The sequence below is a fragment of the Cupriavidus cauae genome, from assembly GCF_026210475.1.
Lineage (GTDB): Bacteria > Pseudomonadota > Gammaproteobacteria > Burkholderiales > Burkholderiaceae > Cupriavidus > Cupriavidus cauae.
In genome coordinates this window covers 2,497,878-2,660,000 of the sequence record NZ_CP080293.1, presented here as the reverse complement: position 1 = coordinate 2,660,000, position 162,123 = coordinate 2,497,878, and the positions used below count along the sequence as shown (strand labels likewise).

At 66.2% G+C, this 162,123-nt stretch carries 141 protein-coding genes, 2 rRNA genes, 7 pseudogenes and 1 other annotated feature (2 of these 151 running past the window's edge); of the genes and pseudogenes, 84 read left to right on the top strand and 66 right to left on the bottom strand.

The window, feature by feature from the left end:
- A 23S ribosomal RNA gene (locus KZ686_RS11925) occupies window positions 1-1,186 on the top strand (it extends 1,687 nt beyond the left edge of the window).
- Between the two features lie 114 nt (window positions 1,187-1,300).
- Window positions 1,301-1,414, top strand: a 5S ribosomal RNA gene (gene rrf, locus KZ686_RS11920).
- A 152-nt stretch (window positions 1,415-1,566) separates the two neighbouring features.
- Here rrf and KZ686_RS11915 read toward each other — a convergent pair.
- From KZ686_RS11915 to KZ686_RS11890, 6 genes are all read right to left on the bottom strand, one after another.
- On the bottom strand, window positions 1,567-2,037 hold the full coding sequence (locus tag KZ686_RS11915; protein ID WP_149320214.1) for a VOC family protein: 471 nt from the start codon (window positions 2,035-2,037) through the stop codon (window positions 1,567-1,569).
- A gap of 106 nt (window positions 2,038-2,143) precedes the next feature.
- Window positions 2,144-2,578, bottom strand: coding sequence for a YciI family protein (locus tag KZ686_RS11910; RefSeq protein ID WP_149320215.1), 435 nt, complete (start codon window positions 2,576-2,578; stop codon window positions 2,144-2,146).
- Between the two features lie 46 nt (window positions 2,579-2,624).
- The gene (locus KZ686_RS11905; protein WP_265632476.1) at window positions 2,625-3,071 is read right to left on the bottom strand and encodes a YybH family protein; all 447 of its coding nucleotides are present in this window, start codon (window positions 3,069-3,071) and stop codon (window positions 2,625-2,627) included.
- 67 nt (window positions 3,072-3,138) lie between these two features.
- A complete protein-coding gene (locus tag KZ686_RS11900) occupies window positions 3,139-3,513 on the bottom strand; it encodes a YciI family protein (RefSeq protein ID WP_150084083.1) in 375 nt (124 codons plus the stop codon).
- Window positions 3,514-3,605: 92 nt separating this feature from the next.
- Window positions 3,606-3,971 carry a YciI family protein gene (locus tag KZ686_RS11895; RefSeq protein ID WP_226109574.1) on the bottom strand — a complete coding sequence of 122 codons (366 nt, stop codon included), beginning with the start codon at window positions 3,969-3,971 and terminating at the stop codon, window positions 3,606-3,608.
- Between the two features lie 269 nt (window positions 3,972-4,240).
- Entirely contained in the window at window positions 4,241-5,554 is a 1,314-nt protein-coding gene (locus KZ686_RS11890; RefSeq protein WP_265632475.1) for an RNA polymerase sigma factor, read from the bottom strand.
- 457 nt (window positions 5,555-6,011) lie between these two features.
- Here KZ686_RS11890 and KZ686_RS11885 point away from each other — a divergent pair, with 457 nt between their 5' ends.
- A complete protein-coding gene (locus KZ686_RS11885; protein ID WP_265632474.1) occupies window positions 6,012-7,337 on the top strand; it encodes an Nramp family divalent metal transporter in 1,326 nt (441 codons plus the stop codon).
- 108 nt (window positions 7,338-7,445) lie between these two features.
- On the opposite strand, the gene KZ686_RS11880 is transcribed toward KZ686_RS11885, so the two are convergent.
- Together KZ686_RS11880 and KZ686_RS11875 are read right to left on the bottom strand one after the other, a co-directional pair.
- Window positions 7,446-8,396, bottom strand: a complete 951-nt coding sequence (locus KZ686_RS11880; RefSeq protein ID WP_149320221.1) for a manganese catalase family protein — start codon at window positions 8,394-8,396, stop codon at window positions 7,446-7,448.
- 338 nt (window positions 8,397-8,734) lie between these two features.
- Entirely contained in the window at window positions 8,735-9,628 is an 894-nt protein-coding gene (locus tag KZ686_RS11875; protein ID WP_265632473.1) for a c-type cytochrome, read from the bottom strand.
- A 259-nt stretch (window positions 9,629-9,887) separates the two neighbouring features.
- Here KZ686_RS11875 and KZ686_RS11870 point away from each other — a divergent pair, with 259 nt between their 5' ends.
- Complete coding sequence (locus tag KZ686_RS11870; RefSeq protein WP_265632472.1) at window positions 9,888-10,622, top strand: hypothetical protein; 735 nt, start codon at window positions 9,888-9,890, stop codon at window positions 10,620-10,622.
- Between the two features lie 219 nt (window positions 10,623-10,841).
- Here the strand turns inward: KZ686_RS11870 and KZ686_RS11865 are convergent, their stop codons facing one another.
- The 4 genes from KZ686_RS11865 to pdxR (KZ686_RS11850) form a co-directional block, all read right to left on the bottom strand.
- The gene (locus KZ686_RS11865; RefSeq protein ID WP_150084076.1) at window positions 10,842-11,816 is read right to left on the bottom strand and encodes a Bug family tripartite tricarboxylate transporter substrate binding protein; all 975 of its coding nucleotides are present in this window, start codon (window positions 11,814-11,816) and stop codon (window positions 10,842-10,844) included.
- 179 nt (window positions 11,817-11,995) lie between these two features.
- Window positions 11,996-12,919 (bottom strand): alpha/beta fold hydrolase, encoded by a 924-nt coding sequence (locus KZ686_RS11860; RefSeq protein WP_223819750.1) that lies wholly within the window; start codon window positions 12,917-12,919, stop codon window positions 11,996-11,998.
- A 231-nt stretch (window positions 12,920-13,150) separates the two neighbouring features.
- Window positions 13,151-15,580 (bottom strand): DUF3772 domain-containing protein, encoded by a 2,430-nt coding sequence (locus tag KZ686_RS11855; RefSeq protein WP_265632471.1) that lies wholly within the window; start codon window positions 15,578-15,580, stop codon window positions 13,151-13,153.
- Between the two features lie 317 nt (window positions 15,581-15,897).
- Window positions 15,898-17,313, bottom strand: a complete 1,416-nt coding sequence (gene pdxR, locus KZ686_RS11850) for a MocR-like pyridoxine biosynthesis transcription factor PdxR (RefSeq protein WP_265632470.1) — start codon at window positions 17,311-17,313, stop codon at window positions 15,898-15,900.
- Window positions 17,314-17,454: 141 nt separating this feature from the next.
- Here pdxR (KZ686_RS11850) and KZ686_RS11845 point away from each other — a divergent pair, with 141 nt between their 5' ends.
- Genes KZ686_RS11845 through KZ686_RS11835 form a run of 3 tightly spaced genes read left to right on the top strand, consistent with a single transcriptional unit; the run spans window position 17,455 to window position 19,052 of the window.
- Window positions 17,455-17,910 carry a cupin domain-containing protein gene (locus KZ686_RS11845; RefSeq protein WP_265632469.1) on the top strand — a complete coding sequence of 152 codons (456 nt, stop codon included), beginning with the start codon at window positions 17,455-17,457 and terminating at the stop codon, window positions 17,908-17,910.
- Window positions 17,907-18,362, top strand: a complete 456-nt coding sequence (locus tag KZ686_RS11840; protein WP_149320229.1) for a carboxymuconolactone decarboxylase family protein — start codon at window positions 17,907-17,909, stop codon at window positions 18,360-18,362. The genes KZ686_RS11845 and KZ686_RS11840 overlap by 4 nt, the downstream gene beginning before the upstream one ends.
- Before the next feature lie 45 nt (window positions 18,363-18,407).
- Window positions 18,408-19,052: an HD domain-containing protein gene (locus KZ686_RS11835; RefSeq protein ID WP_265632468.1), complete on the top strand. Its 645-nt coding sequence runs from the start codon at window positions 18,408-18,410 to the stop codon at window positions 19,050-19,052.
- 74 nt (window positions 19,053-19,126) lie between these two features.
- Here KZ686_RS11835 and arsH read toward each other — a convergent pair whose 3' ends face one another.
- The 5 genes and pseudogenes from arsH to KZ686_RS11810 form a co-directional block, all read right to left on the bottom strand.
- On the bottom strand, window positions 19,127-19,891 hold the full coding sequence (arsH, locus tag KZ686_RS11830; RefSeq protein ID WP_265632467.1) for an arsenical resistance protein ArsH: 765 nt from the start codon (window positions 19,889-19,891) through the stop codon (window positions 19,127-19,129).
- The gene (gene arsC, locus KZ686_RS11825) at window positions 19,888-20,316 is read right to left on the bottom strand and encodes an arsenate reductase (glutaredoxin) (RefSeq protein WP_265632466.1); all 429 of its coding nucleotides are present in this window, start codon (window positions 20,314-20,316) and stop codon (window positions 19,888-19,890) included. Before arsC ends, arsH begins: the two co-directional genes overlap by 4 nt.
- Before the next feature lie 20 nt (window positions 20,317-20,336).
- A complete protein-coding gene (gene arsB / locus KZ686_RS11820) occupies window positions 20,337-21,437 on the bottom strand; it encodes an ACR3 family arsenite efflux transporter (RefSeq protein ID WP_265632465.1) in 1,101 nt (366 codons plus the stop codon).
- Between the two features lie 65 nt (window positions 21,438-21,502).
- Window positions 21,503-21,829: pseudogene (locus KZ686_RS11815) on the bottom strand (ArsR/SmtB family transcription factor); the annotation flags it as partial.
- A 70-nt stretch (window positions 21,830-21,899) separates the two neighbouring features.
- Window positions 21,900-22,409 carry a hemerythrin domain-containing protein gene (locus tag KZ686_RS11810; RefSeq protein ID WP_265632464.1) on the bottom strand — a complete coding sequence of 170 codons (510 nt, stop codon included), beginning with the start codon at window positions 22,407-22,409 and terminating at the stop codon, window positions 21,900-21,902.
- On the opposite strand from KZ686_RS11810, the gene KZ686_RS11805 reads away from it, so the two are divergent.
- Window positions 22,396-22,794, top strand: coding sequence for a hypothetical protein (locus KZ686_RS11805; protein ID WP_149320234.1), 399 nt, complete (start codon window positions 22,396-22,398; stop codon window positions 22,792-22,794). The two genes, KZ686_RS11810 and KZ686_RS11805, sit on opposite strands and share 14 nt — an antisense overlap.
- A gap of 168 nt (window positions 22,795-22,962) precedes the next feature.
- The gene (locus tag KZ686_RS11800) at window positions 22,963-23,343 is read left to right on the top strand and encodes a hypothetical protein (RefSeq protein WP_265632463.1); all 381 of its coding nucleotides are present in this window, start codon (window positions 22,963-22,965) and stop codon (window positions 23,341-23,343) included.
- A 184-nt stretch (window positions 23,344-23,527) separates the two neighbouring features.
- On the opposite strand, the gene trpS is transcribed toward KZ686_RS11800, so the two are convergent.
- On the bottom strand, window positions 23,528-24,544 hold the full coding sequence (gene trpS / locus KZ686_RS11795; protein ID WP_265632462.1) for a tryptophan--tRNA ligase: 1,017 nt from the start codon (window positions 24,542-24,544) through the stop codon (window positions 23,528-23,530).
- Window positions 24,545-24,915: 371 nt separating this feature from the next.
- Here trpS and KZ686_RS11790 point away from each other — a divergent pair, with 371 nt between their 5' ends.
- Complete coding sequence (locus KZ686_RS11790) at window positions 24,916-25,881, top strand: Bug family tripartite tricarboxylate transporter substrate binding protein (protein WP_265632461.1); 966 nt, start codon at window positions 24,916-24,918, stop codon at window positions 25,879-25,881.
- A gap of 11 nt (window positions 25,882-25,892) precedes the next feature.
- Window positions 25,893-27,350 carry an N-acyl-D-amino-acid deacylase family protein gene (locus KZ686_RS11785; protein WP_226109614.1) on the top strand — a complete coding sequence of 486 codons (1,458 nt, stop codon included), beginning with the start codon at window positions 25,893-25,895 and terminating at the stop codon, window positions 27,348-27,350.
- Window positions 27,351-27,361: 11 nt separating this feature from the next.
- On the opposite strand, the gene KZ686_RS11780 is transcribed toward KZ686_RS11785, so the two are convergent.
- The gene (locus KZ686_RS11780; RefSeq protein ID WP_265632460.1) at window positions 27,362-28,555 is read right to left on the bottom strand and encodes a LysR substrate-binding domain-containing protein; all 1,194 of its coding nucleotides are present in this window, start codon (window positions 28,553-28,555) and stop codon (window positions 27,362-27,364) included.
- Window positions 28,556-28,654: 99 nt separating this feature from the next.
- Between KZ686_RS11780 and KZ686_RS11775 the strand changes: the two genes are divergently transcribed.
- The gene (locus tag KZ686_RS11775) at window positions 28,655-29,890 is read left to right on the top strand and encodes an amidase (RefSeq protein WP_265632459.1); all 1,236 of its coding nucleotides are present in this window, start codon (window positions 28,655-28,657) and stop codon (window positions 29,888-29,890) included.
- Between the two features lie 191 nt (window positions 29,891-30,081).
- On the opposite strand, the gene KZ686_RS11770 is transcribed toward KZ686_RS11775, so the two are convergent.
- Window positions 30,082-30,855 carry an IclR family transcriptional regulator gene (locus tag KZ686_RS11770; protein ID WP_226109617.1) on the bottom strand — a complete coding sequence of 258 codons (774 nt, stop codon included), beginning with the start codon at window positions 30,853-30,855 and terminating at the stop codon, window positions 30,082-30,084.
- Between the two features lie 92 nt (window positions 30,856-30,947).
- Between KZ686_RS11770 and KZ686_RS11765 the strand changes: the two genes are divergently transcribed.
- From KZ686_RS11765 to KZ686_RS11735, 7 genes are all read left to right on the top strand, one after another.
- Complete coding sequence (locus tag KZ686_RS11765; protein ID WP_226109619.1) at window positions 30,948-31,916, top strand: Bug family tripartite tricarboxylate transporter substrate binding protein; 969 nt, start codon at window positions 30,948-30,950, stop codon at window positions 31,914-31,916.
- Between the two features lie 37 nt (window positions 31,917-31,953).
- Window positions 31,954-32,637, top strand: coding sequence for an RraA family protein (locus KZ686_RS11760; RefSeq protein ID WP_226109621.1), 684 nt, complete (start codon window positions 31,954-31,956; stop codon window positions 32,635-32,637).
- Window positions 32,637-33,566: a hydroxyacid dehydrogenase gene (locus tag KZ686_RS11755; protein ID WP_226109622.1), complete on the top strand. Its 930-nt coding sequence runs from the start codon at window positions 32,637-32,639 to the stop codon at window positions 33,564-33,566. The genes KZ686_RS11760 and KZ686_RS11755 overlap by 1 nt, the downstream gene beginning before the upstream one ends.
- 176 nt (window positions 33,567-33,742) lie before the next feature.
- Window positions 33,743-34,687, top strand: coding sequence for a Bug family tripartite tricarboxylate transporter substrate binding protein (locus KZ686_RS11750; RefSeq protein WP_226109634.1), 945 nt, complete (start codon window positions 33,743-33,745; stop codon window positions 34,685-34,687).
- Between the two features lie 42 nt (window positions 34,688-34,729).
- Entirely contained in the window at window positions 34,730-35,665 is a 936-nt protein-coding gene (locus KZ686_RS11745; protein ID WP_226109624.1) for an SMP-30/gluconolactonase/LRE family protein, read from the top strand.
- The gene (locus KZ686_RS11740) at window positions 35,658-36,497 is read left to right on the top strand and encodes an amidohydrolase family protein (RefSeq protein ID WP_226109627.1); all 840 of its coding nucleotides are present in this window, start codon (window positions 35,658-35,660) and stop codon (window positions 36,495-36,497) included. The genes KZ686_RS11745 and KZ686_RS11740 overlap by 8 nt, the downstream gene beginning before the upstream one ends.
- 78 nt (window positions 36,498-36,575) lie before the next feature.
- Entirely contained in the window at window positions 36,576-37,580 is a 1,005-nt protein-coding gene (locus KZ686_RS11735; protein ID WP_226109629.1) for a Bug family tripartite tricarboxylate transporter substrate binding protein, read from the top strand.
- A 94-nt stretch (window positions 37,581-37,674) separates the two neighbouring features.
- On the opposite strand, the gene KZ686_RS11730 is transcribed toward KZ686_RS11735, so the two are convergent.
- A complete protein-coding gene (locus KZ686_RS11730) occupies window positions 37,675-38,322 on the bottom strand; it encodes a glutathione S-transferase (protein ID WP_226109635.1) in 648 nt (215 codons plus the stop codon).
- Between the two features lie 197 nt (window positions 38,323-38,519).
- On the opposite strand from KZ686_RS11730, the gene KZ686_RS11725 reads away from it, so the two are divergent.
- Window positions 38,520-39,095, top strand: coding sequence for a TetR/AcrR family transcriptional regulator (locus KZ686_RS11725; protein WP_265633474.1), 576 nt, complete (start codon window positions 38,520-38,522; stop codon window positions 39,093-39,095).
- 313 nt (window positions 39,096-39,408) lie between these two features.
- On the opposite strand, the gene KZ686_RS11720 is transcribed toward KZ686_RS11725, so the two are convergent.
- Both KZ686_RS11720 and KZ686_RS11715 read right to left on the bottom strand, forming a co-directional pair.
- Entirely contained in the window at window positions 39,409-39,771 is a 363-nt protein-coding gene (locus tag KZ686_RS11720; protein WP_265632458.1) for a hypothetical protein, read from the bottom strand.
- Window positions 39,772-39,921: 150 nt separating this feature from the next.
- Entirely contained in the window at window positions 39,922-40,287 is a 366-nt protein-coding gene (locus KZ686_RS11715) for an alpha/beta fold hydrolase (RefSeq protein ID WP_407648487.1), read from the bottom strand.
- 749 nt (window positions 40,288-41,036) lie between these two features.
- Between KZ686_RS11715 and KZ686_RS11710 the strand changes: the two genes are divergently transcribed.
- The 4 genes from KZ686_RS11710 to KZ686_RS11695 all read left to right on the top strand — a co-directional run bounded on the left by KZ686_RS11710 (window position 41,037) and on the right by KZ686_RS11695 (window position 46,409).
- Complete coding sequence (locus KZ686_RS11710; protein WP_265632457.1) at window positions 41,037-41,705, top strand: hypothetical protein; 669 nt, start codon at window positions 41,037-41,039, stop codon at window positions 41,703-41,705.
- 125 nt (window positions 41,706-41,830) lie between these two features.
- Window positions 41,831-43,699, top strand: a complete 1,869-nt coding sequence (locus tag KZ686_RS11705; RefSeq protein WP_265632456.1) for a hypothetical protein — start codon at window positions 41,831-41,833, stop codon at window positions 43,697-43,699.
- 10 nt (window positions 43,700-43,709) lie between these two features.
- On the top strand, window positions 43,710-44,750 hold the full coding sequence (locus tag KZ686_RS11700) for a hypothetical protein (RefSeq protein WP_265632455.1): 1,041 nt from the start codon (window positions 43,710-43,712) through the stop codon (window positions 44,748-44,750).
- A 409-nt stretch (window positions 44,751-45,159) separates the two neighbouring features.
- A protein-coding gene (locus KZ686_RS11695; RefSeq protein WP_085960508.1) for an IS3-like element ISRme15 family transposase occupies window positions 45,160-46,409 on the top strand; the annotation gives its coding sequence in 2 pieces (ribosomal slippage) (window positions 45,160-45,454 and window positions 45,454-46,409; 1,251 coding nt in all).
- Window positions 45,453-45,569, top strand: a sequence feature (AL1L pseudoknot). It overlaps the preceding gene by 117 nt.
- Before the next feature lie 862 nt (window positions 46,410-47,271).
- Here the strand turns inward: KZ686_RS11695 and KZ686_RS11685 are convergent.
- Complete coding sequence (locus KZ686_RS11685) at window positions 47,272-47,838, bottom strand: hypothetical protein (protein WP_265632453.1); 567 nt, start codon at window positions 47,836-47,838, stop codon at window positions 47,272-47,274.
- A 501-nt stretch (window positions 47,839-48,339) separates the two neighbouring features.
- On the opposite strand from KZ686_RS11685, the gene KZ686_RS11680 reads away from it, so the two are divergent.
- Window positions 48,340-48,885 carry a hypothetical protein gene (locus KZ686_RS11680; protein WP_265632452.1) on the top strand — a complete coding sequence of 182 codons (546 nt, stop codon included), beginning with the start codon at window positions 48,340-48,342 and terminating at the stop codon, window positions 48,883-48,885.
- A 139-nt stretch (window positions 48,886-49,024) separates the two neighbouring features.
- On the opposite strand, the gene KZ686_RS25555 is transcribed toward KZ686_RS11680, so the two are convergent.
- Window positions 49,025-49,540 (bottom strand): hypothetical protein, encoded by a 516-nt coding sequence (locus KZ686_RS25555; protein ID WP_456064379.1) that lies wholly within the window; start codon window positions 49,538-49,540, stop codon window positions 49,025-49,027.
- A gap of 126 nt (window positions 49,541-49,666) precedes the next feature.
- Between KZ686_RS25555 and KZ686_RS11670 the strand changes: the two genes are divergently transcribed.
- From KZ686_RS11670 to KZ686_RS11645, 6 genes and pseudogenes are all read left to right on the top strand, one after another.
- Window positions 49,667-50,191, top strand: coding sequence for a carboxypeptidase regulatory-like domain-containing protein (locus tag KZ686_RS11670; protein WP_265632450.1), 525 nt, complete (start codon window positions 49,667-49,669; stop codon window positions 50,189-50,191).
- A gap of 113 nt (window positions 50,192-50,304) precedes the next feature.
- Window positions 50,305-50,756: pseudogene (locus KZ686_RS11665) on the top strand (universal stress protein).
- Between the two features lie 160 nt (window positions 50,757-50,916).
- Window positions 50,917-51,954, top strand: a complete 1,038-nt coding sequence (locus tag KZ686_RS11660; protein WP_265632449.1) for a zinc-dependent alcohol dehydrogenase family protein — start codon at window positions 50,917-50,919, stop codon at window positions 51,952-51,954.
- A 22-nt stretch (window positions 51,955-51,976) separates the two neighbouring features.
- A complete protein-coding gene (locus tag KZ686_RS11655) occupies window positions 51,977-54,703 on the top strand; it encodes a cation-translocating P-type ATPase (RefSeq protein ID WP_265632448.1) in 2,727 nt (908 codons plus the stop codon).
- A complete protein-coding gene (locus KZ686_RS11650) occupies window positions 54,700-55,545 on the top strand; it encodes a universal stress protein (protein ID WP_265632447.1) in 846 nt (281 codons plus the stop codon). The genes KZ686_RS11655 and KZ686_RS11650 overlap by 4 nt, the downstream gene beginning before the upstream one ends.
- Before the next feature lie 19 nt (window positions 55,546-55,564).
- Window positions 55,565-56,395: a universal stress protein gene (locus KZ686_RS11645; RefSeq protein ID WP_265632446.1), complete on the top strand. Its 831-nt coding sequence runs from the start codon at window positions 55,565-55,567 to the stop codon at window positions 56,393-56,395.
- 52 nt (window positions 56,396-56,447) lie between these two features.
- Here the strand turns inward: KZ686_RS11645 and KZ686_RS11640 are convergent, their stop codons facing one another.
- The 4 genes and pseudogenes from KZ686_RS11640 to KZ686_RS11625 form a co-directional block, all read right to left on the bottom strand.
- Window positions 56,448-59,171 carry a bifunctional acetate--CoA ligase family protein/GNAT family N-acetyltransferase gene (locus KZ686_RS11640; protein WP_265632445.1) on the bottom strand — a complete coding sequence of 908 codons (2,724 nt, stop codon included), beginning with the start codon at window positions 59,169-59,171 and terminating at the stop codon, window positions 56,448-56,450.
- A gap of 45 nt (window positions 59,172-59,216) precedes the next feature.
- Entirely contained in the window at window positions 59,217-59,672 is a 456-nt protein-coding gene (locus tag KZ686_RS11635) for a universal stress protein (protein WP_265632444.1), read from the bottom strand.
- A gap of 101 nt (window positions 59,673-59,773) precedes the next feature.
- Complete coding sequence (locus tag KZ686_RS11630; protein ID WP_407648486.1) at window positions 59,774-60,763, bottom strand: zinc-dependent alcohol dehydrogenase family protein; 990 nt, start codon at window positions 60,761-60,763, stop codon at window positions 59,774-59,776.
- 20 nt (window positions 60,764-60,783) lie between these two features.
- Window positions 60,784-61,857, bottom strand: a pseudogene (locus tag KZ686_RS11625) (PHA/PHB synthase family protein); the annotation flags it as partial.
- A 206-nt stretch (window positions 61,858-62,063) separates the two neighbouring features.
- Between KZ686_RS11625 and KZ686_RS11620 the strand changes: the two are divergent.
- From KZ686_RS11620 to KZ686_RS11610, 3 genes are all read left to right on the top strand, one after another.
- The gene (locus KZ686_RS11620) at window positions 62,064-62,903 is read left to right on the top strand and encodes a universal stress protein (RefSeq protein ID WP_265632443.1); all 840 of its coding nucleotides are present in this window, start codon (window positions 62,064-62,066) and stop codon (window positions 62,901-62,903) included.
- Between the two features lie 73 nt (window positions 62,904-62,976).
- A complete protein-coding gene (locus KZ686_RS11615; RefSeq protein WP_265632442.1) occupies window positions 62,977-64,335 on the top strand; it encodes an MBL fold metallo-hydrolase RNA specificity domain-containing protein in 1,359 nt (452 codons plus the stop codon).
- Between the two features lie 46 nt (window positions 64,336-64,381).
- Entirely contained in the window at window positions 64,382-64,912 is a 531-nt protein-coding gene (locus KZ686_RS11610) for a flavodoxin family protein (RefSeq protein ID WP_265632441.1), read from the top strand.
- A 54-nt stretch (window positions 64,913-64,966) separates the two neighbouring features.
- On the opposite strand, the gene KZ686_RS11605 is transcribed toward KZ686_RS11610, so the two are convergent.
- Together KZ686_RS11605 and KZ686_RS11600 are read right to left on the bottom strand one after the other, a co-directional pair.
- Window positions 64,967-65,752 carry a helix-turn-helix domain-containing protein gene (locus KZ686_RS11605; protein WP_407648546.1) on the bottom strand — a complete coding sequence of 262 codons (786 nt, stop codon included), beginning with the start codon at window positions 65,750-65,752 and terminating at the stop codon, window positions 64,967-64,969.
- Window positions 65,753-65,833: 81 nt separating this feature from the next.
- Window positions 65,834-66,280: a hypothetical protein gene (locus tag KZ686_RS11600; RefSeq protein WP_265632439.1), complete on the bottom strand. Its 447-nt coding sequence runs from the start codon at window positions 66,278-66,280 to the stop codon at window positions 65,834-65,836.
- Between the two features lie 279 nt (window positions 66,281-66,559).
- Between KZ686_RS11600 and KZ686_RS11595 the strand changes: the two genes are divergently transcribed.
- From KZ686_RS11595 to KZ686_RS11575, 5 genes are all read left to right on the top strand, one after another.
- A complete protein-coding gene (locus KZ686_RS11595) occupies window positions 66,560-67,909 on the top strand; it encodes a PAS domain-containing sensor histidine kinase (protein ID WP_265632438.1) in 1,350 nt (449 codons plus the stop codon).
- The gene (locus KZ686_RS11590) at window positions 67,906-68,553 is read left to right on the top strand and encodes a response regulator (protein WP_265632437.1); all 648 of its coding nucleotides are present in this window, start codon (window positions 67,906-67,908) and stop codon (window positions 68,551-68,553) included. The genes KZ686_RS11595 and KZ686_RS11590 overlap by 4 nt, the downstream gene beginning before the upstream one ends.
- Before the next feature lie 959 nt (window positions 68,554-69,512).
- The gene (locus tag KZ686_RS11585) at window positions 69,513-70,016 is read left to right on the top strand and encodes a universal stress protein (protein ID WP_265633472.1); all 504 of its coding nucleotides are present in this window, start codon (window positions 69,513-69,515) and stop codon (window positions 70,014-70,016) included.
- A 23-nt stretch (window positions 70,017-70,039) separates the two neighbouring features.
- Window positions 70,040-70,351, top strand: a complete 312-nt coding sequence (locus tag KZ686_RS11580) for a YeeE/YedE family protein (protein ID WP_265632436.1) — start codon at window positions 70,040-70,042, stop codon at window positions 70,349-70,351.
- 9 nt (window positions 70,352-70,360) lie between these two features.
- A complete protein-coding gene (locus tag KZ686_RS11575; RefSeq protein WP_265632435.1) occupies window positions 70,361-70,783 on the top strand; it encodes a DUF6691 family protein in 423 nt (140 codons plus the stop codon).
- Between the two features lie 149 nt (window positions 70,784-70,932).
- On the opposite strand, the gene fdhF is transcribed toward KZ686_RS11575, so the two are convergent.
- Window positions 70,933-73,725: a formate dehydrogenase subunit alpha gene (gene fdhF, locus KZ686_RS11570; RefSeq protein WP_265632434.1), complete on the bottom strand. Its 2,793-nt coding sequence runs from the start codon at window positions 73,723-73,725 to the stop codon at window positions 70,933-70,935.
- Entirely contained in the window at window positions 73,719-74,564 is an 846-nt protein-coding gene (locus tag KZ686_RS11565) for a formate/nitrite transporter family protein (RefSeq protein WP_265632433.1), read from the bottom strand. Before KZ686_RS11565 ends, fdhF begins: the two co-directional genes overlap by 7 nt.
- A gap of 695 nt (window positions 74,565-75,259) precedes the next feature.
- On the opposite strand from KZ686_RS11565, the gene KZ686_RS11560 reads away from it, so the two are divergent.
- Window positions 75,260-75,418, top strand: a complete 159-nt coding sequence (locus tag KZ686_RS11560; protein ID WP_265632432.1) for a hypothetical protein — start codon at window positions 75,260-75,262, stop codon at window positions 75,416-75,418.
- A gap of 533 nt (window positions 75,419-75,951) precedes the next feature.
- Here KZ686_RS11560 and KZ686_RS11555 read toward each other — a convergent pair.
- Window positions 75,952-76,144: pseudogene (locus KZ686_RS11555) on the bottom strand (HAD hydrolase family protein); the annotation flags it as partial.
- Window positions 76,145-76,171: 27 nt separating this feature from the next.
- On the opposite strand from KZ686_RS11555, the pseudogene KZ686_RS11550 reads away from it, so the two are divergent.
- Window positions 76,172-77,197, top strand: a pseudogene (locus KZ686_RS11550) (HAD-IC family P-type ATPase); the annotation flags it as partial.
- Window positions 77,198-77,272: 75 nt separating this feature from the next.
- A pseudogene (locus tag KZ686_RS11545) lies at window positions 77,273-79,002 on the top strand (phage integrase family protein).
- 84 nt (window positions 79,003-79,086) lie between these two features.
- Here the strand turns inward: KZ686_RS11545 and KZ686_RS11540 are convergent.
- The 4 genes from KZ686_RS11540 to KZ686_RS11525 form a co-directional block, all read right to left on the bottom strand.
- Entirely contained in the window at window positions 79,087-79,683 is a 597-nt protein-coding gene (locus KZ686_RS11540) for a hypothetical protein (protein WP_174781663.1), read from the bottom strand.
- Between the two features lie 483 nt (window positions 79,684-80,166).
- On the bottom strand, window positions 80,167-80,721 hold the full coding sequence (locus KZ686_RS11535) for a hypothetical protein (protein WP_147309056.1): 555 nt from the start codon (window positions 80,719-80,721) through the stop codon (window positions 80,167-80,169).
- Window positions 80,722-81,210: 489 nt separating this feature from the next.
- Entirely contained in the window at window positions 81,211-81,693 is a 483-nt protein-coding gene (locus KZ686_RS11530) for a hypothetical protein (protein ID WP_053821809.1), read from the bottom strand.
- Window positions 81,694-81,939: 246 nt separating this feature from the next.
- Window positions 81,940-82,998: a DMT family transporter gene (locus tag KZ686_RS11525; RefSeq protein WP_053821810.1), complete on the bottom strand. Its 1,059-nt coding sequence runs from the start codon at window positions 82,996-82,998 to the stop codon at window positions 81,940-81,942.
- Window positions 82,999-83,132: 134 nt separating this feature from the next.
- Here KZ686_RS11525 and KZ686_RS11520 point away from each other — a divergent pair, with 134 nt between their 5' ends.
- The 7 genes from KZ686_RS11520 to KZ686_RS25505 all read left to right on the top strand — a co-directional run bounded on the left by KZ686_RS11520 (window position 83,133) and on the right by KZ686_RS25505 (window position 90,283).
- On the top strand, window positions 83,133-83,486 hold the full coding sequence (locus KZ686_RS11520; protein ID WP_053821811.1) for a hypothetical protein: 354 nt from the start codon (window positions 83,133-83,135) through the stop codon (window positions 83,484-83,486).
- Between the two features lie 98 nt (window positions 83,487-83,584).
- Entirely contained in the window at window positions 83,585-84,805 is a 1,221-nt protein-coding gene (locus tag KZ686_RS11515; RefSeq protein ID WP_061959896.1) for a TolC family protein, read from the top strand.
- A complete protein-coding gene (locus KZ686_RS11510) occupies window positions 84,802-85,356 on the top strand; it encodes a hypothetical protein (RefSeq protein ID WP_053821813.1) in 555 nt (184 codons plus the stop codon). The genes KZ686_RS11515 and KZ686_RS11510 overlap by 4 nt, the downstream gene beginning before the upstream one ends.
- A gap of 11 nt (window positions 85,357-85,367) precedes the next feature.
- Window positions 85,368-86,501, top strand: a complete 1,134-nt coding sequence (locus KZ686_RS11505) for an efflux RND transporter periplasmic adaptor subunit (protein WP_053821814.1) — start codon at window positions 85,368-85,370, stop codon at window positions 86,499-86,501.
- A gap of 8 nt (window positions 86,502-86,509) precedes the next feature.
- Window positions 86,510-89,614 (top strand): efflux RND transporter permease subunit, encoded by a 3,105-nt coding sequence (locus tag KZ686_RS11500; RefSeq protein WP_053821815.1) that lies wholly within the window; start codon window positions 86,510-86,512, stop codon window positions 89,612-89,614.
- Between the two features lie 51 nt (window positions 89,615-89,665).
- On the top strand, window positions 89,666-90,043 hold the full coding sequence (locus KZ686_RS11495) for a hypothetical protein (protein ID WP_053821816.1): 378 nt from the start codon (window positions 89,666-89,668) through the stop codon (window positions 90,041-90,043).
- A 105-nt stretch (window positions 90,044-90,148) separates the two neighbouring features.
- Window positions 90,149-90,283 carry a YHYH domain-containing protein gene (locus KZ686_RS25505; protein WP_099047658.1) on the top strand — a complete coding sequence of 45 codons (135 nt, stop codon included), beginning with the start codon at window positions 90,149-90,151 and terminating at the stop codon, window positions 90,281-90,283.
- 28 nt (window positions 90,284-90,311) lie between these two features.
- Here KZ686_RS25505 and KZ686_RS11490 read toward each other — a convergent pair whose 3' ends face one another.
- The 3 genes from KZ686_RS11490 to KZ686_RS11480 are packed head-to-tail and all read right to left on the bottom strand — an operon-like array spanning window position 90,312 to window position 92,990.
- Window positions 90,312-90,770, bottom strand: coding sequence for a chromate resistance protein ChrB domain-containing protein (locus KZ686_RS11490; protein ID WP_115737187.1), 459 nt, complete (start codon window positions 90,768-90,770; stop codon window positions 90,312-90,314).
- Window positions 90,771-90,817: 47 nt separating this feature from the next.
- Window positions 90,818-92,008: a chromate transporter gene (locus KZ686_RS11485; protein ID WP_053821818.1), complete on the bottom strand. Its 1,191-nt coding sequence runs from the start codon at window positions 92,006-92,008 to the stop codon at window positions 90,818-90,820.
- A 22-nt stretch (window positions 92,009-92,030) separates the two neighbouring features.
- Window positions 92,031-92,990: a chromate resistance protein ChrB domain-containing protein gene (locus KZ686_RS11480; RefSeq protein WP_053821819.1), complete on the bottom strand. Its 960-nt coding sequence runs from the start codon at window positions 92,988-92,990 to the stop codon at window positions 92,031-92,033.
- A gap of 239 nt (window positions 92,991-93,229) precedes the next feature.
- Here KZ686_RS11480 and KZ686_RS11475 point away from each other — a divergent pair, with 239 nt between their 5' ends.
- The 7 genes from KZ686_RS11475 to KZ686_RS11445 all read left to right on the top strand — a co-directional run bounded on the left by KZ686_RS11475 (window position 93,230) and on the right by KZ686_RS11445 (window position 105,125).
- Window positions 93,230-94,963, top strand: coding sequence for a phage integrase family protein (locus KZ686_RS11475; RefSeq protein WP_081311600.1), 1,734 nt, complete (start codon window positions 93,230-93,232; stop codon window positions 94,961-94,963).
- A gap of 381 nt (window positions 94,964-95,344) precedes the next feature.
- Entirely contained in the window at window positions 95,345-95,530 is a 186-nt protein-coding gene (locus tag KZ686_RS11470; protein WP_265632429.1) for a hypothetical protein, read from the top strand.
- Between the two features lie 369 nt (window positions 95,531-95,899).
- Window positions 95,900-98,617, top strand: a complete 2,718-nt coding sequence (locus KZ686_RS11465) for a DUF6351 family protein (protein ID WP_265632428.1) — start codon at window positions 95,900-95,902, stop codon at window positions 98,615-98,617.
- Window positions 98,618-98,879: 262 nt separating this feature from the next.
- Entirely contained in the window at window positions 98,880-99,662 is a 783-nt protein-coding gene (locus KZ686_RS11460; protein WP_265633471.1) for a transporter substrate-binding domain-containing protein, read from the top strand.
- 280 nt (window positions 99,663-99,942) lie between these two features.
- Window positions 99,943-100,956, top strand: a complete 1,014-nt coding sequence (locus KZ686_RS11455) for an AraC family transcriptional regulator (protein WP_265632427.1) — start codon at window positions 99,943-99,945, stop codon at window positions 100,954-100,956.
- A gap of 97 nt (window positions 100,957-101,053) precedes the next feature.
- The gene (locus tag KZ686_RS11450) at window positions 101,054-102,430 is read left to right on the top strand and encodes a hypothetical protein (RefSeq protein WP_265632425.1); all 1,377 of its coding nucleotides are present in this window, start codon (window positions 101,054-101,056) and stop codon (window positions 102,428-102,430) included.
- A gap of 112 nt (window positions 102,431-102,542) precedes the next feature.
- Window positions 102,543-105,125, top strand: a complete 2,583-nt coding sequence (locus KZ686_RS11445) for a hypothetical protein (RefSeq protein WP_265632423.1) — start codon at window positions 102,543-102,545, stop codon at window positions 105,123-105,125.
- 77 nt (window positions 105,126-105,202) lie between these two features.
- Here the strand turns inward: KZ686_RS11445 and KZ686_RS11440 are convergent, their stop codons facing one another.
- Window positions 105,203-105,607 (bottom strand): DUF1801 domain-containing protein, encoded by a 405-nt coding sequence (locus tag KZ686_RS11440; RefSeq protein WP_149318718.1) that lies wholly within the window; start codon window positions 105,605-105,607, stop codon window positions 105,203-105,205.
- A gap of 81 nt (window positions 105,608-105,688) precedes the next feature.
- On the opposite strand from KZ686_RS11440, the gene KZ686_RS11435 reads away from it, so the two are divergent.
- The gene (locus KZ686_RS11435) at window positions 105,689-106,066 is read left to right on the top strand and encodes a YnfA family protein (protein WP_265632421.1); all 378 of its coding nucleotides are present in this window, start codon (window positions 105,689-105,691) and stop codon (window positions 106,064-106,066) included.
- A gap of 58 nt (window positions 106,067-106,124) precedes the next feature.
- Here KZ686_RS11435 and KZ686_RS11430 read toward each other — a convergent pair whose 3' ends face one another.
- On the bottom strand, window positions 106,125-107,561 hold the full coding sequence (locus KZ686_RS11430) for a PepSY-associated TM helix domain-containing protein (RefSeq protein WP_265632420.1): 1,437 nt from the start codon (window positions 107,559-107,561) through the stop codon (window positions 106,125-106,127).
- Window positions 107,562-107,842: 281 nt separating this feature from the next.
- Between KZ686_RS11430 and KZ686_RS11425 the strand changes: the two genes are divergently transcribed.
- Together KZ686_RS11425 and KZ686_RS11420 are read left to right on the top strand one after the other, a co-directional pair.
- The gene (locus KZ686_RS11425) at window positions 107,843-109,960 is read left to right on the top strand and encodes a TonB-dependent receptor (RefSeq protein WP_265632419.1); all 2,118 of its coding nucleotides are present in this window, start codon (window positions 107,843-107,845) and stop codon (window positions 109,958-109,960) included.
- A 139-nt stretch (window positions 109,961-110,099) separates the two neighbouring features.
- On the top strand, window positions 110,100-111,698 hold the full coding sequence (locus KZ686_RS11420) for a phospholipase D family protein (RefSeq protein ID WP_407648485.1): 1,599 nt from the start codon (window positions 110,100-110,102) through the stop codon (window positions 111,696-111,698).
- Between the two features lie 101 nt (window positions 111,699-111,799).
- Here KZ686_RS11420 and KZ686_RS11415 read toward each other — a convergent pair whose 3' ends face one another.
- From KZ686_RS11415 to KZ686_RS11405, 3 genes are all read right to left on the bottom strand, one after another.
- On the bottom strand, window positions 111,800-112,222 hold the full coding sequence (locus tag KZ686_RS11415; RefSeq protein ID WP_150084118.1) for a VOC family protein: 423 nt from the start codon (window positions 112,220-112,222) through the stop codon (window positions 111,800-111,802).
- A 20-nt stretch (window positions 112,223-112,242) separates the two neighbouring features.
- Entirely contained in the window at window positions 112,243-113,436 is a 1,194-nt protein-coding gene (locus KZ686_RS11410) for a DJ-1/PfpI family protein (protein WP_265632417.1), read from the bottom strand.
- Between the two features lie 176 nt (window positions 113,437-113,612).
- Window positions 113,613-114,521: a MurR/RpiR family transcriptional regulator gene (locus KZ686_RS11405; RefSeq protein WP_265632416.1), complete on the bottom strand. Its 909-nt coding sequence runs from the start codon at window positions 114,519-114,521 to the stop codon at window positions 113,613-113,615.
- A 149-nt stretch (window positions 114,522-114,670) separates the two neighbouring features.
- Here KZ686_RS11405 and KZ686_RS11400 point away from each other — a divergent pair, with 149 nt between their 5' ends.
- Window positions 114,671-115,831 carry a M20 family metallopeptidase gene (locus tag KZ686_RS11400; RefSeq protein ID WP_149318725.1) on the top strand — a complete coding sequence of 387 codons (1,161 nt, stop codon included), beginning with the start codon at window positions 114,671-114,673 and terminating at the stop codon, window positions 115,829-115,831.
- Between the two features lie 52 nt (window positions 115,832-115,883).
- Window positions 115,884-116,885, top strand: coding sequence for a Bug family tripartite tricarboxylate transporter substrate binding protein (locus KZ686_RS11395; protein ID WP_006578080.1), 1,002 nt, complete (start codon window positions 115,884-115,886; stop codon window positions 116,883-116,885).
- Window positions 116,886-116,989: 104 nt separating this feature from the next.
- Here KZ686_RS11395 and KZ686_RS11390 read toward each other — a convergent pair whose 3' ends face one another.
- Together KZ686_RS11390 and KZ686_RS11385 are read right to left on the bottom strand one after the other, a co-directional pair.
- Complete coding sequence (locus KZ686_RS11390) at window positions 116,990-117,451, bottom strand: RES family NAD+ phosphorylase (RefSeq protein WP_265633469.1); 462 nt, start codon at window positions 117,449-117,451, stop codon at window positions 116,990-116,992.
- Window positions 117,451-117,879 carry an antitoxin Xre/MbcA/ParS toxin-binding domain-containing protein gene (locus KZ686_RS11385; RefSeq protein WP_149318727.1) on the bottom strand — a complete coding sequence of 143 codons (429 nt, stop codon included), beginning with the start codon at window positions 117,877-117,879 and terminating at the stop codon, window positions 117,451-117,453. Before KZ686_RS11385 ends, KZ686_RS11390 begins: the two co-directional genes overlap by 1 nt.
- A gap of 212 nt (window positions 117,880-118,091) precedes the next feature.
- Between KZ686_RS11385 and KZ686_RS11380 the strand changes: the two genes are divergently transcribed.
- Complete coding sequence (locus KZ686_RS11380; protein ID WP_265632415.1) at window positions 118,092-120,455, top strand: glycosyl hydrolase family 28-related protein; 2,364 nt, start codon at window positions 118,092-118,094, stop codon at window positions 120,453-120,455.
- Window positions 120,456-120,493: 38 nt separating this feature from the next.
- Here the strand turns inward: KZ686_RS11380 and KZ686_RS11375 are convergent, their stop codons facing one another.
- Window positions 120,494-121,255: a hypothetical protein gene (locus KZ686_RS11375; RefSeq protein ID WP_226106382.1), complete on the bottom strand. Its 762-nt coding sequence runs from the start codon at window positions 121,253-121,255 to the stop codon at window positions 120,494-120,496.
- A gap of 90 nt (window positions 121,256-121,345) precedes the next feature.
- Window positions 121,346-123,784: a TonB-dependent receptor gene (locus KZ686_RS11370; RefSeq protein WP_265632414.1), complete on the bottom strand. Its 2,439-nt coding sequence runs from the start codon at window positions 123,782-123,784 to the stop codon at window positions 121,346-121,348.
- Between the two features lie 194 nt (window positions 123,785-123,978).
- On the opposite strand from KZ686_RS11370, the gene KZ686_RS11365 reads away from it, so the two are divergent.
- The 13 genes and pseudogenes from KZ686_RS11365 to KZ686_RS11305 all read left to right on the top strand — a co-directional run bounded on the left by KZ686_RS11365 (window position 123,979) and on the right by KZ686_RS11305 (window position 137,616).
- Window positions 123,979-125,424 carry a sensor histidine kinase gene (locus tag KZ686_RS11365; protein WP_265632413.1) on the top strand — a complete coding sequence of 482 codons (1,446 nt, stop codon included), beginning with the start codon at window positions 123,979-123,981 and terminating at the stop codon, window positions 125,422-125,424.
- Window positions 125,424-126,050 carry a response regulator transcription factor gene (locus KZ686_RS11360; protein WP_226106388.1) on the top strand — a complete coding sequence of 209 codons (627 nt, stop codon included), beginning with the start codon at window positions 125,424-125,426 and terminating at the stop codon, window positions 126,048-126,050. The genes KZ686_RS11365 and KZ686_RS11360 overlap by 1 nt, the downstream gene beginning before the upstream one ends.
- A gap of 288 nt (window positions 126,051-126,338) precedes the next feature.
- Window positions 126,339-127,859: an aldehyde dehydrogenase gene (gene adh / locus KZ686_RS11355; protein ID WP_265632412.1), complete on the top strand. Its 1,521-nt coding sequence runs from the start codon at window positions 126,339-126,341 to the stop codon at window positions 127,857-127,859.
- Window positions 127,860-127,986: 127 nt separating this feature from the next.
- Window positions 127,987-128,400, top strand: a complete 414-nt coding sequence (locus KZ686_RS11350) for a DUF779 domain-containing protein (protein ID WP_226106392.1) — start codon at window positions 127,987-127,989, stop codon at window positions 128,398-128,400.
- Between the two features lie 89 nt (window positions 128,401-128,489).
- Window positions 128,490-129,440: a tripartite tricarboxylate transporter substrate binding protein gene (locus KZ686_RS11345; protein ID WP_265633468.1), complete on the top strand. Its 951-nt coding sequence runs from the start codon at window positions 128,490-128,492 to the stop codon at window positions 129,438-129,440.
- A 23-nt stretch (window positions 129,441-129,463) separates the two neighbouring features.
- Complete coding sequence (locus KZ686_RS11340; RefSeq protein WP_265633467.1) at window positions 129,464-130,240, top strand: ABC transporter ATP-binding protein; 777 nt, start codon at window positions 129,464-129,466, stop codon at window positions 130,238-130,240.
- The gene (locus KZ686_RS11335) at window positions 130,237-131,253 is read left to right on the top strand and encodes a PQQ-dependent catabolism-associated beta-propeller protein (RefSeq protein ID WP_149318734.1); all 1,017 of its coding nucleotides are present in this window, start codon (window positions 130,237-130,239) and stop codon (window positions 131,251-131,253) included. Before KZ686_RS11340 ends, KZ686_RS11335 begins: the two co-directional genes overlap by 4 nt.
- The gene (locus KZ686_RS11330) at window positions 131,246-132,460 is read left to right on the top strand and encodes an ABC transporter substrate-binding protein (protein WP_265632411.1); all 1,215 of its coding nucleotides are present in this window, start codon (window positions 131,246-131,248) and stop codon (window positions 132,458-132,460) included. Before KZ686_RS11335 ends, KZ686_RS11330 begins: the two co-directional genes overlap by 8 nt.
- Window positions 132,461-132,472: 12 nt before the next feature.
- Window positions 132,473-133,297, top strand: coding sequence for an ABC transporter permease (locus tag KZ686_RS11325; RefSeq protein ID WP_395896335.1), 825 nt, complete (start codon window positions 132,473-132,475; stop codon window positions 133,295-133,297).
- 11 nt (window positions 133,298-133,308) lie between these two features.
- Complete coding sequence (locus KZ686_RS11320) at window positions 133,309-134,091, top strand: quinoprotein dehydrogenase-associated SoxYZ-like carrier (RefSeq protein ID WP_407648545.1); 783 nt, start codon at window positions 133,309-133,311, stop codon at window positions 134,089-134,091.
- 101 nt (window positions 134,092-134,192) lie between these two features.
- Entirely contained in the window at window positions 134,193-135,128 is a 936-nt protein-coding gene (locus KZ686_RS11315) for a quinoprotein relay system zinc metallohydrolase 1 (protein ID WP_265633465.1), read from the top strand.
- Window positions 135,129-135,423: 295 nt separating this feature from the next.
- Window positions 135,424-137,157 (top strand): PQQ-dependent methanol/ethanol family dehydrogenase, encoded by a 1,734-nt coding sequence (locus KZ686_RS11310; RefSeq protein ID WP_150084019.1) that lies wholly within the window; start codon window positions 135,424-135,426, stop codon window positions 137,155-137,157.
- 118 nt (window positions 137,158-137,275) lie between these two features.
- Window positions 137,276-137,616: pseudogene (locus tag KZ686_RS11305) on the top strand (c-type cytochrome).
- A gap of 98 nt (window positions 137,617-137,714) precedes the next feature.
- Here KZ686_RS11305 and pqqE read toward each other — a convergent pair.
- From pqqE to pqqA, 5 genes are all read right to left on the bottom strand, one after another.
- Complete coding sequence (pqqE, locus tag KZ686_RS11300; RefSeq protein ID WP_265632410.1) at window positions 137,715-138,887, bottom strand: pyrroloquinoline quinone biosynthesis protein PqqE; 1,173 nt, start codon at window positions 138,885-138,887, stop codon at window positions 137,715-137,717.
- Window positions 138,859-139,104: a pyrroloquinoline quinone biosynthesis peptide chaperone PqqD gene (gene pqqD / locus KZ686_RS11295; protein WP_190286398.1), complete on the bottom strand. Its 246-nt coding sequence runs from the start codon at window positions 139,102-139,104 to the stop codon at window positions 138,859-138,861. Before pqqD ends, pqqE begins: the two co-directional genes overlap by 29 nt.
- A 23-nt stretch (window positions 139,105-139,127) precedes the next feature.
- The gene (gene pqqC, locus KZ686_RS11290) at window positions 139,128-139,820 is read right to left on the bottom strand and encodes a pyrroloquinoline-quinone synthase PqqC (RefSeq protein ID WP_265632409.1); all 693 of its coding nucleotides are present in this window, start codon (window positions 139,818-139,820) and stop codon (window positions 139,128-139,130) included.
- Window positions 139,817-140,734, bottom strand: a complete 918-nt coding sequence (pqqB, locus tag KZ686_RS11285) for a pyrroloquinoline quinone biosynthesis protein PqqB (RefSeq protein ID WP_226106402.1) — start codon at window positions 140,732-140,734, stop codon at window positions 139,817-139,819. Before pqqB ends, pqqC begins: the two co-directional genes overlap by 4 nt.
- A gap of 87 nt (window positions 140,735-140,821) precedes the next feature.
- Window positions 140,822-140,896 (bottom strand): pyrroloquinoline quinone precursor peptide PqqA, encoded by a 75-nt coding sequence (gene pqqA / locus KZ686_RS11280; protein WP_006578070.1) that lies wholly within the window; start codon window positions 140,894-140,896, stop codon window positions 140,822-140,824.
- 105 nt (window positions 140,897-141,001) lie between these two features.
- Here pqqA and KZ686_RS11275 point away from each other — a divergent pair, with 105 nt between their 5' ends.
- Together KZ686_RS11275 and KZ686_RS11270 are read left to right on the top strand one after the other, a co-directional pair.
- Complete coding sequence (locus KZ686_RS11275) at window positions 141,002-141,976, top strand: alpha/beta fold hydrolase (protein WP_265632408.1); 975 nt, start codon at window positions 141,002-141,004, stop codon at window positions 141,974-141,976.
- Entirely contained in the window at window positions 141,973-143,004 is a 1,032-nt protein-coding gene (locus KZ686_RS11270) for an MBL fold metallo-hydrolase (protein WP_265632407.1), read from the top strand. Before KZ686_RS11275 ends, KZ686_RS11270 begins: the two co-directional genes overlap by 4 nt.
- A gap of 40 nt (window positions 143,005-143,044) precedes the next feature.
- Here KZ686_RS11270 and KZ686_RS11265 read toward each other — a convergent pair whose 3' ends face one another.
- Window positions 143,045-145,066 carry a sigma-54-dependent Fis family transcriptional regulator gene (locus KZ686_RS11265; protein WP_150084013.1) on the bottom strand — a complete coding sequence of 674 codons (2,022 nt, stop codon included), beginning with the start codon at window positions 145,064-145,066 and terminating at the stop codon, window positions 143,045-143,047.
- A 289-nt stretch (window positions 145,067-145,355) separates the two neighbouring features.
- On the opposite strand from KZ686_RS11265, the gene pedF reads away from it, so the two are divergent.
- Together pedF and KZ686_RS11255 are read left to right on the top strand one after the other, a co-directional pair.
- On the top strand, window positions 145,356-145,841 hold the full coding sequence (gene pedF / locus KZ686_RS11260) for a cytochrome c-550 PedF (protein WP_149318743.1): 486 nt from the start codon (window positions 145,356-145,358) through the stop codon (window positions 145,839-145,841).
- A 77-nt stretch (window positions 145,842-145,918) separates the two neighbouring features.
- Entirely contained in the window at window positions 145,919-146,836 is a 918-nt protein-coding gene (locus tag KZ686_RS11255; protein WP_265632406.1) for a substrate-binding periplasmic protein, read from the top strand.
- Between the two features lie 12 nt (window positions 146,837-146,848).
- Here the strand turns inward: KZ686_RS11255 and KZ686_RS11250 are convergent, their stop codons facing one another.
- The 5 genes from KZ686_RS11250 to KZ686_RS11230 form a co-directional block, all read right to left on the bottom strand.
- Window positions 146,849-147,583 carry a DUF2894 domain-containing protein gene (locus KZ686_RS11250; protein ID WP_265632405.1) on the bottom strand — a complete coding sequence of 245 codons (735 nt, stop codon included), beginning with the start codon at window positions 147,581-147,583 and terminating at the stop codon, window positions 146,849-146,851.
- Entirely contained in the window at window positions 147,576-148,223 is a 648-nt protein-coding gene (locus KZ686_RS11245) for an OmpA family protein (RefSeq protein ID WP_265632404.1), read from the bottom strand. The genes KZ686_RS11250 and KZ686_RS11245 overlap by 8 nt, the downstream gene beginning before the upstream one ends.
- Window positions 148,220-150,685 (bottom strand): DUF802 domain-containing protein, encoded by a 2,466-nt coding sequence (locus KZ686_RS11240; RefSeq protein ID WP_265632403.1) that lies wholly within the window; start codon window positions 150,683-150,685, stop codon window positions 148,220-148,222. Before KZ686_RS11240 ends, KZ686_RS11245 begins: the two co-directional genes overlap by 4 nt.
- A 10-nt stretch (window positions 150,686-150,695) precedes the next feature.
- Window positions 150,696-151,535 carry a DUF3348 domain-containing protein gene (locus KZ686_RS11235; RefSeq protein ID WP_265632402.1) on the bottom strand — a complete coding sequence of 280 codons (840 nt, stop codon included), beginning with the start codon at window positions 151,533-151,535 and terminating at the stop codon, window positions 150,696-150,698.
- A 77-nt stretch (window positions 151,536-151,612) separates the two neighbouring features.
- Window positions 151,613-151,867, bottom strand: a complete 255-nt coding sequence (locus KZ686_RS11230; protein WP_149318751.1) for a hypothetical protein — start codon at window positions 151,865-151,867, stop codon at window positions 151,613-151,615.
- A 108-nt stretch (window positions 151,868-151,975) separates the two neighbouring features.
- Between KZ686_RS11230 and KZ686_RS11225 the strand changes: the two genes are divergently transcribed.
- Complete coding sequence (locus KZ686_RS11225; RefSeq protein ID WP_265632401.1) at window positions 151,976-152,806, top strand: hypothetical protein; 831 nt, start codon at window positions 151,976-151,978, stop codon at window positions 152,804-152,806.
- Between the two features lie 10 nt (window positions 152,807-152,816).
- Here the strand turns inward: KZ686_RS11225 and KZ686_RS11220 are convergent, their stop codons facing one another.
- A complete protein-coding gene (locus KZ686_RS11220) occupies window positions 152,817-153,575 on the bottom strand; it encodes an NADPH-dependent F420 reductase (protein ID WP_407648544.1) in 759 nt (252 codons plus the stop codon).
- Window positions 153,576-153,952: 377 nt separating this feature from the next.
- On the opposite strand from KZ686_RS11220, the gene pdxR (KZ686_RS11215) reads away from it, so the two are divergent.
- A complete protein-coding gene (pdxR, locus tag KZ686_RS11215) occupies window positions 153,953-155,395 on the top strand; it encodes a MocR-like pyridoxine biosynthesis transcription factor PdxR (RefSeq protein ID WP_226106417.1) in 1,443 nt (480 codons plus the stop codon).
- 226 nt (window positions 155,396-155,621) lie between these two features.
- Window positions 155,622-156,836 (top strand): NAD(P)/FAD-dependent oxidoreductase, encoded by a 1,215-nt coding sequence (locus tag KZ686_RS11210; RefSeq protein ID WP_265633463.1) that lies wholly within the window; start codon window positions 155,622-155,624, stop codon window positions 156,834-156,836.
- Window positions 156,837-156,870: 34 nt separating this feature from the next.
- On the opposite strand, the gene KZ686_RS11205 is transcribed toward KZ686_RS11210, so the two are convergent.
- The gene (locus tag KZ686_RS11205; protein WP_149318755.1) at window positions 156,871-157,224 is read right to left on the bottom strand and encodes a hypothetical protein; all 354 of its coding nucleotides are present in this window, start codon (window positions 157,222-157,224) and stop codon (window positions 156,871-156,873) included.
- A 343-nt stretch (window positions 157,225-157,567) separates the two neighbouring features.
- Here KZ686_RS11205 and KZ686_RS11200 point away from each other — a divergent pair, with 343 nt between their 5' ends.
- Together KZ686_RS11200 and KZ686_RS11195 are read left to right on the top strand one after the other, a co-directional pair.
- Complete coding sequence (locus KZ686_RS11200; RefSeq protein ID WP_265632399.1) at window positions 157,568-158,389, top strand: class I SAM-dependent methyltransferase; 822 nt, start codon at window positions 157,568-157,570, stop codon at window positions 158,387-158,389.
- A gap of 202 nt (window positions 158,390-158,591) precedes the next feature.
- Window positions 158,592-159,716 carry a LacI family DNA-binding transcriptional regulator gene (locus KZ686_RS11195; RefSeq protein ID WP_265632398.1) on the top strand — a complete coding sequence of 375 codons (1,125 nt, stop codon included), beginning with the start codon at window positions 158,592-158,594 and terminating at the stop codon, window positions 159,714-159,716.
- Here the strand turns inward: KZ686_RS11195 and KZ686_RS11190 are convergent.
- The 3 genes from KZ686_RS11190 to KZ686_RS11180 form a co-directional block, all read right to left on the bottom strand.
- Entirely contained in the window at window positions 159,702-160,412 is a 711-nt protein-coding gene (locus tag KZ686_RS11190; protein WP_370639517.1) for a sulfite exporter TauE/SafE family protein, read from the bottom strand. The genes KZ686_RS11195 and KZ686_RS11190 overlap by 15 nt on opposite strands.
- Window positions 160,412-161,911, bottom strand: coding sequence for an amidohydrolase family protein (locus KZ686_RS11185; RefSeq protein ID WP_265632397.1), 1,500 nt, complete (start codon window positions 161,909-161,911; stop codon window positions 160,412-160,414). The genes KZ686_RS11190 and KZ686_RS11185 overlap by 1 nt, the downstream gene beginning before the upstream one ends.
- 126 nt (window positions 161,912-162,037) lie before the next feature.
- Window positions 162,038-162,123 carry the end of a uracil-xanthine permease family protein gene (locus KZ686_RS11180; protein ID WP_150084002.1) on the bottom strand. Its footprint extends 1,246 nt past the window's final position, so only the last 86 of its 1,332 coding nucleotides appear in the window; its start codon lies beyond the right edge, outside the window — the gene reads right to left on this strand; the stop codon is at window positions 162,038-162,040.

The following is a 162,123-nucleotide window of genomic DNA, read 5'->3' as shown; positions in this document are numbered from 1 at the left end:
ACGCCCTGGTAGCTTGACTGGCCTGCGCCAGAAGGGTGACGGGGTTGCAATAAAATGGTGGCTGCGACTGTTTAATAAAAACACAGCACTCTGCAAACACGAAAGTGGACGTATAGGGTGTGACGCCTGCCCGGTGCCGGAAGATTAAATGATGGGGTGCAAGCTCTTGATTGAAGTCCCGGTAAACGGCGGCCGTAACTATAACGGTCCTAAGGTAGCGAAATTCCTTGTCGGGTAAGTTCCGACCTGCACGAATGGCGTAACGATGGCCACACTGTCTCCTCCCGAGACTCAGCGAAGTTGAAGTGTTTGTGATGATGCAATCTCCCGCGGCTAGACGGAAAGACCCCATGAACCTTTACTGCAGCTTTGCATTGGACTTTGAACCGATCTGTGTAGGATAGGTGGGAGGCTTTGAAGCGAGGACGCCAGTTCTCGTGGAGCCGTCCTTGAAATACCACCCTGGTTTGTTTGAGGTTCTAACCTAGGCCCGTGAATCCGGGTCGGGGACAGTGCATGGTAGGCAGTTTGACTGGGCGGTCTCCTCCCAAAGTGTAACGGAGGAGTTCGAAGGTACGCTTGGTACGGTCGGACATCGTACCTAAAGTGCAATGGCAAAAGCGTGCTTAACTGCGAGACCGACAAGTCGAGCAGGTGCGAAAGCAGGACATAGTGATCCGGTGGTTCTGAATGGAAGGGCCATCGCTCAACGGATAAAAGGTACTCTGGGATAACAGGCTGATACCGCCCAAGAGTTCATATCGACGGCGGTGTTTGGCACCTCGATGTCGGCTCATCTCATCCTGGGGCTGTAGCCGGTCCCAAGGGTATGGCTGTTCGCCATTTAAAGAGGTACGTGAGCTGGGTTTAAAACGTCGTGAGACAGTTTGGTCCCTATCTGCCGTGGGCGTTGGAATCTTGACGGGGCTGCTCCTAGTACGAGAGGACCGGAGTGGACGTACCGCTGGTGTACCTGTTGTCTCGCCAGAGGCATCGCAGGGTAGCTATGTACGGAAGAGATAACCGCTGAAAGCATCTAAGCGGGAAACTCGCCTGAAGATGAGGATTCCCTGGAGCCTCGAGCTCCTTGAAGGGTCGTTCAAGACCAGGACGTTGATAGGCTGGGTGTGGAAGCGCAGTAATGCGTTAAGCTAACCAGTACTAATTGCCCGTAAGGCTTGATCCTATAACCAGTGCGTTTCAATCCGCTGGTGTTGCCGCATACGTGCCATACAGCACAACCCGACGCTACATCCCAATACGCCAGATTGGCCTCAAGCCAGTCCGGCAACCCTTTATGCCTGGTGACCATAGCAAGTCGGAACCACCCCTTCCCATCCCGAACAGGACCGTGAAACGACTTCGCGCCGATGATAGTGCGGACTACCCGTGTGAAAGTAGGTCATCGCCAGGCTCTCCATTCCCAAGACACCCCAGATCTCACAAGGTCTGGGGTGTTTTGCTTTGCGGCGGCGGCGACGGCTCCAACGAAATTCACTCCGGGCCGACTTAAAAAGCCATAAAAAAGCGGCCACACGGGCCGCTTTCATGCCATCTACCGCCTGATCAGGCGCCGCAGCCGTGCTCAGCTGCCTTGGCCAGCTCTTCGGGCGGTACGTCGCGCACATGCGTGGCCACCGACCAGCGATGCCCGTACGGATCTTCGAGCTGGCCGTAGCGGTCGCCCCAGAACATGTCCTGCACCGGCATCGTGACCTTGGCGCCGGCGTCGACGGCCCGGGCCACCGCCGCGTCAACATCCTCGACGTACAGGTGCAGCACCACCGGCGTTCCCTTCAATGCCTTCGGTCCCAGGCTCTGCCATTCGGGCATTTCCTCGGCCATCATCACCGGCGAATTGCCGATGCGCAGCATCGCGTGCATCAGTTGGCCCTGCGGCGTGGTGAGCCGGAATTCCTCGACCGCGCCGAACGCGCGCTTGTAGAACTCGATCGCTTCCAGCGCGTTGGCGCAGACGATATGCGGCGTCAGCGTGGGCATCCCATCGGGAATCGGCTTGACTTGCGTTTGTGCCATCTTGGTTCTCCTGTCTAATCGTATTGCTCGTACTGTTTGAACTCTTCGAACTGTTCCAACTGTCTTCGACCGTCTTTTTGCGCGTGATCGCGTCGTTATTGCATCGTTATTGCGATTGGGACTGCTGTCGCTGCTGGATGGGTTCCAATTCGCGGAAGCGCTCGATGCCCTCGCTCGGCGGAAAGTCCTCGAGGTCGTACAGCTGCCGCACCTCGATCTCGCAGTGGTTATCGTCGGTTTGCGGATTCGGAAAGCGCCGGGTCCATTCGAGCGCTTCCTCGCGCGACTTGACCTGGATGATCGTGTAACCGGCGATCAGCTCCTTGGTCTCCGCGAACGGCCCGTCGGTGACGGTCCGTTGCTGGCCCTGATAGCGAATTCGCCAGCCCTTGGCGCTGGGTTGCAGCCCGGACGCATCGACCAGCACGCCGGCCTTGGCCAGCTCCTCGTGATAGGCGGCCATCTCGCTGATGAGGGCCTCCTCCGGCATCACGCCGCTCTCGGTCTTTTGCGTGGCTCGGACCAGAATCATGAAGCGCATTGCGGTATCTCCTGTCGGTAGATCAGTCTAGGCGTTGCGACGCCGCTCAGGGCTGCAGTTCGAACAGCGCCTTGCCGCTCTCCACGTCGAAGGGCGCCGAGAAATGTTCGTGAGCGATCTTCCAGCCGTCGCCGGTATTGCGCAGCCCGACGGTGACTCGCATCCACGAGCTCTTTTCGGTGCCGTTTTCTTCATGCCCGCAGCGCAGCAGATAGTGGCCGTAGCCAAACTGCTGATCGACGAACAATTGCAGCTGGTTCATCTCGAACACCATCGGCCCGGGGCACATCTCCATGCATGCGGCCCAGTGCTTGCCGTAGGCGTCGACGCCCTTGAACTGCAGCTGCATCACGGCATCGAAGGCGACGATGTCCGGCGTGTAGTGCGACACGATGCGCGGCACGTCGCGGGCAACCGCGGCGTCTCGCCAGGCTGACAGCATGGCGCGGATCTGGTTCTCGGCGGCGGTCTGGGATTGCGGGGCGTTGCTCATCTTGAGTCTCCTGAAAGGAAAGGGCGATAGCGGGTTGGAGATGCGAGGTCGTGGTCGGGTCCGGCCGTCACTGCGCGGGCGGCGTACTGCCGACCGCCAGCGACATCACCGGCCGCACTTCGATGCTGCCCAGCCGTGCGGCGGGAATCCCCGCCGCCGCGTGCAGCGCCTCGTGCAGGCCTTCGGCCTCGATCAGATAGAAGCCCGCCAGCTGTTCCTTGGTTTCCGCGAACGGCCCGTCGGTGAACGATACCTTGCCGGCGCGGACCCGCAGCGTGGTGGCCGTCGTCGCGCTTTCCAGCGCTTCGCCGGCCAGGTACATGCCGTCGCGCTCGAGCGTGGCGCGCAAGCGCAGGCACTGTTCCACCAGGCTGCGCCATTCCGGCTCGGGCATCGCTTGCAGGACACGCTCGTCGGTATAGATCAGGCACAGGTATTTCATCGTCGCCGCTCCTCGGATTCGGTGGCTGTTCGGACTTCCTGTTACCTAGTCGTACGGCGAACGCGCCGATCGACAATGCCCCGCAAAAAAATTTACGTCCCGCTTGCTCCGGGCAATTCGCGGATCGGCCGGATCTCGACGCTGCCATGCCGCGCCGGCGGGATCTTCGAGGCGACCTGGATCGCCTCGTTCAGGTCGGCGGCCTCCATCAGATAGAAGCCGGCCAGCTGCTCCTTGGTTTCGGCGAACGGCCCGTCGGTGACGGTCACCTTGCCGTCGCGCACGCGCAGCGTCTTGGCGGTCTCGACCGGCTGCAGCGCCTCGCCGCCGATGTAGTGGCCGCTGCTGCGCACCTTGTCGCCGAAGCGCAGGCATTCGCCGACCAGCGAATCCCATTCTTCGGGCGGCATGCTGTAGACCTGCTTCTCCTGGTAATAGATCAGGCAGAGATATTTCATCTGGGGCTCCTCGGTAGGGTGGTGTTGGCGGGCCAGCAAGCGGCGCGGCAACGAAACAGCAACGAAACAGCAACGAAACGGCACGGAAAATCAGCATAGACGGCGCCGGCGACGACGCCATGACGCCGGCAGGGCCATGGCCCTGTCAGTGGATAGTCGTTCGGCATCGGGCGAAATCGACAGAGGCGTCCGACAGAGGGAATCGAAAGAAACCATCGGCAGAGGCCATCGACGGCAGAACGAGCCTGCCGCAGTCGCGCTCGCACCCTCTATTGCGGCAGTGCAGCAAGCCGGCGCTCGATGAAGCGCCGTTCCGGGCCCTGGCGGACCAGTTGGAGCACGGTCCGATACGCGTCCCGGGCATCGGCGTAGCGGCCCAGGCGCCGGCACAGATCCGCCCGGGCGGCATGGGCCAGGTGGTAATCGCCCAGATCGCCACGGGCCAGGATCGCGTCGACCAGCTGCAGTCCCGCCTCGGGACCGTCCCGCATCGCCACGGCGACCGCACGGTTCAGTTCGACCACGGGCGAGGGTTGCAGCGCCAGCAACACGTCATAGAGCGCGACGATCTGCGGCCAGTCGGTCGACGCAGCGCTGTCCGCTTCGGCGTGGACCGCCGAAATCGCGGCCTGCAGCGAATACGGCCCGAAGCGGCGCGATGACAGCGCCCGCTCGACCAGCGCGGTGCCCTCGGCGATCAGCGCGCGATCCCAGCGGCTGCGGTCCTGCTCGTCGAGCAGCACCAGTTCGCCGTCGGGCGAGGTGCGCGCGGCCCGGCGCGACTCGTGCAGCAGCATCAGCGCCAGCAGTCCCATGACCTCGGGCTCGGGCAGCAGCTTGAGCAGCAGCCGCGCCAGCCGGATCGCCTCGCCGGACAGGTCGTGGCGGGTCAGCTGATCGCCGGAGCTGGCCGAATAGCCCTCGTTGAAGACCAGGTAGACCACGCGCAGCACGCTGTCGAGCCGCTCCGGCAGGTCCTGGCGGTCGGGCACCTGATAGGGAATGCGCGCGTCGCGGATCTTGGCCTTGGCGCGCACGATGCGCTGGGCCAGCGTCGACGGCGCGGTCAGGAAGGCGTGGGCGATATCCTCGGTGGTCAGGCCGCAGACCTCGCGCAGCGTCAGCGCGACCTGGGCGTCGGGCGCCAGCGCGGGGTGGCAGCAGGTAAAGATCAGGCGCAGCCGGTCGTCTTCCAGACAGGTGTCGTCGAAGAGCTCGTCGAAGGCGCGCGTCGCGCTCTCGTCGACGATCGCTTCGACCTGTTCGGTGACGTCGTCGAGCGAGCGAAAGCGCGCATGGCGGCGGATGCCGTCGATGGCCTTGAAGCGGCCCGCCGAAATCAGCCATGCGCAGGGATTGGCTGGCACGCCGTCGCGCGGCCATTGTTCGAGGGCTGCCTTGAAGGCGTCGTGCAGGGCTTCCTCGGCCAGATCGAAGTCGCCCAGCAGGCGGATCAGCGTGGCCAGCACGCGGCGCGATTCGGCGCGATAGATCTCGCCGACGGTGGCCTCCGACGCCGCAGGGGCGTGTTTTTCCGACGGTGTGGCGGGAGTTTCGGACGGTGCGGCGATGGGATCTGGCATCGGTCGTTGTCGGCGAAGCCGCCGCGGACCGCGGCCGGCAGGCGTGCGCTGGCGCACGGGCATGCCGATTCTGCGGCGGATGAGTGCCGATGGCAAGGCGAGCCGGGCCGTTGTAACAAAGTGCCAGAGGGCAGGGCGGCGCGCCGGAGAAGCGCCAGTCGAACAAGGCGTGCCGGTGACCCGAATGGAACCGCAATCGGGCTCCATTCGGACGCCTGTCGTGTTCAAACCGCGCGGGCATGGCTCGTGCTTGATATGGCGGCCGCGCGCCGAGCCGAGCGCGCGCGAAAACGAGGAGACGCGAAGCCATGGAACGAATCCGGCGCGACTGGCGTGACCATCCTGTCCGGCTGCTGCTCGGCCTGACCATCAACGGCGGCGGCCTGGCGGTGCTGCTGACCCGGCTGCTCGCCGATGTCTGAACGGCGGCTCCGGCGCGGCCGGCATGGGAGGCGCCATGCCGCCTGACACGACCCCGCCGCCGGACGCCGGCGCGCAGGCCGCGGGGCCGCTCGGCACCTGGCGCCGCCCGCCGGGCGGCAAGCTGCATTGGCGCCGTCTGCTGGCCTTCCTGGGGCCCGGCTACCTCGTCGCGGTCGGCTATATGGACCCCGGCAACTGGGCCACCGATCTCGCCGCCGGTTCGGGCTACGGCTACGCGCTGCTGTGGATCGTGCTGATGTCCAGCCTGATCGCGATGCTGCTGCAGACGCTGGCGGCGCGGCTCGGCGTGGTGTCCGGCATGGACCTGGCGCAGGCCTGCCGGCAGCATTCGAGCAAGCGCTCGGCGCTGGCGCAATGGCTGCTGTGCGAGCTGGCGATCTGCGCCACCGACCTGGCCGAGGTCATCGGCACTGCGATCGCGCTGAACCTGCTGTTCGGCATTCCGCTGACCTGGGGCGTGGCCGCAACGGTGCTCGACGTGCTGCTGATCCTCGCGCTGCAGCAGCGCGGCTACCGGCAACTGGAAGCGGTGGTCATCGCGCTGCTCGCGGTGGTGTTCCTCTGCTTTGCGATCAACCTGGTACTGGTGCAGCCGCAATGGGGCGACGTCGCGCGCGGCTTCGTGCCGAGCACGCGGGTGCTGACCGACACCAACATGCTGTACATCGCGATCGGCATCGTCGGCGCGACAGTGATGCCGCACAACCTGTATCTGCATTCGTCGATGGTCGGACCGCAGCGGATCCGGCGCGGACACGAGAGTATCGCCACCACGCTCGCCTATTACACGGTCGACATCATGCTGGCGCTGGTGATCGCCTTCTTCATCAACGCCGCCATCCTGGTGACCGCCGGCGCCGTGTTCCATACCGGCGGCATGCACGAGGTCAACGACCTGCGCGCCGCCTACCAGCTGCTCGGGCCGCTGACTGGCACCGCGATCGCCAGCGTGCTGTTCGGGGTCGCGCTGCTCGCGTCGGGACAAAGCTCCGCGGTGACGGCGACGCTGGCCGGGCAGATCGTGATGGAGGGCTTCGTCAAGCTGCGGCTGCCGGCGTGGGCGCGGCGGCTGCTGACGCGCGGCATCGCGGTGGTGCCGGCGATGTTCGTTGCGCTGGCCTATGGCGAAGCGGGCATCGGCCAGCTGCTGGTGCTCAGCCAGGTCATCCTGAGCCTCCAATTGCCGTTCGCGGTGGTGCCGCTGATCTGGCTGACCAGCCGCCGCTCCGTGATGGGCGCCTACGTCAACAAGCCCTGGGTCACGGTATTGGCGGTGATTGCGGTGACGCTGATCATCGGCATGAACGTGACGCTGCTGGCGACGACCGTGTTGCCATAGCCGGCGAGACCAGAGCCGCGCGGTAGCGCCCGCCGCAGCGTCCATAAAAAGAGGCGGCCATTGCGGCCGCCTCGTCCTTCATCGTTAAGCCGTCCGGCGAACCGGCGCTCAAGCCTTGCCCGGCGGCACCTTGGGGGACCCCGGTGCCGCGCCGCCGCTCGCGCCGGGCGCGCCGGGGTCGGTCGGCAGCTCGGCCTCATCGACGCTGCCCAGGTCCGCGCCCGTCACCGGATCGCTGTTGACGTCCGATTCGGTGCGCATCGCCGCCGCTTCCACCGCGCTGGCCTGGTTGGGCTCGAGCTGGACTTCGGGCATGCCGCTGCCGCCATCGACCGCCGGCGTCGGACTCTCGACGAACTCGAAGGTCGAATCCGAATTCCACGGACCGCGCAGCGCGTCGCCCTGCGACATCTTGTAGTAGACGCTGGCGAACTCGGGCATCGGCGGCGCCTTGCCCGGGGGGAAGCTGGGCTGGATCGAATACAGCGCCTTCTCGAACGACTTCTGGTGCGACACCTCGCGCGTCATCAGAAAGCCCAGGGCTTCCTGCACGCCGGGGTCATCGGTAACGTTGATCAGCCGCTCGTAGATGATCTTGGCGCGCGCCTCGGCGGCGATATTGGAGCGCAGGTCCGCGGTGGGCTCGCCGATCGTGTCGATATAGGCCGCGGTCCAGGGCACGCCGCCCGAATTGGTCAGCGGCGGGCCGCCGCCATACAGCAGCTGGGTCACGTGGCTGTCGTTGCCGGGGCCGGATAGCGAGCGATACAGCTCGGCTTCCTGTTCGATGCCCTCGGCAAGCTGGCCCTTGGCCCCCTTGTTGAGCATCGCGACGATCGAGCCGATCACCTCCAGATGGCTCAGTTCCTCGGTTGCGATATCCAGCAGCATGTCCTTGCGGCCCGGATCGTCCTCGGCCAGCGCCTGCGTGAAATAGCGCAGTGCGGCCGCCAATTCGCCCTGCGGACCGCCGAACTGCTCCAGCAACAGATTGGCCAGACCGGGATCGGGCCGTGATACGCGTACGGTGTACTGCAATCGTTTGTTGTGCATGAACATGGGGATCCTCCGATCTCGGTCAACGGAACTCAAGCAGGGACTCAAGCGGTACTTCACTCCGCATGGGCGTGGGTTGCGCTGCAATGCCCATGCCCGGAGCAAGGATCGGTGGGACGAAACGCGGTCGTGAGTGCCTGCCGCCGGAAGAGGCGGCGCGAGAGCCGGGAAGGAGACGGGGTCCTATCGTAGTCGGCGTGCGGTGAAATTAGGCAAACGTGTAAAACTTTCGCTTATGGCGCCGGACCGGTCGGAGGGATGTCGCAGGCGTGCAACGCGCATCGGGAACCGCGCCGCGCATCGGGCATCGGGCAGTGCCGACCACCGCAACGCCAACCCGCTCACCGCGCGGCCTGCGTCACCGGCAACGCCTTCAGATGGAGATAGAGCGCGGTCAGGTCGGTGTCGCTCATCTTGCGCAGGCTTTCGAACGGCATCACCTTGCTGACCTCGGTGCCGTCCGGCCGCACGCCGTTGCGCATCATCTCGATAAAGCGCTCCGGCGTGCGGTAGCGCAGCATCACGGCGCCCGGGCGCAGGTCGGCGGCCGGGGGCCAGTCCGGCGGCGCGCCGGGAATCTTGCCGCCGGCCAGATCGGCGCCGTGGCAGCCGATGCAGGCATTGGCGACATAGGCGCCATAGGCGGCGGTCGGCGCCGGCTGCAGCGGCGGCGACGGCGGGCGGGCGTGGTCGATCTTGGCCGCCGCGTCCTGGATGATGCCGAAGCCGTAGAGCACGCGCGCCATCAGCGGCAGGCGGATCTCGGTCATCCCGCTGAGCAGCGGCGGCAGGCTGCGCATATAGGCGACCAGCGCGGACAGGTCTTCGTCGCTGAGCTGGTTGTAGTCCTCGCTCGGCATGATCATCAGCGGCCGGCCCGATGGCGCGACGCCGTGACGGATCGCCAGGACCCAGTCCCGTTCGCGGTAGCGCGCGATATCGGGATTGCCGGCCGTCACGTTCGGCGTGCGCACGAACATGCCGGACGGGTCGTTGATCAACACGCGGCCGCGGCCGTCGGCGCCGTGGCATTCCATGCAGCCGCGCGACTCGTAGAGATACTTGCCGCGCGCGAGGGCTTGCGCGTCATCGCGATAGGCGACGGGAACCGCGGGCACGTGCACCTGCCGTTGGGCCTTGCGTTCGGCGAGCAGGATGCCGGTCGCCAGGACCAGGCCGGCGGCGACGATCAGCCCGGCGATCGTCCAACCCGCAATACGGATCACGCGCTTCATCGTCGCCCCTGTCGATGCGGAAAAGGCGATTTTGCGGCGATGCCGATGGTGGCGGTATGTGCGTGAGCGCACCGAGAGCGATGCGGGCACGATAGGCCGTGCGGCGCGTGACGTGATGCAAAAGCGAAAACCAGTTGGTTTCAGCGGTAGCGGCTTTGCGGTCAGCGGGCAAAGATGGCAGCCCCCATGACCTCAAGGAGTTGCCATGCCGTTCGTTTCTTTCGTCCCCGCCCAGCGGCCCATCGACATCCCGCCGCCAATGCCGCAGGCGAAGTCCCCGGACCAGCGGTTGTCGATGTCGCCGGAGGATGCCGCCAATGCGCTGCTGATGAACCTGCTGCTCGCCAACCTGAACGCCAACGCCTTCGCGCCGCGGAGATCGGCGCCGCTCCAGATCAATGCGATCGTGCTGGTCGACCGGGCCGGCAGGCTGTCGGCGGCAATCGTGGTGCTGTGGCCGGCGCGCAATCCCGAGCCCGAACCGACGCATCGCGATGATCGGCAAAGCGAGCGCGCCAAACAGCAGCATCATCGGCCCGAGCCGGCGCACAGCGCGCCACCCCGGCACCGGCCCGAACCCACGCACAGCGCGCCGCCGCGGCACAGGCCCGAACCTGCGTACAGCGCGCCGCCGCAGGGGCCCGAACCCACGTACGGCGCGCCCCCGCCGCCGCGGCCCGAACCCACCTATAGCGCGCCCCCGCCGCATGGCCCCGAATCCACGCACAGCGCGCCGCCGCCGCAGGAACCCGCCGCTTCAGCGAACCCTTACGCGCCCGACGGATGGAGCTATGACCGTCTGCCGCACGAAATCCTGGGGCTGAATGCCGGCGAGACGGATCTGGCGAAGATCGGCAAGGCGTTCCGGGCGGCATCGCTGAAGGCCCATCCCGACAAGGGCGGCAGTCAGGAGGCGATGCAGGCCGTCGGCGCTGCCAGGGAGTTCATGCAGGCTCAGGCCGAACAGGCCACCGCCGGGTCGGCTGCCCACTGAGCTGCCCAGAATGCTGCCCAATAAGTTGCCCAATAAGTTGCCCAATAAGCAGCCCAATAAGCAGCCCACCAGGCGGTAGAGACCGCAGGCGCCCAGAGGCGCCACCAACTGGCCCATCCAGCGCGATATGCGAGGCGGGCCAGTTCCCTTTCAGTCCACCTGCGTTTAATGCCCCCGTTTAATCCACCCGTCTAATCCACCCGCTTTAACGTACCCGCTTTAATCCACCTGCGCGCCGGACGACTTCACGATGCGCGCCCACTTGTCGATATCGCCCTTGAGCTGCGTGGCGAACTGCTGCGGCGTGGCCGACAGCGCTTCGGCACCTTGCGCACCGAGCTTCTCGCGCAGCGCAGGGTCGGCCAGCGCGGCCTGCATGGTCTGGGCAAGCTTCTGCGTGATCTCCTTCGGCGTGCCCTTGACCGCGAACAGGCCGACCCACAGATCGCCGCTATAACCCGGCACCGTCTCGCCGATGGCCGGAATGTCCGGCGCGAACGGCGAGCGCCTGGCCGAGCTGACGCCCAGCGCGCGGACCTTGCCCGCCTTGATGTGCGGCAGCACCGAGGGCAGGCTGGCGAACGCCATCGGCACCTGGTTGCCGAGCACGTCATTGAGGGCCGGCGCCACGCCCTTGTACGGGACATGCTCCAGCTGGATGCCGGCCATGCTGTTCAGCATTTCGCCCAGCAGATGGTTCAGCGTGCCGTTGCCGGCCGAGGCAAAGCGATACTGGCCGGGCTTGGCCTTCGCCATTGCGATCAGTTCGGGCAGCGTCTTCGCCGGGAAGGCGGGATTGACCACCAGCACGTTCGGCACGGTCGCGACCAGCGCGATCGGCTCGAAGTCCTTGATCGGATCGAACGGAACCTGGCGGTACAGCGACGGGTTGATCGCCTGCGTGCTGCTGATGGTCATCAGCAGCGTGTAGCCGTTCGGCGTCGCGCGCGCCGCGAACTGCGTGCCGATATTGCCGCCGGCGCCGGGCCGGTTCTCGACCACGACCTGCTGGCCGAGCCGTTGCGACAGGTCGGCCGCCACCAGCCGGGCCACGATGTCGTTGGTACCGCCCGGTGCCTGCGGCACGATCATCTGAATCGGCTTGCTGGGCCAGTTGTCGGCCTTGGCCGGCGTGGCGCCGAGCAATGCCACCGCGGATACGGCGCAGGCCAGGGCCTGGCGAATGCCTTGCATGAGATCTCCTCCTTGTTGTCGCGTTGTTGTCACGCAGGCGGGGCGCGGCGGCAAACGCCATCGGCCCCGTCCAATGCGCGAGCGACTTTACCGAAGGAGAACCCCGGCGGGAAATTCAATCTGCGACTACGGCCATAAGCGCCGCTTATCGCAGCATGGCGCAGCATTGGCCGCCGACCTTATTGCTCCAGGAACGGCAGCGCCCGCGCCAACAGAGCGTCAGGCGCTTCCTCGGCAATGTAGTGCCCGCACGGCAACGGCCCGCCATCGACATCCTCGGCCACCCGCTGCCATTCCTGCAGCGGCTGGAAGCAGCGATGGACCACGCCCTGTTCGCCCCACAGCACCAGCAGCGGCATCGTCAGCTGCTTGCCGGCCTCGCGGTCGGCGCGGTCGTGTTCGAGATCGATGCCGGCCGCGGCGCGATAGTCCTCGCAGACGCCATGCGCGGCGCCGGGCAGGGCGGCGCAGCGTTCGTACTCGCGCAGCGCGCGCGGATCGAAGGGGCTCAGACCCGCGCTGCGGCCGCCCATCAGGTCACGGATATAGCGCGACGGATCGGCCTCGATCAGCCGCTCGGGCAGCGGCGCCGGCTGGATCAGGAAGAACCAGTGCCAGTACGCGCGGGCGAAGGCCTCGGTGGTCTGCTCGTACATGGCCAGCGTCGGCGCGATATCGAGCAGCACCATCCGCTCGACCGCGGCGGGATGGTCCATGCCGAGCCGATGGGCCACGCGCGCGCCACGGTCGTGCGCCAGCACGCGAAAGCGCTCGAAGCCCAGCGACTGCATCACGCGCAGCGCGTCGCGCGCCATCGTCCGCTTGCTGTAGTTGCCGTGGTCGCCGGTGCCGGCCGGCTTGGACGAATCGCCATAGCCGCGCAGGTCGCAGGCCACCACGGTGAACCGCTGCGCCAGTGCCGGCGCGACCTTGTGCCAGATCGCATGGGTCTGCGGATGGCCATGCAGCAGCAACAGCGGCGGCCCGTCGCCGCCGACGACGGCATGGATCGTGACCTCGCTGTCGGTCTCGACGTCGATGCTGCGGAATTGCGGAAAGAGGGAAAGGTCCACGGCGCGATCTCCGAACGGGAATCGCGCCATTCTAGTGCGTCGGCACCGGGGCATTGGGCGCCTGCCAGGCAACACAAGGCTAACTGGCAGGAAATAACGGCCGACCCCCGCCGGCATAACGGCGCCGCCGCCCCGCGCCCGGCCGCAGCCGAGCCAAAGGCTCAGCCTCAGCGTCAGTCGCAGCTACTGCCGAGCCGCAGCTGGAGCCCTGGCCGCAGGAGCAGCCGCCGCTGCCGCGTGCCAGCCGCCGCAGCCGCACCATCAGGCCGCCAGCACCTCCGAATTGACCAGCCGCAGTGTCTGCGGATGCGTCAGCGGAATCTCCGCCGCGCGCAGCCGCTTCAGGATGTCGAACAGCAGATCGCTCTTGGTGCCGCCGGCAATGCGCGGGCTGGAGACGAAGCCGGTCACCGTCAGCGTGATGCCGTTCGGCGCCAGCTGGCTGAAGGTCACCGACGGCGCGGGATGGTCGAGGATGGCCTGGTTGTCCGCGTAGGCGGCCAGCAGCATGTCGCGCACTTCCTCCGGGTCGATGTTCAGCGGGAAGGTCAGCGTCAGCGAGGCCACGCCGAGCGTGCTGTTGTTCATCGTGACATTGCGCACGCTCTGCGAGATCAGCTGCGAGTTCGGCACGATCATCGTCGAGCGGTCGCCCAGCTGGATCTCGGTGGCGCGCACGCTGATGCGGCGGATATCGCCCTCGACGCCGCCGATATTGACCATGTCGCCGACCTTGACCGGCCGCTCGGTCAGCAGGATCAGCCCCGAGATGAAATTCTTGACGATCTCCTGCAGGCCGAAGCCGATGCCGACCGACAGCGCGCTGACGATCCAGGCCAGGTTGTCCCAGCGCACGCCGAGCAGCGACAGCGTCATCAGCACCAGCAGCACATAGCCGATATTGCTGAACAGCGTCACCAGCGAGGCGCGCATGCCCGGCTCCATGCCGGTCTTGGGCAGCAGGTCCGCATCGAGCCAGCGGCGCACCGAGCGCAGGATATAGACCCCGACGCCGGTGGCGATCACCGCGTTCAGGATGCGCTCCGGCATGATGTTCATCGCTCGCAGTCGCTCGCCGCCCAGCACCATCAGCAGGCTGTCGAGCAGGTCCTTGGGCGTGGTGCCGAAGCCGCCGGTCAGCAGCGCGATCACCGCCAGCAGCAACAGCAGGCTCGAGCCCAGCCCCGACAGCACGGTCGACACCTGATCGAGATGGCTGTCGCCGAGCCCGAACAGCTGCTTGATGATGCGGCCGCTCGAATAGTGCACCGAGAACAGGCTCTCGCAGGCATCGCGCGTCAGCTTGGTCAGCAGATACAGGCTGCACAGCACGATGTCGAACCAGACGATCTCGTAGGTCAGGAAGCGCGCGAAGGTGATATAGCCGGTCACCAGGGCCACCAGCGTCACCACGATGGTGGCGGTCAGGCCGGCCAGCACGATGCCGGTCAGCGTCGAGCCGCTGCCCGGCCGCTCGCCGGCGGCGACCAGCGCGGCGCGCACGCGGTTGGCCCGCAGCAGCCCGGCGCCGATCGTCAGCGTGACCACCAGCGACACCAGGCCGCGCCCGAACAGCGTGACCTGGACGCTGGTATCGATGGTCCGGTTCAGCTGCTCGACGGTGCCGGCCAGCAACAGCAGGCCAGCCAGCACGATGGGGAAGGGCCGCAGCGCGCGGGCGATGTCGTCGTGCAGCGACGGCAGGCGCCAGGTCGGATGGCGCGTGCAGAGCAGCGCCCGGCCCAGGCCCGCGATCAGCGCGCTGGTCATCGTCAGCTTGATCAGCTCGTCCGCCAGATCGCGCATCGGCTCGGACAGCTCGTAGTCGCGCGTGAAGGCGAACAGCACGATGCGCACGGCCAGCGCGGTGGTCAGCACCGTGGCCAGCGCGGTCGACAACGCCAGCGCGCTGCGCCGCAGCCGGTGCTCCGGCAGCCGGTGCAGGCAAACCCAGGCCATGCCGCGCTCGATCAGCCGGCGGCCCAGCGACCAGATGGCAAAGGCCAGCGCCAGCAGCATCACCGTGCCGGTCCGGTGCTCGGCGTCCCAGGCCTGTTTCGCCATCGGCGTGACCAGCGAGCGCAGCGATTCGAAGCGCTGGCGGTCCTGCGGGCTCGGGTCGAATGCCGGCATCCAGAAGTCGCCGCTGAGGATGCTGTTGGAGCGCAGGGCGACCTGGTCCTTCAGATGGCCGCGCTGCAGCTTGCCGATCTGATCGGCCAGATTGCCGAGGCTTTCCTTGTCTTCTTCGGCCTTCTTCAACTGCTCGTCGAGCGCCTTGGCGCGTCCGTTCAAGTCTGCGCGCTGGCGGGCGACGGCGGGCGCCTCCGACGCGCTGCCGTCGGCCGGCGGCGGGCCCAGCAGATCGATCTGTGCCTGCACCTTGGCGCGCTCGGCCACCAGCGTGCCGGTCAGCGTGTCGACGTCCGCCAGCAGCCGGTGCACGGCATCGTCGAGCTCGGTCAGCTGGTTGCCGGTGGTGTCCTTGGAGGCCTGCTGCTTGATGCGGTCCTGCTCGGTCTGCAGCCGTTTCAACTCCGCGCTGGCCGCGGCGGCGGAGAACGGGGCGGCGGGCTTGTCCGCGGTCTGGGACGGTTCGTCCGCGCCAAAGGCCGCGGGTGCCGCGGCGGGTAACAGATGCAAAAAGACGATCAGCAGCAGGCTGAACGCCATTCCGGGAAATCGACGCATGAGGGGAGCACCTTTCGAGCCGGCGCCTGCGGGCGCCGGACGTTGCCGTGGAGTCATCCGATGCGTGCCGGGCGTCGCGCCATGCCGCGGGGAAGTGGGCAGGGCCATGACGGGGCGTCGCAGCCAACGCGAGTGGACGCCGCCGGCACCGGAAAGCCCGGAATTATACATACGTCGGCGAACGCGATTTCAAAAGTGGCTAATTAGCCGCTATCGTGTCGCGACATCGGGCTTGGCGGCCGTCGCCAAATCGCCGTCGCCAATTCGCCGTCGCCGGGTCGCCGTCGCCGGGTCGCCGTCACCGGGTCGCCGTCGCACTATCTCGGCCGGAAGCGCTCCACGACCTCGAGCAGGCGATCGCAGGACGCCGCCACCTGCATCGGCGGCGCGGTCGCAATGCCGAGCAACAATCCGGACTTCGCGCCCGCGGCGGACGCATACCAGACCGACAGCGGCGAGGGCGCGATGCCGAAGCTCGCCGTTTCCTTCACGATCGACACGTCGTCGGTGCCGTCCGGCAGCCGCAGCAGCACCGCCAGCCCGGTCGGATCCGCCGCCGCGCCGACGCGCGGACGCAGGCAGGCCAGCAGCCCATCGCGCTGCGACGCATAGAGCCGCTTGGTGCGCCGCAGGTGCCGCAGGTAATGGCCATCGTGCATGAACTCGGCGGTGGCGACCTGGATCGACGGGGCCGGGGCGGGCGCGAGGCACGCCGCCATCTCGGCAAACCGGGACACCAGCGATGGGGGCACGACCACGAAGCCCAGGCGCAGCGCCGGGCTGATGGTCTTGCTGAAGGAGCCGATATGGATCACGCGTCCGGCGCGGTCCAGCGAGGCGAGGGCGGGCGCCGCCCGGCCCTCGAGCCGCAGCTCGCTGAGGTAGTCGTCTTCGATGACCCAGGCGCCTTGCGCCGCGGCCCAATCGAGCAGCTGCAGGCGCCGCGGCAGCGACAGCGTGCCGCCGAGCGGAGCCTGTTGCCCGGGCGTCAGCACGACCAGTGCCGCATCGGGGGCGTGCCTCAGGCCGTAGTCGACATCGAGACCGTCGGCGTCCACCGGCACCGGCACCGGCGCCAACCCCGCCAGTTCCAGCCCGCGCCGCGTGTACGGAAAGCCGGGGTCCTCGGTCCATACCTTGCGCCCGTCCGGGCCGAGCGCCCGCAAGGCCAGCCCAAGCCCGCCGGCGAATCCGCCGGTGATCAGGATCTGCGACGGCGAACACTGGATGCCACGCGCGATGGCGAGGTAGGCAGCGATTTCGCGCCGCAGCGCCGGCTCGCCGCGCGGGTCGGGATAGAGCGAGGCGGCGCCGAGTTCCGCGCGGGCCGCGTGGGCGCGCACCCGCGAGAACAGCCTGGCGGGCAGGCTCTCCTGCGCGGGCACGCCCATCTGGAAGATGGCCGGCCCGGCCATGAATTCGAGATACCGGTCCATGAACGAGCCGGGATCGGGCCGCTCGTCGGCGCCGGCGCGCAGCGCGGGACGTTCGGCGACCCGGGTGCCGTTGGCGCGCGATGCCACGACCAGCTGCGCATCGGCCAGCTTTTCATAGGCTGTCTTGACGGTGCCGCGCGCGACGCCGAGCTGGGTGGCAAGGTCCTGCCAGGACGGCAGCCGCGCGCCGGGTGCCAGCACGCCGTTTTCGATGGCGGTGGTGATGCCGCAGCGGATCTGTTCGGCCAGCGGCGTCCGGGCGGTCCGGTCCAGGGAGAGTTGCAGGCGCTGCGTCATGGCTGGGTCATGGTGTGGTCATCGGGCACGGGCACCGGCACGTTAACGCTGGCCGGCCTGGTACATAAAAATCGATGATTCTTGGTTCTTTTATTTGTACCAGCGCAAGACCAGAATGGGAACACCCATCTGGAGAGCCTCATGAACATTCGATCCGGGATTGGCGTCGCCTGCGCCGCCACTTATGCCGCCGCCGCCATCGCCTGGGCCATGCCGGCCTTCGGCCACGCAGCCGGGGAGAAGGTCACCCCCAATTTCAATCAACCGATCCCCAACATTCCGGGCAAGTCGCTGGTTGCCGTCGTGGTCGACTACGCGCCCGGCGCCGCCTCGCCCTCGCATGTGCATGCGAAATCCGCCTTCATCTACGGCTACGTCGTCTCGGGCGCCATCGAGTCGCAAGTCAACGACGGGCCGAAACGCGTCTACCGTGCCGGCGAGAGCTTCAGCGAGTCGCCGGGCTCGCGCCATCCGGTCAGCCGCAATGCCAGCGCCACCAAGCCGGCCAAGCTGCTGGCCGTGTTCGTCGTCGACACCGACGACAAGGAACTGACCACCCCTGTCCATTCCTCCGCGAAGAAGGAGTCCATGCAATGAGCAAACGTCTCGACTACAACCAGATTGCGCCCGCCGGCATGAAGGCCCTGGGCGGCGCCTACGGCTACGTGATGCAGTCCAACCTGTCGCCGGTGCTGGTCGACCTGGTCTACCTGCGCGTGTCGCAGATCAACAATTGCGCCTACTGCCTCGACATGCATACCCGCGACCTGCTGAAGAAGGGCGTGAAGGTCGAAAAGCTCGCGCTGGTCCAGGCCTGGGCCGAGGCCGGCGATCTGTTCGACGAGCGCGAGCGCGCCGCGCTGGCGTGGGCCGAATCCGTGACGCGCGTGGCGCAGACCGGCGTGCCGGACGCCGACTACCAGGCGGCGAGGGCGGTGTTCGACGAACGGGAGCTGGTCGACCTGACCATCGCGATCGGCGTGATGAACCTGTACAACCGCATGGCGATCAGCTTCCGCAATACGCCGCAGGCCGCGCTGGCGCAGTAGTTGTTTTATCGAGCCATTTCTGGCCTATCCCCGAGGAGTACCGCCATGGCCACCGACGTCATTGCAGGCATCACGATTCCCGACAGCAAGCTGGCCCGCGAGGCCACCGAGCTGATCCGCGATACCGAGAGCGACCTGCTGTATCACCACTCCGTTTGCGTCTATTTCTGGGGCAGTCTGCTCGGACGCCGGCGGCAGCTGCGTTTCGATCCGGAGCTGCTGTACATCGCGTCGATGTTCCACGATCTGGGGCTGACCTCTCGCTATCAGCAGAGTCAGCTGCGCTTCGAGGTCGACGGCGCCAATGCCGCGCGCGACTTCCTGCGCAGCCGCGGCGTGGCCGAGAGCGATATCGCGACGGTGTGGGCCGCCATTGCCTTGCATACGACGCCGGGCATTCCGGAACACATGCATCCGGAGATCGCGCTGATCCAGGCCGGGGCGGGAATGGACGTGGCCGGGCGCGGCTATCAGGACCTCGGCGACGACGAGCGCCAAGCCGTGATCGCCGCCCATCCGCGCGGCCACGACTTCAAGCACGGCATCATCGATGCCTTCTACGAGGGCATGAAGCACCGGCCCGACACCACCTTCGGCACCTTCAACGACGATGTGCTCGCGTTCAAGGATCCGAACTTCAAGCGCGCCGACCTCTGCAGCATCATCCTCGCCTCGCGCTGGCCGGACTGAAACAGGTGCCGACGCCGCGCATGGCGCGCGGCGTGGCCCCAAGGCGCGGCGGCCCGGCCGGGACCGCGCCGCCTCTATTCGACCTCGCCGTCGTCGGTGTCGCCGACCTTGGCGTCCTGCTCGTGGCGCATTGCCGCGGCGGTCAGCGTCGTCGCTACCGGCGGCGCGGACTCCTTGCGCTCGCTGTAGCGGTCGGTCAGGTAGTCCGAGCGGTCGCGCGTCAGCAGCGTGAACTTGACCAGTTCCTCCATCACGTCGACCACGCGGTCGTAATACGACGACGGCTTCATGCGGCCATTCGCGTCGAATTCCTGATACGCCTTCGGTACCGACGACTGGTTCGGGATCGTGATCATCCGCATCCAGCGGCCCAGCACGCGCAGCGCATTGACCGCGTTGAACGACTGCGAGCCGCCGCAGACCTGCATCACCGCCAGCGTGCGGCCTTGGGTCGGCCGAATGCCGCCGCTCTCCAGCGGCAGCCAGTCGATCTGGTTCTTGAAGACGGCAGTGAGCGTGCCGTGCCGCTCCGGGCTGCACCAGACCTGTCCCTCGGACCATTCCGACAATTTGCGCAGCTCGGCCACCTTGGGGTGGTCCGCCGGCACGCTGTCGGCGATCGGCAGTTCGTGCGGATCGAACACGCGCGTTTCCGCGCCGAGGCGTTTGAGGATGCGTTCGGCCTCCAGCGTCAGCAGCCGGCTGTACGAGGTCGGGCGCAGCGAGCCGTAGAGCAGCAGGATGCGGGGCGGGTGGGTGCTGGTCTTCGCCGGCTCCAGCTTGTGCGGATCGGGGACGTCGAGCAGCGACGGAATCAGGTTGGGCAGGTCGTCGCTCATCGCGAGACCCTCCGGCCGTCGGCGTCGATGACGAGCTCGCCATCCTCCTTGGCAAACGGGCCTTGCTGCGGCGCGGGCAGGATGTCCAGAACCACCTCCGACGGCCGGCACAGCCGCACGCCGAGCGCGGTGACGACGAACGGGCGGTTGATCAGGATCGGATGCGCCATCATCGCGTCGAGCAGCTGGTCATCGGTCAGCGACGGGTCGTCGAGGCCCAGCTCGGCATAGGGCGTGCCTTTCTCGCGAATCGCTTCGCGCACGCGCAAGCCGGCCTGCCGGATCATGCCTTCGAGCTCGCCGCGAGTCGGCGGCGTCTTCAGGTACTCGATGACCGTCGGTTCGATGCCGGCGTTGCGAATCATCGCCAGCGTGTTGCGGGACGTGCCGCAGGCGGGGTTGTGGTAGATCGTGACAGTGGACATGACGGCGGGTATGACGGGTTTCAGGAGGCTTCGTACCAACGTTGCGAGCGATTGACCACGCCGACCACCAGCAGCATGATCGGCACCTCGATCAGCACGCCCACCACGGTGGCCAGCGCCGCGCCGGATTCGAAGCCGAACAGGCTGATCGCCGTGGCGACGGCCAGCTCGAAGAAGTTGCTGGCGCCGATCAGCGCGGACGGGCCGGCGACGCAATGCGCCACGCCCAGCTTGCGGTTCAGGAAATAGGCCAGGCCCGAGTTCAGCACGACCTGGATCAGGATCGGCACCGCCAGCAGCAGGATGATCAGCGGCTGCTCGACGATCGCATTGCCCTGGAAGCCGAACAGCAGCACCAGCGTCGCCAGCAGCGCGGCGATCGAATACGGGCCCAGCGCGCCGGTTACGCGCCGATACGTCGCTTCGCCGCGCGCCAGCAACAACTTGCGGATGGCCTGGGCGATCACAACCGGGATGACGATGTACAGCACCACCGAGACGATCAGCGTGTCCCATGGCACCGTGATCGACGACAGCCCGAGCAGCAGCCCGACCACCGGCGCGAACGCTACCACCATGATGGCGTCGTTGACAGCGACCTGGGACAGCGTGAAATACGGATCGCCCTTGCACAGCTGCGACCAGACGAAAACCATCGCGGTGCAGGGCGCCGCCGCCAGCAGGATCAGGCCCGCCACATAGCTGTCCAGCTGTTCGGCCGGCAACCAGGGCGCAAAGACATGCCGAACGAAGATCCACGCCAGCAGCGCCATCGAGAACGGCTTGACCAGCCAGTTGACGAACAGCGTCACGCCGATGCCGCGCCAGTGGCCCGCGACCTGGCCCATCGCGCCAAAGTCGATCTTGATCAGCATCGGGATGATCATCACCCAGATCAGCAGCCCGACCGGCAGATTGACCTGCGCGACTTCCATCGCGCCGATTGCCTGGAAGACGCCAGGAAACCACTGGCCGAGCAGGATCCCGGCCACGATGCACAACGCGACCCAGATGGTCAGATAGCGCTCGAAGAAACCGATGCCGCCGGCCGGCGAAATCGGTGTTGCTTGTTTGGCCGCTTGTTTCGCCGCTTGTTTCGCGGTCTGTTCCGCCGCCGTCATGCCTTGGGCTCCACCGCCTGCTCGCCGATCGCGCGTGTTTCCTTCCGGTTCGCATTGCGTCGGGACGACTCGGATCCGGTGGTACAACCGGACACAGGGGAGCACGGATTGCCGCCGCAGCAGTTCTCCGTCAGATAGCCGAGCAATGCGTTCATGGTCTCGAAGCGGGCCATATAGATAATCGAGCGGCCGTCCTGGCGGCTGCGGAGCAGGCCGGCGCGATGCAGCTCCTTCAGGTGGAAGGACAGCGACGAGGCCGGCATTTCCATCAGTTCGGCAATCCGCCCCGCCGGCAGGCCCTCCGGGCCGGCCTGGACGAGCATGCGGAAGACGGCCAGCCGAACGGAATGGGCGAGGGCGGACAGGGCTTCGAGGGCGGTATCGGTTTCCATGTTTCGAATATATTAGAAACATGGAATTGTGGCAAGCGGTGTGATATGCGGCTCGAAGGAACGAGGTGCTTCAGGCCCCGCGGCGCTGCGCCATCCGTTGGCCGATGGCCCGCAAGGTCGGCTCGGGCAGGCGGGTCGCGAAGGGAAAGACCTCGCGCTCCTCGCGCTCGACATGTCGCAGGTAGTGCGCGGCGAACTGCGCGAGGGCTTCCGGCGGGGCGTCGGCGGAGCCCTGCTGCACCGCCTCCAGCCATGGCCGGGCCTGCTCCCACAGCGCATCGAGCGTGTCGTGGTCGTCCTCCAGACCCTGCATCGCGGCCGTCAGCGTCTCGTCGCCGAGCGCGCGCAGGGCGGGGAACAGGTCCGCTTCTTCATCCTCGTGATGCAAGGGCGCGGCAATCGTGAAGTACCGCACGATGCCGGCCGCCGCGGTGCGCGCCTGGTCGTCGGCGCCATGCCGGGCGGTGTGTTCGGCGAGGCGGCCGCACAGCGAGGCAAAACGGCGGACCTTGTCGTGGCAGGCGGTCAGCAGTTCGATCGGGGATTCAAAGGAAGGAATGGTGGGCGTGTTGGGCAACATGGCGTGCCCATTATCGCGCGGTCCGCTGGCCCTCGTGATCGAGCGCCATTTTTTGGGGCGGCCGGCAATCTTTACCGCCCTTTATCGCGGTCTGGCGCCAGATCCGGCTCGTGGAGCCGATGTCACCGCATTTCCCGCGATGGCGCAAGGCTTGCTTGGCGTGATTGGATTCCGGTCCATTCCATTGCCTTTGACACCTTCACGGGAGACCAATATGTCCGACGGAAAACTCGGTATTGCCGGTACGACGTTTATCGCCTTTGCCGTGGCAGGAGTGGCCCTGGCCGCCTCGCTCTATCTGGCCTATCTGGCCGCGCCGCCGAAGGGGCGTGCCTTGATCCGGGACGTGCTGGATCACGATTCGGGGTCGGGTCCGCAAGGCTGATCGAGCCGGCGCGGGGGCCGGGCCTCGAACTTTGGCGGCAGCTGCAATGTCTATCTGCGACATTGTGGGGCGCTCGCGCCGCCGTCGTTGCGACCACAGCGAATCGGCACATCAGCGCAAGGCTCCATTCTCCAAGGCTGGCCGTATTACCGTACTTTCCCGATCCCGATGAAGGCGTTGCGCAACCCCCGGTGCCTGCTGCTGGAAAGCCGCTGGTTTGTCCCGCGGCATTTCGACGGCATCAGCCTTGGCCCGATCGTGCTGCTTCGACCCGGCGTATCGGCCGGGCTGATCGCGCATGAACTGGTTCACGTGCGCCAGTTCTGGCGCCGGCCGCTCACGCACGGGCCGCGCTATCTGCTGTCGAAGGCGTACCGGCAGGCCTGCGAGGTGGAGGCCTACCGGGCGCAACTGCAAGCCGGGCAAAGCACGCCGGCGCGCATTGCCCATCTGGCGCACTACCTGGCCACGAAGTATCGCCTCGACATCGACGAGGAGACGGCCGTGCGGCTGCTTTCCGCCGTTTCCGCCGACGATTCCCCACGCTGATCGGGTGTGGTCGCCGCAGTCTCTCAATGCGAGGACGTGGGCTGCGCAGGCGGCCAAGTGCACGGTCTTTGGATCGACGCTCGCGCCATGCGCGCCGCCGGCGATCCCCAGGATACGCGCCAGCGGGCCGGCGCATCCGATCCGCGACGGCGCTGTCGGCATGACGGTCCGGCTGGCGCCGCGGTCAGCTGCCGAAGTAGTTCAGCCCCAGCGCGCCCTTGACCTCGCTCAGCGTCGCGCCCGCGGCTTCCCGCGCGCGCATCGTTCCTTGCCGCAGGATCTCGAGCACGCCGGCGCGGTCGCGCTCGAACTGCAGGCGCCGCTCGCGAATCGGCGCGATCAGCGCCTGCAAGCGCTCGTTGAGCCGGCGCTTGACGACGCTGTCGCCGAGGCCGCCACGGCGATAGTGGGCCTTGAGCTCGTCCACGGCCGCCGTGTCCGGTTCGAAGGCATCGAGGAACATGAACACGACATTACCCTCCACCTGGCCCGGGTCGCTGACGCGCAGATGGTTCGGGTCGGTGTACATCTCGTGGACCGCCTTCGAGATCTCGTCCGGCGTGGCGCCGAGCGAGATCGCGTTGCCGAGCGACTTGCTCATCTTCGCCTTGCCGTCGATGCCAGGCAGGCGCGGCACGTGTGACAGCACCGCTTCGCATTCGACCAGCACCTCGCGCCCGACCGTCAGGTTGAAGCGGCGCACCAGCTCGTTGGTCTGCTCGATCATCGGCTGCTGGTCGTCCCCGACCGGCACCAGCGTCGCCTTGAACGCCGTGATATCGGCGGCCTGGCTCACCGGATAGGTCAGAAAGCCAGCCGGGATGTCGCGCTCGAATCCGCGCAGCCGGATTTCTTCCTTGATGGTCGGATTGCGCTCCAGGCGCGAGACCGTCACCAGGTTCAGCAGGTATTGCGTCAGTTCCGCCAGCTCGGGCACCTGCGACTGGATGAAGATCGTCGACTTGTCCGGGTCGATACCGACGGCGAGATAGTCGAGCGCGACCTCGAGGACGTTCTCGGTGACCTTCTGATGGCGGCCGACGTTGTCGGTCATGGCCTGCGTATCGGCCAGCAGCAGGAATTGCTTCGCTTCGTGTTGCAGCTGCACGCGCGAGCGCAGCGAGCCGATGTAGTGGCCGAGGTGAAGGGGACCGGTGGTGCGGTCGCCGGTCAGGATGATGGGTTGGGTGGCGTGCGTCATGGGATGGTGTTCCGGTGATCTGTTCCGGTTATCGACACCACCAGCCACTGTGCGCAGAAACGAAAATGCCGCCAGGAGGCTGGCGGCATCGCGTTTTCGAGGTGCGTGTGGAAACGGGCCGCCTGGGTCAGGCGCGCCACCAATATTGCCGGGTCGGCGAGTTGGGCTTCGTATCCATGGGGGCGAGTATAGCGCATGGGCTCGGGGTGCATTGCGCCTGAACATGCCGCAGAGCGGACGCGCCGGACCGGGGCGATCCGCCGGCGATACATTCCACGCTGGAATACATCGCCGAAAAATCTTCACGCCGCGCGCGGCGCGGTCCTCCATACTGGCTTCATCATTGAACCGCAGCGATGGGGAGGAGCACCGTGAAACAGGCATTGGCATGGATATTGGTGGCGGGCGCGATCGGCATGGCCATGCCGTCGGCACAGGCGGCGTGGCCGGAAAAGCCGATCAAGCTGATCGTGCCCACGGCGGCCGGAGGCGCGCCCGACATCGTGGCGCGGCTGTTCGGCGATGCGTTGTCCAAACGGCTGGGCCAGGCCATCGTGGTGGAGAACCGGCCCGGCGCCGGCGGCAACATCGGCATGCAGGCATTGCTGCAGGCACCCGCCGATGGCTACACGATCGCCTATGGCAACAACGCGACGCTGGCGACCAACCGGTTCCTCTATAGCCGGCTGCCGTACGACCCGGACAAGCTGGTACCCATCGTGGGGCTGGCGACCACCTTCAACATCCTGGCGGTCAACAACGCGCTGCCGGTCAAGTCGGTGCGCGAACTGATCGCGTACGCGCAGGCCAATCCCGGCAAGCTGTCGATGGGCTCCGCCGGCAACGGCACGACCAGCCATCTAGGCGGCGAGCTGTTCAAGACGCTGGCCCATCTCAATATCGAGCACGTGCCGTACAAGGGAAGCACCCCTGCGCTGCAGGATCTGGTCGGCAACAACGTGCAGCTGATGTTCGACAACGTGCCGTCGATCGGGCCCTACGTCAGCAGCAACAAAGTCCGCGCGCTGGCCGTGACATCGACCCGGCGCTCGCCGCATTTCCCGCAGGTGCCAACCATGGATGAAGCCGGGATCAAGGGCTACGAATTGACCGCGTGGGCCGGGCTGGTCGGCGCACCCGGCATGCCGGCGGAGGTGGTGGACCGGCTCAATCGCGAGGTCAACGCGGTGATCCGCGACCCCGGCTTCCGTGCGCAGCTGGACCGGCTTTCCTTTGAGCCGCTGGGCGGATCGCCGCGCGATTTCCAGGCGCTGGTGACGTCCGAAACCGTGAAGTTCGGCGAGCTGGTGCGCAAGAGCGGCGCCAAGGTCGATTGAGGGCGAAGCGCATGCCATCTCATTTCGATCTGATCATCCGCCACGGCGACCTGATCGACGGCAGCGGCGCGCCGCGGCGCGCTGCCGACGTGGCGGTGCGCGACGGCGTGATCGCCGCCATCGGCATCGGTCCGGATGCCACGGCCGATGAGGTCGTCGATGCCACCGGCATGGTTGTCACGCCAGGATTCATCGACACCCATACGCACGACGACTGGATGGTGTTCCAGTCCCCGCAGATGCTGCCCAAGGTGACGCAGGGGGTCACCACCATCATCGCGGGCAACTGCGGCATCAGCCTGTTCCCGCTCGTGACCGATACCATCCCGCCCGCGCCGCTCGACATCATGCGCGGCGGCTTCGTGTTCGAGTCCGTGCGGGCCTACCGCGACGCATTCGCCGCCAGGCCCGCCACCGTGAACGTATCGGTGCTCGTCGGGCAATCGACGCTGCGCGCGCGCCGCGTCGCGCAGCTCGGACGCCCGGCCAGCGACGGCGAGATCGACAGCATGCGGCGCGACGTGGAGCAGGCCCTGCTGGAAGGCGCCATCGGCGTCTCCACCGGTACCTTCTATCCTCCCTCGGCAGCAGCACCGGAGGAGGAAATCCTGCGCATGTGCGAGCCGATGCAGCGGCTGGGGGGCGTGCTGGTCTCGCATATGCGCGATGAAAGCGACAAGGTCGCCGAGGCGATCGACGAGACTGCGCGCCTGGGCAAGGCGCTCAATGTGCCGACTGTGATTTCGCACCACAAGCTGGTCGGCAAGCGCAACCACGGCCGCAGCCGGGAGACGCTGGCGCAGGTGCGGGAGCTCTCGCGCACCATGCCGCTTTGCATGGACTGCTATCCGTATGCGGCGTCGTCCACCATGCTGCGTCCGGAACGGGTGGACCAGTGCGACCGGATCCTGATCACGTGGTCGGCCTCGCATCCGGAAGCGGCCGGCCGCTATCTGGAAGATCTGGCGCAGGAATGGCAGCGCTCGCGGCGCGAGGTGGCGCAGGCCTTGCTGCCGGGCGGCGCGGTGTACTTCATCATGGACGAGGACGATGTGCGGGACATCCTCGGCTACCCGGACACGATGATCGGCTCCGACGGCATTCCGTCGGACGAAACGCCGCATCCTCGCCTGTGGGGCACTTTTCCGCGCGTGCTGGGCCTGTACTCGCGCGAGCTGGGCCTGTTCCCGCTCGAGCGGGCTGTCCACAAGATGACGGGCCTGCCGGCGCAGCGCTTCGGGCTCGAGGGAAGAGGGCATCTGGCCGTGGGCAAGGTCGCCGACATCACGGTGTTCGACCCGGCGACCATCCGCGATTGCGCCACCTTCGATGCGCCAACACAGCCCTCGGTCGGCGTGCGCGACGTGTTCGTTGCCGGACAGGCTACGCTGCGCGGCGGCACGCCGACGGGCAACCGGCCCGGACGCTTCGTGACGTCGACCCTCGTCAGGTCACGCACGCCGGCATGAGCCCATGCCAGTCAGCCTGCGTCGGCATTGGCGGTTTGCAGCAGCCAGTCGACGAAGGTCACCAGCGTCGGGTTGGCGCGCTTCTCTTCGAGGCAGACGAAGTAATACGACTTCGGCGACAGATAGCTCGTGTCGGACAGCCGCACCAGCCGGCCGGCCCGAAGATCGTCGCCGGCGACATAGTCGGGCAGCAGCGCCACGCCCATGCCGCTGATGGCGGCCTGCAGGCCCATGGTCAGCAGGCCGTAGCGTGGCCCGTCGCCGGGCCTTGCCACCTTGGCGCCAATCTGTGCGAGATAGGCCGGCCACGCGTCCAGCGCCGTCTGTTGATGGAGCAGGGGCAGGTGCCGCAGCGCCTGGGACAGCGTACCGCGGCGCGGCAGCCTGTCCGGGGCGCATACGGGGAACAGCTCGAGCGGCATGACTTCGACGCCGAAGTGTCCCGGCGGCGGCCCGCCGCAGTACATGATGGCGGCGTCCAGGCCGCTGTGGAGCAGGTCGACCGGACCGACTTTGGTCGTGATGTTGAGCTGGATCTGCGGATGCTGCTTGGCAAATTGCAGCATGCGTGGCAGCAGCCAGATATTCCCCAGCGAGACCGGCACCGACACATCGAGGCGGCCGCCGGATGCGCGGCCGGTGAGGACTTCCAGCGTGGCTTCCTCGAGGAGATTCAGTGCCTGCCTGACGCGCTTCAGGTATTCCACGCCGGTCGCCGTCGCGACGACGCCCCCCTTGCGCCGATCCAGCAGCCGCACGCCGAGAAAGGTCTCCAGTTCCGTCAATTGCTTGCTGACGGCGCTCTGCGTCAGGCACAGTTCCTCGGCCGCCTCGGTCAGGCTTCCCTTGCGCACGGTGGCTTCGAGCGCCACCAGGTTGGCAAGGGCGGGCAGGTTCCGGCTGGTGGTGCTTTTCATCGGGACATCCTCGGGCGGTCGGCGGGACTCGGTGCGGTGGCCGCGGGCACTGCGTGCGCCATTGTCGTTCATGTATTCCGTGAGCGAAAGTAACACGATGACTGACGACACGAACCCGCTGGCTGCGCCGGCGTCCCCTGGCAAGCTCGCGCCGGCATGCGATGTGTTCGAACTGCCGATCGCCGAACTGGCGCGCCGCATGGATGCCGGCACGTTGACGGCTGAAGCGCTGGTGGCGGGGCATCTGGCGCGCATCGAGGCGTTCGACCGTTCCGGGCCGTCGATCAACGCGGTCAGCCAGTTGCATCCCGATGCGCTGCATGACGCGGTGCGGCTCGACCGCGAACGCCGGCTGCGGGGGGCGAGGGCCCGCTGCACGGCATCCCGATGGTGGTCAAGGACAATATCGACACGGTCGGATTGCCGACCACGGCCGGTTGCGCCGCGCTGCGCGACGCGATGCCCGCCGCCGACGCGCCGGTCGTGACGCGGTTGCGCGCCGCGGGTGCGATCGTGCTGGCCAAGGCCAATATGTCGGAGCTCGCCGCGTCCAATGGGCGCTTCGGCTACAGCTCGGCCAGCGGCCTGACCTTGAATCCTTACCGGCTCTCCCGCAATGCCAGCGGGTCCAGCAGCGGCACGGGGGCGGCGGTGGCGGCCGGTTTCGCGGTGTTCGGACTCGGCACCGATTCATTCGGCTCGGTGCGCGGCCCCGCCTGTGTGCATGCCCTGGTCGGGCTCAGGCCGACCCACGGCTTGCTCGAGGCGGACGGCGTGCTGCCCCTGGCGCAGTCCTTCGATACCGTCGGGCCGCTGGCGCGCACGGTGGACGACGCGGCGCTGGTGCTCGCGGCGCTGGCGCCGGGGGCGGGCATCGATAGCCCGATGGAAGGTGTTGCCGGTCGCCGCCTTGGCATCGTGATGGACTTCAACGGTGGCAATGACGAGATCGATGCGCTGTTTTCGCGAGCGTGCATGGATCTGGCCGACGCCGGTGCGCAGACCGTGCCGGTCGCGCTGCCCGCCGATGCGCGGCATCTGTACGAGCGGGTGCTGGGCGATATCGCGCGCAGCGAATGGGCGGTGCAGCTCGACCGCTATCTGGCGGCGATGCCGTCGTCTTGCCCGAGGGATGCCGCAGCGCTATTGGCGCGCATCGATGCGCAAATTGGCGATGGATTGGGCGATGGATTGGGCGATGGAGCAGGGCGCTCGCCGAACCCGCTGACGATCGCCGCGCTGCGCCATGCGGTGGAAACTCGCGACGAGCCCGCACGCCCGGGCCTGTCCGCGGCCCGCGCGTTCGGCGCCGCGCTTGCCGGCCTGATGCAGGCCAACGGCTGCGCCGCGCTGATTTTTCCCACGCTGGCGTGCCCGGCGTCGCCGCGCTTCGATCTGGACGACCCCAGCTACCGCTGCCGGGTTTCCAATCCTCTGGCGCCGATGCACATGGCGAGCGCCGCCGGTTTTCCGGAGATCAGTGTGCCGATGGGCTGGACCGAGTCCGGCGTGCCTGCGGGACTGTCCTTGCTGGGCCGCCCTGGCGACGAACGCCTATTGCTCGGCATCGCGCGCGACTACGAGGCGGCGACGGGGCATCGTCGTGCGCCGGGGTTGGGGTAGCGGCCGACTGGTCAGGGCTCCTGCGAACAACAACGGCTGGAGGAACGCGTTTGCGCCTCGCCGCGCGGCGCCAACCCGCGCATCCTGTTTGAAGCGCCGTTCCTGAAGGCGGGAATCCAGGATCTCACTGGTTGTATCGGCGCGGACCGCTACCTGGGCGGTCCTTCACGCGGCCGCTTGGTCGTCAATCGTCACGGATGCCAGGTCGAAGGCCGCTCCATGCGTGCCTCCGGCCACTGACTTCCTGCCATGGCATAGGACAGCCGGTTCGCTGCTTCCACAACCGTCTGCGCCAACTCGAGAAGGCGGGCTTCTCCAAGGCGAGCGGTTGGACCCGATATGCACATCGAGCCCAGCAAGCGCCAATGCAGCCCAAAAACGGGCGCTGCCACACTCGAGACTTCCGGCTCGCGCTCGCCCATGGACAGATGAAAGCCGCGTTGGCGGATCAGTTCGTACGGCTCTCCCGATGCGCCGGAAAAAGCCAGGATGACGCGACCCGGCGCGCCACTGTCCAGCGGCAGCGTCGCACCTATCCGCACATGATGACGGATGGCTTGCGGACCTTCGACGCGCAGCAGACACGTTCTCTCCTGACCCTCGCGCACATAGAAGGACGCGCTTTCGCCAGTCTTGATGGAAAGCTCGCGCAACGTGGGTTCCACGACTTCCTGCACGTTGAAGGTGGCCTGATAGCAGGCGCCCAGCCAACCCGCGGCCCGTCCGAGCCGCCAGTTTCCGTCTTCCTTCTGCACCAGGTAGTTGAACGTGGCGAGCGTCCTCGCAAGACGCAGCACGGTGGTCTTGTGGATGCCTGTGCGCCGGCTGATGTCCGCGAGCGAGAGTTCGGGGTCGGTCACATCGAATGCGCCCAACACCTGGAGTGCCCGTTTGACGGCGATGACGCCCCCACTGCCTTCGTCGCCGCGCGAGCGGGCGGATGTTGGGCCGTTTTCCTGGTTCATGCTTTGAAACGAGTTGCGTGGTGTGAAACGGCATTGTACGGCTTGAAACGATGCACAACAATCCGCTCCACAACAACACTGTGGAGACACCCATGCATCCCCTACGCCGTTTGTCAGCCGTCATCTGCATGGCGGCTGCACCCCTCGCCTTTGCCGCTTCCCCATACCCGGCCAAGCCCATCCGCGTCCTGGTTCCGTTCCCCGCCGGCGGCGGTACCGACATCATTGCGCGGGAAGTCACCAATCGGGTGGCACTGTCGACGGGATGGACCTTCGTCATCGAGAACAAGCCGGGCTCCGGCGGCAATCTCGGTATCGACGCGGTCGCAAAGGCCACCCCTGACGGCTACACGATCGGCATGGGCCAGACGAGCAATCTGGCCATCAATCCCACGCTGTACCCACGTCTGCCGTACGACCCGCTCAAGCATCTGGTCCCCGTCGGCATGGTGGCGAGCGCGCCGCTCGTTCTCGCGACGTCAGTGTCGTCGCCCTACAAATCGCTCGCGGACGTCATCACAGCCGGCCGTGCCAAGCCCGGGACCATCAACTTCGCCTCGCCGGGGAACGGCACCGTCGCGCATTTGGCTGGCGAGCAATTTCAGCGCACGGCTGCGCTCCAGCTGACCCACATTCCTTACAAGGGCGCCGCGCAGGCGGTCAATGACCTTATCGGGGGACAGGTCGACCTCTATATGGCGTCCGTCCCCAGCCTGCTCGGCCATATCCGCAGCGGCAAGTTGCGGGCTCTGGCGGTGTCCTCTGCTGCCCGGGTGTCGGACCTGCCTCAGGTGCCCACCTTCGCCGAATCCGGCGTCAAGGGCTTTGACGCCGCGACATGGTTCGGCTTTGTCGCGCCCGCCGGCACGCCCACGGACATCGTGATGCGCTTGAACGCCGAGTTCAACAAGGCCCTGAAGGTGCCGGAACTGGCCAAAAAACTGAACGACCAGGGCGCCACCGTACTGGCGGGTACGCCCGATCAATTCGGCGCGTTGATCAGACAGGACATCACGCGCTGGTCGGCGGTCATCAAGGCGTCCGGCACCAAGCTGGACTGACTCCACTCCATTCCTTCCCGTCTTTCTGAGCCACATCATGAGCTTGCCCAATATCGTCAAATCGTTCGAACGTGTGCCCGCTGACCTCGTCGCCCGCGCCGCCAAATTCCAGCCTGCCATCCTGGCCGACGTTGCCGGCCGTCGTGGTGCCTTGCATGGCCGTATCAAGGCCCTGCGGCCAAACATGAAGGTGGCTGGACCGGCCTTCACCGTGGAAGTCCGCCCGGGCGACAACCTGATGATCCATGCCGCGCTGGCACTGGCGCAGCCGGGCGATGTGCTGGTCATCGACGGGAAGGGCGATCAAACGTCGGCCCTGATGGGGGCCATCATGATGAATGCGGCGCGACAGCGTGGCCTGGCGGGCGTGGTGATGGACGGGGCCGTGCGCGACAGCCTCGAGATTGAAGAACTCGGCTTTCCCGTGTTCTCCGTCGGTACCAACCCGAACGGTCCCACCAAGGAAGCGGGCGGCCGCCTCGGCCACCCGGTTTCGGTAGGGGGCGTGACGATCAAGCCAGGCGACTATATCTGCGGCGACGCCGATGGCGTGGTCGCGGTCGAGCGCGAGAAGATCGAAGCGTTGTTGCCGCTGGCTGCCCACAAGGAGGAGGCCGAGGCGCGCCGCATCGCCCAGATTCGCGAGGGCAATACCAACGCGCCGTGGCTGCTTGCCTCGCTTGTCACCGCCGGCGTGATCAAAGACGGTGAGGTGCTCTGATGTCCCGGCCCAGCATTCTGGTTACGGCTGCCGACCTCGCACCCCAGGCCGTGGCGCTGCTGCGCGACTATGAAGTGATCTTTGCCGGCAAGACGCCGCAGCCCGATGACCTCATTGCCCTGGCAAAGCAGCACAATCCCGTGGCGATCATTGTTCGATACGGCAAGGTCGGCCCGGAGATCATGGATGCTGCCCCGGCGTTGAAGGTCATCTCCAAGCACGGCAGCGGTATCGACGTCATTGACCAGAAGGCCGCCGCAGCGCGCGGTATCGCCGTCAAGGCGGCAGTGGGCGCAAATGCGGCGGCTGTGGCGGAACACGCGTGGGCCCTGATTCTGGCCTGCGCCAAATCGGTCCCGCAACTGGACGACCGCATGCGGGCCGGCCACTGGGACAAGGCCACTCACAAGGCCATCGAACTGTCAGGCCGCACGCTGGGCGTCGTTGGCCTGGGCGAGATCGGCCGGCGCGTTGCCGTCATCGGCCGGGCAATGGGCATGCGCGTCCTGGGCTTCGATCCGTTTGCCAGCGCCGTCCCCGAGGGAGTTCAGCTGGTGGAGCTGACGCAACTGTTCCGCGACGCGGACGTGGTGTCCCTGCATTGCCCGCTGACCGACGAGAACCGGCGCCTGCTGAACCGCGAAACGATTGCATCCTTCAAGGACGGCGCCATCCTGGTGAACACGGCCCGGGGCGGCCTCATCGACGAAGCTGCTCTCGTCGACGCCATGCGCAGCGGAAAGCTGTATGCCGCTGGCCTGGACAGCTTCGAGAACGAACCGCTCCCTTCGCCTCATCCGTTCCGCGACGTGCCGAACCTGATCCTGTCGCCGCACATTGGCGGTGTCAGTGACGCAGCCTACGTGAACATGGGCTTGGGCGCCGCGAGGAACGTACTGGCCGTGCTGGAGAGCGCGAGCGTCGCCTGAGCCGCCGCCCTCCGATATGCGCGCTGTGCTCTGCATAGACGCGCTTCCGAATTGCCTTCGAATCAATTGCCGCGGCGCGCATGCTGCCCCGCATGCAGCCCCGTTTACGAGGGGCAGTGAGCCGACCGCTGCCATAGGAGACCGCAGTGAACACCGTTCAATCCCTTGTTGCGACGATGGTCGGCGCACTGGCGTTTGCGATGACGAGCCAGTCGGCCGTTGCAGCCTATCCTGACAAGCCTGTCCGCATCGTCGTGCCGAACCCGCCGGGCGGTGCGGTAGACGTGGTGACGCGCAAGGTCGCGCAACAGCTGTCTATCCAGTTGGGCCAGAGCTTCGTCGTCGAAAACAAGCCCGGTGCGTCGGGAACCATTGGCACGAGTGTGGTCGTCAATGCGCCAGCCGACGGCTATACCTTGCTTGCGAACGATAATTCCTACACGACGCTGCCCTATGTCTTCAAGAAGCTCAACTGGGACCATGCGTCGGCGCTGATTCCCATCGCTCCCTTCGCCTTTTCACCGGTCGTTCTGGGCGTCAAGGCCGACTCGCGTTTCAAGGACCTGGCTTCGCTGGTTGCCTATGCCAAGTCCAATCCCGGCAAGGTCACGTTCGGGACCGGTGGACCCGGCAGCGCGCCTCACTTCGCCACGGAGGCGTTCCAGCAAGCAGCGGGCATCGAGTTGATGCATGTTCCTTACAAGGGGGCAGGCGATGCCGTTGTGGGCTTGCTGTCGGGCAGCGTCGACCTGCTGGTGCTGTCGACGCCCAGTGTGCTGTCACAGGTCAAGGGCAAGCAAATGCGTTTGCTTGGCATCAGCGGCAAGGAGCGGGTTGCGGCGCTGCCGGACGCACCGACATTCGCGGAAGGCGGCGTTCCCAACTTCTCTCTCTTCAACTGGTCCGGACTCGCGGCGCCGAAGGGAACGCCACCGGACGTGGTCCAGAAGCTCCAGCAAGCCGTCAAGAAGGCGTTGGAGTCGCCCGATGTGAAAGCCTTCCTCGAGAACATGGGATCGCAGCCAGGGAAGCTGGACAGCCATGGCTTTGCGCAACTGATCCAGCGTGAAACGGCACAGTGGGCATCGGTGGCACAGAAGGCCAACATCGAAAAGCAATAGTCCAAGCAAGATCCAGGCGCATCCAAACCAGGAGTCGAACCCATGTATCTGTTGCAACCGCCCGCGCTGCGGGACGCCGAAGTCTTCACGATGATGCCGGATGCCTTGCGCCGTCGTCATGTGGATACGGACTGGGCGCGCGCCAATCGCGGTGGCGCGCGTATCGATGCGTTCCTTGAGGGGCCGGTATGGGCAGATGGCCACCTATGGGTGTCCGACATTCCTTTCGGACGGATATTCCGCATCTCTGCTACAGGAGAATGGGAGCTGGTTGCCGAGTATGACGGAGAACCCAACGGCATGAAGCGGCTGTCCGGCGACCAATTCCTGATCACCGACTACCGCAACGGGTTGATGGTGCTGGACGCGCGGACCGGTACGGTGCGGCCTTGGCTGGAGCGCCGGAACAGCGAGCGGTTTCGCGGACTGAACGACCTGACCTTCGACGCCCGCGGCAACCTTTACTTCACCGACCAGGGGCAGACCGGCATGCACGATCCCACCGGGCGGGTTTACCGGCTGACACCGGATGGCCGCCTCGATGTGCTGATCGCAAACGCTCCGAGCCCGAACGGCTTGGTACTGTCGCCGGACGAGAAGGTGCTCTTCGTGGCCATGACCCGGGGCAATTGCGTCTGGCGGGTGCCGCTGCAGGACGATGGCTCCGTCAGCAAGGTAGGGCAGTTCTTTACGAGCTACGGGCCGAGCGGGCCCGACGGCCTGGCCATGCGCGCCGATGGTCATCTCCTTGTCGCCAACCCGGGCCTCGGCTATGTCTGGGTGTTGAACGCGCGCGCCGAACCGATCGAGATCATCCGCGGCCCTGCTGGAGCCTCGGTGACCAACCTCTGTTTCGGTGGGGAGGATGGGAAGACGCTGTTCATCACGGAATCCACCGGCAGCAGCATATTGCGTATCGACATGCCGGAATCGGGCGCTCCGGTTCATGGCGGCAGGGCAGGGGAATACCGTGCGTGAGCCGGACGCGGTGTTCGCCAACGCGTGTGACTGCCATATGCATGTCTATGACAGCCGCTATCCGGCAGCGCCGGGCGCGACGCTGCTGCCGCCCGATGCCACCGTATCGGCGTACCGTGCCGTGCAGCGGCGCCAGGGAACCACGCGCACCGTGGTGGTAACGCCGTCCACCTACGGGCTCGACAATGCCTGCACGCTCGATGCAATCGCGCAATTGGGCGGTGAGGCGCGTGGCGTTGCAGTCGTTGGTCCAGATGTTGGCGAGACGGAGCTCGACACACTTCATCGTGCCGGCATTCGCGGCATCCGCTTCAACCTCACCATGCCGGGCCCGCTCGACCTTTCTGCGCTGCCCGGACTTGCCGCCCGCATCGCTCCGCTGGGCTGGCACGTTCAACTCAATATCCCCGCCGGCTGGCTTACCGACATCGCGGCGACCCTCCGCGCCCTCCCTGTCGCCGTGGTTTTCGACCACTACGGACATCTTCCATTCGGCAGGCCCGAAGGAGAGAAGGGGTATGCCGTGATCGCGGACCTAGTTCAGTGCGGCAAGGCATGGGTCAAGCTGTCCGCACCCTACATCGAAACCCTCGACGGGCCGCCGGCATACCGGGACGCGGCGCGACTGGCATCGCGATACACGCGCCTGGCGCCCGATCGCATGGTGTGGGGCTCCGACTGGCCGCATCCCACCGTGCAGGCTGCGGGTGGCGATCCCATCGATGATCGCAGCATGCTCGCGCTTTTTCGCGAATGGTGCGCCAGCGATGCGGTGGCCCGGCAGGTGCTGGTCCACAACCCCAAGGCGCTTTACGGCTTCGACGACGGATAGTCCTCGGGCGCTCGCACCGCGGCGCGACGAGCCAAGGCCAGTCTGCAAATCGACAACATAAACATATGGAGATACCTGATGCCCCAACTGTTTTCCCACTTCCGTGGTAACCCCTTGTGCGCCCTCATCGTGGCGCTGACCGCCGTCGCCGCCGGGGCGCCTGTCGCAGCGACGGCGCAGTCGGACTGGCCGAACAGGCCCATCACCTACGTCGTCCCGTATCCCCCCGGTGGCACTACCGATATCGTGGCCCGGCTGATCGCCCAGAAGCTGGGACAAGCCCTGCATACAACAGTGGTGGTCGAAAACAAGCCAGGCGCTACCGGCGCCATCGGTTCCGCATTCGTCGCCCGGGCTGCGCCCGATGGATACACGCTGCTCGGCGCGTCCACGGCATCCCACGCCATCAACCCTGCATTGAATCCCAAGCCGACCTACGACGCGGTCAAATCGTTTGCGCCGGTGGTTCTGGTTGGAACCATTCCGAGTGTTCTGGTCGTCGGGGCAAATAGTCCCTATCGCGACGTCCGTGGTCTGCTGGCGGCGGCAAAGCGCGAGCCGGGCAAACTGAGCTACGGCTCCGGTGGTACCGGCACCATCCTTCAGATGTCTGCGGAATTGCTGCAGCAGCAGCAAGGCATACGCATGACCCACGTACCTTACAAAGGGGACGTTCCCGCGATTCAGGACGTCATGGCGGGCCATGTCGACTTCATGTTTGCGCCCACCGCGCCGATCCTGCCGCTCGTAAAAGCCGGCAAGCTGCGGGCGCTTGCCGTCGCCACGAAGGCACGGGTTCCGGGCTTTCCGAACGTTCCAACGATGGCAGAGGCCGGTGTGCCTGGCTTCGAGGCCGAACAGTGGCAGGGCATTTTTGCCCCCGCGGGTACCCCGACAGCGGTGATCCAGAAACTCAATGCCGAGATCAACCGCGCGTTGAACGACCCGGAGGTACGGGCTCAGTTCGACGGCTTGGGGATCAAACCGGCGGGTGGTGCGGCCCAGGCGCTTGCCGATTTACAGAAAGAAGACATTGCGAAGTGGACGCGCGTCGGTAAAGCAGGGGGCATCGTGCTGGAGTAGGGCGAAAAGAGGCCCCCGGCTTCATCGTTACGCCCCGAGCGTTTGGCCTGGCAAGGCGCTTCATGCATCGTTTCGACGAGATGTGCCTGTCGATCTAAGCCCTCGCTCGAAACACCGGTTGGTGCCTTACGCTGTCGCGCTCGAGCATTCGCCGGTACCAGGCTGCAAGGGCCGCGCATTCCGCGGGCACCGGCAGCTTCACCAGCGACGCAAAGATCAATCCCCCGATGACTGTGATATCGGCCATCGAAAACGATTCGCCGGCGACATGCGGTTGTTGACGCAGAACGGCATCGAAGTACCGCATGCCTCGCAGTGCCTTGTCGCGTTGCCGCGCTCCCCACTCCGGGTTCTGATAGATCTCAACCTTGGGACCCAATCCCGGCGTGCCGTGGTGGAAATAGACACTGATGGGATCGAGCAGCTCCAGTTCGGCGCGCTTGCTCATCATGTGGATCACGCCTTTTTCCCGCGCGGTGCGACCGGTGAGTATCGGCGCGCCGTCCAGCGCGTCGAGATACTCGGTAATGGCCGTGCATTCCGCAATGCAGGTTCCATCCTCCAATTCGAGCACCGGCAGCGTGCCGGAATAGTTCTTGTTGGCGAGAAATTCGGGGTCCTTGTGCTCGCCCTTGTAGAGATCGACCGTGACGAATCGCACGCGCGATTGCAGGTTCTTTTCCGCCAGCGCGATGCGGACGCGGGTTGGATAGGGCCCGGTCGGAAAGTCATGGATCGTCATGGTGGGCGGCTGGATTGTCTGGACACTGCCATTGGCGTTCATTCGTGTAGTTCCTCGGTCGGTGGAAGTGGAACGGAACCAGGGCGATCGTCATGTACGTTTATTTGATTCGTTAGCCTACCTAACGTTCGTTAGGGTAAACGTACAAGGTACAATACGGGGTGTCAACATCCATTCCGGTCCCAGAGGTGGAAGCCATGACCAGTGACGCGAGACAGAACTCCAGAGAGAAAATCCTTGCGGCAGCCACCTCCATTGCGCAGGCCCATGGCTACGGCGGACTGAATTTTCGCGATCTGGCCGAGGCGGTCGGCATCCGGGCTGCCAGCATCTACCACCATTTCGACAGCAAGGCCGATCTCGGCGCGGCGGTAGCCCGGCGCTATTGGGAAACCGCGGCGGCGCACCTGGACGCCTCGCTGGCCAAATCGAAGAGCCCGCTGGACAGCCTGCATCGTTATCCCGACATGTTCCGCAAGGCGCTACAGAGCAGCAATCGCATCTGCCTGTGCAGCTTCATGGCCGCGGAAACCGACGATCTGCCCGAGGTGGTCAGGAAGGAGGTCCGGACCTTTGTCGACGTCAATATTGCCTGGCTGACCAAGGTGCTGGCCGCGGCAGGCGTGGCCTCGGGCAAGGAAGGGCGAGCGCGGGCTCGCGCGATCTTTGCCGCGATCGCCGGCGCCCAGCTCATTGCCAGGAGCCAGTCCGACATCTCGGTCTACGACTCGCTGATCGAAAGCTATCGGAAGGCCGGCCTTTTGCCGGCCTAGCAAGCCGCCAAGCCGGACGAACTCCGATCGGCTGCAGACACTGGCCAGGCTGCATTACGTGGAAGGCGGAACGGAGGCAAAGGGCGATCCGATCCTTCTCATTCCGGGATGGCCACAGAGTTGGTACGCCTGACAATTTCCGGCGCTGGTCACTTCGTGCTCGAGAGAGTCTGTCGGAGGTAGCGCAGGCCGTACTGAAATTCGTGCGAGCGGAGCCACCGGCCGGCCGATAGCGCGTCGGCCACGTCGCGGACCTCCTGTCGTTGGCGTTGAGGCGCCGCGACAGGCGCGCCAGGCGCCGACCGCCGGGCGGTCACTGCCGGACCCGCTGGTACCTTGCCATCAGCGGTGTAGCGGTCGAACCATGCAGCACGATGGACACCACGACCGTGCACAGGGTGATCTGAAGCAGCAGGTCGGCATGGGCCATATCGGGTGCATGTGCCAGCGAATAGGCCAGGTAGTACAGGGAGCCGATGCCGCGAATGCCGAACCATGCGGTGAGCCGGCGTTGCGCCGGCCGCAAGCGCATGCCGATCGTGGACAAATAGAGGGAGAGCGGGCGGATCAGCAGGATGAGCAGCAGGGCGGTACCCAGGGCCGGAACGCTGAACGTTGCCCGCGTCAGCATGGTGCCGATCAGCAGGGTGACGCACAGTTCGGCCAGCCGCTCCACATCGAAGGAGAACTCGGAAACGGTCTGCGTCAGATACGCGGCAGCCTTGTTCTCGTGCGTGGCGATCTGTTCGAGTCCCTTTGCCGGAAGGGCGCCGAGGACTTCTTCCGGCGACCTGTTCGGGTTCTCCTCGCGTTCGACCTGGCCCGGCTAGCGATTTGCCGCGGAGACAAAGCCCGCCAGATCGCGGGTGAATCGCTGCGGCTCTTCGAGAAAGGGCGCATGGCCTGAATTATCGTACAGGCTCACTCGAACGCGCGGGTTGAGCGCCCGGGCACGTGCAATGGCCGGTTGGGGCATGACCAAGGCGTCCCTGGCCCCATACAACAGCAGGATCGGCACCTGCGCCTTGGGCAGTCCTTCCGCGACGGCCACCGTCATCGACGGCGTCGCGCGTGTCATCGTCCACGAAGCCATTGCCGCATTGGCCAGCAATCGCTCCATCGTTGGCGCATCCTGCTGCGTGGGAAAGCACAGCCGCAGGCCGGCGCGATGATCACGAAAGGCGGGCAGCATGACAGTGCTCAAACAGGAAGGCATGCACATGCTCAAGGGAAAATATCGCCATATAACCGCAGACTTACGTAGAGACCTATTTGTGCGTGCTGCCTTTTCTGTTTAGTCGCAGCCCGGTGGTCGAGTTGATATTGCGTTGTGCGGGCGTAATCGCATGCATTTTGTGCGGCAGCACATAACAATGCGTAATGCCATGCACAATGGGGAAGTCCGTGCGGACGTTTCCAAAAAAAACATAACGACGCCAATCTAATGACCTTGGCCGGGGACGATAATGAAGCCCAGCCCGCGTGTGTGATTTCGTAACGCTATGTGGCGTGCTGCAGGCACAGTGGATGGGCGGCGTGCTTGGCGTCCTGTCACGAACTTGGCGGGCGACGCCGAGTAGGGCTGATGTCAGCATTGGCGAAACATATATAAATATATTAGTCCGCCATATTGTCACCCAGCCTGATCCAGTTATAGATCAAGTGACAAGCCAATAAAAGTCGCTTGAAAAATATTCGGGTTGGATTAATTTCCAATTGCGGTCGCTATGTGCCGACCACAAAAAAGGGGGCGACCATCGTTGGTCACCCCACGGTTTTTTTGGAGAACAGTGAACTCGTTATCTGAAACTGACTGAAGCACTCTGTTAGCGCAGAGCCGCTTCGTATCCTCGCTGCACGGTTTGATTTTGGTGGTTATTTTGCCAAAGTCAAGGACCGTTTGCGCAGCGAAAACCGGATGAACATTTATGGGGGCAAGCCATGGGGAGCCGCCATCACGCGCAACGTTCCGAAGAGAAGGCAAACAGGTTTCGGCGCCACTTTGCTGCCAACCTTTGGGTCTTCCATTCCAACAAGAACCGGCGCTATCTCTACATCGAAGGTGACGTCGCCTTCATGCATTGCGTGTTGCTGGAGGGAATGCCTGAATTCGTGTCCTATCGGCCGCCGCTCAACCCAGGACTGGACGCCGACCACAGTGCTCTGGAGCTACTTCCGCATTCTGTTGCCCGGGATCAGCGAGGCCATCAAACATGGTTTGGCTACCTTAGAACGGGGTCGCGGCGCGAGGATGAGGTCAAGGCGCGTAGTGAAGCCCTCGTTGCGACGGCTGCGAAGCAGCAGGCGCGGTGCGAATTTGTCTCCGAGCGATACCTGGAACGACATCGGTATCTCTTCGACAACTGGCTAGTGCTGAGTCGGGCGATGACTGCAGCGGCCAGCTATCCGCGGGAGGCGGAAGCCGATGCACTAGTCGCAATCCTCGCGAGCGAGGGCATTTTCCAGCTTGGCGAAGCGTTGCGATGGCCACAGTGTGATCCGGCGATGATGCTCGCAGTCATTGCCCAGGAACTTCAATTGGGTCGATTGGGGGCCGACCTGACGAGCGCGTTGATTGGTCCGGCAACGATGATCCGTCGGGTGCCATGATGGCGGTCAGCGGCGCACGGAAGCGGGTCGTTCCTGCGTTTGGCGATCCCGCCAATTGGCCACAGCCGTCTATCGAGTCATTCTCGGAGTCGGCGCGGGCTACATACCGGCGCCGCGAGAGGGCTGTGCGGCTGTACGTTGCCCATGTGCCCTTTGACGTCATTACGCGAGAGACAGGCCTCTCGCGTCGAGAAGTCTACCGTCTGCTGGATCGCTTTACCGCCCCCCATCCCGTTCATGGCATCTTCGGATTGTTGGCGCTGGTACCTGGTCAGAGGATTCGCGGCTACCGACGTCAGAAGCCGGTACGCGAGAACGCGGGGAACTCCAGTGGTTACGCCGGTGCGCTTGGTGCGCTCATAGACCGAGTTCCGCAGGCATTGGAGTTGATCTACGAGGAGCTACTTGGGACACGCGCGTCGACGGAGCCAATGTGCGACCGCGCTCCAACGTTTCGAGTTCTGCATCGTCACTGGTTGGCGGCCCTGCGCGATGTCGGCCTTTCGGATGTGGACTGGCCATTCTGTACAGGCGATCGCGGCTACACGACGTTGGTTCGGTTCTGTAAGACGCTGATGCAACGTTACCCCGATCGGGCGGTCCGCCGTCGATTCGGGAAGGCGGCTGCCCAGCGCATGGCGTCGGTCGGACACGGTGTTCCTGCGCTGATCCACCCGCAGAGGCCGGGATCTTTTGCCATTCTCGACTTCAGTCGCGTGGATGCGGCGTCCTGTCTTAGCCTCGAAACGCCGGAAGGAAGGGTCTTGCACCAAGTATTGCCGCGTTGGTACATCGCCATGCTGGTCGATGAACTAACGACGGCCACGTGGAGCGCCTTTGCCACGCTCGAAATTGAACCCAGCGCTGACAGCGTCCTGGAAACACTCGATCGCGCCATTCGTCCGCACGCCTACGCGGACGCCTCTCGAACCGAACAAGGCCAGGCGTTGGCCATTCATATACAGGAGCTGGTTCCGGAACTGGGCTTCTCAGGCGTTACGGTGCTCAAACTGGACAACGCCAAATGCAACCGCGCCCATGAAGTGGTGAGCAACATCATCGATACGCTCGGGTGCGCCATCAATTTTGGTCCGCCTTACCAGTGGCAGAGGCGCTCGGCCGTTGAAAAGACCATTGGGCAAGTGTCTGCAGACGGTATCAAGCGCCTGGCGTCGAGCTATGGTACCGGGCCAGGGGATCCTCGGCGGCCCGATGCGGCCCGGGAAGCAATTCGGCACAAGATCGACTACCGCGATGTCGAGCGGCTACTTTTTGAAAGTTGCAGGACCCACAATCAGAACCCTACCGAGCGCCTGAACTTCTGTTCGCCCGTGCAGCGCTTCAAACTCGCCCTAGCGCACCCCGCATCCGGCGTCTTCTTCAACCCGCTGCCGGCCGCAACACTGCGCGATCCCGTTCTATTGGATCATGTTGAAGATTGCGTCGTACGCGGCAGCCTGGAAAAGGGCGTGCGGCCGCACGTTCGACCGATGCGCTGCCGCTATACGAGTCCAACTCTGGCGCAGAGCTGGGAGCTCATCGGGAAGGTGCTCCGGCTTCGGATCAAACGCTACGATGCCAGGCAGGTTACTGCGATTCGCCCGGATACGGGCGAAGTCCTTGGCCCACTACGCCCGGAGCCGCGCTGGTGCGAGCGCCCGTTGTCCTGGCGGATGCGCAAGCTGATTCTTCGGGCTGGCCTGCAGGCCAGTGCACAGGAGCGCCTCGACCCCATGCCGGCCTGGAATGCCGCTGTGCAATCGCGCGTCCTCGGTGCCAGAAGAAGCCGCGCCAAGCAACGGAAGGCCTCGAAAGACGCGCTATTGCTGGCGCAGCACGCGCGGCTTGAGCTGACCGCACATGGCGGCCAGCCCAGGCCGCAGGCCAGCGCCCATGGCGTGCAGCCAACAAACGAAGTCGTTGATGAGGCGAGTTCCCCGCACCCAGCTGACCCGTTCGGGCTGGATGTTGTTCCTCATTGCCGCTTGAAATGAAGGAAGCGCCATGAACCACGATCCGGTGGTTATCGAACAAGCGGAGATTACGGGCTGGCAGACCATTTCGAAGGGCTGCCTCATCGGAGATACGCCGCTGCGCAAGGAGCTATTGCTTGGCCATCCGGCGCTCAGTGGTGCGCAGCCGATCCGCACGCCGATGGCCGAGAAAATGTACAAAGAGCTCAGAGATTCCATCCTAGTAGGCGAGCCGGGGACCTATTTCGTTGGCGAACGGGGAGATGGCCGATCGGCCGCATTGCGGATCTGCGCCCAGGTGCTCGAACACGAGTATCCCCAGATCGCGTCATATCACCATGCCTCGACCGCAATGAGCAATTCCAATGAAAAAGTGGCGATGCAGGCCATGTTGGCGAGCGTCGGGCATGGGGTGTTGTCTGGTGGTCCGGTCGTACTGCGGGAGCGCTTGATTGCCAAAGTCGTCGATGACTTGCGGCGTCGAGGGACTGGCCACATCGCGCTCTGGCTGGTTGACAACGCGCATAACATGCAGCAGGCCGAGCTGCAGATGCTGGCAGACGTGCAGGAGCGGCTTTGGGATAGCGGCGTGCAGCTTGTGACTGCAATGATGACCAATGACGACGAAGGCTGGCAGAGGAGCGCCCATGGCGCGGCACGTTCGACTTTTCTATCCAGACGGTTCTTCGCCCACGCGCACAAATTGCGAGGTGTGGTCAAGCCAGACGATGTCAGCGAGATCCTCGATCAGTTTGACACACGAGATTTTCCACGAGGCACCGATGTGCGGTGGACCGAATTCTTCCTGCCGCGCGCCTATCAAAACGGCTTGCGCCTGGCGGGCGAGGGGCCAGCGCTGTACGGTGCATTGACACAGTGCTCCGCGCACCCCGACAAGCGCCCCGCAACGTTGGACGTCTTGTTTGGCGCTGTCCGAGGGGCGCTGCTAAACGGTACGCACTATGACCGTCCCGAATTCCGCTTTACGCCGGGGAGCTGGAAGCAGGCAGTTTCGATTGTGCAGATGCAGAACTTCTACGTCCCACCGCGACTACCGGGGTGCGGGCCATGAGCACTGTCGCCGGAGTGGATCTGATACCGCTTCCGTACGAATCCTCGGTGTCATTGCTGCTGCGTCTCGCGTACTGGAACCGGTTGCGACCATCGGATTTCGCCTGCCTAGGCATCACGGCAAAGCGATCGCATCAGACCCCATTGCATCTCGATGCGCAGGGAGGGCGGCGCCTGCGTGAGTTGACCCACTGGAGAGTTGACCCAAGGGAAGCGTGGCTATTTCATCTGCTACAGCACACGCATATGCTGTTGCCTGGGTTGCGGTTCTGCGCAAGTTGTCTGGCAAGCGGCTATCACACCTACTTCTTCCAACTCGCCTGCATTGCTCGGTGCCCGTTGCATCAAGAGGTCCTGTGGAACAACTGTGAATCGCCCCGGGTTTTGCGGAGGCTCTCACTCTTGAGAGAATGCGAGCCATGAGCAAGAACAACGCAAACAAGTTTTCCCCGGAAGTGCGCGAGCGCGCCGTGCGCCTGGTGCAGGAGTCGCGCGGCGAGTACCCGTCGCTGTGGGTGGCGGTCGAGTCCATCGCGCCCAAGATCGGCTGCTCGGCGCAGACGCTGCTGACCTGGGTCAAGCGCCACGAAGTCGACAGCGGACAGCGCGAAGGCGTCACCACCAGCGAGCGAGAACGCATCAAGGAGTTGGAGCGGGAGAACCGAGAGCTGCGCCGCGCCAACGACATCCTGCGCACTGCCAGCGCTTTTTTCGCGCAGGCGGAGCTCGACCGCAAGCTGAAGTCGTAAACACCTACATCGACCGGCACCGGGAGGTTTACGGGGTCGAGCCGATCTGCAAGGTGTTGCAGGTTGCCTCGTCGGCCTATCGGCGCCATGCCGCACGGCTGCGTGATCCGTCACGGCGCAGCGACCGTGCGCGTCGTGATGAACGGCTCATGCCGCAAGTCCAGCGAGTGTGGCAGGAGAACCATCGCGTCTACGGCGCCGACAAGGTCTGGCGGCAACTGAACCGCGAGGGCGTGACGGTTGCCCGCTGCACGGTCGAGCGATTGATGCGCGCCCAGGGACTGCAAGGTGTGCGGCGCGGCAAGCGGCTGCGAACGACCATCGCTGACGACGCCGCCAGTCGCCCGGTGGATCGCGTCAACCGGCAGTTCCGGGCCGACCGTCCCAATCAGCTCTGGGTCTCGGACTTCACCTACGTCTCGACATGGCAGGGTTGGCTGTACGTGGCCTTCGTCGTCGACGTCTACGCCAGGCGCATCGTCGGCTGGCGCGTGAGCAAATCCATGACGACGGACTTCGTGCTCGATGCGCTGGAGCAGGCCCTATACGCTCGCCAGCCTGGCAACGACGGTTCTCTGACCCACCACTCCGATAGGGGATCGCAGTACGTCAGCATCCGCTATAGCGAACGCCTGGCCGAAGCCGGCATCGAGCCGTCGGTCGGCAGCCGTGGCGACAGTTACGACAACGCCTTGGCCGAGACGATCAATGGCTTGTACAAGGCCGAGCTGATCCATCGCCGCGCGCCTTGGAAAACCAGGGAATCCGTCGAACTGGCAACACTGGAATGGGTCGCTTGGTTCAACCATAAGCGCCTGCACTCATCCATCGGCTATATCCCGCCCGCCGAGGCTGAGGCAAACTACTACAACCAACTCGGCAAAACCGCCGACGAGGCCGTTTTACTTTAACCAAACAGCCTCCGCGAAAACCGGGGCGATTCACTAGCCTGCCGGAAAGTCTGCGCGATCAAGGTTGTCCTATGTATGCCGTATCCAGGCACCGTCGCGGGGCAGCAACACAACGCCGACGGAGACTCTAGTCGGTGGCTGTTGACAATGGTCTCCCACCGTAGATCCCGCGGCCATGCCGACCTGCGGTCTAAGTACGATGGGCTCTTCCGTCGTGATGTACAAAACGAAGCGATTGCGCATCCCCGGGATCAGGAGCGTTGGTGAAGTACAGTGATTAGGGCGATTAGAGCAATGGCGGCGCGGTAAATGATGTGATGCCACAAGGTATGAGGCTTGTGCGCAGTATTGGCTGCCGTCGAGGGAGATCATGTTGAAGACGCATATCACACACGCATTCAGGGACGGCAACGATCAAGCCCTTCATGTTCCCCACGAGTTGGCGTATGACCGTATTGACGTGGAACTGCAGATTGAGCGAATAAGGGATGAACTCCGCATCCAGCCCGTTCGAAATTCTCTGGTGGGAGTTCTTCAGAAATTTGCGGAGTTTGAGCCTGACCGGCGGGGAGGTGCGCAGTCACGAGCAGGCGGAGGGTCGATCTTGATGGCCGCAGAGTCATCGTTCCCGCCGATGGCCGACCGAAATTGACCCGGGCTGTTACATGCGGTTCGCTATCGCACGACGCGGCCGCAACTGGGCGATTGGGAAAGCTGCGGGGCAATAGCTTTCGTATGTACGCGGTCTCCCGGCAGCGGCATCGGCCAGGAACATATCACCGGAGATGCTCTAGTCAGAAGGCGCGGGCGTACGACAGAGAACCGGCCAGACCTACGGCGTGGGACGGTAGAGGGGGCCAAGTCACTGGCCCGGATCCACCAGCGCCGGCCAACCGGCGAGCCGGCGACTTTGGCAGCTGACAGCCAGCCGACCCAAGTTGTGCCAGAGCAAACTTATGGGAGCGTTGTGGTACTGCGACGTTTCCTCGATCGCGAGGACAAGAAGCGATAGAGGCGCTTCGTCCAGCAGGTAACCGAGATGTGCGCACCATTGATCCACTGTTTCGCCCCTTAGCAGCATGGCGCGCAGTACGTCAGTGGGAAGCCACCCGCGATAGCTCACGCTGCACGTTCGTGCGGCCATATCCGCCCAAGGTCTTGGTGCCAGTGGCTGCAGCGTGCTGATGTCCAAGCCCAAGACGCGCAAGATGGACAGCGGATCATTAGCGGCGCAGGCGTTGGCAAGATACGCGGCCTGTGCAACGGATAGTTGCAAGGCTGACAAGCGTGCCTCGACTGCCTGCTCTTGGACGCGGCCGAGCTCAAACCGGGAATCCGCCCGGGGCGGTTGTGGTCGATCAGTAGCTGAGCGTTCTCGAGTCATGGTGATAAAGACTGGCGTGCTGGGCTGCGGGGTTTCATTCTTCATCCCTCGCTCTTGTCGACGGACTGCACGTCGAGGTTGGCCATGAAGTTCGAATGAGTCGAGATATAGCCCGTAAAACTGGACGAATTGACGCTTTGCGCTGGCCACCAGCTCAGCGTTATCGGACTCTCCGGTAAGCCACGAAAAAACATATCAAAAGGGACCAGCGGCCACCATCCATTGCCGCGCAAGATCGAAGACGAGCATGGAGCTGTAGAAGCCATTGACATGCACGAGGCTTGGTTACAACAGTCATGGTTAGCATACCGTGACAACATTGATCGATAATCGGCGGGCGCAATTGCTACGCCATGAGGGCGTATTCCATACGCACAATGGCGATCCCTCCTTGCCGGGTGTCTGGCCAGAATTTCACAATGGCGTTCACAGATACGCAATGACAATTGCTTGATCTAGCCCACCATGGCGCCTTCCTGATGCCGCTACGCTGGACCTGGTAGCCGGTTCTGCCAGATGGCTGGCAGACAGATACGGGAGATTTCCATGCGTGTGCCTCCACTTCTTGCGTGCCTGATTTGCGCAGGTATTCTTGCATCTGCGTCGACGATGGCCTCGCCGCCGGAATCGATCGCGCTTAGAGGTGCTCCAGCAATCCGCCATGTGAACGGCATCGACTATGTGTCAGGCGGAATTGGGGTGGAAGAAATGTCCGCCATGCGAGCCATCGCGGGACGCTTCAATGTCCACATGCAGTTCGTCAACGAGGTAGACGGTTCAAGCTTGGCGGACGTGACGGTGACCTTGTTCAACGCACGGCGAGACATCGTGCTGCTTGTATTGAGCGAGGGTCCGCTTCTGTACCTCCAGTTGCCACCCGGAGATTACCGCGCTTTAGTACGATCTGGCGGCGCCATCGAATGCAGGAGCGTGCGGGTACGCGCCGATGGCCGTGGTCCTTCGTTGCTGCTTCGTCTTCCTGGCGAGAGTGCCAGCGAGATCATGTCACGCATTGCGGAGCGTCTTAGTGTTCATCCAGTGCAACACAATGACCGGCATGGCTGCCGCCGGCTGGCAAAGAAGCAGGACTGACACTGTGATACGGATCGGTCGATCCGCGACCAGGGTACCAAAATCGGCGGGCAGGAGCGCAACGCCCGCGTTGCAGGCAAGTACTGCCATGAGCAGAAGCTAGAACAAGGTACGGGCGTACGAATACCGACCATCGTCGCTAATTCCGCTGCAGTCGTGCATCCCGACGCACGAGCCATTCTTGACGCGAATCAAAACGCATGAGACTGCGCGGCACTAAGCTGGAATGGCCGATGCGGACGCGGCAATTTTTCGCGGCTGCCATTCCGGCGTCCCCCACCGTTTGCCGGTTCAGAAGCGAGCCTAGATCATGCGAAAGATCGATTTTGCCGACGACGCACCGCAGTACTGGTCGGATTAGCCCGGACTGCAGTGTGCCGCCAGCGTGGACGGGGCGCTCTGCACCTATGCCGTCACGGCGCAAGCACTGGAGGAACACTTTGCCACAAGCTCTTACCGCAAGGAGGACCTGGTGTCGGCATTCGCCGATCACCGCGATGAAATCGAGCGGGGTTGCGCGAACCTTCTTCGAGATGACTGGAGCGCGCTTCACCGCGGCCATTTTCGCTTCGCAGCGTAGGCTTGCAGCTGCCGCTGCATGGGCGCTTTCGGCCACGGCCGCATCCGTGAATCGCTGCTTGGTGGTGTGACGCACACCATTCTGACTTTCGATGACCGTTCCGGTACTGATGTTGCACTGACGGGCGGTCGCGATTCCATCGCTTGACTCGGTCGACGCGGTGTTGCGACGGCACCGTTCGTCACGATGCCCGATTGCGATATGAGTACGCGCATGCCTTTCCGGAAAACGAGAGTTCTGCTCGGTTCATTGCTGATCGCCGTCGCGTCGTTCGCTTGCGCCGCAGCTGTCCAGGTGCCGGTCGATACGCCGCCAGCCGTCCCGGCCGGCGTCCTGTATTTGAGCGGTGGGAACAGTGAAGACAGCATGAAAGCCATGCTGAAAATGGCCCACAGTTATAACGTACGCCTGACCATGGTCGATGCTGCGCGTGGAGATCCGCTGGATCATACCTCTGTCCTGGTGGCCGGTGCCGACGGTCATCCGTTGCTGATGGTGGTTGCGACGGGGCCCATGTTCTATCTGAGGCTACCTGCCGGAGCCTATTGGCTGGCAATCGGTTACGACGGATGGGTCAAGGCGCGCGATATCGTCGTGGACACCGAGGCGCTCGACCTGACGTTTCGCCTTCCCGTCGACCCTTCATCGGGCAAAGCGCCGTTCTCCGAAACATCACCGCTTGATCGAAGTGACCGTCATGTGTTCGTGCGCACTCCCATTCCTTGAAGCGAATCAATTTGCTCCTGCAAACACGATGTACGGTGAAGGCATACCGGAGGCCATCGGGACCGAGCGCTGAAGCGGCCCTCTGCTTGTGGCGCCAACCGAGGTCATGCTTGATGCAGTGGAGAACGACGAGGCACAGTATTGTCTTGCCGACCGACGGATCGGCCTATAGCGATGCGGCGGCGTGGTGCGCCGCGAACCCGAAGCTGTTCAAGCGGGACGAGCTCTGTGTGCACGTCGTCCATTGCGTTCCGGACCTGTCGGGGGAGGTCAAGTCCTTTATCAGCAAGGCGGAAATCGATCGTTGGCATACCACTGAAAGCGCCAACGCTATGCAGTCCGTTGTCGACATCCTTCGGGAGGCAGGTGTCCGAACGGTGACGCAAGGGCTCGTTGGTTTTGCCCCCGAGCGGATCATCGCCTATGCGAAATCGGTTGGGCCGAGGCAATCGTCATGGGGTCGCATGGGCGGGGCGCGTTCCTTGATGCCATTGTCGGCTCGGTCGCGGGCCGCGTCCTCGCACACGCGCCATGTGCCGTGGTCCTTGTCAAGCCTGTCTCATGAGCAGAGTCCATGTTCCGGCTGCCGAAGCATCGCCAAGAACTTTGACATGGGACAGGTTCTGGTTCGATCCCGAGCCGCTATCGTAGCTTGCGCTGCGTCAATGTCCCGCTCCTTGTCCGCGTCTACTCTGGAAGGACGCCACCATCGCAAGGAGCAAGAGATGAAAGCGCTGATTTACCAGGGGCCGGGTCGGCTGAGCCTGGAAGACAGGCCCCGTCCCAAGGTGCAGTCCCCGACCGATGCGGTCGTACGCGTGACGGCGACCACAATCTGCGGTACGGATCTGCATATCCTCAAGGGAGACGTGCCAACGTGCGAGCCGGGCCGAATCCTTGGCCATGAAGGCGTTGGAGTGATCGAGGAGGTCGGCACTGCCATCGCTACGCTCAAGCCCGGCGATCATGTCTTGATCTCTTGCATTACCTCGTGCGGAAGGTGTTCATATTGCCGCCGTGGCATGTACTCGCATTGCCAGAGCGGCGGATGGATCCTCGGACATCGCATCGACGGTACCCAGGCAGAGTTCGTTCGTATACCGCATGCCGAAACAAGCCTGCATCGGATTCCTGACGGTATGGACGAGGAAGCGCTGGTCATGCTGTCCGACATTCTGCCGACGGGCTTCGAATGCGGCGTGCTCAACGGCAAGGTGGAACCAGGCAGCACCGTCGCGATCGTCGGCGCGGGGCCGATTGGGCTGGCGGCGCTGTTAACGGCGCAGTTCTACTCGCCGTCCCAATGCATCGTCATCGATCCGGATGCCAATCGGCTGGAGGTGGCCCGCGCGTTCGGCGCCACGGCATGTATCCGGAACAGCGAGGCCGACCCGGTCGAGGAAGTCATGCGACTGACCGATGGCCTGGGCGCCGACTGCGTTGTCGAAGCCGTCGGTATTCCGGCGACGTTTGAACTGTGCGAGGAACTGGTGGCGCCGGGCGGGACGATCGCCAACGTCGGCGTCCATGGGGTCAAGGCCGATCTGCACCTGGAGCGCCTTTGGGACCGCAACGTCACGATCACAACGCGCCTGGTGGACACGGTGAGCACACCGATGCTGCTCAAGGCGGTAGGAGCAGGCAAGCTCGATCCAGCCCGATTGATCACCCATCGGTTTCGTCTTGACCAGATGCTCACTGCCTACGATACCTTCGGCCAGGCAGCCAGTACCAAGGCGCTCAAGATGATTATCCGGCCCTGATCGATACCGGAAGGGGCGACATATGACCTCGCCGCTTGCCCAGCGGGAGCCTCTACCCACCGCTGTGGACGTCGGTCTGACAGAGCAGCAGGCACGCGACGCCCTTGAGCGATACGGGCCGAACGCACTGCCGCAACCGGCGCTGCCGACGGTGGCGGCAGTCTTTGTCAGGCAGTTCCGCAGCCCGCTGATCTATGTGTTGCTGATCGCCGCGCTGGTATCGTTGGCGTTGGGAGATCTGCGGGATGCGGCCTTTATCGGACTGGTGCTGTTGATCAACGGCGCCGTCGGCACGGCCCAGGAATACTCGGCGGACCGGGCTGCCCATGCCTTGCGCGATCTACAGCAGCCAAAGGCGATCGTCGTCCGTGATGGCAAGCAGCGGGAAATCGATGCGCTCGCCGTGGTGCCGGGCGACCTGGTGTTGCTGCAGCCGGGCAACCGGGCACCCGCTGACTTGCGGCTGCTCGAGGCGGATGACCTGCGGTGCGACGAATCACTGCTGACAGGCGAATCGCGTCCGGTGGCAAAGTCGGCCCACACCGCCCAGGCCGCCGGCGAGCGTCCGGCCAACATGGTGTTTGCCGCCAGCATGGTGACGCGGGGGCGAGGGCGGGGCGTCGTGACGGGCACCGGCGCATCGACCGAACTCGGCAAGATCGCCAGGCATGTGCTCGATGGTGAAGGCTACGTGGCTCCCCTGATCACCAGGCTCGATCGCTTCTCGCGCATCATCGGGGTGGTCGTCGCTGTGGCCCTGGCAGCCCTCATTGTGGTCGGATGGGCGAGAGGGATGCAGTGGCATGAGATGTTTATGATGTCCGTCGGTCTTGCCGTCAGCGCCATCCCGGAGGGGCTGCCCGTGGCCATTTCGGTGGCGCTAGCCGTGGCAATGCGGAAGATGGCGCGGGTCAATGTCATCGTGCGCCGGATGCCGGCCATCGAGGCGCTCGGATCGTGCACGCTGATCGCCACGGACAAGACCGGTACCCTGACATTGAATCAACTGACTGTGACCGACCTGACCCTGCCGTCAGGCGCGCACTACCGTTGCGATACGGGGGCCGACCCGCACGCCTGTTCGATTCGCGCCGTCCATTCTGTGCCAACGTCAGCCGACAGCACACAGGCCGATCTGACACGGCTGCTGCACGCAGCGGTCATGCCGAATGAAGGCGAATTGCTGCTCGATAGTGGCGCATGGCGCGGGACCGGCGACACCGTCGATGTTGCCTTGCTATTTCTGGCCGAGAAAGCGCGCGTTGCACGAGACGCCCTGCATGCGGCGTCGCCGTTGCTGCAGCGGATTCCCTACGAGCCTGACCTGCGCTATGCCGCGTCGTTTCACCATGGAGTGGACGGCGTCCATGTTTACGTCAAGGGCGCGCCCGAAACGCTGATCGAGATGGCGGACAGCATGGACGAGCGGGGCGACGCGGTGCCGATCGATCGCGCCTTGTTGATGCGGCAGAAGGACGAGATGGCGTCACGCGGCTTGCGGGTGCTGGCATTCGCCAGCGGCACCATAGAGCGGGACACGTCGGGTCAGTATGGCCATGGTCACCTGGTCGACCTGACCTTTCTCGGCATGGCCGGAATGCAGGATCCAGTGCGGGCGGAGGTGCCGGCGGCGATCGCAGATTGCTTCCGCGCCGGTATCGGTGTCGTGATGATTACCGGAGACGATCCTCGCACCGCAGCGGCGATTGCAAGCGAAGCCGGGCTGATGTTCACCGACGACCAGATCTGCACAGGAATCGAGGTGGGCGCGGCCGAAGCAGCCGGTGAATCGGCGCTCGACCGGCTGACCGAACGGGCTGTGGTTTACGCGCGCGTCGAACCTCAGCAGAAGCTCGCCATTGTCCTGTCGCTCGCGCGCCAGGGCAACGTGGTGGCGGTGACGGGCGACGGCATCAACGACGCGCCGGCGTTGCGGCAGGCCCATGTGGGCGTCGCCATGGGCCGCGGCGGCACCGACGTGGCACGAGAGAGTGCCGACGTCGTGCTGACCGATGACAACTTCGCCTCCATCGTCAACGGTATCCGCGAGGGCAGGGTAGCCTACGCCAACATCCGCAAGGTCATCTTCATGCTGTGCTCGACCGGCGCGGCGGAGCTTCTGCTGTTTGCGCTCGCCATCCCGTTGGGCATGCCGATGCCGTTGCTGGCGGTGCAATTGCTCTGGCTCAATCTTGTGACGAACGGCATTCAGGACGTGGCGTTGGCCGCGGAGCGCGCCGAAGGCGACGAGCTGCGCTATTCGCCGCGCTCGCCTGGCGAGCCGATCTTCGACCGCGTAATGATCCGGCGTGTCGCACATTCGGCGATCTGGATGGGGCTCGGGGGCTTTGTCGTCTTCTACATGGCGCTGCAGCGCGGCGAGAGCGTCGAATCGGCACGAAATCTGCTGTTGCTGCTGTTTGTGCTGTTCGAGAACGTGCAGGTGTTGCTCAGCCGATCGGAGCATCATTCGATCTTCCGGCAATCGCTGCGAGGCAATCCACTGCTGGTGGCCAGCGTGCTGCTGACGCAGGGTGTGCACATTGCCGCGATGTGGATGCCCGGTGTCAGCGATACGCTGCATATCGCACCGGTGTCGCCGGCGAGCTGGGCGCTCCTGCTGGCCATTGCGGCTACGCTGCTGGTCGTGATGGAGCTGGAAAAGTGGTGGGACAAGCGGCCCGACGGCGCGCCGCGCGCCCAGGTTGGCTACGCGGGCGAGCGTCGCCAGCGGGGAGGCACACCATGAACGTTTCACATGACTTCGCCAGCGTCATGGTGCATCTGGACGCGGGGAGCCGTTCGCTGTACAGGCTCGAGCTTGGTGCCGGTCTCGCAGTGCAGCTCGATGTGCCGCTGACATGTCTGTATTCGACGTTCCAACCGGATCCGGCATGGCTGCGCAGGACGGACGACGGCGATCGCTACCTCGGCGAGATTGAGCAATGGCACCAGCGGACTCGCGAGCAGATGCGACGGCAATGGGCTGCGTTGATGCCGGAACTGCCGCGCGGCACGCGGTGGCTGGCGAGCGACGCTGATCCGCTGGACTTTTGTGTTCGAACGTCACGGCAGGCAGGCCTGCTTCTTCTTGGCCTGCGTGACGATGTCGATCAGCATGCCTTTGTCGCGCCAGGCTTTGTCGAAACGATGGTGATGGCCAGCGGCCGACCCGTGCTGCTGATTCCACCACAAGGGCGATGCTCGCTGCATGCGCCTCACGCGGTCATTGCATGGGACGGAAGCCGGGAGGCGAGCAGGGCCCTGCATGACGCCATGCCGCTGCTCGCCGGCGGATCGGCGACGATTTTCCATGCCGCCAAGCCGGGCGACGCAACGCGCGGCGGCGGCGGCCTGCATCACGCCATCGCCGTTCTCGCCGAACACGGCGTATACCGCGATGTGCGGGTGGAGACGGTGCGAAGCGACAGCGACGTAACGCGACGCCTGCTGGAGGCGGTCGCCGATACAGGGGCCAGTCTGTTGGTTATGGGCGCATACGGGCATGGCACGGTACGCCAGTTCGTGCTCGGCGGCGTCACCAGGATGGTGCTGGCGCATGCCGTGGTGCCGGTACTAATGTCACATTGAATCACGCTCGGAGACCACCATGGAACTCCAAACAATCCTGGTCGAACTGGACGACGATGCCGCTTGCGCTGATCGGATCCGGGTTGCCGGGGATCTGGCGCGGCGTTTTTCGTCGCACGTGCTGGGCCTGACCGCGACCGGTTTTCGCCTGGAGCCGTTCCGCTCGGTCGGCGAAGAGGCTCGCCGCTATGCCGAGGCGGCGCAGCAGACTCTGCGCCAGCGCGCGCAGATGGCGTCGGAACAGTTCACCCGTGTGCTGGCGGAGGCGGCGCCGGGTGTCACCCACTCGCACCGCTTGGTCGAGGAAGAGGCCGGATGGGCGCTGGCGACTATGGGACGGGTGGCGGACATCGTCGTCGTGCGCCAGCCGCTGTGGCCGCCCTCGACGCCGCCATTGGCCTCCGAACCGGTCGAATATGCGCTGCTGAATGCCGGGCGGCCATTGCTCGTAGTGCCGGAAGGGGTGCGATCGTGCCCGGCCATCCACGTGATGATTGCCTGGGATGGCGGGCGCGAGGCTGCGCGGGCGGTCGCCGACGCCATGCCGTTCCTCAGGCGCGCCGACCGTGTGACGGCGGTCGCGATGACGACGCCGGAGCGGCAGGAAGAAGGCGCCCCGCTGGAGGACCTGCTAGTCTACCTGCGCCGCCACGGCGTGGACGCAAGCGGCATCAACGAGCCAGATACGCCGCAGCCGGGTCCCGCCTTGCTGGCGGTGGCGACGACGCTGAGCGCGGACCTGATCGTCGCCGGCGGCTATGGTCACTCGCGCATGCGCGAACTGATGATGGGCGGGGCGACTCGCAGTCTGATCCGGGCTTCCCGTGTGCTGGTGCTGCTGTCGCATTGAGCGGCGAGCGGCGAGCGGCGAGCGGCGCGAGGTCTGGCGCGCCGCCGCATCGTCAGTCCAGATCCAGTCGCAGGTGCCAACCGTTTGCCGCAGGAGCGGCACGCGCGACGGTGAAACCGCATGCGGTGGCCAGGGCCAGCATGGCGGCGTTGTCGGGCAACGTCGTGCCGACCAGGCAGGCAAGCTCGCGCGTCCGGGCATAGGCAATGGTCTTTTTCAGCAGCAAGGTGCCCAGCCCACGATGCTGCAGGTCCGAGCGCACGGCGATGGCGAATTCCGCGCTCCAACCATCCGGATCGGCCGCCAATCTGACTTCGCCAATGATCTGTCCTTCGTCGACAGCCGGCATGCCCGCGCTGTTGCCACGCCCGTGGGCAGCATCGGGCGGCAGTACCGCGACGAATGTCATGTCGCGCGCATAGTCCAATTGGGTCCACCGCAGGAAGTGAGTCGGATCGGCAGGGCGATGGACGGCGCAGAAAAATCGCCGGTGTGCATCGATCTCGCTCAGCGCATCGACAAAGGCGGCATAGCGCACGGCGTCGTCCGGTCGAATCGGGCGCAGCAACAACGTGTGACCGTTCCAGTCGACGGTCTGCACCAGCTCTGTGGGGTAGGGCAGGATGGACAGCCGATCGGTCGGTCGTCCGCTTGCACGGCGTATGCCGACGCGGGCGTCCAGCGCCAGAACGCCGCATTGGTCTGCGATCAGAGGATTGATATCGAGCTCGACCACCTCGGCCAACTCGCACGCCAGGCGAGCGATACGCATCAGTACGTGCAGGATCGCGCCGCGATCGGCCGCCGGCACCCCCGCGTAGGCGCCGAGCACGCGCGCTACTCTGGTGCTGTCGACCATCTGGCTGGCCAACGCCTCGTTCAGAGGCGGCAGACCGATGGAGCGGTCGCCGAAGCGCTCCACCGCGGTGCCGCCCTGGCCGAACAGCACCACGGGGCCGAAAACGGGATCGGTGGCAATGCCGACGATCAACTCTCGTGCACCCGCGCGGCCGGCCATACGCTGGACCGTGAATCCGTCGAGGCGCGCGCCGGGATGGGTGGCACTGATGCGCTCGAGCATCCGTGTCGCAACGGCGCGCACTTCTTGGGACGACGCCAGATCCAGTGCCACGCCGCCGACCGACGATTTGTGAGTCAGGTCTGGGGAGCGTATCTTCAGCGCAACCGGGAAGCCGATGCGCGATGCCACCTCGGCGGCGTCGACGGGGTCGCGCGCGACCTCGGTTTCGACCACCGGTATGCCGTAGACCTTCAGCAGGCGCTTGGATCGCGCCTCGTCCAGCATCGTCGTCCCTTCGCGCAAGGCGGCCTCGATCACGGCCCGCGCGGCGTTGTTGTCGACGCATTCCGTGTCGTCCGCCTCGGCGGCGCTCGGCACATGCAGCAGCATGCGTTGATTGCGCTGGAACTCCACCAGCTGCAGAAAGCCGCGAATCGCCTGCTCGGGCATGGCGTAAGCCGGGATGCCGGCTCGCTGGCAGAGCAGCCGCGCGTCGCGCGCATCATCACCACCGAGCCAGCACGCGAGGAACGGGTGCGCTGCGCTGGCCGCGCCGTCGATGATGGTCTGCGCCACGGCGCGGGTGGGCACCAGTGCGGTCGGTGCATGGATCGTGAGCACGGCGTCGACGTCGCTGGCATGCGAGACGACGGCCAGTGCATTCGCATACCGGCCAGCGTCGGCGTCGCCAACGATGTCGACGGGGTTGCCGCGTGACCATCCCGCCGGCAGGCATCGGTCCAGCGCTGCAATGGTGTCGACACCGAGGGTCGCCAGGGTGCCACCGCTCAGCACCAGGGCGTCGGTCGCCAGCACGCCTGCGCCACCGCCGTTGGTGACGATACAGAGGCGCTCGCCCGCCAGCGGACTCCCCCGAGCCAGCGTCTCAACGGCGTCGAACAGCTGCTCGGTGGAGGTGACGCGCAGCAAGCCTGCGCGCCGGATGACGGCATCCCACACATCGTCTGCGCCGGCCAACGCGCCGGTATGCGAGGCGGCGGCACGCGCGCCGTCGGGGACGCGCCCTGCCTTGACGATCACCACCGGCTTGCTTCTGGCTGCGGCGCGGGCCGCGCTGAGGAACTTGCGGCCGTCCCGAACGGCCTCCACATAGAGAAGGATGGCGCGCGTGGAGGCATCCGTCGCCAAATAGTCCAGCACGTCGGCGACATCGATATCCGTACTGTCGCCGAGCGAGACAAAGTGCGAAAAGCCGATGTCGCGCGAGCGAGACCAGTCCAGCACCGCGGTGGCGAGCGCGCCGGACTGCGTGGCGAAGGCAAGCGGCCCGCTCTTGAGCGGGCCTGTGGCGAAGCTGGCGTGCAGGCCGACCCGCGGCACCATCAGGCCGACGCAGTTCGGCCCCAGCACGCGCAGCAGGTAAGGCCGGCTGGCGTCGAGGATGGCTTGCCGCCATGCGGCCCGCCGGCCGCCCTCAACGGGGGGGCCCGCCGTCACCACTACCACCGCGCGCGTACCGATCCGGCCCAATTCTTCGACCAGTTTCGGGACCGACTCTGCCGGCGTGCAAATGACGCCCAGTTCTGGCGCCTGTGGCAGCGCGGCGACGTTGCGGTAGCAGGGCCGTCCTGCCAGCGTGTCGTACTTGGGATTGACCGGAAACACGGGCCGGGCGAATCCACTGTCCATCAGGTTGGCGAGGATCGCGGCGCCGATGCTGCCGGGCCGGCGCGATGCCCCGATCACGGCGATCGACTCGGGCCGGAACAGATGCTCCAGATTGCGCGTGCTCATTGCCGCGGGCGCCGGGGAAGGTGCGTAGAGTCGGGCCGCATCGGCTCAGTCCTCCTTCTCGCTGCGGATCAAAAGTACAGGCTTGTTGGTCTGCCGAATCACGCCTTCGGCGACGCTCCCCATCACGAGTCGGCGCACACCGCGTCGGCCGTGCGTACCGAGAACGATCAGATCCGCGTTCCTCGCATCGGCTTCCGCGACGATGGTATCCGCGATCTTGCCGGGCGACACCGGCCGCTCGATCAGCTTCAGCTGGTGTTCGATGCCGGCCTGCGACAGACGCTGCCCGGCCTCGTTCAGCGCCTGTTGCCCGTTGGCGAGGATTGCCTTCATCAGCAAGTCGGGGTTGTAGTAGCCCGTATCGAAGTAGACGTCGACATTCTCGGCAATGAACAGCGCCTCGACTTCGGCTCCGCACGCCTTTGCCAGCGTGATGGCCTGGCTCAGGGCGAGGTCGGACGAACTGCTGCCGTCCACCGCCAGGACGATCTTCCTGTACATGATTGCACTCCTCCGTAGGTGGGCTGGCGCCCGGGATCGCGATGTCTGGAGCTTAGCCGTTCAATGGCGAACGCCGTTGACCTTGATCAACTTTGCGTCGATCACGGTCCGATCTTGAGCACCGCCGCGCCGGCAAGGCGGCCGGCGCGCAAGTCCGACAGCGCCCGGTTGGCATCGGCCAGCGCGTACGGCGTGACCTGGATGCGCAGGGGCACTTCGTTGGCAATGCGCATCATCGCGTGGCCGTCCGCGCGGGTCAGATTTGCCACAGAAACCAGGCGGCGCTCCTGCCAGAGCAGGCTGTACGGAAAACCCGGGATGTCGGACATATGGATCCCACCGCAGACGACCGTTCCCCCTTTGTGTACGGCGGCGAGCGCCAGCGGCACCAGCTCCCCGACCGGAGCGAAGATCAGAGCGGCATCAAGCGCCACCGGCGCGACCTCATTGCTGCCGCCAGTCCACAAGGCGCCGCTTGCCCGTGCCAGCGCCTGGGCGGCGGTGTCGCCCGGACGCGTGAAGGCATAGATCTCCGTGCCTCGCGCGAGGGCTATTTGGGCGACCAGATTCGCGGCTGCGCCGAAGCCATAGATGCCGATTCTTCGCGCAGGGCCAGCCATAATGAGGGTGCGTAGCCCGATCAGGCCCGCGCACAAAAGCGGGGCGGCCTGCAGATCGTCGTAAGCCTGCGGAATCGGAAAGCAATACGCCGCATCGGCCACGGCGTACTCGGCGTAGCCGCCGTCGCGGAGATAGCCCGTGAACTGCGGGGCATCGCACAGATTTTCCTGGTGATTGAGGCAGTAGGCGCACCGCATGCAGGTGCGCCCAAGCCAGGGAACGCCGATCCTGTCGCCGGGGCGCAGACCAGTCACATCGGGGCCACAGACGTCGACGCGGCCGACGATCTCATGGCCAGGAATCAAGGCGGGCTTCGGTAGCGGCAACTCGCCATCGACGATATGCAGATCGGTCCGGCAGACGCCGCAGGCGGATACCGCGATCCGGACCTCGCCAGGGCCGGGCTCGGGAATGGGCACTTCGCGCGATTCCAGCTCGGGCGAACGGCCATCGAAGACCATGGCATGCATGGTGGTTGGAGCCGGGGAGGTCATGGCTGATGGACGTAGGTGCCCGGCGCATCGGCGAGCGCACCTGGGGAGGGGTCACGGGGGGCTTGGCGACCGGTCGATTTCGCTTCGAGCCACTGCTGCCAGCATGGCCACCAGGAGCCATCGGCACGCTGCGCGCGGTCGAAAAACGCCTGCGGGCTTCGATAGCGATCCGAGCGTGTGCGGGTCGTGCTGCGGTAGCGCCGTCCGGGGTGTTCGGGCTCCGCAACGATGCCCGCATTGTGGCCTCCCAAGGTAAGCACGAAGACCAGTTCGGTACGGGTCAGCAGGTGCAGCTTGTAGACCGATTGCGAGGGCGAGACGTGGTCGTACTCGGTCGCGACCGTGAACAGAGGGATATCGATGTCCGCCAGGGCGATCGGGTCCCCGTCGACACAGTACGCGCCGCGCGCCAGCTCGTTCGACAGATAAAGTCGATGCAGGCACTCGGAGTGAAGTCGGTATGGCAATCGCGTGGTATCGCGATTCCACGAAACAAGATCGTTGGCGCGCAACCGCTTGCCAAGCATGTACTCGTTGAGCACGCGAGAAGCCGCGCGATCGCGCGTGCCGAGCAGCTGGAATGCCGCGCCGAGCTGCCAGCCGTCGAGATATCCCTGGCTCCACATCAAGGCCTCGAGAACCGCCATCGCGCTGTGGTCGATGAACAGCCCCAACTCTCCGGGTTCGGAAAAATCAACCTGCGCGGCAAGAAGGGTGGCAGTGCGCAGCCGTTCGCCGTCGCCATCGCGCGCAAGTTGCGCGGCAGCGATGGCGAGCAGGGTCCCGCCAAGGCAATAGCCGACGCCGTGAACACCGGCGCCTGCGCATCGGGCGCGGGCGACGTCCAGTGCCTGCAGCAGGCCTTGCTTCAGATACTCGTTCATACCCGTATCGCGCGCCTCCGGGCCGGGATTGCGCCAGGACACGATGAACACCGTATGTCCCCGTGCCACAAGGTACCGGACCAGCTAGTCGTGCAGCTGTAGGTCAAGGATGTAGTACTTCATGATCCAGGACGGCACGATCAAGATGGGCGCGGTCCAGACCTGCGCGGTGCTCGCGGAGTACTGTTGCGCTCATGGCAAGGCATTACGGCGCCGGTCCGTTTCAATATCGACTGTAGGCGCGGGGGGCGATATCGCCTTGACCTGTGTCAATGGAAGAGCCGATCTGCCCGTGTTTCGTGCTAGGGAGCGCGCGCAATCCCTTGACGTGCATCAATACGAGTGGCGGTCCCTTCCGTACAGTGAAGGCATGTAACGTCAGGAGAATCGCCATGCCTTACAGCAACATCATGGTCCATCTGGACGCCGGCCGGCGTGCGATGCATCGACTGGAGCTGGCCGCAGGCCTTGCCAGGGATCACGGTGCCAGGCTGATCGGTCTGTATGCAGGCTTCATGCCGGATCCGGCGTGGTTCTATTTGATGGAGGGCGCCGGAATCGTGCTGGAAGCCGATCGCAGGCGCAGGCAGGAAATCAGAGAGGTGGTGCGGCGCCAGTTCGAGGCGTGCATGCACGCTTTTGGACTGGAGCGTGCGCAATGGCGGGTCGTGGAAGGGGGGCTGCCGTCTGCAGTAGTGCGCGAAACGCGCGAGGCCGACTTGATTGTCGCAGGTCAGTACGATTCGGAGGACCCGGGCAGCTATGTAGCACCGCAGTTCGTCGAGTCGCTCGTGCTGGAGTCTGGGCGCCCCGTGCTTGTCGTTCCTTACGCGGGGACGTTCGAGACGGTCGGGCGCAGAGCGGTGCTGGCATGGAACGGCAGCGGGCAATCGGCTCGTGCCCTGCACGACGCCGTGCCATTGCTGGCCGGGGGTGCCGTGACGGTGATCAGTGTCGAGGAAGAACTCAGACCACCGCACGCGGACGCCAGCCCGGTCGAACAGGCCCTGACAGCGCTGGGCGACCATGGCATTCAGGCGCGCGCCGAGTCTGCCCTTTGTGACGACGATATGGCGGTGGCGGAATTCCTGCTGTCGCGAACGGCGGACTGCGGAGCCGACATGATCGTGATGGGCGCATATGGGCGCGGCAGACTGCGCGAGATGGTGCTCGGTGGCGTCACGCGGACCATGCTGGCGGCGATGACCGTACCGGTGCTGATGTCCCACTGACCGGCAATGAGCATCTGCACGCAGATCGATTGCAACCCGCTTCTCAGAGGGGCGGGCACAGAGGATTCAGGACATGCGTTTGCAATTCTTGGGAGCGACGGATACGGTCACCGGGTCGCGATTCGTACTCGATACAGGACGGTCGCGCGTGATGGTCGATTGCGGATTGTTTCAAGGCTACAAGGCGCTGCGTCTGCGTAACTGGGACCGGTTGCCGGTGGAGCCGTCGAGCCTCGACGCCGTTGTACTGACGCACGCGCATCTGGACCACAGCGGCTACGTGCCGCTACTGGTCAAGAACGGCTTTCGGGGGCGCGTCTACTGCACCGCTGGGACGGCGCAATTGTGCGGCATCCTGTGGCCGGACAGTGCACATCTGGCCGAGGAGGACGCCGCTTATGCAAATCGCAAGCACTTCTCGCGGCACCAACCGGCGTTGCCGTTGTATCAGACAGCCGATGTCGCGCGGGCGCTTCGCCGGCTCGAATTGGTCTCCTTTCATCAACGGCGCCGCGTGACCGATGACATCGATGTCGAGTTATCACGCGCCGGCCATATCATCGGCTCGGCTGTCGTCACGCTCCATGTCAACGGTCGTCGAATCGTCTTCTCGGGGGACCTTGGCAGACAGCAGGATCTGGTGATGCGACCGCCTGAACCGATCGAACATGCCGATGTCCTCCTCGTCGAATCGACGTACGGGAACCGGGCACATCCCCCGGACGATCCTCGCGACACGTTCGGAGCGGCTGTCACGCGGACGGTCGAACGTGGCGGCACGGTTATCGTCCCCGCGTTCGCGGTCGGACGCACGCAGACGATTTTGTATTGCTTGAAGTGGCTGCGTGATCAGGGCCGATTGCCATCCGTGCCGGTGTACCTGAATAGCCCGTTGGCCATCAATGCGACCAAGATATTCGCATTGCATCCCGAGGATCTTCGGCTAAACAGAGATCAGATCGCTTCTGCGTGCGAGCTGCCGATCCTCTTGAAGAGCACCGATGAGTCGATCGCGCTGAACAAGAGTCGGGCGCCGAAGATCATCATCGCGGGCAGCGGCATGGCGACCGGCGGGCGCGTGGTGCACCATATCGAGCACTTCGGAGGCGACGCGCGCAATTCGATCCTGTTGTGTGGCTTTCAAGCTGCCGGCACAAGAGGCGCTGCTTTGGCTGAAGGCGCACGCTCGCTGCGGATTCACGGCCGCGAGGTGGCGATTGAAGCCGAAGTCATCGAGATCGAGAACCTGTCCGCGCACGCCGACGCAGAAGAGTTGATGGGATGGCTGGGAACATTCGCCGCGCCACCGCGAAACACGTTTATCGTCCACGGCGAACCGCCGGCTGCCGATGCCTTGCGTCAGCAAATCGAGCGGCGGTTGCGGTGGCACGTGACGATGCCGGAGTATCGGGAATCGTATGACCTGGGATAGGACGCATCGCGCGGCGAAGGGCGGCCATCATTGAAGGAGAGCAGCCATGGAAGAAGTCCTGATTGTCTACTACTCCCGTACTGGCACCACTCGCCAGGCGGCCCAACAGCTTGCTGCGTTGACCGGGTGGCCGCTTGCCGAGGTGGTCGACGAGTCGAGCCGTGCCGGCTGGGTCGGCGACCTGAGGTGCGTGCTCGATGTCGTGCTGCGACGGCGTCCGGCCTACGGCTATCAGGGGCCGGGCTTTGCCGGCACCGAACATCTGGTCGTCATGGCTCCGGTTTGGCTTGGCCGGCTTGCTGCGCCGATGCGAGCCTTCCTGTGCGACCGTGGGACGCTGGCCAATGGCGTATCGGCTGTTATCGTGATGGCCTCGCGGGGCGGCCTGAGTGCCGGCGAGGAGATTGGGCGCATAGTCGGACGCGCTCCGCGTCCCATGTTGACCTTACGGCAGCGCGACGTGCAGAGCGGAGCGGCAGCCGGGGCGCTGGAAGGCTTCGTGGCCGACTGGAACACCGAGCAGCGAGGTCAGGGCGCTCCTAACCGGCCAGCATGGCTTTCGCCGCGCGAAGCATGATCGACCGAAGTAGCGACGTGCCGCCGTAGTGTCGCACAAAATTCTACAGGCAATCTACAGGCGATCAAGGCGGTCCTTGTCAGTCAGTGTCACCTGCTTTCCCTTGACGGAGATCAGGCGGTCTTGCTGCAAGCGCGAGAATGTCCGGCTCACCGTTTCGAGCGTCATGCCAAGATAGCTGCCGATCTCCGCCCGCGTCATGCGCAGCCGCAAGTCGGTACCGGAGTACCCATGGGATTGCATACGCGAAGCAAAGTTGAGCAGGAACGAGGCTAGCCGCTGCTCCGCGCTCATGTCCGCCAGCATTACCATCATGCCGGATTCCCGCACGATTTCCGCGCTGAAGAGCCGATGAACATATTGTTGCAGGGACCTGACTTCCCGACACAATGCCTCCAGGGCATGGAAAGGAATGACGCACACCGTGCTGTCTTCCAGCGCGACGGCGTCGGACGGATGATGGTTGGTACAGATTCCGTCCAGGCCAATGGTCTCTCCCGCATGATGAAACCCCGTGACGTGATCACGGCCGTTCCATTGCATCACGACTGTCTTGAAAGATCCGGACCGGACGGCATAAACGTTCTGGAAGGCGTCTCCGGCCCGAAAGAGGTATTCGCCCCGGCGGACGCTTCGCCAGGTCTGCACGACGGTGGTCAACCTCGGTAGCGAATGATCGTCGACGCATGAGGCGACACAAGCGTGATGCCTCTGCGGACAGTGCGTGCACTGGGCCATCGCGCGTTCGCCGGCCAGTGCGGTAGTCATCGACCCAGAAGAGCGGTCATCACGTATGGGCAATTCCGGATGCCGCGGGATGTCGGTCGTCGATTCCCTCATTGCTATCGCATTGAACACGTGAATCTCCTTGGGTGGATAGTCGCAATTCTCGATCTACTTGCTTCGGTGCCGCAGCGGACGCTATGCAATGGGCGGTGTCGCTATCAAAGGTGTTTGACGCACCTCGTCATCCGAGCGGCTGGTTTTTCCCAGCCGTTGCAGGCAATTCATCAACTCCGCGAACTGCAGCGTCATGTCCAAGCAGTAATCTGCGCCGGCCTCCAAGTACCGTTGCCGGCTCTGCCATGCACAGCCATGCGCCAGTAACAGTACGATGGCCGTCCGTGCTGCTTCACGGAGGCTTTGCAGCCGATGCAAGGCATCGCGGTGGCCCGCGCCGATGTCCAGGACAACGATGTCCGGCTGCACCGCTTCGACGGCCGCAATCGTCCGGGACGAATAGCGGCCGACGCCGATGCAAGCGACGTTGGGGATACGCCGGAACAATCTAAGCAGGCGTGCTGCGACCCATTGGCCTTCATGGACCAGGTAGATGGTCAGCGGACGTGGAAGCGGGGCCGTGTTCATGAGCTTAAGTATGGAAGGCCCCTTAAGCGGTAGAAAGCAGGGTTGGCTGAGATTGACGTCAGCACGACGTCCGGACTTGTCAGGAAATGCTGACAGGGGACTTCCGCCATTCCGGTGGACGAGGTCGCCTCTCTGGGCCTGCGTTTGTGCCCAGTTCGGCGCGATTGGACTAAGATTCACGAAGCGACGCCTTCAGGCGGTGTGGCCGGCAGAAGACGGCAGTGGCCAGCCGGTTGCCACGATCGGGAGCCCGGCTAGACGACAACAGATGGGGTAGATATGCGCGGCGAACAGTCTTCCGGTGCTTCCCCTCGACCCAGTCAGCATTCGATCGCACGCCATGCAGACCGCTCGGAATGGGTAGGGGGGCTGGCAGTCGCCCTGACCGTTGCGGCGGCGTTCTCGCTTGTGCTTGCCGCCAACGGATCGCGAATTATCATGCCGCTTGTTCCCGTCTTCGGTTTACTTGCAGGCGCGGTATTGGCGGTTTACTGGGTGCGACTTCGCCGCATGCGGGACGTGTCCACCGCGAATCTGGCTCGCATCCGGGAGAGCGAAGAGCGGCTCGCCGGCATCATTCGATCGTCGATGGAAGCCATTATTACCGTCGACAGTGATCAGCGTATTGTCCTGTTCAACCCGATGGCGGAATCGCTGTTTCGTTGCAACGCGAGCAATGCCATCGGCCGTCCCCTTGGCGATTTCATTCCGCCGCGGTACCGCGATGCACATGAGGAACACGTCCGTCGTTTCGGTATCACTGGCGTTTCCGAACGACAGATGGGGCGACAACGTGCCCTCTATGCGCTGCGCAGCGATGGCACCGAATTTCCCATCGAGGCTTCGATCTCGCAGACGGTCGACCGCGCCGGCAAGCTTTACACGGTGATGCTGCGCGATATCACCGAGCGTGTCAGAGCCGAACAGGCTTTGCGTCAGTCCCGGGAGGAATTGCAGCAGCTGTCCGACAGTGTGCTGACCGCACGTGAAGAGGAGAAGCGGCGCATTGCACGCGAGCTGCATGATGACCTCGGCCAGAGGTTGAGCGCATTGAAGATGGACCTGGCCATGCTGGGCGCCGATCTGGAGGAGGGCGGTGCCCCGCAGGCGGCATTGAGGCAGGTCGGCGCCATGCATCAAGTCATCGACGAGACGGTGGCTTCGGTACGGCGGATCGCCTCAGACTTGCGCCCAGCGCTGCTCGACGAGCTCGGTCCGGCCGCGGCGCTGAGTTGGCTGGGCAAGAACACGGCTCAGCGCTACGGCATTTCGGTCTCAGTGACCGCCAGTGAAGATATCGATCTTGCGGAGCAGGCGGCGGTCGCCGTCTTCCGCATTGTCCAGGAAGCGCTGAACAACGTGGTACGGCATTCGCGCGCATCGGATGTCGAGATCCGCTTTGAGCTCATCGACGGGCAATATGAGTTGGTGGTGCAGGACAACGGTATCGGCTGGGACGGCCGCACGGCGCCATCTGCCGAAGGAAGATCGATGGGGCTCCTAGGCGTGCGAGAGCGCGCGCGCCTGCTGGGTGGCGCTGCAACAATGGAATATCGGCCGGGCGGCGGCTTTCGATTGGCAGTTCGTTTCCCGCAACCGGACGTGATCCCGAGCGGGGGAAAAGAATGATCAAGGTCTTCATTGCGGACGACCATGCCGTCGTACGAGACGGCGTCCGGCACATTCTTGAACGCGCCGGTGGTTTCGAGGTCGTGGCGGAAGCCGAAGATGGGACGCAGGTGTGCAGCCAGCTGCGGCAACACCGCAGTGATGTGATTGTGCTCGATCTGTCCATGCCAGGGCGCAGTGGGCTGGAGCTGATCAAGCAGATTCGGACGGAGTTTCCTGGGCTGCGGATACTGGTGCTGACGATGCATGCCGAGGAAGAGTACGTGCGCAGGGCTTTCCGAGCCGGCGCGTCTGGCTATCTCACCAAGGAAAGCGCCGCCACGGAATTGGTCGCCGCAACCGGCAAGGTCGCATCCGGTGGCACCTACGTCAGCCAGGCGATCGGTGAAAAGCTTGCCACCGGGCTTCAGGGCGGGACGGAGCAATTGCCCCATCTCTCTCTATCGGATCGCGAGATGGAGGTGTTCCGAAGACTGGTTCTGGGAGAAACGGTCTCGGCGATCGCCGCCGGCCTGTGTGTCAGTGCGAAGACGATCAGCACGTACAAGATGCGCCTGATGGAGAAGCTCGGCTCGCCAAACGAGGCGGCGTTGGTTCGGTATGCAATTCGACATGGCTTGTTTGGCGACGATGCCACGCTGTGAAGCCTGTGCGGTAACGAGGGCCCGTTACTCGGCGGTTACCGAGACGACGGCGCTTGGCGTGGGATAGTAGTCTCAAGCCAGTCGGTGCAGAGTGAGACAGCTTGGGACAGTTCAGCCGGCTGGTCAAAGGTTCCCCCCAGGGTTCGCACCAGCGACGACCGGCTGCACTGACAGTCAGCCGACCCGTCGCCACGGTTTGGCGCGGTGGTGTCCGAGCTGTTGCCTCCGACAATAGCGAACGCAGGAATAGGGCAGGCATCCTGATTCGGGCTCCTGGCCAGGTCTCGCGGACCGCGCAGGGTCACCAAGGCGCAGAACGTAGCATGACCGGCCACCGCCATCGTCGCCTCTGACGCCAGCTCGCCTGCTGCTACACATACCAGAGGTATCGGACCGCACGGCGCCTCGGACTCAAGCCATTCCGCGACACGGGCGACGCGGTGCACGAGATCCGTATGTCTGTGGAAAGTGTCGGCCGAGTGCCGGTGACGACGAGGGGCAATGTCGATCAAGGCAGTTGCGTAGCCCCGTTTCCAGAGCTTGCGGCAGAAGTAGTTTGCCGATGCGATGCGCGATGAGGCTTTGCCTGCGTACAGCATCACGACGAGCGCTCTCGGCAGGGAAGGGCGATCAATGACGATTCGCAAACGCTCCCCTGCCGCCTGGAGCGTTTCCACTCGGCACATATCCTCATGGTCGTACACGCGACGGTTCGATGGTCCAGTGCTGCCACGGGTTCGAAGTCGCTGCGGTACAAGGGTTGTCTGCATGGATGTCTCCTTGGGGTCGTGTGGCTGCCACGGACACAGGCGGCCGGCTCCGGCAGCATTGGCGCTGCAAGGTCCGGTCAGACAATAGCGGCAGGAGAAGCCAGGGAGCTTGATGCAAATCAATAGCTGGACGGTGCCCGCTCATATGCTTGTCTCACGCGCAATTACAAGTGGCGGAGGGGCATGATCATGTACAAACGAATTCTGGTAGCGGTGGATGGCAGCGAATTGTCCCGATTGGCAGTAATGCAGGCCGCCCGTCTTGCGCAGAGCTGCGGCGCGATAGTCCAGGCCTTGTATGTTGTCGACAGTACCGATATCTACTACGGCATAGGCCCATACGATCCCGGCGGCGTCACCGAGGCGTTGCTGACTTACGGAGAAGAGGTTTTGAAGGACGCTGCGGCGTCGCTGGCGGGGGCCGGTGTAGAGCATTGTACGAAGCTGCGAAAAACCTCGGTGGCGCCCGGAAGGGTGGCGGCGACGATCGAGCTCGAGGCGCAAGAGTGGAATGCGGATCTGATCGTGATGGGCACGCATGGTCGAAGGGGGGCGCAGCGATTGTTGATGGGCAGCGTGGCGCAGGGGGTGGTCCATCGCTCGACGCGTCCGGTCCTGCTGGTTCGTCATCCGGCTCAGCGTGCTGACAAATCGGAGCCAGCCACGGTATCAACTTCGAACGACGCACGCTAGGGGCGTACGCCGGAATGGCGCCGATGGCCCAGAGGAATGGCAAGGCCCGACCGGGTCTTCTCGACTGGAATTCCTTCACCCCGTTGGCTTCGCTGGCAGGCGGCGTGATCATCGGCATCGCCGCCTCCATGTTCGTTCTGCTAAATGGCCGGATCGCCGGCATCAGCGGCGTGCTTGGCGGACTGCTCACGCCGGTGCGCGCCGATGTCGCCTGGCGCTTGGCGTTCATGTGCGGCATCTCGCGCCTCTCGGCGCGTTCGCTGGTGGCCACTCTCACCTTCATGGCGTCGGGATTCGTTACCGTCTTCGTCGCCCGCCATCTGCTTGATCCTTGAGAGGCAAAGATGCCTGCGCTCTTTGCACTTCTGGCTCGCGTGGTTTTCTGCATCGGCCTGATTATTTCGGGTATGGCGAATCCAGCCAAGGTTCTGGCATTCCTGAACCTGGCCGGCAACTGGGACCCATCGCTTGCTTTTGTCATGGCCGGCGCCATCCTGGTCGGCGTTGTCGCCTTCGCCGTGGCTCGCCGGCGCGGCGCCTCGCTGCTCGGACTGCCAATGCGAATACCGACGGCCACCGTCGTCGACCGACGTCTCGTGGGAGGCAGCCTGCTGTTTGGCATCGGCTGGGGCCTCGCAGGTTTCTGCCCGGGACCGGCCCTGGTCACCTTGGGCATGCGAGACTACAAGGCGGTGGTATTCGTGGTCGCCATGCTCGTCGGAATGGGGCTATTCGGGCTTTTGGAGCGGGGAAGGAGGCGTAGCTGAATGCGTGCTGGCGAAGGACAGCCAGGGTATCCAATATACGGTGGAACTGGATGGTTTCGGAGGAGCGACCGCTACACTGTGCAAGTCACTCGGCAACATCGTCGTAGGCTATTCGATTTGCGGCACGCGTCCGCGTCGACGACTTCGACTTACAACGGACCAGGCGGAAACGACTGCGCCCGGCTCACCCGAACCGCGCATACCTTGAGCTCGGGAATCTTGGCGACGGGATCCAGTGCCGCCTGCGTGAGATAGTTGACGTTGGCTTCGCCGGGAAAATGGAAATTGCCGAAGACCACACCCGGTGGCACCCGGTCTGTCACCTGTGCAATGGCCCACACCTCGCCGCGGCGCGAAGCCAGATGCAGCGCATCGTGGTCCGCTATATGGACTCGGGCGGCGTCCTCGGGACTAATCTCGACCAGCGGCAGAGAGCACAGCGCCAGCAGGCCCGGCACGCGGCGCGTCATCTCGCCCGCGTGCCAGTGTGGCAGGACGCGGCCGGTGGTAAGCAGCAACGGGTACTCGTTGTCCGGCAGTTCATGGGATGGCAGGTGGTCGGCAAGGTGGAACTTCCCCTTGCCGCGGCTGAAGTGTTCTACATGCAGGATCGGCGTCCCCGGATGGTTTGCGTTGAGCACGGGCCAGTGCAGCGATTCACCCCGTGACAGCCGCTCCGGCGTAATCCCGGCGTAGGACGGACACAGCCGACCAATCTCAATCAGGATGTCATCGGGACTGGCATAGTCCCAGCCAGCGTGCGGTCCGGTGGCGGACCGTCCCTGCAGTGCAAGCGTCCGCCGAGCCAACTCGCACACGATGTCCCAGTCGGGCCTCGCATGGCCCGGCGCATTTACGGCTTTCCGCACCGGCTGTACCCGTCGCTCGGTGTTGGTGAAAGTCCCGCATTTCTCAGCCCATGCGGCGCCGGGCAGCAGCACGTCGGCAAAGTCGGCTGTGTTCGACGCGAACAATTCCTGGAGCACCACGAACTCGGCAGACTGCAGATGAGCTTTGACCTGGTTAAGGTCGGGATCGGTCGCGGCCGGATTCTCACCAACGATGTACAGCACACGCAGAGCGCGCTGGCCGGCTGCACCGATCATTTCCGTCACGGTGAGCCCCGGCACCTCTGCGAACAGTGAGCGCTGGGCGGGTGTCGTTGCCCAAGCGCTGGCGAATAGCTCCCGCGCAGCGGCATCCGCGACACTGTGATATCCGGGGAATACGTTGGGCAGCGCCCCCATGTCGCACGCGCCTTGCACATTGTTCTGACCGCGTAGCGGATTGACTCCACCGCCGCGTACGCCCACGTTTCCCAACAGCATTTGCAGGTTCGCCAGCGCCAGCACGTTGAGGACGCCATTGGTATGTTGGGTGATGCCCATGGCCCAGATGACCGCCATGGGCTTGGCATGGGCCAGCAAGGATGCTGCGCGGAACAGCTCGGCTTCACTTACCCCGGTGATCTGCGCCACGCGCTCGGGTGTATAGGCGACCAAGCTGCTGCACCACGATTCGAAACCTTCCGTGCGTTGCGCAATGAACGCTCGGTCATGCCAGCCTTCGGTCAGCATGATCTGCATCAACCCGTTGAGAAGCGCCACGTTCGTGCCGGGACGATGGCGCAGGTGCAAGGCCGCGAACTCCGTCAGGTCAATGGCGCGGGGGTCGGCGACCACGAGCGGAATACCGCGCCGGCGTACGGCTTGACGCAGCATGGTACCGAACACCGGATGCTGCTCGGTCGGGTTCGAGCCGATCACGAAGACCGCGGCCGCATCTTCAGCAACATCCTTCATGGTATTGCTCATGGCGCCGGAACCGTACGCCATGGATAGGCCCGCGACCGTGGACGCGTGGCACAGGCGCGCGCAATGGTCGACGTTGTGGGTGCCCAGCACCTGGCGCGCGAGCTTCTGCAGAAGGTAGTTTTCTTCGTTGGTGCACTTGGCCGAGGCCAGGACGCCCAGGCCGTCCGCACCAGCTTCCGCGCGGACGATGGCGAAGCGCCGTGCGACGATGTCGAGCGCGGTGTCCCAGTCGACGGCAGTCCACTCCCCACGCGGCGCATTCGGAGCCCGAATGCCGCCGTCCAACAGATAACGTCTCACTTGCGGCTCCCGCAATCGCCCGCCATGGTGCACGAAGTCATGACCATAGCGGCCCTTCACACACAGGTGAATACCGTTGACCGGTGCCCGCACATTGGAACTCACGCGAACGATCTTCTCTTCCCGTACGTGGAGGTCCATGCCACAGCCCACGCCGCAATAGGGGCAGATCGTTGCGACCTTTCGATCGTGGCTTTGTTGTTGCAGCGCATTTCTGTCGGCCAGCGCTCCGGAGGGACAGACCGCCGCGCAAGCGCCGCATGACTCGCAGCGGGCTTCCAACATGGTGGTGTCGAGCCCAGCCACGATGTGGGCGGCTTCCCCCCGTCCGGCCACGCCCCAGACGAAACGCCCCTGTACCTCGGCACAGGCGCGCACGCAGCGAGTGCACAGGATGCACTTGTTGAGGTCCACGCGGATAAAGGGGTGGGGATCCGTATCGGCCGCGAATCTGGCCGGAGTTTGTGGTACCGCGGGCCGACGCACGCCGTATTGCCGCACCCACCGCATGAACTCCGAGTCTGTCTCGGGCTGTGCCTCGTCGTCATAGCGCATGAGCAGCATCTCCAGTACCGCCCGACGCGCCTGCACTATGGCCGGCGTGGAAGTCCGCACCACCATGTCCGCCTGGACGGGCAGCGTGCAGGCGGCCGCGAAGGGGGCGCCGCCCACAATCTCCACCACGCAAAGGCGGCAAGAGCCGACGGGCGAGAGATCAGGGTGATGGCAAAGCGTCGGAATCTCGATGCCGTGAGCGCGCGCAGCCTCGAGCACGGTTTGTCCGCGCGGCGCGGATACCGCCTTGCCATTGATCGTCAGGCTCAGCATCCCGGCTCCTTCGCCAGCGCGGTAGCGACGGCGTTTGCTCTCCGTGCGGCCGGTCGGAGGTAGATCGTGTAATAGACGAGTGCCACGAGCACGCTGCCGCCCACGAGGTTGCCGGCGATAACCAGGCTCAGGTTGCGTGCGACCTCATCCCAACCGAGAGGCGCTCCCAGCAGCATCGCCATGGGAAAGTAGTACATATTGGCGACGGAATGCTCAAAGCCGGCAGCCACGAAGGCGGTAATCGGGAAGATGATGGCCACAGCTTTGTCCACCACGCTGCGTCCCGCCAGCCCCATCCACACCGCCATGCACACCAGCACGTTGCACAGGATGCCGCGGAAGAAGGCCTCGATGGCGGGAATGCCTGCCTTGGTCATCGCAACGGCGACGACTGTGCTACCTACGGCGCCACCGTTCATCGCGGCGTAGCCGGAGAGCCAGACCAGCAAGGCGAGTCCGAGTGCCCCGAGGAAATTAGCTACGCACACGACGATCCAGTTGCGCAGCACGTCGCGCGTGCTAACGCAACCACTGGCCCAGGCCATGGCAAGCAGGTTATTGCCAGTGAATAGCTCGGCGCCCGCCACCGTCACTAAGATCAGGCCGAGCGAGAACGCGAGCCCGCCCAATAGACGGCTGACCGCGAAACCCAGCGAGGCATCGCTGCTGACCAGCGCGAACATCAGCGCTCCGAGCCCGACGAACGCGCCCGCAAGCATGCCGAGCATCGCAAGCGTCAGCAGTGGCATGCGGGACTTGGCAACGCAGAATGCATTGACCCGGTCGGCGACCTGTTGGGGCGTGTAAGCGTCCAGGCCGGAAACAGGTATCGGCGTCACGGCGGCACCTCCTGGTAGGCGACGATTCGGATGGCTCCCATCTGCCTGCTACTGTAGGAGGCCGGACCGACCATCACTTGATCTGGCGCAAGGGACAGTTCCGGGCCATGCCTACAATCGGGCAAACGTTCCGTTCCCGGCCCGTGCCATTGCCGTCAATGGTGATCCGGCCGGGGTAAGCCGACGCCACCGGAGGCCGATAGAGTCAGGCGTTCAATCGGGATTGGCGTTCCTTTCATAGGAAGGTCGATGCTTGGTGCTGCTGGTACGCGCCTCGGGGAGCAGCAGCCGGTGACCCGGGTCAAGGAGTGCCGGCCAGTGAAAAACACCAGATGCTGTGACTGTCGTTCATCAGGACAGCACCATGTCTCTACGAAGGATTGTTTCTACCCTTGCCGTACTGACAGCGGCCGGATGTGCCTTGGTCCATACTCCCAAGGACGGGGAGGGTCAGTCCGCCCACCATCCACCCGCCGCGCCCACGGCGGCAGCGGCTCCGGCGTCGGTGGCACCCGTGGTCCCAGACGGGTTCGACAGGCAGATGAAGGCCATGCAGGACATGCACCGTCGCATGCAATCGGCCAAGACGCAGGCCGAGCGTGCGGCCTTGATGGACGAGCATATGAAGCTAATGCAGTCCGGCATGGCGATGGTTGCGCGGCATGGGCAGCCCCGGCGGTCAAGGTGGCAAGGGGATGCTGCTGCCACAGCCCGCGGCCCCTGGCACCATGCAGGGGATGGAAGGGATGGCCGGCATGATGGACATGCATCGACAGATGGAGCGGCGCATGGCCATGATGGAACAGCTGATGCAAATGGTGGTGGACCGCGAGGCCGGCATGCCCCGCAAGTAGAACGGGAGCAGCCAAGGGGAAGTCGGCTCACGACCCGCAACTGTCCTTGCTGACGGCTCCCGCCGGTCTAGCCTGCGCGGGGCCATCGACGAGATGGCTCTTGCACATTGCTCCTTTTGGCGATGTGCCGCGCCACCATTCCATCTTGCCGAGGTGTTTCGTCTTTCGCTCGTCGCCGCTCACGCTGCCCGTTTTGGGGCTCGAGATGGGGGCTCATCTTTTCGACATCGGTCAAGTGGTCACAGCACGGACGTTGAACTCGAGTCAGATGCTCTTCGCAACACCGGTGATCCTTTGGGTCGGCTGGCCGCTCTTCGAGCGGGCCTGGGCGTCCCTGAAGCGCCGCAACCCGAACATGTTCACAAGGCGCTGCTGGCCCTCGTTCCCGTCGTCATTGGGATAGCGCTGCTCACCTGCGGCGCATGGCTGGTGTGGGGACCCAGCCCAGCGTTGTCCTATGCGCATTGATCACGGGGGTGGCCGTGTGATCATTGCGTGCCCCTGGGCGCTTGACCTGGCCACTCCCATGTCCGGTTCTGCCGGATGTTGCGCATGGTGGCGTGCGAAAGCACGCGCCCGCACGATGCCCATGAGGTCGCCCTTGAGCAAGGTCACCCCCGCGCTCTCCATCGCCACGTCGGTGCCAGTGCCCATCGCAATACCGACATCGGCCGCCGCAAGCGCCGGCGCGTCGTTGACACCGTCGCCGGCCATGGCAACCACGCGGTCCTCGCGACGAAGGCGCTGGACACCATCATGGTGGGCGTGGGCCGCGGTGCGCAGCACGGGGTGTTGATCAAGGATGCGGAGGCATTGGAGCGTATGGAGAAGGTCGATACGCTGGTGGTCGCCAAGACTGCACGCCGACGGAGGGACGTCCCAGCGTCGTGCATATCGAGCCGGCTGCCGGCTTCACAGCGGAGGAACTGCTTCGCACGCTCGCCAGCATAGAACGTGCAAGCGAACACCCGCTTGCCACGGCCATCCTCCAGGCGGCCCAGGAGCGGCAGCTTCCGCTGTCGCCGGTCATGGACTTCGACTCGCCCGTCGGCAAAGGCGTCCTCGGGACGGTGGATGGCGTTGCCGTGCTGTGCGGCGCGGCCAAGTTCCTGGCCGAGCACGGACTCGAGGTGGGGCCGCTGCAGCCCGCGGCAGAGGCGCAACGCGCCAGGTCCGCTACCGTCGTCTTCGTGGCAATGGATGCCAGGCTCGCTGGCTTCGTCGCCATCGCTGATCCCATCAAGCCCACCACGCCAGCGGCCCTGCATGGCCTGCGCAAAGCCGGCGTGCGGATCGTGATGCTGACTGGCGACGGCAGCACCACGGCCGAGGCCGTGGGCCGCGACCTAGGCATCGACGAGGTAGCGGCAGAGGTGTTCCCCGAAGACAAGGCCAACATTGTCCAGCGCCTTCGTCGCGAGGGCCGCGTAGTTGCCATGGCCGGCGACGGTGTCAACGACGCACCGGCGCTCGCGGCGGCCGATGTCGGTATTGCGATGGGCACTGGCACCGACGTGGCGATGGAGAGCGCGGGGGTGACCTTGCTCAAGGGCGACCTCATAGGCATCGTGCGAGCGCGCGTGCTTTCGCACGCCACCATGCGCAACATCCGGCCGAACCTTTTCCTGTCGTTCGCCTACAACGTCGCTGGCATCCCGTTGGCCGCGGGGCTGCTTCGGGCTACTGCTGTCGCCCGTCGTCGCGGCCGCCGCGATGGCGCTGTCGTCCGTGAGCGTCATCGCAAACGCGCAGAGAATGCGGACCATTGACGTCGATTGACCAGATAGGATCACAGAGCTATTACGATAAGTATTCTTATCGTAATAGCCAGTTCGCTGCGCTAAACTGGCCCCCATGAAATCACGCCTGACCCTACCTAACTCCACATCATCCGCCAGCACGGGTATGGATACGGCCCCGACCGATGCCTCCACGGCACTCCCCGATGCCGCGTCCCTGGCCGCGCTGCGTGCCTGGCATGCCGGCCTGAGCTCCCGGCAAGCCGTGGCGCAATACCTGGGGGAGGAGAGGGCGCGCGGCCAATCCTCGCGCGCCGTGCTGGGCGGCATTCGCCGCCGGCTTGCCGCACTGGCACGCGAGCGCGGCCGCGACGATCTGACCGCGTTGTTCGAGATGCCGGCGTCGGAGCGGGTGGCGCAGGGCAGGGCGGCCGACCGTGCTATCGAGGTCCTGCGCACGCTGCCGACGCCACGGCCTGCGATCACCGACGACATCGGCCGCTGGCTACCGGCCCGCGCCGTCGCCGCCTTGCGCGCCCACGGCATCGAGACGCTGGCGGCGTTGACCGTGCGCGTGCCCAGGCGCCGCCGCTGGTGGGCGGCCATCCCGAGGCTGGGCGCTGCCAGCGCCAGGCAGATCGAGGCGTTCTTCGCCGCGCATCCCGAGCTGACCGAACGGGCGCGCGCGTTGATCGTGCAGGAGCGACGCAGCGTCGTCGTGCCATGGGAGCAGTTGCGCCTGCCTCATGAAGTCGACGGCTCGCAAGGGCGGTTTCGCGCACCGCGCGAGAGCTGCACCTTGACCGCGGACAACGACTACGAGGCGGTGCAGGCCTGGCTGGCCCTGCACGAGTCGCCCGCCACTCATCGCACCTACCGCAAGGAAGCGGAACGGCTGATTCTGTGGGCCATCGTCGAGCGTCAGCGGCCGCTGTCGTCGTTGACTACCGAGGACGCCGTCGCCTACCGCGCCTTCCTGCGCCGGCCCACGCCACGAGAGCGGTGGGTCGGGCCGCCACGCCCGCGCTCGTCGCCGGACTGGCGGCCGTTCACCGGTGCGCTGGCCGCACGCTCGGTCGCCCATGCCCTGACCATCGTGGGGGCGATGTTCCGCTGGCTGGTCGAGCAACGCTACGTGCTGGCCAATCCCTTCGCCGGCATCAAGGTGCGCGGCGGCGGCCGCACCGCGGCGCTGGACAATTCGCGCGCCTTTACCGACGGTGAATGGAAGTTGGTGCGGACCATTGCCGACGGGCTTGAATGGTCCCACGGCTGGGAGGCCGCCGCGGCGCAGCGCCTGCGCTTCGTGCTGGATTTTGCCTATGCGACGGGGCTCCGGCCCAGCGAGCTGGTAGGCGTCACGCTCGGGATCTTCGGGTCGACGCAGAAGGCGATGAATGGCTCGAGCTGACCGGGAAGGGAGGGCGCATCGGCAAGGTGGCCTTGCCGCCGTTGGCCCGGCGGGCCTTGGAGCGCTATCTGTCCGAACGCGGTTTGCCCATCAGCCGGCGCTTGTGGCGTCCGGAGATTCGCCTGGTCGGTGACCTGAGCGACGAGTCCGGCTCAGGAATCACGAGCACGCGCCTTTGGCAGGTCGTGAGGCGGTTCTTCAAGCTGGCCGCTGACATCATTGGTTCGGACCATCCTGCGGCTGCGGACAAGCTGCGCCGTGCCAGTCCGCACTGGATGCGGCATACGCACGCCACGCACGCTCTGGATCGGGGCGCCGAGTTGACCATCGTCCGGGACAATCTGCGGCATGCGTCGGTGTCGACGACTTCGGTCTACCTGCATAGCGATGAAGTCAAACGGGCTCGGCAGATCGGAGAGGCATTTGGGGCTTAAATGACACCGCAAGGGCGCCACAGCGGGCTGTACGGACGAACAAGGGGGGCGCAATCTTGCCCTTAGTTGCCGAGCGGTTCTGGCTCAAAACACGGAGTCCTTCAAGCCGAATCCCCTGGTTGGCATCATGGCGATCGTCATGCTGTCGGCGTGCGGCCCCGCCGCGCACAGGGCGATCGCGCGCCGTGCATGGTGACGGCTGCGCAGATCGACGAACTCGAGCATCAGAAAGGCCAAGCAGATGGCCGCCAGCACCAAACCGCCCACGCCGCCGGAAGTCTTGCCATAGGTGAATGCCGCGACGGCCAGGCTGAATATGGTCACGGTGCCGAAGCAAAATGCCCAGAAGCTAGGCGTCACCTGACCTGGTCGGAGCTCGACGTAAGTGGGCCCGGCGGTAAAGCCCAGGTCCTCATTGAACCGCAGATAAGGCCAACCGGAGGCCGCCCAGCGCGCCAGCAACAGCGCTGCCGAATGCTGCGCGATGTAGCGCAGTTGGGCGACCGAAAAGCTCCGGCCATAGGCTGCATACATCCGCCCGCAATCGGCCAGCGTCGGTGCGGCAGGGGCCATCACCTCCCACGCGCGCGCTACCGCATCCGGATTTTGCACACATGGCTCGCGCGCCAGCCAAGACAGTAATTGCACGCCCTGTGACCAGGGCACCGCCGAAGATTCCATGTCCGCCCTCGGTATTGTCTGCCACGCCACGGCAGTGTCCTAAAGTAACTTTGCGTCACTTTACACGACTAGCAAAGAGGCCGACAACTCGGACAGGGGTATCTCGCAGGCGGGGGGCGCGAGCACGTGCAAACGGTAGAGAGAGCACACGGCGCTCCCGGCATAGTCGCCGGCTGTGCCGTCATCGAAACTGCCAGCCTCCGAAAGGTGAGCGCCTAGGGGCGGGTAACAAATTTATGCAAAAACGGGTAACAAATTTATGCAAATTAACGGCCGCGTTGTTTTGCGTAATTTTGTTACTCACACACTGACGGCGTGACGCTGCTTGTCGCTTGCCTAGTAACAAATTTAGTTGAACAAACTTTGCAGAAAATTGTTACTCCGTTGAACGGTTCAACTTAAAGTGTTCTTTGGATGTACGGCGGCCATGTTACATCTTCAGTCTGTCAGGTAGCGTGCGAAGGGGCGTGTCTCCCCGGCAGGTTATTCGTCTGCCAGTTTAAACGTGCCGTCGCCGCTCGCAATAATGCGTTCTGACCTGATCAGCGACGCCAGTCCTTCCAGGACATCGGCTACTTCCATCTCGAGCAGCTTGGCGATTTGGACCGCGTGCAACTTCTTGACGCTTGCACTGACGAGGTCGAGAATCTGGCCTTCGGGCCCCGACTCATAAGGTAGCCAGCTCAGCCGGCGGTGCTTGTCTGCGGTCCTGTCAATCTCAGGTTCCCGCTCTCTTTGCCGTGCAAGAAGTCGGTTCCGCATTTGCTCGTCTTCTTCGGCACTGGCGCGCTGTCTCTCGCGCTCTGCCGCAAGCCGCTGCGGACCTTGAGCAATAAAGGCGTCCATCACCTCGATCGGTCCCTTTCGGAAAGGCACTCCTCGAAATGCGCCGTGCTCATATAGCAGCTGTCGCAACCGTTCACATCGATACGATTCGCTCTCGCAGACGTCGGGTAGGTATTGCGCCTGTTGTTCCGCCGGTATGTCACGGTAGTAACGGCCACCAATCATGACGTAGCGCTCGATGAGGCGGAGCAACAGGTCTTCTCTGCTTAGTTCGTCGGGGTTTCCCATTGCCGCTCACAATGAAAAGAGGGCTGGCTCATCGAGTTAAAAATTGTAACAAATCTGTGCAGAAATCGAGCGGGCGGTGCCGGTGAGCCGGCGGCTATCTGCGGCGCTGCACGCTCACTGGCGCGATCGCGATGACCCGCTCTGCTATGCGTTGGGTTATCTGCGGGGCGTTCGCGCGCCACGAACCAACATGGTCGCGACTGCTACGCAACCATCACACTATAGCGCGCGTGGCCTTCGGCAACTGGTGTGGCGGGCCATGTCCGCGTTTAACGCGTCTCTCACCCTCAATGAGCGTGACCTGGGTCAGTGGTCTGCGCACATACGGCCTGGCGATTTGTCGCATGGTGTCGTGGCACGGGCGCTACCCGAACGATTGCGCGGCAAAGATGGTCCGCTGCAAATTACCGTGCGACAGCGACTTCGGCGCTGACTGGACGAGGCCGTCAGCGATCAGGTGTCATGCTCGGCGAACAGTTCCAGCCAGCCCGCGAGCCGATGGGACTGACACGCCTGCGCTAGTTGCCCGAGATTCCGCCAGAGCGTTGTGAAGGGGAGGTGTTGCTGGTTAGCGAGCTGCTCGATGGCGAGAATCAGCAGTGAAAGCGGCGTCTCATCCAGCAGGTGCCCGAGATGAGGGAACCACTCGGACACCACGCGGCCTTCGGCCAGCATGGAGGCCAGCACGTCCGACGGCAAAGAACCGCGGTAGCTGACGCTAGCTGTGCGGGCAGCCATGTCGAGCCAGGGGCGCGGTGCCAAGGGTTGCAGCGTCGAGATGTCGAGTCCTAACACGCGCACAATGCCGAGCGGGTCATCGGGGTCAGCAGCCACGGCCAAGAACCTCGCTTGGCGTGCGGACAGCTGCAGCGCCATCCGGCGCGCCGTCACCGCAGCCTGTTGCGCCGGCGTCAGCGCGAAAACGAAGTTAGTCATGCCAGTTAAGCGGTGAGGGTAGCCATAGTATTACAGGTCCGTCACGCTGCACCCACCGTTCCCCGTGGGCTGGTACCTTGGTTCCGAATCCGCCCATACAGTGGGGCTGTGCGGGTTGGGCGAGGCGGCCCAGGCGCGATGTAGCCGCGCCGGTTCGCTTCTGTGGGGTGGCGCACACACGTGCGCCAATATGGCGTTGATCCACGCAGCGCCGCATAGCGACTTTTCGGCGGGTTCGAACGTGTCCTAATGGCTGTGCCTATGGTGCGTGTCCGGATAATGCGGATGCCGATGGATCAGCACCTCATGCCGATGCCAATGGCGGTGCGGTTCGGCCCCTTCCCACGGAAAGTCATGCTCATGTTGATGGTGCGCGTCGTGCCGGTGGGCATGGCTGTGCTCGAGCGGGTCATGGGTATGCTCATGCTCGTGCCGTTCCCGGAGGTGCAACCAGATGCCGAGTGCCATCAAAGCTGCGGCAAGCCAGAACGTGACGCCTGGCACGTCGGGCCATATCGCCAGCGATATGACGACGCCAAATACCGGCGCAATCGAAAAATAGGCGCCGGTCCGCGCAGTGCCCAGCCAGCGCAAGGCTATGACGAACAGGGCGAGACTGACGCCGTATCCCGCGAAGCCCACGACCATGGCAGCCAGTGTGCTCGCAAACGGCGGCAGATCCGCGCCGGTGGCAAATGCCAAGCTTGTATTGCAGACGCCGGCTACCAGTCCCTTCAGGCAGGCAATGACCAGCGCGTCGTTGTTGGAAACCTTGCGTGTGAGGTTGTTGTCGACGGCCCAGCAAAGGCACGCTGCCACGACCAGAATCGCCCCCGATGCGAATCTGACTTCGCCCGGCTGCCACGAGAGCAGGAGCCCGCCCGCCACGATCGCGACCATCCCTAGAACGATCTGACGATCGGCGTTTTCCTTGAAGACCACCCAGGCAATCACGGCGGTCAACACTCCTTCAACGTTCAGCAGCAGCGACGCGGTCGCGGCGCTTGTCTCGTTCAGGCCCGTCATCAATAGGGCCGGGCCGGCGACGCCCCCGGCAATAATCGCGGCAAGCAGCCACGGCCACTCTGCGGGGGGAATGGCAAGCGTGCCGCCTTCGGCGCTTTGACGCGCACCAAAGAGTCGGCGGGCACCAATTGCGATGAGCAGGCCGATTCCGCTGCCCAAGTAAAGCAGTCCCGCCAACATCAGCGGCGATATTCCCCCGGTCAAAGCCTTGGCCAGCGGAGTGCTGGCTCCAAAAAGTATCGCGGCAGCGAGCGCCGGGGATGCTAAGCGTAGTGACATGGCGTATTGCGGTTGGCATAGCGGAATGGCATTGTCGCGCGCATCCGACAATTGAGGCGACCAGGTGATTGGGCGGCCCTTTACGCGGCAGGGGTGCGCCAATGACGCCGGCATATTCCTGTAGAATCCGGCGCATGTCGCGAATTGTTGCCATCCTTTTGATGCTGATGCTCCCGCTGCAGGCTCTCGCTGCAGTGGAGCGGCAATTCGCGCATGCGTCCGGCCCGGTGCTGGACCATATGGTTGTCCACGCCGAGCACGTGCCGCATCATCATGACGACGATGGCGATATCCACGAGGACGACTCCAGCGCCTCGGCGTCACACCAGTTGGACTTCGAGCTCGCCTCGAACCTCTTGGGAACGGTAAGCCTGGCTTACTCGCTTCCCGTCCTGCCGCCGCGTTACCAGACGCCCCTGTTTGACGGCGCTGTGATACCGGATCCTACCGGCACACCACCATTACGCCCACCTCACGCTCCTGTCTGACGACGGGGTAGCGTTCGTTTGTTCGTCTGCTGCGACGCCTTTTTACGGGTCGCGCCCCGTCGCATTGCTTCTTCAAGCCATTCGCGTTGGGGTTTTTCATGCAGAGATCATTTCTACTTCTGGTGGCAGCGCTCGTGCTGTCGCCCCTTACATACGCCCAAGCGCCCGCTGAGCGATCCGCGCCAGCGGACCTGCAGTCCCTGTTCGAGGTCGCATGGGAGCGTTCGGTCGCGCTCCAGACGGCCGAGGGGCGGCGACAGGAGGCCGCTGCAAGTCGTATTCAGGCGGATTCGCTGATCGCCGGACCTCCCGTCGCCGACCTGCGTCATCGTGGGGACCGGTTCACGGACGGGCGGGGCGTTCGAGAAAGCGAAGTCGCGCTTGGCGTGCCTATCTGGCTGCCGGGTCAGCGAGCGGCGAGGGGCGAGCTCGCTGACGCCCAGCTGGCGGAGGCGGATGCCAGAGCGAGACTTGCCAGGCTGGCCGTTGCCGGCGAATTGCGGGATCGGGTCTGGCAGCTTGCGGCGGCTGCGGCCGAGCAGGAAGTGTTGCGCCGACGCGTGCTAAACGCCACATCTTTGCGCGACGATGTGGCACGACGGGTTTCCGCCGGCGATCTTGCCCGGACCGATCTGCTGCTAGCGGATCAGGATCTTCTCGCCACGCGCGCGTTGTTGACCGACAGCCAGGCACGGATGACCGAACTGTCAACACGGCTGTTCCAATTGACCGGTGCCTCCGCGCTGCCGCTGCGCTACGAGGAGCGACCTGCCATGCCCGAGGCCGTCTCGGCCCACCCATCGCTGGAAGCCGCCGCCGGAGGCCTGCTCCGCGCGCAACGACAACTCGGGTATCTGCAGAAGTCCCGCCGGGACGCTCCGGAGGTAGGGGTCTCCTATCGCCGTGATGCGGCCGGTGGCGGCGCGCCGTCCGACCAGACCGTGGGCGTGTTCATTCGGATTCCGTTTGCGACGGACGCCCGCAATCTGCCAAGGGAAACTGCCGCTCAGACCGAAGTCATGACCGCACGCGCGGAGCGGGAGCGCATGGAGCGCGTGGTGCAGTCCGAAGCGGAGGCATCGCGACAGGCTCTCACGCTGGTGGAGCAGCAGCTCAAGCTCAGTGAGCAGCGCAGCGCGATGCTCGCCGAGCGCGCGGTCCTCCTGCGCAAGACCTTCGATGCAGGCGAAATCGGCCTGACCGAGGTATTGCGCGCACAAAACCAGGCGCTGGAAGCCGAAGCCGACGCAGCGCGACAGCGCGCGCGGCGCGGCGCTGCCATCGCCAATCTCAATCAGGCTCTGGGAGTATTGCCATGAATCGTTGCCTCATCGCGCTTGTGCTGCTGTTCGGATGCGGCCTTGGATACGCAGCCCCCGGCGCGCACGGCCCAAGTGGCGAACATCTTGACGCCCCGGCCGCAACTTCGGCCGGGACCACAAGGCCGACCATCGAAGCAAACACCGAAGCGTTCGAGCTAGTCGGGACGCTCTACGACGATGAGTTATCCATACTCGTCGATCGCTATGCGACCAACGAGCCAGTGACAGCAGGCACGCTAGAGGTCGAGCTAGGGGAAATCAAGGCGCAGGCCAAGCTGCATGCCGATTTGGGGGACTTTTCCTTCACCGATGCGGCACTGCTGAAGGCGCTGCAGGCACCGGGGCAGCATGCGCTCGTCTTTACGCTGGTTGCCGGCGCCGAATCCGATCTGATCGAGGGGCGTATCACCGTTGGTGGCGACGAACACGGCCACGACCACGTTGCCTGGAAGCCCTGGGCCGGCGCTGCGATCGCAGTGGTCCTCGCACTGGGGCTGTTCGTCATGATCCGCCGGTATCGCCGTCGGACTGGCGCGATGAACCGATAGGCCGACATCACATGAAAAACACGACATTCTGCCGGGCGCTGCTGGTGGCCGCCGCCGCGGCCCAATTCAGCGCCATCGTTCCCGCCTGGGCCGCTCCGGGCGCCCATGGTCCCGACGGCGAGCATCTTGACGGACCCGCGCCAACTGCAGCGGCCGGGCTCGCGCGGCTTCCTGATGGCAGCGTGCAGGTGCCCAAGCTGGCGCAGCGCCGGATGGCCATTCGTACCATCATGCCGCAAGCTGGCGAGCATCCTGTGTCGCTGGAGCTCAATGCGACTGTGGTGATGGACCCGAACGCGGGTGGCCGCTTGCAGGCCGGACACCCCGGCTGGCTTGAGGCGCCGCCGGGCGGATTCCCTGTGCTGGGCCAGCGTGTGCGAAAGGGCGACGTCATGGCGGTGTTGCGGCACAAGAACGAACCTTTCGACATCGGCAATCAGCAAGCTCAACTGGCAAACCTGAGCGCGAATTTGAAGCTCGCGCAACAGCGCCTGCAGCGGCTGGAGTCGCTGCAGGACAGCATCCCCCGCAAGGACATCGAAGCTGCACGCGCCGAAGTCCAGAGCCTGTCCGGTCAGCGCGCCGCCGTGGGAACCAGCCTGCATCAGACCGATGCGCTGCGCGCGCCGGCGAGCGGCATTGTCGCCTCGGCCAACGTCGTCGCAGGTCAAGTCGCCGCAAGTGATGACGTCTTGTATGAAATCGTCGACCCGACCCGCTTGATGGTGGAGGCCCAGAGCGCCGACGCCTCGCTCGCTGGCCGGATCCGGGATGGAGCCCTGGCAAACGTGCAGGGCGGGGCGTTGCAGTTTGTCGGCGCGGGCCGCAGCTTGCGCAACGGCGCGGTACCGCTGACGTTCCGGCTTGCCGGCCAGACGTCGCTCCCTCTTGCGGTCGGGCAACCCGTGACCGTCGTTGCGCACCTGACCGACACGGTGAAGGGAATTGTGCTGCCAAGCGAAGCGGTGGTCCGCGGGCAGAACAATGAGACCAGTGTCTGGATCAAGTCCGGGACCCAGCGCTTTATCGCACAGCCCGTCCAGGTACGTGTCCTGGATGCGCGCAATGTCGTCGTGGTTGACGGTCTGTCCCCCGAGAACCGCGTGGTGGTCAGCGGTGCCTCGTTGATCAACCAGATTCGGTAGGGGCGGGCATGTTCAACTGGATAGTTCGTGCCAGCCTCGGCAACCGGCTGGTGGTGCTGGCCCTGGCTACGATTTTGATGGCGTTCGGGGCCATGACGGCCTGGCGTACGCCCGTGGATGTGTTTCCGGACCTCAACAAGCCCCTGGTGACGGTGATCACGGAGGCAGGCGGCATGGCGCCCCAGGAGGTCGAGTTGCTGGTGTCCTTTCCCATCGAAACCGCGCTCAATGGCATGCCTGGCGTGACGCGAGTGCGTTCGGTCTCCGGCGTGGGACTGTCGATTGTCTATGCCGAATTCGATTGGGGGAGCGACGTCTATCGCAACCGGCAATTGGTGTCGGAGCGCCTGGCGCTGGTGCGGGAACAATTGCCCGGTGGACTGACGCCCATCATGGGGCCGGTTTCGTCCATCATGGGCGAGATCATGCTCATCGCCTTGCCGATCGACGCTCAGAGCGTCAGCCCGATGGTGGCACGCGAGTACGCCGATTTCGTTCTGCGCCCGCGGCTGCTGTCGGTGCCGGGCGTATCACAGGTGATTCCCATTGGCGGCGAAGTCCGTCAGCTTCGGGTTGAACCGGACACTGCACGGATGGCGCAGTTCGGTATCTCGCTCGGCCAGTTGTCCGACGCGCTGCGGGACTTCGCCAGCAACAGCAGTGGCGGCTTCATCGACCTGAACGGCCGGGAATATCTGATTCGCAACCTGGGCCGTACGACGCGCCTGGATGATCTCGGCGGGCTGGCCGTCGCATATCGCGATGGTGCCCCGGTGCTGCTCCAGCAGGTCGCCAGTGTGCGCCATGCCCCCGCGGTCAAACGCGGCGACGCCGGGTTCAACGGCAAGCCGGCCGTTATTGTCAGTGTGCAAAAGCAACCGGACGCCGATACCGTCAAGCTGACACGCGAACTGGAAGCGGCGCTGGCCGAGCTCAAGCAGGGCATGCCCAAGGGCCTGGAAGCGCCGCGCGTGCTGTTCCGGCAAGCGGATTTCATCGAGGCTTCCATCGGTAATGTGGTTGAGGCACTGCGCGACGGCGCCATCATGGTCGCGATCATCCTCTTTGCCTTCCTGCTCAGTGCTCGCACGACCGCCATTTCTCTGATCGCCATTCCGCTGTCCCTGGCCGTGACGGCGCTGGCCTTTCACGTGTTGGGCCAGTCGATCAACGTGATGACGCTGGGGGGCTTGGCCATCGCCATTGGCGAATTGGTCGACGATGCGGTGGTCGATGTGGAGAACATCCTGCGCCGGCTCAAGCAGCGCAAGACCATGACGGAGGCGCCTGCGGTACTGGAGACGATCTGGCGCGCGTCCGTGGAGGTGCGCTCGGGCATCGTCTATGCCACGTTGATCGTCGTCCTGGTGTTCGTGCCGCTGTTTGCGCTACCAGGCATCGAGGGCCGGTTGTTCGCGCCATTGGGCGTGGCCTATATCGTGTCCATCCTTGCGTCGATGCTGGTGTCGATGACCGTCACACCGGTGCTGTCCTACTACCTGCTTCCCGGCATGAAGCGCCTGGACCATCCCGATAGTCCCTTGGTGCGATGGCTCAAGCGGGTCGATACGCGCGTGCTGAACTGGTCGTTTCCGCGTGCCCGGGTCATTCTCGCTGGCGCCGGGATCGCCGCGCTTATCGCGGCGGCATCGATACCGTGGCTTCCGCGGGCCTTCCTGCCGGCTTTCAACGAGGGCTCGCTGGTCATGTCCCTGATGTTCAATCCGGGCACATCGCTGACGGAGGCGAACCGCATGGGCGCCTTGGCCGAATCGCTGATTCGCCAGGTACCGGAAGTCACGCAGGTGGGCCGCCGTACTGGCCGCGCGGAGCTCGACGAGCATGCCGAAGGGGTGCATTCGTCCGAGATCGATGTCGACCTGAAGCGTTCCGATCGCAGCCGCGAGGAAGTCATGGCCGCCATCCGCGCACAACTCTCCTCGCTGCCTGCATCCGTCGCCATCGGGCAGCCGATCTCTCATCGCCTGGACCATCTGCTGTCGGGCGTGCGGGCGCAGATCGCCCTGAAGATCTACGGCGACGACCTCGATACCCTGCGGGGCTTGGCGGAATCCGTCCGCGGTCGCCTGGCGCAGGTGCCCGGCCTGGTCGACATCACGGTCGAGAGACAGGTATTGATTCCACAGGTGAACGTGCGCCTGGATTATCGAAAGGCCGCGCAGTATGGCATCACGCCCGGCGATGCGCTGGGCGCCATGCAGACGCTCTCCGAAGGCGCACGGGCATCCCAGGTTATCGAGGGCGTGAGACGTCATGATCTCGTTGTGCGGCTGGCCGAAACGCAGCGCACGCCACAGGATCTGGCGCGCATCATGATCCAGTCGCCACGCGGGCCCGTGCCGCTGGCCGCCATCGCATCGGTGGAAGAGGGCGATGGCCCCAATCAGATCGGCCGGGAAAATGGCCGGCGACGAATCGTCGTCTACGCCAATACCGACGGCTCCGACATGGGCCGCATCATCGCCGGAGTACGGGGCGCGGTCGCGCAGTCCAGTCTGCCGGGCGGGTACTTCGTCAGCATCGAGGGGCAATTCCAGGCGCAGGAGCTGGCTACGCAGCTGATTGCTCTCCTGGCCGTCATGTCATTGGCGTTGATCTACCTGGTGTTGTATTCCCGATATCGCGCGCATCGGCTGACGCTGATCATCATGGCCAACATACCTTTCGCGCTGATTGGCAGCGTCATTGCGATGTGGGCCGCGGGCCTGACGTTGTCCGTCGCATCGATGGTCGGTTTCATCACGCTGACCGGCATCGCGACGCGCAATGGCATTCTCAAGGTCAGCCATTACATCAATCTTTGCCGGCTCGAAGGGGAGTCGTTCGGCATGCCGATGATCGTCAGAGGCTCGCTGGAGCGTCTGACCCCGGTGCTCATGACCGCTCTCGTGGCGGCATTCGCTCTGACGCCGCTATTGGTGGCGGCCGATGCGCCCGGCAAGGAGATCTTGCATCCGGTGGCCGTCGTGATCTTCGGGGGGCTGGTCAGCTCGACCTTGCTGGACACCGTGCTGACGCCGCTGGCGGTATGGCTGTTCGGGCGTGAATCCATCGAAGAACTCGCCGGCCAAGCCGGCACGCACGCCTATTGAAATGGGTCAGGGCGGCGCCCTCGAGCCGCCCACTGTTTTTTGGAGTGGACTATGAACCAACGCATTGCCGCGGCGCTGGCCGCAATCTGCATCTCGATCTCGGGCACGGCGATGGCGCACGGCGCTAAGCCGGCGCAGTACGGCGGCGTCGTGCAGACGGCGAGCGATATGCAGTTCGAACTGGTGGCAAAGGACGGCAACGTCAGCCTGTACGTGGACGACCATGACCAGAAGAAGTCGGTCGCGGGCGCGAGCGGCAAGCTGACGGTGCTCAATGGCAGCAAGAAGAGCGAGACGGCGCTCAAGCCCGCGGAAGGAAATGTGCTGGTGGGCGCCGAACAAATCGCCGTGGCTCCCGGTGCGAAGGTGGTGGCAAATGTCGCCTTTGCCGATGGCAAAACCGTAACCGTCAGGTTCGCGGTGAAGTAAGCCTCCGCGCTTGAGGAGGTGGCCATCCCTCCTTGCGAAGGGATGGCCAAATGCGTCTTCGGTGCTACCTTACCGTCAAATCAACACTAGACGGACGGAGACATCATGCTGCGCAGCGCCATTGTTCTTATCTTTGCGGTCCTCGGTTTCGCGTCTACTGCGGCGTGGTCGCATAGCGGCGGCACCGATCGAAATGGCTGCCATATGGACCACAAGACTGGCATTCGACATTGCCATTGATCTCGCAGCAGGCTGCCAGCTGCTGCGTTCAGATGCGTTGCGCTGGTGGCCAGTTGTGCGTCTCCGATTGGCAATCCCTGCACCAGGCGTACAGCGCATCGTAGAGAACCACGCCATGGCGAAGCATCTCGTGATCGTCGGCAAAGCGCCGCGATAAACCGAGCGAGATGGCATAAAGTCCCGCCGACTGTGGCGTGAGGTCCAGCCTCGATGTGTCCGCGCCACGCACGATGGCGGCAAGCTGCTGCAGGGCCGGCTCGGCTAATCCGTACTTATCGAGAAAGGCATCGAAGCTGCAATGGTCGCCGACATGCGACAACTCCACATCGGGCACATCATATGGAACGGCGCCAGTGCTTTGTGCAACAGCCAATACGTCGGCCGGCGGCACATACAAAAACTCAGGCGTCTCATCGATATAGCGGGCGATCAGCCAAGGACAGGCAATGCGGTCGATCTTTGGCCTTTCGCGGGTGACCCATTTCATGGTCGTCTCCTCATGGGTACGGGTGCCTGGCCGCCCGCATCAGGGTTTCAGGACCGCAGCAGCGGATACACCAGGAGACCCACTGCCGCGGCGCCAGCGACAATCGCCGGTTCCGGCAACTTCTTGAATCGCCAAAGCAGCAGCACGGTCACGATCGCCAACACCAGTGTGGGTGCATCGATAATGGAACGTTTAGCCAGCACAACGACGGCGCCCGTGATGGCCCCGACTGCGGCGGCTGTCACGCCGTCCACGAAGGCGACAATGGCAGGCAGCTTCCCGTACTTCTTGAAGTAGGGCGCCGGAATCACGGTGAACAGATAGCACGGCAGGAAGGTGGCCAACGAAGCGACGATGGCCCCGGGAAGCCCAGCCACCAGATAGCCGATAAAGCCCACCGTGATGACGACGGGACCCGGCGTAATCATCGCCACCGCTACCGCATCGACGAACTGCTTTTCGTTGAGCCATTGATGCTCGGTCACGACGCCGCCGTACAGGAACGGAACGATGGCAAGGCCCGAGCCGAAGACGAAGGCGCCAGCCTTGGCAAAGAACAACCCAATCTGCGTCAGCAACGGCAAATCGAAGTTGGTCAAAATTCCCGAGCCCGGCGCAATTTGCCACGCAGCAGCGATCGGCATGCCACCTTGTTTGAACCACTTCGGCGGCGCGCGCCAGAACCACACGAGGACGCCGGCGGCAATGAACAGCCACGCGATCTCTGATTCCGTGATGATGGTGACCGCGACCAGGACGGCATAGATGGTCCAGAGCAAGGGGTCACCGCCAACACTCTTGCGCGTCAGCTTGTACGCACTGATCGCGATAATTCCGATCACCGCGGCACCCACGCCGTAGAAGACCGACTGCATCCACGTCAGGCCGCCAAAGCGCACGTATGCCCAACCCAGCGCCAACACCATGAGGAAGGACGGAAGCACAAAGGCGATGCCGACCAGGGTCGCGCCGGCAATACGGTAGTGGACAAAACCGAGATAGATGGCAAGCTGTGCTGCCAGCGGGCCGGGCGCCAATTGGGCCAGGGCCAGTCCTTCCTTGTAGTCGGCCTCGGTGAACCAGTTGCGCGACTCGACAAGGTCGCGATGCATATAGCCAGCCAACGCCACGGGGCCGCCAAAGCCCAGGGTGCCCAGGCGCAGCATGTACGCCACCAGTTGCCACAGGGTGTAAGACCCCCCTGAGGGGGACGGAACGGTAGTGCGATCGGCTTTCATTGGTGCATAGGTAAGTGAGAGATCAGCGCTTGGGCCGGGTGCTGAAATGACGATGCAACGCGCTCAGAACCGGTATGCCTTCGGCGAGCAATTGGTCGTCGTCCCGAGCGGTCTGCCGCAGCCCTGACAGCATCGCTTCGAGACCGGCGGCCTCCGCGGGCGGGTCCCCGCCGACATCCAGGGCATGGACGATCGCGGCGATGCGGGCAAGGGCGCGGTCTTCCTCCAGCCCAAAGCTGGCCAACAACACCTCGAAACTGACGCGCTGGCCCACGTGCGTGAAAGCGGCACCGTCGAAATCGAATCCAAGCGCGTCATCGGGACACGCCTGCGGATCAGCAAGCCAGAGGAATGTCGCGTGCGGATCAATGAAGCGCTGAATCAGCCAGGCGCAGGCGATGCGGTCAATCCAAATATGTCGCCGTGTTGCCCAGCGGCGTCCCTGGTACTGGGCGGGATCCCTGGGAACGATGCCCATGTCCGCCGCGTGCGGCTCACCTGGCGAGAGAACCCGACCGGCCCCGCGCTGAAATGCGTCCCAGCTCGCGGACACTCGGTTGGACGCGTCGTTGGGAAAAAAGTCGACGGCACGAATGGCGTTGATGGCGCGTTGGTAACGGTCAAGCAAGCGCCGGACTTCGGCGGCATTGCTTTGCGCAAGAGCGGCGCCGCTTTGATCGATGTCCGCCTGCAACTGGGCGTAGTCCGGCGAGCGGTCGAACAACAGTGCAAAGGCGCGCTCCTGCTCCCCATCGGCGCTGACAGCCAAGAGCCAAGCCTCTCCCTGGTGACGACGCACATCCGTGGCCAACAGGTTCAGCCGCTCGGCGCGTTCGGGGGACGCAGGAAGCAAGTAGGCGCCATCGCGCAGCGTGGCGCAGCCAAGCGCATTCACGGCGCGCCATAACCGCATGCGAGCGGTGGTGCTGCCAGCGGGCAGCGTAACGAGAAGGAGGAGCCAGGGAGCAGCGAGGTATGTCATCGCTGCAAGCGTAGGCCTTCGTAGCGTGTTCTACAACTGTGTAGAGATCATTACAGGCGTTACCAATGCCGCATTGCGATGGCCGAGTTCGATAGACGTTCCCCGGTGGGCGTCATCAATGTTCTACAAGACGGTCAAGGTTTGTAGAGCCTAGCGGGGCTCCGAGCCATTCTCGCCAAAATACGAACGGCACAGTATGCTTATCATAATAGCCATTTCGGTGCGCTAAACTGGCGCCCATGAAATCGCGCCTGACCCTACCGAACTCCGCATCTGCCGCCAGCACGGGTATGGATACGGCCTCCGCCGATGCTTCCACGGCATTCCCCGATGCCGCCTCCCTGGCCGCGCTGCGTGCCTGGCATGCCGGCCTCAGCTCCCGGCAAGCCGTGGCGCAATACCTGGGAGAGGAGAGGGCGCGCGGCCAATCCTCGCGCGCCGTGCTGGGCCGCATTCGCCGCCGGCTCGCCTCGCTGGCACGCGAGCGCGGCCGCGACGATCTGGCCGCGTTGTTCGAGATACCGGCGTCGGCGCGGGTGGCGCAGGGCAGGGCGGCCGACCGTGCTATTGAGGTCTTGCGCACGCTGCCCACGCCACAGCCAGCGATCACCGACGACATCAGTCGCTGGCTGCCGGCTCGCGCCGTCGCTGCCTTGCGCGCCCACGGCATCGAGACGCTGGCGGCGCTGACGGTGCGCGTGCCCAGGCGTCGACGCTGGTGGGCAACCATCCCCGGGCTGGGCGCTACCGGTGCCAGACAGATCGAGGCGTTCTTCGCCGCGCATCCTGAGCTGACCGAGCGGGCCCGCGCGCTGATCGTGCAGGAGCGGCGCAGCAGCGTCGTGCCGTGGGAGCAACTACGCTTGCCCCATCAGGTCGACGGCTCCGAAGGGCGCTTTCGCGCCCCGCGCGCGACGTGCACCTTGACCGCGGACAACGACTACGAGGCGGTGCAGGCCTGGCTGGCACTGCACGAGTCGCCGGCCACTCATCGCACCTACCGCAAGGAAGCGGAACGGCTGATGCTGTGGGCCATCGTCGAGCGTCAGCGGCCGCTGTCGTCGTTGACCACCGAAGACGCCGTGGCCTACCGCACCTTCCTGCGGCGGCCCATGCCGCGAGAGCGGTGGGTCGGGCCGCCACGCCCGCGCTCGTCGCCGGACTGGCGGCCGTTCACCGGTGCGCTGGCCGCACGCTCGGTCGCCCATGCGCTGTCGATCCTTGGGGCGATGTTCCGCTGGCTGGTCGAGCAACGCTACGTGCTGGCCAATCCCTTCGCCGGCATCAAGGTGCGCGGCGGCGGCCGCACCGCGGCGCTGGACAATTCGCGCGCCTTTACCGACGGTGAATGGAAGTTAGTGCGGACCATTGCTGACGGGCTCGAATGGTCCCACGGCTGGGAGGCCGCCGCGGCGCAGCGCCTGCGCTTCGTGCTGGATTTTGCCTATGCGACCGGGCTACGCCCCAGCGAGCTGGTAGGAGCCACGCTCGGGGATGTCTGGACCGACGCGCAAGGCGACGAATGGCTCAAGCTGACCGGCAAGGGCGGCCGCAGCGGCAACGTGGCAATGCCCCCGTTGGCGCGACGGGCGGTGGAGCGCTACCTGACGGAACGCGGACTGCCCATCAGTCGGCGTTTGTGGCGCCCCGAGGTTCGCCTGGTCGGTGATCTGGGCGGCGAGCCCGAGATCGGCATCTCGAGCACGCGGCTATGGCATGTGGTGAAGCGGTTCTTCAAGCTGGCTGCGGATGTCATTGGTGCGGACCATCCCGCGGCCGCGGACAAGCTGCGCCGCGCCAGTCCACACTGGATGCGCCATACGCACGCCACACACGCGCTAGGAAGCGGCGCGGAACTGACCATCGTTCGAGACAACCTGCGGCATGCGTCCGTGTCGACGACGTCGGTCTATCTGCATAGCGATGAAGTCAAACGGGCCCGGCAGATCGGAGAGGCATTTGGGGCCAAATGACACCCGCAAGGGCGTCCACAGCGGGCTGTACGGACGAACAAGGCGTCATCGGAACTGCCAGCATCCGAAAGGTGAGCGCCTAGGGGGCGGGTAACAAATTTATGCAAAAACGGGTAACAAACTTCTGCAAATTAACGGGCCGCGCCGCGCCTTCGTTGCAGCCCCACCATCACGATTTAACATAACAAACATTATCGGCGGCACAGATGTTAGGCATGAATAGAAATGTCACCTTCTGGATAAATAGAAATGTCCGTCCTGGGAGTCGCCCCGACGTTGCAGTCGCCGGCGGGCCGAGGTCCGAGCCGCTCTGGTTCGACTGGGAAAGGATTCTGGCGAGCCAATCCTCGCGCAAGACGCTTGGCCGGTCGAAACGGCAGCATGGCCGATTGGACTGCTTTCCATCTCAAAGCGAATGGCTGGAATTTTCCATTTAGCCAAAAAAGACGCCGAGATACCTTTGGCGTACGAATTGAGGAATGCAAGTCATCGGCCTTTGCTGGAATGGAAATATTCTCGGGCGCCGCATTTATCGGCATGCAGCGGTTGGAAGTCGCGATAAATTGATATATCCGCCGTTTGTCACGCTGCCCGCCGGGAATGAGGTCAATTCAAATCCATGGCCGGCGAGATATCTACCTCTGCAGTGGTTCGTTGTCGGTGGCGCCACCCCTGGGCCGAACGGTCCGCGCCGCCTTCAAAGCCGCGCCGACGCAATATGTAGCACACATTACCGTCGCTGCAGGTCGAGCTCATCGATCGAAACGGGGATGGCATTACTCCGGTGCATGAAACATATGTCGGTTCTCAATAAATGCTTCGTCGGGAGTGTTTTCGCATTGAGAACTTCCCAGCGCGATATTTATCGATTATTCCGCAGAGCGGAATATATAAGGCCGCCAGTGCCGGCTTCCACTAAAACATCAGGAGACAATCATGGTTTGGCAAAGCGCCCCACAAAGAGCGGGCAATCGATCCGTCGCACGGGAAGGCCGACGGGGAACTCGGACCGCCCTGCCCTTTGCTGTCGTCGGGCTGACGGCTTTGGTGCTTTCTGTTTCCGGATGTGGAGGCGACCGCGACGAACCCGCGAAACCGGCGGTGACGGTCAAGAGCCTGTCTTCGCCGGAGGGATTGGTCAGTGGCGATGACACGTTGATCGAACTGACGCAGGCCGATGGCGGCAACATTGCCGGCGCGAAGGTCAAGCTGAACGGCGTCGATGTGACGGGCAGCTTCAAGCCGAATCCGTCGAGAAAATCGATGCTTGGCCTGGTGTCAGGGCTGAAGCAAGGCGAGAACAGGATCGACGTCGTCGACGCGGCCGCCGACGCGAAGGTGCGCGGATCGTTGACGCTGACCGCCTATCCCATCCAGGGACCGATTCTGTACGCGCCCCAGGAAGGCAGCTTCCACTGCCAGACCGATACGTTCACGGTCTATCCGGGCGGCCCGACGCTCACCGCGGGGCCGAACACCGATCCCAATTGCGCCGCCCCAACCCGGGTCGATTGGGTCTATCACGATGCGACGAAGTCAGGAACCGCGGTCTGGCAGCCGTACGATCCGGCGAATCCGCCGGCCAATGTAGAGACAACCACGCTGCTCGATGGCCGAACCGTGCCGTATATCGTTCGACTGGAGACCGGCGTCATCAATCGAGGCATTTACCAGATCGCCGTGCTGGGAGATCCAAAGAAGAACCCGAATCCCAGCGCGGTGAATCCGCCCAGCGAATTCAACGGGCGGCTGGTCTACCCGTTCGGGCAGAGTTGCGGCGGCGGCTGGTATGTCCAGGGCCGATCGATGGGCCCCGTGGGCGGCTCGAACAATTCCGCGAACGGCGCGGCCGGCGATTTCAATGCCTTGAATGATCTTCCGCTCAGCAAGGGGTTCGCGGTAGCCAATTCCACGCTGAATTATTTCGGCCAGAACTGCAATCACATCATCTCCGCCGAAACCATGATGATGGTCAAGGAGCGGTTCATCGAAGCGAACGGGCCGGTGCTTTACACGATGGGTTGGGGTTCCTCCGGATCGGCCATGCAGCAGAGCATGATTGCCGATACCTATCCGGGACTGCTGGATGGCATCGTCATGCTGGCGGGCTTTCCGGATAACGGCGGCCCGCAAAGCATGGAAGGCCGTCTGTTCTACAACTTCCAGCTCAACCATACGAAGGGCGGGACGACGCAGAACGGGACCTACTCGCCTGTCCCCAACAGTCCTTACGATCCGACTTACGACAATGCCACCGCCGCCAGGCGCGCCGCGGACCCGACGCTGTTGAACTGGACCAACGCGGAGATTGCCGCTGCCTCGGGTTATGGCACCTATCACAGCGTTCGCCAGCAAGCCAGCTTCTGGGCCGCGCGAACGGATTCGGTTCTGCGGCCGGCGAACCAGGGCGATCGGGACAACGTGATGGGAGGCGCCGGAAACAGCTCCGTGTTCAATGCGGTCATCGGCAATGCCGAGAAGTACAGCCCGGCCAACGTGGTGACCAGCGCGCCCATGGGCGTCCTGCCGGCGCCGCCGGTCAGCCTGCTGCCCGCCAATCCGACCGGTCTTCGTCCCAACGTGAACGACCACAACAAGAACATTCTTGGCGTGGATCCGTCGACGGGATTCGCTCGTTCGTTCACCGGAAATGTCGGCATTCAGTACGGTCTCAACGGGCTGAACACCGGTTTGATTTCCATGGCGCAATTCATCGACCTCAATCGCAAAATTGGCGGCCAGGATATTGACGGCAATCTCCGCACGGATCGCATGCGCGCGGACTCCGAGGCGCTGAAGCGGGCCTATCAGACGGGCATGATCATGTATGGCGGGGCCGGCCTTCGTAGTACCGCCATCCTGAACCTCGATGGCTTGAACAACGAGTTCACGGGCGCCGGGGATATGCATCTGAAGTTCTTCCACTTCATTGTCCGCGCCCGTATCGCGGCGGCAACGGGCCAGTTCGCGAATCATGTCATGTGGACTGGAACGGCCAATGTGGGCAGCTTCGTGCACGATCCGAATGCCCACCATACGATGCCCGTTCAGGCTCCGCGCCCCGCTCACACCGGGCGATCGTTGCCGGCCATGCAAAAGGCGTTCTTTGGCATGGACCGATGGCTGACCGCGGTGGTCAGCGACCGCACCGCCGATTCGCGCGCGGCAAAAGTCGTGAAGAACAAACCGGCGGACATCGTCGATGGCTGTTTCGGTGCCACCACGGCTGGCGCGGCCGACGACTTTATCGCGGAGCCGCAGCGATTCGGCGGGTTCAGCACCGTGTTCCGCAAGGGCAATGGCAGCAATTCGCCGGCCGACGTCGTCGAGGTCAGCGAAACGCCGTCGCGATGCAATTCGATGTTCCCTGCCTCGTCGTATCCCCGCTTCGAGGCGGGCGAGCCGCTCCATGCCCGGACGATGCAATGCCAGCTCAAGCCCGTGACGGTCAGCGACTACGCGGGCTACGCGGAACGCAATCCGTCGTGGACCGGTTCGCAGCAAGAGGCCGATCTCGCGGCGTTACGCGCGGTGTTCCCGGGTGGGGTCTGCGACTACAGCAAGCCCGGTGAGCAGGAGCAGCCGCTGGCGGGCACATGGATCCGGATTACGCCGGACAACGGGATGGTGATCGGACATCCGCTCGCACCGTAATGTCGCGAGGCGCGGCGGTGCTCGACGGGCACCGCCGCGTTCGCGATGTTGTTGGCAAAGACGCTGCCTCGGCAGGCAGTCGGCCTCGAAAGCAGTCGAACCTGAGCCCGCATTCGCTCCCGCTGCATTCCGCATGGGCAAATTGCGCGTAGGCAAATTGGGCAGGCAATTGCCCAGCTCGATAGGCCGCCCGGACATTTCGTGCACAATCCCGCTTCGACATCCGAACTACATGTCACAAGTCGATGAGGAGATTTGCGAAATGATCAGCGCAACCAAAGCCCTTGCCGTCGTGGCCGCAGCCGCCCTGCCCTGCTTCGCGCTGGCCCAGCCGGCCAGTTCGACGCTGAACCGCGTCCAGCAAAGCGGCACGCTGCGGGTCTGCACGCCGGGCGATTACAAGCCTTTCAGCTTCGAAAAGGCGCCGGGCGTATTCGAGGGACTGGACGTCGACCTGATGCAGACGCTCGCTGCCGCGCTGCAGGCCAAGCCGCAATACGTCAAGACGAGCTGGTCGAACCTGATGCCGGATTTCGTGGCCGGCAAATGCGACATCGCCGTCGGCGGTATTTCCGTGACGCTGGAACGCCAGCGGCAGGCTTATTTCAGTGCGCCCTACATGATCAACGGCAAGACGCCGCTGACCCGCTGCGAGAATGTCGCCAGGTACCAGACCATCGAGGCGATCAATCAGCCCGCGGTGCGCGTGATTGCCAATCCCGGCGGCAGCAACGAGCGTTTTGCACGAACCCATCTCGGCCGCGCGCAATTGCGGATCCATACGGACAACGTGACCATCTTCGACGAGGTCATCAAGAAGAATGCCGACGTCTTCGTCACGGAAGCCGCCGAAGCCATCGTGCAAAGCAAGGCCCATCCGGAACTATGCGCCGTCAATCCGCAGAAGCCGCTGCAGTATGCGGAGATGGCCTATCTGCTGCCGCAGGGCGATGACGTGTTCAAGCACTTCGTGGACCAGTGGCTGCATCTGAGCACCGCTACTGGTGACTTCGGGCGCGTGCGGGCCAGGTGGCTGCAGGAATAGGCGGTGCCATTGAATCGGTAATACGGGTACCAGGCCATATCCGCGAACAATATTGCTTTGCCATCCGCAATCCGATTCGCAATCCCACGCAATCCGATCTCCAATCCGATTCGCAATCCGGTACCCATCCCATTTTTCATTGCCATTTCCATGGCAATTAATTCTGTATTCAATCGCCCGATACACCGGCAGCGCATAAAGCAGGCACACTCCTCGTCTTGATGCCGAGGCCGCCCCGGCAAGCCGTGGTTGCGGCCCTTATCCGCGCAACCGGCCATACATGGAAGACGAGACAGGAGGCCGCCAGCCCGATGCGCTGCCGCCCCTGCTGCTCAGTGCTTTCTGTTCCGCGACGACGGCTGGCGTGCGAGAGCTCGCAGCCTTGCCCGCCAACATCCTGGCGTTCGGCTATCTGGGCGAACGCCTGCCCGACGGGTCCATGCGCTTGTTCCGCCTGGACACGATCGCGCTCGGCGCCAACGACGCCTCGTCGGCGGGCGGGCCGCCGCTATGGCTCGGCGCGGCGCTGTTCAAGGAGTCGTCGGCGGCGGCAGCCGGCGCGCCGCTCGGCGATAGCCTGTTCCTACTGCATGGCGCCCTTCCCGCTTATCGGGGCCAGGCGCGCGGGACACCGGTCTACCTGCTGCCCTTGCGGCAGGACTGGGCGGCAAGGGCGCTCGGGTATGCCGTGTCGGCGCTCCCGCTCGGTGCGCAGCTTCCGCTGTCCGTGCCGCTGGCAACGTATCTGCGCGCGCAGATGCTGCTGCTTGCCCGCCTGGCTCCGGGGCTGTCACGGGAAGAGTCCATCGCCATGGTGCTGGCGACAGTGGAGCTGGCCGCCACCCTGCTGCGGACCTGGGCCGATGCGGCAGCGGCGCCCCCGCCAAGCGGCCTCCGTACGCAGGACCCCGCGGCACCCTCCCCCGCGGCGGCACGGATATACCGTGCCGCCCTCGCCCATATCGCGACCCACCTGTCCGATCCGCAACTGACCGGTCAGCGCCTGGCCCGTGCCGTCGGCTGTTCGCGCCCGACGCTGTATCGGGCGTTCGCCATGCACGGCACGACCGTGGCGGCACGGCTGCTGGACGCGCGCATGGCGCATGCACGGGCGTTGCTCGAGGCCGCCGGCGACACCGCGAAGCTCGCAGGCATCGCCTTCGATTGCGGCTACGCCGATGTCTCCGCATTCATCCGCGCCTTTCGCCGGGCCCACGGCGTCACGCCCCGGCAATGGCGGCAGCGCGCGCACTCCCTCCCTTCGAGGGGAGTGAGACAGCCTGCCGACCGGTAGAGACAGACTGCCTGCTGCTGGCTTGCGCGCGCCGCCTACGCTGGGTCGCGTCGACGGCGTTTGCGTCGACGTTCTTCTCAAACCGAAGGAGCATGCAATGAGCGACCAGCAACAGGCACAACAGAACTTTCTGGCGGCGATCGAGGCGCAGATGCGCACCATGCTCGGCAGCCAGCTCAATGGCGAGCTGCGCGCGCTGATCTATCCGCCGGGATTCAACTTCCAGACCACGGTCGGTCCGAACGCGTATTTCAACCCGCTGACGCTGAAGGTGCTGGACTTTCCGACGATCGATGGCGGCAATGGCGCGAAGACGCTCGACAGCACCGACAGCTATTCCGGGCTGTATATGCGCCTGCTCAAGAGCGCCTCCTACCAGTTGTCCTCCGCCGACAATACGCGCGTGCAGAAGGCGCTGGACGACGCGGCGGCCCAGCAGCAGGCGTTGATTTCCGCGTGGGAGGACGCCTACGGCCCGATCCGGCTGGACGGCACCGGCTTCGCCAACAAGGCGCTGTATATCAATGACGTCGTGCGCAAGGAATACGGCAACGATCCTTCCAGGCTGGACGGCAGTGTGCGGATCGTCTATCTGACCTGGGCGCTGGCGGCCGCGCCGGCGCTGACGGTCAAGCAGGCGCAGTTCGACGCGCTGCAACGGCTCAGTGCCGCCGCGGCGAACGTGCTGAACCCCAGCGCCAGCAACGGTGGCCTGCAAGTCGAAGACGGCAGCTACGTCGCCGCCTTCGACAATATTCCGACCCCGACGGAGCTGCTCGGACGGCTGCGGAATGCGGGCAATACGGTCACCGTCAAGGCCAGCGTGGCCTGCAGCGAAAGCGGCACCACCTCGATGTCCGCCGGCGGCGGCGCGGGCGTGACCATCCCGCTGGACTTCCTGTCGATCTCCGTGGGCGGCTCGGCGCAGTACAACCTCGACAAGATGATGTCGCGCAATCAGTCGATGTCGATCGAGATGGCATTCACCGGCGTCACGCCGATCTCGCCGTCGCCGCGGGTTCTGTCGGCCAACGGGCAGAGCGGCTGGTACGACAAGGTCATCGTCGATGAACTGGCGCGCAACAAGGCCGGCGAGGACTTCACCGGCTTCTATCTGAGTTCGGACGAATGGAAGGGACGCGCCGTGTTTGGTCCGCAAGGGCGCTTCACGCGTGCGCGTACGCTCGTGCTGAGCCAGCGTCCGACCGTGACGCTGCGCTTCCACAAGGCCGACGCCTCGTCGGTGAAGTCGATGTTCCAGGAGAACGTCGGCGTCAAGCTGAACCTGTTCGGGCTGATTCCGCTCGGCCATGCCGAGCAGTCATACAAGACCACCAGCGCGCGCAGCGACGATGCCAGCGGCGACGTGGTCGTGACCTTCGGGCCGGACAGCTTCGACGGCGGTACCGTCAACGCGCGCGACCGCACCTGCTACATCGTCGGCGCGGTGCTGGAAGAGATCGACGGCAAGTAAGCCCGCACAGCCCACGGCGCTGCCGTGGGCTTTCATCCATGCCCTGCTCTACCTCGCCTCGCTCCGTCGCGTCGCGTCGCGGGCAGCGAGGCTTCCCCCATCCGGTGACACCATGGCCAATATCGCTCCCTTCTTCAATGCCGTGGCGCGGCAGCTGACCGCGTCCGTACCCGCGCCGCATGCAGGCCAGTACCAGATCGTCGACGCGCCGCAGCGCGCCGCCGCGATCGGCTGGCAGGCGGTTTCCGTCCATCCGCTGCAGGTGCTCGAGACCGAGTACCAGCGTCTGGTGCGCGAGCAGCGCGCACAGGCGCAGGGCGTCAATGCGCGGCGCGAGGCCGAAGCCGCCGCGCTGGCGCGCTTCTTCGTGCTCGATAGCCAGCCTCCCGAACCGCTGGACCTTCCCGATTCGCCGCTGCGGACGCAGCTGCGCAATGCGCCGATGGCCGATCAGCGCCTGCAGGCAATGCGCGAGCAGCTCGAGCGCTGCGAGCGACTGGCGTCCGCCAATCCCGCGTTGCCGCTCGCGCCGGCATTGGCCGATGCCGTCAACGCCTTCCTGCAGCAGGCCCTCGGCCTGTGCGCGCTTGCCGTGCCGGTGCGCACCGCGGATCTGGTCGCCGATCCGATCTGGGCCGCGCTGGAGTACCTGCATTTCACCGATCAGGCCAGCCAGCCGGACGCCATCGGCGCATGGCGGGCGGCCAATGCCGCCAAGGACCCCGCCGCGCTGGTCGACGACCTGCATCAGAAGGTCATGCGCCCGCTGTCGTCGGCGGCATTGAGCGTGGCTTCGGTACGGGCGCTGTACAACATCCGTGATTTCTACCTGTACCGGCTGATGCACCGTTTCGAGGGCTATGCCGCGCAGGGACGCATGGACCTGGACACCAAGGCGGTGATCAGCGGCGACGCGACCAAATATCTGCACAGCTCGTTCGACTGGCTGACGCCGTGGCACGCGGCCCGTGTGCGCGAACTGGCCGATGCCATCGCGAACCTGAACCAGCAGCTGCGCCAGCAATGGCATCGCAACCAGGACTGCCTGCGGTTCTTTCTCAAGGGGGGCCGCGCGCTGTTTACCGCGTTGGGGGCGCCCGCCGAGGGCGGCAACGACTGGGATACCGGTGTGCTGATCGATCCGACGCTGCCGGCGGCCGACTGGTATGCCGCCTTTGGCGCGGTCAACGATCTGGTGCTGGCCAAGCTCGACGTGTTCCGCTTCCAGTTCAACGCGCTGATGTACGCCCATGCCAACGCGCTGAACGCCTGGCGGCCTCCGCAGCCGCAAGCGCTGCTCGCCGCCGCGCATGAGGCGTTGCCGGAGGCATCGCCCTACAGCGAAGCCGCGCTGCATGCGGAGGACCTGGCCGAACGCCTCCGCGCAGCCCCGCGCACCACCGGCGGCAAGCCCGCCACCGGCATCGTCCTCGCCAATCTGGGCGACCCCTCCGGGCCGGTCGGCATCAATGGCGAGTTGATCGATATCGGCATCGCCACGCGCAGTTCGGTGGAGCTGCGCGAGCACTGGCACGAGGTGCGGATCGGCGATCGGCCCGGCGTATCGCAGGTACAGCTGCCGGTGCCGGACCTGGGATATTTCGTCGACGACTTCAGCACCATCGTGCGCGAGGCGCTGGCGACGGGGCAGCCGCCGCAGGACACCAAGCTGGCCAAGCGGCTGGAGCGCCTGGACCGGGCCCTCGGCAGCGGCGACGCCGATCTGCGCAATGCCGTCGCCGCACGCCGGCAGGCCCTTGCGACCAATCTGCCGGCGTGCGCGGCGGCGCTGGGCAACGCCGACGATCCGGTGGCGCGCATGCGCGTCTGGGCGCTGGCGAGCCTGCTGACTGCCTTGCAGGCGTCGACGCCGGCGGTGCAGCAAGGCTGGTGCCAGGCGCTCGACGCATGGCTTGCGCCCCGTCTGCGCGCCGGCACCTGGGTGAACCTTGCCGCGGTGGACTTTATCTGGAATGCCATCCGCGACGACCGCGCGCTGCGCGATGCCGAACGTGCGGCGCGTTGCCGCGAGATCCTGGCCGTGCTGGGAGCGGCGGCGCAACTCGCCGACACGGCCATGCGGAGCCTGGCGGAGCGCGAGCAGGCCTTGACAGCTGGTCAGCTGGGCGCCCGACGCCTGGATCAGGCGCTGCAAGCGCTAGGCATCATGCAGAACGCGCTCAATGATGCGCGGCATGCGGGCACCGTGCTGCTGACGGGCGCCGTGGCGGTACGCAGCCAGGCCGAGCACGCCGGCCTCGCGGCGCAGGATTGGGCGGCCGCGTGGCCCGTCGATGTGGTCGAGGCCGAAGTCCATCTGAACGCGCCGCTGGCCCAGCCGGTCGCCGATACCGTGGCGCGCATGCTGATCCGGTCGGCGTCGGCGAACCCATGGCGCTGCTCGCAACAGCCCGACGGCACCGTGCTGGTCCAGCGAGCCAACCGCGACTGGGAGGTCGGCGGAACCCTGCCGGATGCCGATCCGGTCGTGATGGCGCTGCGGCTGGTGGTGCCGGTCGATGCCGACGCGGTGCGCAGCGCGGACGTCATCAACGGGCAATCGGTACAGGCACCGCGGCCGTTGACGCTGGCCTATCGCGATCGCGGCGGCCATGCCGCCGACTTCCGCGTGCGGCAGACGCTGCGGGCGACGGCGGACCTGGTTGGGGAGGACATCCTCGGCCGGCCGTTGTAATCGGGTACCGGCGAGTGCTGACGGGCTCCTCGTGGGCGGTCAGCGCTCGCCGCAGGCGTCGGCGGGCCTTTTTGCCACTACGCGCGGCGCTTGCCTTTGGTGCTGTTCAATGCCGCCGCCGCACGCACCAGTTCCTTCAACGCCTTCTCGTCGATTTGCGCGCCTTCCGCGAAATCGATGGCCCGTCTCGTATTGCCTTCAAGACTCGAATTGAACAACCCTGCCGGATCCGGCAATGAAGCGCCCTTTGCGAACGTCATCTTGACGACGCTCTTGTAGGTCTCGCCGGTGCAAATGATGCCGTTGTGCGACCACACCGGAACGCCGCGCCATTTCCATTCCTCGATGACGTTCGGGTCGGCTTCCTTGATCAGGGCGCGGAGTCTGGCGAGCATTTCGCCTCGCCAGTCGCCCAGTTCCTCGATGCGGGCGTCGATCAATGCGGAGGCGGATTGGTCTTGCGGCAATTCGTTGTTCTTCATATCGATGTCTCCCGGCGCAGGCAGCTCGTACCTTAGCACCGTTCCGTCAGCCTGACGGAAACTCCGCAGCGCCATGGGACAATGCGGTCCACCGCCACCCTGCCCGCTTCGATCGTGACCTTCCTTGCCTATACGGCGCTGTTCGTGCTGACGGCGCTGGCCGAGATCGTCGGCTGCTATTTGCCTTACCTGGTATTAAAGCAGGAAAAGACCCCGCTGCTGCTGGTTCCCGCGGCCCTGGCGTTGGCGGCCTTCGCCTGGCTGCTGACCCTGCATCCCACCGCCGCCGGTCGAACGTATGCGGCGTATGGCGGCGTCTATATTGCCGTCGCGCTGGTGTGGCTTCGCATCGTGGACGGGCTGCCGCTGACGCGCTGGGACGTCCTCGGCGCCGCGGTGGCGCTGGCCGGCATGGCAATTATCGTGCTGCAGCCGACCACGGGTGCCCGGACGGGCTGATCCGCTGATCCGCCGATCCGCCGATCCGCCGATCCCCGGTCCGGACATCCCGTCCCGATCATTGCCGTACCGGTCTCGACGGCACGCCGGCCGCTCTGTCCACGAGCCGATCGATCAGCCAGACCAGCAGCATCGTGATTCCCATCAGCGGGAATATCGCCCCCAGTACCGCCAGTCCGGCAATCCATGCGCGCATCGGCGGCGGGCTCGACGGACGCGACGGCGGGCCCAATGCATTGGCCGGCTTGCGCTTGATCCACATGACGAAGCCGGTGATGGCCAGCGCCATCAGGCCGAGCGAGATCGCGGCGCATGCGATCTGATTGGCAAGGCCGAAATACCGGCCCATATGGAGCGAGGTGCCGTACGACACGGCCTTGGCGACGGGGCCGTAGTCGTCGTAGCGGATATCCCGGACGATATTGCCGCTGTGCGGATCGATATGCAGCGTTCTTTCGGCCTTGGGGTCGCTGGGGAAGCACGACACCGAATAGACCGCATCGGGCGTCCCCGGCAGTGCCACCTGGCATCCCGCGCCGGCACCGCGCGAGCCGGCGATGGCAACGACCCGATCCAGACCGATCGGGGCATGGCCGGCGGATGCGCTGGTTCCGACCGGCACGACGGTCAATCCCGTCGCCCACGGGATTTCGCTCAGCGGCAGCGATTCCATCGTCCTGCCGTGTCGCCGGTGATCGCCATGAGCGGCATGATTGCCCTCACGGACGGGCGCGTGCGCATGCCCTGCTTCGCCATCGGCCGGGCGCCCCAGGTTCGCGGCCGTCGTGATGGCCTTGAATTGCTTGCCCCAGAAGGCGGTCCACGGCAGACCGGACAAAACGAACACCAGCGCGCCGATCGCCAGCGAAGCGCCGAGCATCAGATGGATTTCCTTCCACCGCCCTCGGCTGCCGCTTGCCGGCCGCATTGCAAACGCCCTCACACCCGATTCGCGCAAGCGCGGCCACCACATGGCCAGGCCGGTGGCGATCATCACCAGCGTCCAGCATCCGGCCAGTTCCATCAGCAATTCGCCGGGCTTTCCTGCCAGCAAGGCGCGATGCAGCAACCGGACCTGCTTCATGAAGCGGTCTTCCACGCTGAGGCTGCCCAGCACCGCGCCTGAATAGGGATCCAGATAGAGGCTTTCGCTGTTGCCCGAGGGCAGGCGGAAGATGAACTCCGCACTGGCGCGCGGATCGTTGCGCATGGTGTAGGTCGTGGCCACGGCGCCGGCCGGCGCGGCCGCCCTCGCCCGCTCCAGCAGCGTTTGCGGGGACAGCGGCTCGCCCTGCGGTGTCACGCGCAATAGCCCCGGATACAGCAAGGGTTCGATTTGCGGCTGGAAGCAGTAAATGGTGCCGGTGATCGCCAGCACGATCAGAAAGGGCATTACGAACAGGCCGGCGTAGAAATGCCAGCGCCAAAGCGTGCGGTGGGCGGCGGACGTTGGGGCAGGCGCTGCGGCGGGCGATCGGGGTGTCGGTACGGACATCTGCGGGAGCGGTGAATGCGTGATGGCGCTATCGAAGCTATTGGGTTATTGGGTTATTGGGGTTATTGGGGTTATTGGGGTTATTGGCCTATTGGCGTCATTTTTTTGACAAGCGAGGCGGATCGCCGCGCCGATCCGTACTGTGCGACGAAATCCCGCGCGGGTCCTGCGGCATGGTGTCGCATGTACCGTGTACGGCGTGGCCAATAGAATCGGGCACCAAAAACAACGGTGTCTCGCGGCATTCCTGCCGTCTCACCTGGGACACGCCCCCTTTCTCAATGGCCCGACTCCTTCCCCGCGAGGTGGCGCTAGCCGCTGCCGCAGTATGCCTTTCCGCCCAGGCGGCCGACCCTTCTCCTGAGGTCCACGAACTGGCACCGGTCACCGTCCATGCCGCCGGGCAGACCGCGCTGGATGATCCGGCCTCGACCGGATCGAACCTCGGCTTGACGCCGATGCAGACGCCGGCCAGCGTGGACGTCATTGCCCGCGATCAGCTCGAAGTCCGCGGCGATGTATCGCTGGTCGATGCCATCACCCGTGCACCGGGGCTGTCGGGCCTCGGCCATCCCGGCAATGGCGGCGCTTCGTTGTCCGCCCGCGGCTTTACCGATGCGGCGTCGGTGATGCGGCTCTACGATGGCGTGCGCCAATACGGCGGGATCGGCGTGACGTATCCCTTCGACACCTGGTCGGTGGAACGCATCGAGGTACTGCGCGGACCCGCCTCGGTGATCTATGGCGAAGGCGCGATCGGCGGCGTCGTCAATGTCGTGCCGAAAAAGCCGACGCGCGGACCGGTGGAAAACGAAGTCCAGGCGACGATCGGTACGGAGAATACCCAGCGGCTCGCCTTCGGCAGCGGCGGCGCGATCGACGAGCGCTGGTCATACCGCTTCGATATCAGCGGCAATCGCACGGACGGGTCGGTCGATTTCGGCGATTCGCGCAATCTGTCCGTATCGGGCGCGCTGCAATGGGATCCAACGCCGGAGCTCGGCATCAAGCTGAGCTACGCCAAGGGCTGGCAGCAGCCGGCACGGTATTTCGGCGTGCCGCTCGTCAATGGCCGCCAGGATCCGTCCTTGCGGACCCGAAACTACAACGTCAGCGACAGCCGCATCCAGTTCGACGACCAGTGGACCGAATTGTCGGCGCGGTGGATGCCGAACGCCGATCTGACGGTTCGCTCGCGGGCGTATTACATCGACAGCAAGCGTCATTGGCGCAATGCCGAGTACTACGACTATCTGCCGGCGAGCGGCCTGATCCAGCGTTCGTCCTATGTCGAGATCCTTCACGATCAATGGCAGGTCGGCAATACCACCGATGCGGTCTATCGCCATGCGTTGTTCGGCATGAACAACAGCGTGTCGGTCGGCTTCGATGTCAATCGGGCATCGTTTCGCCATACCAATAATTCGCCCTACTCGGGCAGCACGGTGGTCGATCCTTACACGTTCGATCGCGGCAATTTCATCAACGTCGCCGGCACCACGCCGCGCTACAGCAACGAGGCGGTGCAGTACGCCCTGTTCGCCGAGAATCGGCTGGAAATCACGCCGCGGTGGTCCGTGCTGGGGGGCTTGCGCTATGACCATGCCAGGATCGAGCGCCACGATCTGGTGGCCAATCGGGAGGCATTCGACAGGACGTTTTCGCACATCGGCTGGCGTGCCGGCACGGTGTACAACCTGACGCCGAATCTGGCTGTCTACGCGCAGTATTCGGAAGCGGCCGATCCCGTCAGCGCATTGCTGATGCTTTCCTCGTCGAACAGCAATTTCGAGCTGTCCACCGGTCGCCAGGTCGAGGCCGGCGTCAAGCAGGACTTCTGGAATGGCAAAGGGGAATGGACCGTTGCGGCCTACCACATCGTCAAGAAGAACCTGGTCACGCGCGACGCGGTCAATCCCACGCAAAGCGTACAGGTTGGCGAGCAGTCCTCGCGCGGCATCGAGGCCAGCATCGGCGTCGAATTCCTGCCGGGATGGCGGCTCGATGCCAATGCCGCGCTGCTGCAGGCGCGCTACGACCGGTTCACCGAATCGGTCAACGGCACGGCGGTCTCGCGCAATGGCAACGTGCCGACCGACGTGCCCGAGCGCCTGGCCAATGCCTGGCTGACCTGGCGCTTCCTGCCGGAATGGACGGCCGGCGCCGGCATCCGCCATGTCGGCCGCCGCTTTGCCGACCGCGCCAATACGCTCAAGATGCCGGCGTACACCACCACCGACCTGCTGCTGCAATGGCGGCCGCGCAAGCACACCACGCTGTCACTGCGCGGCTTCAATGTGTTCGACCGGCACTATGTCGCGACGGCCTACTACAACCCGACCCAATGGCTGCAAGGGGCCGGACGGCGGGTGGAATTGACGGTCAATCACCGGTTTTGAGTTCAGGCACGCGTCGACACGGTTTTGCGCCACCATGACGCGAACCGGCCGTGCCGCGGCGAAGCAATGGCGTGGCGCTGCTTTATAGTTCGTATCTTCTTCAGTCCGTTGACCGGGCCGTCGATCGTCTCGAACGTCCATGCACACTGCCTCCCATCGCCTGTTCTCCCGCTTGCGTCCGCTGGTCCCCGCCGTTTTCGCGATGTTCGTGCTCGCCGGATGCGCCCTGCCACCGCTGGAACCCCGAACCGAATCGCATGCGTTGACGCCGGAAGCGTCCCGCGACACGGCGCTGGGCCGCGCGCTGGCGCCGGCATTGGCCGAGCGTCCCGGCCTGTCGGGCATCCACCCGCTGGCCGATCCGCGCGAGGCCTTCGCCGCGCGGGTCCATGGCGCCCGCATGGCCGAGCGCACGCTGGACGTGCAGTACTACATCTGGCGCCGCGACACCACCGGCACGCTGCTGCTCGATGCCCTGCATGAAGCCGCCGAGCGCGGCGTGCGCGTGCGTCTGCTGCTGGACGACAACGGCATCTCGGGCCTCGACGAAATCCTGTCCGCGCTGGACGCCCATCCCAACATCGAAGTCCGCCTGTTCAATCCATTCGTCGTGCGCTCGCCGAAATTCATCGGCTATCTGACGGACTTCCGCCGCCTGAACCGGCGCATGCACAATAAATCGTTCACGGTGGATGCGCAGGCGACCATCGTGGGCGGACGCAATGTCGGCGACGAATATTTTGGCGCCACCGATGGCGTGCTGTTTTCCGATCTGGACGTGCTGGCCGTCGGGCCGATTGCTGCCGAGGTCGAACGGGACTTCGATCGCTACTGGGCGAGCGCCAGTGCGTATCCGGTGAACCGGATCGCGTTGCCCGTGTCCCCGGACAGGCTGGAACAACTGGCCCGGGAGGCCGCCACCGCGGAGCGCGACCCCGCCGCCACGGCTTACATGAACGCCCTGAAGGCACTGCCGGCCTACCGTCGCATCATCGATGGCACCCTGGCGTTCGAGTGGGCAAAGACACAGATCGTCAGCGACGATCCCGCCAAGGTCCTGGGCAAGGCGCCGAGCAATGGACTGATCGGGCATCAGCTGATGGAGACCATCGGCGTGCCGACGCGCGAACTGGACCTGGTGTCGCCCTACTTCGTTCCGACCGAGGCCGGTGCGAAGACCTTTGCCGACCTCGCCGCCAAGGGGGTCAAGGTGCGCGTGCTGACCAATGCGGCCGAGGCCACGGACGTCAAGGTGGTGCACTCCGGCTATGTCAAATGGCGCCGCGCGCTGCTCGAATCCGGCGTGCAATTGTTCGAGCTGCGGCGCGAAGTCGCGCCGCCCGCGGACAAGGCCGATACCACTCCCCGCTCCAGGGCCGAGGAGCGCGCCGGGCCGTTCGGCAGCTCCGGCGCAAGCCTGCATGCCAAGACGTTCGCCGTCGATGCGCAGCGGGCCTTTGTCGGTTCGCTCAATTTCGATCCGCGCTCGGCCCATCTGAATACCGAATTGGGTTTCGTGATCGACAGTCCCGCGCTGGCCGGCAGGATCGAATCCGCATTCGATACCAGCGTTCCGCAGAACGCCTATGAGGTCCGGCTGGCCGACGACGGCAGCCTGTACTGGCTCGAAAGGCGCGGCAGCGACACGATTCGCCACGATACCGAGCCCAATACCAGCTGGCTGGAGCGCTTGTGGATCCGGGGCTTGTCGTTGCTGCCGATCGACTGGATGTTGTGACGTGCTGCGGGGTATTGCGACGTGCGGCGATGTGTCGTGGGGATGCGCTGCGGGACCGCTACGCGCGGAGAAAAACCTGCCGAGCGGTCCCCGGCGTTCCGCTATTGCGCGTCCTGCTCGCCCATCATCGCCGCCGGGTTCATCCACACCGGCTCGAACAGGTGACCGTCCGGGTCCTCGAAGGTGCGCAGGTACATGAAACCCATGTCCTGCGGCTCGCGAATGTCCGCGCGTCCGCCGGCCGATTTCGCGGCTTCGACGATGGCGTCCACCTCCTCGCGGCTGTCGATCGACAGCGCGATCAGCATGGCGCTGGTCTGGTGCCCGTCGGCGATCGGCTTGCTGGTGAAGGTCCCGTAATAGGCGTGCGTCATCAGATGAAAGTTGATGGTATCGGACCACACCATCGACGAGGTCTGATGGTCGCTGAACTGCTCGTTCCTGACGCAGCCGATCGCCTCGTAGAAGCGCGTCGCGGCCGCGAGATCGCGGACCGGCAGGTTCAGGAAAATCATCTTTGCCATCGTGTCTCCTCCGTTGGGTTCTACTGCATTGGGGTGGTTCGCGTCTCGGTTCGCCCATGTTTGCCGGGATATTCCAGCTGCATGGCGACGAGTGCTTCCGTACGCGTGCCGTAGCGTTGGCCGATGCCGTTCAGGGCCGCATCAAGCGCCTTCGCCGGGTGCGGTTCCGCGGTGAGTGCAATGGTGCGTTCTCCATCCCAGTCCTTGCCCACCTGCTCGGGCAGCAGCCGGATGCCGTTCCGGGTCTGGATCGGCCCCGGCTGCGCGGCGAAGGAGATGGCCTGCGAACGGTAGGTGCGCGACCACGCGTCGGCGACCAGCGCCAGCGATACCTCGTCGACGCCGGGCCGCAGCGCGATGCCGAGCCGTTCGCGGTTCCAGAACGCCATGGTGTTGCCCATCGCCGTCAAGGCGAAGGGACGCGTGAAGGTGAAGGCGTCGCTGTCGTGGCGCGCATCCCAATGCGGCAGGCCGAGGTCGCGGGCGACCGCCTCTGCCCTGTCGCGGCCGGCCACGGCTTCGATCAGCGTCAGCGTCATCGGCATCGAGGCGGAAATGCCGGTGGTCGTGGCGACGCGGCCGTCGACCACGATGCGCCGATCGGGGACGTGGCGTACCGTGGGATGCTTCTCCAGCAGGTCGTTCAGGTAGTACCAATGAGTGGTGGCGCGCTTGCCGTCGAGCAGGCCGGCTGCGGCCACCACCTTCGCTCCGGCGCAGATGCCGATCACGGTGGCGCCCTTGGCGGCCTGGCCGCGGATCCATTGCAGCACGGTCGGATCGTCGTCTCGGCTCATCGCCGGGACCAGCACGTAGTCAGCGCCCTGGGGATGCTGCGCGTCGAACTGCGCGATCGTTGCATCCGGCTCGACCCGCAGCGCGGGGTAGAGCTTCACCGGTCCGGGCTGCGTCGCCAATGCCGCCACCTCGCCGATGTCGGCGCGGCGCAGGATGCCATAGGGCATCAGATAGTCGGTGGTTTCGGTGGCGTCGTTGATGCCGACGATGGCGATCACCGGGCGCGGGCGCTTGGGCGGCTTCAGCGCCGACAGCGTGGCGGCCCGCTCGGATTCGGCGATCGCCGGCGGCGCGGCGGGAGTTGTGGCCGGCGGCAAGGACAGCAGCCACGCCGCGCCGGCGGCCAGCGCGATGACCACCATACCGGCAATGCCGAGCCCGATCCATGTCGCACGACGTCGATTCGGCCGGTTCATCGTCCTCGTCTCCCCGTGGTTTTTTTAGCCAGACCACTAGCTTAGGCGGACGGAATCGGGACGCCAAGCCATGCCAAGGTGTCCACATTTGGCTGGGATCGGTCGATGCCGAACACCATGCCGGTGCCCGCGCCGATAGCGGGGCCGGCGCCGGGCAAGTACCGGACCTTCGCGCCCTACCCCTTTCGCAGTCCCTCCACCGGATCGGTCTCGAACGCCTGCCACAGCGCATCGCGCCGCTGCAGCGCCTCGATCACCGCCGGCTGGCGCAATTGAGCGACGGCGGACACCAGTGCATTGCACAGGAAGAATGCCGCCGTGTAGGAGTCGAATGGGGATGCGTTGGCGGTGCGCACCAGCAGATGGTGGTCGGCCAGCGGCACCAGCGGCGCGGCGGGGCTGTCGCAGATGGCGACGACGCGGGCGCCCCGCTCGCGGAAGGCACGGGCGATGCTGACCGGCGCGCTGGAATAGCGGCGGACGCTGAAGGTCAGCAGCACGTCTTCCGGCTGGACCCACAGCATGCCGTCGGTGGCCGTCACGGCGCCGGCGCCCAGCTCCTGCACATTGGGCCGGCACATGTTCAGATGCAGCGCCAGCCAGGCACTGACCGGCGCGCTGTTCTTCTGCGCGAGGATGAACAGGCGCCCTTTTCCTCCGGCCAGCAGGCGTGCGATCGCCTCGAAGGCGGCGATGTCCAGCGATTCGTGCGTGGCGGTCAGGTTGTGCTGGTCGTGCATCAACGCATCGTCGAGGCAGGCCCGCAAGGTTCGCTTGCCGCCGATCAGCGCCGGCGCGCGCTGTCCCGCGGTCGGCAGCGCCGCCGTTACGCTGGCCCGCGCTTCGCGCTGGGCGTCGGCATAGCTGGCATAGCCGAGCTTGGCGAACAGCCTGACCACGGTCGACGCGCTGGTGCCGTGCTGTGCCGCCAGCGCGGTCGCCGATTCCAGCAGCACATGCGGATAGCCGCGCGTCAGCGCGTCGGCCAGCTCGCGCTCGCGCGCGGTCAACGTGGCGGCTTCGCGCGCCAACCGGTCGAGCAGCGTGGCGCCATGATCGGCGCTTTCCTTGCGGGAGTTCGTCATATTGACACTCTGCAATACGTATTGCATGATGATATCACCGTTGCAATACATGTTTCATGGTGCATGTTGTTGCGCCTCCCATCACGTCTTTCATAGCGAACCGGGCACCGGTCTTCGGTATTCGGTCATCCGTCGCGAACAGGAACCCCATGCAGGATAAGGAAGTTGCCCAGGGCGCGCAGGCGCTGCTGGACTGGCTGCAAGGCCAGCATCAGGCGATGCAGGACTTGCTGCAGAAGATCGTCGACATCGACAGCGGCAGCCGCCACGAAGCCGGCGTCCAGGCCGTGGCCGAGGTCCTGCGCGCGCATCTGGAAGCCGCCGGCATCGCCGTGCGCTTTCATGCGGTGCCGGGATACGGCGTTTGCCTCGATGCGCAGGTGCCGGGCTCCGGCGAGGGCCTGCCGGTCCTGCTGATGGGGCATATGGATACGGTCTATCCCGAAGGCACGGCGGCCAGGCGGCCCTTCCGCGTCGAGGATGGACGCGCCTACGGTCCCGGCGTCGCCGACATGAAATCCGGCCTGGTGCTCAATGTGTTCGTTGCCGAGGCGCTGGCGCGGCTGGGCCGGCAGGCGCCGCCGGTGCGGCTGTTCTTCTCGTGCGACGAGGAGATCGGCTCGCCCGCCACGCGCGATCGGATCATGGCCGTCGCCCGTGAAGTGCGCGCGGTGTTCAATGCGGAGCCGGGGCGCGTCAGCGGCAACCTGGTGACGGGCCGCAAGGGCTCGATGGTGGTCGAGTTCGAGGTCGAGGGCGTGGCCGCGCACTCGGGCATCAACCACGCCCATGGCGCCAGCGCGATCGATGCGTTGGCGCGCAAGATCCTGGCGCTGCATGCGCTGACCGACCCGGCATCGGGCATCACCACCAATGTCGGCTGCGTGCAGGGCGGCATCGTGCCGAACATGGTCGCGCCGCATGCCAGGGCGCAGCTCGATGTGCGCTTCACCGCCGATACCGACATGGACGCGCTGTACGGCCGCATCCGCGAGATCGTCGAGGCCGAATCGATTCCCCGCACGCGCGGGCGCATCACCGACATGCGCCGCACGATGCCGATGGCGACGACGCCCGCGGCCCTGCTGTCGCTCTATCAGCGCAGCGCCGAACGCGTCGGCTTTACCGTCGACGGTGAATTCACCGGCGGCGCGGCCGACAGCGGCCTGACCAGCTCGGCCGGCACGCCGACGCTGTGCGGCACCGGCCCGGTCGGCGGCCATCCGCACACCGAGCGCGAGTACTGCGAGTTGTCCACCTTCGTGCCACGGGCGCAGGCCCTGGCGCTGGCCATCCTCGGGCTGCAATGAGCGGCATGTCCCGCCATCGAACGAATCCCTTTTCCATCCTGCCTTTCTGATCATGCAGAACCTGCCCTTCTCCCGCCGCCGCTTCGTTGGTCTTGGCCTGAGCGCCGCCGCCATTGCCGCCGCCGCGCCGCTTGGCGCCGTGGCGCAGGAAAACTGGCCGTCGCGTCCCATCACGCTGGTGGTCCCCTTCCCGCCCGGCGGATCGGTCGACATCATGGCGCGCCAGTATTCCGAGCCGCTGTCGCGCATTCTTGGCGTGCCGGTGGTCGTCGACAACCGTCCCGGCGCGGGCGGTTCGGTCGCGACGCAGGTCGTCGCGCGCAGCAAGCCCGACGGCTACACGCTGGTGGTGTCGTCGCAGAGCAGCCACCTGGCCAATCCGCTGACGCAGCCGCGCATCGGCTATGACCCGATCAAGGACTTCGAGAACATCGCGATCCTGGGCCGGCAGCCCAATGCGCTGGTCGTGCATTCCAGCCTGCCGGTGCGCACCTTCGCGGAGTTCATCGCCTATTCGAAGAAGAACCCGGGCAAGCTGGATTACGGCAGCGGCGGCGTCGGCAGCATGGGCCAGCTGAACGTCGAGATGTTCAAGGCCAGCACCGGTGCGGTGGCGACCCATATCCCGTACCGCGGCGGCTCGCAACTGATCACGGCGGTGCTGAGCAACGAGGTGCAGTTCATCCTGGACAACCTCGTCATCATGCTGCCGCACGTCAAGGACGGCAAAGTCCGCGCACTGGCGGTCGCCTCCGAACAGCGCCTCGAGCAGCTGCCGGACGTGCCGACGCTGGCCGAACTGGGCTATCCCGAACTGAACCTGAGCTCGTGGACCGGCATCGCCGCACCGGCAGGCACGCCGCAGCCGGTGGTGCAGAAGATCTACCAGGCCGTGCGCAAGGCGGCCAGCGATCCCGCCATGCAGGCTGCCCTGCGCTCCCGCGGCGTGGTCCCGCCGGAAGACATGGCCCCCGCCGCCTTCGAACGCATGATGGCCGATCGCCTGCAGCGCTATGGCGAGGTGGTGAAGCGGGCGAAGATTTCGGCGGAGTAACGCTCGTACGGCCCGTACAGCGCATACAGTCCCGGGGACCGCCCCCGGGGCTTCCATCCCTCATCGGCAATCGGCGGATGAGCTTGCCCGGCGGCGGACACGGACTACGGCGCCCGGAACAGCCTCTCGTCCCAACGCACCGGCTCCGGCGCCGAGACGACCAGCCTGGCTGCATCCGGGTGCATTGGATTGACCAGAACGTTCCACTCGAGCCGGGCAACGACCGATGGCACGATCAGCACGGCCGATCGGAGGTCGGCCAGCCAGCGATCGCCGAAGCCGCGAGCCGTGCGGGGATCGTTCACGGCGTCCCATCCCGCCGGCAAGTCGTCCGGCCCTGCACGTTCGAGCGCGATGTCGTCAGGTACGTCGGCAACCACCACGACGTGCTGGCGAGGCACCTTGCCGATGCGTGAGTGAACGAGAATCTCGAGCATTGCGCCCGCGAAACTCAGGGAGCCGTAGATGACGGGGCCGCCCGGGCTGTTGAAACGCCCGCCCACGAGCATGGCGCCGGTGCCGTTCCACACTTCATGGCGCCGATCTGCGATCCGGTAGATCCGCATCATGCGGCCATGCCGTAGAAGAGCCTCCAGAGAACTTCCTCGACCCGCTTGGCGCCCAGCTCCGTCATCGATACGTCGAGCGGTGTGTGACCGTCCAACAGCGGATGGGGCGCATGCAGGAATTCCCTGGCGTCCTCTTCGTCATCCCATACGAAACGGGCCGTCGCGAAGATTCGAGCCAGACGCTCTGTCTTTTCCGACTCGTCCGGCGTCAGGCGGTCCTTGCGGCGTTTGAAGGTCGCTTCCGGCACGATCCGCGACATCAACATCCGTCGTTCGTCCGAAGTTCGGACCACGTGTTCGACGATTTCTCGGAGTGCGGACTTTGGCAGTCCTTCCCGCACCGCGGCATCGAGTTCGGCGATGGATACGCGGGGAGGCGACAGCGCCATGGCCGCGCTGATGTGTTCCGGGGGAACGATCAGCATATCCGCACCTCTTGGATCAATTGATGCCAAATTGTAGGCCATTTGATCCCCCTCCGCTAAGCAGGAAAGACGGCAGGTCTTCCGATTCCTCCTTGTGTGCCGTCTCGTACTGTGACGGGCGTGGTTTCCAGACATTAATGGCCCGTCCGATATAGGCGATGGGCGCAGTTCTGCCATGGCCGTCCGTTCGCCAGACACAACCGGGGGGAGCCATGAAACCAGCGTTTCGCTTTCGACAGCGCCTGTTGACGGCCGCATTGGCGCTGTTCGGCTGCTGGCAGGCGGTGGCGGGCGGCGCGGAGGCGCGCGGGGCGTCGGTGCCCGCGGTTGCGGCGGGCACGCCGGTCGCGCCCATTACCGAAGCCGGCACGCTGAGCGGGTGCGCCAACCCGATGATCGGCAGGAACGGCGACACCGGCAGCGGCAAGCGGGCGGTGTTCGTTGATGTCAACCGGATGCGGCCGGACAGCGATCCGGTCTACGAGAAGAACGCCATTTTCTGGACCTCGCGCGAGAACCGGCCCGGCCAGAGCGTATTGATGAGCGGCGCCTTCACCGCCAACCGCAAGACCGTGCGGCTGGCGGCGCTGACGTCCGGGATGACCGACTGGCGCAGCGCGGTCCGGGCCAGCGCGATCACGGTGCCGGCCGTCAACCTGAGTTCCACGGGCTTGACCTTCACCATCCCGGCCAACCTGAAATACGGCCCCTACGCCTACCGCATCGAGGATCAGGATCGCGCGGTGCCGGCCCTGGAAGGCATCGTCAATCGGCCGGAAATCCAGTGGATTCTCGGCACGCCCGATACCGATTCCAGCCTGGAGGCGCCGGCGCATGAGCTGGTCAACTGCGGCGCCGAGGCCGGAGGCAAGCTGCGGCTGTTCGGCAAGAACTTCAACGGCAGCAAGGAAGCCTATCTGCAATCGGCCGACAACCGGCTTTATCCGCTGACGGTCGAGCACGCGGACGATACCGCGCTGGTGGCGGCCGTGCCCGCCGACATGGCGCCCGGCCCCTACCATGTGTGGATCGGCTCCCCAAAAAAGGACCTGACCGCGGCGCTGCCGGTGCCGATCCGCATTCAACCCGCGCCAAAAGCGCCCGCGGTAGTGGCATGCCCGGGACTGGCCGGCGATGGCGTCACCGACAACGCCCCGGCGCTGCAAGCGTGCCTCGACAAGAACCGCAGCAACGGCGTCCGCACCGTCTTCAAGCTGCCGGCCGGGCAATTCGCCATCTCGAGAACGATCGCCTTGCGCCGCCATCAGTATCTGGTTGGGGAATCGGAGGACGCGACCACCCTGCTCGGCAAGGCGAACAACGCCGCGGCCACCCCCGCGTCATGGATCACCGGCGACAGTCATTTCGGCATCGCCTCGCTGACGCTGCGCGGGCCCCATCGCGAAACGATGCTGCGGGCCGCGGATCTGGGCAGCGATCCGCGCACGCACGGCCATATCCTGATCCAGCGCGTCAATTTCGTCGTGTCGGCCGATTACACCAACGGCGCGGAAAGCGCCCAGTTGATCAAGATTTCCGGGCCCGACCTGCGCATCGTCAATTCGACGTTGAGCTCGCGCAAGACGCTCTCCATCGACTACGGCGACGGCGTGCTGATCGCTGGCAATCGGGCGACCAAGGGCGATTACGGCATTGCCAACAGCCAGAACGTCGTCGTCACCAAGAATCTGTTCGGCGCGCAGGACGAGGTCAACGAAGGCGTGGTGATCGGCGCCAGCCGGCCGATGATCAGCGGCACCACGGCCAACGCCACGCGCAATTTCTATCTCGGCTACAACCTGTTCCGCAACATGACCTACACGCCGACCAACCAGTTCTTTACGACGGACGGCGGCGGCGGCGCGTATCTGGGCAGGCTGGCCGCGAGCTCGGCCAGTACGGTGACGCTGGCGCGCGATCCGAACTGGGACATGGTCGGCACCAGCAATCCGGAGAACGTGCTGATGTCGATCGTCGCCGGCACGGGCGTCGGCCAGTACCGGCATCTGAAATCGATCAAGGGCCGCGTGATGGAATTGGCGACGCCATGGGACGTGGTGCCCGATTCGTCCTCGGTGATCAACATCACCACCGGCTATCTGCGCATCACCGTCAGCCATAACGAGTTCCGCAACATGCATGGCCGCGCGCTGAATTCGATCCTGTTCTTTGGCGGCGTGTTCGACAGCGTGATCGACCACAACTACAACATGAACGCCGGCGACGGCATCGCGATCGCGGCCTATGGTCCCTATGGCGACAACACCTATCTGCCGACCTTCAATATCGACTGCCTGGATAACACCGTCGCCGAGGATGGCGACCCGGTCTTCGTGATGCGCACGGCGGCGCGCAACGTCACGCGCGGGCTGGCGGTGCAAGGCATGCCGGGCGCGACGCTGTCCGGCATCCTGGTACGAGGAAACCGGGTGGCGAGCCCCGGCATGATCTTTTTCCCGAACAGCTTCAAGGACAACTATTCGGTACTGGTCGAACAGAACCAGGCGCGGGTCGAGCCCTGGTTCGGCGGATCGAGCGGGCCGCCGGGTGCGATGATCCGGAACAATCGCCCGTAGGCGCCAGAGGCCGCCGCTTTACCGCGATGGCCTTCCGCCTACGGCAGCGCGGGCCGGGCGCTCGCCGCATCTCCCCGCATCGCGGCCAGCGCCCGCAGCGACAGGTGCGCGAACCAGTAAACGAGAAACAGCATCCCGAGCACGCGCCCGATGGTCACGCCGGCAAACGCTGCCGGCCCGGGCAGCAGCAGCGCGATTGCTCCCGAGATGGCCGCGGCGATCAGGCCGCTGAGCACGACACCAGCGATCGCCACGCCGGCGAACGGCAGGCGCCAAGCTTTGGTCAGCGCCGCGAATTCGCTGGCCGATGCGCGCTTGCGCAGGGCCAGATACGGCATCAGCCGCATCGCCAGCCAGCCCTGGGCCGCGAGGTTGGCCACGCCGTACAGCAGCGGCACCGTGCCAAGGAACTGGATCACCGCGCACAGCACGATATAGGTGCCGATGTAGTGCGCCAGTGCGCCGCGCTGGCCCGCCATGGCGTCGGGAGACGGGCCGGCTGCGGAGTAAGCCGGTCCGATCTGTGCGACCGCGCCCGGCATCGACCACAGCGCCACCAGCAGGATCAGCGCGAGCTGGTACAGCACCACCAGCAGCGTCTGCGCGACCCCACCCGCGCCCCCGTACAGCGCCTGCACCCAGGGCGGCACGATGCCGATCATCAGCATGACGAGCGGCAGGCCCAGAAAGATCGCACCGGCGATCAGCAGCACCACGATCGGACCGACGGCGAGCTTGAGGGCGCGTGAACTGACGAAACTGGCAAGCGCGGCACGAAAGGCGGCGAACGACGGCTGCATGGCGATGGCGTGAAGGGCAAAGTGCGGGAGCCTAGCACATCGCCCCCGCGACATCGGCCCCGCGCCGCCCTGCCGTCCCCCTGTCCCGCGCTACATCCGGTACCGCAGCCCGACGAACATGCTGCGCGGCGCCCCAGGGGCGATGAAGCGCGACGTCGCCGCATCCTGCGGCGCCACGTGCGGCTGCACCAGCCGTCCATCCGGCAGGATGTTCTCGGCCAGCTGACCGTAGCTGGCATAGCGGCGGTCGAAGAGATTGTCGATGCGCGCATACAGCTCGAGCTGCTTGCTGACCCGATAGCTGGCGCGCAGATTGACGGTGGCATAGCCGGCGGTATCCCAGCGCCGCGCATCCGGCGCCCTGCCCGGCCGCGGGTCGCTGGCCAGGCCGTCCTCGTTGCCGCTGATCACGCTGGACGACACCGCCAGCACGTCGGCGCCCACCGCGAACGACGGCGTCACGCGCCAGTCGGCGCCGAACTTCAGCGTATGCCGTGGCAATCCGGCCAGCCGCATGCCGGGCCGGACGTCGATGGTGCGCTCGCCGGCCAGGATGCGGCCATGGGCCTGGTAGGTGGCCTGCAGATAGCTGTAGCCGAGCCGCAGCGTGACCGCGTCGAGGCGCCAGTTGGCCAGCAGGTCCAGGCCCTGGTGGCGGGTGCGATCGAAGTTCGAGAAATACCCCTGCTGGCTGTTCGGTGCGCGCAGGAACAGGATGTCGTCGCGATTGTCGGTGCGGTAGGCCGCGCCCGACAGCTCGAAGTCGCGCGACGGCCGCCAGCGCGCGCCGACCTCGTAGGTGCGGGACACCACCTGCTTCAGATACGGGTCGGCCTGCAGGCCGGCGGGCAAGCGGCATGGCTGGGCGGGGTCGGCGCAGCCCAGCTCGATCACGGTCGGCACGCGATTGCTCTGCGCGGCGTTGGCGAACAGCGTCAGCCCCGCCCCGACCTGCTGGGTCACGCCGATGGCGGGATTGAGCTTGCTGTAGGTGAAGCGCTCCGTCGGCTTGTCGCTGCCGTCGCTGTCGATCAGCGTGCTGGTGACCTTCAGCCGATTCCAGCGTGCCGACAGGTTCAGATGGGTGCTCGGCGTCAGCGCCCACAGGTCGGCCAGATAAAGCCCGATCGCGCGCGACTTGCCATGGGCGCCAGAGAACAGCTCGACGTCGGACCCCGGCGCGGCGGTCACGCCCCGGTCGGCACTGAGCAGCGCCTCCTGCTCGTACTGCGCGTAACGCACGCGGTTTGCGTCGAACGTCATTCCCATGTTGATGCGGTGCGCGCCCTGCTCCCTGGCCAGGCTCAGCGCAATGCCTTCCCCTCGCTGGCGGGTGTGGGTGGTGTTCAGCACGGCCGGATGCAACCCGGCACCCTGCTCTCGTGTCAGGTCGCAGTCGTCGTCGACCGGCGAGCCGTCGGGATGGAAACCATCCTCGCAGGCCTCGGCGTACTCGGCATAGTCCTCGCTGACGTCGCCGTTGACGGTATCGCGCCGGCTGTGGCGGACATAGGCCATCGCGGAGATGCGGGTCTTGTCGTCGAGCCAGTGGCTGCCGTTGAGCATGACCTGCGTGACGCGGTTGCGGGTCTGGTCCGGATAGGTGAACACCGCGCGCCGGTTGGCCGCGTACAGGTCGGGCACCGCTGCGTCGCCATCGAGCCGATAGTCCGGTACCAGGCCGTTGCCGACCAGCCTGCTGCTGCCGTGCAGCAGCGACACGTCCCACTCGGTCGACCCGCTGCTGCGGCCCGCCTTCAGGAACAGGTTGCCGAGCCGCCCATCGGAATGGTCGCGCCAGCCGTTCTCCTTGAACAGCGTGCCGGCGATGAAGCCGTGCCAGCCGTCCTCGCTGCGCGCGCCGAAGGACAGATCGGCCCGCTTGCGGGCGCCGCTGCCGTAGGACAGGTCGGCGCCGAAGCCCTGCGAGGTGAGGCCGGATTTGGTGGTCAGCGCGAGCGCGCCGCCGAGCGTGTTCAGGCCGTAGGCGGGGTTTGAGCCCGACACCAGCGCGACATTGTCGAGCGCGGCTTCGGGAATCATGTCCCAGTTCACCACGTCGCCGAACGGTTCGTTGACGCGAACGCCGTCCAGATAGACAGACAGGCCCTGCGGCACGCCGAGGATCGACGAAGCCCGAAAGCCGCGATAGGTCACGTCGGCCTGGAACGGGCTGCCCTGGATCTCGTTGACGTTGACGCCGGGCAGATTGCGGCTCAGGTATTCGACCAGATTGCCCGCGCGCGGGCCCGTCACCGCCTCGCCGTCGGCGCTCTGCACCGAATAGGGCAAGGCATCGCGTTCCACGCCGATGCCGGGCAGCGGCGCGGCGGCGACGATGGTGACGGTGGGCAGCGAACTGTCCTGTTGTGACACAGTGCTGCCCTGTTGTGCAACAGCGGGGCCGGCGCCGAACAGCGCGATCGCGCAGGCCACGGCGATGGCGCTGGGCACGGGGGGCCCCGCGCGGCGCGGCGCGGCGGCCGCGCGCCGGCCGCCGGCGGCGGCACCGCTCCGGTTGGCTGACATCTTGCATCTCCTCCTGTTATCGAGCGGACCTCTGTCGGGCCGCACGATCCCGTCGAGCAGATTCCGTACCCCGAGGGCCGGGAAAAACTCCCGACCTGACGACAGGGCCGGGCTCGCCGTGCCGGGATCGCGCGCCACGCAACCACGCCACCAGAGCGCACGGGCCGCCTCGACGAACACGAGGAGACACTGCCATGCCCCTGTCCCGCCATCTGTTGCTTCGGGCCGCGCCGATCGCGCTGCTCAGCCTGATCGTCGCCACGCTGTTCGCGCTGGCCACCGCCGCGGGCGACATCCGCAGCGAACGGCGCGGCGCCGACGCGACGGCCAGGATGTTTCGCCATCTCGCCGCGCTGCAGGCAGATCCCGCCGAGGCCCGCGACGGACATTTGCGTGCCCTGCGGGACATTGCGGCCTCCGGCGCGCTGCGCCATCTGCGGCTGACACTGCGGGACGATCGCGGCGTGGTCCTCGTCCCGCAGGCCGGGACCGCCGGCAGCGCAGCCCCCGCCGGGCCGGCCGCGTCGTGGACCATCCCCGCGGCCGAGGGCGCCGCCTACCGCGTGGCGCTGGACTGGAATCCGCGCAGCGAGGAAAGCGAGGCGCTGAACACCTTTGCCGGCCAGCTGGCCACGTTGATGCTGTACAGCGCGCTGCTGTTCGCCGGCATCGCCTGGTCGGCACGACGGGCGCTGGCCCCGCTGCGCGGGATGCTGGCGGCAATCCGCCGATACGAGCACGCCGAATACGATGCGGCGCTGCCCCCGACCCGGATCGCCGAGCTTGACGCCATCCGCCGGGCGTTGCAGCAGCTCGCCGCGGCGCTGGCGCAGGCGGAGGCTTCCCGTCGCGCGTTGAGCCTGCGGCTGCTCGATGCGCAGGAGCACGAGCGGGCGCGCATCGCGCGCGAACTGCACGACGAGCTTGGCCAGACGTTGACCGCGATGCGGGCCGACGCCGCCTACCTGTCGCGCCGGCTGGCGCATGACGCCGGGCTGCGCGGCGTGGCCGACGGGCTGTCGCAGCATGGCGCGCGCATCCAGCAGGATGTCCGCTCGCTGCTGCATCGGCTGCGGCCGCATGGCACGCAGCCGGGCAACGGGCCGGTGCCGCTGGCTCGGATGCTGCAGGACTTGCTGCAAGGGTGGCGCACGCAGCCGGACTCGCGCACGGACTTTCGCCTGGAGATAGAGCTCGGCGCGGTGGCGGTACCGCCGGCGCTGGCACTGGCGCTCTACCGCATGACGCAGGAGGCCCTGACCAACGCGGTACGGCACGCCGGCGCCGGGACGGTTCAGGCCCGCGTGGCCGCCAACGCCGCCGGCGATATCGTCTGGTGCGTCGAGGACGACGGCCGCGGCATCGCCGATCTCGGCGCCGCGCTCGAGGCCGGCTGCGGACTGGGCGGCATGCGGGAACGGGTGTGGGCCCATGGGGGCGAGCTGGAGCTGGGCGCCTCGCGGCCCGGCGAAACGCGGCCGGGGCTGAAGCTGCTTGCGCGTTTCCCTGGCGCGCTGGCGGCGCCGCCTGCCGCCGTCGCGACGATTTCGAAGGGTGCGGCCGTTGCGGCGGTGCATGCGCCAGACATCACGACCCGCGCCGGCGCCCCCGGCCACGGCTGCCTGCCGGAGCTGGCCTGATGATGCCGCTGCGCGTCGTACTCGCCGACGACCATGCCGTCGTGCGGACCGGCTACCGCCGCCTGCTGGAGCTGGACGAGCGCCTGCAGGTCGTCGGGGAGTTCGCCGACGGCGATGCCGCCTATCTCTGGCTCAGCCGCCACCCTGCCGACGTGCTGGTGCTGGACCTGTCGATGCCGGGCCGCGGCGGGCTCGAAGTGCTGCGCTGCCTGAAGGCGCGCGTGCCCGCCCTGCGCGTGCTGGTCTTCAGCATGCACGACAGCCCAGCCATCGTCGCGCAGGCGCTGCGCGCGGGAGCGGACGGCTATCTGACCAAGAGCAGCGCACCGGACCTGCTGGTCGACGCGGTGCATCGCGTCGCGGCCGGCGAGCAGCCGCTGTCGGACGATATCGCCGGCCTCGCCGGCGAGGGAGACCCGAAGGCGCTGCCGCACATGCGCCTGTCGCCGCGCGAGTTCGATCTGTTCCGCCTGCTGGTGCGCGGTATCGCGCTCGAGGACATCGCCGCGCAGCTCTACCTGAGCACCAAGACAATCGCCAATTACCAGACGCTGATCCGAAAGAAGCTGGGACTGGCCAACGTCGTCGAGATGTACCGCTATGCGCGCGAGCACGGCCTTGACTGAAGGCGGAACCGCAGACCGCGGGACCGTTGGCCATGGCCCCTTGATCGCGGACCGTTGATCGCCGGCCGCAGTGCGATTGCTCCATTTCGGGACACCGGGGACAGGGCCGCGATTAGCGACGCAACAGTGCGGGCGCGCATCACGGGCGAACCATGCCGAAAAACGGCGGCCGGCAAATGGCACGCTCCTTGCGCTGAGGGAAGTGGACTGGCCGGACACCCGGTCGCCAAGACAGCAGCGCAACCGCAAGACAAACGCAAGACAGACGATTCGTCAGGAGACACCACCATGAACCATGCGGAACTGAAATTCCTCGATATCGAATTCCCGTACAAGGCGTCCTACGACAACTTCATCGGCGGCAAGTGGGTGCCGCCGCAATCGGGACAGTACTTCGACAATCTGTCGCCCGTCACCGGCCAGGCGTTCTGCAAGATCGCCCGCTCCAATGCCGACGATATCGAGCTGGCGCTGGACGCCGCGCATGCGGCCAAGGCGGCCTGGGCGCGCACCTCGCCGGCCGAGCGCGCCAACGTGCTGAACCGCATTGCCGATCGCATGGAGGCCAACCTGAAGCGCCTCGCCGTCGCCGAGACGATCGACAACGGCAAGCCGCTGCGTGAGACCATGGCCGCCGACTTGCCGCTGGCGATCGATCATTTCCGCTATTTCGCCGGCGCGGTGCGCGCGCAGGAGGGCGGCATCTCGGAGATCGACCACGACACCATCGCCTACCACTTCCATGAGCCGCTGGGCGTGGTCGGCCAGATCATCCCGTGGAATTTCCCGCTGCTGATGGCGACGTGGAAGCTGGCGCCCGCGCTTGCCGCCGGCAACTGCGTCGTGCTCAAGCCCGCCGAGCAGACCCCGGCCTCGATCATGGTGCTGCTGGAGGTCATCGGCGACCTGCTGCCGCCGGGCGTGCTCAACGTCGTCAATGGCTTCGGCCTCGAGGCCGGCAAGCCGCTGGCCTCGAACAAGCGCATCGCCAAGATCGCCTTCACCGGCGAGACCACCACCGGCCGGCTGATCATGCAATACGCCAGCCAGAACCTGATTCCGGTCACGCTGGAGCTCGGCGGCAAGAGCCCCAACATCTTCTTCGCCGACGTGCTCGACAAGGACGACGCCTTCTTCGACAAGGCGCTGGAAGGCTTCGCGATGTTCGCGCTGAACCAGGGCGAGGTCTGTACCTGCCCGTCGCGCGCGCTGATCCAGGAGTCGGTCTACGACCGCTTCATGGAGCGGGCCATCAAGCGCGTCGAGGCGATCAAGCAAGGCCATCCGCTGGACCGCAGCACGATGATCGGCGCGCAGGCCTCGCAGGAACAGCTCGAGAAGATCCTGTCGTACATCGACCTGGGCAAGCAGGAAGGCGCGCAGCTGCTGACCGGCGGCGAACGCGCGCAACTGGGCAATGGCCTGGAGAACGGCTACTACATCAAGCCGACCGTCTTCCGCGGCCACAACAAGATGCGCATCTTCCAGGAGGAGATCTTCGGGCCGGTGGTATCGGTGACCACCTTCAAGACCGAGGAACAGGCGCTCGAGATCGCCAACGACACGCTGTATGGCCTCGGCGCCGGAGTGTGGACGCGCGACGGCACGCGGGCCTACCGCTTCGGCCGTGCGATCCAGGCGGGCCGCGTGTGGACCAACTGCTATCACGCCTACCCGGCCCACGCGGCGTTCGGCGGCTACAAGCAATCGGGCATCGGACGCGAGAACCACAAGATGATGCTGGACCACTACCAGCAGACCAAGAACCTGCTGGTCAGCTACAGCCCGAACGCGCTCGGCTTCTTCTGACCGACGGGCCTGGCAACGGCCGTCGCCCTCGCCAGGCCGGATCCTGGCGTCCCGTTCCGCCGCAAGCGGCAGTGACGCCGGGCTCCCGGCCTTCGCCCGGACGACGGCATCTTCGCGGATTCCGACCATGCATACCCCCCTGCCCCCACGCGTGATCGCCACCGACGCCGCGCTCGCACTGATCGCGCAGCTGACCGGTGACCACGGCCCCATCCTGTTCCACCAGTCCGGTGGCTGCTGCGACGGCAGCGCGCCGATGTGTTTTCCGCGCGGCGAATTCCTGGTCGGCGGCAGCGACATCAAGCTCGGCGAGATCGGTGGCGCACCGTTCTACATGAGCGAATCTCAGTTCGAGTACTGGCGGCACACGCAGCTGATCATCGACGTGGTGCCCGGCAATGGCGGCATGTTCTCGATCGAACGCGCCACCGGCATGCGCTTCCTGACCCGTTCGCGGCTGTTCACCGACGAGGAGGCCGACCGGCTCGCCGCGGTGCCGCTGCAACGGGCAACCGTCGACTATCCCGACCTCGCCGCGTGATGGCGCCCGCGCCGATCCTTCCGATGCCAGGGCGCCGCGCGCTGACGATCGCGCTTGGCGCGCTGGCCGCGCGCGCGGCGCTTCCGGCCATGGCGGCCACAACCGTCACGCCCGGCGCGGGCGCCAATCCGGCCGCCGGCTACCCCGCGCACCCGCTGACGATGATCGTGCCCTGGCCCGCGGGCGGCGCCACCGATCTGTCGATGCGGGTATTGGCCGAACTGGTCGGGCACGAGCTCGGCCAGCCGGTGGTGGTCGAGAACCGCGCCGGCGCCGGCGGTGCCCTGGTCGGCGCGCTGCTTGCCGCGGCGAAGCCGGATGGCTACACCATCGGCCAGTTGCCGGTGACCGTCTACCGGCTGCCGCACCAGCAGAAGACGACATGGCAGCCGCTGCGCGATATCCAGCCGGTGGTGATGATCTCCGGCTATACCTTCGGCGTGGTGGTGCCGGCCGACAGCCCGTTCCGCAGCTTCGGCGACCTGGTCGCCTGGGGACAGGCCCATCCCGGCGCGCTGACGGTGGGCTCCTCCGGCATCGGCACCACGCCGCATCTGGCGATCGAGGAGGTGCTCGGCCGCAACCGCGTCCGCTATCTGCATGTGCCCTACCGCGGCATCGCCGACCAGATGCTGGCGGTCGCCGGCGGCGCGTTGATGGCGGGCGTCAGCGCGACCGGCTTCGCGCCCTATGTCGACAGCGGGCGCCTGCGGCTGCTGGCCCTGTTCAGCGAACACCGCTCGCCCCGCTGGCCCGACGTGCCGACCATGAAGGAGCTCGGCTATCCCGACGCGGTCCACAACTCGCCCTATGGCATCGGCGTGCCGCGGGGCACCGACCCGCGCGTCGTGCGCCGGCTGCACGACGCCTTCGCCCGCGCCATGCGCCACCCCCGGCATCTGGCCGAACTGGCCAGGTACGACCAGGAACTGACGTATCTCGATACCGAGCGGTACGAGGCTTATCTGCGCGGCGTGTGGGCGCGCGAGCGCGAGTTCGCGCAACGGCTGGGCCTGGCCGCCGGCAAGGAGCCATCGTGATGAGCCCCACCCTGGCGGCGGCGATGCGGGCGGATGCCGAATCGAGCAAAGCAACTGGCGATACCGCCCCGGCGCTGCGCTGCGACGGGCTGGTCAAGCGCTTCGGCAGGCAGGCGGCGCTCGATGGCGTATCGCTGTCGGTTCGCCCCGGCGAATTCGTTGCGCTGCTCGGGCCGAACGGCGCCGGCAAGACCACGCTGTTCCAGATCCTGACCGGGTTGTTCGTCGCGGATGCCGGCCGGGCCGAGGTGATGGGCGCCGACATGCGGGAGCATCCGGCCCGCGCGCTGGCCCGGCTCGGCATCGTCTTCCAGCAGCCGGCGATCGATCTGGACCTGTCGGTGCGCGACAACCTGCTGTTCCATGCCGACCTGCATGGCCTTGCCCGGCGGCAGTCCTTGCCGCGCATCGCCGCCTTGCTCGCGCACTTCGGGCTTGCCGAGCGCGAACGCGCGCCGGTGCGCGCGCTGTCGGGCGGCAACCGCCGCAAGGTCGAACTGGCCCGCGCGCTGCTGCACGAGCCGGCGCTGCTGCTGATGGACGAGGCGACGGTCGGACTCGATCCGGCCTCGCGCGCGCAGATCGTCGACGAGGCCCGCCGCCTTGCCGCCGAACAATCCACCGCGGTGCTGTGGGCCACGCACCTGGTCCAGGAGATCGCCGCCTGCGACCGTGTCGTCGTGCTGCACCGGGGCACGGTCCGCTTCGACGGCACGCCGGCGATGCTGTGCGCCGCCACCACGCAGCACGACCTCGAACGGGCCTTCCTGGCCCTGACCGCCTCGGAGGCATCGCCATGAGCCACCTGCCACCGGTACCGCGTATCCGCTGGGTCGTCGGTGCCACCCTGGTCGCGACCGCCGTGCTGGTGCTGGCCGGGTGGTCCGAGACGGCATACCCCGCCGGCGGCGGCCAGGTCATCGTTTCCAGCGAGAAGGACGGCAGCCTGACGTTCTACGACGCGGCCAGCCGGCAGGTGTCCGCCGTGCTGCCGCAGTGCCGCCGGCCGCGCCATCTGCAGTTGTCGCCCGACCGCACGCGGCTCTATGTCGCCTGCAGCGACGACGATCGCGTCGATGTGGTCGACGTCCGCACGCGCAAGACGCTGGCCGCGCTGCGCGTCGGCGACGACCCGGAAATGTTCGACCTGAGCCCGGACGGCAGGACGCTCTATGTCTCCAACGAGGAAGAGTCCCTGCTGACCGCGGTCGACACCGCGACCGGGCAGAAGCGCTTCTCGGTGGCCGTCGGCGATGAACCGGAGGGTGTCAAGGTCAGCGCCGACGGCAAGCGTGTCTACGTGGCCTCCGAAGTGGCCAATCTCGTCCATGTGATCGACGTGGACAGCCGCAAGATCGTTCGCCATATCCCCGTCGGCAACCGGCCGCGCCGCTTCGCGCTGTCGCCCGACGGCAAGGAGCTGTGGGTCAGCAACGAGCTCGCCGCCAGCGTGTCGATCATCCGCACCGACACGCTGCAGGTCGCGCACGTGCTGACCTTCGCGCCGAAGGGGTTTCGTGCCGACGACGTGACGCCGGTAGGGCTGGCCCTGTCGCGGGACGGCAGGCGCGCCTATGTCGCCCTCGGGCGGGCCAACCATGTGGCGGTGGTCGATGTCGCCGCGCGGCGCGTGCTCGACTACGTGCTGGTTGGCCGGCGCGCGTGGGGGGTGGCGCTGACGCGCGGCGATGCGCTGCTGTACGTGACCAACGGCATGTCCGACGACGTCAGCGTGGTCGACACCGCGCGTGCCAAGGCGGTGGCGACGCTGAAGGCCGGGCGCGTACCGCATTCGGTGGCGATCGATGACTAGGCTCGCGTTGCTGCGTCCGCTCGCCGTGTGCGTGTTGCTGGCCGGCATATCGACGGCTACGCAAGCCGCTGCGGCAACGGCTGCGGCGCGCGCTGGCGCGGCCGAGCTGCGCATCGGCGTCGTCAGCCTGGCCGACGATCCGCGCTACGAGTCCAGACGGCTGGAGCAGCGCTATCCCGGCCACCCCGAAGGCAGGCCATTCGACGGCATGCGCGTGGCCGCGGCCGAATCCCGCCTTGCGCTCGAGGCCGCGGGGCTGTCGCTGAAGCTCGAGGCCGCCGAAGCGCGCGACGCCGAGGGGGCGGCACAGACGGCCGCCATGCTGGCGCGCCAGGGCATCCGCTACATCGTGCTCGATCTCCCCGCCGACGCCGTGCGCGCGGCGACCCGCGCGGTAAAGCCCGGCGAGGCCTTGCTGCTGAACGTCTCGTCCGACGACGACGCGCTGCGCGGGCAAGCCTGCGCGCCGCACCTGCTGCACACACTGCCGAGCCGGCGGATGCAGGCCGACGCGCTGATGCAGGCGCTGGCCGCGCGCAAATGGCGCAAGGCGCTGCTGCTGACGGGCCCCGCGCCGGAGGATCGCGCGTGGCAGGCGCTCTATCTGCAGGCGGCCCGGCGCTTCGGGATCGCCTGGGCCGCGCAGCGGGACTTCCGTCTGTCGAACGATCCGCGTGAACGGGAGCTGGCCAACGTCCGGCTGCTGACGGGCGGCCCGGATCACGACGTCGTGGTGGTCGCCGATGCCGACGGCGAGTTCGCGCGCACGCTGCCGTACGCCACGCAACTGCCGCGCCCGGTGGCGGGCGCCAACGGCCTGACCGCGATGGCGTGGCACCGGGCCTGGGAGCGCCACGGCGGCCCGCAATTGAACCGGCGCTTCCTCAAGGCCGCCGGCAGGCCGATGAGCGGGCACGACTGGGCCGGCTGGGTCGCGGTCAAGGCTGTGGTCGAAGCGGCCACGCGCGCGCCGAAGGCGCCGTTTGCCGAGCAGGCCCGGAGCCTGGTCTCCGGCGATGTCGTCATCGATGGCTTCAAGGGCCCGCGCCTGAGTTTCCGGCCCTGGGACGGGCAGCTGCGCCAGCCGGTGTTTCTTGCGCATCCCGACGGCGTGGCGGCGGTCGCCCCGCTCGACGGCTTCCTGCATCCCAGGAACAACCTCGACACGCTGGGCGCGGACGCGCCCGAGACCGCGTGCCGCCGCTGACAGCCTGCCGCCATGATGACCTCCATCTCTCCCCTGCTCCATCGCTGGCGCGCGCTGCGCGCGGTCGCGGGCCGCGAGCTGCGCAAGTTCCTGCGCCAGCCCGGCCGCCTGATCTCGTCGCTGGTGCGGCCGCTGCTGTGGTTCCTGGTATTCGGCGCGGGCTTCCAGAACGTGTTCGGCGTCGCCATCATTCCGCCCTACGACACCTATGTCGAATACAAGGTTTATCTGACCCCCGGCCTGCTGGCGATGATCGCGCTGTTCAACGGCATGCAGTCCTCGCTGGCGATGGTCTACGACCGCGAAATGGGCGTGATGCGGCTGCTGCTGACGGCGCCGCTGCCGCGGCCCTGGTTGCTGGCGTGCAAGCTCGCGGCCGGTGCGCTGCTGTCGCTGCTGCAGATGGCGGCGTTCCTGCTGGTCGCCGTGCTGTTCGACGTACCGATCGCGTATGCCGCGCTGCCGATGCTGTTCGCGGCGATGACGCTGGCCGCGCTGATGCTCGGCGCGCTCGGCCTCGCGCTGTCGGTGCATGTGCGGCAGCTGGAGAACTTCGCCGGCATGATGAACTTCGTGATCTTCCCGATGTTCTTCATCAGCACCGCGCTGTATCCGCTGTGGAAGCTCGAGGAATCCGGGGCCGAGCCGATCCACCAGCTGGCGCGGATCAACCCCTTCACGCATGCGGTCGAGGCGATCCGCTTCGCGCTGTACGGGCAGGCGGCCTGGGGCAGCGTCGCGGTGGTGGCGGCCTGCGCCTGCCTGTTCTTCGGCGTGGCGCTGCTCGGCTACGACCCGCAGCGCGGCATGGCAAGGCCGCTGGGAAAACGGGCGTGAGGCCGCCTGTCGTGCCGCGCCGTCATGGCAGGCAAAGCCGTGCGTGGCTCGGGACGCTGCTGGCCCTGGCGTCGGCGCTGGCGCATGCGGCCGCCGATGCCGACCCGTTCGCCTCGGCGCAATGGCCCACGCTGCGCGGCGAGATGCTGGGCAACGCGCCCGCGGTGTTCGACGCGCGCGTGAAGGTCGTCGGTCCCGCCTTCGCCGAAGACGCGCTGAACGTGCCGATCGCCTTCGACGCCTCGGCGCTGGGCGAAGTGGACCGGGTCGTGGTCGGGGTCGACCGCAATCCGATCCGCAAGGTGCTGGCGTTCACGCCGGGCAAGCTCAAGCCGGCGCTGTCGTTCCGCTTCAAGCTGGAACAGGGCTCCCCGGTACGGGTCGCGGCCCGCACCCGCGATGGCGTCTGGCATGTCGGCGGCCTGCTGGTCCACGCCGCCGGCGGCGGCTGCACGGTGCCGGGCGTGACGCGCAAGGACGGCTCGTGGAGCGTGACGCTGAACCGGGTCGAGGCCCGGCGCTTTGCCGCGCTCGATGGCGGCGGCGGCCGGATCCGGGTCCGCGTGATGCATCCGATGGACACCGGCCTGGTGGCGGGCATTCCCGCCTTCCATATCGAGCAGCTGGCGCTCGTCGACGGCCGTCGCGAACCGCTCGGCACGCTCGAGCTGCACGAGCCCGTGTCGGAGAACCCGATCTTCTCCTTCGACCTGCGCGAGCCGGCGCCGCAGCCGCTGGCGGTGACCGGCCGCGACAACAACGGCAACCGTATCGACGCGCGGGTGCTGCCATGAGGCGCCTGTTGGCCGCGCTCGCCGTGCCGATGCCCCAGCTGTTTGCCTTGCCGTTCTCCCTGTCGATCGCCCTGTCGATCGCCCTGTCGATGGCCCTGTCGATGGCCCTGCTGCTTCCCGCATCGGCATTCGGCGACGACCCCGCAGCAGGGGCGCTGCGGCCGCCCGACTACCGCCTCGCGCCGCGCGATATCGGCGACGGCATCTGGCTGTTTGAAGGGGCGAATGCCGACTTCGCCGTCGGCAACGGCTGCAACATCATCAATACGGCCTTCATCGATACCGGCGACGGCGTGGTCGTCGTCAATACGGGGCCGTCGCGGCGCTACGGTGAGCAGCAGCGCGCGGCGATCGCCAGGGTGACGAAGGCCCCGGTCCGCCTGGTGCTGAACCTGAACCTGCATCCCGACTACTTCTTCGGCAACCAGGCCTATGCCGACGCCAGTCCGGCCGCGCTGGCCGGTACCGTCGCCGGCGCGGCGCGCGAGGCCGGCGCGTATGCCGACAACCTGTATCGGCTCTGCGGCGACTGGATGGCGGGCACCGAACCGGCGCCGCCCGTCACGACCATCGAGCCGGGACCGCGCACGATCGGACGCCATCGATTCGAGCTGCTGCGCCTGCAGGGCCATACCGGCGACGATCTGGTGCTGATCGACCATACCGCGCGCGTGATGTTCGCCGGCGGCCTGGCCTTCCGCTCGCGCATCCCGACCACGCCGCACGCCGACATTCCGCGCTGGCTCGCCAGCCTCGACGTGCTGGAACGCCGGATGCGCGAGGACGGATTGCGCCTGCTGGTGCCAAGCCATGGCCCTGCGCTCGACGGCGGCGATGCGATCGCGCAGACGCGCGACTACCTGCGCTGGCTCGACGCCCGGCTGCGCCAGGCGGCCCGCGAGGGCCGCGACCTCGCCGAGGTCATCGCGATGCCGGTGCCGGCGCCGTACTCGGGCTGGGCCGCGATGCCGGCCGAATACCTGCGCAACGTCACGCACCTGTACCCGGCCTATGAACGGGAGGCGCTGGCGCCATGAGCCGTGCGGCGGGCACGCGCGAGGGGTGCTCCATTCCGCGACAGCGTTGTTGCGCGGTGGCGCGGTACGGGCCGGTATGACGCATCCGCGCGCGCGATCGCGGCGAAAAGGGTTCGCAAGCAACGGGAATTTTTCACGGCCGGCTTGGCACGCGAATTGCGGATTGGCGCACCGGCGCGGCATCGCCGATCGGCCTGTGCCGCGCCTGTGGAAGGACCACCGGGAAATCCGCGACAGGGTTGATCGAAACCGATGATCGAAGCCGATCATCGACAAAAAGAGAGAGGAGCAAACGATGAGCAAGTTGAAGGTGCTGGTGCTGGCCGCCGCGTGCGTGACCAGCTTCGCCGCGCGGGCCGCCGTGACGGACGCGATGATCGAGAACGACGCGAAGAGTCCCGGTGATGTGCTGTCGTGGGGGATCGGGCCGGAGGGCCAGCGCTTCTCGCCGCTGGCCAGGATCAATACGAAGAACGTCGCCCGCCTGGTGCCGGCGTGGTCGTTCTCGTTCGGCGGGGAGAAGCAGCGCGGCCAGGAATCGCAGCCGCTGATCCATAACGGCAAGATGTTCGTCACCGCTTCGTACTCGCGGATCTTCGCGCTGGATGTCAAGACCGGCGCGAAGCTGTGGAAGTACGAGCATCGCCTGCCGGAAGGCATCATGCCGTGCTGCGACGTGGTGAACCGCGGCGCCGCGCTGTACGACAAGCTCGTCATCTTCGGCACGCTGGACGCGCAGCTGGTCGCACTCGACCAGGACACCGGCAAGGTGGTGTGGAAGGACAAGATCGACGATTACGCGGCCGGCTATTCGTACACGGCGGCGCCGATGATCGTCAAGGGACTGGTGCTGACCGGCGTATCGGGGGGCGAGTTCGGCGTGGTCGGCCGCGTCGAGGCGCGCGATGCCAGGACCGGCCGGCTGGTGTGGATCCGCCCGACCGTCGAAGGGCATATGGGCTATCGCTTCGACGCCGAGGGCAACAAGATCGAGAACGGCATCACCGGTAACCTGAACGCCAGCTGGCCGGGCGAAACCTGGAAGACCGGCGGCGCGGCGACCTGGCTCGGCGGCACCTACGATCCCAAGACCGGGCTGGCCTACTTCGGCACGGGCAATCCGGGGCCGTGGAACAGCCATCTGCGCAAGGGCGACAACCTCTACTCGTCGTCGACGGTGGCCATCGATCCTGCCACCGGCAAGATCGTCTGGCATTACCAGAACACGCCGAACGACGGCTGGGATTTCGACGGCGTCAACGAGTTCGTGACCTTCGACCTCGACGGCAAGCGCGTCGGCGGCAAGGCCGACCGCAACGGCTTCTTTTACGTCAACGATGCACGCAACGGCAAGGTGCTGAACGCCTTTCCGTTCGTCCGCAAGGTGACCTGGGCCAAGGACATCGACCTGAAGACCGGCCGGCCCAACTTCGTCGCGGAAAGTCGTCCTGGCGACCCCGCCGACCAGAAGAAGGGACAGTCGGTGTTCGCCGCGCCGGGCTTCCTCGGCGGCAAGAACCAGCAGCCGATGGCGTTCAGCCCGCAGACGGGCCTGTTCTATGTGCCGGCGAACGAATGGGGCATGGACATCTGGAACGAGCCGATCACCTACAAGAAGGGCGCGGCCTTCCTCGGCGCCGGCTTCACCATCAAGCCGCTGAACGAGGACTATATCGGCGCGTTGCGCGCCGTCGATCCGAAGACCGGCAAGATCGTCTGGGAGGTCAAGAACAACGCGCCGCTGTGGGGCGGCGTGATGACGACCGGCGGCGGCCTGGTGTTCTGGGGCACGCCCGAGGGCTACCTGAAGGCGGCGGACGCGAAGACCGGCAAGGAGCTGTGGCAATTCCAGACCGGCAGCGGCGTGGTGGCGCCGCCAGTCACCTGGGAAGAAAACGGCGAGCAGTTCATCGCCGTGGTGTCGGGCTGGGGCGGCGCCGTGCCGCTGTGGGGCGGCGACGTGGCCAAGCGCGTCAACTTCCTCGAGCAAGGCGGCTCGGTGTGGGTGTTCAAGCTCAGCAAGGTCTGAGCGCTTGCCGTACAGGCCGGCGCGCGAGCGTGTGCATCGACGCGTGCGTTGATGCATGTGTTGGCGCATGTGTTGGCGCATGCGGGGACGGCGCCGGCCGCATTCGAATGGGTGATTCATGCTGAAAGAATGGATTCGACGTATCGCGCCGCGCGGCCCGGTTGCCCTCGCCTTCGGCCTGACCCTCGCCGCCTCGGCGCAGGCGGCCCCGGACATCAGGGCGCTGGCCGACAAGAACGGCTGCTTTTCCTGCCACGGCATGCAGGGCAAGCTGGTCGGCCCCGGCTTCGCCGAGGTCGCGGCCAGGTACAAGGGTGACAGCGAGGCCACCGGCAAGCTGGCCCGCAAGATCCAGGAGGGCGGCAAGGGGTATGGGGGCGGATTCCGATGCCGCCGCACCCCTCGCTGAAGGACGAGGAGGCCAGGCAGCTGGCGGCGTGGGTGCTGGAGGCCGGTTGATCCGATCGGGGCCCCGCGTGAGCCAGGTCCCGCGTCATACGGAAAAAGGAGAGGCGCCGGTGCGCCTCTCCTTTCTTGATGTCATGCGCCGCGGTCCGCTACGGCTTGCTCAGTCGCAGCGAATTGGCGTCGGTACGGAACAGCAGCGGCGCCTCCCTGCCCCGCTGCACGCGCCCCTGGGACAGCACGGCGGCCAGCCGCCCCTGTGCCACGATGGCGCGCACGCGATCGTGATCGTCCGACCGCTCGCAGACCGGGTCCGTCGCGTCGGCATCGCCGGTCAGCTGCCATGCCTGGCAGCGGCAGCCGCCGGCATCGGCCTCCTTCTCGTCGCAGGACTGGCACGCGCCCTTCATCCACGCGGTGCCGCGATAGCGGTTGAACGCCTCGCTGTCGAACCAGATGTCGCGCAGCGGCATGTCGGCGACGTTCGGCAGCGAGAGTCCCGGCAGCATGCGCGCCGCGTGGCATGGCAGCGCCGTGCCGTCCGGCGCGACGCCCAGGAACGTCGTGCCCCAGCCGTTCATGCATTTCTTCGGGCGCGTCTCGAAATAGTCCGGGACGACGAACAGGATGCGGCAACGCGAACCGATACGCCGCCGATAGCGCTCGACCACCGCCTCGGCCTCGCGCAGCTGCGCGGCATCGGGCATCAGCGCGAGGCGGTTGCGCCAGGCCCAGCCGTAGTACTGGGTGTTGGCCAGTTCCAGGTATTCGGCGCCCATCTCCAGCGCCATCTCGATGATGGCGCCCACATGCGGCAGGTTGTGCCGGTGCAGCACGCAGTTCATCACCATCGGATAGCCGTGCGCCTTGATCATGCGCGCCGCGCGCTGCTTCAGCTCGAAGGTGCGCGTGCTCGATAGGAAGTCGTTGAGCTCGCGCGTCGAATCCTGGAACGACAGCTGGATATGATCGAGTCCCGCCTCGCGCAGCGCGCCAAGGCGTTCATCGGTCAGCCCGACACCGGAGGTGATCAGGTTGATGTAGAAGCCGAGCCGGCGGGCATGCGCGACGATCGCTTCGAGGTCCTTGCGCATCAGCGGCTCGCCGCCCGACAGTCCCAGCTGCACCGCGCCCAGGGCTCTCGCCTGCGTCAGCACGTCGAGCCATTGCGCGGTGCCCAGCTCCGCGCCGTGCCGGGCATAGTCGACCGGATTCGAGCAGAACGCGCAGTGCAGCGGGCAGCGATAGGTCAGCTCGGCCAGCAGCCACAGCGGCGGGCCGGGGCGCACGCCGGCCTCAGGCGAGCCAGCCGCGTTCGAAGGCATGTTTGACAAAGGCATGGACCTCGGCGGCGATTCCTTCGATGTGATAGGCGCCCTGCAGTTCGTCGATCAGCATGTCGAGCGTGCGCGAGCCGTCGCAGCGGCGCAGGATCGCCGCGGCGCTTTCGTTCAGCGTGACCATGCCCTCGGGATACAGCAGCACCCACGCCTGCTGCGCCTCCTCCCATTGCAGGCGGAGCGTGCGGTGCAGGGTCGGCATGCAGGTGCCTGTGGATGGCGCGGTCATGGATAGGCCTTCTCGATGGCATCGAGCATCGACCACAGCACGTCGAGCTTGAACTGAAGGATGTCGAGCGCGCGCCGCTGTTCGGCCGGCGTGCGGAAATGTTCGAGGGTCACGCGCAGGCCATGGTCGACGTCGCGCTGGGCGAGCGGAATGCGCGTGCGGAAGTAATGCAGCCCGTCCCGCTCGATCCAGGGGTAGTGCTCGGGCCAGCCGGCCAGCCGCTGGCGGTGGATCTCCGGCGCGAACATCTCCGTCAGCGACGAGCACACCGCCTCCTGCCACGGGGCGCTGCGCGCGAAATTGACGTAGGCGTCGACGGCGAAGCGCACGCCGGGCACGACGAGTTCGTGCGACCACAACGCCTGGCGCGGCAGGCCGACCGCCTCGCCCAACCGGACCCAGGCCTCGATGCCGCCGGGCTCGCTGTCGGTGCCGTCGTGGTCGAGGATGCGCTGGACCCAGAGCCGGCGGGTCTCGCGCTCCGGGCAATTGGCCAGGATGGCGGCGTCCTTCTGCGGGATGCGTACCTGGTAGTAGAAGCGGTTGGCGACCCAGCCGCGGATCTGCTCGGGGGTGCACTGTCCCGCCGCCATGCGGCGATGGAATGGATGGTGAATGTGGTAGCCCGACTGCTTCGCGCGCAGTTGCGATTCGAACTCGGCCGGGCTCCAGGCGGTGGCCTGCGTCATAGCGCGATCTCCATGCCGTCCCAGGCGACCTCGATGCCGCGCGCGTCCAGATGGCGGCGCTGCGGCGATCGCTCGTCGAGAATCGGATTGGTGTTGTTGATGTGGATCAGGATCTTGCGCGATGCCGGCAACGCGTCCAGCAGCTCGATCATGCCGCCGGCGCCGGACAGCGCCAGATGACCCATCTGCGCGGCGGTCCTGTTCGACAGGCCCAGCCGCAGCATCTCGTCGTCGACCCAGAAGGTGCCGTCGACCAGCACGATATCGGAGCCGCGCAGCTCCTCCATCAGGTCCGGCGTGATCCGCCCAAGTCCGGGCGCGTAGAAGGCGCGCCTGCCGGTGGCGGTATCGACGATGCGCAGGCCGATATTGTCGCCACGCCGCGGCGCGTGGCGGTTCGGCGAATACGGTGGCGCCTTGCTGTCGAGCGGCACGGCCGTGATGGTCGCCCGCTGCAGCGGCGCGATGTGCAGCGGCTCGCCGTCGAGCGGCAGCCGATGCCGATCGAGCCCGCAGTAGTGTGACAGCACGCGCGCCAGCGGCAAGGCGTCCGACAGATCGGCGAGCACCGGCTCGGTGGCATACAGCGGCAGGCGGCGCTGATGTTCCCGCAGCATCAGCAGCCCGGTCACATGATCGATCTGCGCGTCCATCAGCAGAACGGCCGCGATGCCGGTGTCGCGCCGCTCGCGCGCGGGCTGCAGGGCCGGCGTGGCGCGGATCTGCGCAAGGATGTCGGGGGACGCGTTAACCAGCAGCCAGTCCAGGCCGTTATCGGTCAGCGCGATCGAGGATTGGGTGCGCGGCACCGCGGACACCGCGCCGCGGCGGACGCCGTCGCAATTGGGGCAGTTGCAGTTCCACTGCGGAAAGCCCCCTCCCGCAGCCGATCCCAGAACCCTTAACGTCGTCATCGCAGTGTTGCGGCGCTGTGCGCCCGTTTTTTTATTTTTGGATGTGACAGTCCCCGCCAGCGCGGGGACCGGCGTGCACGCTGACCGTCAGCGATTGGCGATATACATCGTGATCTCGAAGCCGAGGCGAAGATCGGTATAGGCGGGCGTGGTCCAGTTCATGAGGTCTCCTTCGATGTGGTTGCTTGGCACGGACTGTGATTGCCGAGTCGGAGCGGGCGGCGGCACCGTGCCCCGCCCTTCCGCATCGACTCCGAGGCAACATCCATGCCCGACACCGCACGACAGCAGCACGATTCCCACCGCATCGAAGACCGCGTGTTCTGGCTGCGCACTGCAGACATGCACCGTCTGCACGTCCGCCTCCATGGCCGAGCCGATGGCGAACCCTGGCTGGTGCTGCATGGCGGCCCGGGCAGCGGCTGTTCCGCGTCGATGGCCAGCTGGTTCGATCCGGCTCGCCAGCTGGCCATCCTGCCCGATCAGCGCGGCGCGGGCCGCTCGCGGCCGGCCGGCACGCTCAGGCGCAACACCACCGGTGCGCTGCTCGCCGATATCGAACGACTGCGTACCGTGCTGGGCATTGAGCGCTGGCATGTGGCCGCCGGCTCGTGGGGGGCCTCGCTGGCGCTGGCCTACGCGGCACGCTGGCCGCAGCGCGTTGCCGGGCTGGTGCTGCGCGGCAGCTTCCTGACCGGGCGCGACGATATCCTGCGGCTGTTCGCCGCGCGTGCCCGCGGCATGTCGGTGCTGCCCCCTGGCGGCGCCGACTTTGCTGCGGCGCGGGCGCGCGGCGGCTCCGCCGAAGCGCAACGGCGTTGCGCCATCCGGCTGCTGCAGAATGGAACAGGTGTTCAACAACGGGACACCGCGCGGCGATGGCGTACGGTCGAGCGCGCGCTGCTCGGCGAGCACGCCGGGCCGCGTCGACCAGCCCGTTCCGCGCGGGGCGACGACGTCGCCCTGCGGCGAAAGTACCGGATCCAGGCGCACTACCTGCAGCGGCGCTGCGGCCTCGGCAAGCCCGCGCTGCTGCGCTGCGCCGCCGGCATCGCGCGGCACCGCATCCCCACGATCCTGCTGCACGGCGCCCGCGACCGCGTCTGCCGGCCCGGCAATGCGGCCCGGCTGCAGGCCGTCATGCCGCACGCCATGCTGCGCGTGGTGCCCGGGGGCGGGCATCTCGCCGCGGGACCCATGGCCGATGCCTTGCGAGCCGCGATCCGCGAGTTGTCGGCGTGACAGGCGGCCGCCGCGCTTTCCTGCAGCGTGCCGCCCACCTGGGCTTGGCGGCGCTGTCCGCGGACAGCGTGGCCGGGGCCGCGCCGACGCAGCCGCAGCCGCTTATGTCCCGGGTGCCGTCGCCGGTGTCGTCGCCCGCGCTGTCTCCGGTTCTGTCTCCGCTTCTTTCGCCGCTTCTTTCGCCGCTGGCGCCCGGCGTCTACACCGGCGCGGTGGACGGCGCCGATCCGTCGTGCTCCCCTTCTCTGGTGGCGATCGGTCGTGATGGCGTGCTGGTGGTCGATCCCGGCCCGAATCTGCGCCACGGCCGCCGCCTGATCGCGGCGATCCGGCGGCGGAGTGCGCTGCCGGTGCGATGGGTCGTCAATTCGCATCCGCATCCACGGCAGGTGCTGGCCAATGCCGCCTTCGCCGAGCTGCGGCCCCGCCCCGCTTTCCTCGCTTCGCCAGCGACAGCCGAGCAGATGCGATCGCGGTGCGACGCCTGCCTTCGTCAGCTCGTGGCCGAACTGGGGCCGGCGGCGATGGCCGGCACGACCATCGTGCTGCCGCGGCCGGCGCTGCGCGAGGGCACGCCGCTCGTCGCGGCCGGAGTCCGCTGGCAGGTCCGGTTCCTTGCCAATGCGCACAGCGCCTCGGACACGGCGCTGTATGCGCCCGCGCTGCGCTTGCTGTTTGCCGGCGGCCTGGCCACGGGCGAGCGTGTTCCGGATCTGCGCGACGGCTCGCTGACGGGCTGGCAGGCTGCGCTGCGCGCGCTGTCGGTGTTGCCGGCGGACACTGTCGTGGGCGACGGCGTTGGCACGCCACGGCAATGCATCGTTCCGACGCTGGCCTATCTCGACAGTCTGGAGCGCCGCATCCGGCAGGGGCTGGCCGCTGGCGTGGATGCCGCCGATGCCTTGCGGGCCGTGCCGGGCGAAGCCTTCCGGCACTGGCAGGGCTTTGTGCCGCGGCACGCGCTGAATGTGCAGCGCGCCTGGCTGGAACTGGAGGATGAATGGATGCGCGGCGCGCCGGCCCGATGAGCGCGGGGCATTGGCCGGCGCTGGCCGGCGCGCGGGCAGGTCAGTGCGGCTCGCCCGGTTCCGCGTCCCCATCGGCCTGCAGCAGGCGCTCGGCCTCGCCGAGCTTGCGGTAGACCGTATTGCGCGAGATGCCGAGCGCCTTGGCCGCGGCCGAGATATTGCCGTGATGCGCCTTGACGGTCGCGACGATGGTCAGCGCTTCGACGTCGGCAAGCCGCGTCGGCCGCAGCGGCAGCGGCGGCACCGAATCAGGCTGCGCCACGCCCGGTACCGCCGCCGGGCGCGCACCGCTCGCGGCCGCGGCCGGCGTGGCGGTGCCCGCCGCGTTCCGCTCCCGCCAGTCGTCGAGGAAATCGTCGGGCAGATGCGCTACGTCGATCTCGTCCTCGTCTTCCGCCATCAGCCGCGCCGTGTTCAGCAGGTTGGCCAGTTGGCGAATATTGCCCGGCCAGTGATAGGACGCGAACATCCGCATCACCGGCTCCGCGATCCGCAGCGGCCGCGATGCGCCGCCGTGCCGCGCCAGCACCTTGCTGGCGACGACGTCGAGGTCGGTGCGATCGCGCAGCGCCGGCAGCCGCACCACCAGGCCATTGAGCCGGTAGTACAGGTCCTCGCGGAAGCGGCCCGCCGCGACTTCCTCGCGCAGGTTGCGGTTGGTGGCGCAGATCAGCACGAAATCGACCTCGATCACCTTGTTGCTGCCCAGCGGCGTCACGGACCGCTCCTGCAGCGCCCGCAGCAGCCGTACCTGCAGATGCAGCGGCATGTCGCCGATCTCGTCGAGGAACAGCGTGCCGCCGTTGGCCAGCAGCATCTTGCCGATGCCGCCCTTCTTGCGCGCACCGGTAAACGCGCCCTCCTCGTAGCCGAACAGCTCCGACTCGAACAGCGTCTCGGGAATCGACGCGCAATTGACGGCGACGAACGGGCCTTGCTGCCGCTGGCTCTCGGCGTGGATCGCGCGCGCCAGCAGCTCCTTGCCGGTACCGGTCTCGCCGCAGATCATCACCGGGATGTCCCGGCCGACGACCTTGCGCAGCTTGCCGATCACCGCCGCCATCTGCGGATCGCCGGTATCGAGCTCGTCCAGGCCGCCAGGCTGCTGGGCGTTCGGCAGGCGGCCGCGCCGCGGCGCAGGCGTTTCGCGGGCCTCGGGCATCAGCCCGCCCGAAGGCACCACCGTCGAGCGGGTGATTTCGACCCGGGCCCAGACCTTGACGCCGCTCGACAGCTGCAGCGGCATCACGCCGCCGGGCGCGCTGCGCAGCGCGTCGAACAGCTGGCCCATCGACAGCCCGAACAGCGACGAAAACGTATGCGCCCGCAACGCGCCCACCGACAAACCGAGCTGGAACTGGCCGCTGCGGTTGGCCGACAGGAAGCGCCCGCCCGGCGTGAACGAGGCCAGCCCTTCGGCAATCGTGCCGATGAACTCCTGCCGCGCGTGGAAATGCACGCGCACCATGTCCTGGAAGGCGTTCTCGAACAGATGGTTCTCGATCATCTGCGCCGACATGCGCACCAGCGCCATGGTGTGCTTGTGAAAGCCCCGATGGTCGCCGGTCACGTCGAGCGCGCCGACCGTCTTGCCGTAGGGATCGAAGATCGGCGAGCACGAGCAGGTCAGGAAATGATTGGCGCGCAGGAAGTGTTCGTCGCCGTGGACCAGCGTGGGCAGCCCCTCCGTCAGCGCGGTGCCGATCGCATTGGTGCCCTTGCTCTCCTCGGACCACACCGCGCCGGGACGCAGCGCGACCTTGTCGGCCTTTTCGAGGAAGTCGTCATCGCCCAGCGAATGCAGGATCAGGCCGGCCGTATCGGTCAGGATCACCATGCTGTGGGTGTTGACGATCTGATCGTACAGCATCTCCATGACCGGCAGCGCGTGCGTGAACAGCGACTGGCTCTTCTCGATCTGGCTGCGCAGGTCGACCGGCGCGACCGGGCCGAAGTCCGGCGACTCGTAGGGGCGCAGCCCGTAGGACTGCGATCGCTGATGGGCCTGGGCGATGGTGTCGGCGTGCGTGCCGCCGTGCGGCTCCGGCTCGTGCGGGGTCATGGATTGTCTCCTGTTCGGCTGCCCGGCATCTTGGTGCCGGATCTTCGGCGATCGGCGCATCCGGGCGAGACCTGCGCACAGTGGGGTGCGCAGTGTTCCGCCGGGGCACTGTTGCATTGTGGAGCAAAATGCTTGCCAGGGTGTTGAATTCGAGGGCGCCCCGGCGGCCATGCTGCGACGCGAGGACGCCGCCGCGTGGCGATTTCCGCCGTTTTCTGGGCCTGGCGCGAGTGGCACAGCTCTTGCGGACGATCGGGGCAAACGATCCCGACAACACCAGGAGACCTCCATGGCGACTTTCCGCCCGCTTCTTTCCGCCCTCGCCCTCTGCGCCGGCCTGGCCGCCGCCACGATGCCCGGCGCCGCCCATGCCCACGGCGACGTCACGCCCCAGGCCGTCGACACCAGCACGTTGCCGCAGCTCGGCAAGGAGTGGAAGCAGGAAAACCCTTACCGCACGGGCCCCGCGCACGACGAGGCGCTGCGCATCGGCAGCTCCGCCTATAACCAGAACTGCGCGCGCTGCCACGGCCTCGACGCGATCTCGGGCGGCATCGCGCCGGACCTGCGCAGTCTCGACTCCGACTGTTCTGCGCTGGCCGACCCGAAGAAGAAGCAAGGCTGCTACAGCGAGATCGATCAGTACTTCGCCACCACCGTGCGCCGCGGCCGCACGCGCGACGGCCGCGTCTACATGCCGCCGTTCGACGAGACGCTGACGCAGGAAGCCGTGTGGGCACTGAAGACCTATCTGGAATCGCGCCGGCCGCAGTGATGGCACGCCGACGAGGCGCTCGCCGCGCGCGGGCGCGCCCGTATCCGCTGCCCTCCCATTCCATTCAGGAGACGACGATGCCCACGCCGCCCCCGCTGTCCCCTCTCTCCCCGCTGTCCCCCGTGCCTTCGAGGCGCGCCGGTCCGGCCGCGCGCCGCCGCCGCGCCGTCGCCCTGCTGCTGCTGTCGGCCGGACTGGCATGGTCCGCCGGCGCCTGGGCGGATCTGGCCAGGATCCGCGAAAGCGGGCGGCTGAAGGTCGCGGTCTACAAGGCCTTCGCGCCCTTCTCCGATGTCGTCGACGGCAAGCCGACCGGCGTCGATGTCGCGATCGCCGAAGCGCTGAGCCGCCAGCTGAATCTGTCGCTGACGCTCTTGCCCTTCGACGCCGACGAGAACATGGCCGACGACCTGCGCAATATGGTCTGGCGCGGCCACTATCTCGGTTATGGGCCGGCCGACGTGATGCTGCACGTGCCGGTGGACCGCGCCTTCATGCGAGAGAACGACAAGGCGACGATCTTCGCGCCGTACTATCGCGAGCAGTTCGTGCTGGTCCACGACACCGCGCGGCTGCCACAGATCCGCGATCTCGCCGATCTGGCAGGTCTGCCCGTCGGCGCGGAAGCCGGCTCGGCCGGCGCCAATGCGCTGCTGGCCGGAGCCGGCGGCACGCTGCGCGACAAGGTCCGCATCTATCCGTCGCCGCGCGACACGCTGCGCGCGCTGTTTGCCGGCGAGATCGCGGCCGCGATGGTCACACGTTCGCAATACGAGAGCGCCCTCAAGGCCGATGGCCGCACCGCGTCGCAATACGCGGCGGCCGAGGTCTCGTCGCCGTTGCTGCCGCCGCGCGGATGGGCGGTCGGCATGGCGGTAAAGGCGGACAACGCGGAACTGGCCGACGCGGTGCAGCGCGCAGTCGATACGCTGCGCGGCAACGGCGAATTGCAGAAGATCTTCACCGCGGCAGGACTGACGCCGGTGGCGCCGTGATGCGGTGAGGCGCTACGGTTTCGGCGGCGCCGCGGGCCTGGCGCGCGACTGGCGTGCCTTGCCGCGTACGGCCTTCGCCTGACCGCCGGCCGGCGGCGCGCCCTTGCTGTCCGGCGCACTATTGCCGTTCATGCGCTCGAGCCGCGACAATGTGTCGACATAGGACAGCAACTGCTGCAGATAGCCGGGCGACAGCTCGCGCATCGCGGACAGCGCGCGGTGGATCAGGTGGTTCGAGTTCAGCGGTCCGGCGTTTTCCGGGACGCGTTCGAGCGATTGCCGCCAGGCGCGCTCCGCGCTGAGGCGGGTCCATGTCTGGCGGACATATTCGACCAGCGCCGGGTCGGGCTGGGGCGGGTGACGCGACGCGATCGCGGTGGCAGTGGTGGCGGTGCTGGCGGTGGCGGTAACCGTGGATATCGCCGCAGGATCGGCGCCCTGCCCCTCGATATCGCCTCTGAGCTGGCGCACCAGTGCCGCCAGCGGTCCTGTCATGCGCCGGCGTTGCGCTGGACCTCGTTCGGGCTGGGCCGCCGTGGCCGCCGCGCGCCCGAGCCCGTCCTCATAGGCTTGCACCAGCCCGGCCAGCCTTTCCTCCAGCCGCCGCCGCGCCTCGCCGCCATGAGCCGACATACGGCGCGCCAGTGCCTCCAGCAGGCGAAACCTGACCGGATCCACGCGATCCGCGCCGCTGTCGCGCCATGCGTCGATGCGCGCCAGCATGTCGTCGGCGCCGAGGCTAGCCACCGGACTTCCCCGTTCCCATCGACACGCGCGGGATCGGCGCGATCTCGACGCGGCGGTTGCGGGCGCGGCCCTGCGCGTCCTTGTTCGAGGCCACCGGCTGCTGCGAGCCGAAGGCGGCGGAGAATACCGACGCGGCCGGCACGCCCGCGTCTATCAGCGCGCGCGTCACCGTCAGCGCGCGCTGGGCCGACAACTCCCAGTTGTCGGCGAACTGGCGGTTGCCGTCGCGCACCTGCCGGTCGTCGGTGAAGCCGCTGACCATCAGGATCTCGTCGCGATGGCGCAGATAGGCCTTCAAGGGCGCGGCCAGGCTCTTGAGCACCTCCTGCCCCTCGGGCTGCAGCTCGGCCGAGTTCAGCGCGAACAGCACGCTGCCGCTGATGCCGATGCGCCCGTTCACCAGCGTCACGCGCCCCGCGGCCAGCGGGCCGGCCAGCGCCTGTTCCAGGCTCTCGCGGCGATGCATCTCCTGCTGGCGCTGCTTGACCTCGTTGTCCAGCCGCGAGGCGAGTTCGAGCTGGATACCGATCACGCCCAGCAGAATCAGCACGAAGGCGCCGAGCACCACCGACATCAGGTCGCCGAAGACGGCCCAGGTCGGTACGGTCGGCTCGACGCCGGCGTCGATCTCCTCTTTCATGCCGCCTCTGCGTCCGGTGCGCGTTGGCCGGCGACCTGCTGCAGGTCTTCGAGGATCTGCTTTTGCGAGCGCATGCTGAGGTCGACCACTTCGCGGGCCTGCGCCACGTAGTAGGCCAGCTGCTCGTCGCTGCGGGCCATCGACTTGTCGAGCGCGGTCTCGATGCGCTGCAGATGCGCGATCAGCTTGTCGTTCGACTCGCTGAACAGCTGCACCGCCACGCCGAACGCTTCGCCCAGGCTGGCGACCTCGACGGCGCTGCCGGTGACCTGCGCCGCCACCTCGGTCAGCTTGCCGGTCTCGGCCTCGACCTTGTCGGTGAAGCGCGAGCCGATGCGTTCGAGCAGTTCCGCGCTGGTATCGACCAGCGTGTCGACCGCCTCGCGTTGCGCGGTGGAGGTCCGGCTGACCTGTTCGAGCAGCGTGGACAGGCTCTCCATCAGGCGGGTGCGTTCCTCCAGCATCGCGTTGTCGCGCGCCATTTCATCGGACAGCTTGCGCCGCAGTTCGGCAATGGCGTCGGCCGCCACGCGCGGCGCTTCGCCGGCGACCTGCGCCAAGCGGGCGACTTCGGCGATGGTGGCGCCTGCCTGCGCCTGCGTCTGGGCAGTGATTTCCCGCGCGGTGCGCTCGAGCGTCTCGCAAATCTGCTGCTGCCGCTCCACGGTCTGCGCGCCGGTCGCTTCCCATTGCTGGCGCAGCCCCGCGGCAATGCCGTCCAGCTTCGCGCTCCAGGTGGCGAGACGCTGTTCGTCCTGCGCGGCCAGCTGCGCGCGCAGCTCGGCCTGCGCCTGCGCGACCGTGGTCAGCAGCGCGCTCGCATTCCGTTCGAAGGCGCCGGCGGCCGTCGCCAGCGCCTGCTGGTTCTCGCTGGCGATCGCGCCGATGGCGTGCTCGTGGCTGGACAGCGTCGCGCTCCAGTTGGCGAGCCGCTGCTCGTCCTGCGCGGCCAGCTGCGCGCGCAGCTCGGCCTGCGCCTGCGTGACCGTGGTCAGCAGCGCGCTCGCATTCCGTTCGAAGGCGCCGGCGGCCGTCGCCAGCGCCTGCTGGTTCTCGCTGGCGATCGCGCCGATGGCGTGCTCGTGGCTGGACAGCGTCGCGCTCCAGTTGGCGAGCCGCTGCTCGTCCTGCGCGGCCAGCTGCGCGCGCAGCTCGGCCTGCGCCTGCGCGACCGTGGTCAGCAGCGCGCTCGCATTCCGTTCGAAGGCGCCGGCGGCGGTCGCCAGCGCCTGCTGGTTCTCGCTCGCGATCGCGCCGAGGGTGCGCTCGTGGCCGGACAGTGCTTCGTTCCAGCGGGCCGAAGTCGCGGCGGCTGCCGTGTCCATGCGCTGCGCGACCTGCTCCAGCCATCCCGCCGAGCGCTGCTCGAAGTTGGCGGTGAAGCCGTCGAGCGTGCCGCGCAGGCCGTCGGCCAGCGCCGCACTGGTACGCCGGTGCTCCGCCAGCGCCTCGCTCCACAGGCCGGCCACCTGCGTCGTGGTGGCATCGAAACGCGACGCCAGGCCTTCCAGCTGCTGCCGCATCGATTGCGTGACGGTGTCGCGCAGCCCGGCCGCTTCGCGCGCCAGGCCGCTCATGGTGGCTTCCACCGCCGGCTGGATCGCCGCGCTGGCGGCGCGCGCGCTCTCGGCGACGCCGTCCTTCAGCGATTGCTCGACCGATGCGGCCAGGCGCGTGTACACCGCTTCGGTCTTGCCGTGGAAGGCGTCCTGGCTGGCGGCGAGCCGTTCGGTCAGTGCCTGGCTCTGCTGCTCCATCGCGGCCATCATCGCGTTCAGCCGGTCGACCAGCACCGGCATCGTCTCGGCCTGGCGCTGCATCAGCTTGAAGGCTTCCTCGCGCTGATGGACCCGCGAATGGACACGCAAGGTCGTCGCGATATGAGCGTCCAGCAGCTGCGCGGCGTCGATCCGCTCGCGCCGGCACAGCGCCGACAGCAGCCCCAGCATGGCCGAGGTCGCCACGCCCGCCACCGAGGTACCGAAGGCGAAGCCCAGGCCCTTGACCGGCGCGGCGAGCGAGGCGCGGATGGCCTGCAGATCGGTGGCGGTTTCCAGCGCCAGGCCGGTGCCCTTCAGCGTGGCCACCATGCCCAGAAACGTCCCTAGCATGCCGAGCAGCACCAGCAGGCCGACGAAATACGAGGTCAGCGCGGGTCCCGGCAAGGCGACGCGCTCGCCTTCGACGCGCAGCCGGACGGCCTGGCGCAGGCCCGGATCGATGCGTTCGAGCCAGGTGCCCATGGTCGCCGGCGTCTCGGACAGGCCGCCGACGGCCTGTGTCAGGCTCGCCGTCGCGCGGCGATAGCGGTGCAGCTCGAACGCGCCCCCGACATAGAAGCCGCCGATCAGCAGCGTCACGGCGAACGCCAGCGCATTCGAGCCCGCGTAGCCGGCGCCGATCCAGCAGACGGCCAGCAGGCCCGCCAGGAACACAACAAGTTGAATAGGGAATCGGATCATGATGTTCTGGTTAGCTGCCGGATCGATTGGCGCCAAGGGCCGCCACCAATCCCTCGACGGGTTGGAAGCGCAGGTCCAGTTCGGCCAGCAGCAGGTCTTCCATATCGCGGCGGAACACACGGCGCCATGCGCCGGGCGTAACCGTCGGCGCCACGCCGGCCGGCTCGGGCCTTGCGGTGGTGTCGGTGGGTTGCGCGGCTTCGGCGGCTTCGGCTGTATTGCCGGTATTGGCGGTATTGACCGTATTGGCGCTCGCGGCCTGGGCCAGCGCGCTTTCCTCCGCCTGCCGCAGCCGCTGGTAGTGCGCCTCGAGCACGGCCGGGACGTTCGCCAGCAACGCCTGCTCGCGCGCGCCCATCACGCGTTCCATCACCGCATCGAGCATCGCCAGCCTGCCCTGCCCGGGACGCCGCGCCAGCGCCGCGCGCAGGCGGCCGCGCAGATCGCCGATGGCGGTCTCCATCCTCTGCTGCAGCGTCTGGTAGCGCTGGCGGTAGATCGCAAAATCGGCCGACGCATCGAGCGCCTCCGCCGGCATGGGCCGGACCGGACTGCGCCGCCCCCTCGCCGAGGCGCGGTCGTCGCGGATGGCGTCGACCAGCATCGCCCGCACCCGCGCGCTGTCGGCGGCTTCGTCGCCGACGGCCGCACGCGCGCCGGCCGCGGGCACGGCCGGCGGATTGCCGTTGAGCGCCGACGACAAGGCGATCGCGTCGGTCCAGCCCAGCCATTGGCTTAGCTGGCCCGACAGCGACGCGGCCGATTCGGGGGCCTGGGCTTCGGTCAGGTGCGCAAGCAACCGGATCAGCGTCTGTCCGCCGGGGGCTGCGCTCGGGGGCACTTGCAACATAGCGCCTGAGTGAAAAACCCCGCAGTTTACACTGCCGGGGCCGCGTTTCGGCCGCGGCGGGCGTAAGCCCGCGATCGCTACGGTCGGGTCTGCGCCCTGAGCTGATCGTTCGCCAGTTGCAGCATGCGCAGCGCTTCGTCGAAGACGCCGGCCGTACGTGGATCGGCCAGTCCTTGCGCTTGCGCGCCGTCCCGGTCCGCCGTGACACCGCGTATCAGTGCATCGAGCATGCCGGGCTGCTGTTGTTCCGCGCGCTGCAGCAGCATGTGCAGCAGGTAAGCGCAGGCGCCGAGGCGGTGCTCGTCGGGGTGCTGGGGATTTGGGGCGCTCATCGTCATCCTCCCTGGTCGGTGTCAGCGGAAATCTGGCTACTGAGACGGAACGGTCCGGCGCGCAGGCATTCTACCGTCGCCCAGCGCAGCGGCCGGCGGCATGGCGTCTTGAGCCAGGCACGCTTCCTGCGGTCCGCGCCGCAAATCGGAAGCGCGCTGCGGCGGGGCTGGCCAGAATCGCGCGGTCCGCGTCGCGGACACGAGCCGGACCGCGGTGGCGACGCAGCAGCACGCCAGCCGGCACGCCGCGGCTCCTCCCTCAACGCTCACCTCCATACTTCTCCCATGCACACCTCTTCGACGGGCGCCGCCGCGCCCCAGCAGGACATTCTCCGACTGAACGCGGTATTCCAGGCGCTGGAGCAGGAAAGGCAGCGAGATCCGGGCGCACATCCGCGCGATCTGCTTGGCACGCTGCTGGAAAGCCATCAGTTCCGGCTGAGCAACTGCCTGATCCAGGACGTCGAGCGGGCGGGCGGCCTCGTCAACCGGCGCGACACCACGTCGGCCGAAACGCTGGCGGCCAGCATTGCGCGGTACCTCGCCGGCCCGAATCTTCCGCGGGACGACACGTTGCGGGGGCGTCTCGCCTCGGTCCTCGGCGACGCCGAGCGGCCGCAGGTGGCCGGCAGGACAACGGCACGCGCGGGGCTGCTGGAGCAAGCCGCGCATCTCGCGCTGCGCCCGGACGCTTCGCCTTCGTTGGTCTGCGCCATGGAGCAAGGGCTGGCAGCGATGCCGGCGGATCTGCAGGCCGCCTGGCTGGCCGAGTGGCTGTCGTGGCCGCAGCCGCCCGCCGGTATCCAGGACAAGGCGATGGCACTGATCCACGGCGGTCAATTGAGCGACGCGGCGCGGACGAACCTGCTGGCAAAGGTCACCGTGCGCAATCTGATGAGCCCGCCGGCGGGCTCGCCAGCGTCGCTGTATCGGCTGTGATCGCCGAGCGCTAGCGCCCGGCAGGCTGCGCCGGCACTGCGGCCCTCGCCTTCTGCCGCAGTTCCTCGGCGCTGCCGACCTGCCGGAACAGCGGCCCGCCGGGCGCGAAGCTGTCGGCGATCTTCAACGGACCGATGACGACAGGCTCGAAGCCGGCGGCCCGCACCAGTTCGGAGGCGGTGTCGAGCGCGGCCCGGTCGTCGCCGGCGATGGGTATCGCGATCCGCGGTTCCTGATGGTGCCGGGTCGCAAAATCGCTGGCGCTGGTGAAATTGAAGGCGCGCACGATGCGCGCCCCCGGCAGGTATTTCGACGTGGTCGGACCGATGCCGTTGGCCAGCGCATCCTCGCCCGCGGCGCCATCGCGATGGCGATAGGCGTTGGTGGCGTCCAGCACCACCTTGCCGGCCATCCCGCGGCCATGCGCCTTGCCGATCTCAGGCAGCGCGCCGTAGGGCACGGCAACGAACAGCACGTCACCGAAAGCGACCGCCTCCGCCACCGTGCCCGCCCGGGCCTGCGGCCCCAGGCCATCGACCAGCGGCTTGAGCTGTTCCGGATGCCGCGACGAGAACAAGACCGGATAGCCGGCCTTGACCCATAGCCCTCCGACCGTGCCACCGATCCGGCCGCTGCCGATCACGCCGATCTGCATCGGCTTGCTGCCCGATGGACGGGGCACCGACTGCTGCGGCGAAGGTGAAGGTGAAGGTGAAGGTGACGCGGATTGCGCCGAGGCGAGGCCGGGCAATGCGGCCGGCAGCAGCATCGCGCCACCGACTGCCAGCAGCCGCCGCCGGTGCGCATCCGGGCGCTGCGGCAGCGGCAATGGATTCGATGGCCTCAATGGGGGCGCCAACCGAGTCGGCAAATGGATCGGCAACTGTGCCGGCAAGCGCGTCCGCAGCAGGCGCGGAAGCCGACGCAATAACGGGCGGTCCATGGCAATGTCCTCCAAGCGGCAAGCGGCAAGCGGTGGCGGGAAGAGCGGCGTGAACGCTGCCCTGACCGCGGCTACTGTGGCCACTCTAGGTCAAATTGCCGGTGGCCTCCATGCCGTTGCCGCCAGCGCTGCGGCTTAGAATGCCTGTCCAACGCCGCCTTGTCCCGCCAGCCGGCGATGCAACGCCGATCGATTTTTCCCGCATGGACTCCAGTCTCGACGTCAGCCTCGACCGTTTGTCATCCGAACCCCTGAGCGCGCAGATCGCCGGCAATCTGCGCCTGGCGATCCGCGACGGGCGGCTGGCGCCCGGCGCGCGGCTGCCCTCGTGGCGCGATCTCGCGGCCCGGCTTGGCGTGGGCCGCGGCACCGTCCGCAGCGCCTATGAACGGCTGATCGACGAGCGGCTGGTGGTCGCGGCCGGAGCAGCCGGTACCCGCGTCGCCGCCCAGCCGGCGCGAACCGAGTCCGCAGCCGCGCCGGCGCCGGCGCTGAACGCGCCGCTGAGCGGCCTCCTCCACGACTTCTCCGCGCTTCCGCTGCCGTTCGAGATGGGCGTGCCGGCGCAGGACGCGTTCCCGGCCAAGCTGTGGTCCCGGCTGCGGGCGCGGGCGCTGCGTACCGGCGCGATGTCGCCGGTCACCTATCCCGATCCGCGCGGCGCGGCGGCGCTGCGCTCGCAACTGGCCAGCTATCTGGCGATCGCGCGCGGCATCCATTGCGTGCCTGACCAGATCGTGCTGACCGCCGGCTATCGCGGCGGGCTGGGGCTGACGCTGGCCGCGCTGCAACTCGCCGGCCGCACCGCCTGGATCGAAGAGCCGGGCTATATGGTCACGCGGACCGGCCTGCAACTGGCCGGGCTGCGCGCAGTGCCGATCCCGGTGGACGCGCACGGGCTCGATGTCGAACGCGGCCTCGCGCTGGCGCCCGAGGCGGCGCTCGCCGTGGTCACGCCCGGGCAGCAGGCGCCGACGGGCGTGCCGCTGTCGCCCGCACGGCGCCAGGCGCTGCTGCGCTGGGCCGCCCGCGCGCAGGCGTGGATCGTCGAGGACGACTATCTGAGCGAACTGCAATTGCAGGGCCGCGCGGCACCGGCCTTGGCGGCGACCGATCGGCACGGCCGCGTGATCCATATCGGGACGTTCAGCAAGACCATGAGCCCGGCGCTGGGGCTGGGCTTCGTGGTGGCGCCGCTGCCGCTGGCGGAACGCTTCGCCGAGGTGGCCGGCTGCCTGGCTCCCGCGCCGAACCTGGCGACACAGCTGGCGTTTGCCGAGTTCATGGCCGAGGGCCACTATCTGCGCCATCTGCGGCATATGAAGGCGCTGTATGCACAGCGGCGCGATGCGCTGCGCGGCCTTCTGCGGACCCTCCTGGACGCCCGTCCGGGCCCGCAGGCGGACGTCGATGCGATGGCCGGGCTGGCCGTGCGGCTTCGGCTGCCGCCCCACTGCGACGATCGGGCGATCGCGGCCGAAGCGGTGCGGCGCGGCATCGCGCCCTCCGCCGTCTCGCGCTGGTATGCCGACCCCGGGCGGCACCCGCAGCAGCGCGGCCTGCTGCTCGGCGTCACCAATCTGAGCGAGGCGCGGCTGGAGCCGGCCTGCGACACGTTGATGGCATTGCTGGCCGAGATGCGCTGAGCCCTCGCAGCAGTCCCTGGCAGTCAGCAGAACCCCGTAACAGCCTGCTGCAGCACGCTGCGGCGATGCCGTGCGCCGATACCGTAGCCGGACGCGCGATGTGCAGGCATTCGATGGTGCCTGCATTTGCTCAGATCTTGGTACTGTTCCCGCCGGCCCCCCGCCTCCTACCATCCCCACCTGTCGATCCGGACGGATCCTCCGTCGTTGCCAATCGTGGGGTGTCATGAACAAGCAAGTCGTTATCGTCGGAGCCGGCTTTGCCGGCATGTATGCGGCGCTGGCCGCCGCCAGACTGCGCGATCGCCACGGCGTCGCGCCGGATGCCATCGAGATCGTGGTGGTGGCGCCCGAAGCCGCCATCACGCTGCGGCCGCGTCTCTATGAGAGCGCGCCGGCGCGCATGGCGGCGCCGCTCGATGCGCTGTTCGACACCGTCGGCGTGCGCTTCATCGCCGGCTGGGCCGACACCATCGACACCGCCGCCGGCCGCGTCGCGCTGCGCGATGGCGAAGGCCGGTACAGCGAAATTCGCTACGACCGGATGGTGCTCGCCGCCGGCAGCCGTCTGGCAATGCCGGCGCTGCCCGGCCCGTCCCGGTTTGCCTTCAGCGTCGATCAGCGCGAAGACGCGGTCGCACTGGAGCGGCATCTGTCCGCGCTGGCCGAGCGGCCGTGGTCGACGGCGCGCAATACGGTGGTGGTGGCCGGCGGCGGCTTCACCGGCATCGAGACTGCCGCGGAAATGCCGGCGCGCCTGCGTGCCGCGCTCGGCAACGACAGCGAAGTACACGTGATAGTCGTGGAGCAGGCGGATGCCATCGGTCCCGATCTCGGACCCGGGCCGCGTCCCGTCATCGAGCAGGCGCTCGACGCGCTGGGGGTGCAACGCCGGCTCGGCGTCGCGGTAACGGCGGTCGACGCCCACGGCATCACGCTCAGTGACGGCAAGCGGATCGATGCCGCCACCGTCATCTGGACCGGCGGCGTCACGGCGACGCCGCTGACGCAGCAGATCCCCGCCGAGCGCGACCGCGCCGGACGGCTGCTGGTCGATCCCGACCTGCGCGTGCCGGGCGTCCCGAGCGTGTTCGTCGCCGGCGATGCCGCGAGCGCCCTGACCGATGAAGCGGGCCACCGCACGCTGATGTCCTGTCAGCATGCGATGCCGCTTGGCCGGGTCGCCGGCAACAACGCGATGGCGGATCTGCTGGGCGTCCCGGCGACGCCGTATGCCCAGCCACGCTATGTCACCTGCCTGGACCTCGGTCCGTGGGGTGCGGTACTGACCCAAGGGTGGCAGCGCGACGTCCAGCTCACCGGTGCGGAAGCCAAGGCGCTGAAGCGGCAGATCAATCGGCAGTGGATTTATCCGCCGCCGGCGCACCGGGGCACGGCGTTCGAGATGGCGGAGCCGGGGTATCACCCAAAGGCCGGGTAGCCGTCAGGGCGCCGCGTTGGCGGGCGGCGTCCGCTCATCCGTTCGACCGCGATATGTAGTTCAGGATGCAACTCCCCGCGCAGCCCATCAGGGTGTTGCCGAGCCCAAATACGGCGGCCGCGGCGAGCCAGTCATGCGTGGCGGCGAAGGTGATGCCGCTCGCGCCAGCGACCAGGCCGAAGGCGACGGTACCGACCAGCCCGCCGGCCAGTTTGGGATGGGCGAGGCACCAATGGAGGCGGGCGCCATCCCGCCCTGCATCGGTGTCGATGGCGATGCGCGTTTCGCGAAACAAGCCGTAGCCATCATGGTGATCGTCCTCAAGGTCAAGCGTGGCAAGGTTGACGGCAAGGTGGGGCGGAAGCAGCGGAGTACGGTTGGTCTGCAAGATCAGGCTCCTGAGCAAATGGATTGGTGGAACGATGGTTGGAACGACGCTGTGCGCCGATCGCTCAGCCACTCGGCATGGCGATGCGCCGGATCGTATGCAGCCGGGTCAGGCAGCCAAAGTCCCGCGCGTTGCCTCGCGCCCGAGAACGAACAAAGCGAGCACAAAAGCACAGATCTGGGTCGCGTGCCGCGCGCCCGCCTCGGGGAAGCCGCGCCGCCTGCGCATTTCGCCGGAAGGTCCCGCAGGCGAGCCGCCCCGGCCGTGATCGCCGTCTAGCATGGACTGGCAGGCCAACTGAAGCGGCGGGCGCCCTGCCCCCGCAGCCTGCCAGGAGACCGCCATGACCACACCGAATGCCGACAAGCTGTTCACCGGCCCGATTCCCGAGCTGTACGAGCGATATCTGGTACCGATGATCTTCCAGCCCTATGCCGATGACCTGGCCCGCCGCGTGGGCGAGCGGCGCCCTTCCCGCGTGCTCGAGATCGCCGCCGGCACCGGCGTGGTCACGCGCGCGATGGCCAGGGTGCTGCCCGACGAGGCCGAACTCGTCGTCAGCGACCTGAACGCGCCGATGCTGGCGCGTGCCGAGGCGGCCGGCCTCGGCGGCCGCGTGGCCGAATGGCGCCAGGCCGATGCGATGCAATTGCCGTTCGACGATGGCAGCTTCGATCTGGTGGTGTGCCAGTTCGGCGTGATGTTCTTCCCGGACAAGGCCAGGGCCTTCGCCGAAACGCGCCGCGTACTGCGGCCCGGCGGTGCGTTCCTGTTCAATGTCTGGGACCGCATCGAGGAGAACGACTTCGCCAACGCGGTGTCACGCGCGCTGGCCGAGTGCTTTCCCGACTCGCCGCCGGACTTCATGGCCCGGACCCCGCATGGCTACCACCAGCGCGACGCCATCGAACGCGACCTGCGCGCGGGCGGCTTTGCCTCGGCACCCAGCTTCGACACGGTAGGCAAGCGCAGCCAGGCCGAGTCGGCGCGCGTGCCGGCGGTCGGCTTCTGCCAGGCGACGCCGATGCGCGCCGAGTTCGAAGCGCGCGGCGGCGATGCGATGCAACGCGCCACCGACTATTGCGAGGCCGCGCTGCGCAGCCAGTTCGGCGAAGGACCGATCGAGGGCCGGATATCGGCGCATGTGATCGCGGTGACCGCATGATGGCGCGCTCTGCATGATGGCGCGGGCTGCATGACGGCGCGGGCTGCATGATGGCGGCATGGCGGCGCGGCGCGATCGCTGGTGTATGCTTGCCACCGCGCCGATCGAAGGCGGCGCGAACGCGCGCATCGTCGAGGCGATCGCCGCGACGTCGCTTCCCGCGCGGCATTTCACCGCTACCCTGCTCCGTCACCGACAACGCATGAAAGACCCGAGGCCGAGCGCATCCGCCCCGCACCGACGCATCACCATCCATGACGTGGCCCGCGAGGCCGGCGTCTCGCTGACGACGGTATCGCATGCGCTGAACGATCGCGGCGTGGTCGATCCGGCCACGCGCGCTCGGGTCAAGCAGATCGCCCAGCAGCTCGGCTATCGGCCCAGCGTGCGCGCGCAGCGGCTGCGCTCGGGCCGCGCCAACAGCATCGCGCTGGTGTCGTCGATGCCGTTCGCGGTGGCCGGCGGCACCTCGCGGCTGGGCTTCATGATGGAAGTGGCGGCAATCGCCGCCGAAGCGGCGCTGGGCCGCGGCCTTGGCGTCGTGCTGGTGCCGCCGCTGGAGGGCGCGGGCGGGCTGCTGGACAGCCTGGACATCGATGGCGCGATCGTCATCGAGCCGGTCGCCAACGACGCGCATATCGCGCTGCTGCGCCAGCGCGGCGTCAGCATCGTGTCGATCGGCCGCGAGCCGGGCACCGAAGACCCGGTGCCCTTCGTCGATCTGCAATCCGAATACACCGCGCGGCTGGTGCTCGAGCATCTGCATGCGCAGGGCCGGCGCCGCATCGGCCTGCTGATCGGCGCGACGCCGCGCCAGTCCTATGTGGAGACCGAGCGCGCCTATCGCGCCTTCGTGGCCGCGGCGGGCCTGCCCTGCCATATCGTCACCGCGCAGGAGAGCGAAGGCGAAGCGGGTGGCGCCGCCGCCTGCGCGGCACTGCTGCGCGAGCAGCCGGACATCGATGCGCTATGCGCGCCGGTCGATGCCTTCGCGGTCGGCGCGATCGCGCATGCGCAATCGCTCGGCAAGCGGGTGCCGCAGGACCTGATGGTGGTGACCCGCTACGATGGCATTCGCGCGCGCAGCCACCAGCCGCCGATCACCGCGGTCAATCTGCATCTCGAACGGGTCGCGTCGCTGGCCGTCGAACTGCTGTTCGAGCATATCTCGGGCGGGCGCGAACGTGCGTCCGTGGCGGCGCCGCTGCCCGAGCTGGTGCCGCGCGAATCGTCGGCTACGTCGGCTACGTCCGCTACGTCCGCTACGTCGGCGACCTCCGCGGCCTCGGTGACGTCCGCCAGGCCCGCGACGTCAGCCCCGAACTAGCACCACCAGTCCCGATACCAGCGCGAACACCAGCACGCCGATCCGCAGCATGCGCTGGTTGATGCGCCGGTGCACCAGATGGCTGGCCAGCATGCCGGCGCCCAGCACCGGCAGCATGCCGAGCGCGTAGTGCCACTGCGGCGCGTCCAGCCGCTCGCCCACCGCCAGCACGATCAGCGAGATGATCTCGCCCACCAGGAAGCACAGCGCCACGGTCGCGCGCAGCGTGGCCACCGGCGCATGCTGGTAGGCCAGCGCGAGCGGCGGGCCGCCGACGCCGGTGGCGGTCTCGGTCACGCCGGTGATCAGGCCGGTCGAGGCGAAGGTCATCTTGCCGGGCGTGAATGCCGGCGCAATCAGCGACACCACGGCCGCCAGGATCGTGCTGCCGCCGACCAGCGCATTGAGCCAGGCCATCGGCACCGCCACCAGCACCCACAGGCCGCCGAAGGTACCGGCCAGCCGTCCGGCGCTGATCCAGCCGGCGCCGCGCAGATCGATCGCATGCCGCTCGCGCCAGGCCACATAGGCGTTCAGCGGCAGCATCGCGATCAGCAGCGAACCGGGCAGCATCGCCGGCGCGGCCAGCGCGAGCACCGGCACCACGATCAGCGCGAAGCCCATGCCGGTGGTGCCCTGGACCAGCGCGCCGGCGAACACGGCGAGCCAGACGCTCAGCATCGTCGTATCGAACATCATGCCTGCGCCCCGCCCTTCGCCGCCTTGGGACGCGACGCACGATTGGCGGCGCGGTGAACGTCGGCCGGATCGTGCAGTTTGGTGATCGGCGCGTTGGCGATGGTCTGCTCGGCCATCTGGCGGATCTCGCGCATCAGCGCGCGCGCATCCCAGTCCAGCGGCCAGCCGTCCCACAGGCGCAGCCGGCCGTCGACGAAGACGCCGCGGATCTGGTCGCGATTGGCCAGCCGCACCAGCTCCCAGCTCAGGTCCCACGACGGCGTCATCTCCGGTACATCGCAATCGACCAGCAGGAAGTCGGCCTGCTTGCCGGCCGCGATCTCGCCGGTGACGTTGCCCAGGCCGGCAGCATCGGCGCCGTCGTGCGTCGCCATGTCGAGCCAGCGCCAGCCGGCGCCGCAGGACGAGTCGCCGACGCCGATGCCGAAGGCGAAGCGCTGCGCCGCCTCGGCATAGTCGAGCAGGCGGAAGCCGTCGCTGCGGGTGCCGTCGGTGCCCAGCCCCAGGCGCACGCCAAAGGTCGCCATGGTCTCGGCCGGCGCCACCGCATTGCCCTTCCAGGCGCTGGCGACGGGGTTGTAGGCCACCGCCGCGCCGCGCTCGGCCAGCAGGCGGATCTCGTGCGGCGTCACCAGCGTCGCGTGCGCCAGCAGCGCGGCCGGGCCCAGCGCGCCGACCGCCTCCAGATGTTCGATCGGCCGCTGGCGGCGCGCATTGAGCGAACGCTCCACGGCGACCAGATGTTCGTTGGCGTGCGTCTGGAAGACGCGGCCCGCTTCCTCGCACAGCCGATAGACGTCGCGCAGCATCGTGTCGCTGGCCACCTCGGGAATCGAGATCGCCAGCGACGGCACCACCAGCGGATGATCGTCGTACATCGCCAGATGGCGCTCGGCGCGGCGCAGGATCGGCGCGGCGTCGAGGGTCTGGCCGCCGGGGCGATCGTTGCAGATCAGGCCCAGCACGCAGCGCACGCCGGCCTCGCCGACCGCCTGCGCGATCGCCTCCAGCCCCGCATCGGCACGCGTGCCGGCATCGCACACCGTCGTGAAGCCGCCGCGCAGCGCCTCGAGCGCGGCGAGCTTCGACGACAGGTACAGATGCGTCTCGGTCAGGCTGCCCTCCAGCGGCACCCACACGCGCCGGAAAATCTCCGAGGGCTCGCCGAACACCAGCGACTTGCCGAACGATTGCGTCAGATGATGATGGGTATCGATCATGCCCGGCATCAGCAGCATGCGCGGCAACGACAGCGTGGGCAGATGCGGGAATTGCGCGGCGATCTGCGCGGCCGGGCCGACTGCGGCGAAGCGGCCGTCCTGCACCACGATCGCGTGGTCGCGCACGATGCCGTCGCGCAGCAGGGTCCATTCGGGCAGCAGCACCTGCGGGCGGTCGAAGGACGCGGGGCGCAGCGCGGCGCGGTCTGGATCGGCGGACGGATCGGTGAAGCGATCAGTGAAGGGAGCGGGGAAAGCGGAGGAAGAAAGCGACATACGTTCTACGAGTTGCGGCGCATGCAGGCGGCGGCATGGCCAGATAAGCGGATGACTGCTCCCTCTCCCGCTTGCGGGAGAGGGGTAAAAAACCTGCGGACTACAAGGCGCGACTCAATGAGCGACTCAATGCGCGACCGGCACCTTCTCCATGCCGCGCCGCAGCCCGGTATGGAAGAACAGGAAGTTCATCAGCGCCGCCGTGATCGCGC

Excerpts from the sequence above, each read along its gene's own strand:
- KZ686_RS11265 (WP_150084013.1), bottom strand. The coding sequence starts at position 145,066 with ATGACCCCGCACGAGCCGGAGCCGCACGGCGGCACGCACGCCGACACC.
- pqqE (WP_265632410.1), bottom strand. The coding sequence starts at position 138,887 with ATGCCTTCGAACGCGGCTGGCTCGCCTGAGGCCGGCGTGCGCCCCGGC.
- KZ686_RS11810 (WP_265632464.1), bottom strand. The coding sequence starts at position 22,409 with ATGTTGCCCAACACGCCCACCATTCCTTCCTTTGAATCCCCGATCGAA.
- KZ686_RS11680 (WP_265632452.1), top strand. The coding sequence starts at position 48,340 with ATGCGTGTGCCTCCACTTCTTGCGTGCCTGATTTGCGCAGGTATTCTT.
- arsC (WP_265632466.1), bottom strand. The coding sequence starts at position 20,316 with ATGTCCACTGTCACGATCTACCACAACCCCGCCTGCGGCACGTCCCGC.
- KZ686_RS11480 (WP_053821819.1), bottom strand. The coding sequence starts at position 92,990 with ATGACATACCTCGCTGCTCCCTGGCTCCTCCTTCTCGTTACGCTGCCC.
- KZ686_RS11760 (WP_226109621.1), top strand. The coding sequence starts at position 31,954 with ATGAGCTTGCCCAATATCGTCAAATCGTTCGAACGTGTGCCCGCTGAC.
- KZ686_RS11860 (WP_223819750.1), bottom strand. The coding sequence starts at position 12,919 with ATGGCGCGATTCCCGTTCGGAGATCGCGCCGTGGACCTTTCCCTCTTT.
- KZ686_RS11800 (WP_265632463.1), top strand. The coding sequence starts at position 22,963 with ATGAAGGCGTTGCGCAACCCCCGGTGCCTGCTGCTGGAAAGCCGCTGG.
- KZ686_RS25505 (WP_099047658.1), top strand. The coding sequence starts at position 90,149 with ATGCTGCGCAGCGCCATTGTTCTTATCTTTGCGGTCCTCGGTTTCGCG.
- KZ686_RS11510 (WP_053821813.1), top strand. The coding sequence starts at position 84,802 with ATGAATCGTTGCCTCATCGCGCTTGTGCTGCTGTTCGGATGCGGCCTT.
- KZ686_RS11620 (WP_265632443.1), top strand. The coding sequence starts at position 62,064 with ATGCCTTACAGCAACATCATGGTCCATCTGGACGCCGGCCGGCGTGCG.
- KZ686_RS11560 (WP_265632432.1), top strand. The coding sequence starts at position 75,260 with ATGCTGCTGCCACAGCCCGCGGCCCCTGGCACCATGCAGGGGATGGAA.
- KZ686_RS11485 (WP_053821818.1), bottom strand. The coding sequence starts at position 92,008 with ATGAAAGCCGATCGCACTACCGTTCCGTCCCCCTCAGGGGGGTCTTAC.
- KZ686_RS11885 (WP_265632474.1), top strand. The coding sequence starts at position 6,012 with ATGCCGCCTGACACGACCCCGCCGCCGGACGCCGGCGCGCAGGCCGCG.
- KZ686_RS11400 (WP_149318725.1), top strand. The coding sequence starts at position 114,671 with ATGCAGGATAAGGAAGTTGCCCAGGGCGCGCAGGCGCTGCTGGACTGG.
- pdxR (WP_226106417.1), top strand. The coding sequence starts at position 153,953 with ATGGACTCCAGTCTCGACGTCAGCCTCGACCGTTTGTCATCCGAACCC.
- KZ686_RS11315 (WP_265633465.1), top strand. The coding sequence starts at position 134,193 with ATGGCCCTGCTGCTTCCCGCATCGGCATTCGGCGACGACCCCGCAGCA.
- KZ686_RS11600 (WP_265632439.1), bottom strand. The coding sequence starts at position 66,280 with ATGAACACGGCCCCGCTTCCACGTCCGCTGACCATCTACCTGGTCCAT.
- pqqC (WP_265632409.1), bottom strand. The coding sequence starts at position 139,820 with ATGACGCAGGCCACCGCCTGGAGCCCGGCCGAGTTCGAATCGCAACTG.
- KZ686_RS11575 (WP_265632435.1), top strand. The coding sequence starts at position 70,361 with ATGCCTGCGCTCTTTGCACTTCTGGCTCGCGTGGTTTTCTGCATCGGC.
- KZ686_RS11465 (WP_265632428.1), top strand. The coding sequence starts at position 95,900 with ATGGTTTGGCAAAGCGCCCCACAAAGAGCGGGCAATCGATCCGTCGCA.
- KZ686_RS11595 (WP_265632438.1), top strand. The coding sequence starts at position 66,560 with ATGCGCGGCGAACAGTCTTCCGGTGCTTCCCCTCGACCCAGTCAGCAT.
- KZ686_RS11335 (WP_149318734.1), top strand. The coding sequence starts at position 130,237 with ATGAGCCACCTGCCACCGGTACCGCGTATCCGCTGGGTCGTCGGTGCC.
- KZ686_RS11340 (WP_265633467.1), top strand. The coding sequence starts at position 129,464 with ATGCGGGCGGATGCCGAATCGAGCAAAGCAACTGGCGATACCGCCCCG.
- KZ686_RS11255 (WP_265632406.1), top strand. The coding sequence starts at position 145,919 with ATGCCCACGCCGCCCCCGCTGTCCCCTCTCTCCCCGCTGTCCCCCGTG.
- fdhF (WP_265632434.1), bottom strand. The coding sequence starts at position 73,725 with ATGCTGAGCCTGACGATCAATGGCAAGGCGGTATCCGCGCCGCGCGGA.
- KZ686_RS11505 (WP_053821814.1), top strand. The coding sequence starts at position 85,368 with ATGAAAAACACGACATTCTGCCGGGCGCTGCTGGTGGCCGCCGCCGCG.
- KZ686_RS11365 (WP_265632413.1), top strand. The coding sequence starts at position 123,979 with ATGCCCCTGTCCCGCCATCTGTTGCTTCGGGCCGCGCCGATCGCGCTG.
- KZ686_RS11905 (WP_265632476.1), bottom strand. The coding sequence starts at position 3,071 with ATGAGCAACGCCCCGCAATCCCAGACCGCCGCCGAGAACCAGATCCGC.
- KZ686_RS11200 (WP_265632399.1), top strand. The coding sequence starts at position 157,568 with ATGACCACACCGAATGCCGACAAGCTGTTCACCGGCCCGATTCCCGAG.
- KZ686_RS11210 (WP_265633463.1), top strand. The coding sequence starts at position 155,622 with ATGAACAAGCAAGTCGTTATCGTCGGAGCCGGCTTTGCCGGCATGTAT.
- KZ686_RS11490 (WP_115737187.1), bottom strand. The coding sequence starts at position 90,770 with ATGAAATGGGTCACCCGCGAAAGGCCAAAGATCGACCGCATTGCCTGT.
- KZ686_RS11900 (WP_150084083.1), bottom strand. The coding sequence starts at position 3,513 with ATGAAATACCTGTGCCTGATCTATACCGACGAGCGTGTCCTGCAAGCG.
- KZ686_RS11640 (WP_265632445.1), bottom strand. The coding sequence starts at position 59,171 with ATGAGCACGCGCAATCTGGAGCATCTGTTCCGGCCCGAGTCGATCGCC.
- KZ686_RS11730 (WP_226109635.1), bottom strand. The coding sequence starts at position 38,322 with ATGACGATCCATGACTTTCCGACCGGGCCCTATCCAACCCGCGTCCGC.
- pdxR (WP_265632470.1), bottom strand. The coding sequence starts at position 17,313 with ATGACGCAGCGCCTGCAACTCTCCCTGGACCGGACCGCCCGGACGCCG.
- KZ686_RS11190 (WP_370639517.1), bottom strand. The coding sequence starts at position 160,412 with ATGTTCGATACGACGATGCTGAGCGTCTGGCTCGCCGTGTTCGCCGGC.
- KZ686_RS11245 (WP_265632404.1), bottom strand. The coding sequence starts at position 148,223 with ATGAAAGAGGAGATCGACGCCGGCGTCGAGCCGACCGTACCGACCTGG.
- KZ686_RS11745 (WP_226109624.1), top strand. The coding sequence starts at position 34,730 with ATGTATCTGTTGCAACCGCCCGCGCTGCGGGACGCCGAAGTCTTCACG.
- KZ686_RS11710 (WP_265632457.1), top strand. The coding sequence starts at position 41,037 with ATGGGGAGCCGCCATCACGCGCAACGTTCCGAAGAGAAGGCAAACAGG.
- KZ686_RS11420 (WP_407648485.1), top strand. The coding sequence starts at position 110,100 with ATGCACACTGCCTCCCATCGCCTGTTCTCCCGCTTGCGTCCGCTGGTC.
- KZ686_RS11895 (WP_226109574.1), bottom strand. The coding sequence starts at position 3,971 with ATGAAATATCTCTGCCTGATCTATTACCAGGAGAAGCAGGTCTACAGC.
- KZ686_RS11835 (WP_265632468.1), top strand. The coding sequence starts at position 18,408 with ATGGCCACCGACGTCATTGCAGGCATCACGATTCCCGACAGCAAGCTG.
- KZ686_RS11615 (WP_265632442.1), top strand. The coding sequence starts at position 62,977 with ATGCGTTTGCAATTCTTGGGAGCGACGGATACGGTCACCGGGTCGCGA.
- KZ686_RS11910 (WP_149320215.1), bottom strand. The coding sequence starts at position 2,578 with ATGCGCTTCATGATTCTGGTCCGAGCCACGCAAAAGACCGAGAGCGGC.
- adh (WP_265632412.1), top strand. The coding sequence starts at position 126,339 with ATGAACCATGCGGAACTGAAATTCCTCGATATCGAATTCCCGTACAAG.
- KZ686_RS11430 (WP_265632420.1), bottom strand. The coding sequence starts at position 107,561 with ATGTCCGTACCGACACCCCGATCGCCCGCCGCAGCGCCTGCCCCAACG.
- KZ686_RS11240 (WP_265632403.1), bottom strand. The coding sequence starts at position 150,685 with ATGATCCGATTCCCTATTCAACTTGTTGTGTTCCTGGCGGGCCTGCTG.
- KZ686_RS11650 (WP_265632447.1), top strand. The coding sequence starts at position 54,700 with ATGAACGTTTCACATGACTTCGCCAGCGTCATGGTGCATCTGGACGCG.
- KZ686_RS11435 (WP_265632421.1), top strand. The coding sequence starts at position 105,689 with ATGCGGTCCACCGCCACCCTGCCCGCTTCGATCGTGACCTTCCTTGCC.
- KZ686_RS11670 (WP_265632450.1), top strand. The coding sequence starts at position 49,667 with ATGAGTACGCGCATGCCTTTCCGGAAAACGAGAGTTCTGCTCGGTTCA.
- KZ686_RS11865 (WP_150084076.1), bottom strand. The coding sequence starts at position 11,816 with ATGCAAGGCATTCGCCAGGCCCTGGCCTGCGCCGTATCCGCGGTGGCA.
- KZ686_RS11725 (WP_265633474.1), top strand. The coding sequence starts at position 38,520 with ATGACCAGTGACGCGAGACAGAACTCCAGAGAGAAAATCCTTGCGGCA.
- pedF (WP_149318743.1), top strand. The coding sequence starts at position 145,356 with ATGGCGACTTTCCGCCCGCTTCTTTCCGCCCTCGCCCTCTGCGCCGGC.
- KZ686_RS11375 (WP_226106382.1), bottom strand. The coding sequence starts at position 121,255 with ATGCAGCCGTCGTTCGCCGCCTTTCGTGCCGCGCTTGCCAGTTTCGTC.
- arsH (WP_265632467.1), bottom strand. The coding sequence starts at position 19,891 with ATGAGCGACGACCTGCCCAACCTGATTCCGTCGCTGCTCGACGTCCCC.
- KZ686_RS11185 (WP_265632397.1), bottom strand. The coding sequence starts at position 161,911 with ATGTCGCTTTCTTCCTCCGCTTTCCCCGCTCCCTTCACTGATCGCTTC.
- KZ686_RS11415 (WP_150084118.1), bottom strand. The coding sequence starts at position 112,222 with ATGGCAAAGATGATTTTCCTGAACCTGCCGGTCCGCGATCTCGCGGCC.
- KZ686_RS11775 (WP_265632459.1), top strand. The coding sequence starts at position 28,655 with ATGGTGGTCAAGGACAATATCGACACGGTCGGATTGCCGACCACGGCC.
- KZ686_RS11310 (WP_150084019.1), top strand. The coding sequence starts at position 135,424 with ATGAGCAAGTTGAAGGTGCTGGTGCTGGCCGCCGCGTGCGTGACCAGC.
- KZ686_RS11840 (WP_149320229.1), top strand. The coding sequence starts at position 17,907 with ATGAGCAAACGTCTCGACTACAACCAGATTGCGCCCGCCGGCATGAAG.
- KZ686_RS11580 (WP_265632436.1), top strand. The coding sequence starts at position 70,040 with ATGGCCCAGAGGAATGGCAAGGCCCGACCGGGTCTTCTCGACTGGAAT.
- KZ686_RS11275 (WP_265632408.1), top strand. The coding sequence starts at position 141,002 with ATGCCCGACACCGCACGACAGCAGCACGATTCCCACCGCATCGAAGAC.
- KZ686_RS11380 (WP_265632415.1), top strand. The coding sequence starts at position 118,092 with ATGAAACCAGCGTTTCGCTTTCGACAGCGCCTGTTGACGGCCGCATTG.
- KZ686_RS11890 (WP_265632475.1), bottom strand. The coding sequence starts at position 5,554 with ATGCCAGATCCCATCGCCGCACCGTCCGAAACTCCCGCCACACCGTCG.
- KZ686_RS11460 (WP_265633471.1), top strand. The coding sequence starts at position 98,880 with ATGATCAGCGCAACCAAAGCCCTTGCCGTCGTGGCCGCAGCCGCCCTG.
- KZ686_RS11425 (WP_265632419.1), top strand. The coding sequence starts at position 107,843 with ATGGCCCGACTCCTTCCCCGCGAGGTGGCGCTAGCCGCTGCCGCAGTA.
- KZ686_RS11230 (WP_149318751.1), bottom strand. The coding sequence starts at position 151,867 with ATGAGCGCCCCAAATCCCCAGCACCCCGACGAGCACCGCCTCGGCGCC.
- KZ686_RS11685 (WP_265632453.1), bottom strand. The coding sequence starts at position 47,838 with ATGAAGAATGAAACCCCGCAGCCCAGCACGCCAGTCTTTATCACCATG.
- KZ686_RS11655 (WP_265632448.1), top strand. The coding sequence starts at position 51,977 with ATGACCTCGCCGCTTGCCCAGCGGGAGCCTCTACCCACCGCTGTGGAC.
- KZ686_RS11525 (WP_053821810.1), bottom strand. The coding sequence starts at position 82,998 with ATGTCACTACGCTTAGCATCCCCGGCGCTCGCTGCCGCGATACTTTTT.
- KZ686_RS11630 (WP_407648486.1), bottom strand. The coding sequence starts at position 60,763 with ATGCATGCCATGGTCTTCGATGGCCGTTCGCCCGAGCTGGAATCGCGC.
- KZ686_RS11330 (WP_265632411.1), top strand. The coding sequence starts at position 131,246 with ATGACTAGGCTCGCGTTGCTGCGTCCGCTCGCCGTGTGCGTGTTGCTG.
- KZ686_RS11345 (WP_265633468.1), top strand. The coding sequence starts at position 128,490 with ATGGCGGCCACAACCGTCACGCCCGGCGCGGGCGCCAATCCGGCCGCC.
- KZ686_RS11785 (WP_226109614.1), top strand. The coding sequence starts at position 25,893 with ATGCCATCTCATTTCGATCTGATCATCCGCCACGGCGACCTGATCGAC.
- KZ686_RS11585 (WP_265633472.1), top strand. The coding sequence starts at position 69,513 with ATGTACAAACGAATTCTGGTAGCGGTGGATGGCAGCGAATTGTCCCGA.
- KZ686_RS11875 (WP_265632473.1), bottom strand. The coding sequence starts at position 9,628 with ATGAAGCGCGTGATCCGTATTGCGGGTTGGACGATCGCCGGGCTGATC.
- KZ686_RS11660 (WP_265632449.1), top strand. The coding sequence starts at position 50,917 with ATGAAAGCGCTGATTTACCAGGGGCCGGGTCGGCTGAGCCTGGAAGAC.
- trpS (WP_265632462.1), bottom strand. The coding sequence starts at position 24,544 with ATGACGCACGCCACCCAACCCATCATCCTGACCGGCGACCGCACCACC.
- KZ686_RS11845 (WP_265632469.1), top strand. The coding sequence starts at position 17,455 with ATGAACATTCGATCCGGGATTGGCGTCGCCTGCGCCGCCACTTATGCC.
- KZ686_RS11470 (WP_265632429.1), top strand. The coding sequence starts at position 95,345 with ATGGCCGATTGGACTGCTTTCCATCTCAAAGCGAATGGCTGGAATTTT.
- KZ686_RS11855 (WP_265632471.1), bottom strand. The coding sequence starts at position 15,580 with ATGCGTCGATTTCCCGGAATGGCGTTCAGCCTGCTGCTGATCGTCTTT.
- KZ686_RS11475 (WP_081311600.1), top strand. The coding sequence starts at position 93,230 with ATGAAATCGCGCCTGACCCTACCGAACTCCGCATCTGCCGCCAGCACG.
- KZ686_RS11495 (WP_053821816.1), top strand. The coding sequence starts at position 89,666 with ATGAACCAACGCATTGCCGCGGCGCTGGCCGCAATCTGCATCTCGATC.
- KZ686_RS11735 (WP_226109629.1), top strand. The coding sequence starts at position 36,576 with ATGCCCCAACTGTTTTCCCACTTCCGTGGTAACCCCTTGTGCGCCCTC.
- KZ686_RS11455 (WP_265632427.1), top strand. The coding sequence starts at position 99,943 with ATGGAAGACGAGACAGGAGGCCGCCAGCCCGATGCGCTGCCGCCCCTG.
- KZ686_RS11360 (WP_226106388.1), top strand. The coding sequence starts at position 125,424 with ATGATGCCGCTGCGCGTCGTACTCGCCGACGACCATGCCGTCGTGCGG.
- KZ686_RS11350 (WP_226106392.1), top strand. The coding sequence starts at position 127,987 with ATGCATACCCCCCTGCCCCCACGCGTGATCGCCACCGACGCCGCGCTC.
- KZ686_RS11410 (WP_265632417.1), bottom strand. The coding sequence starts at position 113,436 with ATGAACCGGCCGAATCGACGTCGTGCGACATGGATCGGGCTCGGCATT.
- KZ686_RS11750 (WP_226109634.1), top strand. The coding sequence starts at position 33,743 with ATGGTCGGCGCACTGGCGTTTGCGATGACGAGCCAGTCGGCCGTTGCA.
- KZ686_RS11450 (WP_265632425.1), top strand. The coding sequence starts at position 101,054 with ATGAGCGACCAGCAACAGGCACAACAGAACTTTCTGGCGGCGATCGAG.
- KZ686_RS11755 (WP_226109622.1), top strand. The coding sequence starts at position 32,637 with ATGTCCCGGCCCAGCATTCTGGTTACGGCTGCCGACCTCGCACCCCAG.
- KZ686_RS11770 (WP_226109617.1), bottom strand. The coding sequence starts at position 30,855 with ATGAACCAGGAAAACGGCCCAACATCCGCCCGCTCGCGCGGCGACGAA.
- arsB (WP_265632465.1), bottom strand. The coding sequence starts at position 21,437 with ATGACGGCGGCGGAACAGACCGCGAAACAAGCGGCGAAACAAGCGGCC.
- KZ686_RS11880 (WP_149320221.1), bottom strand. The coding sequence starts at position 8,396 with ATGTTCATGCACAACAAACGATTGCAGTACACCGTACGCGTATCACGG.
- KZ686_RS11390 (WP_265633469.1), bottom strand. The coding sequence starts at position 117,451 with ATGCGGATCTACCGGATCGCAGATCGGCGCCATGAAGTGTGGAACGGC.
- KZ686_RS11500 (WP_053821815.1), top strand. The coding sequence starts at position 86,510 with ATGTTCAACTGGATAGTTCGTGCCAGCCTCGGCAACCGGCTGGTGGTG.
- KZ686_RS11235 (WP_265632402.1), bottom strand. The coding sequence starts at position 151,535 with ATGTTGCAAGTGCCCCCGAGCGCAGCCCCCGGCGGACAGACGCTGATC.
- KZ686_RS11645 (WP_265632446.1), top strand. The coding sequence starts at position 55,565 with ATGGAACTCCAAACAATCCTGGTCGAACTGGACGACGATGCCGCTTGC.
- KZ686_RS11765 (WP_226109619.1), top strand. The coding sequence starts at position 30,948 with ATGCATCCCCTACGCCGTTTGTCAGCCGTCATCTGCATGGCGGCTGCA.
- KZ686_RS11590 (WP_265632437.1), top strand. The coding sequence starts at position 67,906 with ATGATCAAGGTCTTCATTGCGGACGACCATGCCGTCGTACGAGACGGC.
- KZ686_RS11870 (WP_265632472.1), top strand. The coding sequence starts at position 9,888 with ATGCCGCAGGCGAAGTCCCCGGACCAGCGGTTGTCGATGTCGCCGGAG.
- KZ686_RS11605 (WP_407648546.1), bottom strand. The coding sequence starts at position 65,752 with ATGAGGGAATCGACGACCGACATCCCGCGGCATCCGGAATTGCCCATA.
- KZ686_RS11530 (WP_053821809.1), bottom strand. The coding sequence starts at position 81,693 with ATGACTAACTTCGTTTTCGCGCTGACGCCGGCGCAACAGGCTGCGGTG.
- KZ686_RS11395 (WP_006578080.1), top strand. The coding sequence starts at position 115,884 with ATGCAGAACCTGCCCTTCTCCCGCCGCCGCTTCGTTGGTCTTGGCCTG.
- pqqD (WP_190286398.1), bottom strand. The coding sequence starts at position 139,104 with ATGCCGACCCTGCACCGCACGCTCCGCCTGCAATGGGAGGAGGCGCAG.
- KZ686_RS11610 (WP_265632441.1), top strand. The coding sequence starts at position 64,382 with ATGGAAGAAGTCCTGATTGTCTACTACTCCCGTACTGGCACCACTCGC.
- pqqB (WP_226106402.1), bottom strand. The coding sequence starts at position 140,734 with ATGACGACGTTAAGGGTTCTGGGATCGGCTGCGGGAGGGGGCTTTCCG.
- KZ686_RS11445 (WP_265632423.1), top strand. The coding sequence starts at position 102,543 with ATGGCCAATATCGCTCCCTTCTTCAATGCCGTGGCGCGGCAGCTGACC.
- KZ686_RS11715 (WP_407648487.1), bottom strand. The coding sequence starts at position 40,287 with ATGCTGCCCGCCTTTCGTGATCATCGCGCCGGCCTGCGGCTGTGCTTT.
- KZ686_RS11325 (WP_395896335.1), top strand. The coding sequence starts at position 132,473 with ATGATGACCTCCATCTCTCCCCTGCTCCATCGCTGGCGCGCGCTGCGC.
- KZ686_RS11405 (WP_265632416.1), bottom strand. The coding sequence starts at position 114,521 with ATGACGAACTCCCGCAAGGAAAGCGCCGATCATGGCGCCACGCTGCTC.
- KZ686_RS11370 (WP_265632414.1), bottom strand. The coding sequence starts at position 123,784 with ATGTCAGCCAACCGGAGCGGTGCCGCCGCCGGCGGCCGGCGCGCGGCC.
- KZ686_RS11520 (WP_053821811.1), top strand. The coding sequence starts at position 83,133 with ATGTCGCGAATTGTTGCCATCCTTTTGATGCTGATGCTCCCGCTGCAG.
- KZ686_RS11635 (WP_265632444.1), bottom strand. The coding sequence starts at position 59,672 with ATGTACAGGAAGATCGTCCTGGCGGTGGACGGCAGCAGTTCGTCCGAC.
- KZ686_RS11440 (WP_149318718.1), bottom strand. The coding sequence starts at position 105,607 with ATGAAGAACAACGAATTGCCGCAAGACCAATCCGCCTCCGCATTGATC.
- KZ686_RS11220 (WP_407648544.1), bottom strand. The coding sequence starts at position 153,575 with ATGCTGCTGCCGGCCGCATTGCCCGGCCTCGCCTCGGCGCAATCCGCG.
- KZ686_RS11195 (WP_265632398.1), top strand. The coding sequence starts at position 158,592 with ATGAAAGACCCGAGGCCGAGCGCATCCGCCCCGCACCGACGCATCACC.
- KZ686_RS11515 (WP_061959896.1), top strand. The coding sequence starts at position 83,585 with ATGCAGAGATCATTTCTACTTCTGGTGGCAGCGCTCGTGCTGTCGCCC.
- KZ686_RS11700 (WP_265632455.1), top strand. The coding sequence starts at position 43,710 with ATGAACCACGATCCGGTGGTTATCGAACAAGCGGAGATTACGGGCTGG.
- KZ686_RS11540 (WP_174781663.1), bottom strand. The coding sequence starts at position 79,683 with ATGGAATCTTCGGCGGTGCCCTGGTCACAGGGCGTGCAATTACTGTCT.
- KZ686_RS11915 (WP_149320214.1), bottom strand. The coding sequence starts at position 2,037 with ATGGCACAAACGCAAGTCAAGCCGATTCCCGATGGGATGCCCACGCTG.
- KZ686_RS11385 (WP_149318727.1), bottom strand. The coding sequence starts at position 117,879 with ATGCTGATCGTTCCCCCGGAACACATCAGCGCGGCCATGGCGCTGTCG.